This is a genomic window from Rossellomorea marisflavi (assembly GCF_022170785.1).
GTDB lineage: Bacteria > Bacillota > Bacilli > Bacillales > Bacillaceae_B > Rossellomorea > Rossellomorea marisflavi_B.
In genome coordinates this window covers 359,281-589,966 of sequence record NZ_CP081870.1, presented here as the reverse complement: position 1 = coordinate 589,966, position 230,686 = coordinate 359,281, and the positions used below count along the sequence as shown (strand labels likewise).

Genomic DNA, 230,686 nt, shown 5'->3' with positions numbered 1-230,686 from the left:
AAGAAACGATCACCGAAGGATTGGACAACGTAACAGAAGCATTCCTCGGATTGTTCGAAGGGAAAAACCTCGGTAAACAGCTTGTAAAAGTAGCTGAACCCGGCAAGTAATAATGAAAGCCATGATCATCTCGATCATGGCTTTTTTCTATCATCATAAAACTCCATATGTTTCTTTTCTTCACGGTAATAGCTTAACCGTTCCTCTAACGTTCCTGTATGAAATTCAAACTTATGACCATCGGGATCAGTGAAATAGATCGACTCCTTATCCCTGGAATCCCGCTCCCTTCCCCCAAGGATACACGCTCCGCTTTTTACCAGACGATCATACATGGTATCCATATCTTCTTCCTTAACAGAAAAAGCGATGTGTGTATAGGAGTGGTGAATATCCTGCCGCGGAATATCCTTTTCTTCATTCAGTGCCAGCCACATGCCATTCAAGTCAAAGTAGGCTGTCGATCTTCCTTTCACCAAAAGATCCGCATGAAATACTTCTTGATAAAAAGCAATCGATTGATCCAAATCCGATACAGAAAATAAAAAATGGTTCAATCCTTGAATCGCCATATCCCTACCTCTCCCCCTGTTTTTTCATTATACTACCATATCTTTTCACTCCATTCGACCTATCCATATGTTTAGTTCCAGACAGTGTAAGGGAATAGTATAGGCATATTCAAAGACTTACGAGGAGGATCTTCATGAAACAGTATCAGCTATACATTAATGGTGAATTTGTAGATAGTTCTTCAGGTGAAGTATCAGACGTCATCAATCCTGCCACGGAAGAAGTCATTTCCAAAGTCCCAAAAGGAACTGAAGAAGACGTTGATCAGGCAATCGACGCCGCTCATAAAGCATTCCTATCGTGGGAAAAGGTCCCGTCCACTGAACGTGCATCCTATCTCCACAAGATGGCCGATAAATTGGAAGAACGGAAAGAACATTTCGTCGAGATGCTGACGGAGGAAAACGGGAAAACCGTCAAAGCATCCGAAGACGAAATCAATACGGCGATCGACTACTTCCGCTACATGGCAGGATGGGCCCTCCGCTATGAAGGCGAAATCCTCCAAAGTGAGCGTTCGAACGAAAACATCCTAGTTTATAAAAAACCGATCGGCGTTGTATCCGGGATCGTCCCTTGGAACTTCCCGATGTTCATTCTTGCAAGGAAGGTGGCACCGGCCATCGTAACTGGTTGTACTATCGTACTCAAACCTAGTCAGTACACGCCGAATACAGCCTGTGAATTTGCCAAGATCGTCGATGAAATCGGCCTTCCAAAAGGTGTCTTCAACCTTGTAACCGGAAAAGGATCCGATATCGGAAACCGTATGGCCGGTCATCCACGGGTCGGACTCGTGACGATGACAGGAAGCTATCCTGCTGGATCCAAAGTCATGGAAGCCGCAGCCAATTCCATCACGAAGGTAAACCTTGAGCTTGGCGGTAAAGCACCGGCCATCGTGACGAAGCACGCCAACATCGACCTTGCCGTCGACCGCATCAAAACCTCACGGATCACGAACTCTGGACAGGCTTGTACGAATGCAGAGCGTGTCTACGTACACGAAAGCGTGGCGGAAGAATTCATTTCCAAGATCACCGAAGCTATGAAAAACACAACGGTCGGTGACCCTACAAGCCGTGACAGCGACATCGGACCCCTCGTAAACAAAGACCGGATCGAAGAAGTATCCGAAATGGTGAACAATGCCGTTGAGGCAGGCGCCCGTATTCTTACAGGCGGTAAGGTAATTGACGGAAAAGGCTTCTACTTCGAGCCGACTGTCCTGGTCGACGTGAAACAGGATATGGAAATCATCCAGGAGGAAATCTTCGGCCCTGTGCTCCCAATCATGACCTACAGCGACTTTGATGAAGTCATCGAATTGGCCAACGATACGGAATATGGATTATCCTCTTCCATCTTCAGTGAAAACCTGCATGAAGTCATGAGGGCTGCCAATGAACTTCACTACGGTGAAACATTCGTCAACCGTGAAAACTTCGAAGCCATACATGGGTACCACGCCGGACGCGGACAGTCTGGACTGGGCGGTGCCGATGGGAAGCATGGACTTCATGACTATTTGGAGACACATGTCATCTACCTTGAGTATGATGAAAACTATAAAGGGTAAGGAAAAAAGCACGGACCGTCTATCATGACGGTCCGTGTTTTTTATCTTTATGAATGAGCAAAAAAATATCGCACAGGATGCGATATTTTAAGAAATGATGAAAAAGCTGGCCATCATGATGACAAGGAGGATGACCGCTACTCCGGAAGTCATCCATAAGATGTCATTGAAATCCATCTTTGTTTCCAAAAGTCGATCTCTCTTCATGCGTGCACCCCATTCCCTACTTGCTTCTCAATAATCCCAATGATAGTAAATCCAGATACGGATGACGTTTCGTCTTTGCATGTGGTACAGGTAAAAGCTACTTCCATTGTCGACCTGTACTCACTAGAACACTGCCTACATTGAAGAATATGTAAGTCCATCCGGTCACCTTCACAGTCAAATTTTATCCGTTCTTTTCCTCTATTCAAGTAGGTCAACGTTCATCTTCCCCTATCGTTGTAAGTAGTACTTATTTACCCGACTTTTAGGGGATAAAACATATTTTAGAAGAGGTGGAAGAAGAATTAATCGGTTCTTGGTGGGTCTCTAGTACTCTCTTTGTGTAGGAGTAGGGATCGGCTGATTCTATATAGGGAATCAGCCTGCTTTATTTGGGCGTGAAGGAAGAATGGGTCGTTCCGTTTCGCTACGGCCACCCGCTTTTCATGGGGCGTGCGGTGAGCCGCTTCGGCAAGCCTGCAGGGTCTCACCCTGCCCGCTTCTCCCATAGGAGTCGGGTGGCCTTCGCTGCACTGCACTTTGTGTGTTGGAGTGGTATCCGATTGATTCGGTGCAAGGTAATCTCCCTATTATAAAAGGATTAAGGCAAGGCGTACTATGTTATGTGAATATGAGGAAGAGATGAATCCAAACAGGGAATCAACTCCCTATATTTAAATGAGATTGAGGGGAGAATGGGTCGTTCCGTTCCGCTGCGGCCACCCGCTTTCCATGGGGCGTGCGGTGAGCCGCTTCGGCTGGCCTGCAGGGTCTCACCCTGCCCGCTTCTCCCATAGGAGTCGGGTGGCCTTCGCTGCACTGCACTATGTACAAATCGATGAGCGTTGGCTAATTCTCAAAAGGAATTCTATGACCTCCAATAGCATTAAAATACATTCTTCTTCAACTAGTTTTAGACAAAGAATGATTTAGATCTCCCCTGCTATCCTATTGGATCTATTGAAGAAGTATAGCCTACTCAACTAGCACTTAGTGGACTGAAGCAGAAGGGATTTGACTCCTGTGGAAAAGGAGGATGATCGAGACCCCGCAGGCACGAGGAGGCTCGACTTGCTCCCCGCGGAAAGCAAATCCCTGTAGCGCAAGGGAACGAACCAGTCTTCAGGAACATTCCCCCTCACTATCAATGAAATGATGAGTTTAAAATTCGAATGGCTTCACATCCTGATCTATGAAAGAGCAATCCATCGCATTTCTAATCACCATCACAGAGTGCACTGAAGCGGAAGGGATTTGACTCCTGCGGAAAAGGAGGATGATCGAGACCCCGCAGGCACGAGGAGCATTCCTGTTATAAAAGAATATGAGGATAAAGTGAGATTTTAGCGATGTGCATAAAAAAAGCTCCCTTGGTACGATAGAGAGTGTCATGCGCATGACCTCGAATTAAGTACCGAAGGGAGACTTCAACTATGGATTTTACACAAAATGAACGACTTAATCAAATTAATGAACAGACTTTAATCATCGGCATTGATATTGCCAAACACAAGCACGTCGCCAGGGCCATTGATGATCGAGGAATCGACTTATCGAAGCGTCTGGTTTTTCCGAATTCGTTAGAAGGATTCCAATTGTTACTAGAGTGGGCTCGACAATTAAGTGCGGACACATCCCGTCCGAACTTAATGTTGGGGATGGAGCCTACGGGACATTATTGGATGAATCTAGCTTACTTCTTGAAATCCCAGGGCGAGCGCCCTGTGGTGGTAAACCCGATGAAGGTCAAGAAATCAAAAGAACTGGATGATGACTCGCCTACCAAAAATGATACAAAGGATGCGAAGGTCATCGCTCAAGTCATGCGAGCAGGGCGGTATCATGAGCCTACCTTGCCGGAAGGCATCTATGCCGAGTTACGTGAAGGCGTGAAACTCTTTGATATCATTCAAGAAGATCTCTCTTCCATCAAAGCACAAATCCATAACGTTCTGGATCGGTATTTCCCTGAATTCTTGACGGTGTTTAAGAAGTGGAATGGAAAGATGGCGATGGCGCTTCTGAAGTTAGGCTATCTTCCAACAGATATTCGACAGAAGACAGAAGAGGAACTTCTATACGACGTAAAGGCATTAGGGACCAAAAATGTAGGGGTGGCGCGTATGCGCCACTTAAAGAAAGTAGCTGACTCCAGTGTTGGGATGACCGTAGGTCTCCGCATGGCTCGTGAAGAGCTTCGCTATCTCGTTGATCAGTATGAGGCCTTAAACGAACGTCTGGACAATCTGAAAGAAGAACTTGAAGAACTGGTTCTTACGGTTCCTGGCGCAGATCTTATGATGGCGATCAATGGCGTGGGAGCGATGACCATTGTTGGGTTCTTCGCCGAGATTGGTGACTTATCAAATTATAAAGATCCACGACAGATTATTAAATTAGCAGGACTGAATCTGATGATGAACCAATCCGGCACACATCGAGGGAAAACAACCATTACTAAGCGTGGGCGACGAAGGTTGCGTTCCATTCTGTATCAAGTCGCCCGCCCTTTAACTTTTCATAATGACGCCTTTAAAGCTCTTCATCAGTATTATAAACACAGACGAACGAATCCTCTTAAAGGGAAACAGTCTTTTGTCGCACTAGGACGTAAACTGATTAAGGTCTTATTTGTCATAGGCACACGAAAGTGTGCGTTTAGTGAGGAACGCATGCTTCGCGATATCCCTCATATGAGAGATGTGCAGGCAGCTTAACGTATGATGTCCAGCAGTCAATATCCCTTAGTTTTTTGATGGTTTCTTAGGTAATCAAAAGAAGCACGGATAAGCCGGTCACTATTCCAAGCATTAGGGCATAGACCCACCCGAGGAGCATTTCCGGCAACCACACATGGTCAGGTCGAACGAAGGAATTTACGCGCATAGACGCTGAGAGAAATGGGAGGGTCCACCGCCATGTCGTATGTGGAGATCCAATAGTGCGATCATAAATTAGTACCTATTAATGGAAAAAAGACGCCAGGTTTCTTCAGACGCTTAGTGCGTTTCCATATATATTTAAATATGGATGAATTTATTCAAATGTGCCATGTCGCCTCTTTTGAACGCCTACGAAAACCTGAGAAAAACCTAGGAATACTAAGAACTACTGAATTTTCATGAGGGAGGCTCGACTTGCTCCCCGCGGAAAGCAAATCCCTGCAGCGAAAGGGAACGGACCCTACCCAAAGATACCCCCCCTACCAAGAATGCTTATCACCCAAACAAGGACTCTTTCACTTTTTATGGAATTATAAATAGAGGACACATCAACAATCGGCTAAAAAAGATCGAACCCAAAACCAGACCAGAAAGGAAGTGCATACGATTGACTCACGAAAGCAAACTCATCATCTCTCCATTAACCGATGATCTAATAGAAGACATTAACAAAACAAACGACCCCTTCAGAATATACGGCCGAGTCGTCCCCCGCTTACAATCCGGGAAGTGGTCCTACGAAGAAGTTCCTTTTGATGAAGAGACAGAAACGCGGTTCCCCGACGACCACCTTGAATGGGACCAGTATATCGACCGGGAGGACAAAAAAGTTTTCTTAGCTTATCTGAACGATTCCTGTATAGGGCAGATTCGAGTCGTGAAAGAGTGGAATCGATTCTGTTACATCGAAAACATCGCAACGAAACGAGAATACCGAGGCAGCGGTGTCGGAAAGGTACTCCTACATCAAGCAGAGGAATGGGCACGGGAACGAAGTCTTATAGGCATGTCCCTTGAAGCACAGGATGATAATCTCGATGCATGCAGATTTTACGTGAAACAAGGGTTCAAGCTGGGTGGAGTTGATACTCTAAAACAAGCGTACAACCCAAATATCGACGCCACTTTATACTGGTACAAGTTATTCTAAGGCACAAACAGACAGCCGTGAAGGATTCGGCTTTTTTCATGACTCACGCTAAAATGTAGAAACCACCCCGGGCATCAAAAACCGGGGTGGTCTCTTATTTATCCATGATGACGTTTGATAGGGCAACGAAATCTTCGAAAAAGCGGCACTTCAACAGCTCCTTGTACTTCTTGCTTTCGGTGAATTCGATGAAGAGATCATAGATTTTGGTTGCCTCTTCGTAGTTTTTGTTCCCCATGGCGATAAGGAACACGACACCTACTTCATGCCCATCATTCCATTCGACCGGGTGATCGAGGATGGCGATATTGATGATGGTTTCCTTGGCGATCAGTCCCAGCGGATGCGGTATGGCGATCCCTTTTCCAATCGCCGTGGAACCGAGGGACTCCCGTTCAAGAACCGATGCATGGAAATCGTGATCCACGAAGTCTTCTGCTTCCAACTGCTCACTCATGCTTTTCAGCAGGCTCTCCTTGTCCACCTTATCTTCTATGTGGCGGAACAGAATCGGTCTGAAATAGGTCGTGAGCATGGTCGATTTCAGGATCGACTCATTCATAATGGCTTCTACTTGCTTTGATTCATCCTCTGTCAGGAAAGGACTGACAATCGCCACCGGTTTGTTCTTTTTGGACAATTTCACTGTCGAGATGACGATGTCTTCACTGATGCTCTCCCGATGTTCATATTCATAAAGGGAAATGATATCCGTAATCACCAGGTCCCTGAACGTGGCACGCAGCTTCGTTTCCAGGAGACGGGCGGTGCCGAGTCCTGTCCCGCATACGATGAGTGCCACTTTTTTTCGGTCTGACTCGAGGAAGTACTTCCGCTCAAGGGCTGCCCCGATATGAAGGACGAGGTAGCCGAGCTCATCGTCGTTCACCGCGCTCGGAAATCGGTCCTGTACTCCCTTCACCGCCCCTAAAGTGACCTCATAGGCCACGGGATAGTTGATTTTGATATGATCCAGGAGAGGGTTCTTCATATTCATATTGAATCGGATCCGGTAGAACATGGCCTTGAGGTGAGAGATGAGATCCGATTTCAACTGGGTGTCGGATCGGAGGTCATAATGATGCCGCTTATAGATATACTCAAGCATATCCATGACGAGCTCATGTTGCTCATCTGCCATATAGTCTCCGTCCTTCACCTTTGGGCGCACCTTGCTCATGATCTGCAGCAGGAAGTAAATCTTCTCCGCATCGGAGAATTCGAGGGAGAATGTTTCCTCAAGTTCACTCACGATAGTTCCCGCCAATTGCTGATAGTCGACCGGTGCTTCAAATGTGGCAAACACTGAAATTGGGTGCTCTGTACGGATTCGTTCAATAGATATGGCTGTATGGATGATGAGATTTTCCAGAGCGATATCCGGCAGATTCAACGAGTGCTGCCTAAACGGAGCCGTCAGGATAGTGGAAATCTTCTCTAACTCCTTCATGTCAAAAAAGCGATGAAGGGCGCTGGCCCGACCGATTTCGGAGGAACCTTGTGATAGATTTTTCGCAAGGCAGAATCGGATGTTCTTTTCTTCCCCGTCCACTCTTACCCCGTGGCCCGGTTTTGACGACAGTTCCAGATGATACCCTGTCAGGATTCTGCGAACGTTTTTCATATCATTGTTCAACGTGGCCCTGCTGATGAACATCTGATCGGCCAGGTCTTCGAGCTTCGTGTATCCTTTTGATAATAAAAGGGATTTCAAGATGTTTTGAACGCGGTAGTCCGGGTCATCCTGCACCACGTTCTGGCGGTTGAATTGTTCACATAATCCATCAAACGCTTCTTTTTCCCATACCAGAAGGTGATATCCTTTCTGCCGCTCAAGGGCTATCTCTGCTCCATAGGGTGCAAGACTGTCATTGAGCTTTTTGATATCGGTTCTGATGGTGCGCGTGGAGACTTCAAAATGGGATGCCATCTCATCAGGCAGCCATCCATCCCTCTCCAGGAATGATTGAAAGATTCCGGCAAGGCGTTTATTCAAGAATAAATTCAATTGCATCTCCTCTTTTCGACTGCCACCCAACGTGAACAATCATAGGGGGGATACCCCTATGATTGCATTCATTTTATTACGTAGGTTTGAAGCTGACAGTGTGACAAGTCCGTGATGTTTTCCATAGTTGTTGTTTCGTTCAGGGCGACTGCTTCCAACGTGCGATTCTTTACATCGACCGTCGACTTTGAAGTCTCGTATGGATTGAAGCATCGCAGGATGTAAGCATCCGACCGTTCTGCTTTCTTGATGGCACTCACTGCAGCTGTGTGGTCAGGGCTGACTTCAAACAGGCTGTATTCCTTTTCATACTTCGCTTCTTCATCGCGATTCGAGAAGATCAAGCGCCCATTCAGGAAGTCTGCCAGTTGATACACCGCAAGCGGCGACAGGTACTCCTTCGCTGTCCTCACAAGCTCTGCATCATCAAAGCCGCCTGTATTCATCTGGTATGCAAAGGTGAACTTCAATTCACCGATCATTTGTGCATCCGGAGTTTCGATGATTTTCTCTCCAGAAGCACGACCAGGTCTGTATAGAAGATCTTCTTTGCCCATGTATCCGAACGTACGGAACAGGGTGAGGGCAATCGTGTCATAATGCTCGCCGATGATTTCATACTCACGGACTCCTTCTGTGAAGACCGTGAATCCATGCCCCTCATCATGCAAGTTCACGAAACTTTGCATCGGTTCGATGGAAATCGGCTTTTCCTGCCACTCTTCTTCTTCCCACACATCCAGCTCCGGAAGGGCAACTGGTCTCTTGATTATACCAAAAGGCTGATCTGCATAGGAGAACCTGGACGCAATATCCGTTGCGAATACTACGCGGAGACGATGGCTTAGTGCCTGGTTATCCAAGTCGACGTTAAAGTGGATAAGTGGATCTCCGGAACGAAGTGAAACCGTTACAGACAGAGGCATATCCACAGAGCATTTCCCATTGGCCCGTTCTTCCAAGTCACGTGGTACTTCCATCAACAGATTGATGTTCATGATTTCCTCTACGGCATTCCTTCCCACGTCCACCGTTCCGTCCGACCCGACAGAGCTGATGATCAGATCTTTGCGTGGCGGTGAGTAGTTGTATGAATCCCCATCGTCACCGTTTTCTTCGAAGATCATTTGATTTTTATAGACGCTTCCTGTCGGCTTATGCGTAATGGTCAGGGTGCAATCATCCTCAAATTGAATGCGGTAGTGGTCATTTTCAATCGCATCGACTTTTTCATTCGGCTGATCTCCAAGTTCGTTTTCTTGCAGGTCAAAGTAGAACTGCGAATATCCGAGGGACGGGATGTCATTGACTTTGACGACCAGTTTTGCTGCATATACCTTCTCAGGCAGATAGACTTTCTTGCTTGGATTGAGATAGATATGCTGATTGAGCACATAATCGGTCAGCTCGGTTTTTTCCTTGATCGTGAAAGGCAGCTGTTCACCGTTTACATCACGGATCGTGAATTCCTTCTCCGGAAGATAGGCGTCGAATTCCACAAACCCCTTCCGTGCATAAGGAAGCGCATTGAATACTGTGAAGGAGAAGGTTTCTTCTTGATTGATCTTCTGAGCAATCATGCGCATATGAAGCTCAAGGAGATTGTCCCCGAGATCCCGCGCCTGCTTGTACCGGAAGAAGACATCCTGATTGGTTGTATCACTGTTGCAACCACCAATGCTGTCATGGGCGGCATTTTCGAACATGAGCTTCCAGATCTCCGCTACAGTCTCATGAGGATAGTCGTGCCCGAGGGAATGGCTGATTGTGAGAACAGGCTCAAGGGTGTTCGTAATGAAGTTCTCGATTTGGTTGTTCAATTGCTTCAGGTCCGCCCTCGTCGAGAAGATGGTCTTATGGATCCGGCTGTGCTTCCCTTCTGTCAGTTCTCCTTCCAATACCGGCAGTGAAGTGGCGGATTCTTTGATTTCCTGGAGGAAGCGCTCTGGCTCGTTCAGGACATACTCACGGTCCTCATCGATTTCGTTGAATCGATTGATGAGCTCAGGCAGGTTTTTGCGGATCGGGGCCTGGTCGAAACCATTCGGGAAATAAACATGCTCCGTAGATGCTTTTGCTTCGAGCTTCCCGACTTGTTCATTGAGATACGGTAGAATATCGTCCTCGCCTTCAGGGATATTGCCTCCGTAGTAGTAACCGAATGGAATCTGAACAGCGAAGACTTCACTGCCATCTGATCCCTTCCAAGTAAACTCCGTTTGCTTCAGGCGATTATCGGCAACCCCTCTCCAGAAGAGGAATGTATCGATGCCGAACTGCTTGTAAATCTGGGGCATCTGAGCCGCCTGGCCGAATGCGTCGGGCACATAGCCGACAGCCATGGAGTGACCGAAAGATTCCGCAATGCTTTGACCGTAGTAAAGGTTCCGGACGATGGATTCGCCGGAAATGACAAGCTGGTCGGTTTGCGTATACCAAGGGCCGGTCATGATGCGCTTAGCTGCAATCAACGCTTCCAGTCTCTCCTTGTCTTCTGGATACCATTTCAAGTAATCATCAAGGAGTGATGCCTGCGCATCCAGCAGGTAGTACTTAAACTCTTCGTTGTTTTCAAGTGTTTCAAGAACTTCCTTCACCTGTTTAGCGAGATAGATTTTGGAACGGGACGTTGTGAAATACCACTCGCGATCCCAGTGTGTATGGGGAATGACGTGTACTTTTGTTTTTGCTTTCAACATGATGACCTCCTGAGGAGAAGAGATTCCTCTTCCTTTATGAGTGATCTTGGAAATAACCCTGTCACGGATCTCTCCGTGACAGGCGGTTGATTTATTCTAAAACGAGCTCGATCTCGTCCTCTTCTGTTGGTTTTGTCGTTTTGCTTGTTTTCACTTCTTCTTCGTCATTGAAGTTACCTAGGAGTACCGCACCGATTGCGATGATGAGGGCTCCACTGATTCCTCCGATCAAGTATGCGAACGGATTACCGATGGAGATGGCTCCGTAAAGACCACCGATCGGTGGCATCTTGTCAAAGGCCCCGAGCAGGATCGTGATGGCTGCACCAGCGGCACATCCGATCATATTGAGCGGAATCATCTTCAATGGGTTGCGGAGGGTGAACGGGATCGCCCCTTCCGTGATGCCGATCATCCCCATGATCCAGGCACCGTTCCCTGCTTCACGGAACGTTGCGTTGAATTTGCTTCTGCGGATGACGGTCGCAATCGCATAGCCGAGCGGCGGGATGCAGATTGCGATGTTGATCATGATGTTCGGAAGATAGATACCGGAAGCCAATAGGGCGTTCCCTGCCATCCAAGCTGCCTTGTTGACCGGTCCACCAAGATCGAAGCCGATCATGGCTCCGAGGATGACAGCTAGAAGGACTTTGTTCGTTCCGCTCTGGGTCATGCTATTGATCCAATCGATCAGCCCCTGATTCAGTGCACCCAGAGGTCCACCCAAGACAAGGGCCATGAGGATTCCCGTGAGACCGACGGTGATGAGTGGAAGGATGATCAACGGTACAGTGCTTGCCGCTGCTCCTTTGATCTGAACTTTGTTCTTAATGAGGATCGTGAGGTAACCGGCAAAGAATCCGGCAATCACGGCTCCAAGGAATCCTGCATTCGTACTGATGGCCAGGCTTCCACCGACAAATCCCGCGGCAAGTGCTGGCTTCCCGCCGATTGAATAGGCGATGTAAGCAGCAAGAATCACATTGAGGAGTCCGATTGCCGTCCAGCCGACTCCCTGGAAGAGGTACACATAATGCAGGAAGCCTGATGCGTCTGCATAATCATCGAGGTTGCTTACCCCGAATCCGAACCCGATCATTTTCGCAATGGCGACCACCAGTGATCCACCGATGATGATCGGCAGGGCGAACGATATACCTGTCATCAAGTGCTGTTTTGCTTCCGATAACCACTTTTTCATCTTAAGTCCCCCTTTGGCCCTATGCGTTTGCTTTTTGAACGGCTTCTACCGCTTTTTGAAGAACAAGCTCTGCTTTACTGACTGCCTGACCAATTTTCACCCGCACGATGCGTTTGCCTTCGAAACGTTCCATATCTTCAATCGCCTTATCTGCTGCGATGATGACGAAATCTGCTTCCGATGCTTCCAACGGGGTGATTTCATTTACTTTCCCTAGGGCTCCCTGTTGCTCGATCTTCACATCATACCCAAGCTTCACTCCTGCTTTCTCCAAGGCTTTCGCTGCCATCGGTGTATGGGCCAATCCTGCAATACATGATGTTACGCCTACGATTTTCATAGCGGTCACGCTCCTATTTGATTAGTAAAATACTGATAAAATTCTTCTGCTGTCTCGAGGCTCTCCAGCTTCTCTTTGAATTCATCTTCCAATAGATTCGTTGCCAGGGAAGCGATGACTTTCAAATGGAGATTCTCCAGATTACTGCTCGGCATGAGGATCCCGAAGACGTACTTCACGTCCTTTCCGTCCAGAGAGTCCCAGTCCACTTCATTCTTTAAGCGGATGAAACAAATCCTTGCCTCCATGACGGCGTCGCTCTTCGTGTGGGGCAGGGCGACGGATTCTGATAGTCCGGTGGAATATTCCTTCTCCCGCTGCCAAAGATCCCTCACCAATGCTTCTTTGTTATCTGTTATGTTGAATTTGACCGATACATCGCCGATGAAGTTCATGATATCTTCTTTCGTTTTGAACTCCTGTTCCAGGAAGATCAGCTCCGGTGATAGTAGCAATTGTGTCACCCCTCATATTGTTGTCGTTTGCTTATGAATCTATCATAATGAAATCGCTATCATAGATGAATATAAAGAATTTCCAAAACAATCGGAAAAAATGTACACGAAAGATTTGACACACTATTTACATACAAATTCACCTATATATGTTTAAAGTAGTTCCCCTCCGTTTAAATACATACCATACACTGCTTAAAGGAGGAGTACCATGAGTTTCCCAAAACTGATGAATAAGTTGGAGAACCTGCACCTGCACACCCCGATAAGATGCTGACCGTGTACTTGAATACTGACCGGAGCGATCCCGATCAGCAGGGTGGAGAATGGAAAATCGCCTTGAAGAACGGATTCAACCGGCTCGGGGAATACCTGGAGAGCGCCCCTGAAGAACAGGAACGTTTGAAGGATCTCCGTCCGAAAGTCGAAGAATATGTGCACAGCAAGGAGCGTGAACTGCCCCGGAGCTTCATTTTTTTCGCCTCCCGGGACAGCGGCATCTGGGAAGCCATCGAGCTTCAGGTGCCGGTGGAGACCAACTTCTATTGGGAAGAAGATCCTATGCTTGACGGTCTGAAGGACCTGCATGAATCCTACCCTCATACAGGTCTTATCCTCATACAGCAAAATCAGGTCAAGATCCTGACGTCTGCTTTCGGCAACCTCTTATCGAACGAATCCATGGAGTTCGATCTCGACACCGATGACTGGCGGAAATATGAAGGTCCACACCACGCAGACGCCAGCATGGGAAGTTCCAAGTCGAACCAAAAAGAAGAGTTCGAAAACCGGGTCAAGGCCAACCAGCAGCGCTGGTGGAAGAGTCTCGCCAGTATGCTCGATAAAAAAGCAGCTGATGAGAAGTGGGAACGAATCGTCCTTGTCGGCAACAAGGAAGAAGCAGCCGTGCTGGAGGAAAACATGAACAAGGAAGTACATGAGACAATCGGAAAGAATCTCCTCAATGAAAATGAACATCACGTAATCGAAAAAATCCTCGCGTAGAACGGAAAGATCCCGCCGGAAACCGGCGGGATCTTTCATTCTTTCATGCACATCCGCCCACTCCATTCATACACTGAAAACAGGAGGTGTGCGCCTGTGTTATCACGAATTAAATGGTTATCTTTTTCAATCGAGCTTTTCTTGGCCGTACCGATTTTCGGAAATCTTGCCGGTGAATCCATCCCGTATCTTCTCTGTCTCATTTCCCTGTGGCACCTGGGAGTATTCTTCATTTCCCGATCGGATGACCAGCCCGTTCTCGGAAGTGTGTTTGGAATCATCGCTTCCTTCCTTAATTTCTTCCCTGTCATCCGGCTTATCGCCCATGCCATCACTGCGATTGTCCTCATTTTTGAAATTCAAAAGGCTCCTGGTATGGAGTGATCAACTCAAAAAATGGAGAATAATGGTTTCATTATTCTCCTCCAAAGTAAACCTACATAACGGGAGACTTCAGGGTCTTCCCTCCATGCAACACGGGGATCCCCCACTCCGACACAATAAAAAAGCCCTATGCAGTGAAACTGCATAGAGCCCTCTTCTATAATTCATATTCCCACTCATCTCGAAGTTTCAAATAAAGGATCAGCAACGTATTCTCTAGCTGCTCATACGTCTTCTGCTCCTTGCTCAATTCAAGCTTCGGAAACAAAACGGTGGCGATCTTCTTCGTCAGCTCGTTCCTTTTCTCGAGGGGCAGATTGGTGAAGCGTTCTGCGTACCCTTTCAACAAGGTCCAATCCCTCTCATTCAGCTGCTTCATATTCCATTCCTCGATCTTAAGATCTTCACTCTTGAGATTCCTTCTTTGAATCTCCTTGTCCAGCCTGCTCATCCGCTTACTCTTAGCCCTTCGCTCATGAACCACGATCGTTCCCGCAACGAGGTCTCCAAGACGTTTATGTTTGGGATGGGCATACACCATGATCATTCCCAGTACATAGTAAGCAGGCAGTTGATCGATGATCCTCATCAAGTTCCGGATCACTGAAGAAAGAAGCGTGATACGATGGCCATTCTCCTGCATCACATGGATGCCGAGTATCTTTTTCCCGATGGTCTTACCGTTCCAAAAGTACTCAAGACCGGCAAAGTATCCCCAGTTAAGGATGAACATCACGATCACCACGCCCAAAATCAGATAAGGCGATACAGATCCAAGACCTAAATACATATCGAATCCCCATACGCCTAAGAATGTGATGAACAGGATCAAAAGAGCGACGACGGTGATGATTGCCTGATCGATGATGAGGGCCGCCGCCCTGCTTCCAAGTCCCGCCGGCTCAAATTTGAGGGAAACGTATTCGGGGGTTTTGACTTCCACTTTTTCTTCCATCATGAAAATAACCTCCTTTCTATTGAATTTCATGCGAAACAGTTTCTATTTTTTCCTAAAATTACTATAATAAGAGGTATCATTACCGACAGGAAGGTGTGCTCATGAACGTCAAACAGTTCGTTAAACAACATAGGGAAGACTGGAAACGCCTTGAAGAGTTGGTGACGGTCCTCCAGAAAAAGAGAAATGCCTCCGGGGATGCCATCCGGCGCTTCAATAAGCTCTATCAAAAGGCGGCCCAGAATCTCTCATACAGTCAGACCTATTATCCGAAAGAAGATGTTACTCAATACTTGAACGGCCTTGTATCCCAATCCCATAATCTGTTATACAATGACCAGCTATCGAGCGGAAAGCAGGTACGCCGATTCTTCTCCACTACGTTCATCGGACTGCTCCTTGAACAGTGGAAAGCTGTTGTTATCGCCATGGGACTGTTTTTCCTGGGAGCAGCAGGGGCGTTCATCGCCGTCATCGGCGACCCCCTCGCCGCTTATTCCATCCTGCCTGACAGCATGGCCCAAACCGTCGATCCTTCTTCAACCGGTGAAATCGATGGAAATGTGGACTCCCCGACCATGTCGGGAGCCATCATGACGAATAATATCCAGGTTTCCTTCCTTGCATTCGCAGGCGGCATCACGTTCGGTCTGTTGACAACCTATGTGCTGATCTATAACGGCATCCTCCTTGGAGCCCTTGCTGCCGTGTTTACCAATGCCGGACACACCTATGAATTCTGGGCGTACATCCTCCCTCATGGAATGATCGAGCTTACAGCGATTTTCATCGCCGGCGGTGCAGGGCTTCTCATGGGGTATAAACTTTTTGTACCCGGCACCCTTTCAAGGGGCTATCATCTAAAGGTGCAGGCCAAACGATCGGTCCAGCTCGTTCTCGGAACGATTCCGCTGTTCATCATCGCTGGCCTCATCGAGGGATTCATCACACCGGCAGCGATTCCCCTGTCAGTGAAATATGGAATCGCCCTGGTGACCGTTCTGGGACTCATCCTTTATGTCGCCATCGGAAAGCTCCTTTTAGGAAGAAACAGATTACAAGAGACCTCTGTTTAACACATCAATATAATGGGAAACGGCCGTTGAAGCCAGTTTCTCCTCACGGGCCTCCAGCATATGGAGGCCTTGTTTTTCCCATTTTATCTTTTCTTTTCTCTTCTCCATGATTTGTTGCTGCGCCATGCTCTTGATCATGGTCGCCTTCACATTGGCAGGCTCATCCTTGCTCCTATTTATGACCGTCTCATCTTCCACTCCGATTGTCAGGAATAAATGCTGCCTTCTCAAACGTTGGAAATGAAAGAGGAGACTATCTTCATTCAAGAATGTGTGCACATCACTGAATAAGAGAAGGAGACTGCGCTTTCGCTGCACCGACTGGATATGCTGGAACACAAGGGCATAGTTTGATTCTGCCGCATCCACTTGAAGCGAGTAGATCTGCTCCAGGATCGTCTGCATATGCCCCATTCCTTTTGCCGGCGGAACATATACTTTGATTTCCCGACTGAAGCCAATGACGGATACATAGTCACCGTTCTTCAATGCAGCCGCCGCTACGGTCATGGCAGCTTCGAGTGATTTCTCCAGCCGATTCCCTTTTTTCAATTCTGCCCCCATCATCCGTCCGCAATCGATGAGGATCGTGATGTACTTCCCGTGTTCCGGTTCATACTCATTGGTCATGACTTCCTGGAGCTTGGCTGTCTGCCGCCAGTTGATCATACGAGGGTCATCGCCCGTAACATATGTCCGGATCTTAGCAAACTCGCCGGACCCGCTCTTTTGTTTCCTGATTTTCTGCCCTTCATACATAAGGTACTGCTGGGCGTCTTCGAGAACCTTCCTCGTCTCTGTAAGATCCGGAATGACTCGAACCGCGTCGTCCGTTTCAAATGTCTTCTGCTTTGCCCATAGTCCCAATCGGCTCCTGTAGCGAAGGTAGATACGACTAAGATTGTAATCACCCCGGACGGGCGCAATCATGTTATAGCTTCCGCTTAAACTGCTGGAAGCCGGGATTTTCCCTTTCAGGGGGAAACGCGCCTCAAACACTTGCGGGAGCCCGTCCTTCAGTTCGATGAGCATCTCATGATGGGAAGCGTTATGGATGTGAAGGTCCACTTTATATTCCAGCCCCCGTTCCAGCTGATTCTCAATCTGCCTTGACATCCCCACCTCTTTCTTCTTAGGTGATAGAAGGAGATCGCACAGGCTGAGACCGATCAGGAGTGCATCGATGAGGAAAACAAGTGGCCACGGCAGACCGAATCCCCCCGCTACGATCAGGAGGATTGAAGCAATACCGAGTACGATTAGAAGTTTTCCTGTCGGAAGGACCCCCTTATCTTGGAACAGTAACCGACCCAACAAGTTCCTGGATGATTTGGTCAACGGTCAATCCCTCCAATTCTACATGCGGGGATAGCTGGATCCTGTGCCTTAGAGCTGGTTTTGCTACAATCTTAACGTCATCCGGAGTCACGTAGTCCCTCTCCTGAAGGTATGCCCATGCCCGTGCAGCCCGCGCAATGGAAATGGCGGCACGTGTACTTGCTCCGAAGCGGATCGATTCCGTCTCACGGGTACGCCGGACGATTTGCATGATGTAATCCAGTACGGCATCGTTGATGGTCACCCCTTCTATTTCATTCCTGATGGAGAGGAAGGTGGCCAGGTCCATGACCGGTGCATCTGACTCTGTGCGGATCCCGGCAATCACCTGGGCCAGCACTTGTTTCTCTTCTGCAAATGCAGGGAAGTCAATATCGAGCTTGAAGAGGAATCGGTCCTGCTGGGCCTCCGGAAGAGGATACGTCCCTTCGAACTCCAACGGGTTCTGCGTTGCAACGACGAAGAATACTTCTTCGAGGGTATACGTCTTCCCTTGGATGGTGACCTGTTTCTCCTCCATCGCTTCCAACAGGGCAGCCTGGGTCTTTGCTGGTGTCCGGTTGATTTCATCCGCTAATAGGATGTTCGTGAAAATCGGTCCCTTCAGAGTCTGGAAGGAGCTTTCTTTCATATTGTAGATGGTGCTCCCCGTAATATCGCTCGGGAGAAGGTCCGGGGTGAACTGGATCCTGTTGAATCCTCCGCCGATCAGTCTTGCCAGCGTCTTCACCATCTGTGTCTTACCCGTACCCGGCACACCTTCCACGAGGACATGTCCTCCTGCCAGTACAGCAGATAGCAATAATCTCAGGTTCGTAGATTGACCGATGATTCTCTCTTCATATTTACTCAATAGGACGTTTATCTCTTGATTCATAGATCCTCCACCTCTTTCCTCAATTCGTCAATCACTTGTGACCACTTTACGTATTCCACTTGATCCAACCTTGCTCTCTGCAGGACGACCGGAAGCCCCTCTGTGATCGCCATGATCTTCTTATCCGGGAGAAGCTTGACCCTTCGCTTCAGGGAATCCTGTATATCCGGCCACTCTTTTGATGTGGGGATGCCCCAGCGGTCTTGAAGGGATTGCCTGACATAGTCCGCCTGCATTTGGAGGGATTCCTTATAGAGCTTTCTCCTTATGTACCATGAGCCCAGTGCCCGGATCCGTTCATCGCTGAACCTGACTGTTTCCTCTCTGACCGTTTCAATGGGGCCGAATCGTTTCCCTTTCAGCCAGAGCCAGAGGATGGTCAAGATGATGACCTGCAACAAGAAGATGAGCATCCACTGCGGATACACCAGTACATCCCGCAGTCCTGAAGTGCCGTAGTGATAGTACTCATCAAACAGGATGGCCTCTTTATCATCGGCACCTGCTTCTCTCAGGAGGGTCAGGAGAATGGGAAGATGTTCCTTCTTCAGGATCGTGTTGTTGATGAACCACTGTGGATTTGTCGAGACAATGAGTTCGCCGTCACCAAATTCGCGCTTCGTCGCAACGGCTCCTTCCCGATCACTCAGCAGAACTACATCGTCTTCCGGTATGATCCTTACATTCGATAGCTCGCCTGTTCTGAAGAGTCTCTGCCCCAGACTGACATTGTTTGTAAACTGGTCGGTATACTCCGTTTCGATTCCGAATAATCCATCCGGGTCTTCTTTGATGAGCAGGATGGTATTCCCTCTTTCCATGAACTCCTCATACCCTTGGATTTCCTCCTGGGTGGGGAAAGAAAAAGGTTCGATCATGATCAGCAGCTGATCCGACCCATCCGGAAGACGGTCAGAAGGCAACTCCCACCGCGATACTTCCGGTGCTTCCTGCCCAAGGTACGTATAAAGCGCTTTTGTTCCTGTCGGGGAGGGTGATTCGGAAAGGAACGGCTTATAGTCCTTCGGCTTATCTCCTGATAGGAGGATGCCCGCCGTCAGGAATAGTGCGATGGCAACGGCAAATCCGATCCATCCTTTAAGATTTGACAATCGTTTCAATGCTCTTTCCTCCCTCCCTTTTAGCCCTCATGTGCCTTGTCTTTCATAAGCTCGATCGCCTCATCTCGGAATGAGGCGTATTCCTCGGCATCTACTTCACGTTCCCCGTATGCCACTTGATCAAAGACGATCGCCAGCCTGTAAAAGCGATCAGCCCATTCCTTATTGACCTTTCTCAGCTCATCATAGTAGTCCCAGTTCGTCTTCCATACCATCGCCTTCAGCCATTCCCTTTCATGGAAATAGAGCAGGAGGGCGAGGAACATATGACGCGTTGCCTGAGAATGATTGCCTGAGGCGGCAAGTGACTCGGATTCTTTCATATGCCTCTCGTACGACCATTCCAGTTCGTTCATGGACTGGAGCGGCTTGCGCTCGTTCAGCTTCCTTCTTTTCACCTTCCTGCTTATCAGCACTATGGTGATGACCACCAGCGCAATGATGAGACAGGCGATGATACCGATCAAAATGATGGAGGATGCCCTTGCTGTCGGCTCCACAGCTGGAAATATGGCCTCGATTGCCTTGGCAATCGCCTCAAGTGCTTTATCCCAAAGTTCGCTGAAGAAACCCGGATCCTTATGATAGGCCTGATATTCCGGATCATTCAGGATATCTTCCAACTGATCACGTGCTTTCCCTTCATTCAACAATCCGTTCCTCACCTACTTCCTATCATACTTCCAATCAGACCGTCTCATATTCATCGATTAATTGATCAAGGTCGTCCCCATCATTACGTATTTTCAAGTCGAAATAGATAATGGCATACCCGACTGAAATAATCATCGTTGTGAATAGGGTGACAAGGTTGACGACAAGTTGATATACTACGCTATTCCCAAGGAAGATTCCCAGCGTCAGTGGCAACACCCCAGTGATGACACCCACGATCAATGCATAGATCACGAACAATCCTACGATGGTCCAAGTACGTCTTTTCGTCAGGTGCCAGCTTCGTCCAAGCCCCGGCGCACTGCCCTTTTCCATGGCGGAGATAGCGACACCGAAGCCCCAACGCACCATAAAATACAAAACTCCGACGAAGAGGGCGGTGAATAATACGATGCTCATCATGATTCCTATAAAAGGATGGACGAGAGTGCCAAACGCAATTAGGAAAGCGATAATGATCATAGGAATAATCATCATCCCACCCCCGATGAGAGAAATGAGAAGGGTGCTACCGAGAAGGGGGCCGTAACGTGAAAAACCTTCCTTAAGAATCTGCTTATAGGTGAAGCTCTCCCCCTTCCGGATATGATCAACGGCAAAGATGATCGCACCCTGGGCAGCCGGATAGATCAAAAACGAGACAAGGGTAACCAAACCGAGAAGTAGCGACCCGATTAGATCGCCAGGAGTTATAGCTTCCTCTTCCGCCGCGATATCATTAGCCCAGCTTTCAAATCCAGCACCGCTGAAGATTTCGGGTCCTACTGATACTTCTTTCAGGAAGCTCGTTCCCATCATCAGGCTGATGAGTGCCTCCAATAGGAAAAACGGACCGACCAGCGTCAGGAATACGAGGAAAAACGTTTTAAAATGCTGTTTACTCAGGCGGAACGTTTGATCCAGGATTTGTCCGAACCCCTTTGGTTTATTTAAAGAACCATTCATTTCTTTCACTCCTAATCTTTCTTTTTTTGACAATATACCGCCTATTTTATCATTTCCTGCCTGTCTTTTGACGAAATATGGCTAATTTCCTCCGTTTATACTAATATTACCATCTACCCTTCTCAGATATATAGTTTCAACCCGGCGGAAATGCAAAAAAATGTGAAACAACTAAAAAAAGACCCTTCCGGCAGGATCTTCTCCCTGTCGGAAACGTCTTTTCCCATGGCTATCTGGCCAGATCGTGTTTGAATGCATAGATGACTGCCTGTGTCCGGTCCTGTACATCAAGCTTCGATAGGATATTGCTGACATGGGTCTTGACCGTCTTCAATGCGATGAAGAGCTCATCGGCAATCTCTTGATTCGTCTTGCCCTGAGTCATCAACAGAAGGATTTCAAGCTCCCTGTTCGTCAGCTCCTCATGGGGATGGCTGACGGTCTTCTGCCTCATCCGGGTCATCATCTTCCCCGTCACTTCAGGCTCAAGGATTGATTGACCGGCATAGGTCTTCCTGACGGCTTCCGCAATGTCGCTCGCCTTGGACGTTTTCAGCATGTAGCTGACCGCACCCGCTTCAAGGGCAGGATACACTTTGTCATCATCCAGGAAGCTTGTGACGATGATGATCTTTGCTTCCGGCCACTGGGAGACGATATTTTTCGTGGCTTCGATGCCGTCCATCCCTTTCATGACGAGATCCATCAAGATGATGTCCGGTCGCAGCTCCAATGCCATTCGGACCCCTTCACTGCCATCGGATGCTTCTCCGACGACTTCGATATCCGGCTGCGCTGACAGATAGGCGGATACACCGATCCTCACCATTTCATGGTCATCAACAAATACTACCTTAATCATGACTATCCCCTTCCTTCTCCACAACAGGCACCTTGACTTCCAGACTTGTGCCTTTACCCGGTACACTGATGATTTTGACCGTGCCCCCGATTTCCAGGGCTCGTTCTTTCATATTCTGAAGTCCATAGGAGCTTGTCACCTTGGACTCGTTCACATCGAATCCCTGACCATCATCCACAACCCTCAAGATGATCATGGATTCACGGATGATCAACCGGACATCAAGGCTCGCCGCCTTTGCATGGCGCAGGGTGTTGGATACGGATTCCTGCAAGATCCGGAATAGATGGTCCTCCACTCCTTTATCAAGATCCATCTCCTCCACCTTCCACTGGATATCAAGAGGCATCTTCTGGGCCAGCTCCACAAGGAGTTCTTCCATTCCCTGCTGAAGGGTCTTCCCTCTCAGGGCTACAGGACGAAGATGGAGAAGAAGCGCCCGCATCTCAAGCTGGGATTGCTGGATCGTCCTTTCCACCATATCAAGCTGCTTCTGTTCCCCCGGAGAGCGGGATTCAGAAGGGGTCTCCGCTATGGCAGACATAAGCATGGAGGCTGCGAACAATTGCTGGCTGACAGAGTCATGAAGTTCCCTCGCCAGCCGATTCCTCTCCTCCGATACGATTTCCTGGACACGTTTTTCCGACTCTTCCGCTTTTTGCGTGGCAAGCTTCTGTGAGGTCCTTGCCTGCTCTGAAAGCTGCGTCCTTAAATCATCGGCTTTTCTCAGCACATGGTAGAGCTCTCCTCCATCATCCTTAATTTGCACAGGCTTCCCTTGCTTGGCCAGAAGGAGCGCCTCTTCAATTTCCCTGAACTGCTGCTTCTGTCCCAAGCCCGTTTTCACACCGAATGCCCCCCCGATGATCAAACAAACGAACAAGATGAACCCCACCCCGGGAATATCCATGATTTCCACTTCAAGGAGCAGAGCCCAATCAGATAGGGGGAAAAGATAAAAATAGCCTGCCGTGACAAGGATGAAGAGTCCCAGTGATAACAGAATACTGCGTATGACCTGCTTTCCTACGCTGCTCATGTCCGTTTCACCTCGAGATCCCCCACCCACATAGATATGACTACCTTCACTTTTTGCGGGGCTTCCTCGTAGCCTGGTGTTTGATAATAGAGGGACTCATTGAAAACCCGGGGTTCCTGATGCTCGAATACTTCAATCGCTCCCGCCAGGACGGAGTGATGGATGCTCACTTCCACATCATAAGGAACCAGGATTTCAACGCTCCCCAGGATGTTCCTTACCGTCACAACTGACGTTCCTTTCGGCAGGTACGTATTCCCGAGATCGATGACCGTATCACCGATGATTCCCTGAACATTGATATCTTCCCACTCGTAGACCCCCTCAGGCGTCTTCTTGCGACCGAACCATTCGTTTTGGATGGCTGCCCGTTTTAGCACGACGGGAGCCTTCAAGGGCGGAGCTCCTTCCTTAAATGATGGTTGCACCATCTTAGGCGATTTTTTCGAGTCGGCATAGCGGAAGATCACATAGAGCAATAGGGCAAATAGCGAGAACTTGAAGGCCACGGTGTTGAAAATATTGACCACGAGGACGATGATCCCGAACCACATGAGAAGCCTCCCCGATTTGCTCGGCAGCTTCTTTCTTCCAAGATAGATGCAGAAGGCTGCGATGCAAAGGAAGATGAGAACACCTCCATCAAAAAAAGACACCTCAAGGAACAGTAATAATATCCCGATCAAGATGATCCAGCTGATGCCGTCGGTTCTAAGTCGATTGATCAAAGCATTCCCTCCTTCCCTTGTCTATCAATCGGAAAGGGGGTGACCCGATTCGGGCAACCCCTTTTTCACTATGATTAGAATACCATGTTTTATGAAGCTGTTTCTTCTTTTTTCGTTTCTTTTTCCAATTGTGCGATCTTGGCATCGATGGTCGAGCGGTAGTACGAGTTTTGGACTCCATGCTCCAACCGATCAAGATACTGTTCGATCTCATCAAACTTGGAGAAACGACCATCCGTATATCCCGCAGACGGATCCAGTACAGTATTGACCTTGCTCTGGGCACGGGCAATATTCTCCCTTCCCATGAGTTCCATGCGTTTGATGTACATATCCTTCAGTTTGTGTTTCATCTCTTCATATTTTCGCTCCAGATCCTGAAGATCCTTTTCAGCCTGAGCTGCAGATTCAGCAATTCTCATTGCCCTTTCTTCATAGAAAGCCTGCTCCTGAACGGCAAACTGATGAAGCTCAGTTTCTCCTGCGTTCCCTGCCACCTCTGCCTGATGCTTACGCTTTTCTGCAAGGGATAGAGCATGATGATGCTCTTTCTTGAACTCTTCCTTCAGCGTGTACTGGCGCTCCATCAGCTTCTGGACTTTTTCTACCTCTTGCTCACACTGTCTCAAGTACTGGTTGAGCACAGCGATCGGATTCTTCTGTTCCTTTTTATCGATGACTTCGTGGATATCGGACATGACGGTATGTTTGATTCGTTGAAATAAGTTTCCCATTGTTTTTCTCTCCTTTAAGATCAGTTTTTATTCAATTTGGACCATTCACGTTCAAAGTTCGTGAACGGATCGGCGGATTCTTCTTTCACCACTTCTTCTTTGTTCCAGTTCTTATAGATCACATAGAGCACGTACAGGGCAACCAAGCCGATGATGGCCGGGAAGTTCGAGACGGTCGAGCTGAAAGCTGCAAGACCGATCAACGCCCAGACGATCTTGGCGAATGTCGAGTCTGTTTTCAGGAATTGCTTGATACTCACGTACATGAGGGCACCCGATATAAGAAGGACCGCGATCGGACCCAGATTCACAAGAAGCACGATGGCCGAGATCCCCCCTGCCACAATCAAACCGAATTTCTTCATCATTGTTTCCTCCTTTCTTCTTCATGTCTTTATCCTACCTGCTACGCTCGTTTTCCATAACGAGCTACAGCCAGATTTCACACTAGGACCTGAGACGTAGCGCGACTCGGACCAGAAGGGTTTTGATCACCTTGGGTATGAGAATATTGATGGCTAAATAACTCTATATGAAGTCCACGGTGGCAGACTAGCCCGTTCCTTTGCGCTGCAGGGATTTGCTTTCCGCGGGGAGCATGTCGAGCCTCCTCGTGCCTGCGGGGTCTCGATCATCCCCCTTTTCCGCAGGAGTCAAATCCCTTCCGCTCCAATCCACTCAGTGGTGTTGGACTAGGAGAGGTAATCGTTTGTTAATAAGGATAGAAAGTCATGCTAATAAAGAAACTAGGATGGGGATGTCCTGCTTCTCCTGCGCCAAAGTATAGCGAACATAAAAAGCTCGCATTCAGCACGCATTCATTGCAAAAAACTGGATGCGATACCTTGCATCAAATCAGCACATCCCCTTTCCCTCGCACAGAGTGCAGTGCAGCGAAGGCCTCCCGACTCCTATGGGAGAAGCGGGCAGGGTGAGACCCTGCAGGCAACGCCGAAGCGGCTCACCGCACGCCCCATGGAAAGCGGGTGGCCGCAGCGGAACGGAACGGGCTCTTTCCACCACAACCTTATGTTAAGAACAGAATGACGATACTTGGTTAGCGCATCCCCTCTCCCTCGCACAGAGTGAAGTGTAGCGGAGGCCTCCCGACTCCTATGGGAATAGCGGGCAGGGTGAGACCCTGCAGGCGCAGCCGAAGCGGCTCACCGCACGCCCCATGGAAAGCGGGTGGCCGTAGCGAAACGGAACGATCTCGTCTCCACCACAACCTTATGTTAAGAACAGGATGACGATACTTGGTTCCAATCAGCGTACCCCCTCTCCCTCGCACAGAGTGCAGTGCAGCAGAAGCCTCCCGACTCCTATGGGAATAGCGGGCAGGATGAGACCCTGCAGGCGCGCCGAAGCGGCTCACCGCACGCCCCATGGAAAGCGGAAGGCCGCAGCGGAATGAAACGGTCTCGTCTCCACCACATCCTCATTCCAAAAACAGGATCGCAATCCCACAAAAAAACAGCGCCTGCCAGAAACCTGACAAACACTGTTGCTGCTCATACTTATTTCGTCAACTCAAGAAACTCTTCCGCATCCTGAATGCACAAACGGATTCCCTTTTCCCAGAACGCCTCTTTCGTGATATCCTCGCCGAGATGCTTCATCGCAAGCTCCTCCACATTCATCACCGCCGTATCACGAAGCAACGCCATATACTTCTCCTCATAATCCCCGCCAGCCTCAAGCGCCTTCGCATAAATGCTCAACGAGAACAAGTAGCCGAACGTATACGGGAAGTTATAGAACGGCACACCCGTGATGTAGAAATGAAGCTTCGATGCCCAGAAGTGTGGATGGACTTCATCCACTGCTCCGGCATACGCTTCCTTCTGCGCTTCCGCCATCAGCTCATTCAGTTTATCTGACGATACGATCCCTTTCGCACGTTCCTCATAAAAGCGCGTCTCGAACAAGAACCGCGCATGGATGTTCATGAAGAACGCCACACTGCGCTGAAGCTTGTCTTCAATGAGGGCGACCTTCTCTTCCTTCGACTCCGCTTCCTGTACCGCTGCATCCGCCACGATCATTTCTGCAAATGTGGAGGCTGTTTCCGCCACGTTCATGGCATAATTGCGATTCAGCGTATGCATGTCCTTGAGTGCATGTGAATGGAACGCATGACCGAGCTCATGGGCAAGGGTCGATACATTGGACATCGTCCCGGAATAGGTCATGAAGATCCGTGACTGCTGACTGAGTGGGAAGGAGGTACAGAAGCCTCCAGGGCGTTTACCGGGGCGATCCTCCGCTTCAATCCAAGAATCCTCAAACGCTTTTTCTGTGAACTGGGCCATTTCGGATCCGAAACGCGCAAACTGTTTCTGGATGAATGCCGCTCCTTCATCGTAGGACATAGTGGACGTCGTTTCTGCCACAGGGGCGTCAAGGTCCGACCATGTCAGTTTTTCCTTGCCGAGGATCTTCGCTTTTCGGTTAAGGTATTCAACGAATGGAGCCTTATGTTTGGAGATCGCTCCCCACATGGCATCGAGGGTTTCCTGCTTCATTCTGTTGTATTCAAGAGGCTCTTTTAAGATCTCTTCCCAGCCTCGCTTTTTATAGACATTGAGCCTGAATCCGGATAGGTGATTCAGTGTTTTGGCAAACAGCTCTTCTTTTTCTCCCCAGGCTTTTTCAAGCTTCTCGAACACCGCTTTACGCGTGTTGTCGTCAGGGTGGGAAAGGAGATTATTCGCCTGTCCTACGGAATAGCTCTTCCCGTCATGTTCGATGGTCATGGTGCCTACGATTGTGTCATACATCTGGCCCCATCCATGATAGCCGTCCACTGCAAGTGCCCCGATCAAAGACTCTTCCTCACTTGATAGTTTATCTTTTGCTTTTTGACGCCATTCTTCAAGGACAAAGGCGATTTCCTTCAGTCCTTCATGCTTGAGAAGCTCAACCCATACCTGTTCGCTGCATTCAGACAGCTGCTGTTGGAACTTCGTGAATACACTTGAAAAGTCCGCGCTGATGGTTGTCACTTCTCCCCGAAGGGCGTTTGCCTTCCTGTCGTGCATATCCTGTGCCTCGAGACAGCTGACGAATGCGCCTGCCTGTCTGAGGTTCATCATGACGTCTTTTGCTTCATCGATCAGGTTCCACACTAAAGCTGCGTCTTCGCCTGTTTGAGGCGGATAGAATGCCACCGCGTTTTCCTCGAACCGCCGCTTCATTTCTTTCAGTTCATCCAGATGTGCCCGGAACTCGGCTGATTCGCTTCCCCCTTTGAAAAATACGTCCAGATCCCAAACTTCCGAATATGTATGTGTTGAATGGCTCATTATGTCCTCCTAAAAGTGTTCGTTTTTATCCTTCTCTCTGCCTTTATTCGTGATGACAGGGCAAAATTCCTGCTTTACACGTCCTTAATCCTTTCTTCCCAAACTGTCGTCCGGAGGTTTTTAATATGGCAAAAGTGGAATAGTATAGCATGGAAAACGATTTTCCGGATACACTACGAAAAAATTGGAGGTCATCATTATGAGAGTCATTCTTAACATCCTTGCGTTTGCATTGGTCATCGTGATGAATACGCTCGCGGTCACACTGCCCCTGAACAATCAATCCACAGGCGAAATTAGTGACCGCCTGGATATCATGCTCACACCTGCTGGATATGTCTTCTCCATCTGGAGCCTGATCTACTTACTATTGGGTATCTGGGTCCTGCGACAGATTCCGAAGGCACGGAGAGATCTACCCCTCTATACACGCACAAGCGGATGGTTCATCCTCAACTGTCTCTTCAACTCACTATGGATCGTGATGTGGCACTATAACTATTTCGGCATCTCTGTCCTGGTCATGGCAGGAATCCTCCTTACACTGATTGCCCTGTATAAGCGGGTGAAATCGACAGATCCTTCCCTTTTGGACCAGGCACCCTTCTCCATCTATCTCGGCTGGATTTCGGTAGCAGCGATCGTGAACGTCACGTACTATCTGACTGAAATCGGGTTCGACGGCTTCGGCATACCGGATATCGTCTGGGCTTCCCTTGGATTGGCGGCAGCGACCATCCTCGCGTTCTGGTTCAGGACAAAGGAAAACGACTTCCTATATCCCCTTGTTATTGTCTGGGCATTCATTGGGATCGGAGTGAAGAATATGGATGAGCATTCCGGGTTTGCTTATGCAGCCTATGCACTCGCCGCTATCATCTTCCTCTTCGATGTCTTTTACAGAAGGAAAAAGGTAACAGCATAGGTCCTGCACCCCCTGCTCATAGTATGAACAGGGGGTGTGTGGAATTGAGCCAAAACCAATCACGCAAAACGTCTGCCGGAACGGACATTGACGAAGTGAAACGCCTTAATGCACAATCTGGCAAGACCTATAATGAAGTGAAGAAGCTTCTCAGTAATATGCTTCACAGCGAGCGCCGTTAAACGCCCTCCACATGAAAAGCCATCCCGTTCAGCGGGATGGCTTTTCGCTTTCTTTTTCTTTATTTCGTTCCGCTTCTTTATTCTCTGCGATCCGTTCGTTGATTTTGTTCATTTCCTTCTTCCGCGTGGTCAAGCTGACGACGATGTCCCCTTCTTCCACCCTTGGAGAGGCTTCATTGCGGAAGAATTCAACCTTGCCTGTCGACTTTTGGATGAGGAGCAGGATCGTTCCTTCCTCAATATCCTCCATATAGCTTTTGAATGGATATTTCTCGGTGACGGTTGTCTTCCGGAACACATCCCCACACTCTACCCGTTTATTGAGTTCTTCCCACGTCGGTCCATCCTGGAAGACGATATTCCCGCCGATGGTATGAACCATCTCTTCAAGGTCTTCACCAGATTGGTTCCTTAAATTCAACTGATACAGGTTGTTCCGTCCAAACTCAGAAATGAACGACGTACAGACAAGGGCATTATAGGAATCAAGTTCCGTGGCTGCGATCATGTAATCATATGGAGTCATATCCAGACGGTATTCCGTCTTCTCTGAGAGGATCTCGCCCGAATAGAACGGCAGCCCGGCCTTTCTTGCACTGTAGAGTCTCTGCCAAGATGAATCGGCAATCAATGTGGGGATCTTCAGTTCACGAAGTGCCTTGGCAAATTCAGTACTGAACGCACTCCCCCCGACCAGGATGACACCGGGATGCTCATCGTTGGCAAGCTTCAGTTTACTCGCCAGCCACTTGATGGAGAAACCGTGGGCACATACCGTGGCAAAGACAAGGGCAAATGTCAGGGATGTCAAAATGGAGGCATCCTTGAACCCCTTGTCCAATAAAACCGAAGCGAAGTAGCTTGACACCGTAAGGGCTACAATTCCACGCGGTGCGATCCACCCAACCAGTATTTTTTCCCGTTTCGACAGATCTGTCCCGATGGTTGATAACCATATGGACAACGGTCTGACGATGAAGAGCATGAGAAGTACAAATCCAATAATCTGCCAATCAAAGATTTCAAGAAGGGTATCCACAGTCAGGGAAGCTGTCAGCATGACGAATATGGTCGATGTGAGCAATACCGAGATATTTTCTTTGAAATGCCTCATATCACTGATCGAGGCAATATGCATATTGGCAAGCGTCATCCCCATGGCAGTGACAGCAAGGAGCCCTGTTTCGTGGGTGATCTGATCAGAGACCGAAAAGCCCGCCAGCACTAAGGCAAAGACGACCGGTGATTTCAAGAATTCCGGTACATGTCCCTTTTCAAAAAGGAATCCAGTGAATCGTCCAAGCGCCCACCCAAGCACGATCGCAAAGAGTGATGCAGCAAAGAATGAAACAAGCTTAAGAATAGTAGCGTCCTCGCTGATAAGGAAATTAATGATTTCAAATGCAAAAACAGCAAGAAGCGCACCGAATGGATCGACGATGATCCCTTCCCATTTCAAAATCGCTGCAGGTCGCGGCTTAAGCTTTGACTGTCTGAGGAGGGGCAGGATGACTGTTGGCCCGGTAACGATGAACAACCCTCCGATAACGAAGGCAACCGCCCATGACAGTCCTGCAACATAGTGGGCACCCAGCGAACCCAAGATCCAGGCGAGGAACGCACCGATCGTAACGATCCTGAATACCGGTTTACCAAGGCCCCTCACTTCCCTGAAATCCAGATTCAGGCTTCCTTCGAAAAGGATGATGGCAACAGCCATGGAAATAAGCGGTTCATACAGTTCCCCGAAAACTTCTTCAGGATTGATGAGTCCGAGGATCGGACCAGCAAGTAAGCCGACGATGGACATGACGACGATGGCGGGAAGCTTGAACCTCCATGCCGCCCATTGGGAAGCGATTCCCAGGAAGCCGACTAACATAAGGTTAAATAAAATCGATTCAATCATACAGTTTCTCCTTTAACGTAATGAAGCCAGCGGGGCCCGCTGACTTTCAGGTGAGCTATGTTTAGTTTATATTTTTTCCGCGGGTTTTAACCAAACCGTCGCTTCCAACTCTTTACAGATGGTGAAATAGTGAAGCAGCATGGCGAGGACGGCTCCGCCGTTCATCCCGACAATAACTCCTTCCATCCCGTAGCGTGATCCCATCAAATAAATGCAAGCGAATGAAAAAGCACTTGCCCACATCGTATGTAGCAGGGCATCTTTCACGAGTCCAAGGCCGATCATGAATGCTTGAAGCGGCAGCATCAGGAAGTGGAATAAGAAATACGGCCATAAAAGCTTCAGGTAATAGGCAGATGTCACAGAGTGGAAAAAGCGCTCTGTAATGGCGTCTCCCCAAGCATAGTACACGAATACGACCGGGATCCCGTATCCGATCGTGAGCCACATCACCTGCTTCAAGTGAGCTAGAATCCCCGGCCAATCGTTCGAAGATGCCTTCTCTGATATGGTCGGGATGAGGACCGTCATCATGGACACGGCGATGAAAGAAGGGAAGAATCCGATGGTCAGGGCAATTCCCGCAAGCATGCCGAAATGTTCATTAGCCTCCCCTGCCTCCATCCCTGACATGACGAGTGCCAGTTTGATGAGAAAAGGCTGGATGGCATGTGTCAGAGCATGGAATATCCGCAAAAAGGTCGTCGGGATCGAAACCGACAACACCGCTTTTCTCATCTCTCCCTTCGGTAGACTGCTATGGCTATCCTTCCTTTTACCCCGTATCTCGACTATGTAAGCATGGATTAAATAGACAAATACAATGCACTCGCTGGCGATCATCGTGCCAAGTGCAATGAAGATGGACGTATTGAGCTCGAACTCCAAGAATTGATAGATGGACACAAGGAGCAAAAGCTGGATGCCTTTTCTCAGGAAATTGGCCGCAGCAATCTTCCCCATCTTCTGGATCCCCATAAAGTATCCCCTCGTAATGGAGGTGAAGGCGATGATGGGGATGACGAGGATGATCAGCCATCTGATCCCCTGATGGTAGCCGCTGAATAAGGGCGTCCATGCGTATACCAGGACCATGACGCCGAGTAGGATGATGGTCGTAAGGAGCGCGAATCGGAACGCATAGCCAAGCATCCCCCTATGGAGCCTTTCTTCCCTCTCGGCAAAAAACTTGGAAAGGGAGATGGGTAGCTCCATGCTCGATAAAATCACAATTAAAAAAACGGTGGGCAGGATGGACATATATGTACCAAGTCCCGCTTCACCCAGTTCCTGCGCCAATATCATATTGATGATGAATTCCAGGAGCTCGCCTGCGAATGCCGTCACCATCAAGATCAAGATTCCTTTATAAAACAGATTCATCCACAGTCCCGCCCTTTATCACAAGATGTTCTAGTCTATGACAGGCAATCCTGGAATATGAGGACAGGCAGGATGACAAAAAAGCAGCCCCCGTCAGGAGACTGCTTTCTTATTGTTATTCTGCTTTGGATTTTCTGGTTACCTTGCGTTTGATCTTCATGAGGATCTCATACACGATCGGTACGATCACAAGAGTCAGAAGGGTTGAACTTGTCAATCCACCAATGACCGTCACACCGAGACCTTTGGAGATTAATCCGCTGCCTTCAAGGCCTAGAGCGAGCGGGAAGAGCGCCCCGATTGTCGCGATGGCCGTCATGAGGATCGGACGTAGACGGGTGGCACCTGCTTCGAGCAGGGCATCACGCGTAGACATTCCTTCGTTCTCTTTGTGAATGACGCGGTCCACAAGGACAATGGCATTGGTCACGACGATTCCGATTAGCATCAGTGCTCCGATCAGGGAGGAAATACTGATGGTTTCACCAGCAATCAACAGGCCGACAAGGGCACCGATCACGGTGAACGGCAAGGAGAACAGGATGGCAAATGGCGCAAGCCCTCCACCGAATGTGATGACAAGGATCAGATACACGATGGCAATGGCTGCCAGCATGGCAAGACCGAGCTGTGTAAAGGATTCCTGGATGTCTTGGGTGACTCCGCCCATGTTCACATCGATTCCAGATGGAAGATCCATATCATCAATGTCTTTTTGAAGGTCTTGAGAGGCTTTTGATACATCATCCGACTTCAGCTCACCGCTCACATTGGCGTAGACTTTCCCGTCACGTCTTGAGAGGGTATCGGATGTTTCACCTTCTTCAATCTTCACGACATCGCCGATCTTCACTTCCATACCAAGTGGAGATTGGATCGTTTTATCTTTCAGGTCGTTGATATCTTTATAGCTTTCCTTCGGTGCATCGAGGTAGATATCCACATCTTCCCCGTCTTTCTGGATGGTGGTCAGCACAGGTCGCTGGCGATCCTGACTGAGCTCCATGGCGATTTGGCCCGCTGTGAGTCCAAGCTCGCTCAGTTTCTCCTGATCGGCTACGAAGGAGTACTCTTCGTACGATTCAGCAAGGGAGTTCTTCACTTTTTTATAGTCGCCTTTGTCTTCCATCTTTTTCTGAAGATCTTTGACGACAGGTTCGATGTCCTTCACGGAATCACCGTACACATAAACGGAAATCTCATTGCTTCCCGCACTGGCCGAGAAGTCCTGGGATGCCCACTCCCCTTTGGATGTGGTTTCCTGAAGGTGTTTGATGACCTTTTCTTTCTCATCAGAGAAATTCTTTGTATCTTCGTCATACGATACGAAGAAAATGGCATCGTTCGTGCTTCCTGGACTCATCGGATTCTCGCTTCCGACAGAGTATTGGATGGTGTCTGCGCCTTTTCGGCTTTGAAGATAGCTTTCTGCTTCATCGGCGATTTTCGCCACATCTTCACGGGTCTGACCCGGCTCCGGTTTGAACGTAGCCATGATCATCTTCTCTTCATCACCAGGAAGGAAGCTCACACCGATCTTCGGCACGAGGAAGAGGCTTCCTACGAGCATGGCGATGGCAAGGACCGAGGTAATGATTTTATGATTCAGCGTCCAGTTCAGGATTCGCTTGTATCCATTGGCCATGCGGCTTGGTTTTTCCACATGCTTTTTCTTAGATGAGCCCGGCTTGAACATCGTGTGAGCAAGCATCGGTACGACAGTGACTGCCACAAGGAGTGATGCCAATAGGGCAAATACGATGGTCAAGGCGAACGGAAGGAATAGTTCCCCGATCATTCCTTGGACCAATCCGAGTGGAAGGAACACGGCAATCGTTACGATCGTTGAAGACATGATCGGCACGAACATTTCCTTCGTTGCTTCCCGGATCAGTTCTTTGCCTTTCAGTTTTTCACCCGGAAGGGCCATACGGCGATAAATATTTTCTACAACAACGATGGAGTCATCGATGACACGACCGATTGCGACTGTCATGGCTCCAAGCGTCATGATGTTCAATGTGATATCCATTTCCTTCAGGAGAAGAATCGCAATCAACAAGGAAAGCGGGATGGAAATGACGGAAATGATCGTTGACTTGATATCACGAAGGAACAGCAGGATGATGATGACGGCGAAGATCGCTCCGAACAATGCTTTGTTCAACATCGTGCTGACGGACTCTTCGATTGGTTCACCCTGGTCAAACGTAGACGTCAGTTCAACACCATCGATATCTTTCTCAAACTTCTTCATCTGATCTTTCACGGCATTCACGACATCCACCGTATTGGCATCAGCTGTTTTTACAACCTGAAGCCCGATGGATTCTTTGCCATTGGTTTTCGAGATTGATTCAGCTTCACCTTTCACCTTGATGTCGGCGATTTCAGAAAGCTTCACCGTTGGGATCTTCATCTCTGCTCCCTGCTGAGGAGCTGCAGCCTGTTGCCCTTGCTGTGCTTGTGGCGCTTGAGCTTGAGGAGCCTGCCCTTCTGCTCCGCTCATTCCCTGTTGTGCACTTTCAGCATCGCCAGGGACAAGGGGAATCTTCACGTTTTCAAGATCTTTGACGGTCGTGATGTTCCCGTCGACAAGGACGGACTTTTGGGTATCATCGAACGTGTAAAGCCCAAGAGGCTGGGAAATGTCTGACCCTTGGATGATGTTCTTCACTGTATCTTCAGTCAGTCCGTATTGATCAAGTTTATCCTGATCAAATACGATTTGACCTTCCTGCACTTCCTGACCGGAAGCTTGAACAGAAGCAACCCCATCAAGACCTTCAAACTCAGGGATGATGGTGCCTTCCACAGTCTTCGTCAATTCAGACAGGGATTGATTCTCATCCGATACGCTGAGGGCGATGACCGGGAAGGCATTCAGGCTGAGCCTTGATACTTCAGGGTCGTTGACCTCGTCAGGGAAGGAGATGTCAGAAACGGCATCTTCCACCTCCCTCTTTGCTTCATCCATGTCTTTGGAATACTTATATTCAATCTGAATGGCCGAAGCATTTTGATACGAAGTGGAGCTTACGACGTTTACTCCGTTCAGATTCTGGACGCGCTGCTCGATGGGTTCGGATACTTTATCCGCCACATCTTCCGGTGTCGCGCCTGGATAAACCGTCGTGATGGTGACAACAGGCGTATTGATATTCGGCAATGTTTCAAGCTTCATGTTGAAGCCTGAATACAAGCCCGCCACGATGATGATGATCGTCATCAGCCAAACGGCGAATTTGTTTTTCAGGACAAAATTGATGATACTATTCACTCAAATACCTTCCTTTCCAAAATAAACTGACCGACTAGTCATAACATCACCTAATATAACTGACCGAACAGTCACTCGTCAATAATTTGTGTATTAAAAGGGTTTATTTTTTGTGACCATTCGGTCATAATGTACCTATGAGACCATTGGGGAGAGAACGTGTATGAAAGAAAAAGAAAAATTGATCATCGAAACGTCGATGAAGCTGTTTGCCAACAAAGGATTCAACGCTACCTCTGTTCAAGAGATCGTTGAGGAATGCCATATATCCAAAGGTGCCTTTTACTTATATTTCAAATCGAAGGATGCCCTCCTTTTTGCCATCATGGAGCATTATTTCCAGATGATCCATACAAGCATCAATGAAGTCGAGCACGCTGATCTTCCTCCCTATGAGAAATTCCAGAAGCAGTTGGAACGCCAATTGACGGAGATATCGAGACACAAAGAGTTCATCGTCATGCAGATCAGGGAAAATGCCATCCCCTTCAATGAAAAGATCGAATCTTTGTTGATGGAGATGAAACGGGAGTCCTACCACCTTTATTCACGAAGGCTTTATGAAATCTACGGTCCTCCGATCGAGCCATATATTTGGGATGCCACGATGATGATCCACGGCTTTTTCCATTCTTACCTTGAAACCATCATCCTAGACCAGATCCCTCTTGATTTCGCGTATTTATCCACCTTCGTATTGAGAAGGATGGATGATATGGTGGAGGGGCTGGTCAAAAGCGGAGATGAGCCCGTCATGCGCAAAGAGCGAATGGAGACACTCCTGCACGTGGAGAAAGCCCAACTCTGTTCCTTAATCGGTGAAGCATCAAACAAGACAGAAGACGAGAATACCCGCGTATCCCTCGATGTCATCAAAGAAGAACTCGAAAAAGAAGAACCACGGAAGATTGTCATCAAGGGCATGATGGCGAACCTGGAATCCGATCCTTCCCTGCGCCCCCTTCTGAGTGCATTGAAAGAGTATACGGTTTAGACAACCAAAAGAGCCAGGCCCCCCAATGGAGGAGCCTGGCTCTTTTTCGTGTATCGTCACAGTTCCTGAATGGCATCTGATTCCCATACTAAAACGTTGCGGTCCCAATGGCCGCTTGCAGCTGACAGCATCCCTCTTGCCACCTGGATCCCTTCGATGCTCCGGTATTTTCTCAGCTTTCCTCTCATGAAGGGCTGAAGGATCCGCGATGCCGCTTCCCCCATCTTTTCCCCAAAACGGAACTCTGCCCGCTCCCCAAGAAGAAGGGACGGCCTGAAAATATGGAGGGTTGAATATCCCAATGCCGTGATATCCCTCTCTGTCATCCCTTTGACACGACTATAGAAAAAGCGTGAGTCCACATCAGCTCCCATGGAAGAGATCAACAGGAATTGTTTCGCTCCGTGGATTTTTCCGAGTTCTGCAAGCTGTAGCGGATACCCATGATCGACTCTCTTGAATGCCTCCTGGGACTTGGCTTTCTTGATCGTCGTTCCGAGGCAGCAGTAAACATCATCGATTGTCTCACCAGGCTCCAATCTCATATCGTCCAATGATTGCACCCGTTCATCCAGCTTTTCATGGGCGACCCCGGACTCTCTCCTCACAATCGAGATAACCTTATCGTAACGTGGAGAATCAAGGAGCAACCTGACCAGCCTGGAACCTACCATCCCCGTTGCCCCGGCAATGAGAGCGACTTTTCCTTCCATGAAACTGCCTCCTTTTTAAAAAGGGGTGCCCCGGTAGACCCGGGACACCCCTCATTCTTTATTCACCTAAATCAACGTTATGATAGACCTGCTGGACATCTTCAAGGTCTTCGAGAGCATCGATCATTTTCTCGAACTGCGCCTTTGCATCTTCAGGAAGTTCTACATCGTTCTGTGCAAGCATGGTCAGCTCGGCCACGGAGAATTCCGAAATGCCGGCTGCCTTGAATGCTTCCTGTACAGCATGGAATTGATCGGGATCAGCATACACGATCACCGCATCTTCTTCTGCGATGATGTCACGGGCATCTACATCCGCTTCCATCAGGATTTCAAGAACGTCATCTTCTGACTTGCCTTCGATTCCGATAACGGCTGTCGCGTCAAACATGTAAGCAACCGATCCACTCACACCCATATTCCCGCCGTTTTTACCGAATGCCGCACGCACTTCGGATGCTGTACGATTCACATTATTGGTCAAGGCGTCTACAATGACCATGGAACCGTTCGGGCCGAAGCCTTCATAGCGGAGCTCATCATAATTCTCATCGGAACCGCCCTTCGCTTTTTCAATGGCACGGTCGATGATGTGCTTCGGTACGTTGTACGTTTTCGCACGCTCAAGGGTGAACTTCAGCGCCTGATTCAGGTCCGGGTCCGGTTCGCCTTGTTTGGCCACTACATAAATTTCACGACCGAATTTTGCATAGATCCTACTTGTATTGGCATCCTTGGACGCCTTCTTTTCTTTGATATTATTCCATTTACGTCCCATCTATAACACTCACTTTCGTTCAATAAATTCCTATCGTGTCAATCCTCATCCATTATACCCTATAAAGGTGGGATTTGGGGAGGAGCACTCTTACGATTCGATCCTTCTTGCCTGAAAATCACTGATGGCATCGTATTCCGGTGCAAGGAGCGCCGGCAACCGCGAAAAGATCGGCATCAATTCCTGATATACTTTCACAGCCTCGGGTTCAGGTCGGTGTGAATGAACGCTGCCCACCATAGAGCGTACTTCTTCCAATGACCCCATCCAGCCCTGATCCACCATCCCGAGGACGACGGCACCGAGGCAGGAGCTTTCAAAGCTCTCTGGGACAAATACTTCCTGGTTGAAGATATCGGCGAGCATCTGCCTCCACAGTTCAGAACGGGCGAATCCACCGGTGGCCTGCACACGTACAGGGGTGCCGATCAATTCTTCCAGCGCCTGAAGGACGCTGTATAGATTCATGACGATGCCCTCAAGGACTGCTCTGACCATATGTTCCTTCTTATGATGCATGGCAAGTCCGAAGAAGGATCCCCTTGCTTTTGCGTTCCAAAGAGGCGCCCTTTCTCCTGCCATATATGGGTGGAAGATCAGACCGTCCGCTCCTGGATTGACCTTGGAGGCGAGAGCCGTCAACACTTCATAAGGTTCGAGGCCCAGTCTGCCGGCAGCGTCCACTTCAGCTGTAGCGAGTTCTTCCTTCACCCAGCGGAAGATCATTCCTCCGTTGTTTACAGGTCCACCGATGATCCAATGCTTATCGGTAAGCGCATAGCAGAATATCCGCCCTTTTGGATCGGTGATGGGACGATCCGTGACGGCACGGATGGCACCGCTTGTCCCGATTGTTACCGCAACGACCCCGCTTTCGATGGCGTTCACACCAAGATTCGAAAGGACGCCATCGCTCGCTCCTACGTAAAACGGTGTATCTGCATCGATTCCGAGTAACTCGGCGTAATTCCCTTGAAGCCCAGTCAGGCTCGTGGTGGTAGAAACCGGCGTAGACAGCTGGTTCTTTTTAACCCCTGCGACCTCCAGCGCTTCTTCATCCCAATCAAGATCTTCGAGATGAAACATCCCAGTGGCAGACGCGATTGAATAATCGATCACATACTTATCGAACAAACGGTGGAAGATGAATTCCTTGATGGAAATGAACTTCGCCGCTTTTGCAAAAAGCTCGGGCTCATCATGACGTAGCCAGGCAAGTTTCACAAGGGGGGACATGGGATGGATCGGCGTACCGGTCCTTTGGTAAATCTCCATTCCGTTCATCTCATGCTTGATCTTTTCCGCCCATTCACTGCTTCGGTTATCCGCCCATGTAATGGATCGGGTCAGCAGACTGTTTTCCTCATCTACCAAGATGAGACTGTGCATGGCGGAACTGAACGATACAAACGAAATCTCCTCTTCCGTTTTCCCCGCTACTTCCTTGATGCAATAAATGACTGCCTGGAAGATTTCTTCGGGATCCTGCTCTGCCACTCCCGGAACCGGGGTGTGAAGGGGATACTCGATTCCATGGCGCTCGATTGCTTCGCCTTTTTCATTGTACAGTACAGCTTTGGTACTGGTGGTTCCAATATCGACACCTATCATATATCGTGACATGACTATTTCCTCCTAAACGAACATAGAAAAGGGATGATCCTTCTTTCATTAAATCGGGGCAGACGTCGCCCAGTCGTTTTAAATACCTCTTTCTAACATAACACCTGAAAGCGCATTTAACCAAACCATATACACGGAAATCTCCTAGGTTCAGCCATCTGGAAAAATGATGAAAGTATTCAAAAAATATTTTTTATTATGCAAACGATTACAGAATTTATTTTTATTTCCACCAAAAACTAGTATACTAATAGAAGGAAAACCCTTACAGGAGTGTGATTCAATGAGCCAAGACCACCAGCACTGCCTCGCCAGGATCCGTGCACATTACCCCCAATTCAGCACTACCGAAAAAAAGATTGCCGACTTCATCCTGAAGAGACCGGAAGAAACCATCCATTCTTCCATTAACGGACTATCAGATCGCTTAGGTGTTGCCGACTCGACCGTGTTCCGCTTTTGTAAACGCGTAGGGTTCAAAGGATTCCAAGCCATGAAGATTGCCCTGGCATCCGAGATCATGAAGGATTCTTCCCACGATCGGCTCGACGAGGGGGATACCCCGACTTCCATCGCTTCAAAGGTATTCCGCTCAAACTGCAAGACGATTGAAGACACACTTGTGATACTCGATGAAGAGGATCTGATGAAAGCAGTACAAGCCATGGAAACGGCACGCTCCATCGAATTCTTCGGCAGCGGCGGATCAGGCATCGTGGCCCTTGACGGCTACCACAAATTCATCCGCACCGGGTTGAAAGTGCATGCGACCCTCGACTCCCACATCCAGCTCATGGCCGCATCGCAAATGACCGATGAAGACTGTGCGATCTTCGTCTCCCATTCAGGAAGCACAAAGGATATTCTCCATATACTGGACATCGTCAAGAGCACCGGAGCCACCACCATCGGGATCACGAACTTTGCCAAGTCCCCTTTGAGCCAGCAGGTGGACATCCCCCTCTTCACCGTATCAGAGGAAACCGACTACCGGAACGAAGCACTCTCATCCCGGATCGCCCAGCTCACCCTGATCGATACCCTTTATGCCAACCTCCTGCAGATACGCGAAACCAGGGGGCAGGAATCCATCAGAAAAATGCAGGAAGCCATTAAGAGTAAAAGAGGATGACTCCATAACACCCTATTTTTAAGGGATCTAATCTTCCTTTACTAGAAAGCAAGGGAGATAAAGACCGTTTCTTTCCGCTGCAGGCGCTTGCTTTCCTGCGGGGAGGGCGTCGAGCCTCCTTTTCCGATGGAGTCAAGCGCCTTCCGCTTCAACCACTCTTTGATTCTGATGGTGGGGAAGGCTATTACTCTGTTGGTAATGTGGAAGGGATGAATCTATCTGTTCTTCCATGTTAGTTGCTCACCCTCTCCTTCCCCCTATACAGCCACCACACCACTTCTCCCGTTCAGACGTCATTCCCCATTAACTAGCTCTTTCTGCAGAAAGCCTTTCACTCACTTGTGGATAACTAACTATGTGGATAACATAATTTCCTCCCAAGGAGACTTATCCACAATCTATTACAACGAAAAATTAGGATGCCTTTTTCGATGTACCTCAAATCCCTTCACATATCTACACATAAAAGAAAGGGGAAGGTGTCCAGAACCCATCACCCCTCCCCACCAAAAGTGCAGTGCAGCGGAGGCCGACCGACTCCTAAGGGAATAGAGTGAAGGGTGAGACCCCGCAGGCACGAGGAGGCTCACCTCACTCCCCTAGGAAAGCGGTCCGCCGCAGCGAAACGAAACGTCCCATCTATGGCCTACCACCCACAAAACAGAAGGGGGAGGATGATGTCCAGAACCCATCAACCCATCACCACCAATAGTGCAGTGCAGCGAAGGCCGACCGACTCCTAAGGGAATAGAGTGAAGGGTGAGACCCCGCAGGCACGAGGAGGCTCACCTCACTCCCCTAGGAAAGCGGTCCGCCGCAGCGAAACGAAACGTCCCATCTATACTCAAATACCCACAAAACAGATGGGGGGTGGTATCCAGGACCCTTTACCCCTCCCCACCAAAAGTGCATTGCAACGAAGGCCGACCGACTCCTAAGGGAATAGAGTGAAGGGTGAGACCCCGCAGGCACGAGGAGGCTCACCTCACTCCCCTAGGAAAGCGGTCGGTCGCAGCGAAACGAAACGTCCCATCTATGGACAAAAAAAAGAGCAGGCACCAAGCCCGCTCCTCAATCCACAATCAACGGAACCACACGGCCCCCATTCACATCAATCAACCCGCGATCCGTAATCTTCAACGCCGGACTCACAGGCAGCGACAGCGTACTCAGCGACATGATCACATTATAATGCTCATACCCCATCGCCTTAAGCGAAGCCGTCACCTGCCCCACCTGCTCCGACACACACTCAAGCTTATCCTCGGACAAAATCCCGCCGACCGGCAGCTCAAGCATCGACAAAATCTCGCCACCATCCACACAGCACACACCGCCTTGCTTCCGGATCACTTCATTCGCCGCCAGCAACATATCCTCTGGACTATGCCCCACAACAAGCAGATTGTGATTATCATGTGAATAAGTCGTCGCAAACGCCCCGCTCTTGATGATATCACCCGCAATCAACCCATGTGCCCGGCTGTCTGTCCCGTATCTCGAAAACGTCGCGATCTGCGCAAGACCGCTTCCTTCCCACTGCAGACGTCCTTCGCTGGACTTCACGGACCGGTGGACTTCCTCGGTGAAGGTCGACCCGTTCTTCACCTGGATCACCCTGCACGTATAAGCTCCGTCAGCTTTCCCGCTCTCCATTGTAAAATCGTCCAAACTCAATTCAGCCAGATCGACACTTTTATAGAAGGGTTCAGGGAAAGCCTGAATCGGTTCTGCCTGAATATACGATTGATTCACATCAAAGACCCTGCGGCCCGCTTTATACACCTCATTGATTTCAAACGTCTCGAGATCGGAAACCAACAGAAAGTCTGCCACCTTCGAAGGCGCGATGCTTCCCCGATCATACATACGCATCCTCTGAGCTGGAGTGTAGGTACACGCATAAATGGCCATCTCAGGAGTCATACCCATGGCGATCGCCTTCTTCAGCAGGACATTCAAGTGACCCCTCTCCGTAAAGGAATCCGCCATCACATCATCGGTGATGAAGCAAAAGAGCTCATCCACCGGCTGGCTGATCAGGTATTCCATCACCTCGGGCGTCATGGACTTTTCCTGGATTTCAACGAACATACCAGCCGCCATTCGCTGCTCCATCCCCTCCACTGTCTGGTGGGTGTGATCGGAATGGACGCCGGCGAACGCAACCTGTTGAAGCTCGAGGTCCAGCAGCTTCGGCACGTGTCCCTCAATGATCAACTCCGGGTGCTCGCGGTTCATATGGTCAAGGATGGCATTCGTCTTGCTCGGTGCTTCCGTGATGATTTCATAGAAGTTCATGATTTCTCCCAGGCACTTGATCCGTTCCGTCCGAAGAAGCTCATCGATTTCCCCGATGCCGATGTCCCCTCCCGTCGTTTCCATGGAAGTGGCCGGGACAGAGCTCGGAATGGAATAGAACATGTCCACTTCGCACGCTTCACTGGCGCGGATCATTTCCTTCACACCGGACAGGCCGAATACATTGGCCATCTCATGGGGTTCGGGCACGATGGTCGTGACCCCGTTCCGTATCAGTCCATATGAGAATGTAGCGGGTGTCACCATGGTGCTTTCTATATGAAGATGGATATCGATCAGACCCGGGACCATGTAGGAACCGTCCCCCGCCAAGACGTGGGACGCTTCGAAATACTCCGCTCCCCGGTCCCCGATATAGAAGAACTTTCCGTCTTTGATGGCCACGTTCCCTTTTGTGAATCGTTTAAAATAACTGTTGTAGACGCGAACGTCCGTTACCAGAATATCGACTTTCATACTTTCCCTCCTAAAGCTATTCCACCACAACCATCTGATCCTGAGGTATTTCAAGCGAGACCTTTTCTCCCGCACGGTAAGGCAGTGCTGTTTCTTTATTCACGGTGAAATCGCCAAGGGCTGTTTCCACGACGAATTGGAAGCTGCGTCCAAGGTAGGTCGAGATCTTCACGATGCCGGGAATGATGTTCATCCCTTCCTTCGTTCCTTCATGGAGCAAGAGGTTGTCCGGTCGAATGGCACCGATCTTTCCTGATCTGCTCATTTGCGGGTGCCTGGTCAAGACAAAATCATGACCTGAAACAGATAGCCGGATTTTGTCCTCTGCATCCTGCCGCTCCTCAAACTCGATGAAGTTCTTAAAGCCGATGAAATCAGCAATGAATCTCGTTTTAGGATATTGATAAATGGTCGTCGGCTCATCTAGCTGTTCAATGACCCCTTTGTTCATGATGGCTACCTTATCGGAAATGGAAAAACACTCCTCCTGATCATGGGATACGTAAACCGTTGTAATCCCCAGCTCCTGCTGAATCCGGCGGATTTCCACCCTCATGTTCACTCTCAGGTTGGCATCGAGGTTGCTGAGTGGTTCATCGAATAACAGGATTTCCGGTTCGATGACCAAGGCCCGCGCAATCGCGACCCGCTGTTTTTGTCCGCCTGACAGCTCTTTCGGGAATCGTTGTTCATAGCCTGCAAGATCGACGACCTTTAGTACTCTCTGTACCTTTTTCTCTATCTCTCCTTTTCCAAGCTTCCTCAGACGGAGTCCGAATGCCACATTATCAAAGATTGATAAATGGGGGAAAAGGGCGTAGTTCTGAAATACAAAACCAAAATTTCGCTTGTTCACTGGAACCTTCGTGTAATCTTTACCGTTCAGAAGGAATTTCCCCTTGTTCGCTTTCAGGAATCCTGCAATCAATCGGAGCGTGGTCGTTTTCCCGCATCCACTCGGTCCAAGCAGGGAAACGAGCTGACCCTTCTCGATTTCAAGATTGAAGTTCTCCAGGATCGTTTGCTTATTATAGGAAACAGATACATCGTCCAAACTAAATAATGCCAATGGAGTGGCCCCCTTTTATCGTTTAGTGAAATAAGATAGTCCCATCAGTCTTTCAACCATGAACATGAAGAATGCCGTGATGACCATGAGGAGGACGGAGATCGCCGCGATGGTCGGATCGAAATAGTTCTCCACATATGTGAGCATTTGGATCGGGAACGTAGAGATGCCCGGTCCGGTCATGAATACGGATATGTCGACGTTATTGAAGGATTCCAGGAAGGCGATCATGACCGCTGCCAGGATCCCTGACTTGATGTTCGGCAGGACGACGATGAAAAACGTCTTGACCTTGCTCGCTCCCAGGCTCTCTGCAGCCTCTTCGATGGAAAAATCAAAGTTTGATAGACTCGATGAAATGACCCTGATGATGAAAGGAAGCATGATGATGGTATGACCAATGAAAAGCGCTGTATAAATTGGAAGCTGATAGGTCCCGACGATATAGCGCAGGAATGAAAAACCAAGCACGATCCCCGGTATGAGGATCGGGGAAATGAACACGGCATCGAGCAGTTTCTTCCCTTTGAAGTCGAATCGACTCAGGGCATACGCCGCCGGGATGCCAAGGACAAGGGCGAATAGATTCCCCATGAGTGAGACAATAATGGATGTCTTAAAAGTGGAAATGAACATTTGCACGTCGAATATATTCAAATACCACTTAAATGAAAGGTGTTCCGGAGGGAACTTCAAAACGCTCCCACCTTCAAAGGACGTCACCGATATGATCAGTAAAGGTCCTAATAAGAATAGAAATACTAGGAATGTGAAAAATGCCAATCCTCGATTCATCTGCATCAACCTCTACCCCTTCGGATTTAATTTACGTGCTAATGCATTCATGCAGGCAATCACGGCAAACGTGATGACAATCATGATGGTGGCGACAATGGAGGCCACCTGCCAGTCATTGAGCGTGATGGCGTTCTGATACATGAAAGTGGAGATGACCCGCTGTTTGCCCCCCAACAGGGCAGGTGTGGTGTACGCCGTGAAGCTGCCCACAAAGACGAGGATACTCCCGATGACAAGCCCCGGTACACAGAGGGGAAGAACGACCTTCAGGAAAACAATGGCCTTTGATGCCCCCAGGCTTTCGGCTGCTTCCAGAAGATCATGCTGGATGTTCTCCATGACCCCCACCAGGGAAACGATGAGTAAGGGAAGAAATAAATGAACCAACCCGATGATGATGGCCGTTGGGGTATAAAGGATATCGAGAGGTTCGTGAATGATGCCCATCCCAAGGAGCATCTTATTCAACAATCCATTTCGTCCGATAATGATCATCCAGCTGAACGATCGGACAACCGAACTCGTCAGCAATGGGAAGATCGTGAGAAGAAGAAGGACTGCCTTCATTCTTCCCCCGAGCTTTGAGATATAATAAGCTGCCGGAAACCCTAGGATGATGCAGATCAACGTCGTCAGCAGGCTGACCCGCAGCGTGGTGAATAGAATATCAAGGAAATACCGATCCTTCAGGAACGTTAGGTACCCGTCTAAGGTGATTCCGCTTCCGTCGGTAAACGTCGTCCCGATCGTGAGGACGATGGGAATAATCATGAATACCGTCAAAAACAGGATGCCTGGCAGCATCAATAGATACATATAACGCGTCTTCATACTCAAAAACCCCTGTCTCCAATAGATTAAGATGAAACGATGGAATGGAATAATCGTAGGAAAGCCGCTTCATCGACCTCCGTACAGACGGATAGATTCCTGTCTTGCTCCAACCTGTTCTGGAAGTCACATACGAGTTGGCCATCACATAGCTCGCTCCTCGTTTCCACATCGACGTAGAAATCCTCGGTCTTGACGAGACTTTGGTCGATGGCAACCGCTACCGCAAGCGGATCGTGCATGGCACAACCGTCCACACCGTTCCGTTTGAAATATCGTTTACGGTATTGGGCCGTGCTATTATCGATATACTGACGGATCACGGGATTTTCAATCGCTTGGATATGGTCTTCCTTCAGGATTGCGTGTCTGGTGACATCAAGCCCCACCTGGGTGATATCGTTGAAGCCAGCGTGAAGCACAATCTTCACAGCCTCCGGATCGACCACCATATTGAACTCGGCCGTCGGCGTGACATTCCCCGGTCCTTTGACCACACCGCCCATGAAAATGACTTCTTTCACGTAGTGGACAATCTGTGGGCATTTCTTAATCGCCAATGCCAGATTGGTCAGTGGACCCGTCATGACAAGTGTGACCTCATGAGGGAAATTCAGAATTGAATTAATGATGAAATCAGGAGCAAATCCTTCCTCTGCAGGTCTTGATGGAGCGATGTCTTTCAATTCCCCACCAAGTCCGTCTTCCCCGTGGACCCCATGTTCGAAGAAATGGGGCCTGATCAAAGGGGCGTCGGCCCCTTTGATGACAGACAGATTGGTTTCCCCGAGGAGATCCAACACCTTCAGCGTATTGTCCGTTGCTTGATCCAGGGACACGTTTCCATTCACCGTTGTGATTCCAAGAAGATCGAACTCCCTGCTTTTCACTGCCAGGATGATGCCGATCGCATCATCTATGCCGGTATCCACATCAAGTATCAGTTTACGCTTCATGCCATCCACTCCCATTGTTAGTTTGCCAGTTCACGGTTCCAGCGATCGATCCACTGCTTGGAATTCTGATTCACAAATTCCATATCCAGCGTATTCAATCCTTCTACAACCTCTTCCCCGTACGTCAACCCCTCTGCTTCTTCCTCAGATAGCTTCACTTCGGTATTGACAGGGGAATCGACCTTGGCCTTCGCTGACTTCTCTTGTACTTCTTTGCTCAATATATAATCGATGAACTTTTCAGCCATCTCTTTATTCTTCGAATCTTTTACGACGTTCACCGTATTCATGACGGCATATCCGCCTTTTTCAGGTGAAACGAATGTGGCACTCGGTACGGCCTTTTTCAAATCGGCGAAATACATTTCCATGATCGGTCCAGCCACGATCTCTCCCTGAGAGAACATATTGACGAATTCCGATGTTTGGCCGTATTCTTTCACCACATTTGGCAGGATGTCTTTCATTTGACTGAATGCTTGGTCTTCATTGAATGTGCCAGCCCCACTGACTTTCGATGCTGCATCAAGCATCATCGGACCGCTTGTGGAGGTGATCCCCGGAATGGTAATGGATGCCTTCAGGTCATTGCCCCATAAATCATCCCAATCCTTGATCGGTTGTTTCACTTCATCCGCATTATAGGCGATCCCGAACTGACCGATCGTATAAGCGGGACCATAGTCTTCTCCAAGAGGAGCTTTGGCTACATCATAGATGGAATCAAGATTTTCTAGCTTTGAATGATCAATCTTCGCAAACAGTCCATCATCGATCCCCTGTTGCGCATAGTAATCTGATAGGAAGATGACGTCCACATCCCCGCGGCCTTGGCGGACCTTATTCAAACGATCTGCGTTGTTGCCCGTGTCGAGGACGATTTCTACATTGTTCTCTTCTTCAAACGGCTTATACACTTCTTTATCGAAGAAGTCTTCAGCAAATCCCCATGTGGAGATGACGAGCTTCTTGGAATCCTTCTTACTGCCTGAACCATTACCACTGCATGCTCCCAGTAGGAAAAGCGACGCAACGGTGAGAATGACGATGAACTTTTTCATTTTCTTGACCCCCTGATGATTGTTTTTTAGTGAATAGCATATAAAAAAAGACAATCCTAAATAGAATAAAAGCATTCTACTCAAGATTGTCTTTTCTTTGTAAACAAAGATGAAACAAATCCAGAAGATTAAACGGCATCCCTTCAAGATGAATCAAGTCGGGACGTCCAGGTATTCTATTTGACGATGATGTTTGTGAAAGCGATCTGGGTGAAGGAATCGTAATCCCGGAGGACCGCCTCAATGTCCCATCCGATCTCTTTCAGCTTTTCTTTGAGCTTCTTCTTGAACAGGATCGACATGTGAAAGTCGACTTCAAGCTTCAGATGGGGCGCTTCCCCTTCGAGAGCCTGTGATCTGGGTGCGCGGCGATGCTTCGCTTGAAACGTGATGATCTTTTCTTCGATCTTCACCTTCAGTAGTGTCGTCCCGAAACCGAATAGTTCCTTGGAGACGTCATTATACAAGTGGGAAAGAATCTTTTTCGTTTCATTCGCATCCTTCGTCATCATTTCACCCGCCAACAAAGTTGTTACTAGTTATTATACATTTTTTTAGTGAGTTGACAATAGAATATACGGATTTTTATCGAAATTTGTAGATTTTTATTAAAATAACGCTTCCATATACACCTAATCACGAACATTAAAAGGCATACAACCAACCATCCCCCTCATACACTACCCATATAGGCATCTGGGAGGGATGATATGAATATCGCCGTCACCATCGGATTCATTTTTATTTTAGGCATGATCCTTGGGTTTCTTATCTTTTTTCTCCGTAAGACGCTTCACGTGGAAGATGCAAGCAGGATCGACCCCCCTGTGGAAAACGAAGATGAATACACAAAGCCCGATTCCCATTAGGGAATCGGGCTTTTATGCGTTAGATCGTGACTTCTTTCCTTCCGGGCTTCATATCCCCCATACAGATCGGGCACTCCTTAGTCGAAGCGCTCTCGCCTGGGGCGATCCGTTGCCATGCAATGCACCTCGGCTGGGTGCAGATCCAGGCATCGATGGAAATATAGACTGAATCTTCCTTGGGCTTCTTCACAGGCGCCTTCACCGGCTCCGTTTTGAAAATATCACTGATAAACCGGGAACAAGGGCGGGTCTCCCCTTGATAATAGGCAGGGGATGATATGTAAAGACGCTCCTTAGCCCTCGTAATGGCTACATAGGCGAGCCGACGCTCCTCCTCGATGGCCTTCTCAAGCTTTTCGGACTTTTTCACATCCTTCAGGACCTTGTCCTCCAGATGATCTGCTTTCAAGGCAGAGGAGTGGGGGAGGTTCCCCTCGATGGCCCCGATCAGGAACACGACGGGAAATTCAAGTCCCTTGGAACGGTGGATGGTCATAAGAGACACGCTATCGGACTGTCTGTACTGATCAGAATAGACTTCTTCATACTTCTTTTTCATTTCATCAATGAACGCGATGAAGCTTGCGATCGTCTCGAAACGCTTTGCCGAACCCTCCAGCTCATCGAGCATTTCCTTGATCATTTCCTTCTGCTCCGTCACGATATTGGACTCTTTCGCATCCATATACCGATGGTAAAAGTCCCTCCTGATCCGTTTGATCGCCTGCTGAGGGGAGTGGTCACGGATCATCTTCAAGAACGAGATCCTTTCATTGATCGATTTCACCTGGAACGGTTTCAGCCCAGGGATCTTCGTGACGTGAAGGAGCGGATTCGGGCTCTGCTCCTTCGTCTCACCCTGCCGGATCTGGGTCATCCCCCTTTCCTTGTTGATGAAAAGGGTCGGAAGGATGGATTCCATCGCAGAGAAGTTCCTCGGTACGATGGCGAGTCGCAGATGATCCACGACGGGCTTCACCATCCAGTTATCATAGAAGAGGGAATCCTTTTGGTTGTATGGGGTGAACGGGATTTCCTTCAGCAGGAGTTCTTCGAATACAGCTCGGCCGCTGCTCATGGTCCGGTGCAGGATCGTCACGTCCTGATACTGATAGCCGCTTTCGACGAGGCGCTTGATCTCTTCAGCGATCCACTGTGCTTCCTCATCGACGGTCGACGGCCTGGAATAGAGAGGCTTTTCCGCCTCAGGCTTCGTCGCAATCAACGTTTTGTCCCGGCGCTGTCCATTGCGGCCGATCACTTCATTGCCGAGACCGATGATGGAAGCATCGGAGCGGTAATTCTCTTGAAGGGTGACGACTTTAGAATCGGGAAACTCTTCATCAAAGTCGAGGATGAACTCATTCCTGGCTCCGTTGAAGGAGTAGATCGTCTGGTCATCATCCCCCACCACGAAAAGATTCCCATGCGCTGCGATCAATTTGACCAGCTCGTACTGCACAAGGTTTGTATCCTGGAACTCATCGACCATCACATAGCGGAAACGATGCTGCAGCGTCTGAAGGAGATTCGGATTCATCATGAGGAGTTCATGTGCCTCCGTGAGGATATCATCGAAGTCCATCTTATGGTTCATCCGTTTCCACTCCTCATATTTGAGGAGGATGCTCCGTGTTTCTTTTTCGGTTTTCGTCTCCTCTGGAAGCTCACGCAAATCGAATTTGTTCAATTTGTAATGAGAAAGCTTGGCAAGGAGCGTCTCTGCATCATAGGGATTCTGGATGTTCATCCCGCGCTGGATCTGCTTCAACAGGATCTGTTTGTATCGCTCATTCCCGATGACTTCCTGCGTGTACTGTCTGGAGCGCAGAAGATGAAGGAAGAGGGCATGGAATGTACTGGCGTGCACCCGGTGTCCGCCTTCAGTCCCCGGAAGACGGGTGATCCGCTGCTTCATCTCATCGGCAGCCTTCTTCGTGAAGGTCACCAGCAGGATATGCTGGGGTTCGATTCCCTTCACCGTCATCAGATAGCCGGTCCTGCTCACCAGGACAGTCGTCTTACCCGTCCCTGCACCAGCAAGGGTCAGGCACGGCCCTTCCCCGTGACGGACGGCTTCGATCTGCGCCTGATTCAACTGAATCCCCGCGCTCTCTAATATTCTAAAATAATATGAATCTTCCTCATCAGGTGCCACAAGAGCCTCCGACGTCTGCCCGTTTTGTAACGGGGCAACGGGAATCTCTTTCTTATCGGCATCGAATGGGTAGATGGAATAGTGGGTCAATACGTTATTCAAAGCTCATTCTCCTAGCTTACCTGGCGATTCGTAACCAACTAATCATAACAATGATGAAACCGTCATGGCAATGACCAATCAGCCCCTTAAACGGTTGTTTAACGAATGACCCTATACTATAATAAGCATTTGCTCCCCCAACCAAACGTTTGTTTAACCCCCTCGTCCTCTCTCAACAATGGAATCCTCCATGTAACTGTCTTCCCTACGTTAATCCTCCCTTCAGAAAGGGAATAAGAAAACGGGTGATACATGATGAACATAACCAAATGGGGATACACTCGCTTCCGAAGCATCAAAGCTGAATTCGACCTGTTCCCACACTCTCTGGTCATACTCAGGAAAATACGATCCTACTATTTTGTTTACAACGTCCGCTGGTCTCCCCTCGATCCCGTCGTCGAGACCCACCACCTCGAAGAAATGGAACGGCTCGTCAACCGGGAAATGGACCTTGAGGATCAGTATTTAAAGCGACGGTCTGAATACTGATGTCCATACTGTGATACCCCGACACGGAGCGTCGGGGTATCGGGGCGTGCACCGATTATTTTTTTGCTGTGAAGAACAGTCGTTTAAAGCGAAACATGATTTCGCCGTTGACTTGTCTGGAATATTGCCCCTTAATCCCCTCAAGGATCTCCCGCTGAAAGGCTTGTTTTTTCGCTTCATCCGCCTCAAGGGCCTTCAAAAAGGGAAGGAGCTTCGTCCCCTTAACCCATTCCAGGATTTCCTCATGCTCCTTCATCCTATGATAATAGGAAGTTTCCCACACAGAAAATACGTCTGTAAGCCCCGACAGGATATCTACGTAATCCCCGACTGGCAGCTTATTCGTCTGAGAGAATTCCTTCTCCGTAAACCCCCATTTCGGATCACGGATCACTTCGTTGATCACCCGGAAAGCAGGAGACCCCTCATTGATCGGCATCTGCACAGCAAGCGTCCCCCCATCGTTCAGCAATTGGAACATCTCCCCCAGCAACTTCCCATGATCGGGAATCCATTGGATCACGGCGTTTGAGAAGACAATATCATACCCACGATCCAATGACGGCAGGTCTTTGGACGCATCACACAAATCAAACCGCATACGGGGATATGCCTGCCTCGCTGCCTCAATCATCGCAATAGAAGAATCAATTCCATACACATCTGCATCCGGATAGCGGAGATGCAACCGCTCCGTCCCGTTACCCGGCCCACAGCCAATATCAAGCACCCGGCGGGGATCCACATGATCGATCCGCCCAATCAAATCAATCGACGGCTGTGTCCGTTCATCTCCAAACATCAAATACTGAGAAGCATTCCACTCATTCATCCTCACCCCTCCATTTTCCACATCCTACCACCACTATAACAAACCCCCCCTCCCCTAACCATTCACCGTTTTGGATCAGACCACATAAGAAAAACCGATCATCGATACCAACCACCACGTCACTAAAAAGCAGGGTGAAGCAAAAGTGATAACCCTCTTCACCGCATAGTGCAGTGCAGCGGAGGGTGGACGACTCCTGCGGAAAGGCGGGCGGATGAGACCCCGCAGGCACGAGGAGGCTCATCGCTCGCCCCGCGGAAAGCGGCCACCCGTAGCGAAACGGAACGAACCCATCACCCCACATCCCACTCAAAAAAGGGGAGTTAAATGGTTATTTACCAAAATGCAGGGTGAATTGTTGGACCATTCCCTTCCACCCCATCATCACCGCATCGTGCAGTGCAGCGAAGGGTGGTCGACTCCTGCGGATAGGCGGGCAGATGAGACCCCGCAGGCACGAGGAGGCTCATCGCTCGCCCCGCGGAAAGCGGCCACCCGTAGAGAAACGGAACGAACCCATCACACCACATCCCACTCAAAAAAGGGGAGTTAAATGGTTATTTACCAAAATGCAGGGTGAATTGTTGGACCATTCCCTTCCACCCCATCATCACCGCATCGTGCAGTGCAGCGAAGGGTGGTCGACTCCTGCGGGTAGGCGGGCGGATGAGACCCCGCAGGCACGAGGAGGCTCACCGCTCGCCCCGCGGAAAGCGGCCACCCGTAGCGAAACGGAACGAACCCATCACCCCACATCCCACTCAAAAAAGGGGAGTTAAATGGTTATTTACCAAAATGCAGGGTGAATTGTTGGACCATTCCCTTCCACCCCATCATCACCGCATCGTGCAGTGCAGCGAAGGGTGGTCGACTCCTGCGGATAGGCGGGCAGATGAGACCCCGCAGGCACGAGGAGGCTCATCGCTCGCCCTCGCGGAAAGCGGCCACCCGCAGCGAAACGGAACGAACCCATCACTCACTACACAACCAACTCAAAGAAGAAGCATGGAGTTGAATGGCCCTTTACTAAAAGTAGGGTGAACTGGGACCATTCCCTTCCACCCCCATCATCAACGCATAGTGCAGTGCAGCGGAGGGTGGACGACTCCTGCGGATAGGCGGGCAGATGAGACCCCGCAGGCACGAGGAGGCTCATCGCTCGCCCCGCGGAAAGCGGCCACCCGAAGCGAAACGGAACGAACCCATCACACCCCAACTCAACTCAAAGATCCAAGGCTGAATGAACCCATCACAATTCGTAAGTTAAACCAACACTCCCCCAAAACCTATATAAACCCCTGATTTAACCGTCTTCCTCAAGAAAAACACTAAAAAACAAAGAAACTTTACAAAAAATAAAGAAAAACCACGATTCCCCTACAAAATCCTCTTTAAATCAGATTATATCAATAATTCTGAACATTTGATTAATTGCACGAACCTGCTATGATACATAATAACAAAAGAAAGCACCACCCACCTTAAAAGAAAGGCGTGATTCCAATGAAGTAGGAAAGCAAAGCATATCAACATCACCATCCGCAATGAAATGGCCCGTGAAAACCAGTTTCAGGATCGTGTGGATATGCGGGGACGCGCATCATTCTTATTTCAGGGGATGATACCAATGAAGAACGTCAGCGAAGCATGCTAAATCACGATACGCCAGAAGAAGGCCCGTGAAAACCTCCTTCGTATCCTGTGGGCATGTGGGAAAATCAGAAGAACGAAAAAAATAAACTAAAGCATGCAATTCCATTAATTTTAAAAAATGAAGGTTCGTATGTTGATTAGTAAGAAAGGATCGTAAAGGTAAATTGAATAAGATGTATTTACATTAAGGCGCTGTTTATGTTCAGTATACATAGACAGCGTCTTGCACTGTGTTCAGGGATTAAAAAACGACCCCTCCTGTCAACAGGAGCGGCCGTCAGGGCAGCAATTATCGCGGATCTTTCAGCTGTCCGCCGTGGATTGTTTTTTCATTGAACGATAAATCCACTTCTTTTCCGAGCTTTTCAAGGAAGCTCTGTTCACGTTTGGATACCAGGGAAATGACGGTTCCTGAAGCTCCCATTCTTCCCGTTCTGCCCGAACGATGGATGTACTGCTTTGTATCGGTCGGGAAATCGAAATGAACTACGTGGGTGACCCCTTGGATATCGAGGCCGCGCGCTGCCACATCCGTTGTAAGGAGCATCGGGACTTTCCCAGCCCTGAAGCGGTCTAGAGATGCCTTCCTCTCCACCTTCTTGGATTCCCCTGCAAGTACCTCCAGATCCACGCCTTTAAATTTCAACTTTTCTTCTGCCTCGGAAAGTTTATCAAGCTGATTGAAAAATACAAGGGCTTTTATGTCCTTGAAATGAGCAAGATTTCTCAGCGCCTCGATCTTATCACGGAGCTCTGTGTACACATAAAGATGCTCGACATTCGGCTGGTCCAATTTTTCATCGATCTTCACTAATTCCGGATCCTGCAAGAGCTCTTCAGCCACCCTTGAGGTTTCCGGTGACAAAGTTGCAGAGAAGAAGAGCACCTGTCTCTCCTTCAGTGTCGATTTGATGATTTCCCGGACTTCTTTCACATGCTCGTGAGTGATCATCAGGTCGAACTCATCCACAACGATGGTTTTCACTTCATGCATCTTCAGTTTTTTCAGCTTCATGAGCTCCAGGAGACGTCCCGTTGTACCGACGATGATATGAGGCTTCTTTTTCAGCTTTTCCAGCTGCTTCTTGATATTTGCTCCACCGATGAAGGCCGCACCGGTAACGCCCGTATCTTTGCCCCATTTAGTAATTTCCTGTTGAATTTGCATCACCAGTTCCCTTGAAGGGGCAATGATCACTGCCTGTGCCTGCTTTCTCGAAGGATCGATAGCCTGGATGATGGGAAGCAGATAGGCTAATGTTTTTCCTGTTCCTGTCGGCGACTCGCAGATAAGGTCTTTTCCTTCAAGCACCTTCGGGATGGCTTTTTCCTGGATCGGGGTCATATCTCCAAAACTGGATTCATCCCACGTCTTTTGTATGGCTGGGTGATCGATAAGTTCAGTTGCTTTCATGTTACATTCCTCTCTTCTGCATCGGCACATGTACTTCCTTTCCATAATGGAAGGCGGATTTCCACCGTTGTACCGACATCTTTTTCTGTTTTAAATGTTAAGGAGCCTTTATGGCGCTGGATGATTTTTTGACATACAGCAAGTCCAAGTCCGGTCCCTTTTTCTTTTGTCGAGTAGAATGGTTCTCCGAGTCGCTCCACACGCTCCGGATCCATTCCTGTACCGTTATCTTCTACATATATGAAGGCGTGATCATCGGAACTGCCTAACGTAATGCACACATGTCCGTTCCGATTCTCCGGTATGGATTCCACACCATTCTTGATAATATTGATGAATACTTGCTTAAGCTGATTGCCCTCGCCCATCACCAGCATGTCTTCAAGTCCCTTGTTGCGAAAGGTCATGGACACATTATCCATATGTGCCTGCGCTTCCATCAGTACGAGGACATGGGATAATAATTGGTCGATACGGTGAGGACGAAACGGGATATCCTGTTGTTTACCGAGTATGAGCATTTCTCCTGAGATCAGATCGATCCTGTCGACTTCTTGATGCATGATATCCAAGTATGATGACTGCACTTCATTTGACGTTTTCAACAGCTGGATGAAGCCCTTTAGTGAGGTCAATGGATTCCTGATTTCATGGGCGACAGCTGCAGCCAGCTGTCCGATGACCGAAAGCTTTTCCGAGGCGAGTGCCATTTCCTCGTTTTTCCTCTCACGGGTGATATCCCGGGCAATGGCAAACATACCGGTCACTTCGTCATTGATGATGATGGGGACAAAGGAACATCGCACCAATTTTGACCGAACACCAAGGTGGATGGTCGTTTCAAATGTTGAAGGCACACCTTTCAATGTTTGGGAATGGTGTCCTTTCAACAGGTTCAGATCGTTCTTTTCTAAGTATTGGCTGAACGAAACCGACTTGAGGCGATCCATGGACGATTCAAGGAGCTTTTCCGCCTCACCATTCACATAGATGACCTGACCGTTCAAGGATAACTCAATGAAGGCGTCGGGATTTTGCTCAATAAGGGAATGATAGTGCTGATTCCTGCTTTCAAGCTGGACTTCTTTCTTACGCAACCGCTCATTGGCAAGTGTGATTTCACGTGTGGTCTTATGGACAAGGAAATAGAGTACTACGCCTGTGATGAGGATGAAAAACCACCCTTTAAAGCGTTGGGAGTATATATATAAACCCAGATTCTCCTTTGCCAGATGAATCGACACATAGTCAGATAAGAAAATCCAAAGCAATCCGACCAGAAAATACATCAACGCAATTCGTGCGGCTATCCATTTAGCTTGTCCCATCTTAAGCGTCACCTAAATTCACGTAGTCTTTCCTATATGGTTTCACCAACTATGATGAATTATCACAGTGCTGTTTCCGACTCCCCTATCATACCACGCTGTGAGGGTGCTTAGGAGATGAATTCAGACCATCTGTCTTTTTTGTCCCTCCTTCCTTTGAACCAAATTGCCCCCTGTACGTTTAAAGCTCTTCCTTGAGGAAAAAGGTTACTATGTGAAAGCAGGTGACAGAATATGTGTACGCTTCATAAAACAAGGCTGTTCAGCCGGAGCGGTAGCATCACCATTCCGAGAGAGTGGCGGGAACGATTCGGATTGTTGCCAGGCAGACAGGCGGAATTCATCCATGAGGCAGGGTCCATCCTGATCAGGGAGGCACTCGAAGAGACCACCTACAATAAAGGATTTATATCGGAGAAAGGAACAGTGAATATTCCCAAAGAGCTTCGCGAGGACCTGGGAATTCAACCGCGTTCGATCTATCACTTATATGCGGATGACGAAGAGCAGGGGATTGTGATGACGAGGTGAAAGTGAAAAAAAGCCCGCCCCTTCGCTTATAGCGTGAAAGGACGGACCTTCGGCTGCTCAAGGACAGAGCTGCCTTCGGATGTAATCAGAAGGTGACGGACGAGCATATGGGGAAATGACTGCTTGATTTCGTTAGCAAGATCCGCCCCTTCCCCCTTCCCGGTAAAGCAAGCAATCGTAGGGCCGGCCCCACTTAGAGCGACGCCGAATGCCCCTGCTTCGAGTGCAGTCCTTTCCACCAGATCATAATGTGGTAAGAGGCTTTTGCGGTATGGCTGATGGTAGCGATCCGCCTTCATCATCCTGCCGGCTGTTTCAAGATCACCATTCAGGAGGGCGGCGACCAGGACGTTGGATACGGATCCTGCAAGGACCGATTCAGTGAATGAAAGCTCATCGGGCAGTGCTTCCCGTGCCTCAGAAGTTTTCAGCTCCGTCGGGGGAATGACGGCGACCACATCAAAAGCAGGATTTTGAATCGATACGAGTTCCAAATCCTCTCCCGACTGAGTCGCAATCACAAGTCCTCCGTAAAGGGATGCTCCCACATTATCAGGATGGCCTTCAAATCGATTGGCTTCCTTCAGCTTCTCAAGCATCGTCAGGTTCAGCCCACAGGCGGCATTCGCCAGTTCAACCCCGGCAATGACGGCTGCGGCACTCGATCCGAGTCCCCGAGTGAGCGGGATCATGCTCTCCACGGACAGCTTGCACGGCGGATGGACCTTACCATGACGTCCTGCTACTTCCATGGCCACACATACGATGAAATGCTCCTCATCCTTCGGGAACTCTTTAAGTTCCGGTGAAAGGGCAATAACCTCCCATCGCTCCGCTTCCTCGGCATCAAGGTTCAGATAGAGGTTCAGTGAAAGGCCGATGGAATCAAAACCCGGTCCAAGATTCGCCGTACTGGCTGGAACAGTGATTTTCCAAGAGCGCCCTTCGCCTACCATACCCCCATCGTCCCCTTGATATAATCCTTCACAGCTTCCCTATCATTCGGGAGTTTCGCCGGAATGACGGGACTATATTCAATCGCTGTCTGGGGATCCTTCAGGCCATTCCCCGTGAGGACGGCCACAACCTTCGATCCTTTAGGCAGCACGCCTGACTGGAGGGATTTGCGGATGCCTGCGATGGAAGCACATGAGGCAGGTTCGGCAAAGATCCCCTCTGTCTTGGCAAGAAGCTGATACGCTTCAATGATTTCTTCATCCGTGACCTCATTGATATGTCCATTCGATTCCTTCAGGGCGTCCACTGCCAGCGACCAGCTCGCCGGGTTGCCGATTCTGATGGCCGTCGCCAAGGTTTCAGGCTGCTCGATCACCCGGTCATGAACAAGTGGTGCGGCACCGGATGCTTCGAATCCGAACATCCTTGGAAGACCTGATTGCTTCTTCCCGTCGTATTCCTTGAATCCTTTCCAGTAAGCAGAGATATTCCCTGCGTTCCCTACAGGAATGGCCAGGATATCGGGGGCAGAGCCGAGCGTATCCACCACCTCGAAGGCTGCCGTCTTCTGTCCTTCCAGCCGATATGGATTCACTGAATTGACCAGGGTGACCGCTTCGGTCCGGCTAAGATCCCGGACGATTTCCAACGCTTGATCGAAATTCCCTTCAATGGAGACGATCTCAGCACCGTACATGACCGCCTGTGCAAGTTTTCCTTGTGCGATCTTACCTTCAGGAATAACGACGATGCATTTGAGTCCGGCACGTGCGGCGTATGCTGCAGCAGACGCTGACGTGTTACCGGTGGATGCACAGATGACTGTCGAGCTTCCTTCTTCGACCGCCTTCGCCACTGCCAGGACCATCCCGCGATCCTTGAAGGATCCTGTCGGATTGGCTCCTTCAACCTTCACATGAAGATCGATGCCCCATTCCTTGGACAGGTTTTCAAGCTTGATGAGGGGCGTATTCCCTTCATGCAGTGTCAATCCGGGTGTTTGCCCCGAAACAGGCAGGTTCTCTCCATACTCCTTGATCAGTCCGTCCCAACTCATGCCTTTCCGCCTCCTTCTACTCTGTAAGTGCTCTCGATGGAATGTACCGTTTCTTCGTCTTTCAGTTCCATAAGGATGTCCTCGAAATGATCCAGGGAGGCCTGATGGGTCACCACGACGATTTCGGCTACTCCCTCCGTTGCCAATGGGTTTTGAAGGATTTTTTCAAATCCTACCCCGTGAGAAGCAAAAATGCTGGTCAGCTTCGATAGCACGCCCACCTCATCCTTTACATGGAGACGAAGGAAATGCTTCGATTTGATTTCAGACGACTCCTTGAGCTTCTTAGTGAACTGGGGATGGACCGCGCTCTTCCCGTTGACTCCAAGCCTCATATTCTTCATGATCCCCACCATATCTGATACGACCGCAGTAGCCGTAGGAAGGCTTCCTGCACCCGGTCCATAGAACATCGTTTCACCTACGGCTTCTCCATACACATATACGGCATTATACTCATCATTGACAGAAGCAAGAGGATGTTCCTTCTGCAGCAAGGTCGGTTCGACGCTCACCTCCACCTTCTCCCCGTCCCGATGGGCATACCCGATGAGCTTCATCGTATAGTCGAATTGATCTGCGTATTGAATATCTTCGCCCGTCACTCCTGTGATCCCTTTAACCTTGACATCTGCAAGATCAACATTCATGGAAAAACCGAGCGTGGAGAGGATCGCCATCTTCCTTGCAGCATCGAGACCTCCTACGTCTGCCGTTGGATCGGCTTCCGCATACCCAAGGTCCTGAGCTTCTTTCAGCACCTCTTCAAAATTGCTGCCTTCTTTCGTCATTTTGGTAAGGATGAAGTTCGTCGTGCCGTTGACGATTCCCATCATTTTCGTGATTCGATCGGAAGAGAGCCCGTCTACCAGGCTTCTGAGTATCGGGATCCCACCTGCTACGCTCGCCTCGTAGAAAAGGTCGCAGCCATTTTCAGATGCTGTCTTCAATAGTTCCGGTCCATGGAGAGCCATAAGATCCTTGTTGGCCGTCACAACATGCTTTCTCTGCTTCAGTGCGGATAGAAGGTGTTCCTTTGTAGCCTCGATGCCTCCCATGACCTCTACGATAATATCAATCTCAGGATCGTTCAGGACTTCGGCTGGATCCGTTGTGAGGACCTCCCTTCCGAGCTTCAGATCTCTTTCCTTCTCAAGTTCCTGGACGAGTGCTTTTTTCACTTTTACCGGGCAGCCGATCTGATGGGTCAGCTTATCCTGATGATTCTCTACTATTTTAACGACCCCTGACCCCACTGTTCCAAGTCCCAAGAGTCCGATTGATATGGATTCCATTTAGCCATAACCTCCATGTGTTCATTTGGAATATACATTTGTTCTTCTATAGAGGACATTATAGAGGAAACATCCAGCCCTTACAATACATTTTTCAGAATAAATGGAAAATATATAAAAGACGGATTCTTCCAACGAAAAGAGAGGACCGCCCTTTACGTAAAGAGCCGCCCTTCCCACTGTTTACAGGATATGATGAAGCTGCCGGGCAGACTTCGACAGATCACGGAATACCGAGATCTTTCCTGGATCAATATTTCCTCCGCTGATGACGCAGCCAACCTTCTTCCCCTGAACGTTCACCTTTTTACAGATTACCGCCGCAAGGGAAGCAGCACCCGCCCCTTCAACCAAGGTCTTTTCCCGTTCAAGCATGAACATGATGGCACAGGAAATTTCTTCATCCGTTACCGTCACCATATCATCGACGTATTGTTTGATGATAGGGAAGGTCAGTTCCCCTGGCTTTTTCACAAGCAGTCCATCTGCAATCGTATGGACATGCTCCAGGGGACCTTTCCCCCTTCCAGTGAAGAAGTTGTAAGTGGCAGGTGCCCCCAGTGCCTGAACGCCGATGATTCGGACCTTCGGGTGAAAGGCTTTGACGGCAGAGGCCATACCCGCAAGGAGGCCACCCCCTCCGACCGGTACGAGGATGACTTCCAAGTCACTCAGTTGTTGAAGCATTTCAAGCGCTACCGTCCCCTGTCCTGCCATTACCTTCGGATCATCGAATGCATGGACGAAGGAGGAGCCCCGCTGCTGTTGATCTTCAAGGGCCGACTGGAAGGCTTCGTTGTACGTATCTCCACCTAGTACAACCCCTGCACCGTAATGTCTGGTAGCCGCGACTTTCGTAGAAGGAGTGCGTTTGGGCATGAAGATTTTCGAAGAGACGTTCCTCATGGCCGCAGCCAGGGCCACACCCTGTGCATGGTTGCCTGCAGACGCAGCAATGATCCCTTTCTCTGCCTCCACTTCCGGGAGGGACATGATTTTGTTCATGGCCCCCCGGACTTTGAAGGAGCCCGTACGCTGAAGGTTCTCCATCTTCATATAAATGTCGCCGCCCGTGTAGGCATTCAAGGTGGCCGACTGCTTCAAAGGGGTCCGGTGCACTTGATGGCCGATTCGTTCCATTGCTTCTACAACGTCAGTGTGATCCATTAAATTCCCAAGCTACTCACCTCATATTTTTTTTCATAGGCATCGATACTGTCACCGTATTCAAGGGTCAATCCGATTTCATCCAGCCCTTTGATGAGCATATTCTTCCAGTAGGGATCGATGGAGAAGGACACCTGCAAGCCTTCGGAATCTTTAATCGTTTGATCCTCAAGTGAAATCTCGATTTCATACTGCTCAGCCTTCCGTTCATTCGCCCAAAGCTGATCAACGATTTGATCGTCAAGTCGGATCGGGAGGATGCCGTTTTTCAAGCAGTTGTTATGGAAGATATCTGCAAAACTCTTCGCAATGACCACTGAGAACCCGAAATCCTGAAGCGCCCAAGGGGCGTGCTCCCTCGATGAACCACATCCAAAATTCTTCCCTCCGATCAATATCCCGGCATCTTTGTAGGCCGGGGTGTCAAGGAGAAATCCTTCCCGAAGTGTCTTCCCATCGTCTTCAAATCGCCAATGATAGAATAGGAACTGACCGAAGCCCTGGCGTTCGATCCGCTTCAAGAACTGTTTGGGGATGATTTGATCTGTATCGACGTGATCCCGGTGCAACGGGAATACGCTCTCTTTTACATGATTGATTGCCATGGTGTCACCTCCTATGATACTGAAATCCTTTCTAATTTCCGGACATCCGTCAGCTTACCCGTCACGGCAGCGGCCGCTGCCATGGAAGGGCTGAGGAGGTGGGTGCGCGACCCGTTGCCCTGCCTGCCTTCGAAATTACGGTTGGATGTAGAGGCACATCGCTTACCCGGCGGGACGATATCATCATTCATGGCGAGGCACATGCTGCATCCTGCCTCCCTCCATTCAAAGCCCGCTTCTTGGAAGATGGTATGGAGACCTGCTTCCTCAGCCTGTTGCTTTACGCTGAACGAGCCTGGAACGACAAGTGCCGTTACCCCTTCCTTCACCTTATGACCCTGCACCACTTCGGCGGCTGCTCGTAAATCGCTCAACCGCGAGTTGGTACAGGAGCCAATGAATACATAGTCAACGGTGATGTCTTCAATGGACTGATCAGGCTCAAGGCCCATATAGTGAAGGGCACGCTCGATCCCTTCACGATCCGACGCGTCTTCATACGACTGTGGATCCGGGATCCTCGCCGTGATGGGTGCCCCCATCCCGGGGTTCGTCCCCCAGGTGACGTGAGGCTCAATGTCCTCTCCCTTCACCTCGATCCGTTGATCATACTCAGCATCGGCGTCACTCTGCAGGGACAACCAATCCTCTTTCAACTCCTGGAATGAGCGATTCTTCGGAAGGTTCGGACGCCCTTCAAGATAGGCAATCGTCGTCTCGTCAGGGCTGATGAGACCTGCTTTTGCACCTGCTTCGATACTCATGTTACAGACGGTCATCCGCTCTTCCATGGAAAGGTTCCGGATGACGTCGCCCGTGAACTCGATAACATGTCCGGTACCGAATCCGACACCGTGAGTGGAAATGATGTTCAGGATCACATCTTTTGCCGTCACCCCAAATCCAAGCTTTCCGGATACGTTCACCTGAAGGGTCTTCGGCCTCGATTGCCAAAGGGTCTGGGTAGCCAATACGTGCTCCACCTCACTCGTCCCGATCCCGAACGCCAGGGCACCGAACGCCCCATGCGTGGATGTATGGCTATCCCCGCAGACAATCGTCTTCCCTGGCTGTGTGAGTCCGAGCTCCGGACCGATGACGTGGACGATCCCTTGATCAGGGTGATGGATATCGGCTAACGTAACGCCGAATTCCCGGCAATTCTTCTTCAGTGTATCCATCTGGAGTCGTGCAATCTCATCACGGATGATATGCCGCTCCTTTGTCGGGACGTTATGATCCATCGTCGCGTAGGTCAGATCCGGACGACGTACCTGCCGTCCCTTCATGCGCAGACCTTCGAATGCCTGGGGGGAGGTGACTTCATGCACCAGATGCAGATCGATATATAGGAGGTCCGGCTTTCCTTCTTCTCTTTGTACAACATGCCTTTCCCAAATCTTTTCAATAATGTTTTTGCCCGTCATGAGCTCCCTCCTTATACTTCTGTCGCATTTTGATGTCTCTTATAGGTAAGCTGATAGAATTGAAGATAGTGCATGGTCTGCTTCCAGTCTCTCTACGACGAGATCGCTCATGGCTTCAGTCCCGACTGCAGTGCCCCTTCCACCGCTCCAAAGGTCACCTGTCCGGAAGCCTGCATTCAACACTTCCTGCACGGCCATTTCGATCATTTCCGCCTCTTCCTGCATGCCGAATGAATGCCTCAGCATCATGGCCACCGACAGGATCATGGCGAGGGGATTGGCTTTTCCTTTCCCTGCGATATCCGGCGCCGATCCATGGACCGGTTCATAGAGTCCGAATGCATCCTCCCGCAGGCTGGCTGATGGCAGCATGCCCAGTGATCCGGTGATCATGGAGGCTTCATCACTGAGGATGTCGCCGAACATATTCTCCGTTACCATGACATCGAATTGACCCGGCTGATACATGAGCTTCATTGCAGCTACATCAACAAGCATGTGCTCCACTTCCACTTCCGGGTATTCCTTTGCTGCTTCGTTGACGATTTCTCTCCACATTCGGCTTGTTTCCAATACATTGGCCTTGTCGACGGATGTGAGACGCTTCTTCCTCTTTTGAGCAAGACGGAAAGCTTTATGGACGATCCGTTCGATCTCTGACTTTTCATAGACCAGGGTATCGACGGCCACTTCATCTTCTGCTCCCTGCCTTCCGGATGGCTGCCCGAAGTACAGTCCTCCCGTCAGTTCCCGAACGATGATCATATCGACATCTTCAACGATTTCCTTTTTCAGGGGGGAAGCTGAGATCAAGCTGTCAAATGCCTTTACCGGCCGAAGGTTCGCAAACAGTTCGAATTCCTTCCGGATCCCAAGAAGACCTTTTTCCGGCCTCTGTTCTTTAGGAAGGTTCTCCCACTGCGGTCCTCCGACGGCACCAAGAAGGATGGCATCACTCTTCTTGCAAAGCTCGATCGTTTCTGCCGGGAGCGGACTTCCGAATTGATCGACAGCCGCTCCACCGATGTATCCTTTTTCCACTTCAAACTCATGGTTGAACCAATCACCCACGGCCTTCAGAACCTTCAGGGCCCCATCCATCACTTCCGGCCCGATTCCATCTCCAGGTAATACAGCAATTTTCTTTTTCATGAGAATGTCCCTCCCTGAAGGGGCGTCGCCACCCCTGTTATGTTGTTACGAACTTACTTCCACCGCTTCTTTTACGTCAGATGATGCTTTCCTCTGGGCCAGTCGGTTCACGGCATTGAGATAGGCACGGGCCGAAGCCTCGAGTACATCCTGTGCGGTTCCCCTTCCGCTTGTCTTTACACCTTCATATTCCAGATGGACATAGACTTCGGCGAGTGCATCCCGGCCACCGCCGACGGAGTTGATCCGGTAGTCAAGCAGCTTCGATGTCCCCGGAAGGATGCGTTCGATTGTATTATAGATAGCTTCCACGCTGCCAGAACCGGTCGATGCAAGCTGGGTGACGCTTCCGTCTTCAAGCTTCAGCTCGATCGTTGCAGTAGGGATATTGTCCATCCCATACTGCACCTGCATCCTTTCAAGACTGAACCCGACTCCTTCTACCATTTCTGTTTGTTTATTCGTCAGGATGCTGAACAGATCATCATCCACGATTTCTTTTTTCTTATCTGCAAGCTCTTTGAACGCGTGAAATGCTTCGTTCAACTTTTCATCCGTCAGCTCGAATCCGAGCTCCGATGCCTTATTCTTGAAGGCATGACGTCCGGAGTGCTTTCCGAGGACGAGGCGGGTCGAGCTGTTCCCGATCAATTCCGGTGTGATGATTTCGTAGGTAGTCTTTTCTTTCAGCATGCCGTCCTGATGGATCCCGGACTCATGGGCGAAGGCATTATCCCCGACGACGGCTTTGTTTGCCGGTACCCTCATGCCCGTAAGCTTGCTGACAAGGGCGCTCGTCTTCTTGATTTCATCAAGCTTCAGGCGCGTCCCTGCACTGTAGAAATCTTCACGGATCCGAAGGGCGACGGCGATTTCTTCAAGGGCTGCATTTCCTGCCCGCTCTCCGATTCCGTTGATCGTCCCTTCGATCTGATCGGCTCCATTTTCGATTGCTGCGAGAGAGTTGGCCGTCGCCATCCCCAAGTCGTTATGACAATGGGCGGAGAGCTTGATTCCGTCAATATTCGGAACATTCTCCCTGACATATTTGAAGATTTCTCCGTACTTCTGAGGCGCGATATAGCCGACCGTATCGGGAAGGTTGATGACGGATGCTCCTGCATCGATGACTTCCTTCATGATCCTGACAAGGAAATCAAGATCGGTACGGCAAGCATCCTCTGCCGACCACTGGACGACGGGGAAGAACTGTTTCGCATATTTCACGGCCTGGACCGCTGTTTCAACGACTTGGTCCGGCGACATCTTGAGCTTATGGGTCATGTGGATCGGCGATGTGGCAAGGAATACATGGAGCCTCGGCTCTGCCGTGTTCTTCAGCGCTCCCCATACAGCATCGATATCCCGCTGCTGGGCTCTGGCAAGACCGGTCACCGAGCTGTTCTTGATCGTTTCGCCGATCCGTTTCACTGCGTCGAAGTCACCCTTGGAGGCAGCAGGGAAGCCGGCCTCTATGACGTCGACTCCCAAGCGCTCCAGCTGCTTTGCCACCTCGATCTTTTCAAGCGTATTGAGGTTCACACCCGCCGATTGTTCACCGTCGCGAAGCGTTGTATCGAAAATATCAATGGTTCGCACTGGAGACCACTTCCTTCTCTTTTTTGGAGGATTTCTGCTGTACGAATGGCATCATGGCCCTCAATTCCTTGCCGACCACTTCGATCGGATGCTCGCTCTCACGGTTGTTGATGGCGTTGAACTCAGGGCGGTTTGCCTGGTTTTCAAGGATCCAGCCCTTTGCAAATTTACCTGTCTGGATGTCGGTGAGTACATCCTTCATCCGCGCCTTCGTTTCCTCATTCACGACACGCGGGCCGGAAACGAAGTCACCCCACTGGGCTGTATCGGAGATGGAGAAGCGCATTCCTTCGAGACCTTGCTCATACATAAGATCGACGATCAGCTTCAGCTCATGGAGACACTCAAAGTAGGCAACTTCTTTTTGATAGCCTGCTTCCACCAATGTCTCAAACCCTGCTTTCACAAGGGATGTCAGCCCCCCGCACAGAACAGCCTGTTCACCGAATAGATCGGTTTCCGTTTCTTCCTGGAAGGATGTCTCGAGGATTCCTGCACGTCCTGCTCCCACTCCTTTTGCGTACGCAAGGGCTACGTCTCGGGCATTTCCCGTCACATCCTGATACACGCCGAACAGTGCCGGTACACCTGCGCCTTCTTCAAATGTGCGTCGCACAAGATGCCCTGGACCTTTAGGGGCTACAAGGAATACATCCACATCTTCCGGAGGAACGACTTGAGAGAAATGGATGTTGAATCCGTGAGCGAAAGCGAGGGCTTTGCCCGCTGAAAGGGCCGGTTTGATTTCGGCTTCATACACCTTCGGCTGATACTCATCCGGGAGAAGGACCATGATGACGTCCGCTTGTTCGCTCGCTTCGCGTACGGAGTATACGTCGAATCCATCTGCTACCGCTTGATCCCATGACTTGCCTTTACGAAGACCGACTACGACATCAAATCCGCTTTCCTTCAGGTTTAGTGCGTGTGCATGACCTTGAGATCCATATCCGACAACTGCCACTTTCTTGCCTTTCAAAACCTCTTCATTTACGTCACCGTTATAATATACTTTTACCATTTCTCTCATCCTCTCGATTTTTAATAGGTTAGTTGACGATTGTATACTGCTTCATATCTGTGACGCTTTTGCTGTTGCCCCGTGCAAAAGCGGTGATTCCAGTCCTTGCAATTTCTTTGATTCCGTATGGTCTCAGGAGGTCGATGATCGCTTCGATCTTCGACGTTTCCCCCGTCACCTGGACCGTCACGCTGTCCCTTGCGACGTCGATGATGGCTGCGCGGAATGGTTCGACAATTCCGTTAATTTCAGATCGGGTTTGACCTGTGCTGAGCACCTTGATGAGGGCAAGTTCCCTTGCCACCACTCCCTGGTCAGTAATGTCCGATACCTTCAAGACATCAATCTGCTTGTGGAGCTGTTTCAGGAGCTGCTCGATCTTGCGGTCATCTTCCACATTCACGACGAAGGTCATCCTGGAGACACCTTCCACTTCTGTATAGCCGACCGAGATGCTCTCGATATTGAACTGTCTTTTGGTGAACAGCCCGGTCACCCGGTTCAATACCCCGCTCCGATTATGGACGATGGCCGTTACAATCCGCTTCATGGTTTCACTCCTATCATTTCGTGTAATCCCTTGCCTGGAGCAACCATCGGATAGACGTTTTCCTTCGGATTGACCCAACAGTCGATCAATGCCGGCTCGTCACTCGTCAACGCTTCTCTGAGGACCGATTCCACTTCTTCCTGCGTTTTCACCTGATAACCTTTGATGCCATAAGACTCAGCCAGTTTCACAAAATCAGGCTGCAGGGAGAAGACCGATTGGGAATACCGTTCTTCGTAGAATGTTTCCTGCCACTGCCTCACCATTCCTAGGGTTCCGTTATTCAGGATGACCACCTTCACTGGGAGATCGAGCTCTTTTAATAGAACCAGTTCCTGCAGGGTCATCTGGAAGCCTCCATCCCCTACGAACGCCACGACTTTCCTCTCCCTGTCTGCAAGTTGCGCCCCGATTGCCGCCGGGAATCCGAATCCCATCGTGCCGAGTCCGCCAGATGTGACCCAGTTATTCGGGTTTTTGAACGAGTAATATTGTGCCGCCCACATCTGGTGCTGGCCGACATCGGTGGTGACGACAGCTTCTCCGTTGGTCAATTCGTATACCTGTTCGATGAGCCTCTGAGGAGAGATGATTTCCTCTGCCCGGTTGTACCAGAATGGATATTCCTGTTTATTGGCCTTCAATCGGCTATGCCACTCCTCGAAGTAGCACTTGCTCTCATCGTGCTCGAGGATCTTGACTAGAGCGTGCTTCGCATCAGAGACGATCGGGATCTGCGTCTCTACATTCTTGCCGATTTCTGCCGGGTCGACGTCGATGTGGACTACTTTCGCATTCGGGGCGAAGGTGGCCAGATTCCCCGTCAGCCTGTCATCGAATCGGGCACCGATATTGATGAGTAGGTCACATTCATGAAGGGCCATATTGCTTGTGTAGCACCCGTGCATCCCCGCCATCCCAAGGAACAAAGCATGATCGGCGGGAAATCCGCCAAGACCCAGCAGCGTATGGACCACAGGAAGATCATAATGTTCAGCGAATTCCTTCAGCTCCTCGGAGGCCTTTGCGTGAAGGATGCCTGCACCCGCTAGGATCACAGGTCTTTGTGAGTGCTTCACAGCTTCGATCAATTTTTTGATTTGCAAAGGGTTCGGGTGAAGATTCGGCTGATAGCCCGGAAGATCCATCTCCTGATCCTCGGCCGGACTAGCGATTTGAACAGTAAGGTCCTTCGGAATGTCCACCAGGACCGGACCAGGTCTGCCTGTGGAAGCAATGTGGAATGCTTCTTTGACTATGCGGGGAAGATCAGCAAGATCCCTCACCTGGTAATTGTGCTTGGTGATCGGCATGGTGATCCCGACTACATCCGCTTCCTGGAAGGCATCCGTCCCGATGACATTCGATGCGACCTGTCCGGTGAAGATCACCAGGGGCAGGGAATCCATCATGGCATCGGCGATTCCCGTCACAAGGTTTGTCGCCCCGGGTCCCGAGGTTGCTATGACGACACCTGGTCTTCCCGATACCCTGGCATACCCTTCAGCCGCATGGATGGCGCCTTGCTCATGGCGGGCCAGCACGTGCTTGATGGGGGCTTTGTAAAGAGCATCGTATATCGGCAGGACCGCTCCTCCCGGGTACCCGAACAGAATCTCAACTTTTCCCTCCTTTAACGCCTTCATGAGCATATCAGCACCGTTGATGTTTTCTGCCAGTGACTGTGAAGCCAGATCCGCCTCTACTTTGGCTCTCATTGCCTATCTCCTCCCTTTCATTTCATGATTTTTATGAATCTATCACACAAAAAAAACTTTTCACCCACTACGACAGAGTTTATCTTTCGCAGGGGCGAAAAGGTTTGCTTCCTTTCCACGGTACCACCCTAGTTCAGAGACGACGTTCATCTCCCTCAGCAGGCTGAAGAATTTCAGCCTTCGTTTTTGTAACGAGTAGAGTCTACTCGATCGTTCCTAATCACTGTTCAGAACGATACTCAGAGGGGATGTCGGTATTGGTTGTATTACTGGTTCGCAGCCCCACCAGCTCTCTGTGAATACAAAACCCAATCCTTTTGCCTCTTCACCGATTTTTCTTTATTCTGTTTTCAGTATTCCACCTGTGCTTGCCGATGTGACAAGCTTTGCATATCGAGCGAGATATCCTTTTCGTATTTTAGGAGCGGGCTGGACCCACTCTTGCTGTCTGAAGGTGAGCTCTTCCTCTGAAACCATGAGGGAGATGGTACGGTTGGTGAGATCGATGAAGATCGGATCTCCGTTCTCCACGACCCCGATCGGGCCGCCTTCCGCAGCCTCAGGTGATACGTGACCGATGGAGATGCCACGGGATGCACCGGAGAAACGTCCGTCCGTGAGGAGGGCCACTTTCTTCTCAAGCCCCCGCCCGGCGATCGCCGCTGTCGGGGCGAGCATTTCCGGCATCCCTGGACCGCCTTTCGGTCCTTCGTAGCGGATGACCACTACATGACCTTCCTTCACTTCACCACTTTCGATCCCGGCAAGGGCCTCATCCTGCGATTCATAGACGATGGCCTCGCCCATGAATGTCTTGATGGAAGGATCGACTGCCCCTACCTTGATGACACCACCATTCGGAGCGATATTTCCGAAGAGGACAGACAACCCTCCTACAGGACTGTAGGCGTTATCTTTTCTCCTGATGACTTCATCATTCACGATTTCAGCATCTTTCACATTTTCATAGAGTGACTTTCCTGTAACGGTGATCCGGTCGCTGTGGACCGCACCCATCTCACACAGCTCCTTGATGATGGCACTCACTCCGCCGGCATTATGGACGTCTTGCATGGAATAATCCGACGCAGGGCTGATCTTGGACAGATACGGCACCCTTTCCGCTACGGTATTGATGCGGTTGATGTCGTAATCGATTTCCGCCTCATTGGCGATGGCAAGGGTATGGAGGACCGTGTTGGTCGAACCTCCCATGGCCATATCGAGGGCAAAGGCATCGTCGATGGTGTCTTTCGTGATGATATCCCTCGGTTTGATGTCCTTCTTCACCATTTCCACAAGGTGCTTGGCAGCGTCCTTGATGAGCTGGTGGCGCTCTTCCGATGTTGCCACGATCGTCCCGTTACCAGGAGGGGCCATCCCGAGCATCTCCATGAGGGAGTTCATGGAATTGGCGGTGAACATCCCTGAACAGGATCCGCATGTAGGACACGCATTTTGCTCGATGTCCAGAAGCTGTTCGGCTGTCATCCTGCCCGATTGATGGGCACCCACCCCTTCGAAAACAGATACGAGGGAAAGGGGTTTTCCTTCGCTTGATACACCTGCCTCCATCGGTCCTCCCGATACGAAGACGGAAGGAACGTTGGTGCGAACGGATGCCATCAGCATGCCTGGCGTGATCTTGTCACAGTTCGGAATGTAAAACACTCCGTCGAACCAGTGGGCGTTGATGACCGTTTCGGCTGAATCGGCGATGAGCTCCCGGCTCGGAAGGGAATAACGCATCCCGATGTGTCCCATTGCGATCCCGTCATCCACGCCGATCGTATTGAATTCGAACGGGATGCCTCCTGCTTCCCGGATCGCTTCTTTCACCACGGCTGCGAAGTGATTGAGATGCATATGTCCCGGTATGATATCGATATAGGAGTTGCATACCCCGATGAAGGGCTTCTCCATGTCTTCCAATTTGACTCCCGTCGCATAAAGCAGGCTGCGATGGGGAGCGCGGTCGATTCCTTTTTTGATCATGTCACTACGCACATCAGCACCTCCAACTTACCCGACTTGAGCATTTTGTTTGTAAACTTTTCTTCCATCCTGCGTGACAGTGTCCCTGAACTGTTGCAATAATTTATTTGTACATTCACCCGGTTTACCGTCTCCGATCACACGTCCATCGACTTTGACGACAGCGATGACTTCTGCTGCAGTACCCGTGAGGAAGACTTCATCCGCAGTATATACATCGTGGCGTGTAAAGACTTCTTCTTTCATTTCATAACCGGATTTCTGGGCGATTTCGATGATGGCGTTTCGTGTGATGCCTTCCAGCGCCCCTACATAACCTGGTGGAGTCAGGATCTTTCCTTTCTTCACGATGAAGATGTTATCGGCGGATCCTTCCGCTACATACCCTTGATCGTTCAGCATCAGCGCTTCACTCACACCGGCAAGGTTCGCTTCGATCTTTACGAGGATATTGTTCAGATAGTTCAACGACTTGACCTTCGGCGATAAAACATCCGCACGGTTCCGTCTGCTTGCCACGGTGACGATCTCGATCCCCGTGTCATACAATGCTTTCGGGAATAGGGCGAGCTGTTCTGCGATGACGATGATCTGTGGATGGCTGCAAGTGAAGGGATCCAATCCGAGATTCCCTACTCCGCGGGAGATAACAACCCTGATATAGGCATTTTCAAGTTTATTCATTTTCAATGTTTCAATGATGATATTGCTCATCTCTTCTTTTGAGACTTCGATGTTCAGCATGATGGATTTGGCTGAATCGTAAAGGCGATCAACATGTTCTTCGAGACGGAAGACATTGCCGTCGTACATTCGAATGCCTTCGAACACTCCATCTCCATAAAGAAAACCATGGTCATAAACAGATACTTTTGCATCTTCCTTTTTTACGTACTGACCGTCTAAGTAAATCCACTGCTCGCTCATGTTCATCATTCCTTTCACGATTAAATTTATTTGATTATTCGGAATATTAATTTTCTAACACATCTATTTACGTCCAGACCCCTTTTAAAAATGGGTGCGAAGACCGCCACTGACCTTTTCTGATGCGATTAAAAATTTTATTGAGGACAATGTTACTCCCGTTTTAAGGGAAGGTCAACACTATTTCGGTAAATTATTAGACAATTTAGATTTGTCAGATTATATGGTAACGCTTTCATCTTTGTCCTTATCATGTTTATAGAACCTAAAAAAAATAATTTTTTGTTCTTGTAAAATCCTTGATAGTTTTTTCCCGAAGATGTTGAGTTTACAGGGCTCATGACACCCTTAGACACCATTCATCACCCCCCTCTCCCTCTCCCCATTCTCAACAACCCCTCCCAAATGAGAATCGATCCACTTTAATACTCTAATAGAAGAAACGCTACTCTTTTTAATTTCCAGATGAAACCGAATGGGAACACTCCCATTTGTGACATGTTGCACAAGAACAACCCATTTATTTACGATTAACGAAATAAATGGAGAATCAACTTCCCCTCAGTCAGTTTAAAATCTCTATAAAATAAAAAGCCGGCTCCTGTTCGGAACCGGCTTTCCTTTTATACCCATGTATACATATATGCTTGATCTTCGACATCTTTTGCCTTCTTCACGATTTTCAGGGGCCTGAACGTATCGATCATGACGGCGAGTTCCAATGTTTCTTTTTTCCCGATGCTCGCTTCTGTCGTTCCAGGATGCGGCCCATGGGGAATCCCGCTTGGATGGAGGGTGATCGATCCTCTCTTGATGCCCTTGCGGCTCATGAAATTCCCCTCTACATAGTAAAGGAGCTCGTCGCTGTTGACGTTGCTATGGTTGTAAGGGGCCGGTATGGCCTCTGGGTGATAATCATAAAGCCTCGGGACGAACGAGCAAACCACGAAATTATGGCCTTCGAAGGTCTGGTGCACGGGTGGCGGCTGATGGACCCTGCCCGTGATCGGCTCAAAGTCTTCAATGTTGAACTTCCATGGATAAAGATAGCCGTCCCATCCCACGACATCAAGGGGATGATGATCCAAGATATGAACATGGATCGATCCGCGGGACTTTGTCAGGACGCGATATTCACCTTTTTCATCACGGGATTCCAGCACTTCCGGTCCCGAAAGATCACGCTCACAGAATGGACTGTGCTCGAGGAGCTGGCCATATTCATTCCGATACCTGCGTGGAGTGGTGATCTGACTGAATGACTCGACTACTAGGATCTTTGTCTCTTCCTCGGGTATGATCCGGTGGATGGTGCCGATCGGTATGATGATGTAATCGCCTTTCCCGTAAGAAAGGGTGCCGAACATCGTCTCCACTTTCCCTGCTCCGTAGTGGATGAACAGCATCTCATCTCCATCACCGTTACGGTAGAAGTCACTCATCGCATCCTTCACAGATGCAGTCCCGATGAGGAGATCGCTATTCCCGAGAAGGTATTCCCTGGCGTTCAGGGCGTCCCCCTTCTTCTCGATTGCATCTGTGAAAAAGTGGCGGTGGCGAAGGGTACCCTCTTCTTCGAATTCAGGCAGGTAGCTGCCTCCGTAAGATGCTTCAGAGACTGCAGTCGGAAGATGATGATGATAAAGGATCGATTGGGTCCCTGAGAACCCCTTCGTCCCCATCACCTGCTCCCGGTAGAGGCTTCCATCATCTTTTTTGAACATCGTATGACGCTTGTGGGGGATCGTCCCCATCCGGCGATAATACATGATCCCTTTCCTCCCTTACACTGATTGTATTCTTCAAGATTCCGAGACCGGTGATGCCAAGCTCGACAACATCACCGGGTACAAGCCATGGGTGGACTTCCTCACCAAGCTCGAGGAGGCATCCTGTGCCGACGGTCCCCGATCCGATCACTTCCCCGGGAATGAGCATGACATTTTCAGATGCCCTGGCAATCATGGCGGGAAACGTGTAATGGATCTCCTTGTAATTCCCTTTTGATAAAAGGACCCCGTTCACCGTCGCGGTCATCTCCAGGTCGAGACGGTCCCCTTCACGATAGGATTCCAGTTCATCCCTCGTCACAAGATAAGGGCCGAAGGTGGTGGCAAAGTCTTTCCCTTTCGCCGGTCCGAGACCCACCTTCATCTCTTCACGCTGAAGATCCCTCGCACTCCAGTCGTTCATGATCATATAGCCGTAGATATAGTCTTCTGCCTGTTCAACCGGAATGTCTTTACCTCTGCGACCGATAACGCAGGCAATTTCAAGTTCGTAATCCAAGCATGCGCTCCCTTTCGGAACCGTGATGGGCGCATCAGGTCCTGAGACACTCATGTGATTGGTGAAGTAGAAGACCGGCATCTCATACCATTCCGGTACGACCGCAAGGCCCCTTCTCTGCCGGGCATTCCTTACATGATCCTCAAACGCATAAAAATCACGAATGCTCACTGGATCAGGCAGGGGAGCCACGAGGGATAGCTCCGAGAGAGCATATTCCCCTGTAAGGGCGGAGAGCTCGCGCATGAGCGCTATGCCTTCATCCCCCAGTTCGATCAGGCGCCTCATCTCCTTCGGTAAGCGGCCACAGCTCGCCTGATGGAGGTCAATCACCCTGTCACCGCTTACGAGGCCAGCCCTTACGTCATCTCCCTCTATAAAACTCACTAACTTCATCTCTCTCACCTCTTCCGGATCAATTCGAATGTATCGGCGAGGGGCTTCGTGTAGGTCTGGCCGGCCATCCTCCCAACAGGCTCAAGCGTGGATGAGTCAATTCGTCCGGCGTCATACAGCTCATCATCCAGTCGCACGCACTGCACTTTTCCTATCACGAGGCTTCCTGCGCCTGGGTGGTCCCCGAAATGCAGGACGTCCTGCAGGGTGCATTCCAACTGGACCCGGCTTTCCGAAACAGCAGGGGGAGCCACGGTAACCGATGGCTTCTTCCCAAGTCCGGCTGCCTCGAACTCATCCACTTCATGTGCATATTCCTTTGCACAGTCGTTCATTTGTTCTACAAACGTTTCACTGACAATATTGATTACAAATTCCTTCGTCGCTTCGATATTCAACAGCGTATCCTTCTTTCCGCCATCGGTGCCTCTTCGCATCGGTGAAAAACAGACCAGCATGGGATCGGCGCTGATTGCCGTGAAAAAGCTGAACGGAGCGAGGTTTGCATGTCCCGCCTCATCCACGGTGGAAACAAATGCAATCGGTCTTGGAAGGATGGATCCGATGACCAGTTTATATGCTTCCTGCCATGGGAGCTGATCAGGCTTGATATCCACTTATATTCCTCCCCAGCACATATTCAAGGGCTTTGACGAAAGCACGATTATCCTGTTCGGTTCCGATTGTCACGCGAATGGTCTCGGGATAGCCAAGAAGAACCCCGGACCTGACCAGGAACCCCTTCTTCGCCAATTCACCGGCAATGAGATTCCCATCCTTCCCCGTATCCACCATGATAAAATTCGCCTGGGAAGGGAAGTACGCGAGCCCAAGTCTGTGAAATTCTCCCTCAAGATAGGAACGGCCCGCTTCATTCAACGAAGCACACTTCCTGATGAACGCCTGATCGTGGAGAGCCTTGACGGCTGCTCCTTGGGCCAGTGCATTCACATTGAAGACATCCTTCACTTTGAGGAGCTGTCCGGCTACCTCCTCATTCATGACTCCGAAGCCGACCCTGAGTCCCGCCAGACCATAAATCTTTGAAAAAGTCCTCAGGATCACCAGATTTTCGAAGCGTTTCAAAAGCGGGAGCGTGTCGAGGTGATTTCTGTCTGACACGTATTCCACGTACGCTTCGTCCAATACTAGGAGGATGTGTGAGGGAACGGATGAAATGAAGGACAGCAGTTCTTCAGTCCCGACGATGGTTCCAGTGGGATTATTCGGATTGCAGATGAAGATCAGTTTGGTTCGATCAGTGATGGCATTTTTCATCCCGGCCAGGTCATGGACTCCGTTCACCAGGGGCACCCTTACCGAATTTCCGCCTTCGAGGAAGACATTTGTATGATAGCGGGGGAAGGTGACATCGGCCATGATGGCTTCGTCTCCTTCACTGATATAGGCCCTCGAGAGAAGCCGGATCACTTCATCCGACCCATTTCCGAATACAAGCTCTCCTTGGCGCACCCCAAGGAATTCAGACACCTCTTTACGAAGTTCAGTGGCCGCACCGTCCGGGTAAAGGAAGAACTCCCCATTCCCTTCCTTCAACCAGCTGACGACCTTCGGGGAGCAGCCGTGGATATTTTCATTTTCCGATAGCTTGCAAATGGACCCGAGACCATGCTCTCTTTGTAATTCGACAGTCGATTTCCCAAGAACATACGGATCGATTTTTGTAAGGACTTCCCTCGTCTTGAACTTCATCACCATCAGCCTTCCCCCTCTTTATAATAGGGCTGACCCCGAGTTTCAGAACGTGATCCCGACCGATTCCTGCACGGATGCAGGAGATGTCCGGATCCCTTCGAAAAGCTCTTGGGCCAGCCCGTTTTCTGTTTGTTGATCCCCTATTATTCTCGATCCCTTTTTATTCCCTCTTTGATCATCTATCTCTTTTTTTGCTTGCTTTCTCTATATCTCTATATCTCTTTATCTGATTTTCTCGAATTGAAGGATAAGCTCATTATTTAGAGATTTCCGCGACGCTCCTGCTCTCTTTCGATTGATTCAAACAACGCTTTGAAGTTTCCTTCACCGAATCCCCTTGCCCCTTTGCGCTGGATGACCTCAATGAAAAGAGTCGGACGATCCACGATCGGCTTCGTAAAGATCTGGAGAAGATACCCTTCATCATCTCGATCCACTAGGATGTTTAACTCCTTGATTTGAGAAATTTCTTCATCGATTTCTCCCACACGCTCAGACAGCATATCGTAATAGGAATCCGGGGTGCTCAGGAATTCCACACCATTCTCCTTCAGGATCCCGACTGTCTTCACGATATCCTCTGTCAGAACGGCGATATGCTGTACCCCTGGACCGCCGTAGTACTCCAGGTACTCCTGGATCTGGGATTTGCGCTTTCCTTCAGCCGGCTCGTTGATCGGGAACTTGATCCTGCCGCCATTGTGCATCACTTTGGACATAAGGGCAGAGTATTCTGTCGTGATATCCTCATCGGAGAAATGGCGCATTTCCTTGAAGCCCATCACCTTCTCGTAGTACTCCACCCATTCTTCCATGCGTTCGACATTTCCCACAACGTGGTCGACGGCGATGATGGCCGCATCACGCTCTGTTCTGGAAGAGTCCGCTTTTTCATACCCCGGCATGAAGATCCCGTTGTAATCCTTCCGTTCAATCAAGGTATGGATCGTGTCTCCGTATGTACCGATCACCGCTTTTTTCAGCTTCCCATCTGCATCTTCCAGTGTTTCCGGCGGCATGATTTCAATGGCACCACGCTCCACCGCACCTTTGAAAGCCTTTTCGACATCATCCACCATAAGGGCGATATCCTTGATTCCATCCCCATGCTTCCTGACGAATTCCGCTACACGACTGCCTTCGTGAAGGCTCCCCGTCACAACAAGTCTTACTTTATTCTGCTGAAGGACATAAGAGACGGTATCGCGGTTACCTGTTTCAAGTCCGGAATATGCGACTGTTTTGAATCCAAACGCTGTACAAAAGAAATGGGCCGCCTGCTTGGCATTCCCTGTGAAATATTCAAGATAATCGACATCCCTTACCGGGAAGATTTCTTCGGTCTTCATTGGCTTCTTATCCATCTTTTCCATAACGATTCCTCCGATTTTGTATTTTTCTGATTATTATCGTATGCTCTTTTTCTTTTCTTCTCAAGAGTGGCATGTGAAGCATGAACGCTTTTCTGTAGTGAAGCAACTGATTTATTGAACTGCCTTTTTCCTTCTCCTCTGCAGGTGCACGGCATGCCCCGTGAGTTCCTCGACGGCTTCCATCAGGGCTTCATTGCTGCTCGGATGCGGATAGAGAGGGAAGGTGAAATCCTCTGCCCTTGCTGCCATTTCAAGTCCCAGCACACCCGCGGAGATCAGTTCGACAGCCCCCGATCCGATCATATGGATACCAAGGATCAGAGAAGTCCCTTTCTCCGATACGATTTTGATCATTCCGTCCGTCTCTTCTTTCAATCCTGCAAATCCATTGGCTCTGAAAGGATACTCACTGCAGACTACTTCGTATCCACGATTCTCCGCTTCTTCTTCACTCCAGCCCGCACAGGCGACGGGCGGATCCATTTGGACAATGGCAGGAAGCCACTCCAGGTCAACTTCTCCCTTATCCCCAGCAATCGCTCCCGCTGCCACCTTGCCTTCCTTGATTGCTTTTATGGCAAGCCCTGGTCCGGGGGTCACATCTCCTATAGCCCACACGCCGGGAATCGACGTGCGCCCCTCCCCATCGACCTTGATTTTGCCCCCCTCACACTCAAGCGGCAGCCGGTCCAGTCCTGCACGGGAGAGATCTGCCTCTGACTTCCCGCACAGGACTAAATGGGTTCCATTTACCTGCCTCGTCCCGGCAGAACTTTCATAATCCACTTCCACTCCTCCATCGTCCGAAACGCTCATAATCGTCACTTCGGTAACGACAGAAACCTTCTGTTTTTTCAGAAGCCTTTTCATCTCGCGCTCAATGGACTGATCAAAGGGCAGTCTCCCCTCCATCAGGAGGGTGACTGTGCTTCCAAGGGCCGCGTATGCAGCAGCTATTTCAATGGCCACATAGTCATGACCGGATACAATCAATCCCTCCGGTATCTCGGTCATGGTCAGTGCCTCACGCTCTGTCAGGACAAATGGGGATTCCATACTGATACCCGGCGGATACACCATCTTTCCACCAATCGCGACAATGGCCTGCTTGAATTCAAAAAGGGAGAACTGATGACCGCTTTCGATCCCGATCCGGTTCTCTGATAGAAACGAAGCTGTCCCATTGATCACCTCGACTCCTCTTGAACGAAGCAACCCTTCCACCCCTGCCCGCAGGCCCTTGATCTTTTCTTCTCTGAACGACTTCAGCTTGGCAAGATCGATGGAGGCTTCTCCCATCACCATGCCCATTTTCTGAAGATGCCCCTGCTTTCGGAACTCACTTGCAAAATGGGTCAGGATCTTCGATGGGATGCAGCCTTCATTTAGGCAGGCTCCACCGATCTCCCCCTGCTCGATCAAGGTGACCTGCTTCCCCAATTGGGCGGCACGAAGCGCGGCGTGATAGCCTCCAGGACCTCCACCGATGACCATCAGATCACGTTTTTCTACCATTTCGCCAACTACCATCTATATCATCTCCATCAGCAGGATCCCCGGTTTTTCAATGAAATCCCGCAGTCGATTGGTGAACCTTACGGCTGTCCCTCCATCTGCCACTCGGTGATCGAAAGACATGGATACATTCATCATGGACCGGATCACAATTTCATCCGACTCATTGACCATGGGCCGCTTTTTCGTTTTATGGAAGGATATGAGGGCCACTTCCGGTTCATTGATGATCGGCGTTGCACCGATCGAACCTCCGAGGGGACCGACATTGCTCACTGTGAATGTCCCCCCTGATGCCTCCTTGACGGTAAGCGTTTGATTCAGCGCTTTGTTTGTCAGTGCCTTGAGTTCTTTCTGAATGTCCTTCAGCGTCTTCTCTTCCACATGACGGATCACCGGTACGATCAACCCTTCCTCCGTATCGACCGCTACTCCTATATGATGGGCATGCTGAAGGTGGACGCACTCCTGTTCTTCATCAAGCCGTCCGTTAAAAATCGGGAATTCTTTCAGACAAATAGACAGCGCTTTGATGAAGAATGCACCCATTGAAACGTCTGGCACATCCCTTTTCCACGCGAGGAGTTCCGTGACATCAATCTCTTCAAAGTGGGTACAGTGAGGAATGGTCCTGACTGACCGGACCATCTTGGAAGCAATCTGCTTTCGCCTTCCCCTGAATGGAATGCTGTCTGCCTCAGTCCGCACAGGCGTTTCCTGAGGGGGTGGTTCCACTTGAAGGTGAGAGTGGATATCCTCATCCATGATCCTTCCCGCCGGACCGGATCCCCGCACCTTTTCAAGGGGGATTCCTGCTTCCCTCGCCAGCTTTCTCGTGAAGGGGGATGCCATGATCCTGGTCTTTTGTGCCGTGGCCGAGGATGCCCGTTTGGCCGCTGTCGACGCCTTGCCGGAGCCCATGATCAAAACCGTCTCACCGACGCGGATCGTATCCCCTTCCTTTACATTGAACCCTTTGATGATTCCATTGGCCGGTGCCGGGATTTCCGCTGTCATCTTGTCTGTCTGAACTTCCACCAGCGGTTGATCCGCACGCACCTGTTCACCGACCCCCACCAAGAAGGCGTTGATTGTCGCCTCCGTCATACCTTCTCCTATATCATGCAGCTTGACCTCCATTGGCTCCCTCCTTTCAAAATGCCGCTGCTCTCTCAATTGCTTCGAGGACGCGGCCCGTATCCGGCAGATAATAGTCTTCATATCCAAAATAGGGGACAGGCGTATCGAATCCAGTCACCCTCTCCACAGGAGCTTTCTGAAAGAGGAAAGAAAAGTCGTTGATGATGGCAAGGACATCGTTGCCTACACCCCCTGTGGCATGAGCTTCATGGACGATGACGGTCCTCCCTGTCTTCTGGACAGATTCGGTGATAAGATCCTTGTCCAAGGGAGACAGCGTCCTCATATCGAGTACCTCGCATGAAATCCCCTTTTCTCCTGCCTTCTTCGCTGCCTCTTCTGCCACCTTCACCATTGCTCCCCATGCAATGACCGTGACATCGTCCCCTTCAAGGACGGTCCTTCCTTTACCGATTTCAACCGTATACTTCCCCTCGGGTACTTCCTCACGTGTCGACCGATAGCACTGCATGGGCTCAAGGAATAAGACGGGATCCGGGTCTTCAATGGCCGCAATCAACAACCCCTTTGCCTCCCGGGGAGTTGAAGGGCACACGACCTTGATGCCCGGCATATGGGTGAACAGCGCCTCCGTACTATCGGAATGGATCTCAGGTGCCCGGACACCTGCTCCGTACGGGGCCCGTATGACCATGGGGCATGTATAATGCCCGAGCGTTCTTGAGCGCAGCCGGCTTGCGTGTGTCATGATCTGCTCATAAGCGGGATAAATGAATCCGAGGAACTGGACCTCTGCTACAGGGCGGAATCCATTTACCGCCATTCCGATCGCAGCACCGATGAACCCGGCCTCACTCAGGGGTGTGTCGAGCACCCGATCTTCACCGAACTCTGCCTGGAGGCCATCCGTTGCGCGGAAGACCCCGCCGTTCGTCCCGATGTCCTCCCCAAGGAGCAGGGTATCACTCCGTTCGTTCAACATGACTCGAAGGCCGTCCGTGATCGCCTGTACCATCGTCATCGTTTTGGTTGTTGTCATGATACTCATCTTGATCCCCCCTTCAGATGTGAAAGCAATCTTTCTTTCTGCTGAAGGACGGGCCAAGTCGGTGTTTCGAATACATGATCAAAGATCAAGGACGGGTCCGGCTCAGGATACTGTTCCAGATCCGCAACAGCCGCATCGACCTCCTTGGCATACTCCAGCTTTACGGAATCCAGCCACTCCTCATCGCACCAGCCTTTTTTCTCCATATAGCGCTGTAGCCTGTCTATCGGATCTTCCCTTCTTTTCACATCGCTCTCTCCCTGATCCCTGTATTTCGAGGGATCATCTGCTGTCGTATGAGCACCGTACCTCCACGTCACAGCTTCAATAAGCGTTGGTCCTTCCCCTCTCCTCGCCCGCTCCAATGCATTCTTTGTTTCAAAATAAACAGCGAACACATCATTCCCGTCGATCCTGACACTCGGGATGTCATATGCAAGGGCCTTTTGGGCAATCGTCTTCGTCTTCATCTGCTTGTGGATCGGTACCGAAATGGCATAGCGGTTGTTCTGGTTGAAGAAGACCACGGGAGCCCCCCATACGCTCGCTAGGTTAAGACCTTCATGGAAATCTCCTTCGGATGTCGCTCCATCACCGAAATACGCGATGGCGGCATTCTCCGTCCCTTTCCTCTTTTCGGCATATGCCGCCCCCACGGCATGAGGAAGCTGTGTCGCAATCGGGATGCCAGGAGTAAAGATATTCTTTCCGTCAGGAGGGACACAGCCTTCATTCCGCCCCTTCCAAAACAGAAGGATCTGAAGTAGCGGATGCCCAAAGGTCATGGTCGCCCCATGATCCCGGTACGTCGGAAAAAGCCAGTCCTTTTCATGCAGGGCCATGGCGCTCCCCACCTGGGAAGCCTCTTGGCCCTCAAAAGGGGCATAGGTGCCAATACGCCCCTGCCGTTGAAGACTCACTGCCTTGCGGTCGAACGTCCGGATACGGATAAGATGGCGCAGGAACGTCCTCGCCAACCCTTCGGACACCTCTTTCTCACTGTCGGGGCTCAACTCCCCATGGGGATTCAGCACTTGAACGATCGGAAACTGTTCGATCATTCCCTCACCTCTCTCATGGGGATGCGTCCCCATTGTTTTATTTTGGGTGTTTTGATGATTGCAAGAATGTCAGGTTGATAGGTTTTCTTTTTATTATTGGTTTTTGCTTAGGGCGGCGAGCCGCCTACGCTTTTCTTTCTGTCTAGCTACGGCGGCTTGACCCTCGAGGTCATAAGTCATGACCGCCAAAAGGGCCAAGACCATGCCCTTCTGACGATCCCACCTTATGCTTGTCGGGTCAGAACGAGCCGCCTACGCTTTTCTTTCTGTCTAGCTCCAGCGGCTTGGGGCTCGAGGTCATAAGTCATGATCGTCAAAAGGGCCAAGACCATGCCCTTCCGCCGATTCTGCCTTATGCTTGTCACCCCAGGGCGAGCCGCCTACGCTTTTCTTACTGTCTAGCTACGGCGGCTTGGGGCTCGAGGTCATAAGTCATAATCGTCAAAAGGGCCAAGACCATGCCCTTCCGCCGATTCTGCCTTATGCTTGTCGCCCCAGGGCGAGCCGCCTACGCTTTTCTTACTTCCTTACACTCCATTTTGGGCGTTTGGTGTGGGTGAAGAAGCTGTTTCGTTTGGTTCTGGTTTGGATACGGTTTTCGCAGAAGCGGTCTGCTGCCTGGACGGTGGTGATGTGTTCGTTTTCTGATTGGGTGTAGATATTGAGGAGGCTGTTATAGATGGCTCCCGTTTTCTGGAGGACGCGTTCTTTGTTAGGTTCATAGAGTTCATCTGCTACCTGGATCAGCCCCCCTGCGTTGACGATGTAGTCAGGTGCGTACAGAATTCCTTTCTGGTGAAGGGACATCCCGTGTCTGTGATCAAGGAGCTGATTATTGGCAGAACCGGCTACGGCTTTCACCTTTAACCGTCCGATGGTCTCGTCGTTCAGGATCCCGCCTATGGCACAAGGGATGAACACATCGGCATCCGCTGAGTAGATTTCGTCTCCGCTGACGACCTTCACTGCCGTTCCGAGGGCTTTTGCTTTCAACTGCAGTTTTTCCACAGAGTGATGACTGATATCGGTCACAATCAGATCGGCTCCTTCTTCAAGGAGACGTTCCGCGACCTTGAATCCGACTTTCCCCAGCCCCTGGACCGCATAGCGCTTCCCGTGAAGATCCCTTGATCCCCAGATGGTTTCGTTGGTGGCTTCAAGTCCATAGATGACGCCCATGGCTGTCGGAATCGAAGAGTCGCCGCTTCCACCATATACTTCGTCGACCCCTACGATGCAGTTGGTTTCCTTCAAGGCGTGGACAAAATCATCCGGTGACGTGCCCATATCCGTGCCTGTGTAGAATCTGCCCTGAAGGGATTCGACGAATTGCCCGAATGCCCTGAATAGCTCCGGATGTTTATCTTTGGTCGGATCACCGATGATAACCGCTTTTCCCCCACCAAAATCCACGTCTGCTGCCGCGCATTTATATGTCATCCCCCTCGACAATCTGAGTACGTCGTTCAATGCCGCGTCCACTGAGGCATACGGCATCATCCTGCACCCGCCGAGAGCAGGTCCGAGAGTGGTATTATGTATGGCGATAATTGCTTTCAAACCGGTCTCTTCATCGTTGCAGAACAGGACCTGTTCATGATTCTTGATCTGATCGAACATGTCCATCCCCCTGACCTCCGTCTCTTTTGTAAACGTTTTCATTTTATCGGATAGGCTTGCCATACGAGTTCCCCCTTATCGTCTTCAATCTGTCCCGATACGTTCAGCGATTGTTTGTTTCGGAAGGACAACCTGCCTCACTTCTCCTTCTCCTACAATGGAGTCCGTTTCCTCCCGGCGGATCATGATTTTAGTCCAGATACCTTTTGCGTTCATTCGGGTCACGGTGGCCTTAATGCTCAAACGGGTTCCCGTCCGCGCTGGTGCACGGTGCACTACTTTTACTTCGGCCCCCATCCCTTCTTCCTTTTCTTCCAGGAAAGGAAGGATGATTTGACGGGATGCCCATTCCATGTGATAGACCATTTGGACGGTGGAATAGACCGGGTGAACCACTTCCCCTTCAAAGCTTGCGTGCATGTCGGGTGTGACATCGATGATGATTTCAAGCGTGTGCCCAACGGTCAATCCGGACTTCATCGCTTTCCTCCTTTAAACGATTGCATTATGGATATTAATATAACGTTAATTCAACGATATAATAACATTTTGTTTTATAAATAGTCAATAAATTGTTAAAATTAAAAATTCTTTTGGTTCGTTGTGGAACAGGCAAAGCATTTGGATATTTTAATAGTGGTGGGATGAATGTATTCCCTTTATATCTACTGTTCTTAAAGGTAATAAGTTTGACCTTGGACAGGTATTCTTTATGAGACAGAATTGAATAGCAGACCGTTCCTTTTCGCTGCAGGCGCCTGCTTTCCTGCGGGGAGCATGTCGAGCCTCCTCGTGCCTGCGGGGTCTCGATCATGCTCCTTTTCCGCTGGAGTCAGGCGCCTTCCGCTTCAATACACTCTGGGATTCTGATAGGCATTTAGGAATTTTTTTGATAGGGGAGGTGAGTTGAATAAAATCCCTTTATATGTAATGTTCTTAAATTGATTAATCTGGGGTAATCACTCTTTATGTGACTAAATTGAACAGGAGACCGCTCCTTTCCGCTGCAGGCGCCTGCTTTCCTGCGGGGAGCATGTCGAGCCTCCCTCATGAAAATTCAGTAGTTCTTAGTATTCCTAGGTTTTTCTCAGGTTTTCGTAGGCGTTCAAAAGAGGCGACATGGCACATTTGAATAAATTCATCCATATTTAAATATATATGGAAACGCACTAAGCGTCTGAAGAAACCTGGCGTCTTTTTTCCATTAATAGGTACTAATTTATGATCGCACTATTGGATCTCCACATACGACATGGCGGTGGACCCTCCCATTTCTCTCAGCGTCTATGCGCGTAAATTCCTTCGTTCGACCTGACCATGTGTGGTTGCCGGAAATGCTCCTCGGGTGGGTCTATGCCCTAATGCTTGGAATAGTGACCGGCTTATCCGTGCTTCTTTTGATTACCTAAGAAACCATCAAAAAACTAAGGGATATTGACTGCTGGACATCATACGTTAAGCTGCCTGCACATCTCTCATATGAGGGATATCGCGAAGCATGCGTTCCTCACTAAACGCACACTTTCGTGTGCCTATGACAAATAAGACCTTAATCAGTTTACGTCCTAGTGCGACAAAAGACTGTTTCCCTTTAAGAGGATTCGTTCGTCTGTGTTTATAATACTGATGAAGAGCTTTAAAGGCGTCATTATGAAAAGTTAAAGGGCGGGCGACTTGATACAGAATGGAACGCAACCTTCGTCGCCCACGCTTAGTAATGGTTGTTTTCCCTCGATGTGTGCCGGATTGGTTCATCATCAGATTCAGTCCTGCTAATTTAATAATCTGTCGTGGATCTTTATAATTTGATAAGTCACCAATCTCGGCGAAGAACCCAACAATGGTCATCGCTCCCACGCCATTGATCGCCATCATAAGATCTGCGCCAGGAACCGTAAGAACCAGTTCTTCAAGTTCTTCTTTCAGATTGTCCAGACGTTCGTTTAAGGCCTCATACTGATCAACGAGATAGCGAAGCTCTTCACGAGCCATGCGGAGACCTACGGTCATCCCAACACTGGAGTCAGCTACTTTCTTTAAGTGGCGCATACGCGCCACCCCTACATTTTTGGTCCCTAATGCCTTTACGTCGTATAGAAGTTCCTCTTCTGTCTTCTGTCGAATATCTGTTGGAAGATAGCCTAACTTCAGAAGCGCCATCGCCATCTTTCCATTCCACTTCTTAAACACCGTCAAGAATTCAGGGAAATACCGATCCAGAACGTTATGGATTTGTGCTTTGATGGAAGAGAGATCTTCTTGAATGATATCAAAGAGTTTCACGCCTTCACGTAACTCGGCATAGATGCCTTCCGGCAAGGTAGGCTCATGATACCGCCCTGCTCGCATGACTTGAGCGATGACCTTCGCATCCTTTGTATCATTTTTGGTAGGCGAGTCATCATCCAGTTCTTTTGATTTCTTGACCTTCATCGGGTTTACCACCACAGGGCGCTCGCCCTGGGATTTCAAGAAGTAAGCTAGATTCATCCAATAATGTCCCGTAGGCTCCATCCCCAACATTAAGTTCGGACGGGATGTGTCCGCACTTAATTGTCGAGCCCACTCTAGTAACAATTGGAATCCTTCTAACGAATTCGGAAAAACCAGACGCTTCGATAAGTCGATTCCTCGATCATCAATGGCCCTGGCGACGTGCTTGTGTTTGGCAATATCAATGCCGATGATTAAAGTCTGTTCATTAATTTGATTAAGTCGTTCATTTTGTGTAAAATCCATAGTTGAAGTCTCCCTTCGGTACTTAATTCGAGGTCATGCGCATGACACTCTCTATCGTACCAAGGGAGCTTTTTTTATGCACATCGCTAAAATCTCACTTTATCCTCATATTCTTTTATAACAGGAATGCTCCTCGTGCCTGCGGGGTCTCGATCATGCTCCTTTTCCGCTGGAGTCAGGCGCCTTCCGCTTCAATACACTCTGGGATTCTTATGAGTAGGAATTGTTTTTTGATGCAGTATTTTTTGGTAGATAATCAGCCTTAGGCAACATCTGCGTGTTTGAAAAACTCATGGAATACTAATACTGCAATCAACCAATTTAAAGAACCCCATCAGGTATATTTCTCTATCCACTTCCTGCTGATTCTTCTTTAAACATAAAAAAACAAGAATGCGGGCTTGGCCTCATTCTTGTTTTTTACTGCTAGTATTCTATTTGTTGATCAGTATTTATAGGATTGTCCGCCGTCGATCGGGATGACGGCTCCGTTGATGAAGTCTGCTTGGGAGGATAGCAGGAAGGCTACGAGGTATCCGACTTCTTCGGGTTTTCCGAAGCGTTTCATTGGGTTGACGCTGACGAATTCCTTGCCTGCCGCTTCCCAGTCATCGCCTCCGATTTGGCGGAGGGAGCCTTCGACCATCGGTGTCATGATGGCACCTGGTGCGATGGCTTTGATGCTGATTCCGTACTGACCATATTCCACACCGGAATTGCGGGTCATTCCGACTACGCCGTGTTTGCTTGCCGCATAGCCGGATTGGTTGCCGACGCCGCGGATCCCTCCGACGGATGCCGTATTGACGATGGAACCGTAGCCCTGCTCCCTCATGACTTTCAGTACATATTTCATGCCGTAAAAGACACCGTTCAAGTTGATGTTCACTACACGTTCAAATTCATCCGTACCGTATTCCTCTGTAAGATCCTGCTTCCCTTCGATTCCTGCGTTGTTGAAGAATCCGTCGATTTGACCGAAGTGTTCCACCGTTTCATCGACGTATTTCTTCACGGCGCTTTCGTCGGAGCAATCCGCTTCGATCAATAATACGTCCGCTTCACTGTAAGAAGAAAGAATGGATTGCTTTACTTCTTCCAAACCACCTTGGTTCAGGTCTACGAGTGATAGTTTTGCCCCTTCTGATGCAATTTGCATGGCCGCAGCATGTCCAAGTCCGGATGCAGCCCCAGTGATCAAGATTACTTTGCCTTCAAAACGTTTCATTTTGAAATCTCTCCTATTCTTGATGGTTTACCAGAACCGGGCAGGGATGAATTTCCTGTCCTTACTAGTAGATTACGCCTATTCCATTTGAAGGGCAAACAACTCGACTCGCACCAAAAAGCCGGCCTGTATAGGCCGGCTTTCGTTACGAGAGAAGGGCCCGGTCACTGGCAAGCTTGCTGCCGCGGATCCTTTGGAACTCGTGAAGGAGTCCTTCAACGGTCAAGCCCTTCTTCTCTTGTTCATTCACTTCAAGGATGATCTGTCCTTTATCCATCATGATCAGTCTGTTACCTAAATCGATGGCCTGCTGCATATTATGGGTAACCATAAGGGTGGTCAGGGCGTATTGATCCACAATTTGCCGGGTCAGCTTCGTGATCAGATCAGCACGTGCCGGATCCAGGGCTGCCGTGTGCTCATCGAGGAGTAGGATCGACGGCTCCGTGAAGGTGGCCATGAGCAACGATAGCGCCTGACGCTCCCCTCCTGATAGCAACCCGACTTTAGCATTGAGCCGATTTTCCAATCCTAGATGAAGACTCTCGAGTACTTCCTTGAAGTAGGCCTTCCTCTTCTTCGTGACTCCGAGCCTGAAGCCTCTTGTGCGATTCCGCGAGTATGCCATGGCAAGATTCTCTTCGATGGTCATCGAGGGGGCTGTGCCTGCCATCGGATCCTGGAAGACTCGTCCGATGAGCTTCGATCTCCGGTACTCCGACACTTTCGATACATCTTGATCCTGGATGTGGACGGTTCCAACATCCGGTATCATGACCCCAGAGACGATATTCATGAGCGTTGACTTTCCGGCCCCGTTGCTCCCGATCACCGTGACGAAATCGCCCGGTTCCATGGAAAGCTGGATGTCATCAAGGGCGATTTTTTCATCCGGTGTTCCTTCGTTGAAGACCTTGTGGATCCTATTTAATCGTAACACTGCTGCCACCCTCTCCTTCCGAGACCGGAACGGCCTTCATCCTCTCGGCCATGCGCTTAGCCTTGCGCTTCCTGTCCTTATATCTCTCCATGACTTTCGGCATGACGAGTGCGAGGATGACGATCGTCGCTGTAATCAGCTTCATGTCACCCGTTTCAAGGAAGTCTACGCGAAGGGCCATGGAGACAACCAGACGGTAGATGATGGCCCCGCCGATGACGGCAAGTGTGGTCCTTGCAATGGATTTGGTACCGAAAAGGGCTTCCCCGATGATGACGGATGCAAGACCGATGATGATCATCCCGATCCCCATCCCGACATCTGCGAAGCGGCTGTACTGGGCAATCAGTGCCCCGGACAGGGCCACAAGCGCATTGGAAATCCCGAGGCCAAGGATGATCATGAGATTCGTATTGGCAGAGAAGCTCCGGATCATACGCTGATTATCGCCGGTCGCCCTGAGGGCAAGACCGACTTCTGTCTTGAGGAACGCATCCGTCAAAAACTTGATCATCAGCGTCACGACCGTCATGAACAGGAGGACCGCCCACGTATCAGGGAGTGGTTCTCCCAATCCGACAGCATTCCAGATACCATTCAGTGCCTGGTCGATTCCAAGGGATCCAACCAGACCTGTGATCCCCGTAAAAGCCGTATCTTCATTCAATAGGGACACATTGGACGTGCCCATGATCCTCAGATTGATAGAGTAAAGAGCAATCATCATGAGGATTCCGGATAGGAGTGCATTGATTTTTCCGAATGTATGGAGAAGCCCTGTTATACATCCTGCGACGAAGCCGATCACCATGGCAGTGACCGTTGCAGCGACGGGATTCACTCCGCCCACGATCATCGTCGCTGCAACGGCTGCCCCGGTCACGAAGCTCCCGTCCACTGTCAGATCAGGGAAGTCCAATATTCTGAAGGACAGGTAGACTCCGAGGGCCATGATGGCGTAAATGATCCCGGATTCAAAGGAGGCAAATATGGCCGTTGGCATCTTGAATCATCCTTTCTATCACTCTTCGTAGAATTCTCCGAGTTCACTCCAGGCATCCTTTACCTCGACACCCTGCTCTTCGGCCGCTTTCTTGTTGATCATAAGCTTGAAATCTTTCGGATACTCAACGCTGATCTCAGACGGTTTCTTCTCGCCCTTCAGGATCTTAACGGCCATGAGGCCCGTTTCATATCCAAGATCTTCATAGCTGAATCCGCTGGCGGCTACCGCACCTTTTTTCATGGAATCAAGTTCACCGACGAAGAGTGGAATATCTTTATCATTGGCAACACCGATGACGGCATCAAGTGCTGAGACCACCGTATTGTCCGTCGGGACGTAGATGGCATCTACACGGCCTACAAGCGATTCAGTCGCCTGCTTCACTTCCGCTGAAGTGGATACAGACGCTTCCACGACCTTCGCTCCCTTTTCCTCAGCAAGCTTCTTCACTTCCTTGGCCTGCACGACGGAGTTCTGTTCACCAGAGTTATAGATCACCCCGATTTTCTTCGCTTTCAGTTCATCTGTGATAAAAAAGATCGTTTTGGAGGTCGCTTCGGGATGGTTGTCCGATGTACCCGTGATATTCTCCCCCGGCTCCTCGAATGATTTCACCAGCTCAGCACCGACGGGATCCGTCACCGATGTAAACACAATGGGGATCTTCTTGGTCGCATTCAGAGCATGTTGCGCGCTCGGTGTTGAATTGGCGAAAATAAGGTCCACCCCGTCCCCGACGAGGTTTTTGGCGATGGTCTGGGAATTATTCGGATCACCCTGGGCATTCTGAACATCGTATTTCACGTTGTCACCCTCTTTGAATCCGTTCTCTTCCAGTGCTTTCTTAAACCCTTTGTAAGCTGCATCAAGTGACGGATGCTCGACGATCTGACTGACCCCGATTACATATTCCTTCTTTCCATCGCCATCGCTACCGCTTTTTTCTGATGAACCGCAACCCGATAAAATCATCATCCCGAGGAGCATGGACGATGCACCCAATAACCAACCTTTCTTTTTCACAGAAATCCCCCTTTGATCACAAGTTATATGATTAATAGTCTATAAGACTACCGAATCCTTTCTGTGATAAAAATAATACGCACCGTTAATACAACGTTATATTATCACTGACGTCACGAAATAGTCAATAATATTCGGAAAATTTAAAAATTACTCTCAGTATAGTTGTTTTGGCTCAGGATTTCCAGAAGATTTTAGCGGTTTAAACGAAAAAAGCAGCGGGCGTCTTCCTCACCCACTGCTTTTCTAACTCTTATTCTACCTTCATAGTGCCTGAAAGAGCCCTCAGGACCGTTGAGGCGTCGTTCATCATCCCGTCCACCACTTCTTTGACGGTCGGTATATCACCGATCAGACCGGCCACCTGTCCACCATTGATGAAACCCTCGTCGAGTTTTCCTTCGAGGGCACCCTTGCGATGGTTGTCCTCAGAGGTCAGTTCCGAGTACTGTTCCAGAGTCATCCCCTGCTTTTCCAGATCCAATACCCTTTCAGCGTAGGGCGCCCTCAGAACGCGCCGTACCCTTCCCACGCTCCGCCCGACAATAAGTGTTCCGTGATCATTCGCTGCAAGAAGGGTTTCTTTATACCGCTCATGAAAGGGTGCTTCCTTGGTCGCGATGAACCGGGTTCCCATCTGGACGCCGCTTGCGCCCAGGGCGAGCATGGCTACAAGCCCGCGGCCATCCGCAATTCCCCCGGCTGCCACGACGGGAATAGCCACTTCATCCACAAGCTGCGGGATGAGGGCCAGGGTCGTGGTCTCGAGATGGGAGTTGATGCCCGCCGCTTCATACCCTTCTGCCACCAGGACGTCTGCCCCTGCATCCGCCGCTTTTCTTGCTTGCTTACGGGAGGCCACCACGCATACCACTTTGATCCCGTGCTCGTGAAGGACAGGAATGAGCGGTGCCGGATTTCCTGCTGATAAGGAAACCACGGGTACCTCTTCCGTGATGGCAATCCCGATCATGCCTTTCAGGTCAGGCGTCATCGTAATCGGGATATTCAGGGCGAATGGCCGGTTCGTGAGCACCTTCAGATCCCGGACGATCTCCCCCACTTCCTTCACACCCATGGTCCCTGTCCCGATCGTCCCCAGGGCACCCGCTTCCGACACGGCCGCAGCCAGGCGGGCATTGCTGATGTTCCCCATGCCTCCCTGGATGATGGGGTGCTGGATCCCGAGGCATTCTGTGAGTCTATTCATAGCGATTCCTCCTCCACTCTATTCATGATTAAAAAAAGAGGTTTACAAAACCCCTTCCAGCATTTATGCTATTCATAGCTACTTTGCGTAACAAGGTAGCTGAACTTTTATCTTAGTATCTTGTTTTACAATATACCTAAAGGAGAATCGTCATGTCGATCCGAAGCCAACTGCTAAAAGGGATTCTTGATGGATGCATCCTGGCCGTCATTGAAAAGGAGCCCGTTTATGGCTATGAATTGTCCAGGAAACTTCAGGCATCCGGTCTGCAGGATGTAAGTGAAGGAACGATCTATCCCGTCCTTCTCCGCCTGCAGAAGAATAAATGGATCACAGGCGAAATGCGGCCGTCCGAGTCGGGTCCGAACCGGAAATATTATTCACTGACTGAGGACGGAAAAGCCGCGCTAGTAGAGATCACCCAAGAGTGGGAGCATCTATCCGTCCCGGTCAACCAACTATTGAAAAGGGGGTAACACCATTGATCGCAGCAAAAGAACTGATCGAATTAAATAACCAAAAGAGAGAAAAACTGACCGAAGAGAACGAAAAATATTATTCCGATATCTTATTGTACCTCCGACTCCAGCTCACCCTGTCTGATCAGCAAACTGAAGAGATCCTCATGGAGATCCTCGAACATCTCCTCGAAGGACAGGACGAAGGAAAGACAGCTACGATGATCTTCGGAGCTGATCCGAAAGCATATGCAGACGAGCTTGTCGAACAGCTTCCTCCCGAGAGCAAACGGAGCGTAGCCGGGTTCATTTCCCTGATGGCCTTGAACCTGTTCGGTATTTTCCTAGCCATCCGCGGAGCAGGCCTACTGATCGCCTCTTTCTTCAAAGAAGTGGAAAATGATGTATTCATCGGCTCGGCAGCCATTATGGCGGTGATCTTACTCCTCACCATATTGACAGAGATCAAGATGTTCTTTTCCATCATCAAGCGTTCACTATTTCAAGAAAAAGATTCAGCCGGCAAGATGGCGCTGATCGGCGGATTGGGCGGTGGAGCCATCAGTTTACCATTCTTCCTTGCCTTGTTTTTCCTCCCAGACCTTGGTCCTTCTTTTTCTTTCAGCTGGTGGGCTTCCCTTATCGCGGGATTGGTCATGGTCGGCCTGTATAAGTTGATTTCCAGAAACAGATTCTAATCCATCAGGAGCGGATGGTTCATCACGTCATAGGATGTATCTTTATTGGTGAGCTCGTTCCCATCTTCGAATACACTCTCGAAGAAGCGGGAGGCGGGCTCAGCAAGCTCCTTATAATACTCTCCGAATAGCGTGGCGGCATGACCTCCGAGCCATTTATCCGGTAGCAGCTCATCAGGAAGTCCCGGATCCACGAATAAGAACTTCCGGTATTCATGGACAAGCTTTGCCCGCCCTACGAAACACTCCGCATCACTCATTTGGCCCTTGGCAATCTTGCTTTTATCCATCATATACATGCGGCTGTACTCCGCGATGAAACCCTCATATTTGGCATTGATTTCTTCCAGATCCCAGTTCTTTTCTACGAGCCTTCTGCTTTCACTCGGCCCTTTATGGTCTGCAATGAAGAAGTCGACATACTCTTCGATCTCGTATTTCCGGATCAGTTGCCTAACCTGTTTCTCCAAGTCATTAGGGGAAATCCACGTACTGGCGGACATCGTGCCGAAACCGCTCCAAACCAGTTCTTTCCTGAGCTCGTCCCGAATACTCCGGATTTCTTCCGGAATGGAGTACATGAAGATCCTCCACTTCCCGTCCCACTCCTCAGGCTTGAGCTTGAAGATCCTGTTCGCAGCTTCTTCCATCCGGTCGACACCGCGCTCGGTCAATGTGTAATAACTTTTATTCCCTTGTTTCTCTGCCTGGACCCAGCCCTGCTTGTTCATTCGGGAAATGGCCGCTCTCACTGCCTGGTCATTGTGGCCGAACTCATTCAGAAGCCGGATCAGGCTCCCGATCCAGATTTTATTCCCGTAATGGCTGATATAATCCCCGTACAAGGTGAAGATCATTGATCTTGTATTCATGCAAGCCTCTCCTTTTACGCCCGATCTATGATGTACCGTTATCGCGTGACGTGTTCTTAACGTATAACTATTATAATATCATAATTATCTGAAATAAGAAGCGTTTACATCACCTGTTTCAACAAGGTCCATTAAGGGAAGGGATAAGAAAAATAGCAGAAAGGACTGTTGTATGGATACTCTCTTATTCTCTGCCTTTACCATCGCCTATATCGTCCTCTTCGTCATGTCAATCCGGATCCTCAGGAAACGGCACGCTCTCAGTATCGCGTTCCTCCTTCCCGTCATCGCTGGACTCATTTACGATAACGGCATCATCGCCTCAGGAAAATACATAGGGGAAGGACGGCTCCTGAAAGAGCTGAGCCTTGTGCGGTATTACATGCATGCCTTCTTCACACCGCTCCTGGTCCTGTTTGCCTGGAAGTCCCTTGAGCAGGGAGGAATCCGGACAGCGCGGACGACGGCATTCCGCTCTTGTGCCTTCCTCCTGACCATCGGCCTGATCACTGTGGAACTCCTTACAGAGGTCGTCGGCCTGAAAGTGACACCGGAATGGTCGTACGGCGTGCTGTCGTACGGAAATGCCGATCCCTCTTCCGGCCCGCCTATCATGGTCCTCATCGTGGCCATCGTCCTTCTTGCGGCATCGATTGCCATCTGGAAGGTGCAGGGATGGATCTGGTTCTTCCTCGGTTCCCTGATCATGACGATCGGCAGTGCTGTCAGCATTCCTGTGGACAGCGGTGCCGTGACCAACCTGTTCGAACTTGCCTTGCTGGCCTCCCTTGTCGGTACGGCTGCCTATCAAGCCTCTTATACAAAACAACACATCGAACCCGCGGCATGATGGTCGCGGGTTTACCTGTGCCTTTATCCCTTCAGCCTTTCCACCACGGTCGCGATTCCCTGCCCGACCCCTATGCACATGGTGGCAAGGCCATATTGGACATCCCGTCTCTTCATCTCATGCAGGAGTGTCGTCAGGATTCTTGCGCCGCTCGCCCCGAGGGGATGTCCGTATGCAATCGCACCTCCATTGACATTCACGATCGCCTCGTCGAGTCCAAGCTCCCTGATACAGGCGAGGGACTGGGCGGCAAATGCTTCATTCAACTCCACCAGTCCGACTTGTTCCATGGTTAGGCCGGCCCTGGTCAATGCCTTTTGGGTGGCATCGATGGGTCCTATGCCCATGACGGACGGTTCGACGCCGGCGACAGCAGACGTCACGTACCGGGCGAGAGGCGTCAATCCCAGCTCCTCTGCTTTGTTCCTGCTCATCAGGAGCAGGGCGGCCGCCCCGTCGTTTACCCCTGAAGCATTGCCTGCCGTGACGGACCCGTCCTTGAATAGCGGCTTTAATCCAGCAAGCTTTGCGAGATCGGTATCCGGTCTCGGATGCTCATCCTGAGTGACATGCATTACGCCGCTTCGTTTGTTGAATACCTCAACCGGTACCACCTCATCCACAAGGCGTCCTTGCACCTGCGCTTCTTTGGCCTTGGTCTGGCTTGCCAAGGCAAAACAATCCTGCTCTTCACGGGAGATAGCAAATCTCTTCGCAACGTTTTCAGCTGTTTCCGGCATGGAATCGGTTCCGTACATTTCCTCCATCTTCGGGTTCACAAACCGCCACCCGATGGTCGTGTCAAACATCTCCATGTTCCCTCGGGGAAATTCGCTTTCCGGCTTTTTCATGACCAGGGGGGCACGGGTCATGCTCTCCGTTCCTCCTGCGATGAAGATCTCTCCCTCACCTGCCAGGATGGCACGGGCCGCATAATTCACCGCATCGAGTCCGGATCCGCACAGGCGATTGATCGTGGTCCCCCCCACTTCAACGGGGAGTCCTGCCAACAGGGCCGACATCCTGGCTACATTCCGGTTGTCCTCTCCGGCTCCGTTTGCATTTCCGAACACCACTTCTTCAATGGATTCAAGGGGGACATCGGGATTTCGCGCAATCAGGGCCTTGATGACAGCTGCCCCGAGATCATCAGGCCTTACGCCTTTAAGGCTTCCTTTGTATCTCCCGATCGGGGTTCTGACGGCATCGACGATCACAACTTCCCTCATGTCGACTTCTCCTTTTCTTTCTCCACAGAGTACTCATATACGCCCCTTCCCGTCTTACGCCCCAGTCTTCCCGCCTTCACATACTGCTCCAACAGGGGAGCCGGACGGTATTTATCTCCGAGCTTTTCATGGAGGTACTTCAAGTTATTGAGTCTCGTATCCAATCCGACCAGATCTCCGAGCTCAAACGGTCCCATGGGATAGTTCAACCCAAGTTTGATGGCTTTATCAATGTCTTCCGGTGTCCCGAGCCCCTCTTGGAGCATTAAGAATGCTTCATTCCCCACGAGAGCCGAGATCCTGCTTGTGACAAATCCAGGGAATTCATTAATGATGACCGTCTCCTTCCCCATGGAGCTTGCAGCTTCGCGGACAGCCTCCACCGTTTCTTCATCCGTCTCCAAGCCCTTGATGATCTCGATCAGGGGCATTTTATGTACAGGATTGAAGAAGTGCATGGCAATGACCTTTTGGGGCCTTTTCGTGTAAGAACCGATTTCCGTTGGGCTCATGGTGGACGTGTTGGTGGCAAAATAACATGATTCAGGAGCATGGGCGTCAAGCACCTGGAATACGGAGCGCTTCAGCTCCCGGTCTTCGGGTACAGCCTCGATGACAAAATCAGCATCCGACACGGCGATCGACAGATTGGTAGAATATTGGAGGTTCCCTTTTGCTTCTTCGTATTGATCCGCCGAAAGCTTTTGGCGTTCTATCCCTTTTTGAAGATATCCTGCAATCTCCCTTTCTGCACGGAGCAGCTGTTCTTCCTTAATATCCACAAGGGTGGTCCGATATCCACCTACTGCACTTACGTAGGCTATCCCTCTCCCCATGACCCCTGAACCGACTACGACTAGATTCCGCATGATACCCTCTCCTCTCTAGAAATAAGGGGTTGACCTCCGGAAAGGACAACCCCTGTCTGTTTCATTACACACCGAATGGATTCAGTGGACGATTGCCGAAATAGGAAATGATGCTCTTCGTCTCGGTATACAGGTCCAGCGTCTCGACGCAAAGCTCCCGACCGAATCCGGATTGCTTGTATCCGCCGAACGGGGTGCCAGGGAACGCGGAGAATGGGCAGTTCACCATGACGATTCCGGCCTGGATCGCTTTTGCCACCCGTGTTGCACGACCATGATTCTCTGTCCAGATCGCAGATCCGAGACCATATTCGCTGTCATTGGCCATGCGGATCGCTTCTTTCTCATCTTTGAACGTCATGACAACCACGACTGGTCCGAAGATCTCTTCTTTTACGGCTTTCATGTCATGGCTCACATTGGTGATGATCGTCGGCTCATACCAGCTTCCCTTTTCAAAGCCGGCCACCTTTGCCTGTTTTCCTCCGGTCAGTATCGTTGCCCCATCTTCTTTCGCCGATGTCACATACTCATGGATCGTATCCACCTGCTTCTGATCAATGACGGCTCCGATATGTGATCCTTTATCGTGAGGATCACCCAGGGTGAGCTTCTTCGTTTTCTCAACGAACTTCTCCATGAACGCATCATAGATATCTTCGTGTACATATAATCTGGACCGGGCTTCACAGGATTGACCGGTATTATAGAAAATTCCGAAGAGAGATCCGTCGACGGCTGCATCCAGATTGGCGTCGGCGAATACGATATTCGGGGATTTCCCGCCGAGTTCTAAAGTGACTCGTTTCAATGTCTGGGACGCCCTTTCCATGATGTTCTTCCCTACAGGTGTCGAGCCGGTGAACGCAACTTTATCCACGTTCTTGTGCTCCACCAGATAATTCCCCACCGTTGAACCGGAGCCTGGAATGATATTGATGACTCCTTCCGGTACGCCGGCTTCAATACAGATCTCACCCAGGACGATGGCGGTAAGAGGGGTGAGGGTCGCAGGCTTCACGATCACGGAGCATCCGGCGGCAAGGGCGGGTGCAATCTTCCAAGCGGCCATCATCAATGGATAATTCCATGGAATGATCTGCGCGCAGACTCCGACCGGCTCTTTCTCCGCTACATTGGTGAATTGACCTGGGACCGGATTCACCGTACCCCTGTGACCGACGATGGCGCCTGCATAGAATTCAAAGTCTTCGATCGCCTGCATGACCTGACCCTGTGCGGCCGACAGGGACTTTCCGCTGTCCATGATTTCAAGCGATACCAGCTCATTGAATCTTGACCGCATGATCCCGGCGATTTTATTGAGAGTGCGTGAACGTTTGTTGACGGGTGCCTTTTTCCATTTTCCGTAATCAAAGGCATTGCGTGCAGCCTGTACGGCTTTCTCTGCATCCTCGATGCCTGCAAGCGACACCGTTGCCAATGCTTCCCCTGTAGCCGGATTGTAGGTGGTGAAAGTTTCGCCGGATTCACTTTCCGTCCGTTGGCCCCCGATGATCAAGGAATAATGCTCCCTCTTCATTTCCAACACGTCAAACGTTTGCTCTTTCACTGTCGACATCTCTTCATCTCCTTTTGGATTATCGTCCTTGGAACACAGGTTTCTTCTTTGCCATAAATGCTTCGACACCTTCACGGTGATCCACGGTCATGCCGGCCATCCGCTGGGCGTAGGCTTCTTTTTCCAAATACTCGTCAAATGTCCGATTCGGTGCATCCTTCAATAACCGCTTCATTGAACCGATCGCCTTTGTCGGAAGGGAGGCGATCCGTCCTACGAATCTCGCAGTCTCCTCTTCCCATGATTCAGCCGGGATCACTTTGGTGGCAAGTCCGAGGGCTTCTGCTTCCCGAGGACTGACCTTTTCACCGAGTACAGCCAGTTCCATCGCCTTTGCATAGCCTATCAGATTGCTTAAGTAATAGAGATTGCCGGAATCCGGCACGAGCCCGACATGGACAAATGATTGGATGAAGCTTGCTTTCTCGGAGACCAGGCGGAAGTCGCAGGCAAGGGCGAGGCTGAAGCCGGCACCGGCGGCGACCCCGTTGACGGCGGCAATGATGGGTTTCAGACAATCCTCCATCGCTTTTACCATCGGTCCATATTGGCGGCGAAGCACGTCACCGTGATCCATATTCTCATCCACCTCACTGAGATCCTGGCCGGAACAAAAGGCTCTGCCTTCCCCGGTGATGACGATCACCCTCACCCCTTCATCCCGTTCTGCCGTCTTGACCGCCTTTTGGATCTCCCGGTTCAGCTGGAGGATGAAGGCATTGAGGCGGTCCGGCCGATTCAGGGTGATCCAGGCTGCTGAGTCCTTCACTTCATAACGGATGGTTTCAAACATGGCTTACCTCCCCTTGAATTCGGCTGTCCGTTTCTCCACAAACGCCTTCATTCCTTCTTTTTGATCTTCAGAGGCAAACAACAGATAGAAGTTCTTCCGTTCTTGCTTCATCCCTTCCGATACCGTGGCATCCACCGCCGTGTGCACCGATTCTTTTATCAGACGCAGGGAAAGCGGAGGCTTATCGGCCAACTTTCGGGCAAAACGCTTCGTTTCTTCTATTAATAAAGACTGCGGGATCGTCCGGTTGACGATGCCCCACTGTAAGGCCTCTTCGGCTGAGAACGTATCACCTGACAGCAGCCATTCCATTGCCCGGGTCTTCCCGAGCAGCTTCGTGAGCCGCTGGGTTCCCCCGGCACCTGGCATGACGCCGAGATTCACCTCGGGGAACCCGAAACGGGCATCCTCGGCCGCAAACAACAGATCACAGCTGAGGGCAAGTTCGAATCCTCCGCCGAGGGCAAATCCATGCACAGCTCCGATAATGGGCTTTTTGATGAGGGTCATCCGGTCCCATGGTGCGAAGGGGTCCATAAGCTCAAAATCTACGGGACTGGCATCTGCCATTTCCTTGATATCGGCCCCCGCGGCGAAAGCACGGCCCTTCCCCATCAGGAGGATGACCTTCACGCTTTCGTCACGATCGAGCCGCTCGAACGCCCCGACCACTTCAGAGACCATCTGGCGATTGAGGGCGTTCAGCACATCGGGACGATTCAATTCAACGATCCCGATGGCATCCTCCACCCTCACCGTGATGAATTCATCACTCTGCTCCATCGATCTCTTCCCCGATCATAAGGGTGACCAGGTCGCCTGCAAATCCCATGAGATCCTTACCCGATGCCTTTCCTTCAGGCGATTTCATACCGGCTTTCATCGATTCATGGCTGTCGTAGTACATCTCGCACATCAGATAATAGTCGCCCTCTCCTCCCATGGGAGATCCCGTGATCTTCGTTACCACCATCTTCTTCAGACCAGGGATCTTTGCCGTGATTGGTCCGTGGATATTAAAATAATGCTCATCAAACGTTGCCTTATCCTCCGGGTGTTTATACAGTGCAATCAACTTGACCATATCCATCTCTCCTTTTCTTTTTTTACATAGTTGTGGAAATCGGCTTCATCGCTTCAAATGGGTTCCGGCACTCCTTGCAGTACAGGATGCTCCTGCACGCCGTCGGTCCGAATAGATTTTCCATTGACGTGTAATGGGAATCACAATATGGACAATGGATCTCCCACTCTTCAAGACTCGTAAACTTCTCGGGGGGCGGGGCGATACCGAATTCCTTCAGCTTCTCCCTTCCATTTGGCGTCAGCCGGTCTGAGGTCCAAGGCGGTGTATAGACGAAGCGCACTTCCACTTCTTCTATCCCCGGCTGAGCCATGCACGCCTTTTTGACATTTCCTTTGATGATATCCAGAGCCGGACATCCGGCAAAGGTGGGTAAGAGCTTGATGGTGCATCGCCCTCCCTTCATCTCGATTGAATGGACCATTCCGAGATCGACAATGGAGATGGAGTCGATTTCCGGATCCTTGACCGTTTCAAGTATCTTCATGACCGTCTGTTCCATACCTTCCCTCCTTCACCAGGTGGCAGATGCCTCCAGTCTGTACACTTCACTGAGTGTATGAAGGGCATCAGTCAGATCACCGGTATGTTCACCCTTACGCCCATCTCCCCTTAAGCTCCGGGCGACCGGTGGATGCTGGACTCCTGTGGAATTGAATGGCTTCTTCAGTGCTTCGGTCCATCGGGAGGCAAGAATGGCTTCCTCTTCAATGAGTCCGTATCGGGACATGCTCTCCCCATCCGGTCCGAGGGTCAGGACCCCCAGAAAGTCGTCGCATACCCGCGAGACGGCTTCTTCCATCCGCTTCCTTGCTTCCCCGCCTGCATTCATAAGCTGTGTGAACCACGTCTGCCAGTGAAGAAGGTGATAGTACAACTCCGTATTGATTTTGACGGCGGCCTCCGCAAGCGGACCATAACTTGACTGCTTGAGAGACTCCATGCGAACCTTCTTCGCCACCGTGTAGAAATAATGTCTCACGACGGCAAAGGCCCAGTCGTAGCGGGGTTCGATCAGGTAATCACCCGGTCCATTGACTTCCTCCAGGATGATGGCATTTCTTCGCTCCTCCGGGGTACGCCCATGGGCAAGCTCGTCTTCGGTTCCTTCACCGAGGCTTGCCAACAGCTCGTAGATCATGGAAGCATGCCCCATCGTATCCTGATTGATCGAGGAGAAAGCCACATCCTCCTCAATGTGCGGAGCCAGCCCCAGCCATTCGGACCCTCTGTAGGCAAGGATGAAATCATCATCTGCCAGTTGGTAAAGGAGGGCGGCAAGGGCCTGCCTATACCCTTCATCGGGGATCGTATTCAACTCGTACTGCTTCATTTCTTCTTCACCAACTCTCCCCAGGACATGATTTCTTTTTCATCGAGCATCTCCTGCTCGTATTGGCGCCACTTTTTCTTCAGGTAACCGTAGCCTTTCGCATTGCGGTAATCTTTATTATCGAGCCGCTGCAACGTTCCCCTTTCATCGGGGGTCATCATGCGTACATCGGAGCGTTTGACCACCCAGATATCTGCGACCGGTTCGCGTCTCATGAAATTCTCTTGTGCCATGATCATGGCAAGCTCGTGGTTCGGAGCGAGAAGGCTGAATTGATGCTGCATGACCCCTCCATCCGCACGCTTGCTGAAGACTTCGAATTCCTGATAAAACTGCTTATCCCCTGACATCTTCTCACTCCCTTCAGCTCAGTGCTTCCCGGACCCAGGCATTGTTTTCATAGGATAACTCCCTAAGGCGCAGGCGTTCCTTTGACTTTGGACCGTTGTTTTTAATGATCTGTTTGAACTCCTGCCAGTCAGGCTGCCTGTATGTCCATTCCCCCGTCGCTTCATCGAACGCCATGGACGGGTCCGGCAAAGTAAGACCGAGGGACAGGATCCTCGGGACATATTTGGTGAAGAAATCCTGCCTGAGCTGCTCATTCGTCTTCGTCCTGATCTTGTATTTAATCGTGATGTCCTGCTTGGACGACCCCGTCGTTTTGACATCTCCGGGACCGAAGAACATGAGCAGTGAATCCCACCAGCGGTCGACGGCATCCTGTACCATCGCACGCTGATTCGGTGTACCCTCTGCAAGGGCCATGATAATGGCCTCGCCGTGCTGCGCATGGAAAACTTCCTCTGCACAAATCCGCTTGAGCGCCCTTGCGTACGGCCCATAGGAGGCATTCAACATATTGGTCTGGGTAATGATTGCGGCCCCGTCCACCAGCCATCCGATCAGCCCAGCATCCCCCCATGTCGGTGCTTCCATGTGAAAGACATTATGGAATTTCAGGTCGCCGGAGAAGAGATCGCGCATGATGCCCTCCCTTGTTTTCCCGTACGGTTTCATCAAGTCCTCGGCTACACGCAGAAGGAGCTGGCCGTGTCCCATCTCATCCTGTACCTTCGCCATGATGCCTAGCTTCCTGCGCAGGGTAGGTGCTTTCGGGACCCACTCCTTTTCCGGCAGGGCCCCCATGATTTCACTGATCCCGTGCATGGAAATCAGCTTGATCAGTGCGTTCCGATAGTCATCAGGCATCCAATCATCTGCTTCGACCTTCCTGTCAGATTCAATCTTAGCCATGAAATCTGCCATAAGCTCCCCGTCTGTCCTCTCTTGACTGATCATGTTTTCCGCCTCCTTCTTGCAGCATCTGCTGCTCCTTTAGTGGCTTATCAAACCCTCGTCCCTCAAATCCACTACCCTGACAGCTTTCCCTTCAGAGCGCGGGATTCCGTTCTTCCCTACAAGCGTGACGTCCATGGAGACGTAGCAGCGTTCTTTCATCATCCCCTTAACTTTGGAGGAAAGCAGGGCTGCCTTCTCATGTGACAAGTCATGTGAAATCTCTTCAGAAAATGAATCGCTGATTTCGACCCTGAGCTCTACCGCATCCAAGGCTCCTTCCTTTCGCACATACACCTGATAATGAGGGGAAAGGTCCTCGACCTGCAGATGGTAGTGCTCAATTTCCGAAGGGAACACATTGACGCCGCGGATGATCATCATGTCATCCACCCTCCCCTTCACCCTTGACATCCTCGTCGTCGTGCGGCCGCATCGGCACTGCTCCTTCGTAATGGAGGCAATGTCACCGGTCCGGTACCGGATGATCGGGGATGCTTCCTTCGTCAAACTCGTGAACACGAGCTCACCGAATTCTCCTTCACCAAGCGGCTCGAGTGTCACGGAATCAATGACCTCCACTAGGAAATGATCGTCTGCGATATGAAGACCATCCTGCGCTTCATGGCATTCCATGGCGACACCCGGTCCGACGACCTCGCTCAGTCCGTAGATATCGCACGCTTTGATCCCGAGCTTCTTCTCAAGCGTCATCCGCATCGTCTCTGACCATGGCTCAGCCCCGAATATCCCATACTCCAAGGAAAGTCCTGCCGGATCCTTCCCTTGAGACTCCATTGTTTCGGCAATGGTCAGGATATAGGAAGGCGTCCCGCAGATGATGGATGGATGGAAATCCTCCAGAAGGGTGATTTGTCTTGCTGCGTTGCCACCGGAAACAGGGACCGTCGTCATCCCCAAACGTTCACTTCCATAATGAAGTCCCAGCCCTCCCGTGAACAAACCGTACCCGTAGGCATTGTGAAGGATACTTCCGGGTTTCCCGCCGCCTGCCGCGATGGCCCTTGCGACGATGTCGCTCCACATCTCAAGGTCCCGCTTGGTATACCCTACAACCGTGGGTTTCCCGCTCGTTCCAGACGAAGCATGGATCCTGACCATGCTCTCCTTCGGTACGGCAAACATACCGAAAGGGTACTGAGAGCGGAGGTCGGCTTTATTTGTAAGCGGTAACATTTTGATGTCTGACAAAGAATGCAGATCGGCAGGATGGACCTGATGCTCATCAAACTTCTTCCGGTAAAGGGGTACATGTTCATAGACCGCGGCAAGCGTTTGTTTCAGCCTGTTCCACTGCAGGGTTTCCATTGTTTCACGGTCCACCGTTTCCACTTCATGCAGGATCACCCGCACCGCCACCTTCCCACTATTTTTTATATAACGTTAAAATACCGATTCATCAAAATTATGTTATATGTAACTATTCAAAACATACCGCCTTTCCCCCTCCCATGTCAATATATTTTCTGAAAATTAAATCTTATAGAAAGGAAAAAACACCTGACTCCATGAAGGAATCAGGTGAGAAGGGCTTATTCCGTATAGGCGGGATCCATCGATGCTTCTTTTTGCTCATTTTCAATTTCATGGTCCCGTTTGATCCTGCCACTACCTACTGATAATGCGACGAATACGCCGACACTGATGAAGATCAAACCTGTCAGGAAAACGGTCGTGAACGCATCCGACCATGCCATTTCAACAGCTGAAATAACAGCTTTCCCGATTTCTTGAGGCAGTTGAAGAACATCAGGGGTCACAAGGACTCCGAACAAGCTGTCTGTCTTATCACTCAATGCCTTGAGGACTTGTGCAACTGCCGTATTTGATTCGCTAGCTGCAACATCCTTCATATTTCCTTGAAGAGATTGATTCATTACCGCGTTCAATACGGTGATACCGATCGTTCCTCCGATCGAACGGAAGAAAGTCGAAGCCGATGTAACAGCCCCCAAACGGGACTTTGGAAATTCATTCTGGATGGCAATCATCAAGGTCGGCATCACAAGCCCCATCCCGAAGCCCATCACCACCATATAGAGATAAGCGGTGAATTCCTTCGATTCGGGTCCCATCGTGCTCATGAGCAGGAAGCCTAGAACCGTGATGAGCATCCCAGTCGTCAGGACTGTACGGAACTTCAGCTTCAACAGTAGCCTGCCCCCGATGATGCTTGCGACGATCAAGGCGATCATCATCGGCGTCATGGTTGATCCCGCCTGGGTAGGTGTCACACCCAAGATCCCCTGCATGAACATCGGGACAAACATGATGGCTCCGAACATGCCTAGTCCGAGAAGGAACCCAAGGGCGTTCGTTGTGGCAAAGACGCGATTCTTGAATAAACTCAGATCCAAAATCGGCTCCTTCGCCTTCTTCTCGACTAAGCCGAATACGACTAAGAAAAGAAGGGCTCCACCGAATAGGAGGATGCTCGTTCCGGACGTCCAGGCGAATTTGTCACCGCCGAAGTTCAGGACAAGCAGTAGCATCACGAGTCCCGGCACCAATGTGATGATACCAAGATAGTCAATGCTGACTTTCTCTATTTTACGACCAAGGTTTTCATTCTTCAGCCCGATATAAAGAAGGATGGCCGAAAGGAACCCAAACGGTACATTGATCAGGAAGATCCAGTGCCAGCTGATGCTGTCAACGATAACACCACCAATGAAGGGGCCGATGACAGAGCTGAGGCCGAATAACGCACCGAATACTCCCTGCCACTTCGCGCGCTGTTCAGCGGAGAAAATATCTCCGATGATCGTCTGGGATAGTGGCATGATCATGCCTCCCCCGATTCCCTGAAGGCCGCGATAAAATACAAGCTGTTCCATAGTACTAGCTGTAGCACACAAGCCTGATCCTATAATAAAGATAATGACACCAATTAAATAAAGCAGCCTTCTTCCATATAAATCCGACAGCTTCCCGACAATGGGTGTGACGACCGTGGATGTGATCAAGTAGGCGGTCGTGACCCAGGCAAAGATGGAAAATCCATTCAGTTCCGCAATGATGGTCGGCATCGCCGTTCCCACAACGGTCTGCTCAAGGGCACTGAAGAACATCCCGATGATCAGACCGGTCAAGACCAGGCGCCTATTGATACCTGTTTGTTGTTCTGACACGTTCATTCTCTCCTTTTGTATGTTCTATAATGGCAGCGAGCTTTTCATATGTCATCACCAGCTGCTCGATATCCGCTTCTTCCAAATAGGATAAGTACCGGGTAAAAATCCCTTTCCGAATAACCTTCGCTTTCTCAAAGATTGCCCTTCCTTCCTCCGTACTATCCAACTTGACGATCCTGCGATCATCCTCATCCCTCTCCCTCCGTACCAGGCCCCCCTTGATCAGCCGATCGACCATCACCGTGATCGCACTCGGTTTCACCTCAAGCTTATCGGCCAACTCGGTCGGTTTCGCACCACCTTCTTGGCAGAGGAGATACAAGATGTAGAATTGCGGTCCCGTAAGATGAAGTTCTTTGAATGACTGTGCCATATCCTGCTGTATTTGCCTGTTGGTTATATAAAATGCTTTAAAAAGCCTTTCAATATAGCCAGGAGGGACATCATTCTGTTTCATGGCCTGCCCCCTTTCTTATACACTATAATATTTAACCTGTTTAAATATTAATGTCGTGATCAATAAATGTCAATACAGATCCTAAGGAAAATATAGTCTGAAAAAACTCACTATATAAACTTTTATAAGTAAATGCTTACATCGCTTTTCTCCGTTTACTTCACTCCTCAGGCTCTTTATAATCGGGATGGAACCTTTTTAGGAAAGGAGCTTGCTCCACCATATGAAATTATTTAAAACCTATCTTATCATCGTCATAGGCGCCTTCCTCATGGCCCTGAATATACATTTTTTCCTGACGCCAAATAACCTTGCCCTTGGAGGCACGAGCGGAGCGGCGATCGTCCTAGCGGAAATCATCAACCTCCCTGTGGGAGCCTTGATGCTCGCCTTGGATGCCTCTCTCTTCCTCCTCGGCCTGATTTTGATCGGTCCTGCATTCGGGATCAGATCCGTGATCGCCACCCTGATCCTTAATGGGTTTGTCTGGGGAATGGAATCATTCTTCCCTGTCCACCAGCCGATCAGTCCCGATGTCCTTGTGCAGGTTGTGATCGGAACCTTGCTCGGTGCCGTGGGCGTCGCCATGATCTTCTATCAGGAAGCATCTGCCGGAGGAACAGGGGTATTGGCCCAGGTACTTCACAGGTACATCAATGTTGAACTCGGCACCGCCGTCCTTCTGTCCGATGTACTCATCGTCCTCGCCTCCGCTTTCTTGTTCGGACTGCAGACCGGGTTGTACGCATTCTTCGGATTGATCCTGAAAGGACTGCTGGTCGATAAAAGCATCCAGTTCTTCAATGAGCGGAAAGAAGTGGTCATCATCAGCGAGAAGAGTGAAGACATCCGTGGGTTCATCATTCACGAACTCCATAAAGGGGCCACTGTCCATTCTGCCAGAGGCGGGTTTTCGGAAGATGATAAGGAAGTCATCACCACCATCCTGGAGCGCAAGGACTTTTCCAAACTCAAGACCTACATCCAGGCAACCGATAAAGAAGCATTCATCACCGTCCATTCCATGCATGAAATTTGGGGACGGAATTTCCGATCCTTTGCATGATGCGTTTAAAAAGGCTGACTCACACTGGTTTCAGTGGTGGATCAGCCTTTTTTGTATGGAGAATTAATCTTGGAAGAGTGATGAATGCGATGGGGGCTCATCTCAACTCTTCTTAACGTGGCTTCATCTATTAATAGAGGAAACACCTATTACCTTAGTGAAGTGTATGTGTAGCAAAACGGGACGAACCACTCCCACTGCTATCCCCTCCAAATAAAAGAGTAGGAACCGATTTGGCACCATCACCACCATCTATTTGATGAGGCAGATCACATTTCCACCCCACCACTCTTCAACGCAGAGTGCAGCGCAACGGAACGAACCACTACCACCGCTATCCCCCTCCAAATAAAAGAGCAGGATCGGATTTGTCACCATCACCACCATATGCTGGGTAAGATCACGTTTTTACCTCGCCCTCTTCACCGCAGAGTGCAGTACAGCGGAGGGTGGACGACTCCTACGGGAATAGCGCGCAGGGTGAGACCCCGCAAAAATGAGGAGGCTCATCGCAAGCCCCGTGGAAAGCGGCCACACGCAGCGGAACGGAACGAACCACTTCCACTGCTATCCCCCTAGTAGGAACGTATTTGTCACCATCACCACCATCCTTATGCTGAGGCAAATCATGTTTTCACCTCACCACTCTTCACCGCAGAGTGCAGTGCAGCGGAGGGTGGACGACTCCTACGGGAATAGCGCGCAGGGTGAGACCCCGCAAGAATGAGGAGGCTCACCGCAAGCCCCGTGGAAAGCGGCCACACGCAGCGGAACGGAACGAACCACTCTCACTACAATCCTTTTCCAACTATCTAGTAAACCGGATTAATATAAACCAAACTTATTTTCAATAATTTCCACAAACCTACTTTTCCAAATATATTTTGTGTTACACTTAACTAAACGGGACGCCACAACATTGACGGAATACGTCTCACAAACCAAATGGGGTGCAAAATTGAAGCAAATCGAAGTACAAGAGGTCTCGGACCTCCGCAGCCTTACCAAAGGGCACGTCGCATACTTCTTCACCAATCAGGAACAATACGTTTCCAACGTTGTGGACTATGTCATCGCCGGACTTCGTCAAAACGAATGCACCATCATCGTCGAAAGCGACCGGATGGCTCCTATGATCGTTCTTAAGTTAGCTCAAAAACTGACAGCACCTGAACTCGACCAGGTCAGGTTTCTCAATAATTACGAATTCTACTATGCACACGGAGACTTTCGGATCAACTCCATCCCGGATCTTCTTCCCACCCTGTTCAAAGGCGAATTCGACCCCGAAATGCGTTATAGAACCTGGGCACATATCGAATGGAGGGACGAAAGCGAAGTGAGCAAGCTCCTCCACTCAGAAGAACAGGCGGATGTCATCGTCGCAGAAGAGAATCTCCTCTCAGTGTGCGCCTATGACTCAAGACGCGTCAGCAGGGATTTTAGGGACCGCCTCCTTGCCAGCCATAGTATCCACCTTCATGATAGGGCCTGATGTATACACATCAGACAAAAAAATGCCCCGACGGGATGACCGTCGGGGCATTTTTTGTTCATTCACTCTTTGTCTTTTGTGACTAATTTCAAAGGAACGGGAATCATTTTGTCAACCTTTTTCCCATTCAACACATCGGCTCCTGCCTGCACGGCGAGCTTGCCGATCTCTTCCGGCTGTTGAGCGACGGTAGCTGACAGGTTCCCTTCTTCAATGCTCTTCAGGGCATCTTCATTTCCGTCGAATCCAACGACGAGTACATCCCTTCCTGAGCTCTGGATCGCCTGTTGGGCACCGAGGGCCATTTCATCATTATGGGCGAAGACCGCCTTGATATCCGGATTACCCTGTAGGATGTTTTCCATCGTATTGAGTCCTTGGGTCCGGTCGAAGTTGGCAGTCTGCTTCGCGGTTACGTCAAGCTTGTCGTCAGCAAGGTTATGGAAGCCTGCTCCCCGTTCACGGGTAGCGGATGCTCCAGGTACCCCTTCGAGTTCGGCCACTTTTGTTCCTTCACCCAATTCTTTGATTAGATAGTCGGCGGCCATTTCCCCGCCCTTTTCATTATCAGAACTGACGAGGGTCGCCACGTCGCCTTTATCTGCTGAACGGTCAAGGGTGACGACTGGAATTCCGATGCTGTTGGCAGACTGTACGGCTGTAGAGATGGCCGATGAATCTGTCGGGTTAATGAGAAGAAGATCGACGCCTTGTTGAATCAAATCTTCCACGTCATTGATCTGCTTGGCTGCATCGTTCTGGGCATCGACGACGATGACTTTCATGCCCTGCGCCTTTGCTTCTTTCTGGACCCCTTCTTTGATGGAGACGAAGAACGGGTTATTCAAGGTCGAAACGGATAGACCGATCTTCAGATCTTTCGGATCCTTTTTGCCACTGGGCTTCGCCCATTCAGGCGGCTGAAGGGAACATGCTGCCAGGAATACGAGGGAGATACTCATCATAAGTACAATCAGTTTTTTCATGTGGAACCTCCTATGCTGCTTTCTTTCGATCAATTAATACGGCGATGATGATGACGATCCCCTTCACGACCATTTGGAAGAAGGATGATACGCCGAGTAGGTTTAGTCCGTTATTCAGCGTCCCGATGATCAGGGCACCGATCAGTGTACCGACAATCAACCCGCGTCCACCTGATAGGGATGTTCCTCCAAGCACGACGGCCGCAATGGCGTCAAGCTCATAAGATGTCCCTGCTGTCGGCTGGGCGGAGTTCAACCGTGACGTGAGGATGGCCCCTGCCAGTGCGGCAAGCAAGCCGGCGAGTGAATAGATCATGATTTTCACTCTTGATACTTTGATACCTGAAATAAGGGCTGCTTTTTCATTGCCTCCGATGGCATATGTCTTACGTCCGAACGGAGTCTTGTGAAGGATCACCCAGAGAATGGCGAATGCCAGCAACATGGTGATGGCCGGTACTGGGATTCCGAGGAAATAGCCTCTTCCGAACAGTTGGAAGGCATAGTTGTCTCCAAGACCCGTGATCGGATTCCCGTCTGTGTAAACCAGGGTCAATCCGCGGAACATGGTCATTGTTGCCAGGGTAGCGATGAACGGAGCCATCTTCCCTTTGGTGATGAGAAGGCCATTGACTGCTCCCATGATGGCCCCAAGAATACATCCGATGAGGACGGCCAGGATCGGATCGAGACCGGATACCATCATCCCTGCCATCAGTGCGCTTGAGAGTGCGAGTATGGACCCGACGGAAAGATCGATTCCTCCTGTCAGGATCACGAAGGTCATTCCATATGCAATCAAAGCGTTGATCGCCACTTGACGTAAAAGATTCAATAAGTTCAAAGGTTCAAGGAAACTAGGATTAATGATGGAAACGGTCACGATCAGGACGAGCAGTCCCAAGAATGGTCCGAGCTTCTGCATGAAGCTTCCTACGTGATTGGTTCGATTGAGTGTGTTATTCATTGATCTGACCTCCTGTTGCCAGCGTCATAATTTTTTCCTGCGTTGCATCTTTACCTGTTACTTCACCTGACACCCTGCCCTCGTGAATGACGATCACCCGATCACTCATTCCCAGTACTTCAGGAAGTTCTGATGAGACCATGATGATGGCGACTCCTCGGTCCGTCAGTTCATTCATGAGCTGGTAGATTTCCCGCTTCGCTCCCACATCGACTCCCCTTGTCGGTTCATCCAGGATGAGAACTTTCGGACCGATCCCGATCCACTTGGCGATGACGACCTTCTGCTGGTTCCCACCGGAGAGGTTCTTCGCGGAGGTCATGGCGGATTCTGTTTTGATTGTCAGACGTTTGATCAGGAGTTCGACGAATTCTTCCTCCTGTTTGTCCTTGATCATCCCGTTCTTGGTGAAACTGAAGAGACTCGGGAGGACGATGTTATCCTTGATGGAGAAATCAAGGATGAGACCCTCTTCTTTCCGATCCTCTGTGATGAAGCCAAGTCCGAGTTCCACCGCTTGATTCGGGTTCTTGACGGTAACATTTTTACCAGCCACCAGGATGTCCCCTTCGTATTTGCCATCAAGACCGAAAATGGTACGCATGATTTCTGTGCGTCCGGCACCCATCAGTCCCGACACCCCGACGATTTCCCCTTCCCTAACTTGGAAACTGACGTTTTCAAACACACCTTTTCGCGTCAGCCCTTTGACTTCCAGGATGGTTGCCCCGGGGTTACTGTTTCTCTCCGGGAATCGATCGGTCAATTCCCTGCCGACCATTTTTCTGACTACGTCGTTGAAGTTCGTTTCAGGAATCGGGGTCGTGTCTACCGTCCGCCCATCTCGCATGACGGTGATGGTGTCGCAGATGGTGAAGATTTCTTCCATCCGGTGAGAAATATATACGATAGAGACGCCCGACTCCTTTAGGGAACGGATTACATCGAAGAGCTTCTCGATTTCCCTATCCGTGAGCGCTGCGGTCGGTTCATCCATGATAATCACTTTCGCGTCGGTCATCAGTGCCTTGGCGATCTCAATCATCTGCTGCTCACCCACCGAGCACTTCCCCGCTTCCTTATGAAGAGGGATGGAGATGGCGAGGCGATCGAATTGCTTCTTAGCAACCGCTTTCATTTTTTGGGTTTGAATGAGCCCGAATGACGTAATCGGTTCTTTATTGATGAAGAGGTTGTCGAGCACCGTCATCTCAGGCCAGATATTCAATTCTTGGTGGATGAAGGCTATGCCGAACTCTTCTGCCTGTTTTGGATTATCAAAGGTCTTTTCCACCCCGTCGATGGTGATGGTACCCTGATCTTTCTTATGAAGGCCCGTCAAAATGTTCATGAGGGTGGACTTCCCTGCTCCATTCTCCCCCATCAATGCGTGGACTTCCCCACCACGGATATGGATGTCCACTCCTTCCAGTACCTTATTTTGACCGAAGGCTTTATGAATATGATCCATGCGGATTTCCATGTGATTCCCTCCTTTTAGAACGTTACACCGGCATGCAGGATGCAGTTGGCATACGGGGTGATTTCACCTGTGCGTATGACGGCCCTTGCCGATTGGAGCTGATGCTTCAACTCTTCGTGAGACGTGTATTCGATTTGTTCAAAGCGCTTTTGCAGTCCCTGATGAACTTGGGGATTCTGTTCCAGCTCGCTGGCAGCTGTCAGTCGCTCCACCACCATCTCGTCCATGAGAATATCCACCACATCAAGGAAGGATGGAACCCCTCCTTTTAATGCCAGGTCGATCTTCTTCACATGAGGGGGAATGGGGAGCCCTGCATCAGCGATGACGATTGTATCGGTATGCCCCAGGTCGGCCAGTACTTTGGCGATTTCACTATTGAGTATTCCGTTTCGCTTCATTCCGCGAGCCCCCTCTCGACTTCTTCACGAGTGGGCATTCCGCCTTGGGCACCGAAGCCTGTAACGGAAATGGATGCAGCCCGATTGGCAAAACGAAGGCTCTCCTCAAGGGGTTTCCCTTCGGCCACTCCCACCCCAAGGGCTGCATTGAATGTATCTCCTGCCCCTGTTGTATCCACCGCCTCCACCTTGAAGGAGGAAACGAGTTTCTCTTCTGCACCGTCATAATAGCGTACACCGGCAGAGCCTTCTGTGATGAAGAGCTTGTTCGGATATTTCCTCAGCACGTCCGATAATGGGACTCCAGGGAATAAAAGTCCCGCTTCATGCTCGTTCGGTGTCAGATAGGCGGCCTGTTCTATCACTGTATCGGGGATCTCCCTTGCCGGAGCCGGATTCAGCAACAGTGGCACTCCGATCTCCTTGCACAGTCTGGCTGTCTCGATCACGGTTTCTTCAGGAACTTCCTGCTGGATCATGACCAAATCGCACTCTTTTAAAAGGGAAAGAGCTTTTTCTACATATGATGGGGTTACATGATCGTTGGCTCCTTTGACGACGATGATGCTGTTATCTCCTTCTGCCAATACGATGTGAGCCGTTCCGCTACTTGCATCTGTAACCGGTTCCACATAGTCAGTGATGACTCCGTTTGCTTTCAGGTTTGCAACGATCTCCTGACCATATGGGTCATCTCCGACCCTGCCGATCATATGAACGTCGGCCCCGAGTCTCGCAGCCGCTACTGCCTGGTTCGCGCCTTTTCCTCCGGGTACGGTACTGAATGCTTCTCCGAGGATGGTTTCCCCTGCTCCCGGACGTCTGTCGGCCGTTACGACCAGATCCATGGAGGAACTGCCGATCACGGCGATTTTTGGTGGTTTCATCATGATCATCCCTTTCTAGTTGTGTCTCTTTCTATGAGTTCCACCGGCATCTGGATGGTGGATTGAGTGACGGTTTCTTTCCGAATCATGGTGATGAGAAGCCTTGCCGCTTCCCGTCCCATTTCATAGGCGGGCTGCCGGATCGTCGTGAGCGTAGGATAGGACAGCCGGCTTTGGGGGATATCATCATACCCGATGATCTGCACCTCTTCGGGGATGCGTTTCCCCCTTTTCAATGCTTCATGGATGGCGGCGATCCCCACGATATCATTGCTTGCAATCACTCCGTCGGTATCCGGGAACTGTTCAAACAGTTCCTTTGCCCACCCCAATGCTTCTTCAAAGGAATAAGAGGTGGTGGAGAGAACCGAGAAGTCGACCTCTGCCTGGCTCAGCTCTTCGATGGCGCCCTGGAACCGGTCACGCGCCGGTTTGATATGGGCCGGACCTTTCAGGATGGTAATCTTGCGTGAACCTTTTTCTATCAGTGTCCTTGCCGCAAGCCTACCTCCTTCCCGCCCATCTGCATAGACGGCCGGGTGGTTGTCTGTGGTGCGATCCAAGAGAACCAGCGGTGCTTTCACTTCATCGTATATATGGTAATCGACGTGGTTGGTCGCCGATATGATTCCGACTACATTGTTCTGGATGAACGTTTGGATGTAATCCATTTCTTTTTGCACATGCTCATCACTGTTTCCCAACAGGAGCCTGAATCCGGATTCACTCAGTTCATCCTCTACTCCCCGGGCCAGCTGTGGGAAGAACGGATTGGTAATATCGGGAAGAAGCAGACCAATCAGTCTTGACTCCCGTTTATATAAAGAGCGGGCGACTTCATTCGGACTGTAGTTCAACTCTTCGATGGCCTTCATCACTTTTTTTCGTGTATCGGCACCGACATATCCATTATCATTGAGCACCCGGGAAACCGTGGCAACGGAAACCCCCGCTTTTTTTGCTACATCTCTGATTGTGACCATGTGCTTTCACTTCTTTCATGTAACCGGTTACATATAAGGTATCATAGACGCTTCAAGAAAAGCAATAGAATAAATTTCCTAATTCATTTTCCAGATAAAAAAACGCGAGCATAATGCCCGCGTCCCTCCTCGTTCATATTAAAACAGTTTCGTTGTCCATGATTCACAGTTCCACACTTCGGTGGCCACATCCTGATAGAAATCAGGTTCATGACTTATAATAAGGACGCTTCCTTTGTATTCCTTCAATGCGCGCTTCAGCTCTTCCTTCGCTTCCACATCCAAGTGGTTTGTCGGTTCATCGAACACAAGAACATTGGATTCGTTGTTCATGAGTTTGCACAGACGCACCTTTGCTTTTTCCCCACCGCTCAGTACTTCCACCTTGCTCTCGATATGCTTCGTCGTAAGTCCGCATTTGGCAAGGGCTGCACGCACCTCCGCCTGATTGAGGGAAGGAAATTCGTTCCACACTTCTTCAATGCAGGTATTGCGGTTTTCGGTTTTGATCTCCTGCTCGAAGTATCCGATATGAAGATATTCACCAAGTTCTACGCTTCCTGAGATTGGCTTGATCTCACCCAGGATGCTTCTGAGGAGGGTCGTTTTTCCGATTCCGTTGGCTCCTGAGAGAGCGATCTTCTGACCCCGTTCCATTTTCAGATTAAGAGGTCTTGATAGTGGCTCATCATACCCGATGACAAGATCCTTCGTTTCAAAGATGACGCGTCCGGCCGTCCTCGCAAGCTTGAAGTTGAATTCAGGCTTCGGCTTTTCGGATGCAAGCTCGATGACCTCCATCTTATCGAGCTTCTTCTGACGGGACATGGCCATATTCCGGGTCGAAACCCTCGCCTTATTACGGGCCACGAAGTCTTTCAGATTCGAGATCTCCTGTTGCTGTTTCTTATAGGCAGACTCTAGCTGCTGCCGCTTCATTTCGTGGACTTTCTTGAACTCATGATAGTCCCCCGCATAGCGGTTCAGCTCCTGATTTTCCATATGGTAGATCAGGTTGATGACGCTGTTGAGGAACGGGATATCATGGGAGATCAGGATGAAGGCATTCTCATACTCTTGAAGATATCGCTTCAGCCACTCGATGTGCTGCTCATCCAGATAGTTGGTCGGCTCATCCAGAAGGAGGATATCTGGCTTTTCAAGAAGGAGTTTGGCCAGAAGGACCTTCGTACGCTGTCCACCGCTCAGGTCATGGACATCTTTATCTAGGCCGATATCATCAAGCCCCAATCCGCGCCCGATTTCTTCCACCTTGGCATCGATGACGTAAAAATCATTGTTGGTCAGCGCTTCTTGCAGGGTGCCTGTCTCTTCAAGGAGATCCTCCAACTCTTCAGGGGATGCCTCCCCCATCTTGCCAAAAAGCTCATTCATCTCGGTTTCCATATCGAAGAGATATTGGAAGGCCGTCTTCAAGACATCGCGGATCGTCATCCCCTGCTTCAATTGGGCATGCTGATCCAAGTACCCGATCCGGATCCTTTTCGCCCATTCCACCTTGCCTTCGTCTGGTTCAAGCTTGCCTGTGATGATATTCATGAATGTCGATTTACCTTCACCGTTCGCCCCGATCAGGCCGATGTGTTCCCCTTTCAACAGACGGAAGGACACATCATTGAAGATCGCACGATCACCGAAGCCGTGGGTCAGGTTTTTGACTGTTAATAGACTCATATCGATTTAACACCTTTTTCTATAAATTCTCAGTTCACTCCCTCTATTATAAAGGGGATGACTTGTAAAAAATAGTGGGAATTACGGGTTGCGTATAGCTCCGTTCACATCATAGTCTGCAGGGTCCAGATCGGTCTCTTCCCCCAGTGCCAGCTTCGCGAGCTGAGATCCTAGGTACGGGCCAGCCGTTAGACCCGATGCCCCGAGGCCGTTGGCAAAGAGGACCCCATCAACGCTTGGCATGTATCCGAATACCGGCAAAAAACCCGGGGTGAATGGGCGATAGCCGACCCGGGTTTCTACCACTTCACTTTCATGAAGACCCGGTGCGATGGCTATGGCTTTTGAAAGGATTTCAAGCATTCCTCCCGCTGTGACCCCTCCGTTGACGGGATCATTTTCGTGGGTGGCCCCTGCGACGATCCTTCCTTCCGGGAAAGCAAGCAGGTATTGATCATTGGGTGGCATGACGACAGGCCACTCATCGGTATCGGCATCCGCTTCATTTAGATGGATGATTTGGGCCTTCTGTGATGTGACATCAACGTCGATTCCGAGTGGAGCAAACAATTCCTTCGCCCACACGCCGGCCGTGACAATGACACGATCGGCTTCGACCCTTTCGTTATCGAGCATGATCCCCGTTCCCTCTTTCAGGAGCCGGGCATTCCCTTGCCTGAGGATCGCACCGCGTTTCTCCGCAGCTGCCAAGAGTGCTTTGCAGATAGCACGTCCGTCCACCCGGGCCGCCCCTGATACATGGACGGCCCTGTATTCATCGGAGAGAAACGGGAAAAGGGCCCGGGTTTCTTCTGACGACAATTTCGTCAGCTCCCCAATTTCCGGAGCATCCTCCCGCCTTTTCAAAGCCCTCTCCATCATTCCATCCAGTTTCTTCTCATCCGTATGGAGGCTGAGAGCACCTACCCTTTCATACCCCGTTTCATGCTCGCCATCCTCCTCAAGCATCTCGATGAGTTCGGGATAGTAGGCCGCTCCTCCTTTAGCAAGCTTGTACCATATTTTGTTACGGCGCTGAGACAGCCAGGGACAAACGATACCGGCTGCAGCCGCGGTCGCCTGCCCCGTATCTCCCCTGTCCACGACCAGGACATCCGCCCCTTTCCTCGCAAGGTGATAAGCAGTCGAGGCTCCGAGGATCCCGGCACCGATGACGATCGTCGATTTCATGTATAAACACACTTTCCATTCGTTTTTCTCTTATCTTACTTGAGATTGGCTTTGAACTCAATCTGTGCACATCACGGCAAATTCCAGAAAAGACATTGACAATGTACGTCAATCCATGATAAAAATTGTATAACCTAAATAACGAAAAGCTTTGAAGGAACCTAGTAGCGAACCCTTCCCTGTTAAAGAGAGCCGATGGTTGGTGCAAATCGGTACACATGCGGTAAGTGAATTTCGATTCCAGAGCTTCTTTTGACGAGATCAAAAGACGGTGTATGCCGTTATTTCCGAAGAGTGATGGGCTTGTCCCATAACTAGGGTGGTACCGCGATATCCAATCGTCCCTACAATTATGTAGGGGCGATTTTTTTTATTGTCTTCGGCGACAACCATAAACAGAAAGGAGATCAACCCATGAGTCAACGTGAACAATGGTCATCCAAACTTGGCTTCATCCTTGCTGCTGCAGGATCGGCCATCGGTTTGGGAGCAATTTGGAAATTCCCGTATATTGCAGGGCAGAACGGAGGCGGCGCATTCTTCCTGATCTTCATCCTTTTCACTTTATTCCTTGGGCTCCCACTGTTGCTGGCGGAATTCTCCATCGGAAGGACCGCCCAAAGCAATGCGATCGATGCGTATAAAAAGATCTCCCCGGGAACCCAGTGGCACTGGATCGGAGTCCTCGGGATGGTCGCATCCTTCATCCTGCTATCCTTCTACAGTGTCGTTGGCGGATGGATCGTCATCTATCTGTTCAAGGCCATCACCGGACAACTGAACGGATTGACCTCGGATCAGTACGGTGAGGTATTCGGATCCACCATTGCTGATCCGTGGGTGAGTGTCATCGTTCAGCTCATCTTCATCCTGATGACCATCGTCGTCGTAGCCAAAGGCGTTCAGCAGGGAATCGAGCGTGCCAGCAAGATCATGATGCCTGCGCTGTTCGTCCTTTTCATTGTGCTGGTCCTTCGTGCTGTGACCCTTGACGGAGCGGGAGAAGGCGTCCGATTCCTTCTTCTTCCGGATTTCTCCAAAGTCACACCGCGCACGATCCTGGAGGCCATGGGACAATCGTTCTTCACTCTGAGCGTCGGGGTATCGGTCATGCTGACGTATAGCTCCTATCTTCCGAAAAACCAGAGCCTGCCGCGTTCGGCTGTGTCCATCGTCATCATGAATATCTTCATCGTGCTCCTGGCTGGCCTTGCCATCTTCCCGGCGGTCTTCGCATTCGGACTCGAGCCTAACGCAGGACCTGTCCTCCTGTTCAACGTGCTGCCGACGATCTTCAACCAGCTGCCATTCGGAATGCTGTTCTTCATCGCGTTCCTGATCCTCTTCCTGTTCGCTGCTTTGACTTCAGCATTCTCCATGCTTGAAATCATCGTATCGGTCATCGCGAAGAATGATCCGGAAAAGAGGACAAAGTGGGCATGGATCGTCGGGATTGCCATCTTCATTTTCGGGATCCCATCCGCCCTCTCTTATGGGGTACTCAGCGACATTACTCTATTTGATAAGATCATCTTTGATCTTGCCGATTTCGCCGTAAGCAATGTATTATTACCTCTCGGGTGCCTGCTGATATCCATCTTTGTCCCTCTGAAGATGAAGAAGACCGCTCTCTATGAAGAGTTGAAAAGCGGAAGCAGCATGAAGAAAGGCATATTCGAAGTTTGGTTCTTCCTGATCCGCTTCGTTGCACCACTTTTCATCATTGTGGTCATGCTCAATATGCTCGGCTTTTATTAATAGAAGAAAAAAATCGTACAGCGCGTGCCCTGTACGATTTTTTCTATTATGTTTGCGATTTGGTATAGGGAACGATCACTCCGCAGGCCAAGCGTTTCCCCGCATCACCTGAAGGCTGTGACCGGAAATCATCTGGACTCTGGTGGATAATCACGCCCTTTCCCACCACATCCTTCACACTAAATTTATTGGTAAAGAAGGACATACGGGCATATCCCCCATTTGAAAACAGGACAGGAAAATCTCCTGCGTGATTGCCATGAGGCTGACCTCCTGGATTCCAATGACCTCCCGCAGATGTAAAAGGGTCAGACGGGTCTCCAATTTCGCATACCCCCTTCTCATGAAGATGGAAACCATGGGGACCGATTGGTTTCTCCCCATTCTTCCCTTCTTTATAAGGTGGAAGCCCCCTCACCTCTACCATTACTTCCACTCCTCCCTTCACTTCGTGAAAAAAGACGTTCCCTTCGAGATCCGGTGCAAGCGGACCTCCCTTGATTACTGCGTACGCAATGTTCCCCGTATCCCTTCCATTCATCTTTTTTCCCCTCCTTCTCATCTTCATCAATCTATGCCTTCCAGTCCTTTTGCATGACCAACAATCGTTTAAACGTAGATTCCTTGAGGCGCAAGGAAGGAACCGCCTTGATCAAACGTTTGTTTAAAAACGACCTTTCTCCATTGAATCATAAGTAGGTAAATTCCACCTATTACCATCGACCCTGTACAATTGTCCAAAAAAATGGTATATTTTCAGAAACTTCAGACTAATAGACATCACGAGAATAATATTTTGGAGGGATGACCATGGCAACCGAAATGAAGCTGATTCCGTATTTCATGAACGAAATGATTGGAGATGTAAATGAGGTTCCGAAAGGCATTGAAATGATTCAGTCCCCCATACTATGGAAAGAAGGATGCAAAGGAAAGGGCACGACCATCGCCGTACTCGATACAGGCTGTGACATCCATCATCCTGACCTTGCCGGACGGGTAAAGAGCGTCAAGAACTTTACCGATGACGATGCAGGGGCAGAAGATAATGTGACGGACTACAGTGGACATGGCACCCATGTCTCCGGAACCATCGCCGCCAATGAAGATGGAGATGGAGTGATCGGAGTCGCCCCGCTTGCAGACCTCATGATCATCAAAGTACTCGCCGGAAGTTCCGGGAGAGGACAATACGATTGGATTGTGAAGGGAATCGAGTACGCAACGGAGCAGGGAGTCGATATCATCTCCATGTCCCTTGGCGGCCCGACTGATTATAAACCGCTTCATGACGCAATCAAAAAAGCTGTGGCAGCTGGTATCCTGGTGGTTTCCGCAGCCGGTAATGAAGGCGACGGGAACAGCGATACAGATGAATTTTCCTACCCGGCAAGCTATAAGGAAGTCATCGCCGTGGGAGCAATCGATCTCCAAAGGAAATCATCCTACTTCACCAATTCCAATAATGAAATCGACCTTGTAGCCCCTGGAGAGCAGATCCTCTCGACGATCCCCGGAGATAAATATGCCAAGCTCAGCGGGACGTCCATGTCGGCTCCCCATGTAGCAGGTGCGCTGGCCTTGATCAAAGAGTTTGAGGAAGCAGCATTCAAACGGGAATTGAGCGAACCGGAAATCTATGCACAGCTCGTGAAACGGACCATCCCTCTCGGATACCCGAAATCCCTCGAAGGAAACGGATTGCTCTACCTCACGGCTCCGGATCTACTAAGGGAACATCTCCGGTCCCAGCCTCTTGCCCATATAGGATAAAAAAGAAACGGCCGGGGAGTCTCCCGGCCGTTTTCATTATGTAGGGATGACCCAGTCTGCACGTTTTATCGGCCGAACCGTATCGAGGTAATACTCTTCTGCCTTCCAATACCGATTCCTGAACTTTTCAAGCTTCAGCTGCGTCTCCTCCGATTCACGGAGCAACCGTCGCTCTCTCGGACAATCAAGGAATAGAATCCCATCAAAGGCTTCCCTCCATTCTTCCCGCTGAAGGAATACCCCCTCTACAATGATGAGCCCCTTATCCGGAAGCCGCACCTGCCTTTCCGTCACGGTATCCAGCTCTCCATCGTAAAAAGGTAACCTCACATCAACGCAACCCTCTTTCAGTTTCATAAAGAACTCTTCCCTCAACCGTTTCCGGTCCCACTGCAGACTATAATATTCAAACCACTCCTCATGACCGGTGTCATACCGTGCTTTCCGCTCGACAATGTGGTCATCGATATGAAAAATCTGATGAGTGACCCCCTTACCCTTCAGCCATTCCTCTATCTCTGACACTATGGTCGACTTACCCGACCGGCTCAACCCGTCTATCCCGAGGACGAAACGTGCTTCTGTATTTGCCCCGTCCAATATCTCTTCCAGCACACGTTGAGGGGAATTCAAGAGCCAGCGGGTCGCTTCCTGAAGGTCTTCAGCCACGTAGTCCACGGTGCCTTCAAGGTTCATTCTGTTTTTCTGCCATTCACTCTCACCTGCTCCCGTCCTGACAAGCACCGTCGTACACCCTGCCTTTTTGCCGGCGAGCATATCCTTCCACCTGTCTCCGATCACGGCACATTTGGTGAGATCAAGCCCCCGATCCGCCGCCGCTTCCTTCAGCATGCCGATCTCTGGCTTCCGACATCCGCAGCGCTCCCTTTCTTCATGGGGACAGATATACACACCATCAAACCCGAACATTTTCAACTCCTGTTCGAATTCTTCTTTCAGCTCGTGCCTTGCAGCGATCCCCGGCTGATTGGTGAAGGATAGGATGGGGATCCCTGTTTCTTTTATCCTCTTTAAGGCGGTCACACTACAGGGAAACATCTCAAACTCTCCCGGGTATTCAATTTCACTGCTGCCGCCCAGCGTGCCGTCACGATCTATGAATAGAGCTTGCCACATGCCGAACCCTCCCTCAATATGGAAATATCATTCATTTTACCATATAGAGGGGAAGGCTGATTTTTTATTCAATAAAAAAAGGAAGGCTGTGGCCTCCCTTCTCTTACATCATTCTGCTGTCGACCTGTTCACATACTTGATCGGCCGTCAGACCGTCCGCTTCAATGACAGATCCTTTGAATGTTGTATTTTGCATTCCCATTACGTTTGTATCCAAGCCTGTCGTGACACAGCAATCACAGCCGTTCACATCTTGTTCGTTCTTGAGTTCAACGACGTCATACCCTTTTTCACGCAATGCTTGCACTACATTTGAAAGGGATTGTTCAACACCTACACGTTTTGTCATGGCTTAACACCTCCTGTTTCTTATCTTTAGGATTTTCAACCTTGGTGAAAGATATTCATGGAGGTGCCAGTTCTTCTATATTTGTCTTTGTTAGTGTAACTGTGAATGCTCAAGAAGGAATGAGGCGTTCCTTTCCGCTTTCAGAGATTTGATTTCTGTGGTGAAATAATAATAAACATCATGGTTATGATGATAGCTGAAGACAATATCTTCCTAAATGAAGGGTAAGTTGGAAACAAGACCGTTCCTTTGCGCTTCAGGGGTACTTTCCGCAGGGAATATGTCGGGTCAGCCCGCGCCTTCGAAATATATCACCCAGGTGCAATTAGAATTAATGGCCTCATAGTTCTTAGTGAAGGCTGTGGTGGAAAGGTAGTCCGTTCCTTTGCGCTGCAGGGATTTGCTTTCCGCGGGGAGCATGTCGAGCCTCCTCGTGCCTGCGGGGTCTCGATCATCCCCCTTTTCCGCAGGAGTCAAATCCCTTCCGCTCCAATCCACTCAGTGCTGTTGGACTTGGTGAGGTGAACGAAAAACCATGCATGGATGGAGGGTTCAAATTATCAGAGCCCCTTCCTGAGTACAAAGTGTAGCAAACGGAACGGTCTCTTCCCAACCAAACATTCATTGAAAAACTGGGTGCCGATCCCCTATTCAGAACTAGTACATCCCTCTCCTTCGCACAAAGTGCAGTGCAGCGGAGGCCTCCCGACTCCTATGGGAATAGCGGGCAAGGTGAGACCCTGCAGGCGCAGCCGAAGCGGCTCATCGCACGCCCCATGGAAAGCGGGAGGTCGCAGCGGAACGGAACGGGCTCTTCTCCTCTACATACTCACAAAAAATTGGATGGTGTTAGCATGTTTCCAAACCGCACACCCCCTCTCCTCCACTCAGAGTGCAGTGCAGCGAAGGCCTCCCGACTCCTATGGGAATAGCGGGCAGGGTGAGACCCTGCAGGCAACGCCGAAGCGGCTCACCGCACGCCCCATAGAAAGCGGGAGGTCGCAGCGGAACGGAACGGGCTCTTCTCCTCTACATACTCACAAAAAATTGGATGGTGTTAGCATGTTTCCAAACCGCACACCCCCTCTCCTCCACTCAGAGTGCAGTGCAGCGAAGGCCTCCCGACTCCTATGGGAATAGCGGGCAGGGTGAGACCCTGCAGGCAACGCCGAAGCGGCTCACCGCACGCCCATGGAAAGCGGGAGGCCGTAGCGGAACGGAACGGTCTCTTAACCACCACACACTCATAAAAATACAGGATGGCAATTCCCCGCTCCAAATCAGCAAACCCCTACTCATACGCACAGAGTGCAGCGGAACGAAACGCCACCTTACCACAAAAGAAATGAAAAGGATAAGCAACTCTGACAAGCCGCCCCCACTCCCACACAGCAAAAAAGGGGTTTATCTCCATGCGAAACGGGTACATTATAACCATACAACATACACAAAGGGTGGTAATTACAAATGGATCAAGCAAAACTTGACGAACTAATTGAAGGACTGAACGAAGATCTAGCAAATGAATATGCCGCAGTTATCCTCTACACGAACTACGCAGCAGTAGTAAGCGGCTTATATAGACAGGTATTGAAACCTTTCTTCGAAGAAGAGATTCCTGATGAGCAAGGACATGCTCTATACCTTGCAGAAAAAATCAAAACCCTTGGAGGCAGCCCTACAACAACTCCAGCAAAGGTGAAACAAACGGATGACGTGAAAGAAATGCTCATTGAAGGACGCAAAGCAGAAGCTGACACGATCGAACGCTACAAAAAACGCAAAGAGCAGGCTGAAGAGCTTGGTCTTGTGGAGCTCGGAATCAAGCTCGATGATATGATTGCCGACGAAACGCACCACTTGGAAGAATTCGATCGTCTTCTTAAGGACCCTTCTTTCAACTAATTGAAATGTCCAAAAAGACCGCTCCCGTAGCGGTCTTTTTTTATGTCCATGAACCTCCCACCACAGTGAAATGTCGCCATTCCTCGAGCAGCAGCTTCTGATATTCCCCTGAGAGATAGCGATCATCAATGAGCCTGAGGACACCTCGGTCTTCTTCAGTCCTGATCAGCCTTCCACCAGACTGAAAGACTTTGTTCAATCCGGGGTAGGTGTAGGCATAGGCAAATCCATTTACTCCGAGAGAGTTAAAATAGGACTTCATCAGCTCCCGTTCTTCATCAGGTTGAGGGAGCCCGACACCGACAACCACCACCTGCTTCAAACGTTCACCCTTCAAATCGATACCTTCAGAAAAAATGCCTCCCAAGACGGCAAGACCCAATACAGGTTGCTCTCGTCCTGCTTGGAACTCAGCCAAGAACTCTTCTCTTTCCTTTTCTGACATCATCGGCTCCTGCATGATCAGCTTCGCCGATAAATCATACCCTTCCAATGCATCAAAAGCTCTTCTCATGAAGGCGTAGGAAGGAAAGAATACGAGGCCATTTCCATCGACTCGATTAAAGAGATTGACGATCGACTCCATCAGATGAGGAAAATGGCGATCCCGGTCCCTGAAGCGTATGGAAAGAGGCTGGATTTCCACTTGCCACTGGCTATGATCGAAGGGGGTCGGAATGACAAATCGGTAATCCTCCGCTTCTCCTCCAAGCTGATGGAAGTAATACGAAAACGGATGTAAGGTCGCCGAAAAGAAGACCGCCGCCTTATACCCTGCCGTCACCTGATGCAAAAAAGCTGCCGGGTCCAGGCAGATGAGCTTGAGGGTGATCCCGGCCCCATGCTGCGTGCGTGACCAATGTCCGGTGTTCTTTTGAATAGAGCTGCAGGATGCGCAGGAATTGGGTCGATTCAAAATACGCCTCCAATAGAGGACTTTCACCTTCCATGTGAGGAAGTTCCTTTTCCGCAGCCTCCACGAATGCCCTTACCCCATCTGTGACACCTGAATCGACTTCTTCATATGTACCGGGGCTTACACCTTTCAAAGCCTCCGTGAGGGAACGGATCGCCGTGCTCAGTTCTCCCTTCACAGTTGCTGCCAATGCTGTGAAAACCGTGGACGTCAAGGAAGCAGAGTGCATGTCCCTCCCACGCGGAACGAGATTATGAGCTTCGTCGATGAGGAGCGTCGTCTGCTTTTTAGAGGAATCACTGAATCGCTTCAACGATGTTCGTGGATCGAATAGATAATTATAATCTCCGATGACCCCTTCAACGAGATACGATAGATCGATGGAAAATTCAAACGGACATACACGATGTGCTTTTGCGTACTCCTCGATCACCGGTCTGGTCATGAGGGTCTCTTTCTGAAGGATATCCAGGATGGCCCCGTTCACGCGATCATAGTGGCCACAGGCAAATTCGCAATGATCGGGCTGGCAGATGGTTTGATCTTTAAAGCAAATCTTGTCCTTAGCCGTGATGGTCAATGCCCTGGTGGAGAGGCCCCCTTCTTCCATCAGCTTGACGGCATCTTCCGCCACCGTCCTCGAGATGGTTTTGGCCGTGGCGTAAAACCACCTGCCTCCTTCTTTTACGACAGGAAATAAGGTAGAAATCGTCTTCCCTGTCCCCGTGGGGGCATTGGCAAAAAGAGTCTTTCCTTCGGTGACGGTCTTATAAACGGCTCCTACCAATTGACGTTGACCCTTTCTGAACGTCTCGAAAGGAAAAGAAAGGCGGGTGAGGCTCTCCTCCAGATTCTCCTCGTTTCTCAACCTCACTTCTGCAAACGGCGTATAGCGCTGCAATAGACCGATCATGATTCCCTGAAGTTCTTCACGGTCATACTCGCGGGTAAATGATTTCGTCTCTTCTGTTCCTATGTGGATATACGTGAGCCTCACATGTATCGCATCCCAGCACCGCTCTTCCGTCAGGAGGCTGGCATAGCACTCCGCCTGAGCCCAGTGGACCCGCTTCCCTTCCTCCAATTCATCAAGGCTCCGGGCCGTTGATTTGATTTCTTCCACCATGATCTTTCCTTCACGGTGTATGATCCCATCGCATCTGCCTTCAATCTGATAGCTGATTCCATCCACGACTTTTCTCCCTTTAAGGTGAACCTCTTTTTCATCGGGCTCTTCATAGCGTCGCTGGAGTTTTTGATGGAGCCTTGTTCCAGTGAGCATGGATGACCTAGGCTGAAATCGCGAATCGATATCCCCAGCCTTGAGGACAAACTCGACGAGCTCCCTGACAGATAATGCAATATCGGCATCCATGGCGTTCTCCTCCCTTTCTTCTTCTATTCTGTCCACTGCCGGCATATGTATAGAGACAAGCATCGGTTAACGGAGGTAGACATGATTCGATTCCTTTTTTATAGTATCGGTTTATTATGCTTATCACTCGGCGTTTCATTTGTGATCCATGCCAATATGGGAGCGGGTCCATGGGACGCCCTGGCTGTTGGTGAATCACGCTTGTTCCACCTTACGATCGGGACATGCATCTTTTTAAACGGATGCATCCTGATCGGCGTCAATGCGTTTCTATTGAAAGAGCGACCAAGATGGCTCGCCGCCCTGTCGATTTTCCTCATTGGCCAGCTCGTTGATTTCTGGCTGAGAGTGACCGTGACCGTCTTGGTACCCTCTGATCTGACGTCGCAGATCCTCTTTGTCGTCATTGGTACTACGCTGATCGGACTTGGAATTTCCATCTATCTACAGGCGGGGCTTCCTTCGAGTCCGATGGATACACTCATGATGGCCCTTCATCACCGTTTCGGTCTGAACCTCAACCACGCGCGTCTCCTGAACGAAGCCATTGCCATCACCCTGGCCATCGTGGCTGGCGGCTCCATCGGAATCGGCACCCTCATCGTCGCCTGTACATTAGGGTCGGTCATTCATTTCTTTTATCCTATCATAGAACGTATGTACGGTAAATTAACGTGAGACCGGAATGAAAAAACACTTAGATTTCAAGCATCTAAGTGACGGGAAAGGACATGTTCCTTTTTCAATTTTTCATTCCGGAGGGGAAGGATGATCTCGACGGTCGTCCCTTTCTTCACCTCACTCGAATACCTTACACGGCCGCCGATCGTTTCGATGATTTTAAGGGAGACCGACGTCCCTAGTCCTGTCCCCTGGTTCTTTGTGGTATAGAACATCGTACCGATCCTCGCTATCTCTTCTTTCGACATTCCTTTTCCTGTATCCTTCACAGTAATGACGGCATTCTCTTCAGAGACCTGTAGACCGATCGACACATACCCTTTCGGCGGAGTCGCTTCAATCGCATTCTTCACAAAGTTGATGAGTGCCTGTTTCATTTTATTCCGATCCGTGAGGAGGATCCCGTCATCCTCCAGGTGGCTCTCCAAAAAAACATTCTCCTTCACGGCATAGGCATTCAACAGGATAGATACCTCCGATAGAATCTCCTTTATATGAACCCGCTCCACCTTCTCGAATTGCGGCTTTGCAAAATTCAAGTAGTCATTGATGATTTCTTCAGCCCTACCAAGCTCACTTAAGATGATGGCCAGATATTCATCCTCCTCCCCCTTTGACTGACGCTTCATGAGCTGAAGGAAACCCTTCACGACCGTCAGGGGATTTCGTACTTCATGGGCGATGCTGGCAGCCAATTCACCCAGCGTATTCAATTTCTCCGATTTGATGATTTCTTCCCTCATCACCTTCTTCTCGACCATCCATTCATTCAAGCGGGCGGCGATGCCGATTCCAAGCACCTGGACAAGGCCGAACTGCAGGATGAATGTAATGGAATGGAGTTCACTCAAAAATTGTGACGGTAGATGAAAGACAAAGAGCATGAGAAAAATGATAGCAATCGGCCATAAACCGATGAACTGGGCCGCAACTACCCGTTTGACGGGCGACATCTTCCAGAAGCCTTTTGAGAAATAATAAGGGATCACCGAGGCAATGACCGCACTGGCAAGGCCATGGAATAGGATATCACCACCCATGATCGTCCGTCCGATGAGCATGAAAGCAAGGACGATGAGTCCCGCCTTCCTGCCCCCATAGACCATGGCAATAATGAGGGGGACATAGCGGAAGTCCCAGTATAAACCGGCGAATTCATATGTGAATGCGAGGCATGTCAGAGTGGCTAAACCGTTTAGCACCCCTGTGAAGATGGGCGACTTACTCCATTTATGATGTTCGAGCAGGGAGGTTTGGATTAACACCGGAGCAAGAATGATGAACGTGTGAAAAAGTAATTTTTCAATTATCACCTGAAACTCTCCCAACGCAGTATGGTCTTTACTTCATACGACAAGAAATGAGAATATTCCTTCTATTATTCTTCAGTTTTCAAACTATTATGGTAAAAGTGACAGAATCTTAAGTTTCGAAGCTAAAAAGACTGACTTTCCAACTACAAATATATTTGTAATACACCACTAATTACCTATATAAGTATAGGTATAGGTCTGTTAGGCTTAACCTAAGTCAAATGACGAAAGTAGAATGTATATGACAGTAAATGTGTTTCTCGACGATTATCGCCACTGTCCCCAAGGTTACATTCTTGCAAAAGACATCGATGAGTGCCTGCAGCTTATGTACGATCATTCCATTGGTCATCTCTCTCTCGATCATGACCTCGAGAGCAAGACCCGAAATGGGCTGATGCTGGTTCATGCCATGGTGGAGCACCAACTATTTGCAGAACGCATCACGATCCACTCTGCTAATTCAGTAGGTGGAAAGAATATGTTCCGCTATCTCAAAGCGGCACAAGAAAACGACCAGATGCCTCATTCGATCAAGATTGTTTTAAGGCCTTTGCCTCTCAGATGAGTTTCTCATATACGGCCTGTCCAAAGTGGACAGGCCTTTTTATCACTATTTTTTTATTTCGGGACTCAAAGTAAACACAGATTCTACGAAAAGCGTTATAATGATAGGTACGTATTCTTCCACTATAAAGAGGGTCCTATATGCAATTTTCCAAACATTTTCGATTAGTCGGCGGCCGCGTTGCAAAGACAGGCATTGCCGTTTTTTTGACTGCACTCATTTGTGAATTATTCAACTGGCCAGCGACGTTCGCGGTCATCACGGCCATCGTCACCATCGAGCCGACGGCAACCAATTCGATCAAAAAGGCGTTCATCCGATTTCCGGCATCAGCCATCGGGGCCCTGTACGCAGTCGTCTTGTCTTCTTTTTTCGGAGACCGCCCCATCACCTACGCATTCGTCGCGCTGCTGACAATCATCACCTGTCACAGGCTGAAGCTTGCCCCCGGAATCCTGGTCGCCACCTTGACAGGAATCGCCATGATCCCGACAATCCATGATCATTATGTAGCCACTTTTTTCATCAGGCTCGGAACCACGACGATCGGGCTTATCGTTTCAACCGTGGTCAACATTTGGGTCCTACCTCCTAAATATTCCGATAAAATCACGGCGAGCATTCATAATTTATATTTCAAAACCGGTAATCTTTTAGAGCGGAGAGGCTCGGAACTGCTAAAGCAGCATTCCCTTCACCGGGATACCCGCCTCATTTTCGCCGACATCCTCCAGGAAGTCGAAGCAACGGATACCCTTTGCAAATATCAAAAGGAAGAGTGGAAACTACACCGCTCCAGCAGGAAAGAGCTCCGGTTTTTCCACTACGAGTATAAAAAGCTGAACCTGTTGAGACAGATCCTTTATCATATCGGAAATCTGATCTATCTCCCCATGAACCGCTATTCGTACAGCCAAGAGGAGAAGGAACGGATCATTTCGGCAATCCAGTCCCTTAAGGGGATCCTACACCACCCCTCTTTCGAAATTCCAGAACAGCACTTCGTTCTCATGAAGGATCTTTTAGAAGAGTTCTGGGAGGATCATGAATTCCTTAAAGGAAAACAGGTCAAACATTTCTCATGCGAATCCGTTCTCTTATACGAATTGTTATCCATACATGACCTGCTTGAAGAACTGAAAGGGATCCAGACCCTGGAGATTCACCATTCCTCCGTATTGGAGAAAAAATTACAGACGTAAAGAAGCCAAGGACCGTGATCCTTGGCTTCTTTACTATTTTCCACCGAGAGCCTGCTTTGACAGCAGCGAAATGACCATGTCATCCATAGGCGGATTATGCAGCCCCGCTCTGACGTCCCGGTAATAACGTTGCATCGGGTTCGAGCGGTACAGACTTCTTGCCCCTACGATCCTCATGGCAATATCCACGATGCGTGCGGCCCCATTGGTGACGATATGTTTGACCGCCGAAAGCTCCGGACCCATCCCTTTCCGTTTATCCGGTTCCTTCACCCATTTATCCGCCACCGAGTAGAGGATCTGCCTGGCCTGGAACAGTTCGAGCTCCATTTCTCCGATTTTCCTCTGCACCTCTGGGGCCTCTTTGATCGGCCCCGGCAGGCTGTTAGGCGAGTAATTACTTGCGAACTCAATGGCATAATTCCTGGCTGCCACCGCCACACCGAGATAACAGGCAGGAATATGAAGAAGCCAAGCCTTAGGGAGGTCTCCACCCCTTTCATCCCCTTCTACCATAGCCGAAGAAGGCAAGCTGACGTGATCAAGAACCAGGTCTTCACTTCCCGTCCCCTTCATGGCAATCACATCCCATGTATCTTCGATGCTCACACCATCCAATTTATGATCAACCAGGAAAAATCCCTTTTTCTCCGTCTCCCCAATCCGTGCCAGCACCAATGAATAATCCAGGACCTTCGCCATGGAAGTGAAGCTTTTCCTGCCTGTTAGTTCAAACCCATTATCCGTTTTGGTAGCCTTCGTTTCCGGAAGACCACCCCTTGTAGGACTGCCTGTAGCGGGCTCGGAGGCTGCCCTGTTGACGAGGGCTTGGTCTGTGACGACCGCTTCGCATAGCGCTTGGAATTGTGCTTCATCCCATAATCTGCTCTCGCTCAGCTCCATCAGACCGCCAAGATGCCATCCGATTGAAAGTGCAGTGGCAGCGTCACCCGTCGCCAGGCGTTCTTGCAGCATCACCATCTCATACAGGCTGATTTCTTCGCCCCCATATTCTTTTGGCACGGTGAGCTTCCCGTAGCCTTTCTTCTTCAAGTCGTTGAAGTTCTCAAATGGAAAGGACCCTTCTCGATCATATTCTTCTGCCCTCTCCGCGAACGCATCGGCGAGTTCGCCTGCCAGGGTAAGCAGTTCTCTTTGTCTATCATTCTGAATATACGATTCATATAAATCCAATTGCCTGCACCTCCTGAAAAAATACTCTCTTCTCATCATAATCAAAAAGAGCTCTTTCCTCAAAAGATATTGCCTAGTATTCCAGTCAGGATACTTTACTTCCTATAAAAAAGCATAGAACCCGTGACGGGTTCTATGCTTTTTCATCAAGATGCGTTTTCTTTATTCTTATCGTACTTGTAGTCCCCTTCCCAGAACTCGGCATTTTTCACGCCCATTTTCTTGGAATTATACACGGGGTCAAGTCCCTGCTTCTTCTGTTGTTCATAATCTTTGAGAGCAGCAAGGGCAGGTTTGGCCAGGATCAGAATGGCAATCAGATTGAGCCAGACCATGATGCCAAGTCCGATATCACCCAGCGCCCACGCAAGGGCTGCTTCTTTTACGGCTCCATAGAAGGTTGCAGCAAGAATGACGACTTTGAGGACCATCATTCCAACTTTGGCGCTTCTTCCCTTCATCAAGTAGGCGATATTGGTCTCAGCCATGTAATAATAGGCCATGATTGTTGTAAAAGCGAAGAAGAACAACGCAACGGCTACGAATCCGGCACCGAATCCAGGAATGACCGTTTCAATGGCCGCTTGAGTGTAAGCCGGGCCCGCTTCCACCCCTTCAAGATTGGAGACGATCGTGGACTCATCAGGCGCAACCGTATTATAGGAGCCCGTGAACAGGATCATGAAGGCCGTCGCTGTACAAACGAGAAGCGTATCGATATAAACCGATGCCGCTTGCACGAGTCCCTGCTTGGCAGGGTGGGACACTTCAGCCGCAGCTGCTGCATGGGGTCCAGTACCCTGACCGGCTTCATTGGAGTAGATACCGCGTTTTACCCCCCATGAAATAGCTGAACCCAGGATCCCTCCAAAGATGGAGTTCGCACCGAAGGCACTGCTGAAGATCAAAGAGAAGACATCTGGTATCGCTTGGAAATTCACCCCGACGATCACAAGGGAAAGAAGGATATATCCTATGGCCATGAACGGCACCACATAGGAAGCCACCCCCGCGATCCTTTTCACCCCTCCGAGAATGATGACGCCAAGGAGCACGATAAGACCGATACCCGTGACAGTCGTACTCAATCCGAATGCATTCTCAAGTCCAAGGGCGATGGAGTTGGATTGGATCCCCGGCATCAGGATGCTCATGGCGATCAGCGTGGCGATGGAGAACAGGACGGCGTACCACTTCCAACCGATTCCCTTCTCGATATAATAAGCTGGTCCTCCCCTGTATTCACCATCACGCTTTTCTTTATAGATCTGCGCAAGGGTGGATTCAATAAAAGCACTGGCCGAACCGATGAAGGCGATGGCCCACATCCAGAATACGGCACCCGGACCACCGAATCCGATGGCTGTTGCCGTTCCGGCAATATTCCCTGTACCTACACGTCCAGAGAGCGAGAGGGCGAGGGCCTGGAAGGATGATACCCCTTCCTTGGAGCTGCCTCCTTCAAACATCAGCTTGACCATGTCCTTCAAGAATCGGACCTGTACGAATTTTGTTAAGATCGAAAATAATAGTCCCACACCTAAACAAAAATAAATCATGACCGGTGACCATAATACGTCGACAACGCTTCCTACAAATTCCGTCATTCTTTGTCCCCCTGTTATCTTTTTGATTTATCTAACTATTATGAATTATATTTTATCTGACACAATATAGACAATCTTTTTTTATTTCCACCTAATGGCCGAACTGCTGAAAACCCTTGTGTAACAATACCTCACATGCCATTAATTTTTTTGGGGAAAATAGGATGAAGGGGGTGAAAACATGTCGAAACGCAAGCTTTTGGTCCCAGGTTCCCGGGACGCCCTCAATGAAATGAAGGCGAGAATTTCCGGTGCAGACCATCCGTCAGATGCCAAGTTTGAAGCAGCAAGGGAAGTGGGGGTTCCCCTCCAAAAAGGCTACAATGGGCATCTATCGTCTGCTGAAAACGGGAAAGTCGGTGGACAACTCGGCGGTAGGATGGTCCAGGAACTCATCAAGATGGCCAAGGAAAAGATGGATCACAGCTAAAAGACCCCTTTATCCGAGAGGATCTGCCTGAGCTGGTCCAGGTCCCGGTAAATATCTTTTTCCAGGGAACGATTATAAAAGATCGAGGCGGGATGGAACGTCGGAAAGAGAGAGTACTCTTCCTCCGTTTCCCCCCACTCCCTGCGGTCATAATCCTTCAGGCACTTCACTTTGGTCCGGATAGGGGTGCCATGAACGGACGAGATGCTATATTCCCTTCCCGCAAGCCTCTGGAGACCAATATTCCCAAGGGTCACAATCTGCTTTGGCCGTACGTGGGCCATTTCATAATCCAGGATTGCCGCATGAGCGAGCTGTTCCTTCCTGTTCGGGGCCCGGTTAACCCATTTCCTTTCGACCCTTCCGTCCTTCCTCACTTTATCCACGCGCTTGAATGGACGACTCCGCACGGTGGAGGTGAAATAAATATCCTTCCTGTCCACTCCCACGTAGCGAAAGAATTCATCCAGTACCTTCCCGGCCCTGCCGCTGAAGGGGACTCCATTATGTATTTCCGTTTCACCGGGCGCTTCCCCTACGATCATGAGGATAGGCTCCTGAGGTCCCCGTCCATTGACGAATCCTTCACAGTCAAAAGACTCCATTCTCTTCCTGCAAATAGTTGAAATGTCTTCCGGCACGACTGTCATTGCGATTCCTCCTGTATGTTTTTTTACACTATTCCCTATCCCCCAACCAATCACGCATGTTTAATCCTAGTTAAAAAAAGGAATAGTAAAGACATAAGATGATGAATCGAAAAGGAGATGGGATCGTGTCACAGAATGAAGTGAAAGAGCAAGTATTGAAGGTGTTGGACGAAAGCAAAGTGGGAACACTTGCGACTGTAAAGGATAACAAACCTTATTCCCGCTATATGACCTATTATCACGAGGACCTGGTCCTGTACACACCAACAAGTAAGAAGACCGAAAAGACCGATGAGATCGAAGAAAACCCAAATGTTCATATCCTACTCGGCTACGACGGCGAAGGATATGGCGATACATTCGTGGAGATAGAGGGAAAAGCCTCCGTTGAACAATCTGAGGCTTACAAGAAGAAAATATGGAATGATCACATGAAAAATTGGTTCGACGGTCCGGAAGATCCAAATCTAGTCGTCCTCAAGATCGAACCCGTGGGGGTCAGACTCATGAATAACGAAGAAGATTCTCCACAGACCTTGGATCTTTAAACAGCAGAGGCTATTGACAGAGTATGAAGTGCATGTTATTATTAGTGATTGTAGACTTGTAACATACTTTCGAACGATAGAGAAGATAATCTGTAATTCTCCAGTTGTTTGACAAAAACAACTTATTCACACTGGATCGGCTTCGGAGCCGTTAGGATGTAAGAGAGGTAGGGCTTACGTCGTTTAGGTAGATCAAGCGACTAAGAAGAATTGCCCGCGGCTGTTTAAATTATCTTAAACGTATAGGAAATCAACTATATTCACTTGTGATGTTGCAAGTTACATGCACGCTTTTCTCCATAATAGAGAGCGTGGGAGCAGACCGGTCGGGATGACCGCCTACTCCGATGTAAAAGAACCCGAAGCGGGATCCGCTTCGGGTTCTTTTTTATATACTTTCCTTCAGCTGACTATGATAGAGACCCGCATAAAATCCATCCAGCTTGATCAGGTGATCGTGTGAACCGCGTTCAATGATTTTCCCACCGTCCAGAACAAGAATCTGATCTGCCTGCCGTATCGTATTCAACCGGTGTGCCACAACGACACTTGTGCGTCCTTCCATCAATCGTTTCAGCGCTTCTTGTATCTTCATTTCCGTGATTGTATCAATGCTGCTCGTAGCCTCATCCAGAACAAGGATGGACGGATCGGAGAGGATTGCCCTCGCAATGGACAGCAGCTGCTTCTGCCCCTGACTGATACTCCCCTCGCTCAACACCGTATGATAACCTCCGGGAAGCTTCCTGATAAAGGAGTGAGCATTGGCCAGTTTTGCCGCCTCCTCCACTTCTTCATCTGTCGCATCCAGGCGTCCATATCGGATGTTCTCCATGATGGTGCCTTGGAACAGGAGGCTGTCCTGCAGGACGAACCCCATATGCGAGCGGAGGCTCTTCCGCTTAACCGAAGACAGGTCCACCCCATCTATGAGGATGTCACCTGCATTCCGTTCGTAGAATCTGGAAATCAGATTCGTGATAGTCGTCTTGCCGGCTCCAGTCGGGCCGACAAGCGCTACGGTTTCTCCTGGCGAAATTACAAATGAAACATCATCGAGGATCATCTCGTCTTCGCTATACCCAAAGGAAACATGATCAAAGACCACTTCACCAGTCACTTCGGACAGTTCCACCGCGTCCGCTTCATCGACTGCCTCAGGTTCCTCATCAATGATCTGGAAAACCCTTTCGGCACCGGCAATGGCCGAGAGGAGCGTATTATACTGATTCGCCAGCTCATTCAGCGGCCTGGTGAATTGCCTCGCATACTCTGCAAAAATGACAATGACCCCGATCGTGATGTAGCCCTTGATGGCAAAGAGCCCTCCGATCCCGGCAATGACGGCAAAACTCAAGTTGTTCAATACATTCATGAGCTTCGGGATGAACCCCGAATACGTGTCGGCCCAAAAACCGGCCTTCCTCAGCTTTTCGTTCTTTTCCTTGAATTCCTGTATGGCGGTCTCTTCACGGGAGAAGGTTTTGATGATGCTGTGACCGGAAATCGTCTCCTCGATGTATCCGTTCAGTTCACCGATATTTCCTTGGTATTCCTTGAAAAGGGGACCCGTCCTCTTCGTGATCCACTTCATGCCGAATACCATGAGGGGCACGACCGTCAGTGTGATCAACGTCAACAGAGGGCTCAACCATAGCATGACCGATATGGTCCCAAGGAGGGTCAGGAAACTTGAAATGATCTGAATGAACGAACTATTCAGCGTGGCACTTACGTTATCGATATCGTTTGTCACACGACTCATCAACTCCCCGTGCTTCCTCTTATCGAAGAATGGGATCGAAAGCTGATGCAGCTGGTGGAACAAATCTTTCCTCATCCGGTGTACCGTTTCCTGCGCAATCCCGATCATCCAATAGTTTTGGAACCACACAGAGATGGAGTGAAGAATATAGATCAGGATCAGGGCGATGAGCAAACGTCCGAGTCCGGTAATTTCACGCGTGACGACATAGTCATCGATGGCCTTCCCTACAAGGAACGGACCGAGGAGCGATGCAGCGGAACTGATGACCACCATGACGATGACCATATAGAGAAGCACCCGCTGGCGTGAAAGGTAATCCCAGATCCTATGCAGGGTGCCTTTCATATCCTTCGCTTTATCATGTTTCCCCAGCTTCTTTCTAACGTGTCTTGACATGCTGCCCCTCCTCTCCGAACTGAGATTGGTAAATTTCGCGGTACAACGGGGAGTCTGTCATAAGTGATTGGTGATTACCATGGGCGATCAGCTTTCCGTCTTCAAGGAGAAGGATGATATCCGCCCCTATGGCGGTCCCTACCTTTTGGGTGATGATCATGGTTGTGCATTCATACCCTTTTAGCGCATGAATGAGCTTCGCCTCGGTTTTCATATCCAAGGCACTCGTACTGTCGTCGAGCATGAGGATTGCCGGCTTTCTGATCAAAGCACGCGCAATGGAAAGGCGCTGCTTTTGACCCCCGGAAAGATTCACACCTTTTTGGCCGAGAACCGTTTCATATCCCCGCGGGAGCTGGCTGATGGTATCGTGGATCTGAGCGTCCTTTGCCGCCTGTTCCATCTCTTCTTGTGATGCGCCTTCTTTTCCCCAGAGAAGATTTTCGGCAATGGTCCCCGAGAATAAGACGGCTTCCTGAGGGACGAAGCCGATTGAAGTCCTGAGCGTATTCAGAGGGATGCTTCCCAGGGGCTGGCCATCGATTTCAATTTCACCGGATTGAGGGTCGTACAGCCTCGGGATCAGCTGGAACATGGACGTCTTACCGGAACCAGTCGCCCCGAGTACTGCCATCGTCTCACCGGACTGAAGGGTGAATGTAACATCCTCTAGGGCGTATTCATCCGTGCCAGGGTACCGGAAGGAAACATCCTTGAATACAACCTCCCCTTTTACCACCTGACCTGCTGCCCCTTCATGATCCGTAATATCGACAGTGGTGTTCAATACTTCCCCCACCCGGCCCGATGATGCCTTCGCACGTGAAAAGCTAGTGATGATGAACGAGAAGATGGAGAACACCGATGAAATCCGGGTTACATAGGTGACAATGGCAACCACTTCCCCTACTTGTACTCCTCCAGCCGCAACTCGTTCACTGCCATGCCAAAGGATATACAGGAGGGCCATGTTCATAACGAGCATCAGTAAAGGCATGATGATTTCCATGAAGCGGAGGGCTGTCATCGTTCGATCCTTGAGGGAATCATTGGCTTCACCAAAACGGGATTCTTCATATTGCCCCCGAGTATATGCCTTGATCAGTCTCATGCCTGAGAGGTTCTCTTTCATGACTTCATTCACCCGGTCAAGACGGATCTGAACCTTCCCGAACAAGCCCCAGCCCTTTTTGAGGACCCAGACGAGGAATAGCCACAGCACAGGGATGATCACGAGCAGGATCAAGGTGAGCCTGGCATTCACCAAGAGGGCCATGATGGTGGACCCCACGACCAGGAGTGGAGCCCTCAGCATGATCCGGAGACTCATGAAAATGGTATTTTGAATCTGCCTGACATCATTGGTCATCCTCGTGATGAGGGAAGACGCGGGAAGGTGTTGAAAGCTCGATTTGGAGAATGACTGGACCTTTTCATAAAGGGCCCCTCTCAAATCATACCCGAAGCCCTGACTGGTATGGGCTGCGAAAAAAGAATTGGCGATGCCGGAGAGGAATGCGAATAAGGACATGGCCACCATGATGGCACCCCATTTCAGCACGAGATCCAGATCCCCGGTCATGACTCCGTCATCAATGATCTTCGCCATGAATAATGGGTTGAAAAGCTCCACAGCGAGTTCTGTGAGCATGAACAGCCACGCTACAGCCATGGCCATGCGATAAGGCTTCAGAAAATGTATGACCTTCATATGTACTCCCTTCATACCTGCGCCCGGATGTGGAGGAAACGCCGGCAATACCGAAATATCGTTCCTTTCATCATAGCGTGTTTTTTGATTGTACGGAAGCCGAAAGATTTGCCCAATGTCCTTTTTCTCTCCACCTGCGCCCCAATGCCTCAGTGACCCAGAATGAAACTTTCTTGACGTTGTTTTCGTATACTATTTTATCGTGCAACTGATAAGGGGGAGAAGCTATGGGCGAGACAGGCGATATCATGTTCGACGTCGTGCCGGTCCTAGTAGGGATAGGTTTCGTCGTTATATTAGGTGTTATCTTGATTCAGGTTTTCAAAGGTGTGGGCGAATGGAGTAGGAACAATCAGTCTCCGCGCCTGTCATCCAGGGCCGAAGTCGTGTCGAAGCGGACAGAGGTTCACGGCGGCGGCGGAGATTCGCGGGCACACACCAGCTATTACATGACATTTCAAGTGGAAAGCGGCGATCGGATGGAGATGCACGTCAAGGGCCCAGAATACGGCATGCTTGCAGAAGGTGACGAAGGACTCCTTACCTTCCAGGGCACTCGCTATCTCGGTTTCGAAAGGAAAAGCGAATAAGTAGGAAAAGAGGGTGCCGCGACCGGCACCCTCTTCTTCTCTATAATGTTTCATCTCATCCTGCGCGCAGAGGAACTGAGCTTTGCGTTTCGGATCACCTGATTGATGACCTCGGAGAAGACGAGACCGATTGCAATCGACCCTGAGATCATGAATGCTTTAGCTGCGAGGTTCATGGCCATATTGTAATCATTCTGGACAAAGTTCCTCATGGCATCATAAGCGATGCCCCCCGGAACAAGGGGGATGATCCCGGCAACACTGAAGATGATCACCGGGGTTTTGTACATCTTGGCAAATATCTGCGATACCACCGCCACGACGAACGAAGCCGCAAGCGTGGCAATGACGGTATCGATTTCAAAGGTGAACAGGACGATATAGATCATCCATCCGAGCATCCCGACGATGCCGCATTTGAACAGCGATTGCTTCGGAGCATTGAAGATGATTCCGAAAGCGGCAGCCGAAATGAAGCTCGTCACCATATGTTCAACAACAAACATCACTCTTCATTCCCCTTCCGTTACAACAATGTGAAGACAACCGCAACCCCGCCACCGATGGCGAACGCCGTCAGAAACGCTTCTGCCCCTTTGCTCAGGCCGGATACAAGATGACCTGCCATCAAATCCCTGACGGCGTTGGTGATCAACAGCCCCGGTACCAAGGGCATGACGGAGCCGATGACGATTTTATCCAGCTGATGCCCGATACCTGACTGGACGAATCCAAAGGCAAGCATGCCGATGATCAGACTAGCCAAGAACTCGGAGAAGAACTTGATCGGTACGACCCGTTGGAAATAGATCAGGCAGATGTAACCGACACCGCCCGTAATGGCTGCCGGGATAAAGTCATTCCAGGATCCAAGGAACATGATCAGGAAACAGCCGCTCGCAATGGTGGCTGCCAGGAGCTGAAGCTTGAACGGATAGGAAAGATCCGATTCATCCAGCTTCTCAAGCGCATGAAAGGCCTCTTCCACAGACAGATGCCCTTTGCTGATCTGCCTGGAGAGGCTATTGACGAGCGTCACTTTCTCAAGGTCCGTGGAGCGCTCGTTGATCCTGATCAATTTCGTCTTGGTCGGTTCTTCTGTTTCAATTGAAAAGATGATACCCGTGGGCGTCACATAACTGTGGGATTCCTTGATCCCGTAGGAGGCTGCGATCCGCATCATGGTATCTTCCACCCTGTACGTTTCAGCGCCGCTTTGCAGCATGATTTTCCCTGCAAGGAGGCATACCTCCATGATATCGTATCTTCGCATCATTTTTGCTTCCATAGAATCTCTCCACACGATTGATTTAAGAATAGGTTTAGTTTAAAGGAAAGGAATTATGTTCGCAATGAGGACTCATCATCGTTCTTTATCGAAGAGGGTCCGCCGTCTGTGACGGAACTTTTTTTCCTGAGGGGCTTCCACTTCCATTTATAGAGGACATATACGACCGTGGCAGCGATGATAGCGCCGACCACGAGGTTTTGATAATGATCGATTGTACGCATGACGGTTTCAGGATCTCCTCCGTAAAATTTCCCGAAACTGAGAAGGAGGAAGGTGGAGGGCGTGATCCCTAGCATGGTGAGGAAGGAATAGAGTTTCACATCCATCTTGGACATCCCTGCAACAAATGGGACGACATTCCCCAGATGCAGAGGACTCGCGATCGCCACGCTCCAAATGCCATACTTCGTGAACTGATCCTGTGCAGACCGAAGCTTTTGCCTGCGTTCAGGGCTGAGGCGTGCCTCCACCCTTTCACCGAGCTTATAACTAAGGAAGTAAGGGATATAGCTCCCTAAGACGTAGAGGGCACTTCCTGCAAAAGAGACGAAAAAGAGCTCAAGCCACGATAGTTCCAACAAGAACCCGACGGTCACGATGAATAACGTACCTACAAATGGGAAGGCACTCCCTTCGATGAAGAGGGAGAGGAGAATCCCCCACACCCCCCAATCCTGGGCAGCCTCCAGCATATATTCCGTCATGATCACCCCTCCTTCCATAGTCCTATTCCTGTTCATTTACCCCTGCTCTCCCCAAGCGAAACCCCCGCCAGCACAATAGAAAAAGACCGGCCTCGGCCGATCTTCACACTCACGCAGCTTTACGATTGACGGAACGTCCATCCTCGACTTTGACAAGTCGGGGTGCTGTAGCCACCAGCGCGCATAAAACAATGGCGCAAAGTATCGCCGAACCGAGCATCGAAGCTCCGTTGGCAGCAAATGAAAACAGAATCGGCGACAGGTTATCCGGCGCCAAATATCCGAAGAAGAACACACCCGCAATGAAATGCCAGAAATAACGGGCCACGCTTCCGACCAAAATAGCGAGAAGCATCCAACTCAGCAGCCCCTTCTTCCTCCCATCGCGCACAGCGCTCTGGATCCGGCTGCTGAATAGTCCAGCCCCACCGATAAAGGCGAAAGCCACGAAATACTCAAGGAAGACCTGTACCGGATGAACGACCCAGGCTTCCCCGAGGGCGACCTGTAACAATCCCCAGATGAACCCGGCCAGGGTGGCAGCCTTGAAGCCCCTTCTGAATGCCAACAGGAAGATCGGCACCATGGCCACATTGAAAGAAATCGACGGTGTGAGCTTGATGGATGGAATCAGATCGACCACGACGGCCAGGGCCGCCATGATCGCCACTTCGATCAAGACGATGAGCTTCATATTCTTCATAAAAAAAATCCCCCTTTTCTATGAACGAAACCATTAGGGAGAATGTATGTACAACAAGGCAGAAAACTACCTTCCACATCCCTACGCTAGTGCTAACTAACAGGTTCAAAGGGTCAGAACGGATCAACCGTTCACTCTCAGCAAAAAGGCTCCCCTTGTGGTTACGTTTATGAAATTGATTACCTGTCCATTATAACGGAAGAGCGGGAAAAGGGCAAAATCATTCTGGTGCAGGCTCCAACGGATCATGGCGGATGAAGATCGGCATGGCTTTCGGAGTGACCATGAAGCCATACCGCTTCCCCTCCCCGTCTTTATACGCTACGGAGTAGTCGCCGAGCTGCGGGGAATATTCGACTGAATCATAGGATAATTTCAAATGCTCATACTTAAAGTTGATATACACGTTGGTCGCGATGCGCGCCGTGACGTGCTGTACTCCAGGAATCTGGTTTGCTGTCACGAAAAGGATTGCAACCAAAAGAATGCTCAGTGTCTTCTTCGACTCGGCGATCAGCTTCATTCCATCCCCTCCAACCAGTTCTTTCATACTAAATGAATCCCTTTATAGTATAGTATAAAAGAATCTGAATGATATGACAAAAAGATTCACCGATAATAGGTCTTTTGACTCTTTTTTCAGATAGTCCGACACCATTCGTGGTAAAGCGACCATGACAAGCATGTAAAAAGCACCCTGAAATTTCAGGGTACTCTCTCTCAACCCAATGATACGTCCAGGATCATCATGACCACGAACCCTGCCATCAGACCCAGGGTGGCGAGATCTGTGCTTCCTGAAGATTGGGATTCCGGTATCAACTCCTCGACAACGACGAATATCATGGCCCCTGCCGCGAATGCCAAGGCATACGGAAGGAGCGGCTGGATCATCAGCACGGCTGCCGCTCCGATGACTGCCGCAATGGGCTCTACGATGGCAGACATCTGACCGTAGTTGAAAGCCCGCCTTCGGGACATCCCTTCTCCTCTGAGAGGAATGGATAATGCTGCCCCTTCCGGCATATTCTGAATCCCGATTCCGATGGCAAGACCGATGGCCCCGATCAGGGTCGCATCGCCAAGGCCGAGTGCCGCAGCCCCGAATGCCACCCCGATGGCAAGGCCTTCCGGAATATTATGAAGCGTGATGGCAAGGAATAAGAGCGTGGATTTCTTGAACTTCGTCGGTGGTCCCTCCGCCTTTTCCGATGCATTCCCGAGATGCAGATGGGGGACGACAAAATCCAGGAGTCGGATGAAAAGTCCTCCAAGAAGGAAACCGACTGCCGGTGCAAGCCACGGAATCTGCCCGTTCTGCTCGCTGAACTCGATGGAAGGAGCAAGAAGGGACCAGAAGGACGCTGCAATCATGACCCCCGCAGCAAAGCCAAGCATCATATTCAATGTATGTTTCTCAATCTTTCTGAAAAAGAAGACCGCAGAGGCCCCCAATGCTGTAAGTCCCCAAGTCACCGTTCCTCCGAAAAGCGCCTGTAGAGCAGGATTAAGTCCGCCTAACCAATCAAGGAACATGAAGCTCTCCCCTTTCGTCCTCTATCATCATTCCCTTTTCGACGTTACCCATTCTTCCCTATGTATATGCCTATAGCTGCAAATGGTGTTATACGAATGAATTTCCGCGCATGGCAAAAAGCCGGAAACGCCTAAAGACGTTCCGGCTCATTTCGACCGTTGATCAGCCATTTCCAACAAACAAGATTGACCGCAGTGACAATCACCGCATACCCATAGATCCCAAAAGGTATCTTGAGTACCAGGTAATGCAGACCCGCCAGTGCTCCCCCCACGAAGAAGAAGGGGATGATTTTAAGGGTTTCGCTCTGGGCCATCCCCTCGAAACTTTCTGAAAAAGGAAGAACCCGATTCATCCACAGGCTGCATAGGACCGTCGTGATACACACAACCATGAAGATGACGAAAAGATCCGGTATGATTACAGGCCCATAGAGGAAGATGCATGCAAGGGTCAGAATCATGTATACCGGAAGAAACAGCTTCACAAGGAATGCTTTCAATGTCCCTCTGTAGACCGAGTCCACCCGTGTCACAGGAGCTACCCTGTAGATCCAGGACCCTTTATGCCTTCCGGAATAATTCAGCATCATCACGACGGACGGGGCAACGATGAGACTGGCATAGACAGCCAGATATGATTTACTTCCAGGAAGATCCGAGATGGAAAGGTCTGGCCTTGTGAAAATAAAGAGAAACGGGAGGATCAGGGCGAAGCCCAATGAAGGATAGACTTTGAGCTTGAAATCCCTCTCCGTCCTCATCATTTTTTGGGCAAATCGGTAAAACGCACGTTCCTCCTGATTCCGGCAAAGCAACTTAAGGAAACGATCACTTTTCACCCTCCTCTTCCTTCCTCCAGCTTGGGCCGAGAGCTTATGAAGATTGCGCTCGAACTGGGGAAGTGCCTTGATGTAGATGACCAGTGCGGCCAGGGGAACCAGCACGAAGAGAATGGTCATGATCAGTACCACTGCGGAATGATTCCCGTTGAGGACGTATTCAAACGGTGCACCGAACCAAAGGGGCGGAATCAGCACCGTCCACCACTCCGGTGAAAAAGAAACATTCACATCCACGAGATCAAATGCCCTTGCCGCCAGCTGATAGGCTATCGCAATCCCGACAGAGAGACCGATCTGGACATAATTGATCATATCCTTCAGCTTCTCACCATCAAAAAACTTCAGAACATAATAATACATCAGAGCCGTCATGGCCAGGATGAGAAGATCGAGAAGCACGATACCAACCAGGAACAAAAGGAAAAAGATAAACCCATTCAAGAAGAACGAAGCCGCAAGCGGAATGACCGTCAGTGCTCCGGTCAGGAAGAACAGGTAAAAGAATACATGTAAAGCCTTCGCCATCGAGATATCCTTCCGCTGGACCGGTTTGGTGAAAAGGATCGTGGAATCGCGCACATCGAGGATCACGACCGAAAAATCAGAGATCATCGATGTGCTTGTCATGAAGAAGATGACGGAGAATATCAGCGTCATTTGAAACAGATACATATCCCCAAAGAACAGGATCGGAAGCAGGATCAATCCATATAAGGCATACACCCAGAGGGATTTGATGAACCGATTCCCGTCCTTTTCATTTTTCACCTTTCCCTGCTGGAAGATGGTGGGCACCCTCCTGCCGTCCATGGTCCACTTCATCTGGAGGATCTTATGGATGACAGGATAATCAAAGCCGAATATTGCGAACAAACCCTTGAATGCATCAAGGACCTTCAGGGTCGGAAATGTCCTCATCACTACACTCCCCTTACGACCGAAACGATCTCAGACGCCGTTTCCTTATGCTCGGTGAAGCCAGTCAGCTGATTGAATATTTCCTCGAGGGAACCTTCGAGATTCTGATTCTTCAACTCTTCAAAACTTCCATTCGCTGCGACCGTCCCTTGATGAAGCAGGATGATGCGACTGCTGATCTTCTCGACAACATCCATGATGTGGGAGGAATAAAAAATCGTCTTGCCCTCCGCAGCAAGCTGCGCCAGCAGTTCTTTGAAGATCATCACGGAATTGGCGTCGAGACCATTGATCGGCTCATCCAGGAACAGGATATCCGGATCATGAAGGAGACTCGCAATAATGAGGGTCTTCTGTTTCATGCCCTTTGAGTAGGATGCAATCCTGGAATGATACACCTCGGACAACCCGAAGAGGCTCATCAGCTTTTCCGCTTTTTCATCCGCTTCGACCGGGGCCATCCCATACAGCTCTCCACTGAAGGTCAAGTATTCCTGTGCCGTGAGATTATCGTACAGGTCTGCAAGTTCAGGCACATACCCTATCCTTTTTTTGTATTCAACCGACGCAGAGGTGATTTCTTCTCCGAACAGCCTCACTGAGCCGGCATCATATTCTTCAAGTCCGAGGATGATTTTAACTGTTGTACTCTTACCGGCCCCATTCGGACCAATGTAGCCGATGATCTGTCCGGGGAACACATCAAGGTCTACACCTTTTAATACTTCTTTTCCATTGTAGGCTTTCTTCAGTTGATGCAATGAGAGGATTGGTTGATTCGTTTCCATGCTATACTCCTTTACTTAAACAGTATCTTCCAATGGTAACATATATCCATCTCCATTTCTTTTCCTCCTGCACCATTCATTGACAAAGACTAACATTCGATAGACAATGAGTAGAGAAGATTTGCGAAGGAGAGCCTTATGACGACACATTCACTAGCACTATATGAGTATCTGAACGAAAATGCCTATCACTTCACTGAGGAATGGGCCGCCCGCCAACGCGTGAAGTACGGCTCCCATTATTCCGCCGAGGCACCCCAGGATGTACAGGAGCGGGTTAAAGAGCAGAATGCGACTTACGCCAGGCTCTTGGCCAAATGCCTGATCCGCCCAGAAGAAGAGATGAAGGAAGCGATTGATGAGTGGACGAAGAAAACGGCTGCCGATCGCAGCCGCTCTACCACCACCCTTGATGAAGTGGTAAGGAATTCAGCCGTCTTCAGGAGAGTCTATTGGAACTTCGTCAAAAAATTCGTCAACGAGTCCGGTCTTGAAATCGGTGTTGCTGAAGTCTTCCATTGGGAAGAACAACTGAACAGCTCACTAGACTACGTACTTGAACGCTTCACTTCCCATTATTTGACCTATATCATGGACAGGCTTCAAGCCCAGTCTGATCTCATCAATGAATTGAGCTCGCCCGTCATCTCCTTGACAGATGAAATCGGCCTCCTTCCCCTCATTGGCGATATCGATACAGCCAGGGCAAGGAGCATACTGGAAGGAACGCTTCAGCAGAGCTCACAATCTCAGCTCTCCACCCTGATCATCGATCTTTCCGGTGTCCTTCTCATCGACACGATGGTCGCACAGCAACTGTTCCATCTGGTGGATGCCCTCAACCTTCTCGGCGTGAAATCGATCATGACCGGGATCCGCCCCGAAGTGGCCCAGACAGCGATCCATCTTGGACTGGACTTCTCGGAAGTGCGCACGGAGAATTCACTGAAACGGATCATGACGTCCATCTTTGCCACATAAAAAAGAGGGTAGGACAAAAGTGATCATACAATGACGAACAATAGCAGTGTAGGTTTTTAATACCGCTCATGATTTCCGTGCAAGACTTCGCTTTCCGCGGGTAGCCCGTGAGCCTCCTCGGCAAGCCTGCGGGGTCTCACATCAGCTACTCTTCCCGCAGGAGTCTACGTCTTGCACTCCAATCAACCGCTGGAGACAGTGAAATGTCATGTTCTTACATAACTTAAAAACCCGAATTCATTTGCCTTATCGCCGGCAAATAAATTCGGGTTTTACTATGACTAAAACACGTTCGTCACACTTTTTTATCGAGAATACTTTTGAGAAGGCTGATAGCTTGCCTTCATCATATATTCATATTGCAGAAGTTTCACTTCGAATAATGTGATCGGGTCGAAATATCTTTCGGGATCCGCCTTTATTTCACTCAGAAGTTCCTTGTCCTCCATGATTTCCCCTTCTGTCCCTTTGATGGTCAAAGAGAGCTGGTGGAAAGGTTGTGCATAGAAGGAGCGGATATCCTGTTCCAACGATTTCTCGAATAGATCGAACTGTAGGAAGAATTTCGTCACTACGGATTCTGTAATATCCCCGTAGTCCTCATTCTCCAGGTATCGTTTGTACTGATTATATAGCAGCGTCTTGTTCTGAGGCAGCACGCCCAAGAGCTTCCCGGCACTCTTCAACAGGAACTGGGCAGGCTTGAAGCGGAGGAGGATATTCTCCTTATCGATCTGTGCCCTCGTCCCCATGCGGCTTACATCCCGTCTCCAGTCGTCGAGCACCTGATCATCACATTGAAGGACGACGCGCTCTTCCCCGAACAGACCATTGAAGGTCGAACTCATTTCGTAGAGATACTCCTGGCTTTCCTGCAGTTCATGCTTCGAAGCTGCCAGCCATTCCTGAAGGGAATCGAGGTATCTCGGCATGAGGTCGTTCTGGAGATATTCCTGTATCCTTGTATTCATCGCTTCATTGAGCTCGGTATGGATATTCTTATAGTCACTTTCCTCGTTGATCAGCTCGGAGCATTTATGCAGGATATTCGGGATTTCCGTCCTGATTTCCTTTTTGACCGCTTCTTTGCGCTCGTGGAAGGAATCTTTGATCAGGGCGATCTTCTCTCCCTGCATATCACCGAGATGATTGTGGAATCCACTCAGTCGTGACAGGATGTCTTCATTTTTCGCAATACTTTCTTTCAAGGCGATTTCTTTATTCTTACGGATCGAATACAGATCCTTCAAGGTTTTACGCACGAGGTAGAAGAGCTTCGTCCCTCTCTCTGCTTTGATATACGCAGGACTCATATCATAATGGCGGGTCATGAATGCTTCTACACCTGTACGCTGGATGGAAACGGCCTCAAGGGACGAATACGGCAGCACTTCCGCTTCTGGGAACCACTCCTTCGCCTTCCGTTCCACGGATTCGATCACATCATCCGGATGTACTCCCACCTTATCCATTTTATTCAACAGGAAGTTGATCTTGACGGGCTGATCGATTTCCTGCAGCCTGCGCAGCACTTGACGATCCTCTGCATTGAACGGCGCCTCGGCATTCAGTACATACAGCAGACCGTCTGCCACAGGATAGAACGAAGCAAGATCATCCTGATGCCTTTGTCCGGCCTGGACATCAATAAGGACGGCACTGTTTTTCTTCAGGAAGTCTGAAGGGATCTTGTACTCAACAAACGCTTCCCTGTGCATCACCTCTTCAAAATCAGCGATGCTCTCCACGCGGCGAACGCCTTCTCCATGGATTTCACTTACTTCGACAGGCTGATCATGATAGGTGTAGACCACCGTCGAGCCTTCTGATTCCCCGATACTCTCACCGAGGACAGACTGCACGAAGGAAGACTTCCCGCTTGAAACACTTCCTGCGACGACGATATGGTTCCTGCTATAATCCATCAGCTGCTCGGAGATCCATTTTGTCTTATAGCCTACAGGTACACGATTCGATTCGGACCAAGCCATGATCCGGTTAAGGAAGAGGAGGACATCCTCGAAGCGGGCATCTTCTGCCGACTCGATGAGCAGCGCCTCGGCTTCTTCCGCAACCCCAGGCTCAAGGGAATATGAGAACACATCGTTCCATGCAAGCACGGCAGAAGCCGCAAGCAAGGACGATCCCGCACGGCTCACTTTGAGCCAGTTTGTCACAAGACCGGGCATGAAGGGCTGCAGATCATGGATCAGATGACCGCTCTCCATGAAGCCGTTGAAGGATTCCTTATAAAGGGAAAGGATATCATCCCACGATTCATGGTTCTCGATCTGCACGTATTCAAAAATGGTATTGATCGTCTGCATCCACTCGATATGCAGTGCAGGTTCCACCTTGTAGCTGTTCCAGAACGCTGCGACAAGTCCCCGGAACTGCCTTGAATCGCTCTCATAGGAAGCGATGAGGAGGTCGTGGAAGTACGCAGGGGCAAACGATGTGGTATACCCTTTGACCGCGTATTCCTCTAGAACGGAAAACCATTTGCCGTCCTTCGTGCGGAGCGCTTCCCTCACTGCAAGCTCGATGGCATTATTCCAATCCTGCTGGCCCTCGTAGAATGCACGGGCGATCGAGGAGACATTTGGATAGTCCGGATCGATGCCGAGTGCCTTCTCGATGACACGGTATGCTTCCTGAATCTTCTCCCGTTCAATATAAAGGGAGAATAATTGCAGGGATACCTCCATCGTCAGTACGACTCCTTCGGTTTGGATGGCCGTATATACATCTTCGGCGGAAGAAAGCATCCCGAGCTCATAATAAGCATCGGCAATATTCTTCTTTGCCCAAGGCTCACGCTCGTTCTGTACGTTTTCCCACTTAAAGATGGCCGCTTCATAATCCTTGCAGTGGAAGTAGACTTCCCCTTGTGCAAAACGGATATCGGTCAGGTCATAAGGCTCATTCTTCTGTTCTTCGACGAAGGCAGCACCCAGGACCTCGATGGGATGAAGATTCCTTCCGATGTCCCCTGTGAATGTTTCATGGAATGTTTTTTCCATTAGCAGTTTTTCTTCTGTCATAATATCCTCCGTTAAATGCGGAACCAACATCCGCAGACTGATCTATTTCTATCATTCTAACAGAATTTCACCGTGATAAAATGTCATTTCCTTTTCATTTTGCGAATGGTCCTTTGTACCATGGTCGCATAGACCTTCATTCATTACAGAACAAAGGACTATCCACTTCCAATGGCGGCATCGCCGCATCGAAAAGGGATAGTCCTATCATCATACCACTGTCGCGCTACCCGTAAACTACGAGGCCGCCTGATGCACCAATTTCTTCTTCCTCCCGTGGAAAATCGCGATAAAAAAGGCAGCCAACAGGAAAATGCTTGAGATCTGGAACAAGATCCCGATCTCGATATACTGTGCCAATACACCGAATACCAGCCCACTCAGCCCGATTCCAAGATCGATGGATGAGAAGAACATTCCATTTGCGACACCTCGCCTGTGCTCCGGCGTCAACGAAAGGGTCCAGGATTGAAGCGTCGGAATCAAGGAGCCGAAACCGATTCCGAATAAAACGCCTGCAATGGAGATCATGACATCCGAATGGGCATAGGAGAGCACCCACATTCCGATGAACGTCACGGCGATGCAGAACAGAACAAGCCCCTTCGGCCCCCTCTGATCAAACCATTTCCCCGCAATCGGCCTAGAGAGCGACGCCAGGATGGCATTGAAGAGGTAGAACAGGAAGATATGATCGATGCCCCGTTCGTCTCCGAATATCACGATGAATGTTACGATCGTGCCGTAGCCGAAGGTGATGACAATCGTAATGAAGGCCGGGAACCAGCTCGACTTCTCAATAAGGGAATCCCGGTATGAAAAGGTCAAGTTCTCTTTTTTCGTCTCCTTGACGACCTTCGGGGTCTGATAGCGCACAATCGCAAGCAGGAGAACCGCAATGAGCCCCAGTATGCCGGAGGTGATGATCAGATTCGTGAAGGTCGTAACCTGGTAAAGATAGATTCCAAGACTCGGGGCGATGATCATGCCTATCGTGATCGACAGTCCGTAATAGCCCATCCCCTCACCAAGCCTTGATTTCGGGACCACATCCACGGCCGCCGTGCCGTTGACCGTCGTCGACCATCCCCACACCAGACCGTGAACGAACCTGAACAACAGGAAGATCAGGACGACACTCGACAGGGGATAGATGATTGTGATGGCAAGGAGCATGGCCGCTCCCCCCAAGACAAGGGGCTTCCTTTCTTTATACTCAAGCATGAAACCGATGAACGGCCGGCTGAGAACCGCACCTAGGGAAAATAATGTTGTGACCAGTCCGATTTCAAAACCCGAGGCCCCGATTGATTTGATATAGGGCGGAAGCGTCGGGATGAGCATCTGGAATGACATGAATACAAACAGGTTCCCTACCATCAGCATCACAAAAGATCGTGTCCATAGGGGATCTTTCGCAGTGATCATAGAAACCCTCCTCTCTTCTAACAACCTTGATTCTGATTTCGTTACGCCGGGCGGCTGGCCTTTGCCGTAAAAGAAACTACTGCATATCCCCTTACCCAAATAGGTAAAGATTGCCGTCCCTTGCGATACGAGTATTTCGAATTACTAAATAATAACACAAAGTCGCATGAAGATGGCGCTTTTATAAGGAAAGTTCGGATTATTCACATTTCTAAGGAACCCGCGGGCGTTCTTCGTTGAAATGAATGGCCAATCTACTATAATGAGAGTCAGATAAGTTTAAACTTTCAAACAGAAAGGAGGATGACATGTGGATTATTCCTTACGTCCCTTGGGAGATCATGCCCTCGTCATCGAGGCCGGTCCCTCAATCGATCACGCTACCCATGTGAAGGTCAGGAGCATCTGCTCTGCTATCGAACGGGCAGATCTCTCCTGGATTACTGATATCGTACCCGCCTTCACCACGGTCACACTCCACTACGACCCTACGAATCTGGACGATCCGGGCCGGCTCCCTTACGAAACAGCAATGAATAGAATACATATGATCCTTTCTTCCACACCTCTTGAAACCGATAAGGAGCCGAGGACAATCGAGATACCGGTATGCTATGGGGGCGACTTCGGGCCTGATTTGGAGTCTGTGGCAGAGTGGAATGCCCTGACTCCCGAAAAGGTGATAGAGTTGCACTCCGCCTCTCCTTACCTGATTCATATGATTGGTTTTTCCCCCGGGTTTCCATATCTCGGCGGCATGCCTGAAGAAATCGCGACTCCGCGAAGAAAGGAACCGCGCCTCAAGGTTCCGCGTGGCTCCGTCGGCATCGCCGGAAGCCAGACAGGCATCTATCCCCTGGAAAGCCCCGGCGGCTGGCAGCTGATCGGGCGGACGCCCGTCGCTCTGTTCGACACTGAGGCTTGTCCGCCCGGCTTGTTACAGGCAGGCGACCGCCTTCGATTCAAACCCATAACCGCTGCAGAATACAAAGAAATGGAGGCCAACCGATGATTGAAGTCTTAAAACCCGGATTACTGACGACCATACAGGATATAGGGAGAGAAGGGTTTCAGCAATTTGGCGTTTCAGTAAGCGGCAGCATTGATCCCTTGGCCCATAAAGTGGCAAATTTATTGGCGGGTAACGACATCGATTCAGCGTTGATCGAAATCACCCTTACAGGACCTCACCTGCGTTTCCACGGGCAGACCCTCCTCTCCATTTGCGGTGCCGATCTCTCCCCGACCATCAACGGGGTCCAACAGCCGCTCTGGAAGCCGCTTAAAATAGAGGAGGGAGACATCCTAGGGTTCGGCATCCTGAAAGAAGGCTGCCGTGCCTATCTGGCCGTTGCAGGAGGGATTGAAGTACCCGAGGTGATGGGCAGCAAGAGTACCTACCTACGGGCAGGGATCGGGGGCTATAGGGGCAGGGCCTTGCAGAAAGGGGACAGACTGACCGTCGGGACTCCATCAAGTCTTTCCATAAAAATGGGGAACGCGCTCACCAGGAACCCAACGACGGATTGGTCTATCCCCCATCAGCTCATCGACCACTCTCGTTCGCGGACGATCCGCATCATGCCGGGAAATGAACATGGCCAATTCCAAGAGGAAAGCCGGGAGGCACTTTTCAATCAATCCTACACAGTGTCTCCCCGGTCGGACCGGATGGGCTGCCGCTTATCGGGACCCGCCATTCAGACCGAAACTCACCGGGATATGATTTCTGAAGCCGTCACAACCGGGACCATCCAAGTACCTCCTGACGGCCAGCCGATCGTCCTCCTTGCCGATCGGCAGACCACGGGGGGATACCCAAGGATCGCCGAGGTCGCTTCCATCGATTTGCCGCGGGTCGCCCAGGCGAAGCCCGGCGATGAATTAAGATTTGCCCCCATCACCCACGAGGAAGCCCAGAGGCTGTATCTCCAGCGTGAAAGGCAGCTAAGAGAACTCAGACAGGGAATTTCCCTGAAATACGTGTGAAGACAGCAAAAGCGCCCTTCAAAACGAAGGACGCTTTTGTTTATTCCGTTATGATCTGTTTCACGCGGCCCACTTGTCCGTCTTGCAGGCGGACCTTGATGCCGTGCGGATGCTGAGGCGAGTTGGTCAAGATATCTTTGACGATCCCCCTGGTCAACGCACCGGAGCGCTGATCTTTCTTCAAGACGATATCCACTTCGATACCCGGTTTGATATTCACACGCTGTTGTCCGTTCATGTTCACTGCTCCTATCTTAGGACCTGTCAGTCCTCGTCTTTCACATCAGGGTCTTCCGGTATCGGCTCATTCCAATACTCGGCAAGCTGACGCTTCATCTTCTCCATCTGTTCAAGATGGTGGGTGAATTGCTCTTTATTGATCAAGTACCGCTCTCCATCATGTACAGCCCGTACCTTCCGTTCAAGGATGAGGCTTTCGATATAGGCGACTGGGAGGGAAAGATACTCTGCTGTTTCTTCAATCGTCAGATACATGGGGGTCCCCTTCCCATTCAATACGTGCGACGGCTTCGCAGTGCATCGTTTGCGGGAACATATCCACAGGCTGCACCTCTTTCGTCCGGTAGCCACCTGCTTCAAGGATCTTCAGATCCCTTGCCAGGGTGGCGGGGTTGCAGGACACGTAGACCACCTTCTTCGGCTTCATGGAAAGAATGGTGTTCAAGAGTGCTTCATCGCAGCCTTTACGTGGAGGGTCCACGACAAGGACATCGGCTTTGATGCCCTTCTCATACCAGGCTGGAATGACGACTTCGGCGGGTCCTGCCTCGAATTCTACATTGTCCATACCGTTCAACGCCGCATTCTTCCGGGCGTCCTCGATGGCCTGAGGGACGATTTCCACTCCATATACTTTCTTTGCCTTCTGCGCGAGGAATAGTGAAATGGTGCCGATTCCGCAGTAGGCATCAATGACCGTTTCTTCTCCCTGAAGGTCGGCATATGCCAAGGCCTGATCGTAAAGGACCTTCGTCTGCTCAGGATTCACCTGATAGAACGACCGTGCCGATATGGCGAACTTCACATCCCCGATGCTGTCGTGAATGACTTCTTCCCCCCACAGTACCCGGGTATCATCTCCCATGATCACATTCGTCCTTTTGCCATTCACATTATGGACGATGGACTTCAGGCCGCTGATTGACTGGGTTAGCCCCTTGATCAGCTCCTCTTTATTGGGAAGGGCTTTGGTCCGCGTGACAATGACCACCATGACTTCACCCGTGGTGAATGCCGTCCTCGTCATGATGTGGCGGAGGACACCCTTATGAGACTGTTCATTATAAGGCTGGATACCGAGGTCTGCGCATAGATCCTTCACCTTCTGGATCACTTCATCATTCTTCTCGTACTGGATGATACAGTGATCCATATCGATGATTTCATGGCTTCGCTTTTGGTAGAATCCGGCCACCAGTCTGCCGTCTTGAAGCCCAACGGGTACCTGAGCCTTGTTCCGGTAGCGCCACGGCTCTTCCATCCCGAGGACGGGGTGGACAGGGAGATCACGGAGTTTCCCGATCCTCTCGAGCACATCGCGGACGTTCTTTTCTTTTGCCTGAAGCTGCCCTTCATACGTCATATTCTGGATTTGACATCCTCCACATTCCGAGTAGATCGGACACGGGGGCTCCTGCCTGAAGGGACTGTCACTGTGTCTCTCAACCAGTCGCCCGAAGCCGAAGCCTTTACCGACCTTCACGACCTTGACACGACCGGTTTCGCCGGGTAGGGCGTCCGGAACGAAAATGGGGAACCCCTCCACTTTGGTTACGCCATTGCCGTCATGGGTCAAATCCTCGAAATGTGCTTCTTCGATATATTCATTTTTAGTAATGGGTGCTATTCTTTTCATGTCGATCTTCCTTTTCAGATTTCATTCCATGATTGTACCATAAACACGTCCCCGGGACGAAATCAGGAAGGGGTTTCAGCCTATTCCCCCTGACGGATGGACCGGATGGCTGCCTGCAGATAGGAAGGGAAGCGGCTGTCGCCCTCCCCTTCTTCGATCGCTTCCTGGATACAGACGAAATTATCGATCAGATGGTCTGGTTTCATGCCTCTGCTCACCAGGACGCTGTTCAACCAAATGGCATAGTCGACGAAGATTCTCTCTTCTTCCACATCCGCAGCAGACTGGAGATAGTTGAAATGGTGCACATTGTCTTCCCGGCACTTTCTCCGTCCTTCTTCACCGAAGCGATCCTGTAGGTCCGGATAACGCTTATATAGCTTTTCCACGACGGTATCTATCAAGAGCTGGTCCCCCATCAGTACGCCACCACCTTGAATTTATCAATGGATGGAACGATGGCTGCAAGCCCCTGATCCGGATATTTCTTCTCTAACTCATGGATCCTCTTGAAATCTTCCCCCTGGACCCACGTCATGAAATGTTTCTTTGTATCCCACTCCATATGTACTGTAATTTCCCCAGACTTCTTCTCATTTTGTAAAAGAAGGAAGCGCTGAAATCCTTCCGCCTGATCCACCAGTCCGGAACGCTTTTGGTAGATGGAGATGACTTCATCGGCTTTTTCCGGCGGAACATTGAATGTTGAATGAACGATATACATGGCCCTCACCCTTTCATGGCTCATAGGTCGTGCTTGTTTCATCCACTGTACCACACGAGGTATTAGTCAGGAAACAATTCCTATTGACCAGAAGCCGGATTTACGAGAATATGAGGGCGATGAACCCCCTTTCCCCCGGGCTTTTCAGTGGAAAGTCTGTCAATTCCTGACTCGTTTACCTTTGTCGATCATGGGGAAAGGTGGTAGGTAGAAACCAGCATCGTGCCGGAACAAAGTAGGTAGATACTATGAATGAAGAATTTCTTGTGAATATGATTTTGGTCATGAACGTTTTGATCGGGGTGTTCCTCACCCTGAAGACCCGCAGCTGGTGGCTCCCATACATACTGATAGGTCTGACATTCCTCGTCCTGACCTTCGGATTCGGTGTTTCACTCCTATTGAAATCGGAAACCATACTCGCCTTCCTTTTCGTTTTCGTTGTCAGCCAGCTTATTTGGGTCTTCTTCTACGTCATGGCCGCCCACATCCTTTCGTGGGTCGTCCGGAAGGTCCCTTTTCGCCACAAGCAGCAGATCGGATGGATCTTTCTGATCGGCTTCCCGGTCGTCTTTTATCTGGCCGTCCTCAAGTAGAAGCAACGCGGATCGCGAACAAAAAAACCGGATTCCATGCATTTCAATTGAAATCGCAATGGTCATCCGGTTTTATTATTTCTTCATCACAGTGCCTTGTCTTCCGGGCGGATCTTATCCAATGGGACAAACACCTGGAGATGACGGTAAAGATTCTCGAATTCGGCAGGAAGCACTCCACCGAGCTCGCCGTCTACGTTCAGCTGTACCTTTTCCTTTGCCTTGATCTTGATACGATTGGCCTGCGTATAAATCACATGCGGATCCTTGACATGATCCCCTCGGAGGGCCATGGAAGCAATCCGGATGAATTCTGCCAGATTGGTCTTTTTCAGGATCAACAAAGAGAATAATCCATCATTGATGGACGCATCAGGGGCAAGCTTTTCGAACCCGCCGACTGAATTCGTCAGACCGATCAAAAACAGCATCGCTTCGCCTTCGAATAGCTTCCCGTCATACTCGATCGATACATCGGTCGGCTTGATGGAAGGGAGCATTTCGATGCCTTTCAAGTAATAGGCAAGCTGTCCGATCATCGTCTTCAGCTTGCTCGGCACTTCATATGTAAGCTCCGTGATCCTTCCGCCGCCTGCGATATTAATGAAGTAGCGATCATTCATACGACCGATATCGACCGGTATGGACTCGCCCTTCGTGATGATATCGATGGCAGAGCTAATATCCCTCGGGATATGGAGGGCCCTGGCAAAATCATTTGTCGTTCCCATAGGGACGATCCCAAGCTTAGGCCGGTAGTCCTGTTCGGCAAGTCCGTTCACGACTTCATTGAGCGTACCGTCCCCGCCTGCTGCCACCACGATATCATAACGTCGCTCAACGGCGATCTGGGCGGCCTTGGTCGCATCCCCTTCACAGATCGTTGCATGGACAGAGGTTTCATAACCTGCCTGTTCCAGCTTGATCAGCACTTCGGCAAGATGCTTCTTGAAAAGCTCCCTCCCGGAAGTAGGATTATATATAATTCTTGCTCGTTTCATCCATCATCATCCTAATCTTATTTGAATTCCATTAGTCTGTCCGTTCCCACTAGTACCATCATACACATATACGTCCGAAATATTCATTTGGGCATCTGACCCGACGCACAATATCATACCTCTTTTCAAAAGAAAAATCTAATGAATTGTCAATGTGTGGAGGATTGTCACGGAAAAAGATCGATCTTCCTGTCTTCCAGGAATCGGATGGAATCACGGAGCGCCAAGGAATCGAATTGATACACTTCCTGGATGATTTCCTTCCATTTTTCAAAGTCCTTCATTTGATATTCGCGGATATTCCGGTAGGTCATGACCTTCAAGGATCGGTTCCTGAGGAAGTAGCATTGATTGCCCTGGAAGCGGACCGCCGTGATCCTCCTCATTGTGACATTATCGTCCGTATCGGCATAGGAAGCTTCAATGTCCGGTACAAGCTCTTCCTCATCAAGGGGCACCCATTCGATCACTTTTTTCACGAAGGTCTTCCCGTTGGAGCGCCTGTCGATTTCGAACTCCACGTGATCCTTCTTCGAGAAGATGATTTCTTCACCGAATCCATGGAGGATATGCTTTTGTCTGGACTCAAGCTCGATCGGCTTCATGATGGGGGATCCATACCCCACATCGACATATAGTTTCCTGCCGTCGATGGAGACCATCAGGCCGAGATGGCCGGGATTGACACGTACAAAACGGCATTCAAACCCGAGACGCGTCAGAAGCCTGCCAAAGTTGATGTTCAAGGTGAAACACGTCCCTCCCCATCCCCTTGAATGGAGATTGTCCACAAAGGTGTCCAGGGACGGTACGTACGTCTCGCCTGAATTGAAATAATGAAATTTACTGAATGTCTCATAAGGGATCTTCAGAAGATGCTGGCCGATGAGGCGCTGGAGATAATTGAGCGTCGGCTTTTCTATTTTCATATGTAAAAATTGCACATAGCTTGCTACTGCATCCATCCTATCACTCTTTCTGCATAATCATTTCCTTCAGGGCAGTAACCCCTTCCCTTCATGATAAAGGATTTTGCCCCTGGATTCCCATTACGAAATTGTTTCAGTAGGTTCACGGTAGCAAAAAAGCGGCCATCCGGCCGCTTAATTCCTGGTCCCTTCCGACATCTGCTTCACGTTCCGGTCAACGGTTTTGTTCAAGTCGGGGGTGAATCCATTCTTCATTCGTTGATTCTCTTGTTGGAAATAGGCTTTGACTTCGTCATCGAATTCAATCTCGATGAGATCCCGCAGATCCGTGATCCTGAGGGCGATCATGATGGAAACAAGATGAGCGACAGTGAGGGACTTTTTCTTAAAGTTGACCAATTCATTGATCGTTGCCACGCGCAACCCCGTCAAACGGTGAAGGTCTCCCTGTGTCAACCCTCTTTCCTTCAGGATGTCTCCCAATTTTATGTGAATTTTATGGGGAAATTTATTCAGTGATTCAATCACGATTGAATTTGTCTTCTGGTGGATCACAATGCTTCAACTCCTCATTCATAAACATCTTACCGTGAATGTCAGTGCTCGTGAACCGGCAAAAACTACCAATATATGAGGTACTAATTACCATTACCCCATGAATTCGCATCCAAAACAAAAAGGTACGGTTTTCCCATACCTTTTGTCATCTTTTTTGTTACATGAGGATGCTCTGGACGAGGCTTGTTTTCAAGCTATCATAAACTTCCTGCCAGATGGTCCTATCTGTTGAGTAAAGATTCCCCAGTCGTTGAATCATCTCTTTTTTCCTTAATGGGAAGTCCTCATGATCTCTTGGAGGCAGTTTGGCGTTCTCATCATCTACGACTTTCTTCACCATAGGAGCCCTCGGTCCCCAAACCATGCGTTCCTTTCCTTCTTCATCAATAAAGATGAAAATCGGAATCGAACGTGACGTCCCATTTGTTAGGTACTGATCCATGAGTTCGAGGTTTTCATCCCTCAGAATCATCTTCACCTCGATATTCGCTGCTTCAGCAAGCTTAAGGAGGATCGGAATATTGACCATGGCATCTCCGCACCAATCTTCTGTAATGGCGATCACTTTAAGGGAATGCTCCCCGATCCGCTCCAGCAACTCCCGGTCCTCTTCAGGGATCGAGAACTTCTCGAGGATCGAAGCCGTCCGTTCTTTGTTTTCCTTCATATATTCTAAATAGGCGTCCGATGACATCGCCTTTTGATACCACTGCATCAAGTCCATAACATGTTCCTCCTTCAGCCGGCATAGCGAGAAATAAATTGTCTCATTATGCCTATAAGCATATAATATAAGAAAATGCGAGATAAGGGTAGATTTATTATTGTCCGGTTCACTTTTGTTCACATGTAGACAGTATTCGAGTACTGCTCTATTTTTCTAGGGGTCCAGGAAAATATTCTCACCCTTTTCCCCACCCTTCATACCAAATTACGGTAAAAACACCTTGACATAACAATGTCCATCCACTACATTTATTTTTGTCGACACCTGTCATTCCGGTCCAGGCGAAAAAAAAAGAATAGCGCGTGGCTACCCCGATTTTCGGTACTCCAGAGGGTGAATGGGTCAAGAAGAGAAGTATCCCCGATACATCTTTCCTGTACAGAAAAAAAGCTGACTCATCGTCAGTGGTTGATTCTCACACATTTTGAGACTTCCCTAATATTTGTGCCACTTTTTTGTAGTAGTAGTTCAGCTCGACCAGGTTATCTGCCTCCTTCAGCCGTTCTAGATACTGCTGGGCTTTGGCATACTGCTCGGGTGGCAGCTCAACCTTGATTCTTTTGTTCTTCCACATCGTCAACAGGTTTCACCTCATTATGATTTGAAGATCCTCCCTTAGAGGTCAGTTCGAGCTGATAATGAGATAGCTCTTGAATATAAGACGCCTTCGTCTCTGCAAGATTTTGTTCGATTTTTCGCGTGATGACGGAACTTCCCCCGATTCCCGATAATAAACTGATATAGATGATATACCAGACCGGGACTGTATCAACAACTGGCAGCACGGATATGAATCCGGCTAATACCCCGATGATGATGTCCTTGACCGAACCAAACACATAGTGTTTCTCACCCTGGTCATCGATGAATTTCCGTGGGAAAGTGAAATGGCCATTCTTGAATACCAGGATATGCCCCAAGCCTCCAATACCACCCATCAACATTGGTAACAGAATCACTTCGATTATGGACATTCTATCCACCCTCTGGAATCATTTACTATTATTATATTTTATTTACAGAAAATTCAGAATAAGCAATTGGACGCAATTTTGTCCATCAAAGGAGCAGGAAAATGAGGAAAATCGTGATGAAAGTCTCGTCTGTCGACAAACTTCGATTCCAAAACTATATGATGCACTTAAAGCGGGCAGAATCCAAGATCGAAGCCGATACGTATTACCGTCTCGCCAAGCAGATCCTCGAAAAGGCCAAACGAAACAACAAGTGATGCTGACGCATGAATTTATCGCGCTCTGACCCGGAGCTCCATAACTTGATGCGTCACCTGCACTCTACACTATCCTATTCACCCCAGACTCGTCTCATAACCCACACCTTCCCCCACCCTCACATTACACCCTGAGAAAACTTCCAAGGAGCAACAACAATCCACCCAACCCAAAAGCCCCCGCACCATGCAGGGGCTCTCCAACTTGCCACATCCTAAACATTCAAACCAAGAAGGCGGCACCTTCACCTATACATAAACAGCTCGATGAAATCCATTCCCCTTCCACTCCCAAATTCAAAACCAAAAGAGTGAATTGAAATACGATCGACTCCAGCGGAATAGAAGGAGAAGCGAGACCCCCCAGGCACGAGGAGGCTCGACGCCTCCCCGCGGAAAGCAAGCGCCTGCAGCGAAAAGAAACGGACCCCTTCCGACTGCTTTCTTACTACGGATAGGAACAGAAAGCACCATCCTCAATACGATCAGCAGGATGTCATGATGCAATCCCTCCCCTTCCAATCCCATATCCAGAACCAAAGAGTGCATTGAAGCGAAAGGCGCTTGACTCCAGCGGAATAGGAGGAGAAGGGAGACCCCGCAGGCACGAGGAGGCTCGATCTCCTCCCCGCGGAAAGCAAGCTCCTGTAGCGGAAAGGAACGGTCCCCATTCAACTGCTTCCTCATAAAGAATAGGAACAGAAAGCACCATTTCCTCTATACGACTAGCTTGATACGATGCGATCCCTCCCCCTTCCATCCCCGTATTCAAAACCAAAGAGTGCATTGAAGCGGAAGGCGCTTGACTCCAGCGGAATAGGAGGAGAAGCGAGACCCCGCAGGCACGAGGAGGCTCGATCTCCTCCCCGCGGAAAGCAAGCGCCTGCAGCGAAAAGGAACGGTCCATATTCTATCACTTACCCATAAGGAATAGGAAAAGGAAGCTCCATCCTCAAAAAAGACCCGCAAGATCCGATGCAATCCCCCCTCCAATCCCACAATCAGAACCAAAGAGTGTATCGAAGCGGAAGGCGCTTGACTCCAGCGGAATAGGAGGAGGCTCGATTTCCTCCCCGTGGAAAGCAAGCGCCTGCAGCGAAAAGGAACGGTCCATATTCTACCACTTACTTATTAAGAATAGGAAAAGCACAATAAAAAATCCGAACGACCACCATCCCCAATAAGAGGATCGCCTGTCGTTCGGATTTATCTACTAGCATATGAATCGCTTAGCGTTTCTTAATCTCCTGCAAGAGAAGCTTATTGACCATCGGCGGATTCGCCTGACCCTTAGTCGCCTTCATAATCTGGCCGACAAGGAATCCAATCGCACGATCCTTACCATTCTTGAAGTCTTCGATGGACTGCGGATTCGCATCCAGCGTTTCCGTCACGATCTTGAGGAGGGCTCCCTCATCCGAAATTTGGACAAGTCCCTTCTCCTTCACGATCACTTCTGGATCTCCACCGTTTTCCACAAGCTCCTTGAACACTTTCTTCGCGATCTTGGAAGAAATTGTCCCCTTCTCGATCAAGCTGATCATTCCCGCAAGACCTTCAGGTGTCAAAGCGATATCGCTGAGCTCTTTTTGCTGGGCATTCAAGTAAGCCGATACTTCACCCATGAGCCAGTTGGACGCCTGCTTCGAGTCTGCACCCTTGGCGACAGTCGCTTCGAAGAAGTCGGACATTTCCTTCGTGAGCGTCAACACCATGGCATCGTATGCCGGCAGTCCCATGTCTTCTACGTAGCGCTTTTTACGTGCGTCAGGAAGCTCAGGAATCTCAGCGCGGATGCGATCCATCCACTCTTGATCGATATGAAGGTTCAATAGATCCGGTTCCGGGAAGTAACGATAGTCGTCTGATCCTTCCTTGACACGCATGAGAAGGGTTTTACCCGTCGATTCATCAAATCGGCGCGTCTCCTGCTCGATGATGCCGCCTGAAAGAAGAACTTTCTCCTGGCGAACAACCTCATGCTCAAGTCCCTTCTTGACGAAGTTGAATGAGTTCAGGTTCTTAAGCTCTGCTTTTGTACCGAATTTCTCCTGACCGATCGGACGGAGGGAGATGTTCGCATCGCAGCGGAGGGATCCTTCTTCCATCTTACAGTCGGATACACCGGTGTATTGAATGATGGATTTCAGCTTTTCAAGATAGGCATAGGCCTCTTCCGGTGTACGGATATCAGGCTCGGATACGATCTCGATAAGGGGAGTACCCTGACGGTTGTAGTCGACGAGTGAATAGCCGTCTCCTGAGTGAGTCAGTTTACCGGCATCTTCTTCAAGGTGAAGTCGGGTAATACCGATGCGCTTCTTCTCGCCGTTTACTTCGATTTCGATCCAGCCGTTTTCACCGATCGGCTTGTCGAACTGGGAGATCTGGTAGGCTTTCGGATTATCAGGATAGAAGTAGTTCTTTCGGTCGAACTTCGTATCAGTTGCGATTTCACAGTTGAGGGCCATGGCGGCCTTCATGCCGAATTCGATCGCGCGCTTGTTGACCACGGGAAGGACACCCGGGTAGCCAAGGTCGATGACATTCGTATTCGTATTCGGATCGGCACCGAAATGGTTCGGAGCCGGAGAGAACATTTTACTGTCCGTCTTCAATTCTACGTGGACTTCAAGTCCGATTATCGTTTCAAAGTTCATCTTCTATTCCCCCCTTACAGTTGTGGTCTTTTTTTATGGAAGTCCGTTGCCTGTTCGAATGCATGGGCAACGCGATAAATAGTGCTTTCGTCGAAATGCTTTCCGATGATCTGAAGACCGAGCGGAAGACCTGTTGAAGAGAAGCCGCATGGAACTGAAATCCCTGGCACTCCTGCAAGGTTTACCGGAATCGTCAGGATATCGTTGGCATACATGGTGAGTGGATCGTCGATCTTTTCACCGATTTTGAATGCAGGTGTCGGTGTCGTTGGCCCGAGGATGACGTCGAATTTCTCGAATACATCTTCGAAATCCTTCTTGATCAACGTACGCGCCTGCTGTGCTTTTTTGTAATACGCATCATAGTAACCGGAGCTGAGGGCGAATGTTCCGAGCATGATCCTTCTCTTCACTTCGTCCCCGAAACCTTCAGCACGGGTTTTCTTGTAAAGGTCTATGAGATTCTCTGCATTCGGTGAGCGGTAGCCATAGCGCACGCCGTCGAAGCGGGCAAGGTTAGCAGATGCTTCAGATGATGCAAGGAGATAGTAGGTTGCCACACCGTATTTTGAATGTGGAAGGGATACTTCTTCCCACGTGGCACCAAGTCCTTCTAGGACCTTCAAGGAAGCAAGGACAGCCTGACGCGCTTCTTCCCCAACGCCTTCTCCGAGGTATTCTTTCGGAACGGCGATCTTAAGGCCTTTCACATCTCCTGTAAGGGCAGCAGCATAGTTCGGTACTTCCACGTTTGCAGAGGTTGAGTCATTGGCATCCACGCCTGCAATCGCCTGAAGGAGATACGCATTGTCTTCTACGTTCCTTGTGATCGGTCCGATCTGGTCAAGGGATGAAGCAAACGCGATCAGTCCGAAACGCGACACGCGGCCATAAGTAGGTTTCAACCCGACTGTACCTGTGAAAGCTGCCGGCTGGCGGATCGATCCACCTGTGTCGGAACCAAGGGAGAATGGCACTTCGCCTGCAGCAACAGACGCAGCGGATCCACCTGAAGAACCACCGGGTACCGTGTCAAGATTCCAAGGGTTGCTTGTCTTCTGGTAGCCGGAGTTTTCAGTGGAAGAACCCATGGCGAACTCATCCATATTCAGTTTCCCGATCGTGATGGTTTCGGCTGTATGTAATTTATTCATGACCGTTGCATCATAGATTGGATCGAAGTTCTCAAGGATCTTACTTCCCGATGTCGTACGAAGGCCTTTCGTGACGATATTATCCTTGATCCCGATCGGCATACCGAATAGAAGGCCTTTGCTTTCATCTGTGCCGAGTTTTTCATCCAGGGCTTTTGCTTTATTCCGGGCATTCTCTTCATCCAATGTGAGGAATGCCTTCACTTTATCTTCTACATCGCCGATACGCTTGTAGGATTCGCTTACGAGATCCGTTACCGAAACTTCCTTCTTATGAAGAAGTTCGTGCAGTTCTGATAATTTATGGTCGAATAATGACATGTGTATCCCTCCTTAATCCAAGATCGATGGTACGCGTACCTGTCCGTCTTTGTGATCCGGTGCATTCTTCAATACGTCTTCGCGTGGCAGACCGGTGCCCGGCTTGTCCTCGCGCATGACATTCTTCATATCCAGTACATGGCTTGTCGCGTCGACACTGGATGTATCCAGCTCGTTCAACTGTTCAGCGAAGCCGATGATGGCGTCAAGTTGACCTGTGAATCGTTTTACTTCATCTTCTGTGATGGCCAGTCGTGCCAGGTGGGCAACGTGCTTCACCTGCTCTTCGGAAATTCTGGACATTCTGTTCACCTCCGGGTAATTTCGAACACTTGCAATACTATTGATAATACCAAAGTTCACTTTGTGAAAGCAACTACAAGTCTAGGTTTGATAACGCTTAGACAGCTGTTTCCCCAAGCATTTCCTCGGTTACAAAAAAACCTCAACGATTCCATCCTGTCGAATAAAAGAGGATTCACTCGGCGATTGGACGAAATAGTGGAGGAGGTGTATGCTATGAAAATATATGAGTTCACTAAAGAATCCGGTAAAACCATAACCCGGTTCAACAGCAGCGGGGTGACGATCCATCCCCTTTTGAAGCCTGATTCACCATTCCAGATCGGCTATTTTTATCTTGAGGCAAAGAGCGTCCTCGGAATGCATCCGGCCATGTGCGACCAAGTGCTTATGATCACGTCCGGCAATGGATGGGTACGGGTGAAGGATGGGGAAAAGCGTCCTGTAAAGGCAGGAATGGCTGTGTATTGGAGCGAAGGTGAAGATCATGAATCAGGAACTGAAACGGGCATGACCGCCATCGTCGCGGAAGGTTCGGACTTGGACCCCAAGCGCTTCCTGTCTTCCCTTCAACCGGGGGATTAATCTAGAAAGGATCCTGCTTTATGAGAATACTTGCATCATTGATCGTAGGCTTCATTGGCGGAGGCATATTCACTCTTCTCCACGTTCCGTTATCGTGGATGCTCGGGGCCATGGTTTCCATGTTCATCGCGAAGAAATGGGGGAAGATCGATCTGAAATGGCCGCCCATGCTGAGAAATCTGGCCCTCGTCATCGTCGGATATTCCATCGGTCACTCTTTCAGTAAACGGACCGTGGTGGAGATCTTCACTCAGCTTCCCACCATGTTGTTGATGACCATCTTCATCATCGTTTTCAGCATGGGGCTTGCCTTCATCATCACCAAGGCGACGGGCATCAACCTGGCCTCCACCATCACGGGTAGTGTGCCGGGAGGATTGTCCCAAATGGTGGTCCTAGGGGAGGAAATGAAAAATGTGAACCTGACGGTGGTGACGATCCTTCAGGTTGTCCGGGTCCTCAGTGTCGTATGTATCGTCCCCTTCCTCGTGTTCAGCCCCTTGCTCGGAGGCGAAGCGGCGAATACGTCTGGGGTCCCGCCGACAGATCCGGCGTCGTTCCGTTGGGGACTGCTGCTCTTTTTCGCAGTAGCTGTCATCACGGGGCTGCTGGCGAAGAAGATCCGCTTTCCTACTCCCTTTCTCCTTGGCCCGATCCTAGTGATCGGAGGCTGTATGATCGGAGGGGCAGGAGTGCCGGATATGCCTGGGGTGTTCATCATCCTGGCCCAGCTTTCCCTCGGGATCTACTTCAGCTTCATGCTGGATATCTCCCCTTCAAGGCAGCTGACGGCCTTCATCCTTTGGTCGGTCGTCACATCGATCGGCCTGCTCGCCTTTTCCATAGGGCTCAGCTTCCTGCTCAGCAGTTGGCATCATATCTCCTTCATGACGGCATTCATCAGCCTATCACCGGGGGGGATGGCAGAGATGGCACTGCTGGGTCACGCAGTCGGAGCCGATCTATCCATCATCACCGGGTATCATCTGTTCAGGATCCTATTCATCCTGTTCCTCATGCCGCCAGCACTGAAGGCGATATTCAAGCTTCCCTATTTCAAGGAATCAGACAACTCTAGAAGAGCATCTTCTTGATCGAAGAGAAGATGCTCTTCTTTTTGACGTCTTCCTTCTTCTTCAATGACTTTTCCTGTACAAATATCTCTTCTTTGTCGATGGCTTCGTTGTAGGCCAATACAAGGCCAACATCCGTCTCGGTCTCCATATTCGTTACCATGGAGAAGGAAATGTTGAATGTATCGGCAAGTTTGATGTATTTTGAGAGGAAGGTATAGCTCATTGAACCGTTCAGAAGGAGCCTGGCATCAGGGTTCTCCTTAAGGGCTTCCTGCACTTCCTTATAGACACCCTTCTCCCTTACCTGACTCTGCGTAAGAGCCACGACAACACGCTCGCGCAGCGACCCTAAAAACTTCCTTCTTTCATCGGGCTTCGTCTGCTTCTGCCCATATATTCCATTTTCTAAATAATCATCCATTGTCGGTTTACTCAAAACCAGGCACCTCCAAACGTAATCAATCATAGGCTCTCCTACACTCTATGTTCCCATGTGTATGTTTGATAATCCTTGATTGCTTCCTTTTTGTTCAAAGGAAAAGGCCCGCTACCTTTTAGGGAGCGAACCTTTTCCTATCACGACGATTCATTTTATCCGATAAAGTACTGTTTTTCAATACGTTTTTTACACTTTTTGAAAGTCGCTTCAACCCGCACCGTTATAGGACGGATTGTAGGATGGCCTTCTGGACGTGGAGGCGGTTTTCAGCTTGCTGGAAAACCGCCGATTGCGGCCCGTCGATGACCTCCGCAGTGACCTCTTCCTCACGATGGGCCGGCAGGCAATGAAGGAAGCTTGCATCGGCTGCTGCATGGCTCATAAGACCGGCATTCACTTGATACGTTGTAAATGCCTTCATGCGGGTTTCCGCCTCCTCTTCCTGCCCCATGCTCGCCCATACATCCGTATAGACGATGTCAGCGCCTGCTACGGCCTCCACGGGGTCATAATGCAGCGTGTAGCTCCCGCCATTGAGCTTGGCCAGCTGTAACGTCTGTTCTTCAATCTCCTTCACAGGCTCATACCCTTCCGGACAGGAGACGACGACGTCCATGCCGAGCTTTGCCGCAATGATCATGAACGAGTGGGCGACATTGTTGCCATCCCCGATGAAAACAGCCTTTACCCCTTTAAAGCTTCCTTTCAGCTCCAGGATCGTCAGGACATCTGCAAGTGCCTGACAAGGATGATAGGTATCACACAGCCCATTGATAACGGGAACGGAAGCATGCTTTGCAAGCTCCGTGACCGTTTCGGTATGGAAGGTCCTGATCATGATTCCATCTACATAGGATGATAGCACCTTTGCCGTATCGGCGATGGTCTCTCCCCTTCCCAGCTGGATATCTTTCGAATTCAGGTAGATGGCGTGCCCGCCCATTTGGAGCATGCCTGCTTCGAACGAAACCCTTGTACGGGTAGACGATTTTTCAAAGATCATGGCAAGGGTCTTCCCTTCCAGCTTCTTGGAATGGGGCTGTTTCTTCAGGCTTTGGGCAAGATCCAGCAGTTCCAGGATTTCATCCGTCGAGTAATCCAGCCAGGTTACCACATCACGCCCCTTGAACGCATTCCCCACACTTTTTAAGGCTGTACTTGATTTCATATTCCGCTCACTCCCTGCTTGATTTTGTATTCGGTCAAATGAATCGGTGCCCCGCCTGCCCCTTGACTCCTGATGAACGCAAGGAGTGTAGCGGGCTCTGTGATCACGGTGATCCCGGCCTCCAAGGCTTCGATCCTTTTCTCCTTACCTTCTCCGGTCTGTTCGTCGTTATAGTAAAGGGCAGCCCCGTCGGACTTCACCCAGCTATTGAATTCTGCTGTTCCCGAGGTCCCATGCTTCACAAGCTCACTGTCCTTGGCATCCACAAAGATCGTCCCACCTGCCTCCATATCATCATGGAGGGTAACGAACACTTTATGCAGGGCTTCCTCCACTGTCCACCCGATGCAAAGACCTTCTCCGGTGGACTTCATATTGGCTCCTAGGGTCTGATCCAATTCCGGCAGGGCATGTGAAGAGAAGACTGGATATTTCACTCCTTTGAGATTGACATCCTGAGGAGCTGGAACATCGAATGCACTCAGTTCCGCTGATGGATCAGCCAGGAGGTCGATTGCCAGATCGACGAGTGGATAGCCGATGATCTTGCTTACAATCGGGATCGTCCGGCTCGCCCTCGGGTTCACCTCGAGCATAAGGAGTTCGTCACCCTTGAGAAGGAACTGGATATTCATGAGCCCTTTATAACCGAGGGACGAGATGAGACTGTCGGCATATTCGCCGATCCTGGCCACGATGTGCTCTGGGACCGATTCTGAAGGGAAGATGGACATACTATCGCCGGAATGGACCCCTGCCCGCTCGATATGCTCCATGACGCCCGGTATATAGGCTTTTTTCCCGTCCGCTACCAGGTCTACCTCCACTTCTCCACCTGCTTTGAACTCATCGATCAGGATCGGGAAGTAGGAGGTTTCCGCTTCTTCCAACAGTTCTTTCAGTTCCCCAGGTGTCTCCACCTTGACCATCCCTTTTCCGCCTATCACGTAAGAAGGTCGGCACAGGAGCGGGTACGTGAGGGTTTTAGCCACTTGGATGGCCTCGCTTCGACTGTGGCAGATATCACCGTTCACATGGGGGATGTCCAGTCGGTCAAGAAGCTCGTAGAAACGTTCGCGGTCCTCAAGATGATCGATGGTATCGAACGATGTGCCGAGAAGCTTCACTCCATGTTCTTCAAGATCCTGTGCCAGATTCAATGCGGTCTGGCCACCGAACTGCACCAGTACGGCTTCGATGGACTCGTGGGCAATGATGGCCAGGATCGATTCCTTCGTGATCGGCTCAAAGTATAGGCGGTCCGCTGTTTCATAGTCCGTACTCACCGTTTCCGGATTGTTATTGACTGTGATGGTTGTATATCCGTGTTCCTTCAGGCGCTGTATAGCCTTGACCGCACTGTAATCAAATTCGACGCCCTGGCCGATCCTGATCGGTCCGGCTCCGATGATCAACACCTTTTTGTCCCCTTCCAGGGGTTCAATTTCATTTACACCATAGTAGGTCGAATACACGTAGTTCGTGACCGCTTCGAATTCACCGGCACATGTATCCACCATCTTGAAGACCGGTTTGAGGTCTTGCTTCCACGGGGCAATCCATTCAGGACTTTTCCCCGATAGTGCCAGGATTTTATCATCCTCGAACCGCTGCTCTTTGGCCTGCTTATAAAGATGTTCGTCCAGGCTGCCGGTCTTCAGGCTGCTTTCGGTTTCCACCAGATGCTGAAGTACACCAAGGAAAAGGGAATCGATCTCCGTCTTCTCATGTAGCTGTGACACGGAATACCCTCTTCTCATCAGCTCAAGGAGTTCAAAGAAACGTAAATCCGTCGCCACGCCGATCCTCTGGAGCAGCTCTCCGTCCGTCGCCTCTCCATTGAATTCAAGCCCTTGAGAAGAAATATCCAAGGATTGCACCGCTTTATGGAAGGCTGCCTCCATGGAACGTTCGATGGCCATCACTTCTCCTGTTGCCTTCATCTTCGTCCCAAGGACGCGGTTTGCTTCCGGGAATTTATCGAACGGCCACCTCGGGAACTTCACCACTACATAGTCGAGGGCCGGTTCGAAACTTGCGAATGTCGTTTGGGTCAGGGGATTGATGATTTCATTGAGCGTATAGCCGATGGCAAGCTTCACGGCAATCTTCGCAATCGGGTACCCCGTCGCTTTAGATGCGAGGGCCGAAGACCTGCTTACCCGCGGGTTCACTTCGATTACGTAGTATTGGCTGCTGTAAGGGTCTAAAGCAAACTGTATATTGCATCCACCGATTACCTCGAGGGCATCGACGATATCGAGGGCTGCCGTCCTCAGCATATGGAATTCCTGATCGGTCAAGGTCTGCGACGGGGCCACCACGATGGAATCCCCCGTATGGACGCCTACTGGATCGAAGTTCTCCATATTGCACACCGATATACAGTTTCCTTTCGAATCTCTCATGACCTCATACTCGATTTCCTTGAAGCCCGCAATACTCTTCTCCACGAGGAGCTGATGGATCGGGCTTGCCTTCAATCCCGTTCCTACAAGCTTTCGGTACTCTTCCTCGGTCGCCGCGATACCGCCTCCGCGTCCCCCCAGTGTATATGCAGGGCGTACAATGACCGGATAAGAAACGCTCTCCGCGAAGGCAAGAGCGCCTTCCAGATCTTCGACTATGGCACTTTCCGCAACGGGATGCGCCAGTTCATTCATCAGATCACGGAATTTTTCGCGGTCCTCCCCTTTTTGGATGGAAGGAACCGATGTACCAAGCAGCTTCACGCCCTGTCCTTCAAGGATGCCTTGTTCATGAAGCTGAACGGCCAAATTCAATGCCGTCTGGCCACCAAGGTTTGCAAGGATCCCGTCAGGCTTCTCAATCTCGATGATTTTCGTAAGAGACGGGACCGTGAGCGGCTCACAATACACCTTATCCGCATATGTGGTATCCGTCATGATCGTTGCAGGGTTATGGTTTACAAGGACGACTTCATAGCCTTCTTCTTTAAGGGCCAGGCACCCCTGCGTCCCGGAATAATCAAATTCCGCCGCTTGACCAATGATGATGGGGCCTGAACCGATGATGAGGATCTTGTTTAGTGTTGGCTCTTTAGGCATAGATTTTCTCTCTCCCTGACTTTGTAATGGATTGATGGAACTGTTCGAATATCCAGGCTGCATCTTCCGGGCCTGGGCGGGCTTCCGGATGGAACTGGACGCTCACGATCGGCTTGGTCCTGTGCTGAAGCCCCTCAAGGGAGCCGTCATTCACATTCCGGAAGCGCGGATACAGCTCCGTGCCGGTAAGGCTCGCCGGCTCGACAACATAGTTATGATTCTGGGAAGTGATGAACACTTTCCCCGTCTCTCCGTCGATCACAGGATGATTCGCCCCCCGATGACCAAACAAAAGCTTCTCTGTATTCCCGCCGAGGGCAAGGGCGATAAGCTGGTGACCGAGACAGATACCGAGGGTCGGCACCTCAAGGATCTTCTCCTTCAGAACGGGCAGAAGATCCGTCATTTCCTTTGGATCACCGGGTCCGTTGGAGAGGACCATTCCGTCGTACTCAAGCTGATCAAGCTGATCGAGCTGATGGAAAGGGACGACCGTTACAGAACAGCCCAATTTGAGCAGACTGTTCACGATGGACTTCTTGACGCCGAAGTCGATGACGGCAATATGGGTAACTCCGCTCCCCTGGCGCTGCAGGGACTGAGCGGCCACCCGCCCGATCTGACCGGTCAAATGCTCTTTCGATGGCATGACGGATGTGTGGGATATGCAGGCATTCTGACTGCCTCCCTGTCGGATCGATTTGACAACCTGACGGGTATCGACCCCCGTCATATGAGGGATTCCCCATTTCACGAGGTAATCCTTCAAAGAAGAGTTGGCGTGATAATGGGAATACACATCAGGTGCTTGAAGCATGATCACACCCTTCACCTGGGGCTTCATGCTTTCGGAATCATCATCGTTGATCCCGTACTGTCCGATCAGGGGATACGTAAAGACGACAATCTGATCTTTATACGACGGATCTGTCAATACTTCTTGATAGCCCGTCATTCCAGTGAAGAATACGATTTCTCCCAATGCGGGACCCTCCCCGCTCATGTGAACCTCCCCTTGAAAGGTGAGGCCATTTTCCAAACATAGATAACCCGGCATGGGATTTCCTCCTCGATGTATGAATTAATATTAATAATTAAGTATTTTTATACATTTTTAGTCAAAAAAAGAACGAGAATCAAAGGTGGTCTGCCTGATGACCGACTATCCGGCCGGTCATCAGGCTCTTCCTCTTTACACCACGGCCGTTGCCTTGCCGAGTGCTTCTTCCACTTTTGCCACCGCTTGATCGATCTCCTCGATGCTGACGGTCAATGGCGGTAAGAGGCGGATCACCTTCGGACCAGCCGGGAGGGTCAGAAGTCCGTTCTCCCTGAGATCCGTGATGATGCCCCCTGCTTCCGACTCAAGCCCGATCCCAATCATGAGCCCGTTCCCCCTGATGGAGACGTTATGATTGGACAGCTTGTCGTTAAGTTCCTTCATGAAGTAAGCTCCCTTATCCTCTACTTCCTGTAAGAAAGAAGGGACGAAGATTGTCTCAAGCGTTGCTTTGGCCGCTGCCATGGCAAGGGGATTCCCACCGAACGTGGAGCCATGTGTTCCAGGTGTGAATGAAGCCGTGAGGGCCTCCTTCCCGATCATGGCGCCGACAGGAAAACCGCTCCCAAGTCCCTTTGCAGCCGTGACGATGTCAGGGTTCAGATCATGATGCTGATACGCGAATGGTCTTCCCGTACGTCCGATACCTGTCTGGACTTCATCGACGATAAGGAGGGCGCCCCATTCAGTGCACTTCGCCTCGACTGCCTTCAGAAAAGAGGATGTACCCGGAATCACGCCTCCCTCGCCCTGAATGATTTCCACCATGATGGCGGCTATCTCGTCCCCGTTGATGTCTTCAAGGGCCGATTCGTCGTTGTATGGTAAATAATCAAAGGAAGGAACCAGGGGACCAAAGCCGCTGTGCACCTTCTCTTGACCGGTGGCGCTCATCGTGGCGAAAGTACGGCCATGGAAGGATTGTTTGAACGTCAGGATCTTCGTTCTACCCGTGTGCTTCTTGGCAAGCTTGATGGCTGCTTCATTCGCTTCGGCTCCGCTGTTGCAGAAAAATACGGCGTCAAGATCCGTGTTTTCCGTCAAAAGGCCGCCGACCTCTTCCTGGGCGGTGATGGGGAACAGATTGGATACATGCCACACCTTCTCCAGCTGCTCCTTCACAGCCTCTTTCACCACTTCCGGAGAGTGTCCAAGATTGCATACGGCAATACCTGATATGAAGTCGAGATACGAGCGTCCTTCCCCGTCCTTCACGACCGTCCCTTTTCCTGTAACCAGTTCAAGTTCCCAGCGATTATACGTGGGGAATAAATGACTCATAATCGATTGACTCCTTCTGCTTGTATGATTTTCGTCCCGACAATCTTCCCTTCTTCGTAGAGGCTTCCTTTCCCTCCGACAATCATGACTTCCTTCATGCCCGAACCAAGGGTGGAGACAGCCGCTTCGACCTTCGGGATCATCCCGCCGTAAATGGTGCCTTCCTCCACAAGGGAGCGGATGCGCTCTACAGAGGTTTCATGTATAAGATCGCCGTCCTTCAGGATGCCCGGGACGTCTGTGACTAATAATAGGCGTTCTGCCCCGAGACCCGCTGCAATCGCCGAAGCACCGAGATCGGCATTGACGTTCACTTTCACACCGCCGGATGTGACGGCCAGTGGAGTGACAACGGGAACGTATCCGGAGGAGAGGAGATCTTCAAGAAGATCAGTATTCACTTTCACCACTTTCCCCACCCGTCCGAGGACTCCTTCATCCAGGAACTCGGCAAGGAGGGTGCAGTTGTCGTAGCCGCACACGCCTACGGCTTTTACACCTGCGTGATTGAAGCGGTGCGTCAGGTCGCTGTTCACTTTGCCTTTCAGCACCTGTTCCGCCACCTCGAACACTTCATCTGTCGTCTTCCGCTGACCGTTGATGAAGGTGGAGCGGATGCCGAGCTTGTCGAGCATTCCGTTGATTTCCGGTCCACCTCCGTGGACGATGACCACATGATAGTCTTCGGTCATGGAAGCGATGCTGTCGATAAAGGAGGAGGGCAGTTGGGACATGATGCTCCCCCCTACTTTGACGACGACTGTTTCCTTACGTGCGGTAGCTTGCATTGATCTTGACGTAGTCATAGGTCAGGTCACACCCCCAAGCCTTACCTTCTCCGCTTCCTTCCTGAAGGATGATGGAGATGCACACTTTTTCGTTCTTCATATACCCGCTCACCAGTGCTTCATCGAAAGCCTGGGGAGTACCCGAGGTGAATACGAGCGTCTCCCCGATGAAGATATCGCAAAGCTCAGGCTGAATCTTGATGTCACTGTGCCCCATGGCTCCTACGATGCGTCCCCAGTTTGGGTCTCCTCCAAACAGTGCCGTCTTCACCAGGCTGGAACCGACGACCTTTTTGGCTACAACATTGGCTTCCCCGTCGGTATGGGCCCCTTTGACTGTCACTTCGATCAGCTTCGTGGCACCCTCTCCATCTCGTGCGATCTGTTTGGCGAGGTCTTCACACACAAGGGTCAGCGCCTCCTGGAAAGAGGACCAATCAGGGTGCTGGTCGTGAAGCTCTTCATTCCCGGCCAGTCCATTGGCCATCACGACCACCATATCATTCGTCGACGTTTCCCCGTCTACGGTGATCTGATTGAACGATCCGTCGATGGAGGTCTTCAAGGCGGCTTGGAGGGCAGCCGATGAGATGGAAGCATCCGTTGTGACGAATCCGAGCATCGTTGCCATGTTCGGATGGATCATTCCGGACCCTTTTGCAGAGCCCCCGATGGTGACGGTCTCTTCGCCCACCTTCACCCTGTAGCATGCCGTCTTTTCAATGGTATCCGTAGTGAGGATCGCTTGCTGGAATGCAGTGGCCCCTTCTTGTGAATCCGACAGCTCGACCTCCTTGCACCCCCGCTCCATCTTATCCATCTGAAGCCATTCCCCGATCACCCCGGTGGAGGCGACAGCGATGTATTCTTCAGGAAGCTGCAATCGCTCCGCCATCCATTCCCTTGTCTGATAGGCATCTTTCAAACCCTGCTCGCCGGTGCAGGCATTGGCAATTGCACTGTTGACGACAATGGCTTGCAGAAGCCCTTTTTTCCCGATGCTTTCCTGGGTGACTTTGAGAGGAGGAGCCTGGAAGTGGCTCTGGGTATAGACCGCCCCGCAGTTCGCCGGCACTTCGCTGTAAATGACCCCGAAATCTTTTTTGGCATAACGGAGCCCGATATGAAGTCCCCCGGCCTGATAGCCTTTGGGAGAAAGGATCGTTCCTCCCTGTACCTTCACAATCTCCTCTTTCTCTTTGACTTTCATGGTTTCTCCTCCTCTTAAGGATAAATTGGATAGTGATGAAGCCCAGTCGTTTCGTGCCAGCCGAACATCATATTCATATTCTGGACCGCCTGACCGGCTGCACCTTTCATCAGGTTGTCGATGACGGAAACAATCGTGACGCGGCCCGTCCGTTCGTCCATGGACAAGCCGATATCGCAATAGTTGGTCCCGAATACTTCTTTTGTCCCTGGGAACCCTCCTTTGGGTCGTACCCGGACAAAGGGATGGTCACCGTACTCTTCACGGTAGGAAGCAAGAAGCTCTTCAGTGGAAGAAGGAGCCTTCAGTTCCACATAGATCGTCGCCATGATGCCCCTGGTCATGGGCACGAGATGGGTGGAAAACGTGATCGGACCCGCATCGAGAGCCCATTCGTGAAGCTGCTGTTCGATTTCCGGTGTATGCTGGTGCTCATGTACTTTATAGATACGGAAGTTCTCCTGTGTTTCCGCGAAATGACCTGCAAGAGAGGCTTTGCGCCCTGCTCCGGAGAGACCCGTCTTGGCGTCGATGATGACACTGCCCGGCTTGATCCTCCCGGCAGCAGCCAGCGGATACAAACCTAGTAGGACGGCCGTCGGGAAACAGCCGGGGTTGGCAATCAACTCGGCATCCCTGATCGCGCGTCCGTTGCACTCAGCAAGGCCGTATACAGCCCTTTCCAGGGTGTCGGCGGGTGCTGCTTCACCGTGATACCAGGTTTCATAGGCTCCAAGTTCTTTCAGGCGCAAATCTCCTGAAAGGTCGATCACCTTCGCCTGACCACCGAGCAAGCCTGGTGTCATCTTCTTCGAAATCCCTGACGGCGTCGCTAGGAAGACCACATCGAGTCCCTTCATTTGTTCTTCATCGATCGGATGGACACGTTGTTCACTGATTCCGTACAGATGGGGATATTGTTCCGTATAAGGTGTTCCATCGAGGGAGGACGAGTACAGGACACATTCCCTGACCTCCGGGTGATTGGACAGCAGCCGGTACAATTCGACGCCCCCATATCCCGTGCTCCCCACAATACCAACTTTCATTGCATTCACCACTCACATATTTTTTAAATTAGGTATAATTATAGGTATGTATATTAATAAAATCAATAGTATATTTATAAATAATTATTTTATTTAAATAGTTTGGTAATTGGTCCCCGTTTTTTCCCTGAATATAGGTGACGATGGACCGTTCCTTGCAATAGGCCCAATACGTCCTCACTTGACAGGAAGGAATAATCATTCATCTCAATGCATAAAAAATCCGTCCGCTGTATGCGGACGGATCCCCGTCGAATCAGAATTGTGCTGCTTCCGTGGAACCTTTGAGGGCGGTGGTGGAAGAATTCCCGCCTGTAATGACCATGGACACTTCGTCGAAGTAGCCGGTCCCCACTTCCCTTTGATGCCTTGTGGCTGAGTACCCGTGTACCTCGCTTCCGAATTCCGCTTCCTGGAGTTCAGAGTAGGCGGCCATCCCGCGGTCCCTATATCCCCTGGCAAGCTCGAACATGCTGTGATTCAGGGCATGGAAGCCGGCTAGGGTCACAAACTGGAATTTGTAGCCCATGGCTCCGAGCTCCCTCTGGAACTTGGCGATGGTTTCATCGTCAAGCTTCTTCTTCCAGTTGAAGGACGGGGAACAATTATAGGCAAGGAGTTTTCCTGGATATTGCTCGTGGATGGCTTCTGCAAACCGTCTCGCTTCTTCCAGATTCGGTTCGGACGTTTCACACCAGATCAGATCGGCAAATGGGGCATACGCGAGTCCCCTGCTGATGGCCTGGTCCAGTCCTGAACGGGTCCTGAAGAACCCTTCAGGCGTCCTTTCACCCGTGATGAACGGCGCATCATACGGATCGACATCACTTGTGATCAAGTCGGCTGCGTTGGCATCCGTCCGCGCAATGATGATGGTCGGCACACCTGATACATCGGCTGCGAGCCTGGCGGAAATCAGATTCTTCACAGACGTCTGGGTCGGGAGAAGGACCTTCCCGCCAAGATGGCCACATTTCTTCTCAGAAGACAGCTGATCCTCGAAGTGAACGGCAGATGCCCCTGACTCGATCATGCCCTTCATCAGTTCGAATACGTTCAGCTGTCCCCCGAACCCGGCTTCGGCATCCGCTACGATCGGGACGAACCAGTCGATGGATTCATCTCCCTCCACGTAGTGGATCTGATCGGCGCGCTGCAGTGCCTGGTTGATCCGCTTGACCACGGACGGAACGGAATTGGCGGGATAGAGGCTTTGATCCGGATACATCTGACCTGATAGATTCGCATCCGCAGCCACTTGCCAGCCGCTCAGATAAATGGCTTTAAGGCCCGCCCTCACCTGCTGGACAGCCTGATTGCCCGTCAGCGCCCCGAGGGCATGGACATAGGATTCCTCGTGAAGAAGCCTCCAAAGCTTCTCCGACCCTTTCTTCGCGATCGTATGCTCGATATCCATACTCCCCTTTAACCGGATCACATCTTGAGCCGAGTAGGGCCTGGTGACCCCTTTCCACCTCTCGTCTCTTTCCCATCCTTCTTGAAGCTCCATTACGCGCTCATTCATCGATTTCGTCATTTTTAACACTCCTTTTTTGTATCATCCCTTAGGATGGTTATATGAATTTCGTTCTTCCCGTTTTCCTTAGAGAATCTCATAGCCTTTCAGAGTCAAAAATTCTTCGAACCTATCATCTCGGATCAATTCATCGAACAGTTCCACCGCTTCCGGGAAGCGCTTCTCCTCATACGCGGTGCCGAATTCGTCTTTGATACTCGTAAGCTCTTCCTGCTTGATGGCTTCATAGAGTTCCATCGTCAGCTTCCGTCCGTCTGCCAGGACCCCTTCCGGATGCCTGATCCACTGCCAAAGCTGCGCGCGGGAGATCTCGGCGGTTGCTGCATCCTCCATCAGGTGGTTGATCGGTACAGCCCCCTGCCCTTTCAGCCAGGCAGCCACATAGCGGATCCCCACGTTGATATTAAGACGCACCCCGGCTTCCGTGATTGTTCCCTCTGGAAGCTGGAGAAGGTCCTCCGCTGTGATCTGGAGACCCGTCAGCCGTTTATCCCCGATCTGATTATCCCTTGGCATCTCCCCATCGAATACATCTTTCGCGACCTGTACTAGTCCGGGATGCGCAACCCAGGTACCGTCATGTCCATCCCTCGCTTCCCGCTCCTTATCCTGCCGTACCTTCCGGAAAGCTTCCTCGTTCTTTTCGGGATCGCCTTTAATGGGAATCTGCGCCGCCATTCCTCCTATCGCCGGTGCCCCCCTCCGGTGACAGGTCTTGATCGTCAGCAGGGAGTAGGCCCGCATGAACGGCGCCGTCATGGTGACGGTGGAGCGGTCGGGTAGGACTCCCCTCGTGCGGAATTTTTTGATATAGCTGAAGATATAATCCCAACGCCCACAATTGAGACCAGCCGAGTGCTCTTTCAGTTCATAAAGGATTTCATCCATTTCAAACGCAGCGGTGATGGTTTCGATCAGCACGGTTGCCTTGATCGTCCCCCTCGGCAGTCCGACCGCCTTCTGGGAAAAGACGAACACATCATTCCAGAAGCGGGCCTCCTGGTGACTTTCAAGTTTGGGAAGGTAGAAGAATGGTCCCCTCCCGGTCCCGGCAAGCTTCCGACCACTGTGGAAGAGGTGCAAACCGAAATCAACCAGTCCTGCGGAGAGCGGTTCACCGTCCAGCTCAATATGCTTCTCTTCCAGGTGCATCCCCCTCGGTCTGACGATGAGAACGGCCCCTTCCCCGTTGAGGCGGTATTCTTTCCCACCGGGCTGACTGTAGTGGATTGAACCGTTTACCGCATCCCGAAGATTGACTTGCCCTTCCATGACATTCTGCCACGTCGGAGATGTCGCATCCTCCAGGCAGGCCATGAAGCAATTCGCCCCGGAGTTCAACGCATTGATCATCATCTTGCGATCGACCGGACCGGTGATTTCCACCCGGCGATCTTTTAAAGCTTCCGGCAGTTCATCCACTGTCCAGGCAAGCTTGCGGATATGCTCCGTCTCGTCCAGGAAACCCGGTGATTCCCCTTCATCAAACCGTTTTTGCCGATTCAACCTTGCTTCAAGCAGTTCCTTCCTCCTCTGACCGAACCGCCTTTCCAGCTGTTCAAGAAATCCCAGTGCTTCATCTGTGAGGATCTCTTTGTATGATCCTTCTCCCTTTATTCTCATGCCTACCACTTTGGTGTCCATCTTTGCTCATCACACCTTCCACTCTGTATTGTTATAATACAGTTTATTTAATATGTTTGTATTGTATAACAGATAATTCTGTTATGGAACACCTTTTTATTGCTTATCGTTCGACAATTCTCGCAGCACACGAAAAAACCCCGCCTTTACAGGACGGGGTTGAGCGTTCATTCATAGATATGGACGTAGGTTTCCTTGCTTCCTTTTTTCTTCACGATGAGGGCTTCAGGCCCGTCGGAAGAGGAGATGGTTAATTTCATGTCCCAACCTTCAGGCACATGTTTCGTGATCATAGAGGCCAGATGCTGGGCAAATCCAATGGTTTCGGTCTTCCCTTCAAAGGTGAGGGCGACTTCAAAATCCATTTTTGCCAGTTTATCATCCTCATATAGTGCTTGGCCGGTCAAACCGGTGTATACCGGGAAGTAATCCTCCACGTCATCTTTCAGGGTCTTGAAGATTTTGTAATCATTCGGATGGGCATCGGCCGCTTCAGGGGAAGGGAAGAGATAGTGGCTTTCATTCACATCATTCCAATCCTGGATCGAGTCCTCTCCGTTCCCTGCCACGGAATAGGCGAAGAAATGACCGGGTACACGTTCGTCTTTCGGCGCCTGCTTATAAAGGGCAATCATGATCGGGGCGTTTTTGAGCCCGTCTTTCTGACGCAGGCGTTTCACGACCTCTTCGGCCATCTTCATTCCCTGCTGCTTCAGCTCGTCATTGCTGATATTCTTGACGGTCCTTGCTCCGCTGGACATATTCGTCTCATACTGGACCGAGTTCAGGGAGAGGGCAATCACAACTCCTCCAAGCCGAACTTTATCCCCTTCGGTCTTCATGAGGTAATTGTGTTCCACAAGATGGGCGAGGTAGATCGGTTCTGTATCGCCATCCTCCTGGACAGGGTTGAGCCCGATATTCTCGGACTCCTTCATCTTCTTATCCTTGAGCTGCTTGCTCGTATATTTACGCTGCAGCCAGCTGTCGACCGTTTCCTTACCGAGGTATTTCCCTTCTTTGAAGAAATACTCGTCTGTAGGAAATTGATTCTGGGCTACCCGCATAAGCCCTGTCTCGATCTCGTTGATATCATAGCGTGATCCGAGGTCGTTTACGACAACGCCGCGGGTTTCACTGGTTTCATAAGGCAGCATCGTCTTGTAATAGTTTTCCGAAATTTGAAAGCTCGGTATGATCGCTTTCTCTCCTTCGTCGGATTTGTTCTCCTGAACCACCTGATCCTGCTTCTCAAACGTCGGTGCACATCCTCCCAGTAGGAACAGTACGGAGAGAGCGGCCACGATTCCTTTTTTCATTCGTTGCTACACCTCTTATCGGTTTAGTTCTTCCAACAGCTTACCCTCATCCCAAACCTCGATCTCCAGCTCATTGGCCTTCGTCAGCTTGGAACCTGCTTCTTCCCCCGCAATGACGAGATCGGTTTTCTTGCTCACGCTTCCTGTCACCTTGCCTCCGAGGGCTTCGATCCGTTCTTTTGCTTCATTCCTGCTGAGCTGTTCGATCTTCCCTGTAAGGACGATGGTCTTCCCTGCGAAATAGGAGTCCACGTCGCTTGCAGCGACCGGTTTCGGTCCTTTATATTCCATATTCACTCCGGCATCCTTCAATTCCTGGAGCAGCTCCTGTACTTCTTCGTTCTCGAAATAGGCGACGATGGCTTCAGCCATTTTCCCGCCGATCTCATTGACAGCCGTCAGCTCTTCAGCAGAGGCCGAGGATAGCTTGTCCATCGTCCCGAATTCCTGGGACAGGGTCTTGGCGGCTTTGGCACCGACATGACGGATCCCGAGGCCGAACAGCAACTTTTCAAGTGAGTTCTTCTTCGATGCTTCGATGGCAGCAAGGAGATTATCAACGGACTTCTCCCCCATCCGTTCAAGGGCGAGGAGCTGCTCACGTTCCAGTCGATACAGGTCGGCTACATCTTCAATGAGCTGTTCCCTGAACAACTGGCTAATGACCTTCTCTCCCAGTCCGTCGATGTTCATGGCATTCCGTGAAACGAAATGGATGAGTCCTTCCCTGATCTGAGCGGGACATTTCGGATTGATGCACCGGAGGGCGACCTCTCCTTCCAGTCTCACCAGTTCGCTTTCACACTCGGGACAGTGGGTCGGCATGGAGAATTCCTGTTCTTCGCCGGTACGCTTTTCTTCGAGTACATTCACTACTTCAGGGATGATATCCCCTGCCTTTTTGATCACAACGTGGTCGCCGATCTTGATGTCTTTCTCCCGGATAAGGTCTTCATTATGCAGGGAGGCCCGTTGAACGGTCGTCCCTGCAACCCTGACAGGCTCGAGGATTGCAGTCGGCGTCACCACACCGGTGCGTCCGACACTCAGCTCGATGTCCTTCAGGATCGTAACGACTTCTTCCGCCGGAAACTTGAAGGCGATGGCCCATCTTGGGCTCTTCGCCGTCGTCCCGAGTTCACTCTGTTGATCGAGGGCATCCACTTTGATGACGATCCCATCGATATCATACGAGAGATCAGGGCGGCCCTGCGTCCATTTCTCCACGTATTCCAATACTTCTTCAATCGTGGCGCACCGTTTGCGCTCCGGATTCGTCTTAAAACCCAGTTCATCCAGGCGATCTAGCCCCTCGCTGTGCGACTCGATCCCCATATCTCCGATTTCCGCCAGGGCATAAAGGAAGATATCTAGGTTCCGCGAAGCCGCGATTTTCGGATCAAGCTGACGAAGGGAGCCGGCCGCTGCGTTCCGCGGATTGGCAAACGGTTCTTCTCCCCGCTCTTCTTTCGCGGCATTCAATGCTTCGAACGACCGCTTCGGCATGAACGCCTCGCCCCTCACTTCAAATGCGGCCGTGTCTTTCACTTTCAAGGGAATCGAGCGGATCGTCTTCAGGTTGGAGGTGATGTCTTCGCCGATGGAACCATCCCCCCGGGTTGCACCCTGAACGAAGCGGCCGCCCTCATAGCGGAGGGAAACGGCAAGTCCATCGATCTTCAGCTCGCATACATAGGAAAAATCGTCGCCGACTGCCTGGCGGACACGTCTATCGAAATCCCGCAGATCCTGCTCGTTGAAGGCATTCCCGAGACTGAGCATGGGCGTCCTGTGCTCGACTTTTTCAAAGAAATCAAGGATTGCCCCGCCGACCCTTTGCGTAGGGGAATCCGGCGACTTCAGGTCCGGAAATTGGTCCTCAAGTTCGATGAGCTCCCTCAGACGCTGGTCATATTCGGAATCCGGAACCGACGGCTTGTCGAGTACATGATATTCATAGTTATACTGATTCAAGGTTTCGTGCAGCTCCTGCACGCGCTTTTCAGCTGATTGTCGTTCCATTTCCACACAGCCCTTTCAGACGATTTGTAGGTTGTTCACACTTTTTCAATCGGGGCGAATTTCGCCAGGAGGCGCTTGATCCCCGTCGGACTCGGGAAGGCGATGTCGAGTTCGACACCGTCACCGGAGCCTTTTACGCTGACCACGGTGCCTGTTCCCCATTTTTTATGCTGTGCTTTATCACCGACCTGCCAGCTTGCAGCAGCTCCTCCGGATGCCGGTGCCGGACGTGAAACCGGTTTTCTCGGTGCCGGGCGCGCAGCCGGGCGGGATGACTGGAAGGAGATGGCGCTTTTCTTCTCGGTTACCACGTTATCCAGCAGATCTGCCGGGATTTCATTGATGAATCGCGAGACAGGATTCATCTTTGTCTGCCCGAAGAGGGTCCGCATCTGCGCATTCGAGATATACAGTTCTTCCTCTGCACGGGTGATACCGACATACGCAAGCCTGCGCTCTTCCTCCATCTCGTCTTCTTCCATAAGGGATCGACTATGAGGGAATACCCCTTCTTCCATCCCCATCAGGAAGACCACCGGGAACTCAAGACCCTTCGCCGCATGGAGCGTCATCAGGATGACGGAATCCTTCGGCTTATCGTCTTCATCCAACTTGTCGATATCCGCTACAAGGGCAAGGTCTGTCAGGAAGGCCACCAGACTCTTATCCTCATTCGATTTCTCGAACTCCTTGGTAACAGAAAGGAACTCGTCCAAGTTCTCGAGGCGGCTTTGGGATTCAATGGATTTCTCTGCCTTCAGCATGTCGTTGTATCCCGACTTATCGAGGATCTCTTCCACGAGTTCCGTGACGGACAGATACTCCTGCATTCCTGTATAGCCTTTGATCATTTCCTTGAATTCAATCACGGCTTTGGTGATTTTCGGGCTCAATCCGATGAAATCGGCTTCTTCAAGGGCCGTGAACATGGAAATATCATGGTCCTGGGCATATCGGGCAATCTTATCGAGGGACGTCGCCCCCACTCCCCGTTTCGGTACGTTGATGACCCTTTGCAGGCTGATGTCATCATCAGGGTTCGAAATGAGACGCAGATAGGCCAGGATGTCCTTAATCTCTTTACGATCGTAGAACTTGATTCCGCCGACGATGGCGTATTCAATATTCGATTTGAGGAGAACTTCCTCCATAACACGGGACTGTGCATTGGTCCGATACAGGATGGCAAAGTCGGAGTATTTCCGCTTTCCTGCATCCACCATTTCCTTGATTTTACCTGTTACGAACTGAGCTTCGGATTGTTCCGTATCCGCTCTGAAATAAGAAATTTTCTCACCGTCATGGTTTTCCGTCCACAGGTTCTTCGGCTTCCGATTCGAATTCTTCTGGATGACTTCGTTCGCCGCCTGGAGGATCCGCTTCGTCGAGCGGTAATTCTGCTCGAGGAGGATGACTTTGGCCCTCGGGTAATCCTTCTCGAAGGATAGGATATTGGCAATGTCGGCACCGCGCCATTTATAAATGGACTGATCGGAGTCACCGACGACACAGAGATTCTGGAAGCGCGACGCCATGAGCTTGACGAGCATGTACTGGGCCCTGTTCGTATCCTGATACTCATCCACATGGATATATTGGAATTTGCGCTGATAGAATTCAAGCACTTCCGGCACCCTTTGGAACAGCTGGATCGTCGTCATGATCAGATCATCGAAGTCGAGTGCCTGATTCTTCCTGAGGCGTCTCTGGTATTCCGTGTACACATCGGAAACGACCTGATCATAATAGCTCCCTGCATTCTTCGCGAATTCTTCAGGGGGGATCAGTTCATTCTTCGCTGAGCTGATCGAGCCGAGGATCGATCGTGGATCGAATTTCTTCGGATCGATGTTGCGGTCCTTCAGGATCGACTTGATGACAGACTGCTGATCCGTCGTATCAAGGATCGTGAAGTTCCGGTTGATGCCGATCCGGTCGATGTCCCTTCTGAGGATCCGTACACACATACTGTGGAAGGTGGAAATCCAGATACTCTCGGACGCTCCACCGAGAATATTCGTGATCCGCTCCTTCATCTCCCTTGCCGCTTTATTCGTAAACGTGATGGCCAGTATATTATAAGGATTGACTCCTTTTTCCACCATCAGATAGGCGATCCGGTGGGTCAACACCCTCGTCTTCCCGGAGCCTGCACCTGCCATGATCAACAGAGGGCCATCGGTCGCCTTTACGGCTTCTGCCTGCTGTGGATTCATCCCGTTCAATAATCGATCAGTCAAAAATTGCATTCTCTTCACCACCATAACGAACATACGTTCTATTTTTTATCATTATACTTTATGCTAAGGCCAATGGCTACTTTTATCCTTTTACAGCTTTCACGGTTTTGAGCGCTTCTTTCAGATTATCATACACGGCATTGCCGACCACAATCACATCGGCGATGGCAGCTATCTCTTTTGCTTGACGGGCATTCGAGATGCCCCCGCCGTAGAAGAACGTCGTCTCATTCAGGGCGTCGCTCACTTCTTTGACCGTATCGATATCCCCATACATTCCACTGTACTCCAAGTAGAAGATCGGCAGGTGGAACATCTCTTCGGCCATGCGGGCATAGGCTGCTGCATCTTCAGCATCGAGGGCGCCTGTTGCGCCGGTCAGCTGTGCCGCCTTGCAGTCGGGGTTCATGATGCAGTACCCCTCCACCAGGATCTCCTCCCAGTTCATGATTTCTCCGTATTCCTTCACGGCTTGATGATGCAATCCCGTCACCCAGTCGGTGTCCGAACTGTTCAAGACCATGGGGATGAAATACAAGTCGAATCCCGGTGTCAGGGATTCCATATCCGATACTTCAAGGATACAGGGAACCGTATAGCGCCGCACACGAGCCATCAAATCCAGGACATTCTCAAGGGTCACACCGTCCGTCCCCCCTACCAGGATGGCATCGGTCCCGGATTCACAGATGGCTTCAAGCTCTCCATCTTCTATGGTTTTGTTCGGATCTAATTTAAACACATGGCTCCACTGCCGGACATCATACATACTGTCGTTCCTCCATTCATTCTTCCATCTAACGTATTATATCATTTACGGACAGGCATCGCATACCATCGTCGGCTGTAAAAAAGTTGAAGGAATCACCCGCCGGACAAAAAAAGAAAGACGGCTGCAATCAGCTGTCTTCCTCTTTATCATCTTTTTTATGAACGCGGTCGAGCACAAGTTGATACGTATCGTTCCCATAGTTCAAGCAGCGTTTGACACGTGAGATGGTGGCGGTACTGGCACCGGTCTCCGTTTCGATTTTATGATAGGTATTCCCGTCCTGAAGCATGCGTGCCACCTCAAGGCGCTGAGCCAGTGATTGAATTTCATTGATGGTACAAAGGTCATCGAAGAAACGATAGCACTCTTCCAGATCCTGAAGTGAAAGGACGGCATTGAAGAGCTGATCGAGTTCTTTGCCCCTAAGTTTATTGATTTGCATAATGGTATACTCCTTTATTTGCTAAAAATTAGTGCCGTAACGCGCTGAGAAGAAGATCATCTGCCCTCTTCATAGGATACGGCTTCCGATAGTCCCGGAGAATCGGGTATCACAGAGATCCACGTGTGGCCCGGGTGGAAAGGAATCGGTTTTCCGTCCTGATAAGGGAGGATGCGTCCCCCGTCGTTCTTCCAGTTGACGTCCCGGAGGATGCCATCTTGGATCAGGTAGGCCTTCCCTCCGCTTTCGAAGTCGATCATCCGTCTGCCCGAGGTGTCGACGACCTCATGACGCGCTTGGATGATCAATAGATTCTCGATGAGGACGGGATTTTTTGTTCCGTCATCCACGGTTTGGTCGCCTGCTGAATACCGTTCGTATTTGCCTTCATCTCTGTTATAGATGAAAGTGGAATCAAAGGAAGGATCCTCATAGGATACCATGACTGAGCCTGCAGCCTTCCCTTTTGCCGGATCATCTGAGAAAGCGAGATTCTTGGGTGGGGCGGAAAGGTCATACCCCAGATCGTCGGCACCCTTCTTGATGTTCTCGAACGTGATATAGGAATTATGGGGTGCCTTCCGTGAGCTTGCCCGTTTGAACAATGTTCCATCATAGCTGATACCATTCAGGTTATCAACAGAGCCGCCCTGAAGGATCTTTTTCGCATCAGGCGAATAACCATGTGCGATGAACAGACTGTCATACCCCTTTGCGAGACTGATATAATAATCCCTTGCACTCCTTACAGGACCCACATTCTCAGGCCATTCACTCTGAAAGATGGCCAAAAATCGGGTAATATTCCCTTCGGCGAGGATTTCATAGACGATATCCGCCTGGGATAAGCCTGATTGTGGTCTTGCCTTCGGATGATTATTGATCATGACGGCGATGGACCTGCCGTTTCCTTCATCCTGGACTTCCCCTGTTAAAGGAGAGTGGGACTCAGCACCTGTCTTGTCTTCTGATACTGGGACGGCATCTTCATTGTCAGTCGGATTCGTTGGCTGATTTGAGCTGCATGCGACAAGTGTGAGCACGCTTATGGCAATGGCCATGAAACGAACAAGCATGCTGAACACCCCTATTTTATTAAAATGAACTTACTTTCATATTTTAACGCATTATCGTCGGAAAGAGTACCGTTTTATTCATGACATCATAGATTCCTTTCGGTGTGACACGGATGTACGGAAGATGGGTAGACTGAAGGAAGAGCAGGGTATAGATGGGATCGGCAAACGTGTAGCCCCTCTCGATCAGGGCCTCTTTCAGTGCCTTTTCTTCCCCGATCAATTCAGGCATCTCCTTGTCGGAAAGGATCCCACTCAATGGAAGGGGGATTTCCTGGACGACTTCCCCGTTTTCCGTCAGGACGATGCCTCCGCCCAGCTCCTTCATGCGGTTGAACGCCGCAATCATGTCGGGCTTGCTCTTCCCGATGACGATGATGTCCCCCGTATTGGAGTACGATGACGCAAACCCCATGACAGAGTGAGCGAATCCTTTGATCATCGTCGAGATCCTCCACTTCCCTCCGCGGCCTAGCATAAGGAGGAAGGATTCATCGTGCTCCGTAGAGAGTACATCCTGGGATGGATTGATCGCAATGGAATACGGCTTCGTGATGACGTCATTGACCATTTCGATTCCGAACGGCATGGAGAACTGCATATCATCATATCCTGCCTCCCAGTTGAGATCGAGGGGCTTGAACCCATTGGTCGACCAAGAGATGACCGTATCCTCTTTCACTGGTTCCCCGTCCTTCAGTACCCACTTCCCTTTCGCAAGAACCGAAACGGGTGTTGCATCGTCCTTCTTCTTCAGGAAGTTGATGTTGGCCACGCGTCCCGTCGCAATCATCCCATGAAGATGCCCGATCCCGTAATGTCTGGCCGCATTATAGCTTGCCATGTTGAACGCTTCGACTTCAGGGATGCCGCTTTCGATGGCCATATTGATCAAGCCGTTCATCACACCATCTTCGTAAAAGGCCGGAGTAGACCCATCTGTCGTGAATAGGAGGGAATCATATGTGTCGATTCCCTGCTCCTTCAGTCCTTCCAGTAAAACCGGCAAATCCGGTCGGATGGACGAGTGCCTCAAGGTGACCGTCAGCCCTTGGAGAAGGCGCTTATACACGTCTTCGCCGGTCATGGATTCATGATCTCCGTCGATCCCGAGAAGGCGGAGCTTCGCGATCGTCTTATCCGAAGCACCCGGTAGATGGCCTTCGACGGCCTTGCCCATCCTCTTCGCTTCCTGCATCCAGTGAAGAATGAGATCATCCCCCTCAAGGAGGCGCGGCCACGCCGTCAGTTCCCCGCCCTGGATGACCGCATCATGCTCCAGCCAAGATTTCACTTCCCGATTCGAGAACGTCGTTTCTTCCTGTACCATCTCTGTCTGTGAATCGAACCGTGTCCACCAGTACATGGTCACAGGTAGTTTTTTGAGCTCTTTCAATAAAGTAAACGCTTTCTTTTTTCCCGATAATAAAAACATCATCAGATTGTCGTTGATAAATGTCGTTGTTCCGGTCTGAGATGCATATTTGGTGAAAGTCTGGGGATTATAAAGCTGAAACGGGTGAACATGCGGTTCGATGTATCCCGGAACAAGATAGTGGGAGCGGCAATCGATGATCTCGCAGTCCGATGTATCTTCCGGCAGGCGGTCTCCGGCATATACGATGCGGTCGCGATCGATCCAGATATGGCCCTCAACCCATTTCTTGAGAGTCGAATGTAGGTATGTGGCATTCTTCAGGAGCATGCTAGGGGAGCGCTGTCCATCCAGCACCTGTACATGTTCTCTCAGCTCTTTGTTCTTCCATCTGTAGCGTTGTTCCAATGTGAACACTCCTCTAGTGGAATGATAATAGTATAGTTCCCATGCTAACATATTTTACTATTTAACGCAGTAAAGGTTTAAACAATTATGTGAATTTTACACTCAAGGAGATGAAGGAAATGAAGGTATCATCAAACATCGGAATCATCAACGCCCTCGTGAGGATCACCATCGGTTTCACCCTCCTCGCCTGGACCACAGCAAAGCTTGTCAAACGCCCTTGGAGAAAGTCCTATTTGCTCGTCGCAGCCGTCGCCGCCATGAAGATTGGGGAAGGATTCCTGAAATACTGTCCGGTCACAGACCTTATGGGAAGGGACTCTGACAAAGGCATGAACATGAAAGATATGTTCTCTTGGAATAAGAAGGACGAGCATGGGGGTCACGAGCACCACAATCAGCACGAACCGGCCAAGCATACCCCTGTGCATCCGGAACCGCATCAAGAAAAGAAAAGTGAGTTCAACCCGGAGCAATTCTCCAATGATGAGGTAGCCAAAGCGTTAAAAGGCGGGATTCCTGATTCCGGCTTCACAAAGAACTGAGATACAAAGTAAAGAGTGCCGGGGATCCCGGCACTCTCATTCGTATGAAAAGGAGTGATGAAACATGCTTGAATACATCACGGATATGTCTTATGTCCTCCTGTCCATCATCGGAGGGATCGTGGCATTCCTGTTCGTCTATGTGAAACGCGTCAGGAAGAAACGCGTCCGATAGCCTTGGCACCGATATCCGTTCGGTAAAAGAGACCCGGCGTTTCCAGCCGTCCAAGTTTTTCATAGACGGCTTCCATGGCCTGTTCAACCGAAGGTCCCTTCGCCGCTGTGAGAAGGACTCTTCCTCCGTTTGAGACTAGTCCTGTTTCACCCGTCTCCGTTCCTGCGTGGTACACAAGTTCAAACGCGCTCAAGTCCGGGATCGGAACGCCCTTCCTGTAGGACCCAGGGTAGCCCTCGGCAGCGAGAACGACACCGACCACTGCTTCCTCGCTCCACTCCAGGGACACGTCCTTCCCTTCGATCAAGTCTTTCACCACAAGGCCGAAGTCGGATGTCAGCCGCGGCAGTACCACCTGGGTTTCAGGATCGCCGAAGCGCGCATTGAATTCAATGACTTTCGGGCCATTACTCGTGAGCATCAAACCTGCATACAGAATCCCCGTGAACGGGCGACCTTCTTCGACCATGGCTCGCGCCGTCGGTTCGAGGACGGTCTTCACGGCATCCTGCACCACCGCGTCAGGAATATGGGGAACCGGGGAGTATGCCCCCATCCCGCCTGTATTCGGTCCTTCATCCCCGTCATGGGCACGCTTGTGATCCTGTGCGATCACCATGGGGTGGACGGTCTTCCCGTCCACAAAGGCCATGAGGGAGAATTCTTCACCGAACAGACACTCTTCCACCACTACCTTCTGGGATGCGTCGCCGAAGCGGGCATTCACGAGCATGTCTTCCAGGGCACCGACCGCTTCCTCCAACGTGCCGGCTACAACGACCCCTTTACCGGCTGCAAGACCATCGGCTTTGATGACGATGGGTGCACCTTTCCTCTTTACATATTCAATGGCATCCGCAGCATCGGTGAATACTTCATAATCCGCTGTCGGGATCCCGTAATCCTTCATGAGCTGCTTGGAGAACGATTTGCTTCCTTCAATGATTGCCGCATCCTTGGTCGGACCGAAGATCGGAAGCGACTCCGCCCTGAATACATCGACGATCCCTTCCAGAAGGGGATTTTCCGGACCGACGAATGTGAAATCAAGCTTTTCCGCCCTGGCAAACTCCACTAGGGCCCGGATATTCGTCTCCTGGATCGGCACAAGCTGCGCCACCTCGGAGATGCCCGCATTCCCGGGAGCACAATACACTTTCGACACACTGTCACTTTCGGCAAGCTTTTTGCAGATGGCATGCTCACGGCCGCCACGTCCAATCACTAACACGTTCATCAGTAGAACCTCCTTTTGATAGGGAAGCCCCTCACATTCAGGAGGGGCAGAATGACCTTAATGTTTGAAATGACGTACGCCTGTGAAGACCATGGCGATTCCGTGCTCATCGGCCATTTGTATCGATTCTTCGTCGCGGATCGACCCGCCTGGTTGGATGATGGCTGTGATACCGGCTGACGCTGCCGTCTCTACCGTATCTCCCATCGGGAAGAAAGCATCGGACGCGAGGGACGCACCCTTCGCTCGTTCACCCGCCTGTTCAAGGGCGATCTTGGCGGCGCCGACACGATTCATCTGACCGGCACCGACGCCGAGTGTCATCTGATCGTCCGTCACGACGATGGCATTGGATTTCACGTGTTTGACGACTTTCCATCCGAGCTTCAATGCATCCCACTCTTCTTCTGTCGGTTGACGCTTCGTCACGACGCGGACATCTGCCTGCTCGAGGGTATGCGTATCGTCTGCCTGTACAAGGAGGCCTCCCTCAACCGATGTCAAACGACGCTCCGTTTTCTTCACGGAATCAAACGGTACGGTCATGAGCCTGATATTCTTCTTGCCTGAAAGGATCTCGAATGCTTCATCGCTGAATGCAGGCGCGATGACGATCTCAAGGAAAATCTCATGAAGCAACCTGGCTGTCGCTTCATCCACCTGGCGGTTCAAGGCGACGATGCCGCCGAAAATGGACGTGGAGTCCGCTTCATACGCCTTTTCGTACGCTTCGAGAATCGTTTCCCCGACTCCGACGCCGCAAGGGTTCATATGCTTGACGGCGACCGCTGCCGGACCGTCGAATTCCTTAACGATCTGAAGGGCTGCATTGGCATCGCTGATGTTGTTATAGGAAAGCTCCTTCCCGTGAAGCTGTCTTGCCATGGCAATGGAGAAATCCGACCCAAGGGCAGAACGATAGAAGGATGCTTCCTGATGTGGATTTTCACCGTATCGGAGCGTCTGCTTGAGCTCGAATGTACGGGTGAGGCGCTCAGGGTTCTCCTCGCCTGCAAGCTCAGTCATGTACTCTGCGATATAGGCATCATACGCGGCTGTATGGCGGAATACTTTTGCAGCCAGCTTCCTGCGCTTCTCATGAGGAACGACTCCATTGACTTTGAGCTCGACCAGCACGTCTTCGTAATCAAGGTGATCGACGACGACGGTGACATATTGATGATTCTTTGCTGCGGCACGAAGCATCGTCGGTCCACCGATGTCGATGTTCTCGATGGCCTCATCCGCTTCGACATTCGGTTTGGAGATCGTTTGTTGGAATGGATACAGGTTCACACAGACTAGATCGATTCCTTCGATGCCCTGCTCTTTCATCTGCTCAAGATGGCTTTCCTCGCCGCGCTTGGCCAGTAGCCCACCATGAATGAACGGATGAAGGGTCTTGACGCGCCCTTCAAGGATCTCAGGGAACCCAGTCACTTCTTCTACTCCGATGACTTCTACCCCGCTGTCACGAAGAAGACGCTTTGTCCCTCCTGTCGAAATGATCTCAAAACCCAATGCCCGGAGCTCGCTTGCAAATTCGATCACTCCGCTTTTATCCGAAACACTGATCAATGCTCTTTTTTTCAATGTGAATCCTCCTCAGGGTGTTAGTTACTTCCTACGTTACCACTCTACCATATTAAAGCGACATACTTGTCACTTTTTTGCTTGGAACAGCTGTTTCAACGTTTCCGGGTACAGACGGTGCTCAACCGCCTGAATCTTGTGCTGAAGGGACTCCCTTGTTTCATCGGCCTCCACGGTCACGGCTTCTTGAGCAATGATTTCACCGGTATCCATTCCGGCGTCCACATAATGAATCGTTACTCCGGTCACCTTCACCCCACCGTCGAACGCCTGCCCGATGGCATCCTTACCGGGAAAAGCCGGAAGGATGGACGGATGGATATTGACGATCTTTCCGTCGAATGCCTTGAGGAGCGTCGGCCCGATCAGCCTCATGTATCCCGCAAGGACGATGAACTCCACGCCCGACGCCCTCAGTTCACGGACGATTTCACCTTCGAAGGCTTCCTTGCTCTCATACTCTTTCGCCCGGAAGGAGAAGACAGGGATTCCTGCCGCTTCCGCACGCTCTGTCGCCCGGGCACCGGGGCGATCGCATACAAGCAATTTGACATCGGCTTCAAGGGTACCGCTGTCAATTTCATCCACGATCGATTGAAAATTGCTTCCACTCCCCGATGCAAACACGGCAATCTTCTTCATCATCGTCCGCTTCCTGTGGCAGTCGAAATCGTCACGCCGTTCCCTGCGGCGACATGACCGATGATAGCCGCTCCTGCGTCGATGCCATTCAAGAAGGCAAGAACCTCTTCAGCTGCATCCTTCTCCACGGCCATAACGAATCCGATCCCCATATTGAAGATGTTGTACATCTCTTCCCTCGGGATGCGGCCGTATTCTTCAAGGGCTCCGAAGATCGGAGGGATGTCCCACTCCCCTTCGGTGATATGGGCTTTCAGTCCATCGGGAAGCATCCGTGGAATGTTCTCGATGAATCCACCGCCCGTCACATGGCTCATTCCTTTGATGGTGAATGTCTTCAGTGTCTCCAGTACCGGCTTCACGTAAATCTTCGTCGGTGTCAGGAGGACTTCACCAAGAGGGGCTTCCCATCCAGGGAGCACGGATTCAAGGTCGAAATCATGATCATCGAAGAAGACCTTCCTTACGAGGGAATAGCCGTTACTGTGGATGCCGCTTGATGCGAGGCCGATGAGAACGTCACCTTCGCGGATCTCTTCTCCCGTCACGATCGCCTTCTTCTCGCAGGCACCAACGGAAAATCCGGCAATGTCATATTCATCATCTGCGTACATGCCCGGCATTTCTGCGGTTTCCCCGCCGATCAGGGCACAGCCTGCCTGCTCGCAGCCGTCGGCAATCCCTTTGACGATCGCTTCGATCTTTTCCGGAACGGCTTTGCCAGTGGCAATATAATCAAGGAAATATAATGGTTCCGCTCCTTGGACCACGATGTCATTCACACACATGGCGACGCAGTCGATGCCGATTGTATCATGGCGATCCGCCTGGAAGGCGAGCTTCAGCTTCGTCCCGACTCCGTCCGTCCCGGAGACGAGGACCGGCTCCTTCAAGTTCAATGCCGAGAGATCGAACATGCCGCCGAAGCTCCCCAACTGACCAAGGACGCCTTCCCGGGCAGTCCGCTTGACGTGCTTCTTGATCCGATCGACGGATTCGTATCCTGCTTCTATGTCAACTCCTGCTTGCCGATATGCATTAGCCATCAATCTTCCTCCTATTTCACTAGCTCTTTTTCGTGTGGGTGAAGGGTATCCGGATAGATTTCAGTCGGATATTTCCCTGTGAAGCACGCCAGGCACTGCCCGCGATTGTCAGAATGATCATCTCGGTCGATCGCTTTCATGACTCCTTCTGTTGACAGGAATGTGAGGGAATCGGCTCCGATGATCTGCCTCATCTCTTCCACGGAATTGTTTGCTGCAATCAACTCTTCGTGAGTGGACGTGTCGATACCGTAGAAGCACGGATTCTTGATCGGCGGCGAGCTGATGCAAACGTGGACTTCCTTCGCCCCCGCTTCTTTCAGCATGCTGACGATCCGCCTGCTTGTTGTTCCGCGGACGATGGAGTCATCGACCATCACGACCCGCTTCCCTTCCACGACGCCGCGCACAGGGGAGAGTTTCATCTTCACGCCTTGCTCACGCAACGATTGGGACGGCTGGATGAACGTCCTGCCGACGTAACGGTTCTTAATGAGTCCGAGCTCATACGGAATGCCCGAAGCCTCTGCATATCCGATGGCACTCGAGATACTGGAGTCCGGCACCCCGGTCACGACGTCCGCTTCGATCGGTGCTTCTTTCGCAAGCTCCATTCCCATCCGCTTCCGTGCGGAGTGGACGTTCACACCTTGGATATTGCTGTCCGGTCTGGAGAAATAGACGTATTCCATCGTGCACATGGCGTTGCCACTGGAGAAACTGAATTTCTCGGATGTCACACCTTCATCATTGATGACAAGAAGTTCACCAGGCTCGACGTCCCGGATGAATTCCGCACCGACGATATCAAACGCACATGTCTCAGATGCCACGCAGTATGCATCCCCGATTTTCCCGAGGGAAAGAGGGCGCAGTCCATGGGGATCGAGGGCGACCATGAGCTCGTCTTCAGTCATGATGACGAAAGCATATGCCCCCTTGACCATGGAAAGGGCATTGCGCACGCGATTCTTCAGGCTTGAAAATCCGCTTCGTTTGATCAGATGGGCCAGAACCTCTGTATCCGAGGTCGTCTGGAAGATGCTTCCCTGTCCTTCAAGCTGATGCTTGAGTCCGTTGGCATTCACCAGGTTCCCGTTATGGGCGAGGGCAAGTCCGCCGGTCTGGGAGTTGAAGAGGAGGGGCTGGACGTTCTCATACCCGCCCCCTCCAGCCGTTGCATAGCGCACATGGCCGATGGCTCCCGTTCCTTCCAGCTTCTCGATCGTCCCTTCATGGAAAACCTCTGTGACGAGGCCTTCCCCTTTCAGGCATCGGAGGCGTTCCCCGTCAGATACGACGATTCCCGTCCCCTCCTGTCCCCTGTGCTGCAGGCTGTGAAGTCCATAATAGGTGATCTGGGCGGCATTGGGATGACCCCAGATACCGAAGACGCCGCACTCTTCGTTTAAGCCTTTGATTTCAGTAAGCATGGGATGGCTCCTTTCCAAGCTGCTTCCAGCTCTTGGACCGATGCATTCACGAGGCTACCTTCTGCCTCGGACTTGATGGATAGGGTCGCATTATCCGTTACACGACCGATAAGGGTCGTTTCAGATACTAGTCGTTCAAATGCTTCCTGATGTTCCGATTTGACAGTGATGAGGAAGCGGGATTGAGTTTCACTGAACAGATCCGCTACAGGATTTGATCCTGAGAGCGTCACTTCCGCTCCAAGACCATCGGTACCGAAAGCCGATTCAGCAAGAGCGACAGACAGACCGCCTTCTGCAAGATCATGTGCAGAGGCGACAAGGCCTTCCTGGATGGCTTCGAGGAGTTGCATCTGACGGCGAAGCTCCACCTTCAGGTCGATTGCCGGTGCATGGCCGAAGATCTTCCCTTCCGTCATCTTCTGAAGCTCGCTGCCGCCGAACTCTTCGAGGGTTTCACCTAGCAGATAAATGAGGTCTCCTTCTGCTTTGAAGCTTTGGGTGGTGATGTGGTCGATGTCTTCGATCAATCCGACCATGCCGACAACCGGTGTCGGATAGATCGCTGTTCCCATTGATTCGTTATAAAGGGATACATTCCCCCCGATGACCGGTGTGCTCAGCTCCCGGCATGCTTCACTCATTCCATCGACCGATTTTTCGATCTGCCAGAAGATTTCCGGCTTCTCGGGATTACCGAAGTTCAGGCAGTCTGTGATAGCAAGTGGGATCGCCCCTGAACAGACGATGTTGCGTGCTGCTTCTGCAACGGCAATCTTCCCGCCGACTTCCGGATCGAGATACAGATAGCGAGAGTTACAGTCCGTTGTCATGGCAAGGGCCTTCCTTGTACCGCGCACGCGGACGACAGCTGCATCGGAGCCCGGGCTGACAACCGTACTCGTCCTCACCTGATGGTCATATTGATCATAGACCCATTCCTTGCTTGAGATTGTCGGCTGCTGAAGGAGGGCGAGAAGGGTTTCTTTGTAATCGTCCACGTTCGGCACCGGGGTCTCCATCGCTTGGAATTCCTTGTAGTACGCCGCTTCCTTGGATGGTTTATGGTAGACCGGTGCTTCTTCAGCCAGGGCATCGACCGGCACATCGGATACGACTTCGCCTTTATGGATAAGACGGAGACGCTGATCGTCCGTTACATGACCGACGGATACCGCTTCAAGATCATACTTGGAGAAGAGGTCGACGATTTCCTGCTCGCGTCCTTTCTTGACGACGATGAGCATGCGTTCCTGAGACTCAGACAGCATCATTTCATACGCGGTCATCCCCGTTTCACGCTGCGGGATCAGATCAAGATTCATCTCGATACCTGATCCTGCTTTTGACGCCATTTCAGCCGAGGAACTTGTCAGTCCCGCAGCCCCCATATCCTGGATTCCAACGAGTGCATCGTTATGGATGAGCTCAAGACACGCTTCAAGGAGCAATTTCTCCATGAACGGGTCGCCTACTTGAACGGCTGGACGCTTCTCGTCTGAGCCTTCGTTGAGCTCCTCTGAGGCAAAGGTTGCTCCGTGGATACCGTCGCGGCCAGTCTTGGCGCCGACGTACATGACGGTGTTGCCGACTCCGTGGGCCTGGCCCTTCTTGATGTCTTTATGGTCGATCAATCCGACACACATGGCATTGACGAGGGGATTTCCCTCATAGGAAGCGTCGAACTGCACTTCACCCCCGACCGTCGGGATGCCGATGCAGTTCCCGTAGCCGGCGATTCCTGCCACTACTTCTTTAAATAGATACTGAACACGAGGAGAATCCAACTCTCCAAAGCGAAGAGAGTTGAGGAGTGCGATAGGGCGAGCCCCCATGGAGAATACATCACGGATGATGCCTCCGACACCTGTCGCCGCCCCCTGGAAAGGTTCGATGGCTGATGGGTGGTTATGGCTCTCGATCTTGAAGACCACAGCCTGGTCATCACCGATATCAACGATTCCCGCTCCTTCTCCCGGACCTTGCAGGACGCGTTCGCCTGTGACCGGGAACTTGCGGAGCACCGGTTTAGAGTTCTTGTAGCTGCAGTGCTCGGACCACATGACCGAGAAAAGGCCGGTTTCCGTATAGTTCGGTGTCCTTCCGAGGATCTCTTCCACCATCGTGAATTCTTCATCGGTCAACCCCATATCCCGGTATAGCTTTTCCTCTTTAACTGTCTTTGAAGTCGGTTCAAGCATTAACGACATGTTGTTCCCTCCAGTGCTTCACAATCGATTGAAATAATTTCTTCCCGTCTTCACTACCTAGTAAAAGTTCCATGGCCCTCTCAGGGTGAGGCATCATACCAAGGACGTTGCCTGCGTGATTCGTGATCCCGGCAATATCCGCTACGCTTCCGTTCGGATTATCCCCGCCGTAGGTGAACACGATCTGATTGTTGGCCTTCAGTTCTTTGAGTGTTTCTTCGTCACAGAAGTAATTGCCTTCTCCGTGGGCAATCGGGATCTGGATCTCGTCACCCTTTTCATAGCTGTTCGTGAACATCGTTTCATTGGTTTCGACTTTCAATGGTACGGTCTTGCAGATGAACTTCAGATGATCGTTCCGTCTCATGGCACCCGGCAGGAGTCCGGATTCAAGCAGTACCTGGAATCCATTGCATACACCAAGGACGGGCTTTCCTTCACCGGCTGCCTTGATTACTTCTCTCATGACGTTGGAGAAGCGGGCGATGGCACCTGAGCGGAGATAGTCGCCATACGAGAATCCGCCAGGCAGCAGGATGGCATCGAAGCCTTCGAGGCTCGCTTCCTCATGCCATACATACTCGACTTCCTCGCCGATTTCATCCTTGATCGCATGATACATGTCTACATCACAGTTGGAACCTGGGAATACGATGACCGCGAACTTCATTGAGCGACACTCTCCTCGATTTCATATCGGTAGTCTTCGATGACCGGATTGGCAAGCAGGCGGTGGCACATTTCCTCAACAGCCGCTTCCACGTTTTTCACAGATGATGGAAGACTCAGCTCCATATACTTCCCGACACGAACCTCTTCCACTTCCGTGAACTCCATGGAATGCAGGGCATTCTTCACGACGCTTCCTTGTGGGTCCAATACGCTTTCTCTCAGGGTGATATATACTTTGACTTTATACATGTGCAGTTCCTCCCAATCGTTCTAGTATGATGGCATATACTTCTGTCAAACTACCGATTCCTCTTCTGAACACATCTTTATCAAGCTTCTGGCGTGTCTCGGCATCCCATAATCGGCATGTATCCGGTGATACTTCATCCCCGAGGAGGATCTGTCCTTCCCGGTCCTTTCCGAACTCAAGCTTGAAATCCACCAGGATCACACCGGCCTCGTTGAAGATCGTTTGCAGGACGTTGTTGACCTGAAGGGCCATGCTTCTGATTTCCCGGCGCTCTTCACTTGTCGCAATCCCAAGGTAGTCGATGTGGTCATCATTGATGAGTGGATCTCCGAGGGCATCATCCTTGTAGTAGAACTCGATGATCGGTGAAGGCATCTCCTCGCCTTCCTCCCTGCCCAGACGATTCGACAGGCTTCCTGCGATCACGTTGCGGACCACGACTTCGAGTGGAATGATGTCCACCTTTTTCACAAGCTGCTCTTCATCCGACAGCTGTTTGATGAAATGACTCTGGATGCCGCGTTCGGCAAGCTTAGAAAATAACAAACTGGAAATCTTGTTATTCAGGACGCCCTTTCCAGCGATATCCGCCTTCTTTTCCCCATTGAAGGCCGTGGCGGAGTTTTTATAATGAATCCACACGATATCAGGATCATCCGTCGCGTAAATCCGTTTGGCTTTTCCTTCATATAGCAGCGAACCTTTTTCCATTTTTGAGTCCCTCCAAATCGAAACATTGCCAATCTTCAGTCTATATTCCCATAAAAAAAGGGAGGGGTCTGAATATAAACCCGTCCCTATGCGATTGTCAGAGCGTCAGTCCACGAGACCGCAGCGCTCAAAAATCGTATTTACATGCTTCAAATGGTAATTGTAATCAAAACAGTCATCGATCTCAGCAGGTGACAATTTTGATGTGATGGCTTCCTCTTCTTCTACGAGTGTGCGGAAGTGCACCTGTTTCTCCCATGCTTCCATGGCCTTCGGCTGCACGGTATCGTAGGCTTCTTCACGAGCCATGCCTTTATCGATGAGTGCAAGGAGGACGCGCTGTGAATAGATGAGGCCGAGTGTACGGTCCATATTGCGCTTCATGTTCTCCGGGAACACCGTCAAGTTCTTCACGATGTTGGCAAAGCGGTTCAACATGTAGTTGAGGGCGATTGTCGCATCCGGTAGGATCACACGCTCAGCAGAAGAGTGAGAGATGTCGCGCTCGTGCCAGAGAGGTACATTTTCATACGCTGTGAGCATATAACCCCTGATTACACGAGCCATACCGGTCATATTCTCGGAACCGATCGGATTGCGTTTATGAGGCATGGCAGAAGATCCTTTTTGCCCCTTGGCGAAGAACTCTTCGACTTCACGCGTCTCACTTTTTTGGAGTCCGCGCACTTCGACTGCAAACTTCTCGACGGATGTTGCAATCAGTGCAAGTGTCCCCATGTAATGTGCGTGACGGTCACGCTGAAGCGTCTGTGTGGAAACAGGTGCCGGTGTGATGCCGAGCTTTTCGCATACATACGCTTCAACGAATGGATCGATATTGGCATACGTGCCGACAGCACCGGAAATCTTTCCGAATTCAACACCGGCCGCAGCGTCCTTGAAGCGATCGACATTACGCTTCATCTCTTCATACCAGAGTGCAAGCTTCAATCCGAACGTGGTCGGCTCAGCGTGCACCCCGTGCGTACGGCCCATCATGACCGTATGCTTATGTTCGATGGCTTTATTCTTCAAGATCTCTACAAAACGTTCCAGATCCTTCAGGATGATGGCGTTGGCCTGTTTGAGCTGATACGAAAGGGCCGTATCCACTACGTCCGTCGACGTCAGTCCGTAATGGACCCATTTCCGTTCTTCTCCGAGCGTCTCGGATACCGCACGTGTGAAGGCTACTACATCATGGCGCGTCTCTTCTTCGATTTCTCTGATGCGCTCTACATTGAATCCTGCGTTTTCACGGATCTTGGCTACGTCTTCCTTCGGGATATCCCCGATCTCAGCCCAAGCTTCACATGCCAGGATTTCTACTTCCAACCAAGATTGAAAGCGATTTTCTTCCGTCCAAATGGCTCCCATCTCCGGGCGCGTATAACGTTCTATCATCCTTGTCGTCCTCCGATCTTTTCTTGAACCTTCCAGATCCCTGCCCCGTTCACTGAATCCAACGTGTCGTCCATTTCATCGGTCAGGATCGTCACATGTCCCATCTTCCGCTTTTCCTTCGGGACGTCCTTTCCGTACAGATGAATGAACCAATCGGGCTTTTCTGGAATGGCCTTCATGATAGGCTCTATATGTTCTCCTAATAGGTTGACCATCACAGCATCTTTTAATAAAACGGGTTGGCGCAGCGGCCAGTTGCAGACAGCCTTGATATGCTGTGCAAACTGAGATACATCACATGCTTCGATGGAGAAGTGACCAGAGTTATGAGGGCGTGGTGCCAGCTCATTGATGAAGATCCTGCCGTCTTCCGTCAGGAACATCTCGATGGCGAGTGTCCCGACGAGATCAAGGGTCTCACTGATCCTCGTCGCCATTTCCACCGCCAAATCCGCCACCTCTTCCGTCACCCTTGCAGGAGCAATGGTTTCATGGAGGATGTTGTCTACGTGGATGTTTTCAACGACTGGGAAATGCGTCTGTTGTCCATCGGGATTGCGTGAAACGATCACCGAAATCTCCTTTTCAAATGAAAGCCATTGTTCAAGGACACACGCACCGTTCTTCAACAGTTCGGCCGCTTCCGGGATGGCTTCTCTTTCCCGGATCACAAACTGTCCTTTTCCGTCGTATCCGCCTCTTGCCGTTTTCAATACTGAAGGATAGCCAAGCCTATCTATAGTATCATAGATATCCTGTTCTTGTTGAATGACCGCGTAGGGTGCGACCTCGACACCGGCATGGACAAGGGCCTCCTTCTCCATGATCCGGTCCTGGGTGATGCGGATCAGCTCCGCCCCCTGGGGAACATACGCCCTTTCACCCAACCATTTCAGGGCTTCATAATCGATGTTCTCGAATTCGTACGTGATGACATCACTCTCTTCGGCCAACCGGTAAAGGGCATCATATTGATCATATGGAGCCGCGATGACCAGATCGGCCACCTGGGCGCAAGGAGCATTCCTCGCAGGATCAAGAACCGCCACCCTGAAGCCGTTGTGTTTGGCTGCAAGGGCCATCATCCTGCCAAGCTGGCCCCCTCCGATGATCCCAATCGTCTGTCCTGGTAAGATCGTTTTCTTAGTCAAGGTCATCACTGCTTTCCATAACGTTTTGTCTCAAGTTGTCCCGCCTTGCCTCTAATGCTTCTTCGATCCGGCTGTCTTCAACCGAGAGGATCTGGGCCGCCAGCAGTCCGGCATTCGTCGCCCCCGCCTTTCCGATCGCCACTGTCGCCACAGGCACCCCGCCCGGCATCTGGACGATGGAGAGGAGGGAATCGAGTCCGTTCAATGCCTTCGACGGCACCGGAACCCCGATTACCGGCAGTGTGGTCTTTGCCGCCACCATGCCCGGCAGGTGGGCTGCTCCCCCTGCCCCTGCAATGATGACCTTCACCCCGCGACCTCTGGCTTCCTCTGCATATGTGAACATATAGTCAGGCGTCCTGTGAGCTGATACGACGCGCTTCTCGTAAGGAACATCCAATTCATCCAATACGTCGCATGCATGCTTCATCGTTTCCCAATCCGATGTACTTCCCATAATCACACCTATCATGAACAAGGCACCTCCTGTGGTTAAAAAACAAAAATACCCGGATCGATTGTTCTCCATAATGAGAGAAAGCAATCGATCCGGGTATCATTCACGGACACCAAATCGGGTCCACAAATCAAGCTTCGATCCAGACAGCTACTTTCCTCATAGTCCGACCATTTACGGTAGTCAGGTAGAGACTCATGGGCCATATTCCCATTATTATATGAGGGTATTCGGTTTATTTGTCTTCATCATAACGTGATACCGGAGGGATGTCAACGAATAATCGAACGATAATAAAAGTCTGAAAATTAATGTTCGTATTTAGGAGGTCTTACTCCTCTATCTTCTTTCCTTCAAAAACAATTGTCTGTTTTACAGGGACATACGTCTCTTTCCCCTGTTCTTCAAAGACAGGCTTCTCCATTCGTCTGACGGGCATGTACCCTTGATCCTTCATGCGATCCAGGCAGTCACCGATCGACTCACCGTCTTTCACTTCAAACAACATCTTCTTACTCATTGCTTAATTTTCCCCTTTCGGATGCTCCTAACCTGCTTCACCCAGAATCCACCGTGGATGGTCTTCGGTTCATACGCGATGATGAACGCCTTCGGGTCGAGCTCCTTAATCGTATCATAAAGCCTGATTTCATACTTACGCGGTGTAAGGATCTGCAGCATCATCCGATTCCCCTCGAGGCCATTCGCCTCCCAGTTCGTCACACCGTATCCCCGTTCACGAAGCTGACCGGGCAGCGCCTTATCGTATTCCTTGGTAATGACATTCACCGTAATATATCCAAGAGCAAGCTTCTCCTCGATCTTCATCCCCACAATGACTCCAATCCCGTATCCCACTGCATAGGCAATGACATTCTGGATCTGATTGAGGTTATCCAAGACGAGCCCAAGCCCGACAACATATATAACAATCTCAAACATGCTCACAAACGCAGCAATGTACCGATACCCCTTCAACGTCAGGATCATCCTCGTTGTAAAAAACGATACATATACAATATTGATGATAAGGATGATGGCGACCATGATATAACTATTCTGCAACAAAACCTAATCCTCCTATCCCCTATTATGAAGGGGCCAAATTGAAATCTATTTTACTAGAAAAAGTCTACGGAAGAAAGCACAGAAATCAAATCGTTTCGTACAATTTTTGGCAACGTTCGACTATGTTGTTTATGTTCCCTTTTTTGGGGTTGGTAAACGGGGTAGAAGTATGGGTTTAGAGGCATTTGTACGGAGTGGATGAATGGGGAATTGTTTTGGTTTTGGTTTTGGTTTTGGTTTTGGTTTTGGTTTTGGTTTTGGTTTTGGTTTTGGTTTTGGTTTTGATTTCCGTTCGCAAATATTGTGAGGTAAGTGCTAGATGGCCGGATATGTTTGAAAGTAAGACATCCGGATCGATATTAACGAGCGATGTCCACAAATAGAATAAATGCCAATCTGGAGTTTCGCAAGTAAAAACTTGATTATCGCAAATACACTTGAAAATACCGCTAGTAAATCGGAGAATTCCGCTGGTATATCTGCTCCTGGAGAGAAGAAATAAGTCAAAAAGTGCTCGAAATGAACAAATGGCATTGCGAGGAATGTCGAATGGTGCCATGATCAAAAGTAGAACCATTAATTGGAATAAAATTACTCATAAAAGTATCCTATTCGCACGTATCCATTCCTCATCGCACGGAACGAAAAAAAGTCGCAAATAAGCGCGACACCCCCATAGCCTCATTTCCAGTTAACACCTCGGTCCATTCCACTTGGCTGATTCCATACTCCCACAGGTCATTAAGGGCTCTAAAGGTCTGTCTCTTCGCTTTTGCTCACCGATATAATCCCAAACTCTACCCGTAATCTCGTCCTCCTAACTTATCCTTTAAACCTGCACTCTTCACCTCTCTCCACACAAAATCTTTTACCCATCCTACTTCATCCGGCCAACATCACCACCAACAACATTTCCCAGCCATTGAAAAAACACCACAAAAAAAGCAACCCATCAAATGAGCTGCTTTTCTCTAAATTGCCTGGCGACGTCCTACTCTCACAGGGGGAGATCCCCCAACTACCATCGGCGCTGAAGAGCTTAACTTCCGTGTTCGGCATGGGAACGGGTGTGACCTCTTCGCCAATGTCACCAGACAGGTATTCCATTGAAAGAATTGTTCTTTCAAAACTAGATAAAGGGTTGATAGTCAATCATTACCGGCGTATCGTCCAGTCCGGGAGACGCGAAGCGCCTCCTTCGTCTTACTTTGGTTAAGTCCTCGATCGATTAGTATCAGTCAGCTCCATGTGTCGCCACACTTCCACCTCTGACCTATCTACCTGATCATCTTTCAGGGATCTTACTCACATAAAGTGATGGGAAATCTCATCTCGAGGGGGGCTTCATGCTTAGATGCTTTCAGCACTTATCCCTTCCGCACATAGCTACCCAGCGATGCCTTTGGCAAGACAACTGGTACACCAGCGGTGCGTCCATCCCGGTCCTCTCGTACTAAGGACAGCTCCTCTCAAATTTCCTGCGCCCACGACGGATAGGGACCGAACTGTCTCACGACGTTCTGAACCCAGCTCGCGTACCGCTTTAATGGGCGAACAGCCCAACCCTTGGGACCGACTACAGCCCCAGGATGCGATGAGCCGACATCGAGGTGCCAAACCTCCCCGTCGATGTGGACTCTTGGGGGAGATAAGCCTGTTATCCCCGGGGTAGCTTTTATCCGTTGAGCGATGGCCCTTCCATGCGGAACCACCGGATCACTAAGCCCGACTTTCGTCCCTGCTCGACTTGTAGGTCTCGCAGTCAAGCTCCCTTGTGCCTTTACACTCTGCGAATGATTTCCAACCATTCTGAGGGAACCTTTGGGCGCCTCCGTTACTCTTTAGGAGGCGACCGCCCCAGTCAAACTGCCCACCTGACACTGTCTCCCACCCCGATAAGGGGCGCGGGTTAGAATGTCAACACAGCCAGGGTAGTATCCCACCGACGCCTCCACCGAAGCTAGCGCTCCGGCTTCCAAGGCTCCTACCTATCCTGTACAAGCTGTGCCAAAATTCAATATCAGGCTACAGTAAAGCTCCACGGGGTCTTTCCGTCCTGTCGCGGGTAACCTGCATCTTCACAGGTACTATAATTTCACCGAGTCTCTCGTTGAGACAGTGCCCAGATCGTTACGCCTTTCGTGCGGGTCGGAACTTACCCGACAAGGAATTTCGCTACCTTAGGACCGTTATAGTTACGGCCGCCGTTTACTGGGGCTTCGATTCGCACCTTCGCTTGCGCTAAGCACTCCTCTTAACCTTCCAGCACCGGGCAGGCGTCAGCCCCTATACTTCGCCTTACGGCTTCGCAGAGACCTGTGTTTTTGCTAAACAGTCGCCTGGGCCTATTCACTGCGGCTCTCTCGGGCTTGCACCCTACCAGAGCACCCCTTCTCCCGAAGTTACGGGGTCATTTTGCCGAGTTCCTTAACGAGAGTTCTCTCGCTCACCTTAGGATTCTCTCCTCGCCTACCTGTGTCGGTTTGCGGTACGGGCACCATCTTCCTCGCTAGAGGCTTTTCTTGGCAGTGTGGAATCAGGAACTTCGCTACTATAATTCGCTCGCTATCACAGCTCAGCCTTCACGATGATGGGATTTGCCTCATCATCAGCCTAACTGCTTAGACGCACATATCCAGCAGTGCGCTTACCCTATCCTCCTGCGTCCCCCCATTGCTCAAATGGAAGAAAGGTGGTACAGGAATATCAACCTGTTGTCCATCGTCTACGCCTATCGGCCTCGACTTAGGTCCCGACTAACCCTGAGCGGACGAGCCTTCCTCAGGAAACCTTAGGCATTCGGTGGATGGGATTCTCACCCATCTTTCGCTACTCATACCGGCATTCTCACTTCTAAGCACTCCACCAGTCCTTACGGTCTAGCTTCGCAGTCCTTAGAACGCTCTCCTACCACTGACACCAAACGGTGTCAATCCACAGCTTCGGTGATACGTTTAGCCCCGGTACATTTTCGGCGCAGAGTCACTCGACCAGTGAGCTATTACGCACTCTTTAAATGGTGGCTGCTTCTAAGCCAACATCCTGGTTGTCTAAGCAACTCCACATCCTTTTCCACTTAACGTATACTTTGGGACCTTAGCTGGTGGTCTGGGCTGTTTCCCTTTCGACTACGGATCTTATCACTCGCAGTCTGACTCCCATGGATAAGTCTTTGGCATTCGGAGTTTGTCTGAATTCGGTAACCCGATGAGGGCCCCTAGTCCAAACAGTGCTCTACCTCCAAGACTCTTACAACATGAGGCTAGCCCTAAAGCTATTTCGGAGAGAACCAGCTATCTCCAGGTTCGATTGGAATTTCTCCGCTACCCACACCTCATCCCCGCACTTTTCAACGTGCGTGGGTTCGGACCTCCATCCAGTGTTACCTGGACTTCATCCTGGACATGGGTAGATCACCTGGTTTCGGGTCTACGACCACATACTCATTCGCCCTATTCAGACTCGCTTTCGCTGCGGCTCCGTCTTCTCAACTTAACCTTGCATGGGATCGTAACTCGCCGGTTCATTCTACAAAAGGCACGCCATCACCCGTTAACGGGCTCTGACTACTTGTAGGCACACGGTTTCAGGTTCTATTTCACTCCCCTTCCGGGGTGCTTTTCACCTTTCCCTCACGGTACTGGTTCACTATCGGTCACTAGGGAGTATTTAGCCTTGGGAGATGGTCCTCCCAGCTTCCGACGGGATTTCACGTGTCCCGCCGTACTCAGGATCCACTCAAGAGGGAACGAAGTTTCGACTACAGGGTTGTTACCTTCTTTGACGAGCCTTTCCAGACTTCTTCGTCTACCCCGTTCCTTTGTAACTCCGTATAGAGTGTCCTACAACCCCAAGAGGCAAGCCTCTTGGTTTGGGCTAATCCCGTTTCGCTCGCCGCTACTCAGGGAATCGCATTTGCTTTCTCTTCCTCCAGGTACTTAGATGTTTCAGTTCCCTGGGTCTGCCTTCCATGCTCTATGTATTCAAGCAAGGATACTGTTCCATTACGAACAGTGGGTTCCCCCATTCGGAAATCTTCGGATCAGCTCACTTACAGCTCCCCGAAGCATATCGGTGTTAGTCCCGTCCTTCGTCGGCTCCTAGTGCCAAGGCATCCACCGTGCGCCCTTATTAACTTAACCGAATTGGTTAAAAACCTAAAATGGCGATACTCGGTAATTTCTTGACTATCAATAAAACTTTATCTAGTTTTCAAAGAACAATATAGAAGATGGATTTAAACCATCAAAACTGAACAAAACTTCGACGTCGTCAAACGTTTTAGTAAATCTTCCTTAGAAAGGAGGTGATCCAGCCGCACCTTCCGATACGGCTACCTTGTTACGACTTCACCCCAATCATCTGTCCCACCTTAGGCGGCTGGCTCCAAAAGGTTACCTCACCGACTTCGGGTGTTACAAACTCTCGTGGTGTGACGGGCGGTGTGTACAAGGCCCGGGAACGTATTCACCGCGGCATGCTGATCCGCGATTACTAGCGATTCCAGCTTCATGTAGGCGAGTTGCAGCCTACAATCCGAACTGAGAACGGTTTTATGGGATTGGCTAAACCTCGCGGTCTTGCAGCCCTTTGTACCGTCCATTGTAGCACGTGTGTAGCCCAGGTCATAAGGGGCATGATGATTTGACGTCATCCCCACCTTCCTCCGGTTTGTCACCGGCAGTCATCTTAGAGTGCCCAACTGAATGCTGGCAACTAAGATCAAGGGTTGCGCTCGTTGCGGGACTTAACCCAACATCTCACGACACGAGCTGACGACAACCATGCACCACCTGTCACTCTGTCCCCCGAAGGGGAAAGCCCTATCTCTAGGGTTGTCAGAGGATGTCAAGACCTGGTAAGGTTCTTCGCGTTGCTTCGAATTAAACCACATGCTCCACCGCTTGTGCGGGCCCCCGTCAATTCCTTTGAGTTTCAGTCTTGCGACCGTACTCCCCAGGCGGAGTGCTTAATGCGTTAGCTGCAGCACTAAAGGGCGGAAACCCTCTAACACTTAGCACTCATCGTTTACGGCGTGGACTACCAGGGTATCTAATCCTGTTTGCTCCCCACGCTTTCGCGCCTCAGTGTCAGTTACAGACCAGAAAGTCGCCTTCGCCACTGGTGTTCCTCCAAATATCTACGCATTTCACCGCTACACTTGGAATTCCACTTTCCTCTTCTGCACTCAAGTTCCCCAGTTTCCAATGACCCTCCACGGTTGAGCCGTGGGCTTTCACATCAGACTTAAGAAACCACCTGCGCGCGCTTTACGCCCAATAATTCCGGACAACGCTTGCCACCTACGTATTACCGCGGCTGCTGGCACGTAGTTAGCCGTGGCTTTCTGGTTAGGTACCGTCAAGGCGCCGCCCTATTCGAACGGCACTTGTTCTTCCCTAACAACAGAGTTTTACGATCCGAAAACCTTCTTCACTCACGCGGCGTTGCTCCGTCAGACTTTCGTCCATTGCGGAAGATTCCCTACTGCTGCCTCCCGTAGGAGTCTGGGCCGTGTCTCAGTCCCAGTGTGGCCGATCACCCTCTCAGGTCGGCTACGCATCGTCGCCTTGGTGAGCCATTACCTCACCAACTAGCTAATGCGCCGCGGGTCCATCTGTAAGTGATAGCCGAAGCCACCTTTCAACCTTCCCCCATGCGGGGGTAGGTGTTATCCGGTATTAGCCCCGGTTTCCCGGAGTTATCCCAGTCTTACAGGCAGGTTACCCACGTGTTACTCACCCGTCCGCCGCTGATCTCAGGGAGCAAGCTCCCATCGATCCGCTCGACTTGCATGTATTAGGCACGCCGCCAGCGTTCGTCCTGAGCCAGGATCAAACTCTCCATAAAAAGTTTGAATAGCTCTTTAAAAATAAATCTAGAATTAACGTTGACGTGTTTGTCTTGTTTTGTTCAGTTTTCAAGGTTCAAATGTTTGTCGCTCGTTCGGAGCAACTTAACCATCATACCAGGTTAACTAAGTGTTTGTCAACACTTTTTTCGAATTGTTTTTTCGAGTGTTACGCTCGAATGTATTTATTCGCTGTCTTCCTGCGACGGTTTTTAAAGTATATCAAGGTTATCGGCACCCGTCAATACTTTTAATAGAATTAATTTCAATTCTATCATTTCATTGCTAGATTCCCTTGTTTCATCCATATAAAAAGGCCTTCCCCGTGTGCAAGGGAAGGCCTTTCCTTCTATATATAGATCAATCGATTCCGATGATGTCCTCATCATTGCGATTCACTTTACCTGGGGATTTCAAGGTCACTTGCTGACCTTCCTTCAGATTGGTGAAGACGATCGGTGTGATGATGGAAGGTGCGTTCGCCTTGATGAAATCGAGGTCCACTTTCAACAGTGGCTGACCGGCTTCTACCTGGTCCCCTTCTTTCACGAGGGATTCGAATCCTTCCCCTTGAAGTTTAACCGTATCGATCCCAACGTGAATGAGGATCTCACGGCCGCCTTTTGATTCAATGCCAAGGGCGTGCTTTGTCGGGAAGACATTGACGATTTTACCATCCACTGGTGATACGATCATTCCTTCTTCCGGAAGGATTGCGAAGCCGTCACCCATCATCTTACCTGAGAATACCTGATCGGGAACTTCAGTGATGTCCTTCAGTTCACCCGTGATTGGTGCGACGAATCGTTCGGCACGCTCTTCGTCAGACGTGCGGAGCGCTTCAGGGTTCACTTCTTCCACCTGCTGTTCCACTTCTTTATCTGTATCGATTTTGACTTTACGTGGCGTTTTCCCACTGATGATATCTTGCATCTGGGATTTGATGCCGTCTGATTTCGGTCCATAGATCGCTTGGATATTGTTACCTACCTCAAGCACACCAGATGCACCGAGTTTTTTCAATCTGTTCTTATCGACTTGCTTCACATCATTTACTTGTACGCGAAGACGTGTGATACAAGCGTCAAGGTGAGAGATATTCTCTTGTCCACCCATTGCTTCCAGGATGTTGAACGGAAGCTCTTCTGCTGTTCCAGCAGGTGCATCATCTTCATCTGTTACTTCTTCACGACCTGGTGTCATGAGATTGAACTTCCTGATGGCAAACCGGAAGCCGAAGTAGTAGATCAGTGCGAAGACCAATCCGACCGGAATGATGATCCATGCGTTGGTTTGTGGGTTAAGAAGACCGAATAGAACATAATCGATCAATCCGCCCGAGAATGTCATCCCGACTTTTACATTCAATAGATGCATGGTCAGGAAGGAAAGTCCGGCAAAGATCGTATGGATACCGAACAAGACAGGTGCTACGAATAAGAATGAGAATTCGAGTGGTTCTGTGATCCCTGTTAAGAAAGATGTCAAGGCAGCAGAACCCATGATACCAGCAACTACCGCTTTACGCTCTGGGCGCGCTTCGTGATAGATGGCAAGAGCCGCAGCCGGAAGACCGAACATCATGAACGGGAATTTACCAGTCATGAAGGTACCGGCAGTAAGATCCTGTACGCCATCTTGAATCTGCTTCATGAAGATGGCCTGATCCCCACGGACTACATCTCCCGCTGCAGAAGTGTAAGATCCGAATTCGAACCAGAATGGTGAATAGAAGATATGGTGAAGCCCGAACGGAATGAGTGCACGCTCGATCACACCGAAGATGAAAGCGGCGAATGCGCGGTTTTCACCAAGCATGAAGTTCGAGAATGAATTGAGTCCATCTTGTACCGGTGGCCATACCACCAGCATGATCAATCCGAGGATAACGGATGATACGGCAGTGGCAATCGGAACGAAACGTTTACCTGCGAAGAATCCGAGATAGGACGGGAGCTCGATTTTAAAGAATCGATTGTACATCGTGGCGGCTATGATCCCGACGATGATCCCCCCGAAGACCCCGGTTTGCAGAGTAGGGATTCCAAGGACCAAGGCATTGGCCGGATCGACATTGTCTCCGGTTACGTCTTTGATTTGAAGTCCTTCCACTGTTCCCATGGTCGCGTTCATGATCAGGAATCCGACGATAGCGGCAAGACCTGCCACCCCGTCCCCTCCCGCGAGTCCTATGGCGACACCGACAGCAAATAGAAGCGGCAGGTTATCAAAGATGATTCCCCCTGCTTTTTCCATGACGCCGGCAACGGTTTCAACTCCGCCATTACTCAAGAATGGCGCGATATCTAAAAGTGTCGGGTTTTGGAGAGCGTTACCAAAAGCAAGCAAGAGACCTGCAGCCGGTAGGATTGCGACCGGAAGCATCAATGCTTTACCGACTTTTTGTAAAACCCCGAAAGCCTTTTTAAACATAAAAGGTTCCTCCATTTAGTTAGTTTTTAGAATGAACGAGATGATGGATGCAAACAAAAAAGGCATGAGGAAAGAGGACACTGAAACGCATAGGGATAGACTACCCCAAAATAGGCGTTTCAATTATCTTCTTCACTCATGCCTGATCGAATCAGTTACACGTAAGAGATAAATGACTATTTCACTTTACTTTGAATACGCTGCAGGTGCATCGTCAGATAGACCGCTTCTGCATCATATACTGGTTTCTTCAATGTTTGCTGCATCATCTTGATCAGCTTCCAAGATAGATTATAGCAGAGAGGATATTCTTCTTTCAATAGGTTTGCAATCTTTTCTGGCTCTTCCACCCGTTCCCCTTTTAAAACCCTTTCAATTGTGTAACGGATGTGGCGGACGAGCCTTACGTAATCAATGCTGTCCCTATCGATGTTCACTTCGAGCTGTTGCTCGATCATACCGGTCAACCGTGCAATCAGCTGAGAATGCTGGTTGATCTCTGATAGATCTTTATTCATCATCGCGCTGTGGATATGAAGGGCAATGAAGCCGATCTCGCCTTCAGGCAGGTTCACTTCCGTGTGGTCATTGATCAGTTCGACTACTTCCCTGGCAACTTCATATTCGAACGGGTAAAGTGTCCTCGTCTCCACAAGGAAGGGATTGCGGATCTCCATGCCTCTCATGAGGCGGTTGATGGCAAAAAGGATATGGTCGGTGAGAGCAATATGGATATGCTCATTCAGGAAGGAATTGGTCCTCTCCCTTATCAGTTCAATGGCCGAAATAATGATACTCGACATGTCGTCATTCAGGAAAGGAAGGAGATTCTTATATTGCTCCTGCTCCTTTTCCCCCTTCAGTACGAACATCTTCTCGGCAATGTCATTCTGTATGGGATCCCCCTTTTTCCGGTTGAACCCAATCCCTTTGCCGATCAGGACCACTTCCCCGTATGCGGCATGGTCGGCGATCAACACATTATTATTCAGTACTTTCTTCACGTTCAAGATAGACATCGTCATTTCTCCCCATCATTTCCGCCTGTTGCTCGTTCCCTGATTCTAACGAAACCTGCTAGTTTTTTCAATTCCCCTGTCTGAAACTTTTTCTCCCAGCAGTGGGAAACCCGCCCTTTCATGGATGCGCATTCATTTCTGATCATAAAAACACCGACCCTTTTCAGGATCGGTGCCGGGCATTACGCCAAGAAAATGAAGTACAGGATGAAGATGACGAACAGAAGGTACATGATCGGGTGAATCTCCTTCGCGCGTCCTTTCACAATCATGGTGATCGGATAGAAGACGAAGCCGATGGCGATCCCTGTAGCAATACTGTAAGTCAGCGGCATGGCGATGATCGTCAGGAATGCCGGTACCGCGATTTCGAACTTCTTCCAGTCGATATCCCCGATGGCAGATACCATGAGCACACCCACAATGATGAGGGCCGGTGCCGTCACCGGCGCAGTGATGACGCCGAGAAGCGGGAAGAAGAAAATCGAGAGAACAAACAGGATACCCGTCACAACCGAGGCGAACCCGGTTCTCGCTCCTGCTGCTACCCCTGCAGAAGACTCGATATAAGAAGTCGTTGTGGATGTTCCGAGAATCGCTCCAACGACGGTTGCACATGAATCTGCGAATAATGCTTTACCTGCACGCGGGAGTTTGTTGTCTTTTGTCAGTCCAGCCTGATTGGCTACAGCGAGAAGGGTTCCGGCCGTATCGAAGAAATCAACGAACAGGAAGGTCAGGATGACAGTGAGCATCTGAAGCGTGAATAACGTCCCTGGATCATTGAAGATCGGGCCGAGAGCCGCTCCGAATGTAGGCTCCAGGCTAGGGGCAGCGCTCACGATAGCGTCAGGCTTATCAATCAAGCCGACAATCATACCGACGATTGCTGTCACGACCATCCCGATGAAGATCGCTCCGTTTACGCCTCTGGTCATAAGGACAACTGTTATGATGATACCGAATACTGCAAGAAGTGTCGGACCGCTCGCCAGATTACCAAGTCCTACAAGAACCGCATCATCCTTGACGATGATCCCGGAATTTTGGAAACCGACGAATGTGATGAACAAGCCGATCCCCGCTCCCACGGCAAGCTTGAGCTCGGCAGGAATGGAGTTGATGATCGTTTCGCGGATACCCGATAATGTCAGTACCATGAAGATCAATCCTGAGAATAGAACGCCTGTAAGGGCCGTTTGCCAAGGGATCCCCATGGTCAACACGACACTGTAGGCAAAGAAAGCATTCAATCCCATACCAGGGGCCAGGGCTATGGGATACTTGGCCAGGAGCCCCATGACGAGGGAACCGACTGCCGCAGCAAGAGCCGTCGCAACGAATACCGCCCCTTGGTCCATTCTTAACGCGTCCGGCAGATCCGGCACGGATTGAAGTGTCAACGTCAACGGGTTGACGATGAGGATATAGGCCATGGACAGGAATGTGGTCAGACCGCCAATGATCTCCCTCTTATAATTCGTTCCTAACTGGTCAAACTGGAAATAATTCTTCACTCGGACTCCTCCTATAGAGCCGTCGTATGACATTTCAACATCAAAAGCCCTGAATCGACCGATTCAGGGCTTTTGACTATATAGATAACGGATGGGCCCGACAGAACGGTACCCATCAATCACCTCGTAGTCAAGCCATTTACGGTAGCTTGGTAGAAACGCTCGGGCCTTATTCCCGAAATTATACGACGTAATAGTTTTTTAATATAATGATGATTACAGTACTATTGTACCAGTTGATCCTCCATGCGTCAACGATAAATACGAACATTAAACGCTATTTTTAAAATAACGTTCGCAATCAACAACAAAACCCCTGCCTAGGCAGGGGTTTTACGTTTTTTATTCCCACTCAATCGTGGCTGGTGGCTTGCTCGTGATGTCATACACGACGCGGTTGATGTGATCGACCTCATTGACGATCCGCGTGGAGATCTTCTCCAATACATCCCAAGGGATTCTAGCCCAGTCCGATGTCATCCCGTCAATGGATGTCACGGCACGGATTCCGATTGTGTAATCGTAAGTTCTAGCATCCCCCATGACACCGACGCTGCGGATATCAGGAAGAACCGTGAAGTACTGCCAGATATCACGTTCGAGTCCGGCTTTCTTTACTTCATCGCGGAGGATGTAGTCTGATTCGCGGACGATTTCAAGCTTTTGGTCAGAAATCTCACCGAGGACGCGAATTCCAAGACCCGGTCCAGGGAACGGCTGACGCCATACGATTTCATCTGGAATACCAAGCTCAGTCCCAAGTGCGCGCACTTCATCTTTAAAGAGGGTGTTCATCGGTTCAATCAGGGTGAACTGCATATCTTCCGGTAGTCCGCCGACGTTGTGATGGGATTTGATCGTTTGCGCAGTGGCTGTCCCACTTTCGATGATATCTGTGTAGAGCGTTCCTTGCGCAAGGAATTCAATCCCTTCTAGTTTTGTCGCCTCATCGTCGAATACATAGATGAATTCATTCCCGATGATTTTACGTTTTTGTTCCGGATCGGAGACGCCTTTCAGTTTATCCAAGAAACGATCCTGCGCATCCACTTTGATGACGTTCATATCGAATCCATCAGCGAATGTCTTCATGACGCTGTCTGCTTCACCTTTACGAAGAAGGCCGTGGTCAACGAAGATACATGTCAATTGATCACCGATCGCCTTATGGATCAGAACGGCGACAACGGATGAATCGACCCCGCCGCTGAGGGCACAAAGGACTTTCTTGTCCCCTACCGTCTGACGGATCTTCTCGATCTCCATCTCGATGAAGTTTTCCATGGACCAGTCACCTTTACATCCACATACACCGAAGACGAAGTTCTTGAGCATTTCATTTCCGTGCACGGAGTGTCTTACTTCCGGGTGGAATTGAACGGCATAAAGATTCTTCTCTTCATTGCTGATGGAAGCAATCGGGCAGGATGGGTTGATGGCATTCACTACGAACCCTTCCGGTGCTTCGACAACTAGGTCGCCGTGACTCATCCATACAACCTGCTCGTCCTCAAGGTCGGCAAACAGCTTGGAGGGTTGTTCGATCTGGATGGCTGCTTTCCCGTATTCACGGTGCTTGGCCCTTTCTACTTTTCCGCCGAAGTGCATCGTCATGAGCTGCATGCCGTAGCAGATGCCAAGGATCGGAATATCAAGGTCGAAAATGCGCTCGTCACAGCGGAGGGCACCATCACCGTATACGCTGTTCGGACCGCCAGAGAAGATGATCCCCGTCGGATTGATTTCCTTGATTTCTTCAACTGTGATTGTATGGGGATGAAGTTCGCTGTATACACCGAACTCACGGATCCTTCTTGTAATCAACTGGTTGTACTGACTTCCAAAGTCGAGTACGACGATCATTTCCTGATTGTGCAATTCTTCTTTACCAAGCATTCAGTTCACCTCATTAGTAGTTATCGATCGAGCCCGGATGAAGCATGCTCCTCCGTCATCCGTTAGCGTTCCATGAAAGCAAAAAAACTAGACTCCGCCTTTAAAAAAAGGCAGGATTCTAGTTTTTGGGTGCAAAAATATCCAAAATAGAACTCTGCCTTCATAGTCCAGTCATTTAAGGTGACCGGGTAGATACTTTCGAACCGTATTATCGAGGATATACGAAGGATGCTAACGAACTTATTATGATTTTGTCATCATTTTATACTTTGTTTGCAAGACGGTCAACCGGTTGTCTTTTTAATTAAATTTTCCCACAATTCCCTTAGCTTGACCCACTCCTCCGTCGAGAGGTCCCGGCCGTAGAGCAGGCGCTCATAATTATTGGTCAGGCTCGTCATTTCATACGTACCGAAATGGGTATCCACATAGTGGGAATAACTTCTGAGGGTTTGACCATCCTCCATTTTCACCCCATGCCTGTCCAGCTGTTTCACAAGGGCAAGATAAGCCTTCGGAAAAGCCGATTCCGACTTCTGGGTCCTGTAATACAAGATGTAGAGATACGGAATCCATCTTCTTCTCAAGTAGTATCCAACTCCGATCAGGAGGAGGATCGCAATCAGCCCGAAGAAAAATTTACCCGTATGCTCCTGGAGAAAGGATTGTGCCCCGTCGACACTGCTGGAATCTTCATTTGCCAAGTCCGGCTGCTGCTGTTGCTGCTGGCTCTCGGGTGCAGGCGTTTCTTCTTTATCCTCTGCAGGAGTCTCCTCGCCTTCTGAATCATCAAGTTCGAGATCATAGGCGTAGCGGACATTGTTGCTGAAGCCGACAGTAGGTTCGAACGGCACCCACCCTACACCAGGGAAGAACACTTCCACCCAGGAATGGGCATTATCGTTCGTGACCTCAAATAGCTGATAGTCCTTATCGACCTGTTTGCTGAATGTGCCTTCCGTATAGCCCTTAACCCATCTTGCGGGGATGCCGAGTGAGCGGGTCATGGCCACCATGGACGTAGAGAAGTTGTCACAGTATCCCTTCTGGGTTTCAAACAGGAACTGATCGACGTAATCCTGTTCGGCCCCGGGGACTGCCACATCCTGCTGATCATAGACGAAGCCGTTCTCCCGGAAGTACTGCTCGATCGCTTTCACTTTATCGTACCAGTTGTCTTTATCCTTGGTGATCTCCTCAGAAAGCAAGGATACCCGTTCCGGCAGATTTTCCGGGAGCTGGGTGTATCGCTCGAGGAAGCCTTCGGAACCAATGTCTCCATCCACTGTCCCCTTCATTTTCTTCAGGGAATAAGAGGCCGGATGGTATGATACCTGGTACTGATTAAGCTCAATGTCAGAGCCATTTTCCTCCCGACTGGTGATCTTTTCACTGACGGGATTCAATGAAAAGTAGCCGTTCCAGTCCAGAATGATCTTCTCAAGCCCATAAGGATAGAGGATGTGCGAATAGGTGGAAGCCATCATGACCCTCTCGGTTTTGGGTTCTTCTTCCTTGTTGCGATTTGCATCATCCGAAATCGGGACAAGCTCATCCGCCTGGAAGTTCATTTCTTCCCCTTCATCATCAGGACGGGACTGCTCCCAGCCTTTCCCCGTGTAGAAGTCCTTCGTTTCGATTTTCCAGTAGTGTTCATCCGTCACTTCTGCCGTGAAGACGACGGACGGATCTGCTTCGAACGGACCGCCGAGTCGGCTGTCGTCGGGATCATACCCCGCCTTGCTGTTGCCCCCGCCGCCGATTCCCGTGCCGTTTGCAGAGAGCGACTCCAGATACGGGATCGGATCAGGCCAGATCGGAGCGGCCTTCGGTGCAGCGAGTGCAAGGACGGAACTGCATGCAAGGAGGATGACGAGGGGCACCATCCATTTCCTGCGATTGATCCGGAATAAAGCGAGCCCCTCCCGTTTCACGAGACGTTCAAGGGCAAGCATCCCCATAAGGATGAAGCCGATGATCACCGCCCGGAGGATAGACATCTTCCCGTCGTACTCTGTATACGTATCAATGACGCAGATGTAGGTGATGGTCATGAAGTAAAACAGCAGGATGCTCCTTCTCACCATGAGCCAGTAATGAAGCAGATAGGTCATAAGCCAGAGAAGGATGAAAAACAACAGGCTTTGATACATGTAGGTCAGGCTTCCCCATTCGCGACCGAACATCATGCCCGTGTTGTATCCGATCTCCCCGAACATCTCCTGTACCCAGGTCAGGTCGAGAATGGAGCCGGGAAAGTACCATATCTTCAATGCGACGATCATATAAAGCAGTTTCACCGCCCCAGAGATCAAGAAGTGAACCCGAAAGTACGACAGAATGAATGCCATGGCGATGAAGAGAACGAATGCCGTTACGCTCCCTGTATCGGTAATGGCCCCGACAGGTCGCAGCCATTCCCATAATAGGAGGAACCCCAACCCGTAAATGATGATATTGATCAGGTGATGCGTTTGATTCTTCATGCTCTCTTCACCTCCGCAAAGGCCGAAGAAAACTCCGGTTCATATAAGATCCTCATGGATACGCCCCGTGACGATGCAAAGGCAGTGAGCGACCTGTCTTCCTGGGAGACGGCCTCCCCTTCCCTTTTGATCAGGAAGAGGAGAATCGAGCCGCTTTGTTTCACATACTCGTTGATTGCCAGAATTTTTTCTTTCGAAATGGTGGATGTAACAAAGATGACAGCAGCCGATTGGGCGTTGTGAAGACGGTCGCCCTTCAGCATGCGTTCCAGCCGTTCGGGACTGTCGGGCATGACCTTCGCCAAATGATGCTGCATCTGACTTTGCGGCCCCTCCCCGCCCCTGATGGGAAAGAATGTGCGCTCCTCACCGTGGGATAACAGACCGACCTGTGCCCCTTTGCGGGAAATGGAGTGAAGAATGGAGGCGGTGAAGGTCACCATCGGTTCAAAGGCCGCTGATTCCTCGCGATCGAGGACGACGAGGACGTCATGGGATTGACGCTCCTCGAACTCCTTCGTCATCAGCTCATTCGTGCGGGCAAAGGATTTCCAGTGGATCCAGGAAAAGCGGTCCCCCGGCTGATACCCCCTTACACCCGTCGCCATCGTCGTATCCTTCTGGATTTTCACATTGGAGCTCGTCATCCCCTGGTCGTAGCGGTTTTCAAGGGAGCGATACGGTACGTCGATCACTCCGGGGTAAACGAGGAGCGTATCTTCACAGGGGATAAGCGCTTCTTTTTCGAAGATGCCGAAGAAATCACCGGTTTTCACCCTCAGGGCGGAGAAGGTATGCTCCCCCCTTGGGAGGTGGTCAATCGTATACGTATAAGAGACTGCACGCCTCCAGCCAGGGTGGACAACGGTCTTCTTCTTCCAGCCGAGGGGTGAAGCCAGTAGCTCAGAGCCCAGGTCCTCCATCACCACATAATAGAGTGGAAACGGCACCGATCTCCTGATGGTCATGGTGACCTTCAGCTCATCCCCGGCCTTCAGCTCATTGGATTCAAACGCGCGCTCCACGCTGAATAGACGGAGAGGGTAAAAGAATACGATGATGGAATAGGCGGCAAATGGGAGGAAGCTGTAGAAAAGGAACCAGCTGACGAACCCTCCCTGAAACATGGCGAAGGAAAAGGACGCTGCCAGGAAAAGCAGGAGTAAAACAATCTTCCACAGTGTGTGAAACAGTTGCTTCATCCTCATCTACCTCACAAGCCTTTGAACAGGGACAGGCATCCTGGCGATGACCCTTTCTACAACATCTTCCGGGGTGACCCCCTCATACTTCGCTTCAGATTTCATGATGATCCGATGCGAGAAAACGAACGGTGCCAAAAACTGAACATCATCCGGAACCACATAACTCCGTCCCCTAAGGAAGGCGTACGCTTGACAGGCTTTCATGAGGGCGATGGACCCACGGGGGCTCGCTCCGAGATAGACGTTGGCATGGATCCTCGTCCTATGAGCAATATCGACAATGTATTTCTTGATCGTATCGTCAACGAATATATCTTTCACTTCCTCCTGAAGCCGGATCAGTTCCGCAAGGGTGATGGCCGGTACCAGATCTTCAATCGGAGGATTCTTTTGCGCCCGGTTGAGGACCTCCATCTCTTCTTCCGGTTCCGGATAGCCCATTTTCATTTTCAGAAGGAATCGGTCCAGCTGGGCTTCCGGCAGGGGATAAGTCCCTTCATATTCGATCGGGTTCTGCGTTGCCATGACAAAGAATGGTTTATCGAGCTTCCTTGTCATTCCGTCGATGGTCACGCTGCTCTCTTCCATCCCCTCAAGGAGTGCCGACTGGGTTTTAGGTGATGTCCGGTTGATTTCATCTGCCAAAATGATATTCCCCATGATCGGACCCGGTCTGAATGTGAACTCCATTTCCCTAGGATTGTAGATCGACACCCCGATGACATCGGAAGGCAGGAGGTCAGGCGTGAACTGGATCCTCTTGAAGTCCGCCCCCACCGACTTGGCCAGTGCCTTCACCATCATGGTCTTACCTACACCCGGTACATCCTCGAGAAGTACATGTCCCCCTGCAAGCAGGGACACCACGCTCAGCTCGGCCACTTCACGTTTTCCGATCATGACCTTCTCAATATTTTGTATAATCCCTTCCACTTTGGGATTCAATGATTGCTCTGCCATCTGACTATCCCCTTCCCTATCTTATTTCAATACGCGTAGCCTGCTTTTTATACTCTCTATCGCAAGGCCCCTGTCTTGTTCAAACGTTTGTTTAACTTCTTACTACTTACTTTCGATTAAAATCCAGAAAACCCTTCTGAACGTTTCCCGTTTATAAGGGAACGTCCAGCTCTTACTATTCATCCATATTACCATTAATTGTTTATTACCGGGGAGGCAGAGAGCAGATTCTACTAAAATTTTCTTCCTGTTTTTGCGAGTTTGTCGTTAGGAGGAAAAGGATTATAATGATAAAACCGGCGCTGATCAGCTGCGCCAATCTTTTAAAAATGAGGTAATTCCTATGAAAGCACTTGTATTCGAACGATTCGGAGGCCCGGAAGTCCTGACGTATCAAGATATTCCGGAACCGACTCTAGCCAGCAATGAGGTACTTGTGAGGATGAAGGCTGTCGGCCTCAACTTCGCGGATGTGTACCGGAGAAAAGGAAACTACCATCTATCAGGGAACCCCCCTTACATCTTGGGCTATGAAGGGGCAGGCATCGTCGAGAAGGTCGGGGAGGATGTAAAGGGCGTGAATATCGGAGACCGGATTGCTTTTGCCGACGTTCCCTATGCAAACGCCGAGCTTGTAGCCGTTCCACATGATAAAGTCATCCCTGTACCAGAAGCTATCTCTTTTGAAACGGCCGCTTCCCTCCTTCTACAAGGACTGACTGCACACTATTTGACCAAGGACAGCTACTCCATCAAAGACGGTGACCACGCCCTGGTTCACGCAGCCTCGGGTGGTGTCGGTCAATTGCTCGTACAGATCATCAAGTCCCTAGGCGGACATGTGATCGGCCTGACATCAACTAAAGAGAAGGCAGAAGTGGCCAAAGCAATCGGCGCAGATCACGTCTTCCTCTACGATGAGGATTGGGCCGCAAAGGTCAGGGAAGTCTATCCTGCAGGTGTCGATGTTGCCTATGAATCCGTCGGGTCCACATTGAGCGAAAGCTTCCAGGCCACACGCACAGGGGGAACCGTCGTGTTCTTCGGGATGGCAGGCGGCGATCCGGAGCCGGTCGATCCCCGCATGCTCATGGATACGTCCAAAACATTGACGGGTGGTGACCTATGGAATGTCCTCACCTCACATGAGGAAAGGGTGGAACGTTCCGCCGAATTGTTCCAATGGGTCACAGACGGCTCCATCACTCTATCGGAACCGACGACTTTCCACTTGAGTGAAGGCAGGAAAGCCCATGAATACCTTGAAAGCCGCAAAAGCACTGGGAAGATCTTGCTGTTGCCATAAAAAAAGCCGATCCAGATTCGTCTGGACCGGCTTTTTCCTTATTTCCAAAAATCATCGAATACAGTGATCGGCAGATGGCGTTTATGTTGAGTCTTCAAGTAGTGGGACTCAATCGCCTTCTTTGCATCAGCCGGAACTTCTTTTCCTTCAAGATAGTCATCCAGCTGTTCATAGGTCACGCCAAGCGCTTCTTCATCAGCAAGAGCCGGGCGATCTTCCTCAAGATCTGCAGTCGGCTTCTTCGTATAGAGATGTTCCGGACATCCGAGCTCTTCAAGAAGCTTGCGACCTTGGCGTTTATTCAAACGGAATAGCGGTACAAGATCCGCGGCCCCGTCCCCGAACTTCGTATAGAATCCAGTCACTGCTTCGGCAGAATGATCCGTTCCGAGGACGACACCTTTCTTCACGGCAGCGACAGCGAATTGAACCTTCATGCGCTCACGGGCCTTTTCATTCCCTTTCACGAAATCCGACATTTCGATGCCGCTTTCCTTCAGGGTATGGACACTTGCGTCCACGGCCGCTTTAATATTGACGGTCAAGGAATCCGTCGGGTCGATGAACTTCACGGCATCAATGGCATCCTGGGCATCGCCCTGCTCCCCATATGGCAGACGGATGGCGTAAAACGCATATTCCTTCGAACCGGCTTCTTCGTTCAGTTCCGTGATGGCAATCGAAGCGAGCTTCCCGAGGAGAGTGGAATCCTGACCTCCCGAAATGCCAAGAACGAGACTCTTGAGGAACGAGTTCTTCTTAAGATACGATTTCATGAAATCGACACTGCGTCGAATTTCTTCCTTGGGATCAATCTCCGGTGAAACCATCATTTCTTCTACGATTTGTTTTTGAAGAGAATCCATCATTCACACTCCATGTTAGGTTTTATTACATCATAAGTATACCTTTTTATGATGCCCGCAAACAACGAAACTTACTTGATATCAACTGATTTTTCTTTGACCGACGCTTTGACTTCATGGATGAGTTCCATCTTATTGGACCAGCATTCATCACTGAGATCGACCGGGTACCCTTCCGGATTCATGGCACGCTTGTATTCATCCCACAGCAATTCCAGATTTTCATTCACAAAGGTACGGATCCTGTCGAGGGATGGTGTTTCATATACAAGCTTCCCATCCTTGAATACATCCACATGAAGCTCCCGCGCCTCGAAGTTCGTGACGAACTTGCTGATGTACGTGTGCACAGGGTGGAACATCTTCAGGCGCTCTTCTTCCTGCGGCTTCTCGTGCTCAAGGGCGATGTACTCCCCTTCAGACTTGTGATTGATCGAGTTGATGATCCGGTACACGCGTTTCTTACCAGGCGTCGATACCTTCTCCGCATTGCTCGAGATCTTGATGGTATCCTGCATGTTGCCGTCTTCCCCTTCAATGGACACGAGCTTGTAGACTGCACCGAGGGCAGGCTGGTCATAAGCCGTGATCAGCTTCGTCCCGATCCCCCATACGTCAATCAGGGCCCCCTGTGCCTTCAGGTTCATGATGGTATACTCATCGAGGTCGTTCGACGCAATGATCTTCGTTTCCGGGAACCCGGCATCATCGAGCATCTTGCGCGCCTTCTTGGACTGGTACGCCATGTCTCCGCTATCGAGGCGGATCCCTTTGAAATTGATCTTATCGCCGAGTTCCTTCGCCACCTTGATGGCCGTTGGAACTCCGGAACGAAGGGTATCGTACGTATCCACTAGGAATACACAGTCCTTATGGCTTTCTGCATATTTGTGGAAAGCCGTGTACTCATCACGGTAAGCCTGTACCATGGCATGAGCGTGTGTACCCGATACCGGCATGCCGAAAATCTTCCCGGCCCGTACATTGCTCGTTGCATCAAATCCACCGATGTAGGCGGCACGCGTCCCCCAGATGGCGGCATCAAGTTCATGGGCACGACGGGTGCCGAACTCCATGACTACCTCATCTTGGACCACCTGTTTGATCCGGTTTGCCTTCGTAGCGATCAAGGTCTGATAGTTCACGATATTAAGAAGCGCGGTTTCCAACAGCTGCGCCTGACCAAGTGGCGCCTCCACGCGAAGGAGCGGAACATTCCCAAAGGAAAGCTCCCCTTCCTCCATGGAACGGATCGTCCCGGTGAATCGCATCTCCTTCAAGTACTGAAGGAACTCCTCTTCATATCCAAGCTCCCTCAAATAATCGATATCGCTATCCGAAAACTGGAATTTCTTCACGAACTCAATGATTCTCTCAAGTCCCGCGAAGACCGCATATCCATTGCCAAAAGGCAGTTTTCGAAAGAAGACTTCAAAAACAGCCTTTCGATTATGAAAATTATCGTCCCAATAAGCCTTCGTCATATTGATTTGATACAAGTCTGTATGTAAAGCCAAACTGTCATCTGCATACTGCATCGTCATGAAATTTCTCTCCTTTGAGTTGTTGCCATCCTTTCTATTTTAACCAATAAATCGACAAAAGCCGAATAGAAAAACTCATTTTCCTCATATTTCCCTTTCTGAAGCTGGATGAAACCCTTCTGATAGGGTACCAAGGCAATGATGACAAAGCCTTCACCCACCCACTGTATTTCCCCAAGAAAGGGTAACCAAGGCTGAGAAGGCTAACTTTCCTAGGTGTTTTCAATCTAAAAACACCCCTCTCCTGTAGCAGAAGTCGGGGTGTTGATGAATCTCTTAAAACATAGCCAACAAGAGAATTGGAATAAATAAAATAGTGAGCAAGGCACCCGGAATCAAGAGCGTGCAGAGGCCAAGCCATGATGAGAACCGGTGAGCTTCAGAAACAGCTTTAATTAAGATAAAGAAGTACCAGCCCGCAAGGACAATTTGAACGAATACCGAGAAAAAGATGTATACCGCTCCTATGAAAGAACCGACCACATAATCAGATTGAAATGCGCCTTCGCCCATGACCATCAGGTCCGGCACCCAAAGAACAAGCGCGATGATTATCGGAATGTTCGCCCATGCTGTCGCCAGGAGCATCTCCTTGTAGGTGGCCGTCCCTTTGAAAATCTTTCCTACCCCCCACGCAACCAGGGAGGTCAGGAACCAGCCAATAATACCGGTGATGGCTCCGAAAATCACCGCCCCAAGAAGGAATAAAGGTAAACCAAGATCCATATTATCAAGGACATCTCTAGATGATGCTTGATCAAGCGTATTGCCGATTCCAGCCAGGATAGTGAGTAAAAAGGCGAAACCGAGAAACTTATGATTAAGAATATAGCGGATGGTCGTTCTTGGCTTCACCCAGATGGTGAGCCATGGATTCACTGGTGTTGATTCTTGCATTGGTTGTTGCGGGTCTTCTACAGTTTGCATCGTATGTTTCCTTTCTGTATTGGGTTTTTGACGTGGGAAAGGCTTGGGGCATCGGAAATAATAAATCTAAGCCCTCCACAACACGGCCGAGACTTTCATACGCGTATACATCCATATACTGTAATTATCTCGACAGATTTCCATTTACCCATTTTTCTATTTTTTCAATCATCTTACAAATGAAAAGAAAAAAATAAAGAGATGAAGGCGCTTCTATCCGTCAGCCCAAAACCATTTTTCCCTTTATTATCCTTACCATCAAGATGTACCTCCGTCAATTCCTCTCAGAAGCTTGTCGAATTTTGTCTGTGAGTATAGAACTACCCAGCCGTCTACCCTCCACCCTCAAGTAGGTCCTAGGATCAGATTCAATAGAACTAGATCATGATTGTTCCCCTCCACAAACAGCTATTTGTCAAAACACTTCCAGTAAAATAGAGACGTTGAACTTTCTTGCAGGCCTTTGGATCCATTTACAATAAAAAGCCTGCAGGACATACCTGCAGGCTCGCTTTATAGCTGTCGAATCCACTCTTCCATGAGCTCTTCCTTGCTGATGATCGCTTCACCACCGCCTTGAACGAATGCATCCTTCCCTCCGCCTTTACCGTTGATCAGGTCGAATACCGGTCGCACCGATTCCTTGAGGGCGGCTGTCGATGCCTTCCCTCTTGCCCCGACAAGCTGAAGCTTGGCTCCGTTCTTCACGGCAAACAGGACGACCACGTCATCCTTCCGGGCTGTGATCTGTTGGGCGAGGCCCTGCAGCTCCTTGATCGGACGCTCGTCATAGACCCTGGAGAGCAGGAGATGTCCCGCTACCTCCTGTATGCTATTGACCAGTACGTCCGCCTCAAGCTTCAGGTATTCGGCTTTTACACCTTCCAGTTCCTTCTCGGTATCCTTTTGCCTGTCAATCATCCGGAGCACGGCATCTTTCATGCCATCTTCCGGCGCCTGGATGATCCCGGTCAGGTCTTTAAGGAGATCGTGTTTCGCTTGAAGATGGGTGCGGATCCTGTCTCCACAGATGAACCGAAGACGGATATGGGATTTACGCATTTCCCAATCGAGAATCTTGATCCCTCCCACTTCGCTTGTGGATGCAGGGTGAGTGCCGCCGCATCCATTATAGTCGAAGTCCGGGATGATGACGAGGCGGATCGGTCCGTCCACGTCGGGCTGCTTCCTGAGTGGATAATCTCCCAGCTCGCCTTCTGTTACCCACTTTGTCTCGATAGGTCTCGCTTCCCTGATCACCTGATTGGCAAGGGCTTCCGCTCGATTTGCCTCTTCCCTGGTCAAATCGGGGATCTCAAGATCGATGGTGAGGGTCTCCTGACCAAGATGAAAACTGATGGTTTCATAGCCTAGAGATTCTATGAAGCTGGCAGACAGGATATGCTGCCCCGCATGCTGCTGCATATGGTCGAAGCGCCTCTCCCAGTCAATATTCCCGGTGATGGTGACGCCCTCCTCAAGGGGGGCATCCAAGTAGTGACGGATCTCTCCGTTCACATTTTCTACTTCCAGGACCCTGCGTTCCCCGAGCATCCCCGTATCGTGAGGCTGACCTCCACCTGTCGGATAGAAGCACGTTTCTTCAAGAATGGCGTACCAGCGTCCTTTTTCATCCTGAGCTAGTTCGTTGATCGTGGTGGTGAATGTGCTGCGGTACGCATCTTCGTAATAGCGTTTGACGGTCATGATATTCCCTCTTCCTCTGCGTTCTTATCTGTCTACTTTACCACAGAGGAGACATCACTTCCGAGGATTTTTGAGGTGGATCGGTACACTGCCCAACTGATCCCATGGAATCTCCCATCTTCTTTCGAATTCCTGCACCGCCCGTTCATCCCCCGCTATGATCCGCTCCACCAGCTCTCGTAAGGGCAGCTTCTGATAATCCATGCGATCTCACCTGCTCGCTGTTTGATTTGTACATTACTTATTACCTATTCGAGACTGGGATAAACGTAGGAACTCTCTCATTTCCCGGTG

The 230,686-nt window shown here is 50.2% G+C and carries 203 protein-coding genes, 3 rRNA genes, 4 riboswitches and 1 other annotated feature (1 of these 211 cut by a window edge); of the genes, 38 read left to right on the top strand and 168 right to left on the bottom strand.

Features of this window, described 5'->3' with window-relative positions:
* On the top strand, positions 1–110 hold the 3' portion of the coding sequence (locus tag K6T23_RS03020; RefSeq protein ID WP_373921159.1) for an NADP-dependent oxidoreductase. It extends 910 nt beyond the left edge of the window; 110 of the gene's 1,020 nt are visible here — the last part of the coding sequence; its start codon lies off the left edge, out of view; its stop codon occupies positions 108–110.
* A gap of 24 nt (positions 111–134) precedes the next feature.
* On the opposite strand, the gene fosB is transcribed toward K6T23_RS03020, so the two are convergent.
* Positions 135–572, bottom strand: coding sequence for a metallothiol transferase FosB (gene fosB, locus K6T23_RS03015; RefSeq protein ID WP_079514749.1), 438 nt, complete (start codon positions 570–572; stop codon positions 135–137).
* Between the two features lie 134 nt (positions 573–706).
* Here fosB and aldA point away from each other — a divergent pair, with 134 nt between their 5' ends.
* From aldA to K6T23_RS03000, 3 genes are all read left to right on the top strand, one after another.
* Complete coding sequence (gene aldA / locus K6T23_RS03010) at positions 707–2,152, top strand: aldehyde dehydrogenase (RefSeq protein ID WP_079514748.1); 1,446 nt, start codon at positions 707–709, stop codon at positions 2,150–2,152.
* A 1,640-nt stretch (positions 2,153–3,792) separates the two neighbouring features.
* Complete coding sequence (locus K6T23_RS03005; RefSeq protein WP_238281583.1) at positions 3,793–5,076, top strand: IS110 family RNA-guided transposase; 1,284 nt, start codon at positions 3,793–3,795, stop codon at positions 5,074–5,076.
* Positions 5,077–5,689: 613 nt separating this feature from the next.
* Entirely contained in the window at positions 5,690–6,232 is a 543-nt protein-coding gene (locus tag K6T23_RS03000) for a GNAT family N-acetyltransferase (RefSeq protein WP_238283563.1), read from the top strand.
* A gap of 94 nt (positions 6,233–6,326) precedes the next feature.
* Here K6T23_RS03000 and K6T23_RS02995 read toward each other — a convergent pair whose 3' ends face one another.
* The 5 genes from K6T23_RS02995 to K6T23_RS02975 all read right to left on the bottom strand — a co-directional run bounded on the left by K6T23_RS02995 (position 6,327) and on the right by K6T23_RS02975 (position 12,947).
* Entirely contained in the window at positions 6,327–8,270 is a 1,944-nt protein-coding gene (locus K6T23_RS02995; RefSeq protein WP_238283562.1) for a BglG family transcription antiterminator, read from the bottom strand.
* Positions 8,271–8,308: 38 nt separating this feature from the next.
* Complete coding sequence (gene mngB / locus K6T23_RS02990; protein WP_148985993.1) at positions 8,309–10,939, bottom strand: mannosylglycerate hydrolase; 2,631 nt, start codon at positions 10,937–10,939, stop codon at positions 8,309–8,311.
* Positions 10,940–11,030: 91 nt separating this feature from the next.
* Positions 11,031–12,143 carry a PTS fructose transporter subunit IIC gene (locus tag K6T23_RS02985; protein ID WP_056532911.1) on the bottom strand — a complete coding sequence of 371 codons (1,113 nt, stop codon included), beginning with the start codon at positions 12,141–12,143 and terminating at the stop codon, positions 11,031–11,033.
* Between the two features lie 19 nt (positions 12,144–12,162).
* The gene (locus K6T23_RS02980) at positions 12,163–12,483 is read right to left on the bottom strand and encodes a PTS fructose transporter subunit IIB (RefSeq protein ID WP_048006779.1); all 321 of its coding nucleotides are present in this window, start codon (positions 12,481–12,483) and stop codon (positions 12,163–12,165) included.
* 5 nt (positions 12,484–12,488) lie between these two features.
* Complete coding sequence (locus K6T23_RS02975) at positions 12,489–12,947, bottom strand: PTS sugar transporter subunit IIA (protein ID WP_079514742.1); 459 nt, start codon at positions 12,945–12,947, stop codon at positions 12,489–12,491.
* A gap of 261 nt (positions 12,948–13,208) precedes the next feature.
* Here K6T23_RS02975 and K6T23_RS02970 point away from each other — a divergent pair, with 261 nt between their 5' ends.
* Together K6T23_RS02970 and K6T23_RS02965 are read left to right on the top strand one after the other, a co-directional pair.
* The gene (locus tag K6T23_RS02970) at positions 13,209–13,943 is read left to right on the top strand and encodes a VLRF1 family aeRF1-type release factor (protein WP_238283561.1); all 735 of its coding nucleotides are present in this window, start codon (positions 13,209–13,211) and stop codon (positions 13,941–13,943) included.
* A 96-nt stretch (positions 13,944–14,039) separates the two neighbouring features.
* Entirely contained in the window at positions 14,040–14,327 is a 288-nt protein-coding gene (locus K6T23_RS02965; RefSeq protein ID WP_056532899.1) for a hypothetical protein, read from the top strand.
* 157 nt (positions 14,328–14,484) lie between these two features.
* On the opposite strand, the gene K6T23_RS02960 is transcribed toward K6T23_RS02965, so the two are convergent.
* Complete coding sequence (locus K6T23_RS02960; protein WP_056532896.1) at positions 14,485–15,285, bottom strand: RDD family protein; 801 nt, start codon at positions 15,283–15,285, stop codon at positions 14,485–14,487.
* A 101-nt stretch (positions 15,286–15,386) separates the two neighbouring features.
* On the opposite strand from K6T23_RS02960, the gene K6T23_RS02955 reads away from it, so the two are divergent.
* A complete protein-coding gene (locus K6T23_RS02955) occupies positions 15,387–16,361 on the top strand; it encodes a stage II sporulation protein M (protein ID WP_056532893.1) in 975 nt (324 codons plus the stop codon).
* Here the strand turns inward: K6T23_RS02955 and K6T23_RS02950 are convergent.
* The 11 genes from K6T23_RS02950 to K6T23_RS02900 all read right to left on the bottom strand — a co-directional run bounded on the left by K6T23_RS02950 (position 16,341) and on the right by K6T23_RS02900 (position 27,985).
* Positions 16,341–17,675 carry a DUF58 domain-containing protein gene (locus K6T23_RS02950; protein ID WP_238283560.1) on the bottom strand — a complete coding sequence of 445 codons (1,335 nt, stop codon included), beginning with the start codon at positions 17,673–17,675 and terminating at the stop codon, positions 16,341–16,343. The two genes, K6T23_RS02955 and K6T23_RS02950, sit on opposite strands and share 21 nt — an antisense overlap.
* Entirely contained in the window at positions 17,650–18,576 is a 927-nt protein-coding gene (locus K6T23_RS02945; protein WP_056532881.1) for an AAA family ATPase, read from the bottom strand. The genes K6T23_RS02950 and K6T23_RS02945 overlap by 26 nt, the downstream gene beginning before the upstream one ends.
* Complete coding sequence (locus K6T23_RS02940) at positions 18,573–19,697, bottom strand: DUF4350 domain-containing protein (protein ID WP_238283559.1); 1,125 nt, start codon at positions 19,695–19,697, stop codon at positions 18,573–18,575. The genes K6T23_RS02945 and K6T23_RS02940 overlap by 4 nt, the downstream gene beginning before the upstream one ends.
* Positions 19,698–19,717: 20 nt before the next feature.
* Positions 19,718–20,362 (bottom strand): DUF4129 domain-containing protein, encoded by a 645-nt coding sequence (locus K6T23_RS02935; RefSeq protein WP_142245819.1) that lies wholly within the window; start codon positions 20,360–20,362, stop codon positions 19,718–19,720.
* A 22-nt stretch (positions 20,363–20,384) separates the two neighbouring features.
* Positions 20,385–21,317, bottom strand: a complete 933-nt coding sequence (locus K6T23_RS02930) for a DUF7847 domain-containing protein (protein ID WP_238283558.1) — start codon at positions 21,315–21,317, stop codon at positions 20,385–20,387.
* A gap of 229 nt (positions 21,318–21,546) precedes the next feature.
* Entirely contained in the window at positions 21,547–22,179 is a 633-nt protein-coding gene (locus tag K6T23_RS02925; RefSeq protein ID WP_142126398.1) for a response regulator, read from the bottom strand.
* Positions 22,172–23,218: a sensor histidine kinase gene (locus tag K6T23_RS02920; RefSeq protein ID WP_056532867.1), complete on the bottom strand. Its 1,047-nt coding sequence runs from the start codon at positions 23,216–23,218 to the stop codon at positions 22,172–22,174. The genes K6T23_RS02925 and K6T23_RS02920 overlap by 8 nt, the downstream gene beginning before the upstream one ends.
* Positions 23,215–23,946 carry a cell wall-active antibiotics response protein LiaF gene (gene liaF / locus K6T23_RS02915; RefSeq protein ID WP_056532863.1) on the bottom strand — a complete coding sequence of 244 codons (732 nt, stop codon included), beginning with the start codon at positions 23,944–23,946 and terminating at the stop codon, positions 23,215–23,217. The genes K6T23_RS02920 and liaF overlap by 4 nt, the downstream gene beginning before the upstream one ends.
* Before the next feature lie 89 nt (positions 23,947–24,035).
* Positions 24,036–24,680, bottom strand: a complete 645-nt coding sequence (locus K6T23_RS02910) for a PspA/IM30 family protein (RefSeq protein ID WP_056532860.1) — start codon at positions 24,678–24,680, stop codon at positions 24,036–24,038.
* Positions 24,681–24,700: 20 nt separating this feature from the next.
* The gene (locus K6T23_RS02905; RefSeq protein WP_309300024.1) at positions 24,701–25,048 is read right to left on the bottom strand and encodes a lmo0954 family membrane protein; all 348 of its coding nucleotides are present in this window, start codon (positions 25,046–25,048) and stop codon (positions 24,701–24,703) included.
* Between the two features lie 1,149 nt (positions 25,049–26,197).
* The gene (locus tag K6T23_RS02900; protein ID WP_238283557.1) at positions 26,198–27,985 is read right to left on the bottom strand and encodes a M3 family oligoendopeptidase; all 1,788 of its coding nucleotides are present in this window, start codon (positions 27,983–27,985) and stop codon (positions 26,198–26,200) included.
* 199 nt (positions 27,986–28,184) lie between these two features.
* Between K6T23_RS02900 and K6T23_RS02895 the strand changes: the two genes are divergently transcribed.
* Positions 28,185–28,910: a TspO/MBR family protein gene (locus K6T23_RS02895; protein ID WP_309300023.1), complete on the top strand. Its 726-nt coding sequence runs from the start codon at positions 28,185–28,187 to the stop codon at positions 28,908–28,910.
* 44 nt (positions 28,911–28,954) lie between these two features.
* Positions 28,955–29,092 (top strand): hypothetical protein, encoded by a 138-nt coding sequence (locus K6T23_RS02890; protein ID WP_162244076.1) that lies wholly within the window; start codon positions 28,955–28,957, stop codon positions 29,090–29,092.
* A gap of 28 nt (positions 29,093–29,120) precedes the next feature.
* Here the strand turns inward: K6T23_RS02890 and K6T23_RS02885 are convergent, their stop codons facing one another.
* The 3 genes from K6T23_RS02885 to K6T23_RS02875 form a co-directional block, all read right to left on the bottom strand.
* Positions 29,121–31,001 carry a cation:proton antiporter gene (locus K6T23_RS02885; protein ID WP_238283556.1) on the bottom strand — a complete coding sequence of 627 codons (1,881 nt, stop codon included), beginning with the start codon at positions 30,999–31,001 and terminating at the stop codon, positions 29,121–29,123.
* Positions 31,002–31,067: 66 nt separating this feature from the next.
* Positions 31,068–32,384 (bottom strand): oligosaccharide flippase family protein, encoded by a 1,317-nt coding sequence (locus tag K6T23_RS02880; RefSeq protein ID WP_056532848.1) that lies wholly within the window; start codon positions 32,382–32,384, stop codon positions 31,068–31,070.
* Positions 32,385–32,499: 115 nt separating this feature from the next.
* A complete protein-coding gene (locus K6T23_RS02875; protein ID WP_238283555.1) occupies positions 32,500–35,664 on the bottom strand; it encodes an efflux RND transporter permease subunit in 3,165 nt (1,054 codons plus the stop codon).
* Between the two features lie 163 nt (positions 35,665–35,827).
* Between K6T23_RS02875 and K6T23_RS02870 the strand changes: the two genes are divergently transcribed.
* Positions 35,828–36,658, top strand: a complete 831-nt coding sequence (locus K6T23_RS02870) for a TetR/AcrR family transcriptional regulator (protein ID WP_238283554.1) — start codon at positions 35,828–35,830, stop codon at positions 36,656–36,658.
* 56 nt (positions 36,659–36,714) lie between these two features.
* On the opposite strand, the gene K6T23_RS02865 is transcribed toward K6T23_RS02870, so the two are convergent.
* The 3 genes from K6T23_RS02865 to gntK all read right to left on the bottom strand — a co-directional run bounded on the left by K6T23_RS02865 (position 36,715) and on the right by gntK (position 39,760).
* Positions 36,715–37,371 carry an oxidoreductase gene (locus K6T23_RS02865; protein WP_079514726.1) on the bottom strand — a complete coding sequence of 219 codons (657 nt, stop codon included), beginning with the start codon at positions 37,369–37,371 and terminating at the stop codon, positions 36,715–36,717.
* A gap of 58 nt (positions 37,372–37,429) precedes the next feature.
* Positions 37,430–38,149: a YebC/PmpR family DNA-binding transcriptional regulator gene (locus tag K6T23_RS02860; RefSeq protein ID WP_048006760.1), complete on the bottom strand. Its 720-nt coding sequence runs from the start codon at positions 38,147–38,149 to the stop codon at positions 37,430–37,432.
* A 90-nt stretch (positions 38,150–38,239) separates the two neighbouring features.
* On the bottom strand, positions 38,240–39,760 hold the full coding sequence (gntK, locus tag K6T23_RS02855) for a gluconokinase (protein WP_079515371.1): 1,521 nt from the start codon (positions 39,758–39,760) through the stop codon (positions 38,240–38,242).
* Positions 39,761–40,055: 295 nt separating this feature from the next.
* Between gntK and K6T23_RS02850 the strand changes: the two genes are divergently transcribed.
* The gene (locus K6T23_RS02850) at positions 40,056–40,904 is read left to right on the top strand and encodes a MurR/RpiR family transcriptional regulator (RefSeq protein ID WP_238283553.1); all 849 of its coding nucleotides are present in this window, start codon (positions 40,056–40,058) and stop codon (positions 40,902–40,904) included.
* 1,071 nt (positions 40,905–41,975) lie between these two features.
* Here the strand turns inward: K6T23_RS02850 and K6T23_RS02845 are convergent.
* The 7 genes from K6T23_RS02845 to K6T23_RS02815 all read right to left on the bottom strand — a co-directional run bounded on the left by K6T23_RS02845 (position 41,976) and on the right by K6T23_RS02815 (position 48,909).
* On the bottom strand, positions 41,976–43,682 hold the full coding sequence (locus tag K6T23_RS02845; RefSeq protein ID WP_238283552.1) for an adenine deaminase C-terminal domain-containing protein: 1,707 nt from the start codon (positions 43,680–43,682) through the stop codon (positions 41,976–41,978).
* A 16-nt stretch (positions 43,683–43,698) separates the two neighbouring features.
* Positions 43,699–44,751: an ABC transporter ATP-binding protein gene (locus K6T23_RS02840; RefSeq protein ID WP_238283551.1), complete on the bottom strand. Its 1,053-nt coding sequence runs from the start codon at positions 44,749–44,751 to the stop codon at positions 43,699–43,701.
* Between the two features lie 15 nt (positions 44,752–44,766).
* Entirely contained in the window at positions 44,767–45,552 is a 786-nt protein-coding gene (locus K6T23_RS02835; protein ID WP_420493489.1) for an ABC transporter permease, read from the bottom strand.
* 6 nt (positions 45,553–45,558) lie between these two features.
* Positions 45,559–46,380: an ABC transporter permease gene (locus K6T23_RS02830; protein ID WP_238283549.1), complete on the bottom strand. Its 822-nt coding sequence runs from the start codon at positions 46,378–46,380 to the stop codon at positions 45,559–45,561.
* 26 nt (positions 46,381–46,406) lie between these two features.
* On the bottom strand, positions 46,407–47,336 hold the full coding sequence (locus tag K6T23_RS02825; protein ID WP_056532825.1) for a nucleoside hydrolase: 930 nt from the start codon (positions 47,334–47,336) through the stop codon (positions 46,407–46,409).
* A 17-nt stretch (positions 47,337–47,353) separates the two neighbouring features.
* On the bottom strand, positions 47,354–48,397 hold the full coding sequence (locus K6T23_RS02820; protein ID WP_238283548.1) for an ABC transporter substrate-binding protein: 1,044 nt from the start codon (positions 48,395–48,397) through the stop codon (positions 47,354–47,356).
* 176 nt (positions 48,398–48,573) lie between these two features.
* Positions 48,574–48,909 (bottom strand): hypothetical protein, encoded by a 336-nt coding sequence (locus tag K6T23_RS02815; RefSeq protein ID WP_056532820.1) that lies wholly within the window; start codon positions 48,907–48,909, stop codon positions 48,574–48,576.
* Between the two features lie 198 nt (positions 48,910–49,107).
* Here K6T23_RS02815 and K6T23_RS02810 point away from each other — a divergent pair, with 198 nt between their 5' ends.
* Entirely contained in the window at positions 49,108–49,266 is a 159-nt protein-coding gene (locus K6T23_RS02810; RefSeq protein ID WP_156183299.1) for a hypothetical protein, read from the top strand.
* A 19-nt stretch (positions 49,267–49,285) separates the two neighbouring features.
* Here K6T23_RS02810 and K6T23_RS02805 read toward each other — a convergent pair whose 3' ends face one another.
* On the bottom strand, positions 49,286–51,526 hold the full coding sequence (locus K6T23_RS02805; protein WP_238283547.1) for a UvrD-helicase domain-containing protein: 2,241 nt from the start codon (positions 51,524–51,526) through the stop codon (positions 49,286–49,288).
* Positions 51,527–51,778: 252 nt separating this feature from the next.
* Between K6T23_RS02805 and K6T23_RS02800 the strand changes: the two genes are divergently transcribed.
* Positions 51,779–52,018, top strand: coding sequence for a hypothetical protein (locus K6T23_RS02800; protein WP_235563412.1), 240 nt, complete (start codon positions 51,779–51,781; stop codon positions 52,016–52,018).
* Between the two features lie 55 nt (positions 52,019–52,073).
* Here K6T23_RS02800 and K6T23_RS02795 read toward each other — a convergent pair whose 3' ends face one another.
* The 3 genes from K6T23_RS02795 to K6T23_RS02785 all read right to left on the bottom strand — a co-directional run bounded on the left by K6T23_RS02795 (position 52,074) and on the right by K6T23_RS02785 (position 57,245).
* Positions 52,074–52,850 carry a methyltransferase domain-containing protein gene (locus tag K6T23_RS02795; protein ID WP_238283546.1) on the bottom strand — a complete coding sequence of 259 codons (777 nt, stop codon included), beginning with the start codon at positions 52,848–52,850 and terminating at the stop codon, positions 52,074–52,076.
* 1,942 nt (positions 52,851–54,792) lie between these two features.
* Complete coding sequence (locus K6T23_RS02790; protein ID WP_056532809.1) at positions 54,793–55,917, bottom strand: DEAD/DEAH box helicase; 1,125 nt, start codon at positions 55,915–55,917, stop codon at positions 54,793–54,795.
* The gene (locus K6T23_RS02785; protein WP_238283545.1) at positions 55,914–57,245 is read right to left on the bottom strand and encodes an ATP-binding protein; all 1,332 of its coding nucleotides are present in this window, start codon (positions 57,243–57,245) and stop codon (positions 55,914–55,916) included. The genes K6T23_RS02790 and K6T23_RS02785 overlap by 4 nt, the downstream gene beginning before the upstream one ends.
* 234 nt (positions 57,246–57,479) lie before the next feature.
* On the opposite strand from K6T23_RS02785, the gene K6T23_RS02780 reads away from it, so the two are divergent.
* Positions 57,480–57,776 carry a hypothetical protein gene (locus tag K6T23_RS02780; protein ID WP_218245082.1) on the top strand — a complete coding sequence of 99 codons (297 nt, stop codon included), beginning with the start codon at positions 57,480–57,482 and terminating at the stop codon, positions 57,774–57,776.
* A 26-nt stretch (positions 57,777–57,802) separates the two neighbouring features.
* On the opposite strand, the gene thrB is transcribed toward K6T23_RS02780, so the two are convergent.
* The 30 genes from thrB to K6T23_RS02630 form a co-directional block, all read right to left on the bottom strand.
* Positions 57,803–58,732 (bottom strand): homoserine kinase, encoded by a 930-nt coding sequence (gene thrB / locus K6T23_RS02775; RefSeq protein ID WP_238283544.1) that lies wholly within the window; start codon positions 58,730–58,732, stop codon positions 57,803–57,805.
* The gene (gene thrC, locus K6T23_RS02770) at positions 58,726–59,790 is read right to left on the bottom strand and encodes a threonine synthase (protein ID WP_056532798.1); all 1,065 of its coding nucleotides are present in this window, start codon (positions 59,788–59,790) and stop codon (positions 58,726–58,728) included. The genes thrB and thrC overlap by 7 nt, the downstream gene beginning before the upstream one ends.
* Positions 59,787–61,085, bottom strand: a complete 1,299-nt coding sequence (locus tag K6T23_RS02765; protein ID WP_056532796.1) for a homoserine dehydrogenase — start codon at positions 61,083–61,085, stop codon at positions 59,787–59,789. The genes thrC and K6T23_RS02765 overlap by 4 nt, the downstream gene beginning before the upstream one ends.
* Positions 61,086–61,268: 183 nt before the next feature.
* A complete protein-coding gene (gene ilvA, locus K6T23_RS02760; RefSeq protein ID WP_238283543.1) occupies positions 61,269–62,252 on the bottom strand; it encodes a threonine ammonia-lyase in 984 nt (327 codons plus the stop codon).
* The gene (leuD, locus tag K6T23_RS02755; protein ID WP_079514717.1) at positions 62,252–62,857 is read right to left on the bottom strand and encodes a 3-isopropylmalate dehydratase small subunit; all 606 of its coding nucleotides are present in this window, start codon (positions 62,855–62,857) and stop codon (positions 62,252–62,254) included. Before leuD ends, ilvA begins: the two co-directional genes overlap by 1 nt.
* Positions 62,858–62,868: 11 nt before the next feature.
* On the bottom strand, positions 62,869–64,284 hold the full coding sequence (gene leuC, locus K6T23_RS02750; RefSeq protein ID WP_142126373.1) for a 3-isopropylmalate dehydratase large subunit: 1,416 nt from the start codon (positions 64,282–64,284) through the stop codon (positions 62,869–62,871).
* Between the two features lie 39 nt (positions 64,285–64,323).
* Complete coding sequence (leuB, locus tag K6T23_RS02745) at positions 64,324–65,436, bottom strand: 3-isopropylmalate dehydrogenase (RefSeq protein ID WP_048005705.1); 1,113 nt, start codon at positions 65,434–65,436, stop codon at positions 64,324–64,326.
* 45 nt (positions 65,437–65,481) lie between these two features.
* Positions 65,482–67,035, bottom strand: coding sequence for a 2-isopropylmalate synthase (locus K6T23_RS02740; RefSeq protein ID WP_238283542.1), 1,554 nt, complete (start codon positions 67,033–67,035; stop codon positions 65,482–65,484).
* On the bottom strand, positions 67,022–68,056 hold the full coding sequence (gene ilvC, locus K6T23_RS02735; RefSeq protein WP_238283541.1) for a ketol-acid reductoisomerase: 1,035 nt from the start codon (positions 68,054–68,056) through the stop codon (positions 67,022–67,024). Before ilvC ends, K6T23_RS02740 begins: the two co-directional genes overlap by 14 nt.
* A 28-nt stretch (positions 68,057–68,084) precedes the next feature.
* Complete coding sequence (gene ilvN, locus K6T23_RS02730) at positions 68,085–68,606, bottom strand: acetolactate synthase small subunit (RefSeq protein WP_048005708.1); 522 nt, start codon at positions 68,604–68,606, stop codon at positions 68,085–68,087.
* The gene (gene ilvB, locus K6T23_RS02725) at positions 68,603–70,324 is read right to left on the bottom strand and encodes an acetolactate synthase large subunit (RefSeq protein WP_238283540.1); all 1,722 of its coding nucleotides are present in this window, start codon (positions 70,322–70,324) and stop codon (positions 68,603–68,605) included. Before ilvB ends, ilvN begins: the two co-directional genes overlap by 4 nt.
* 339 nt (positions 70,325–70,663) lie before the next feature.
* The gene (gene ilvD, locus K6T23_RS02720) at positions 70,664–72,331 is read right to left on the bottom strand and encodes a dihydroxy-acid dehydratase (protein WP_056532783.1); all 1,668 of its coding nucleotides are present in this window, start codon (positions 72,329–72,331) and stop codon (positions 70,664–70,666) included.
* Between the two features lie 15 nt (positions 72,332–72,346).
* Positions 72,347–73,246: a branched-chain-amino-acid transaminase gene (gene ilvE, locus K6T23_RS02715; protein WP_053428812.1), complete on the bottom strand. Its 900-nt coding sequence runs from the start codon at positions 73,244–73,246 to the stop codon at positions 72,347–72,349.
* Positions 73,247–73,869: 623 nt separating this feature from the next.
* On the bottom strand, positions 73,870–75,015 hold the full coding sequence (locus K6T23_RS02710) for a homogentisate 1,2-dioxygenase (protein WP_056532780.1): 1,146 nt from the start codon (positions 75,013–75,015) through the stop codon (positions 73,870–73,872).
* A complete protein-coding gene (locus K6T23_RS02705) occupies positions 74,954–75,931 on the bottom strand; it encodes a fumarylacetoacetate hydrolase family protein (protein ID WP_148985979.1) in 978 nt (325 codons plus the stop codon). The genes K6T23_RS02710 and K6T23_RS02705 overlap by 62 nt, the downstream gene beginning before the upstream one ends.
* Positions 75,932–75,936: 5 nt before the next feature.
* Positions 75,937–76,548 carry a flavin reductase family protein gene (locus K6T23_RS02700; protein WP_238283539.1) on the bottom strand — a complete coding sequence of 204 codons (612 nt, stop codon included), beginning with the start codon at positions 76,546–76,548 and terminating at the stop codon, positions 75,937–75,939.
* Positions 76,532–77,650, bottom strand: a complete 1,119-nt coding sequence (gene hisC / locus K6T23_RS02695) for a histidinol-phosphate transaminase (RefSeq protein WP_238283538.1) — start codon at positions 77,648–77,650, stop codon at positions 76,532–76,534. The genes K6T23_RS02700 and hisC overlap by 17 nt, the downstream gene beginning before the upstream one ends.
* A gap of 257 nt (positions 77,651–77,907) precedes the next feature.
* Positions 77,908–79,020 (bottom strand): 4-hydroxyphenylpyruvate dioxygenase, encoded by a 1,113-nt coding sequence (hppD, locus tag K6T23_RS02690; RefSeq protein WP_159646060.1) that lies wholly within the window; start codon positions 79,018–79,020, stop codon positions 77,908–77,910.
* Between the two features lie 111 nt (positions 79,021–79,131).
* Positions 79,132–80,535, bottom strand: coding sequence for a dihydrolipoyl dehydrogenase family protein (locus tag K6T23_RS02685; protein ID WP_238283537.1), 1,404 nt, complete (start codon positions 80,533–80,535; stop codon positions 79,132–79,134).
* Positions 80,536–80,550: 15 nt separating this feature from the next.
* Positions 80,551–81,675 (bottom strand): dihydrolipoamide acetyltransferase family protein, encoded by a 1,125-nt coding sequence (locus K6T23_RS02680; protein WP_056532762.1) that lies wholly within the window; start codon positions 81,673–81,675, stop codon positions 80,551–80,553.
* A gap of 13 nt (positions 81,676–81,688) precedes the next feature.
* Positions 81,689–82,684, bottom strand: a complete 996-nt coding sequence (locus K6T23_RS02675; RefSeq protein WP_159646069.1) for an alpha-ketoacid dehydrogenase subunit beta — start codon at positions 82,682–82,684, stop codon at positions 81,689–81,691.
* Positions 82,681–83,745, bottom strand: a complete 1,065-nt coding sequence (gene pdhA, locus K6T23_RS02670; protein ID WP_148985974.1) for a pyruvate dehydrogenase (acetyl-transferring) E1 component subunit alpha — start codon at positions 83,743–83,745, stop codon at positions 82,681–82,683. Before pdhA ends, K6T23_RS02675 begins: the two co-directional genes overlap by 4 nt.
* Before the next feature lie 519 nt (positions 83,746–84,264).
* Positions 84,265–85,371 carry a Glu/Leu/Phe/Val dehydrogenase dimerization domain-containing protein gene (locus K6T23_RS02665; RefSeq protein ID WP_156450612.1) on the bottom strand — a complete coding sequence of 369 codons (1,107 nt, stop codon included), beginning with the start codon at positions 85,369–85,371 and terminating at the stop codon, positions 84,265–84,267.
* Between the two features lie 78 nt (positions 85,372–85,449).
* Positions 85,450–85,845 (bottom strand): thioesterase family protein, encoded by a 396-nt coding sequence (locus K6T23_RS02660; RefSeq protein WP_056532755.1) that lies wholly within the window; start codon positions 85,843–85,845, stop codon positions 85,450–85,452.
* A gap of 975 nt (positions 85,846–86,820) precedes the next feature.
* The gene (locus tag K6T23_RS02655) at positions 86,821–88,104 is read right to left on the bottom strand and encodes an IS110 family RNA-guided transposase (protein WP_238281583.1); all 1,284 of its coding nucleotides are present in this window, start codon (positions 88,102–88,104) and stop codon (positions 86,821–86,823) included.
* A gap of 445 nt (positions 88,105–88,549) precedes the next feature.
* A complete protein-coding gene (locus tag K6T23_RS02650; protein ID WP_053428823.1) occupies positions 88,550–89,332 on the bottom strand; it encodes an SDR family oxidoreductase in 783 nt (260 codons plus the stop codon).
* 145 nt (positions 89,333–89,477) lie between these two features.
* Entirely contained in the window at positions 89,478–90,272 is a 795-nt protein-coding gene (locus K6T23_RS02645) for an ABC transporter ATP-binding protein (protein ID WP_238283536.1), read from the bottom strand.
* Positions 90,256–91,275: an ABC transporter permease gene (locus tag K6T23_RS02640; RefSeq protein WP_218245063.1), complete on the bottom strand. Its 1,020-nt coding sequence runs from the start codon at positions 91,273–91,275 to the stop codon at positions 90,256–90,258. The genes K6T23_RS02645 and K6T23_RS02640 overlap by 17 nt, the downstream gene beginning before the upstream one ends.
* Positions 91,276–91,293: 18 nt before the next feature.
* Positions 91,294–92,265: an ABC transporter substrate-binding protein gene (locus tag K6T23_RS02635; protein ID WP_238284371.1), complete on the bottom strand. Its 972-nt coding sequence runs from the start codon at positions 92,263–92,265 to the stop codon at positions 91,294–91,296.
* Positions 92,266–92,554: 289 nt separating this feature from the next.
* Positions 92,555–93,511 (bottom strand): NAD(P)H-dependent flavin oxidoreductase, encoded by a 957-nt coding sequence (locus K6T23_RS02630; protein WP_079514691.1) that lies wholly within the window; start codon positions 93,509–93,511, stop codon positions 92,555–92,557.
* A gap of 152 nt (positions 93,512–93,663) precedes the next feature.
* On the opposite strand from K6T23_RS02630, the gene K6T23_RS02625 reads away from it, so the two are divergent.
* The gene (locus K6T23_RS02625) at positions 93,664–93,987 is read left to right on the top strand and encodes a PadR family transcriptional regulator (protein WP_056532739.1); all 324 of its coding nucleotides are present in this window, start codon (positions 93,664–93,666) and stop codon (positions 93,985–93,987) included.
* A 5-nt stretch (positions 93,988–93,992) separates the two neighbouring features.
* Positions 93,993–94,667 carry a DUF1129 family protein gene (locus K6T23_RS02620; protein ID WP_238283535.1) on the top strand — a complete coding sequence of 225 codons (675 nt, stop codon included), beginning with the start codon at positions 93,993–93,995 and terminating at the stop codon, positions 94,665–94,667.
* Here K6T23_RS02620 and paaX read toward each other — a convergent pair.
* Positions 94,664–95,539 (bottom strand): phenylacetic acid degradation operon negative regulatory protein PaaX, encoded by an 876-nt coding sequence (paaX, locus tag K6T23_RS02615; protein ID WP_056532732.1) that lies wholly within the window; start codon positions 95,537–95,539, stop codon positions 94,664–94,666. The two genes, K6T23_RS02620 and paaX, sit on opposite strands and share 4 nt — an antisense overlap.
* 172 nt (positions 95,540–95,711) lie before the next feature.
* On the opposite strand from paaX, the gene K6T23_RS02610 reads away from it, so the two are divergent.
* Positions 95,712–96,389 (top strand): hypothetical protein, encoded by a 678-nt coding sequence (locus tag K6T23_RS02610; RefSeq protein WP_238283534.1) that lies wholly within the window; start codon positions 95,712–95,714, stop codon positions 96,387–96,389.
* Positions 96,390–96,412: 23 nt separating this feature from the next.
* On the opposite strand, the gene K6T23_RS02605 is transcribed toward K6T23_RS02610, so the two are convergent.
* The 13 genes from K6T23_RS02605 to K6T23_RS02545 form a co-directional block, all read right to left on the bottom strand.
* A complete protein-coding gene (locus K6T23_RS02605) occupies positions 96,413–97,618 on the bottom strand; it encodes an acetyl-CoA C-acyltransferase (protein WP_238283533.1) in 1,206 nt (401 codons plus the stop codon).
* Complete coding sequence (locus K6T23_RS02600; protein ID WP_238284370.1) at positions 97,615–98,490, bottom strand: 3-hydroxyacyl-CoA dehydrogenase; 876 nt, start codon at positions 98,488–98,490, stop codon at positions 97,615–97,617. The genes K6T23_RS02605 and K6T23_RS02600 overlap by 4 nt, the downstream gene beginning before the upstream one ends.
* A gap of 61 nt (positions 98,491–98,551) precedes the next feature.
* Complete coding sequence (locus K6T23_RS02595; RefSeq protein WP_238283532.1) at positions 98,552–100,069, bottom strand: aldehyde dehydrogenase family protein; 1,518 nt, start codon at positions 100,067–100,069, stop codon at positions 98,552–98,554.
* 19 nt (positions 100,070–100,088) lie between these two features.
* Positions 100,089–100,862 (bottom strand): enoyl-CoA hydratase-related protein, encoded by a 774-nt coding sequence (locus tag K6T23_RS02590; protein ID WP_238283531.1) that lies wholly within the window; start codon positions 100,860–100,862, stop codon positions 100,089–100,091.
* A 3-nt stretch (positions 100,863–100,865) separates the two neighbouring features.
* Positions 100,866–101,645 carry an enoyl-CoA hydratase/isomerase family protein gene (locus K6T23_RS02585; RefSeq protein WP_238283530.1) on the bottom strand — a complete coding sequence of 260 codons (780 nt, stop codon included), beginning with the start codon at positions 101,643–101,645 and terminating at the stop codon, positions 100,866–100,868.
* A complete protein-coding gene (locus K6T23_RS02580) occupies positions 101,632–101,946 on the bottom strand; it encodes an EthD family reductase (RefSeq protein ID WP_159642210.1) in 315 nt (104 codons plus the stop codon). The genes K6T23_RS02585 and K6T23_RS02580 overlap by 14 nt, the downstream gene beginning before the upstream one ends.
* A 22-nt stretch (positions 101,947–101,968) precedes the next feature.
* Complete coding sequence (gene paaD / locus K6T23_RS02575) at positions 101,969–102,448, bottom strand: 1,2-phenylacetyl-CoA epoxidase subunit PaaD (RefSeq protein WP_148985968.1); 480 nt, start codon at positions 102,446–102,448, stop codon at positions 101,969–101,971.
* 12 nt (positions 102,449–102,460) lie between these two features.
* Entirely contained in the window at positions 102,461–103,279 is an 819-nt protein-coding gene (gene paaC, locus K6T23_RS02570) for a 1,2-phenylacetyl-CoA epoxidase subunit PaaC (protein WP_238283529.1), read from the bottom strand.
* The gene (gene paaB, locus K6T23_RS02565) at positions 103,276–103,629 is read right to left on the bottom strand and encodes a 1,2-phenylacetyl-CoA epoxidase subunit PaaB (RefSeq protein ID WP_056532702.1); all 354 of its coding nucleotides are present in this window, start codon (positions 103,627–103,629) and stop codon (positions 103,276–103,278) included. The genes paaC and paaB overlap by 4 nt, the downstream gene beginning before the upstream one ends.
* Before the next feature lie 13 nt (positions 103,630–103,642).
* On the bottom strand, positions 103,643–104,581 hold the full coding sequence (paaA, locus tag K6T23_RS02560; protein WP_056532697.1) for a 1,2-phenylacetyl-CoA epoxidase subunit PaaA: 939 nt from the start codon (positions 104,579–104,581) through the stop codon (positions 103,643–103,645).
* Between the two features lie 36 nt (positions 104,582–104,617).
* Positions 104,618–105,946: a phenylacetate--CoA ligase family protein gene (locus K6T23_RS02555; protein WP_238283528.1), complete on the bottom strand. Its 1,329-nt coding sequence runs from the start codon at positions 105,944–105,946 to the stop codon at positions 104,618–104,620.
* A gap of 185 nt (positions 105,947–106,131) precedes the next feature.
* Complete coding sequence (locus K6T23_RS02550) at positions 106,132–107,736, bottom strand: MDR family MFS transporter (RefSeq protein WP_238283527.1); 1,605 nt, start codon at positions 107,734–107,736, stop codon at positions 106,132–106,134.
* Positions 107,702–108,190, bottom strand: a complete 489-nt coding sequence (locus tag K6T23_RS02545; RefSeq protein ID WP_238283526.1) for a MarR family winged helix-turn-helix transcriptional regulator — start codon at positions 108,188–108,190, stop codon at positions 107,702–107,704. Before K6T23_RS02545 ends, K6T23_RS02550 begins: the two co-directional genes overlap by 35 nt.
* Positions 108,191–108,413: 223 nt before the next feature.
* Between K6T23_RS02545 and K6T23_RS02540 the strand changes: the two genes are divergently transcribed.
* Together K6T23_RS02540 and K6T23_RS02535 are read left to right on the top strand one after the other, a co-directional pair.
* Entirely contained in the window at positions 108,414–109,256 is an 843-nt protein-coding gene (locus tag K6T23_RS02540) for a YitT family protein (protein WP_053428844.1), read from the top strand.
* A 958-nt stretch (positions 109,257–110,214) separates the two neighbouring features.
* Positions 110,215–110,751 carry an MEDS domain-containing protein gene (locus K6T23_RS02535; protein WP_238283525.1) on the top strand — a complete coding sequence of 179 codons (537 nt, stop codon included), beginning with the start codon at positions 110,215–110,217 and terminating at the stop codon, positions 110,749–110,751.
* Positions 110,752–110,813: 62 nt separating this feature from the next.
* On the opposite strand, the gene rbsB is transcribed toward K6T23_RS02535, so the two are convergent.
* From rbsB to K6T23_RS02495, 8 genes are all read right to left on the bottom strand, one after another.
* Positions 110,814–111,737 (bottom strand): ribose ABC transporter substrate-binding protein RbsB, encoded by a 924-nt coding sequence (gene rbsB / locus K6T23_RS02530; RefSeq protein ID WP_056532686.1) that lies wholly within the window; start codon positions 111,735–111,737, stop codon positions 110,814–110,816.
* 10 nt (positions 111,738–111,747) lie between these two features.
* Positions 111,748–112,704 carry a ribose ABC transporter permease RbsC gene (gene rbsC / locus K6T23_RS02525; RefSeq protein ID WP_053428846.1) on the bottom strand — a complete coding sequence of 319 codons (957 nt, stop codon included), beginning with the start codon at positions 112,702–112,704 and terminating at the stop codon, positions 111,748–111,750.
* Positions 112,697–114,187 (bottom strand): sugar ABC transporter ATP-binding protein, encoded by a 1,491-nt coding sequence (locus K6T23_RS02520; protein ID WP_238283524.1) that lies wholly within the window; start codon positions 114,185–114,187, stop codon positions 112,697–112,699. The genes rbsC and K6T23_RS02520 overlap by 8 nt, the downstream gene beginning before the upstream one ends.
* 14 nt (positions 114,188–114,201) lie before the next feature.
* Entirely contained in the window at positions 114,202–114,588 is a 387-nt protein-coding gene (gene rbsD, locus K6T23_RS02515; protein ID WP_238283523.1) for a D-ribose pyranase, read from the bottom strand.
* Complete coding sequence (gene rbsK, locus K6T23_RS02510; RefSeq protein ID WP_238284369.1) at positions 114,585–115,475, bottom strand: ribokinase; 891 nt, start codon at positions 115,473–115,475, stop codon at positions 114,585–114,587. Before rbsK ends, rbsD begins: the two co-directional genes overlap by 4 nt.
* A 5-nt stretch (positions 115,476–115,480) precedes the next feature.
* Positions 115,481–116,458 (bottom strand): LacI family DNA-binding transcriptional regulator, encoded by a 978-nt coding sequence (locus tag K6T23_RS02505; RefSeq protein ID WP_056532677.1) that lies wholly within the window; start codon positions 116,456–116,458, stop codon positions 115,481–115,483.
* A gap of 138 nt (positions 116,459–116,596) precedes the next feature.
* Positions 116,597–118,153 (bottom strand): ABC-F family ATP-binding cassette domain-containing protein, encoded by a 1,557-nt coding sequence (locus K6T23_RS02500; protein ID WP_079514664.1) that lies wholly within the window; start codon positions 118,151–118,153, stop codon positions 116,597–116,599.
* An 81-nt stretch (positions 118,154–118,234) separates the two neighbouring features.
* Positions 118,235–119,344 (bottom strand): NAD(P)/FAD-dependent oxidoreductase, encoded by a 1,110-nt coding sequence (locus K6T23_RS02495; RefSeq protein WP_238283522.1) that lies wholly within the window; start codon positions 119,342–119,344, stop codon positions 118,235–118,237.
* A 142-nt stretch (positions 119,345–119,486) separates the two neighbouring features.
* Positions 119,487–119,693: a binding site (T-box leader), on the top strand.
* A 65-nt stretch (positions 119,694–119,758) separates the two neighbouring features.
* On the opposite strand from K6T23_RS02495, the gene K6T23_RS02490 reads away from it, so the two are divergent.
* Positions 119,759–121,102 carry a sodium-dependent transporter gene (locus K6T23_RS02490; protein WP_238283521.1) on the top strand — a complete coding sequence of 448 codons (1,344 nt, stop codon included), beginning with the start codon at positions 119,759–119,761 and terminating at the stop codon, positions 121,100–121,102.
* Between the two features lie 46 nt (positions 121,103–121,148).
* Here the strand turns inward: K6T23_RS02490 and K6T23_RS02485 are convergent, their stop codons facing one another.
* Positions 121,149–121,643, bottom strand: coding sequence for a superoxide dismutase family protein (locus K6T23_RS02485; RefSeq protein ID WP_238283520.1), 495 nt, complete (start codon positions 121,641–121,643; stop codon positions 121,149–121,151).
* A 269-nt stretch (positions 121,644–121,912) separates the two neighbouring features.
* Here K6T23_RS02485 and K6T23_RS02480 point away from each other — a divergent pair, with 269 nt between their 5' ends.
* Positions 121,913–122,875, top strand: a complete 963-nt coding sequence (locus K6T23_RS02480) for a S8 family peptidase (RefSeq protein ID WP_056532665.1) — start codon at positions 121,913–121,915, stop codon at positions 122,873–122,875.
* 36 nt (positions 122,876–122,911) lie between these two features.
* Here the strand turns inward: K6T23_RS02480 and K6T23_RS22140 are convergent, their stop codons facing one another.
* Together K6T23_RS22140 and K6T23_RS02465 are read right to left on the bottom strand one after the other, a co-directional pair.
* Positions 122,912–124,012 (bottom strand): kinase, encoded by a 1,101-nt coding sequence (locus tag K6T23_RS22140; RefSeq protein ID WP_148985963.1) that lies wholly within the window; start codon positions 124,010–124,012, stop codon positions 122,912–122,914.
* Between the two features lie 103 nt (positions 124,013–124,115).
* Positions 124,116–124,361, bottom strand: a complete 246-nt coding sequence (locus tag K6T23_RS02465; RefSeq protein WP_048005756.1) for a YkuS family protein — start codon at positions 124,359–124,361, stop codon at positions 124,116–124,118.
* A gap of 1,467 nt (positions 124,362–125,828) precedes the next feature.
* On the opposite strand from K6T23_RS02465, the gene K6T23_RS02460 reads away from it, so the two are divergent.
* Positions 125,829–126,266 (top strand): ferritin-like domain-containing protein, encoded by a 438-nt coding sequence (locus K6T23_RS02460; RefSeq protein WP_056532663.1) that lies wholly within the window; start codon positions 125,829–125,831, stop codon positions 126,264–126,266.
* A gap of 40 nt (positions 126,267–126,306) precedes the next feature.
* Here K6T23_RS02460 and K6T23_RS02455 read toward each other — a convergent pair whose 3' ends face one another.
* Entirely contained in the window at positions 126,307–127,050 is a 744-nt protein-coding gene (locus K6T23_RS02455; protein WP_238284367.1) for an ATP-dependent DNA helicase, read from the bottom strand.
* The gene (locus tag K6T23_RS02450) at positions 127,034–128,620 is read right to left on the bottom strand and encodes a hypothetical protein (protein WP_238283519.1); all 1,587 of its coding nucleotides are present in this window, start codon (positions 128,618–128,620) and stop codon (positions 127,034–127,036) included. The genes K6T23_RS02455 and K6T23_RS02450 overlap by 17 nt, the downstream gene beginning before the upstream one ends.
* A gap of 18 nt (positions 128,621–128,638) precedes the next feature.
* Here K6T23_RS02450 and K6T23_RS02445 point away from each other — a divergent pair, with 18 nt between their 5' ends.
* Entirely contained in the window at positions 128,639–129,235 is a 597-nt protein-coding gene (locus tag K6T23_RS02445) for a YczE/YyaS/YitT family protein (protein ID WP_079514656.1), read from the top strand.
* A 26-nt stretch (positions 129,236–129,261) separates the two neighbouring features.
* Here the strand turns inward: K6T23_RS02445 and K6T23_RS02440 are convergent, their stop codons facing one another.
* Positions 129,262–130,551, bottom strand: a complete 1,290-nt coding sequence (locus K6T23_RS02440) for an ATP-binding protein (RefSeq protein WP_238283518.1) — start codon at positions 130,549–130,551, stop codon at positions 129,262–129,264.
* 235 nt (positions 130,552–130,786) lie between these two features.
* Between K6T23_RS02440 and K6T23_RS02435 the strand changes: the two genes are divergently transcribed.
* Together K6T23_RS02435 and K6T23_RS02430 are read left to right on the top strand one after the other, a co-directional pair.
* Positions 130,787–131,119 (top strand): cyclic-phosphate processing receiver domain-containing protein, encoded by a 333-nt coding sequence (locus K6T23_RS02435; RefSeq protein WP_235563408.1) that lies wholly within the window; start codon positions 130,787–130,789, stop codon positions 131,117–131,119.
* Positions 131,120–131,259: 140 nt separating this feature from the next.
* Positions 131,260–132,321, top strand: coding sequence for an aromatic acid exporter family protein (locus K6T23_RS02430; protein ID WP_056532648.1), 1,062 nt, complete (start codon positions 131,260–131,262; stop codon positions 132,319–132,321).
* 33 nt (positions 132,322–132,354) lie between these two features.
* Here the strand turns inward: K6T23_RS02430 and K6T23_RS02425 are convergent, their stop codons facing one another.
* Together K6T23_RS02425 and K6T23_RS02420 are read right to left on the bottom strand one after the other, a co-directional pair.
* Complete coding sequence (locus K6T23_RS02425) at positions 132,355–133,515, bottom strand: acyl-CoA dehydrogenase family protein (protein ID WP_420493488.1); 1,161 nt, start codon at positions 133,513–133,515, stop codon at positions 132,355–132,357.
* 146 nt (positions 133,516–133,661) lie between these two features.
* Positions 133,662–135,122, bottom strand: a complete 1,461-nt coding sequence (locus tag K6T23_RS02420; RefSeq protein WP_056532645.1) for an alanine/glycine:cation symporter family protein — start codon at positions 135,120–135,122, stop codon at positions 133,662–133,664.
* Between the two features lie 181 nt (positions 135,123–135,303).
* Here K6T23_RS02420 and K6T23_RS02415 point away from each other — a divergent pair, with 181 nt between their 5' ends.
* On the top strand, positions 135,304–135,552 hold the full coding sequence (locus K6T23_RS02415; RefSeq protein WP_056532642.1) for an alpha/beta-type small acid-soluble spore protein: 249 nt from the start codon (positions 135,304–135,306) through the stop codon (positions 135,550–135,552).
* Here K6T23_RS02415 and K6T23_RS02410 read toward each other — a convergent pair.
* Positions 135,549–136,202: a uracil-DNA glycosylase gene (locus K6T23_RS02410; RefSeq protein WP_238283516.1), complete on the bottom strand. Its 654-nt coding sequence runs from the start codon at positions 136,200–136,202 to the stop codon at positions 135,549–135,551. The genes K6T23_RS02415 and K6T23_RS02410 overlap by 4 nt on opposite strands.
* Positions 136,203–136,327: 125 nt before the next feature.
* On the opposite strand from K6T23_RS02410, the gene K6T23_RS02405 reads away from it, so the two are divergent.
* Positions 136,328–136,750, top strand: coding sequence for a pyridoxamine 5'-phosphate oxidase family protein (locus tag K6T23_RS02405; RefSeq protein ID WP_238283515.1), 423 nt, complete (start codon positions 136,328–136,330; stop codon positions 136,748–136,750).
* A 388-nt stretch (positions 136,751–137,138) separates the two neighbouring features.
* Here K6T23_RS02405 and K6T23_RS02400 read toward each other — a convergent pair whose 3' ends face one another.
* Both K6T23_RS02400 and K6T23_RS02395 read right to left on the bottom strand, forming a co-directional pair.
* Entirely contained in the window at positions 137,139–138,914 is a 1,776-nt protein-coding gene (locus K6T23_RS02400) for an ABC transporter ATP-binding protein (RefSeq protein ID WP_238283514.1), read from the bottom strand.
* Positions 138,898–140,625 carry an ABC transporter ATP-binding protein gene (locus K6T23_RS02395; protein ID WP_238283513.1) on the bottom strand — a complete coding sequence of 576 codons (1,728 nt, stop codon included), beginning with the start codon at positions 140,623–140,625 and terminating at the stop codon, positions 138,898–138,900. Before K6T23_RS02395 ends, K6T23_RS02400 begins: the two co-directional genes overlap by 17 nt.
* Before the next feature lie 227 nt (positions 140,626–140,852).
* Between K6T23_RS02395 and K6T23_RS02390 the strand changes: the two genes are divergently transcribed.
* Entirely contained in the window at positions 140,853–141,215 is a 363-nt protein-coding gene (locus K6T23_RS02390; protein WP_238283512.1) for a DUF2500 domain-containing protein, read from the top strand.
* A 50-nt stretch (positions 141,216–141,265) separates the two neighbouring features.
* Here the strand turns inward: K6T23_RS02390 and K6T23_RS02385 are convergent, their stop codons facing one another.
* The 8 genes from K6T23_RS02385 to K6T23_RS02350 form a co-directional block, all read right to left on the bottom strand.
* Positions 141,266–141,721: a threonine/serine exporter family protein gene (locus K6T23_RS02385; RefSeq protein WP_053428867.1), complete on the bottom strand. Its 456-nt coding sequence runs from the start codon at positions 141,719–141,721 to the stop codon at positions 141,266–141,268.
* 20 nt (positions 141,722–141,741) lie between these two features.
* Complete coding sequence (locus K6T23_RS02380; RefSeq protein WP_053428868.1) at positions 141,742–142,503, bottom strand: threonine/serine exporter family protein; 762 nt, start codon at positions 142,501–142,503, stop codon at positions 141,742–141,744.
* 53 nt (positions 142,504–142,556) lie between these two features.
* Positions 142,557–143,210: a DedA family protein gene (locus K6T23_RS02375; RefSeq protein ID WP_162244080.1), complete on the bottom strand. Its 654-nt coding sequence runs from the start codon at positions 143,208–143,210 to the stop codon at positions 142,557–142,559.
* A gap of 109 nt (positions 143,211–143,319) precedes the next feature.
* Positions 143,320–143,913 (bottom strand): energy-coupled thiamine transporter ThiT, encoded by a 594-nt coding sequence (thiT, locus tag K6T23_RS02370; protein ID WP_238283511.1) that lies wholly within the window; start codon positions 143,911–143,913, stop codon positions 143,320–143,322.
* A 61-nt stretch (positions 143,914–143,974) separates the two neighbouring features.
* A riboswitch (TPP riboswitch) is annotated at positions 143,975–144,079 on the bottom strand.
* Between the two features lie 54 nt (positions 144,080–144,133).
* Positions 144,134–144,436, bottom strand: coding sequence for a hypothetical protein (locus tag K6T23_RS02365; RefSeq protein WP_056532617.1), 303 nt, complete (start codon positions 144,434–144,436; stop codon positions 144,134–144,136).
* A gap of 197 nt (positions 144,437–144,633) precedes the next feature.
* Positions 144,634–145,449 (bottom strand): ZIP family metal transporter, encoded by an 816-nt coding sequence (locus K6T23_RS02360; protein WP_053428872.1) that lies wholly within the window; start codon positions 145,447–145,449, stop codon positions 144,634–144,636.
* Between the two features lie 131 nt (positions 145,450–145,580).
* Positions 145,581–147,212: a hypothetical protein gene (locus K6T23_RS02355; RefSeq protein ID WP_238283510.1), complete on the bottom strand. Its 1,632-nt coding sequence runs from the start codon at positions 147,210–147,212 to the stop codon at positions 145,581–145,583.
* 2 nt (positions 147,213–147,214) lie between these two features.
* Positions 147,215–148,000: an ABC transporter ATP-binding protein gene (locus tag K6T23_RS02350; RefSeq protein WP_053428874.1), complete on the bottom strand. Its 786-nt coding sequence runs from the start codon at positions 147,998–148,000 to the stop codon at positions 147,215–147,217.
* A gap of 138 nt (positions 148,001–148,138) precedes the next feature.
* Here K6T23_RS02350 and K6T23_RS02345 point away from each other — a divergent pair, with 138 nt between their 5' ends.
* A complete protein-coding gene (locus K6T23_RS02345) occupies positions 148,139–148,981 on the top strand; it encodes an STAS domain-containing protein (RefSeq protein ID WP_238283509.1) in 843 nt (280 codons plus the stop codon).
* 305 nt (positions 148,982–149,286) lie between these two features.
* Here K6T23_RS02345 and K6T23_RS02340 read toward each other — a convergent pair whose 3' ends face one another.
* Positions 149,287–152,025, bottom strand: a complete 2,739-nt coding sequence (locus K6T23_RS02340) for a GTP-binding protein (RefSeq protein ID WP_238283508.1) — start codon at positions 152,023–152,025, stop codon at positions 149,287–149,289.
* A gap of 237 nt (positions 152,026–152,262) precedes the next feature.
* Entirely contained in the window at positions 152,263–153,453 is a 1,191-nt protein-coding gene (locus tag K6T23_RS02335; RefSeq protein WP_238283507.1) for an MFS transporter, read from the bottom strand.
* Between the two features lie 310 nt (positions 153,454–153,763).
* Here K6T23_RS02335 and pxpB point away from each other — a divergent pair, with 310 nt between their 5' ends.
* Both pxpB and K6T23_RS02325 read left to right on the top strand, forming a co-directional pair.
* Positions 153,764–154,465 carry a 5-oxoprolinase subunit PxpB gene (gene pxpB, locus K6T23_RS02330; RefSeq protein ID WP_238283506.1) on the top strand — a complete coding sequence of 234 codons (702 nt, stop codon included), beginning with the start codon at positions 153,764–153,766 and terminating at the stop codon, positions 154,463–154,465.
* A complete protein-coding gene (locus K6T23_RS02325) occupies positions 154,462–155,442 on the top strand; it encodes a 5-oxoprolinase subunit C family protein (protein WP_056532597.1) in 981 nt (326 codons plus the stop codon). Before pxpB ends, K6T23_RS02325 begins: the two co-directional genes overlap by 4 nt.
* A gap of 40 nt (positions 155,443–155,482) precedes the next feature.
* On the opposite strand, the gene K6T23_RS02320 is transcribed toward K6T23_RS02325, so the two are convergent.
* The 5 genes from K6T23_RS02320 to K6T23_RS02300 all read right to left on the bottom strand — a co-directional run bounded on the left by K6T23_RS02320 (position 155,483) and on the right by K6T23_RS02300 (position 158,042).
* Positions 155,483–155,680, bottom strand: coding sequence for a YwbE family protein (locus tag K6T23_RS02320; RefSeq protein ID WP_048007545.1), 198 nt, complete (start codon positions 155,678–155,680; stop codon positions 155,483–155,485).
* Positions 155,681–155,706: 26 nt separating this feature from the next.
* Positions 155,707–155,937, bottom strand: coding sequence for an excisionase family DNA-binding protein (locus tag K6T23_RS02315; protein WP_053428880.1), 231 nt, complete (start codon positions 155,935–155,937; stop codon positions 155,707–155,709).
* Positions 155,921–157,318, bottom strand: coding sequence for a 23S rRNA (uracil(1939)-C(5))-methyltransferase RlmD (rlmD, locus tag K6T23_RS02310; RefSeq protein WP_238283505.1), 1,398 nt, complete (start codon positions 157,316–157,318; stop codon positions 155,921–155,923). Before rlmD ends, K6T23_RS02315 begins: the two co-directional genes overlap by 17 nt.
* A gap of 80 nt (positions 157,319–157,398) precedes the next feature.
* On the bottom strand, positions 157,399–157,737 hold the full coding sequence (locus K6T23_RS02305) for a hypothetical protein (RefSeq protein WP_238283504.1): 339 nt from the start codon (positions 157,735–157,737) through the stop codon (positions 157,399–157,401).
* The gene (locus K6T23_RS02300; protein ID WP_053428883.1) at positions 157,737–158,042 is read right to left on the bottom strand and encodes an antibiotic biosynthesis monooxygenase family protein; all 306 of its coding nucleotides are present in this window, start codon (positions 158,040–158,042) and stop codon (positions 157,737–157,739) included. Before K6T23_RS02300 ends, K6T23_RS02305 begins: the two co-directional genes overlap by 1 nt.
* A 248-nt stretch (positions 158,043–158,290) precedes the next feature.
* Here K6T23_RS02300 and K6T23_RS02295 point away from each other — a divergent pair, with 248 nt between their 5' ends.
* Positions 158,291–158,638 carry a hypothetical protein gene (locus K6T23_RS02295; protein ID WP_079514620.1) on the top strand — a complete coding sequence of 116 codons (348 nt, stop codon included), beginning with the start codon at positions 158,291–158,293 and terminating at the stop codon, positions 158,636–158,638.
* 86 nt (positions 158,639–158,724) lie between these two features.
* On the opposite strand, the gene K6T23_RS02290 is transcribed toward K6T23_RS02295, so the two are convergent.
* From K6T23_RS02290 to K6T23_RS02265, 6 genes are all read right to left on the bottom strand, one after another.
* Positions 158,725–159,639 (bottom strand): diacylglycerol kinase, encoded by a 915-nt coding sequence (locus tag K6T23_RS02290; protein ID WP_048007539.1) that lies wholly within the window; start codon positions 159,637–159,639, stop codon positions 158,725–158,727.
* Between the two features lie 167 nt (positions 159,640–159,806).
* Positions 159,807–160,604, bottom strand: a complete 798-nt coding sequence (locus K6T23_RS02285; protein WP_056532585.1) for an arylamine N-acetyltransferase — start codon at positions 160,602–160,604, stop codon at positions 159,807–159,809.
* Positions 160,605–160,742: 138 nt separating this feature from the next.
* Positions 160,743–161,123: a helix-turn-helix domain-containing protein gene (locus K6T23_RS02280; RefSeq protein ID WP_056532582.1), complete on the bottom strand. Its 381-nt coding sequence runs from the start codon at positions 161,121–161,123 to the stop codon at positions 160,743–160,745.
* A gap of 160 nt (positions 161,124–161,283) precedes the next feature.
* On the bottom strand, positions 161,284–161,850 hold the full coding sequence (locus tag K6T23_RS02275; protein ID WP_056532578.1) for a thioredoxin family protein: 567 nt from the start codon (positions 161,848–161,850) through the stop codon (positions 161,284–161,286).
* A 418-nt stretch (positions 161,851–162,268) separates the two neighbouring features.
* A complete protein-coding gene (locus K6T23_RS02270; protein WP_156450566.1) occupies positions 162,269–162,427 on the bottom strand; it encodes a hypothetical protein in 159 nt (52 codons plus the stop codon).
* Complete coding sequence (locus K6T23_RS02265; protein WP_160140957.1) at positions 162,399–162,797, bottom strand: DUF4257 domain-containing protein; 399 nt, start codon at positions 162,795–162,797, stop codon at positions 162,399–162,401. Before K6T23_RS02265 ends, K6T23_RS02270 begins: the two co-directional genes overlap by 29 nt.
* Positions 162,798–162,928: 131 nt before the next feature.
* Here K6T23_RS02265 and K6T23_RS02260 point away from each other — a divergent pair, with 131 nt between their 5' ends.
* Positions 162,929–163,084: a hypothetical protein gene (locus K6T23_RS02260; RefSeq protein WP_156183310.1), complete on the top strand. Its 156-nt coding sequence runs from the start codon at positions 162,929–162,931 to the stop codon at positions 163,082–163,084.
* A 1,229-nt stretch (positions 163,085–164,313) separates the two neighbouring features.
* Here the strand turns inward: K6T23_RS02260 and gatB are convergent.
* Genes gatB through gatC form a run of 3 tightly spaced genes read right to left on the bottom strand, consistent with a single transcriptional unit; the run spans position 164,314 to position 167,522 of the window.
* Positions 164,314–165,744, bottom strand: a complete 1,431-nt coding sequence (gatB, locus tag K6T23_RS02255; RefSeq protein ID WP_048007534.1) for an Asp-tRNA(Asn)/Glu-tRNA(Gln) amidotransferase subunit GatB — start codon at positions 165,742–165,744, stop codon at positions 164,314–164,316.
* Between the two features lie 14 nt (positions 165,745–165,758).
* Complete coding sequence (gene gatA / locus K6T23_RS02250) at positions 165,759–167,219, bottom strand: Asp-tRNA(Asn)/Glu-tRNA(Gln) amidotransferase subunit GatA (protein WP_148985953.1); 1,461 nt, start codon at positions 167,217–167,219, stop codon at positions 165,759–165,761.
* 12 nt (positions 167,220–167,231) lie between these two features.
* Positions 167,232–167,522 carry an Asp-tRNA(Asn)/Glu-tRNA(Gln) amidotransferase subunit GatC gene (gatC, locus tag K6T23_RS02245; protein ID WP_056532562.1) on the bottom strand — a complete coding sequence of 97 codons (291 nt, stop codon included), beginning with the start codon at positions 167,520–167,522 and terminating at the stop codon, positions 167,232–167,234.
* A gap of 216 nt (positions 167,523–167,738) precedes the next feature.
* Between gatC and K6T23_RS02240 the strand changes: the two genes are divergently transcribed.
* Together K6T23_RS02240 and K6T23_RS02235 are read left to right on the top strand one after the other, a co-directional pair.
* On the top strand, positions 167,739–168,107 hold the full coding sequence (locus tag K6T23_RS02240; RefSeq protein WP_238283503.1) for a cupin domain-containing protein: 369 nt from the start codon (positions 167,739–167,741) through the stop codon (positions 168,105–168,107).
* A 20-nt stretch (positions 168,108–168,127) separates the two neighbouring features.
* Positions 168,128–169,201: an AbrB family transcriptional regulator gene (locus tag K6T23_RS02235; protein WP_056532558.1), complete on the top strand. Its 1,074-nt coding sequence runs from the start codon at positions 168,128–168,130 to the stop codon at positions 169,199–169,201.
* Here K6T23_RS02235 and K6T23_RS02230 read toward each other — a convergent pair.
* The 17 genes from K6T23_RS02230 to K6T23_RS02150 all read right to left on the bottom strand — a co-directional run bounded on the left by K6T23_RS02230 (position 169,182) and on the right by K6T23_RS02150 (position 192,132).
* Complete coding sequence (locus K6T23_RS02230; RefSeq protein ID WP_235563407.1) at positions 169,182–169,619, bottom strand: YueI family protein; 438 nt, start codon at positions 169,617–169,619, stop codon at positions 169,182–169,184. The genes K6T23_RS02235 and K6T23_RS02230 overlap by 20 nt on opposite strands.
* 223 nt (positions 169,620–169,842) lie before the next feature.
* A complete protein-coding gene (gene argF / locus K6T23_RS02225; RefSeq protein ID WP_238283502.1) occupies positions 169,843–170,790 on the bottom strand; it encodes an ornithine carbamoyltransferase in 948 nt (315 codons plus the stop codon).
* Entirely contained in the window at positions 170,787–173,858 is a 3,072-nt protein-coding gene (locus K6T23_RS02220) for a carbamoyl-phosphate synthase (glutamine-hydrolyzing) large subunit (RefSeq protein ID WP_238283501.1), read from the bottom strand. Before K6T23_RS02220 ends, argF begins: the two co-directional genes overlap by 4 nt.
* A complete protein-coding gene (locus K6T23_RS02215) occupies positions 173,851–174,915 on the bottom strand; it encodes a carbamoyl phosphate synthase small subunit (RefSeq protein ID WP_238283500.1) in 1,065 nt (354 codons plus the stop codon). Before K6T23_RS02215 ends, K6T23_RS02220 begins: the two co-directional genes overlap by 8 nt.
* 135 nt (positions 174,916–175,050) lie before the next feature.
* The gene (locus tag K6T23_RS02210) at positions 175,051–176,199 is read right to left on the bottom strand and encodes an acetylornithine transaminase (RefSeq protein WP_273546598.1); all 1,149 of its coding nucleotides are present in this window, start codon (positions 176,197–176,199) and stop codon (positions 175,051–175,053) included.
* Positions 176,196–176,987, bottom strand: coding sequence for an acetylglutamate kinase (gene argB, locus K6T23_RS02205; RefSeq protein ID WP_273546597.1), 792 nt, complete (start codon positions 176,985–176,987; stop codon positions 176,196–176,198). Before argB ends, K6T23_RS02210 begins: the two co-directional genes overlap by 4 nt.
* Positions 176,968–178,197: a bifunctional ornithine acetyltransferase/N-acetylglutamate synthase gene (gene argJ / locus K6T23_RS02200; protein ID WP_238283498.1), complete on the bottom strand. Its 1,230-nt coding sequence runs from the start codon at positions 178,195–178,197 to the stop codon at positions 176,968–176,970. The genes argB and argJ overlap by 20 nt, the downstream gene beginning before the upstream one ends.
* 14 nt (positions 178,198–178,211) lie before the next feature.
* Positions 178,212–179,246: an N-acetyl-gamma-glutamyl-phosphate reductase gene (argC, locus tag K6T23_RS02195; protein ID WP_238283497.1), complete on the bottom strand. Its 1,035-nt coding sequence runs from the start codon at positions 179,244–179,246 to the stop codon at positions 178,212–178,214.
* Between the two features lie 256 nt (positions 179,247–179,502).
* A complete protein-coding gene (aceA, locus tag K6T23_RS02190) occupies positions 179,503–180,783 on the bottom strand; it encodes an isocitrate lyase (protein ID WP_238283496.1) in 1,281 nt (426 codons plus the stop codon).
* A gap of 66 nt (positions 180,784–180,849) precedes the next feature.
* Positions 180,850–182,427, bottom strand: coding sequence for a malate synthase A (gene aceB, locus K6T23_RS02185; RefSeq protein WP_238283495.1), 1,578 nt, complete (start codon positions 182,425–182,427; stop codon positions 180,850–180,852).
* Between the two features lie 167 nt (positions 182,428–182,594).
* Complete coding sequence (locus K6T23_RS02180; RefSeq protein WP_238283494.1) at positions 182,595–183,746, bottom strand: CamS family sex pheromone protein; 1,152 nt, start codon at positions 183,744–183,746, stop codon at positions 182,595–182,597.
* A gap of 15 nt (positions 183,747–183,761) precedes the next feature.
* Positions 183,762–185,768: an NAD-dependent DNA ligase LigA gene (ligA, locus tag K6T23_RS02175; RefSeq protein WP_238284365.1), complete on the bottom strand. Its 2,007-nt coding sequence runs from the start codon at positions 185,766–185,768 to the stop codon at positions 183,762–183,764.
* A 35-nt stretch (positions 185,769–185,803) separates the two neighbouring features.
* Positions 185,804–188,017: a DNA helicase PcrA gene (gene pcrA / locus K6T23_RS02170; protein WP_053428902.1), complete on the bottom strand. Its 2,214-nt coding sequence runs from the start codon at positions 188,015–188,017 to the stop codon at positions 185,804–185,806.
* Between the two features lie 73 nt (positions 188,018–188,090).
* Positions 188,091–188,777: a heptaprenylglyceryl phosphate synthase gene (gene pcrB / locus K6T23_RS02165; protein WP_238283493.1), complete on the bottom strand. Its 687-nt coding sequence runs from the start codon at positions 188,775–188,777 to the stop codon at positions 188,091–188,093.
* 130 nt (positions 188,778–188,907) lie between these two features.
* Positions 188,908–189,222, bottom strand: a complete 315-nt coding sequence (locus K6T23_RS02160) for a YerC/YecD family TrpR-related protein (protein WP_056532519.1) — start codon at positions 189,220–189,222, stop codon at positions 188,908–188,910.
* Between the two features lie 56 nt (positions 189,223–189,278).
* Entirely contained in the window at positions 189,279–190,298 is a 1,020-nt protein-coding gene (locus K6T23_RS02155) for a DUF3048 domain-containing protein (RefSeq protein ID WP_238283492.1), read from the bottom strand.
* 43 nt (positions 190,299–190,341) lie between these two features.
* Positions 190,342–192,132, bottom strand: a complete 1,791-nt coding sequence (locus tag K6T23_RS02150; protein WP_238283491.1) for an adenine deaminase C-terminal domain-containing protein — start codon at positions 192,130–192,132, stop codon at positions 190,342–190,344.
* A gap of 68 nt (positions 192,133–192,200) precedes the next feature.
* Here K6T23_RS02150 and K6T23_RS02145 point away from each other — a divergent pair, with 68 nt between their 5' ends.
* Both K6T23_RS02145 and K6T23_RS22240 read left to right on the top strand, forming a co-directional pair.
* Positions 192,201–192,626, top strand: coding sequence for a YgaP family membrane protein (locus K6T23_RS02145; protein WP_079514583.1), 426 nt, complete (start codon positions 192,201–192,203; stop codon positions 192,624–192,626).
* Between the two features lie 64 nt (positions 192,627–192,690).
* Positions 192,691–192,801 carry an EYxxD motif small membrane protein gene (locus K6T23_RS22240; protein ID WP_323856363.1) on the top strand — a complete coding sequence of 37 codons (111 nt, stop codon included), beginning with the start codon at positions 192,691–192,693 and terminating at the stop codon, positions 192,799–192,801.
* Here K6T23_RS22240 and purD read toward each other — a convergent pair.
* The 24 genes from purD to K6T23_RS02025 form a co-directional block, all read right to left on the bottom strand.
* The gene (gene purD, locus K6T23_RS02140; protein ID WP_238283490.1) at positions 192,779–194,038 is read right to left on the bottom strand and encodes a phosphoribosylamine--glycine ligase; all 1,260 of its coding nucleotides are present in this window, start codon (positions 194,036–194,038) and stop codon (positions 192,779–192,781) included. The two genes, K6T23_RS22240 and purD, sit on opposite strands and share 23 nt — an antisense overlap.
* A 57-nt stretch (positions 194,039–194,095) precedes the next feature.
* Positions 194,096–195,631 carry a bifunctional phosphoribosylaminoimidazolecarboxamide formyltransferase/IMP cyclohydrolase gene (gene purH / locus K6T23_RS02135; RefSeq protein WP_238283489.1) on the bottom strand — a complete coding sequence of 512 codons (1,536 nt, stop codon included), beginning with the start codon at positions 195,629–195,631 and terminating at the stop codon, positions 194,096–194,098.
* Positions 195,632–195,700: 69 nt separating this feature from the next.
* Positions 195,701–196,273, bottom strand: a complete 573-nt coding sequence (gene purN / locus K6T23_RS02130; protein ID WP_238284364.1) for a phosphoribosylglycinamide formyltransferase — start codon at positions 196,271–196,273, stop codon at positions 195,701–195,703.
* Positions 196,273–197,319 carry a phosphoribosylformylglycinamidine cyclo-ligase gene (gene purM / locus K6T23_RS02125; protein ID WP_238283488.1) on the bottom strand — a complete coding sequence of 349 codons (1,047 nt, stop codon included), beginning with the start codon at positions 197,317–197,319 and terminating at the stop codon, positions 196,273–196,275. The genes purN and purM overlap by 1 nt, the downstream gene beginning before the upstream one ends.
* Positions 197,320–197,330: 11 nt before the next feature.
* Entirely contained in the window at positions 197,331–198,752 is a 1,422-nt protein-coding gene (gene purF / locus K6T23_RS02120) for an amidophosphoribosyltransferase (protein WP_053428911.1), read from the bottom strand.
* On the bottom strand, positions 198,728–200,962 hold the full coding sequence (gene purL / locus K6T23_RS02115) for a phosphoribosylformylglycinamidine synthase subunit PurL (protein ID WP_238283487.1): 2,235 nt from the start codon (positions 200,960–200,962) through the stop codon (positions 198,728–198,730). Before purL ends, purF begins: the two co-directional genes overlap by 25 nt.
* Positions 200,946–201,632, bottom strand: coding sequence for a phosphoribosylformylglycinamidine synthase subunit PurQ (purQ, locus tag K6T23_RS02110; protein ID WP_056532497.1), 687 nt, complete (start codon positions 201,630–201,632; stop codon positions 200,946–200,948). Before purQ ends, purL begins: the two co-directional genes overlap by 17 nt.
* Positions 201,629–201,883, bottom strand: a complete 255-nt coding sequence (gene purS, locus K6T23_RS02105; protein ID WP_048007507.1) for a phosphoribosylformylglycinamidine synthase subunit PurS — start codon at positions 201,881–201,883, stop codon at positions 201,629–201,631. Before purS ends, purQ begins: the two co-directional genes overlap by 4 nt.
* Positions 201,876–202,595: a phosphoribosylaminoimidazolesuccinocarboxamide synthase gene (purC, locus tag K6T23_RS02100; RefSeq protein WP_238283486.1), complete on the bottom strand. Its 720-nt coding sequence runs from the start codon at positions 202,593–202,595 to the stop codon at positions 201,876–201,878. Before purC ends, purS begins: the two co-directional genes overlap by 8 nt.
* A gap of 105 nt (positions 202,596–202,700) precedes the next feature.
* On the bottom strand, positions 202,701–203,999 hold the full coding sequence (gene purB / locus K6T23_RS02095; protein ID WP_056532490.1) for an adenylosuccinate lyase: 1,299 nt from the start codon (positions 203,997–203,999) through the stop codon (positions 202,701–202,703).
* The gene (gene purK / locus K6T23_RS02090) at positions 203,996–205,156 is read right to left on the bottom strand and encodes a 5-(carboxyamino)imidazole ribonucleotide synthase (protein ID WP_238283485.1); all 1,161 of its coding nucleotides are present in this window, start codon (positions 205,154–205,156) and stop codon (positions 203,996–203,998) included. The genes purB and purK overlap by 4 nt, the downstream gene beginning before the upstream one ends.
* Entirely contained in the window at positions 205,143–205,622 is a 480-nt protein-coding gene (purE, locus tag K6T23_RS02085; RefSeq protein ID WP_238283484.1) for a 5-(carboxyamino)imidazole ribonucleotide mutase, read from the bottom strand. Before purE ends, purK begins: the two co-directional genes overlap by 14 nt.
* Before the next feature lie 127 nt (positions 205,623–205,749).
* Positions 205,750–205,851: riboswitch (purine riboswitch) on the bottom strand.
* Positions 205,852–205,938: 87 nt separating this feature from the next.
* On the bottom strand, positions 205,939–206,127 hold the full coding sequence (locus K6T23_RS02080; RefSeq protein ID WP_053428917.1) for an NETI motif-containing protein: 189 nt from the start codon (positions 206,125–206,127) through the stop codon (positions 205,939–205,941).
* Positions 206,124–206,675 carry a DUF2179 domain-containing protein gene (locus K6T23_RS02075; protein WP_056532484.1) on the bottom strand — a complete coding sequence of 184 codons (552 nt, stop codon included), beginning with the start codon at positions 206,673–206,675 and terminating at the stop codon, positions 206,124–206,126. Before K6T23_RS02075 ends, K6T23_RS02080 begins: the two co-directional genes overlap by 4 nt.
* A 978-nt stretch (positions 206,676–207,653) precedes the next feature.
* Positions 207,654–207,770 (bottom strand): 5S ribosomal RNA (gene rrf, locus K6T23_RS02070).
* Positions 207,771–207,883: 113 nt separating this feature from the next.
* Positions 207,884–210,817 (bottom strand): 23S ribosomal RNA (locus K6T23_RS02065).
* Positions 210,818–210,974: 157 nt separating this feature from the next.
* A 16S ribosomal RNA gene (locus K6T23_RS02060) occupies positions 210,975–212,525 on the bottom strand.
* Together the 16S, 23S and 5S rRNA genes form the textbook arrangement of a ribosomal RNA operon.
* Positions 212,526–212,886: 361 nt before the next feature.
* Positions 212,887–214,959 carry a glucose-specific PTS transporter subunit IIBC gene (gene ptsG, locus K6T23_RS02055; RefSeq protein ID WP_056541826.1) on the bottom strand — a complete coding sequence of 691 codons (2,073 nt, stop codon included), beginning with the start codon at positions 214,957–214,959 and terminating at the stop codon, positions 212,887–212,889.
* 176 nt (positions 214,960–215,135) lie between these two features.
* Positions 215,136–215,978, bottom strand: a complete 843-nt coding sequence (gene glcT, locus K6T23_RS02050; RefSeq protein WP_056541828.1) for a glucose PTS transporter transcription antiterminator GlcT — start codon at positions 215,976–215,978, stop codon at positions 215,136–215,138.
* Between the two features lie 182 nt (positions 215,979–216,160).
* Complete coding sequence (locus K6T23_RS02045; RefSeq protein WP_179125650.1) at positions 216,161–217,495, bottom strand: NCS2 family permease; 1,335 nt, start codon at positions 217,493–217,495, stop codon at positions 216,161–216,163.
* Between the two features lie 107 nt (positions 217,496–217,602).
* Positions 217,603–217,704, bottom strand: a riboswitch (purine riboswitch).
* A 133-nt stretch (positions 217,705–217,837) separates the two neighbouring features.
* Positions 217,838–219,391, bottom strand: a complete 1,554-nt coding sequence (gene guaA / locus K6T23_RS02040) for a glutamine-hydrolyzing GMP synthase (RefSeq protein ID WP_056541834.1) — start codon at positions 219,389–219,391, stop codon at positions 217,838–217,840.
* A gap of 143 nt (positions 219,392–219,534) precedes the next feature.
* Positions 219,535–219,636: riboswitch (purine riboswitch) on the bottom strand.
* Between the two features lie 39 nt (positions 219,637–219,675).
* Complete coding sequence (locus K6T23_RS02035) at positions 219,676–221,877, bottom strand: transglutaminaseTgpA domain-containing protein (RefSeq protein ID WP_238283483.1); 2,202 nt, start codon at positions 221,875–221,877, stop codon at positions 219,676–219,678.
* The gene (locus K6T23_RS02030; protein WP_238283482.1) at positions 221,874–223,079 is read right to left on the bottom strand and encodes a DUF58 domain-containing protein; all 1,206 of its coding nucleotides are present in this window, start codon (positions 223,077–223,079) and stop codon (positions 221,874–221,876) included. Before K6T23_RS02030 ends, K6T23_RS02035 begins: the two co-directional genes overlap by 4 nt.
* A 6-nt stretch (positions 223,080–223,085) precedes the next feature.
* A complete protein-coding gene (locus K6T23_RS02025; protein WP_148986197.1) occupies positions 223,086–224,042 on the bottom strand; it encodes an AAA family ATPase in 957 nt (318 codons plus the stop codon).
* Positions 224,043–224,385: 343 nt separating this feature from the next.
* Between K6T23_RS02025 and K6T23_RS02020 the strand changes: the two genes are divergently transcribed.
* Positions 224,386–225,348, top strand: coding sequence for a quinone oxidoreductase family protein (locus tag K6T23_RS02020; protein ID WP_238283481.1), 963 nt, complete (start codon positions 224,386–224,388; stop codon positions 225,346–225,348).
* 38 nt (positions 225,349–225,386) lie between these two features.
* Here K6T23_RS02020 and nadE read toward each other — a convergent pair whose 3' ends face one another.
* The 5 genes from nadE to K6T23_RS01995 form a co-directional block, all read right to left on the bottom strand.
* Positions 225,387–226,214: an NAD(+) synthase gene (gene nadE, locus K6T23_RS02015; protein ID WP_148986215.1), complete on the bottom strand. Its 828-nt coding sequence runs from the start codon at positions 226,212–226,214 to the stop codon at positions 225,387–225,389.
* A 71-nt stretch (positions 226,215–226,285) separates the two neighbouring features.
* Positions 226,286–227,758: a nicotinate phosphoribosyltransferase gene (locus K6T23_RS02010; RefSeq protein WP_056541853.1), complete on the bottom strand. Its 1,473-nt coding sequence runs from the start codon at positions 227,756–227,758 to the stop codon at positions 226,286–226,288.
* Between the two features lie 276 nt (positions 227,759–228,034).
* Positions 228,035–228,655: a YIP1 family protein gene (locus tag K6T23_RS02005; protein WP_238283480.1), complete on the bottom strand. Its 621-nt coding sequence runs from the start codon at positions 228,653–228,655 to the stop codon at positions 228,035–228,037.
* Positions 228,656–229,198: 543 nt separating this feature from the next.
* Complete coding sequence (locus K6T23_RS02000) at positions 229,199–230,392, bottom strand: alanyl-tRNA editing protein (protein ID WP_238283479.1); 1,194 nt, start codon at positions 230,390–230,392, stop codon at positions 229,199–229,201.
* Positions 230,393–230,446: 54 nt separating this feature from the next.
* Positions 230,447–230,596, bottom strand: coding sequence for a hypothetical protein (locus tag K6T23_RS01995; RefSeq protein WP_156450728.1), 150 nt, complete (start codon positions 230,594–230,596; stop codon positions 230,447–230,449).
* Positions 230,597–230,686 lie beyond the last annotated feature (90 nt).

Excerpts from the sequence above, each read along its gene's own strand:
- fosB (WP_079514749.1), bottom strand. The coding sequence starts at position 572 with ATGGCGATTCAAGGATTGAACCATTTTTTATTTTCTGTATCGGATTTG.
- aldA (WP_079514748.1), top strand. The coding sequence starts at position 707 with ATGAAACAGTATCAGCTATACATTAATGGTGAATTTGTAGATAGTTCT.
- K6T23_RS03005 (WP_238281583.1), top strand. The coding sequence starts at position 3,793 with ATGGATTTTACACAAAATGAACGACTTAATCAAATTAATGAACAGACT.
- mngB (WP_148985993.1), bottom strand. The coding sequence starts at position 10,939 with ATGTTGAAAGCAAAAACAAAAGTACACGTCATTCCCCATACACACTGG.
- K6T23_RS02985 (WP_056532911.1), bottom strand. The coding sequence starts at position 12,143 with ATGAAAAAGTGGTTATCGGAAGCAAAACAGCACTTGATGACAGGTATA.
- K6T23_RS02980 (WP_048006779.1), bottom strand. The coding sequence starts at position 12,483 with ATGAAAATCGTAGGCGTAACATCATGTATTGCAGGATTGGCCCATACA.
- K6T23_RS02970 (WP_238283561.1), top strand. The coding sequence starts at position 13,209 with ATGCTGACCGTGTACTTGAATACTGACCGGAGCGATCCCGATCAGCAG.
- K6T23_RS02960 (WP_056532896.1), bottom strand. The coding sequence starts at position 15,285 with ATGATGGAAGAAAAAGTGGAAGTCAAAACCCCCGAATACGTTTCCCTC.
- K6T23_RS02955 (WP_056532893.1), top strand. The coding sequence starts at position 15,387 with ATGAACGTCAAACAGTTCGTTAAACAACATAGGGAAGACTGGAAACGC.
- K6T23_RS02945 (WP_056532881.1), bottom strand. The coding sequence starts at position 18,576 with ATGAATCAAGAGATAAACGTCCTATTGAGTAAATATGAAGAGAGAATC.
- K6T23_RS02930 (WP_238283558.1), bottom strand. The coding sequence starts at position 21,317 with ATGAATGGTTCTTTAAATAAACCAAAGGGGTTCGGACAAATCCTGGAT.
- K6T23_RS02925 (WP_142126398.1), bottom strand. The coding sequence starts at position 22,179 with ATGATTAAGGTAGTATTTGTTGATGACCATGAAATGGTGAGGATCGGT.
- K6T23_RS02920 (WP_056532867.1), bottom strand. The coding sequence starts at position 23,218 with ATGAGCAGCGTAGGAAAGCAGGTCATACGCAGTATTCTGTTATCACTG.
- K6T23_RS02910 (WP_056532860.1), bottom strand. The coding sequence starts at position 24,680 with ATGGGAAACTTATTTCAACGAATCAAACATACCGTCATGTCCGATATC.
- K6T23_RS02905 (WP_309300024.1), bottom strand. The coding sequence starts at position 25,048 with ATGATGAAGAAATTCGGTTTGATTGTGGCAGGGGGGATCTCGGCCATC.
- K6T23_RS02900 (WP_238283557.1), bottom strand. The coding sequence starts at position 27,985 with ATGAGCCATTCAACACATACATATTCGGAAGTTTGGGATCTGGACGTA.
- K6T23_RS02895 (WP_309300023.1), top strand. The coding sequence starts at position 28,185 with ATGAGAGTCATTCTTAACATCCTTGCGTTTGCATTGGTCATCGTGATG.
- K6T23_RS02885 (WP_238283556.1), bottom strand. The coding sequence starts at position 31,001 with ATGATTGAATCGATTTTATTTAACCTTATGTTAGTCGGCTTCCTGGGA.
- K6T23_RS02880 (WP_056532848.1), bottom strand. The coding sequence starts at position 32,384 with ATGAATCTGTTTTATAAAGGAATCTTGATCTTGATGGTGACGGCATTC.
- K6T23_RS02870 (WP_238283554.1), top strand. The coding sequence starts at position 35,828 with ATGAAAGAAAAAGAAAAATTGATCATCGAAACGTCGATGAAGCTGTTT.
- K6T23_RS02865 (WP_079514726.1), bottom strand. The coding sequence starts at position 37,371 with ATGGAAGGAAAAGTCGCTCTCATTGCCGGGGCAACGGGGATGGTAGGT.
- K6T23_RS02860 (WP_048006760.1), bottom strand. The coding sequence starts at position 38,149 with ATGGGACGTAAATGGAATAATATCAAAGAAAAGAAGGCGTCCAAGGAT.
- gntK (WP_079515371.1), bottom strand. The coding sequence starts at position 39,760 with ATGATAGGTGTCGATATTGGAACCACCAGTACCAAAGCTGTACTGTAC.
- K6T23_RS02850 (WP_238283553.1), top strand. The coding sequence starts at position 40,056 with ATGAGCCAAGACCACCAGCACTGCCTCGCCAGGATCCGTGCACATTAC.
- K6T23_RS02845 (WP_238283552.1), bottom strand. The coding sequence starts at position 43,682 with ATGAAAGTCGATATTCTGGTAACGGACGTTCGCGTCTACAACAGTTAT.
- K6T23_RS02835 (WP_420493489.1), bottom strand. The coding sequence starts at position 45,552 with ATGCAGATGAATCGAGGATTGGCATTTTTCACATTCCTAGTATTTCTA.
- K6T23_RS02830 (WP_238283549.1), bottom strand. The coding sequence starts at position 46,380 with ATGAAGACGCGTTATATGTATCTATTGATGCTGCCAGGCATCCTGTTT.
- K6T23_RS02825 (WP_056532825.1), bottom strand. The coding sequence starts at position 47,336 with ATGAAGCGTAAACTGATACTTGATGTGGATACCGGCATAGATGATGCG.
- K6T23_RS02820 (WP_238283548.1), bottom strand. The coding sequence starts at position 48,397 with ATGAAAAAGTTCATCGTCATTCTCACCGTTGCGTCGCTTTTCCTACTG.
- K6T23_RS02815 (WP_056532820.1), bottom strand. The coding sequence starts at position 48,909 with ATGATGACGAAGGATGCGAATGAAACGAAAAAGATTCTTTCCCACTTG.
- K6T23_RS02810 (WP_156183299.1), top strand. The coding sequence starts at position 49,108 with ATGAATATCGCCGTCACCATCGGATTCATTTTTATTTTAGGCATGATC.
- K6T23_RS02800 (WP_235563412.1), top strand. The coding sequence starts at position 51,779 with ATGATGAACATAACCAAATGGGGATACACTCGCTTCCGAAGCATCAAA.
- K6T23_RS02795 (WP_238283546.1), bottom strand. The coding sequence starts at position 52,850 with ATGAATGAGTGGAATGCTTCTCAGTATTTGATGTTTGGAGATGAACGG.
- K6T23_RS02790 (WP_056532809.1), bottom strand. The coding sequence starts at position 55,917 with ATGAAAGCAACTGAACTTATCGATCACCCAGCCATACAAAAGACGTGG.
- K6T23_RS02785 (WP_238283545.1), bottom strand. The coding sequence starts at position 57,245 with ATGGGACAAGCTAAATGGATAGCCGCACGAATTGCGTTGATGTATTTT.
- K6T23_RS02780 (WP_218245082.1), top strand. The coding sequence starts at position 57,480 with ATGTGTACGCTTCATAAAACAAGGCTGTTCAGCCGGAGCGGTAGCATC.
- thrB (WP_238283544.1), bottom strand. The coding sequence starts at position 58,732 with ATGGTAGGCGAAGGGCGCTCTTGGAAAATCACTGTTCCAGCCAGTACG.
- thrC (WP_056532798.1), bottom strand. The coding sequence starts at position 59,790 with ATGAGTTGGGACGGACTGATCAAGGAGTATGGAGAGAACCTGCCTGTT.
- K6T23_RS02765 (WP_056532796.1), bottom strand. The coding sequence starts at position 61,085 with ATGGAATCCATATCAATCGGACTCTTGGGACTTGGAACAGTGGGGTCA.
- ilvA (WP_238283543.1), bottom strand. The coding sequence starts at position 62,252 with ATGGATCACACTGACGTTGTAGAAGCAATGGAACGAATCGGCCATCAA.
- leuD (WP_079514717.1), bottom strand. The coding sequence starts at position 62,857 with ATGGCAATCAATCATGTAAAAGAGAGCGTATTCCCGTTGCACCGGGAT.
- leuC (WP_142126373.1), bottom strand. The coding sequence starts at position 64,284 with ATGACGGGCAAAAACATTATTGAAAAGATTTGGGAAAGGCATGTTGTA.
- leuB (WP_048005705.1), bottom strand. The coding sequence starts at position 65,436 with ATGAAAAAGAAAATTGCTGTATTACCTGGAGATGGAATCGGGCCGGAA.
- ilvC (WP_238283541.1), bottom strand. The coding sequence starts at position 68,056 with ATGGTAAAAGTATATTATAACGGTGACGTAAATGAAGAGGTTTTGAAA.
- ilvN (WP_048005708.1), bottom strand. The coding sequence starts at position 68,606 with ATGAAGCGGATTGTAACGGCCATCGTCCATAATCGGAGCGGGGTATTG.
- ilvB (WP_238283540.1), bottom strand. The coding sequence starts at position 70,324 with ATGAGAGCCAAAGTAGAGGCGGATCTGGCTTCACAGTCACTGGCAGAA.
- ilvE (WP_053428812.1), bottom strand. The coding sequence starts at position 73,246 with ATGAGCGAGCAGTGGATTTACTTAGACGGTCAGTACGTAAAAAAGGAA.
- K6T23_RS02710 (WP_056532780.1), bottom strand. The coding sequence starts at position 75,015 with ATGTATTATCGCCGGATGGGGACGATCCCCCACAAGCGTCATACGATG.
- K6T23_RS02705 (WP_148985979.1), bottom strand. The coding sequence starts at position 75,931 with ATGAAGTTAGTGAGTTTTATAGAGGGAGATGACGTAAGGGCTGGCCTC.
- hisC (WP_238283538.1), bottom strand. The coding sequence starts at position 77,650 with ATGGTGATGAAGTTCAAGACGAGGGAAGTCCTTACAAAAATCGATCCG.
- hppD (WP_159646060.1), bottom strand. The coding sequence starts at position 79,020 with ATGGAAAAGATGGATAAGAAGCCAATGAAGACCGAAGAAATCTTCCCG.
- K6T23_RS02685 (WP_238283537.1), bottom strand. The coding sequence starts at position 80,535 with ATGGTAGAAAAACGTGATCTGATGGTCATCGGTGGAGGTCCTGGAGGC.
- K6T23_RS02680 (WP_056532762.1), bottom strand. The coding sequence starts at position 81,675 with ATGGAGGTCAAGCTGCATGATATAGGAGAAGGTATGACGGAGGCGACA.
- K6T23_RS02675 (WP_159646069.1), bottom strand. The coding sequence starts at position 82,684 with ATGAGTATCATGACAACAACCAAAACGATGACGATGGTACAGGCGATC.
- pdhA (WP_148985974.1), bottom strand. The coding sequence starts at position 83,745 with ATGATCGAACAGTTTCCGATCGTTCAAGTGCTGAATCCCCATGGGGAG.
- K6T23_RS02665 (WP_156450612.1), bottom strand. The coding sequence starts at position 85,371 with ATGGACATGTTCGATCAGATCAAGAATCATGAACAGGTCCTGTTCTGC.
- K6T23_RS02660 (WP_056532755.1), bottom strand. The coding sequence starts at position 85,845 with ATGAAGTCCGGATTGACCGTTGGGCACACGCTTGAAATCATCATCGAT.
- K6T23_RS02655 (WP_238281583.1), bottom strand. The coding sequence starts at position 88,104 with ATGGATTTTACACAAAATGAACGACTTAATCAAATTAATGAACAGACT.
- K6T23_RS02650 (WP_053428823.1), bottom strand. The coding sequence starts at position 89,332 with ATGAAACGTTTTGAAGGCAAAGTAATCTTGATCACTGGGGCTGCATCC.
- K6T23_RS02640 (WP_218245063.1), bottom strand. The coding sequence starts at position 91,275 with ATGCCAACGGCCATATTTGCCTCCTTTGAATCCGGGATCATTTACGCC.
- K6T23_RS02635 (WP_238284371.1), bottom strand. The coding sequence starts at position 92,265 with ATGCTCCTCGGGATGATGATTTTATCGGGTTGCGGTTCATCAGAAAAA.
- K6T23_RS02630 (WP_079514691.1), bottom strand. The coding sequence starts at position 93,511 with ATGAATAGACTCACAGAATGCCTCGGGATCCAGCACCCCATCATCCAG.
- K6T23_RS02625 (WP_056532739.1), top strand. The coding sequence starts at position 93,664 with ATGTCGATCCGAAGCCAACTGCTAAAAGGGATTCTTGATGGATGCATC.
- paaX (WP_056532732.1), bottom strand. The coding sequence starts at position 95,539 with ATGAATACAAGATCAATGATCTTCACCTTGTACGGGGATTATATCAGC.
- K6T23_RS02610 (WP_238283534.1), top strand. The coding sequence starts at position 95,712 with ATGGATACTCTCTTATTCTCTGCCTTTACCATCGCCTATATCGTCCTC.
- K6T23_RS02605 (WP_238283533.1), bottom strand. The coding sequence starts at position 97,618 with ATGAGGGAAGTTGTGATCGTCGATGCCGTCAGAACCCCGATCGGGAGA.
- K6T23_RS02595 (WP_238283532.1), bottom strand. The coding sequence starts at position 100,069 with ATGTCGACAGTGAAAGAGCAAACGTTTGACGTGTTGGAAATGAAGAGG.
- K6T23_RS02590 (WP_238283531.1), bottom strand. The coding sequence starts at position 100,862 with ATGTTTGAAACCATCCGTTATGAAGTGAAGGACTCAGCAGCCTGGATC.
- K6T23_RS02585 (WP_238283530.1), bottom strand. The coding sequence starts at position 101,645 with ATGGAGCAGAGTGATGAATTCATCACGGTGAGGGTGGAGGATGCCATC.
- K6T23_RS02580 (WP_159642210.1), bottom strand. The coding sequence starts at position 101,946 with ATGGTCAAGTTGATTGCACTGTATAAACACCCGGAGGATAAGGCAACG.
- paaD (WP_148985968.1), bottom strand. The coding sequence starts at position 102,448 with ATGGAACAGACGGTCATGAAGATACTTGAAACGGTCAAGGATCCGGAA.
- paaC (WP_238283529.1), bottom strand. The coding sequence starts at position 103,279 with ATGAAGCAGTACGAGTTGAATACGATCCCCGATGAAGGGTATAGGCAG.
- paaB (WP_056532702.1), bottom strand. The coding sequence starts at position 103,629 with ATGTCAGGGGATAAGCAGTTTTATCAGGAATTCGAAGTCTTCAGCAAG.
- paaA (WP_056532697.1), bottom strand. The coding sequence starts at position 104,581 with ATGATCAGTCAAGAGAGGACAGACGGGGAGCTTATGGCAGATTTCATG.
- K6T23_RS02550 (WP_238283527.1), bottom strand. The coding sequence starts at position 107,736 with ATGAACGTGTCAGAACAACAAACAGGTATCAATAGGCGCCTGGTCTTG.
- K6T23_RS02545 (WP_238283526.1), bottom strand. The coding sequence starts at position 108,190 with ATGAAACAGAATGATGTCCCTCCTGGCTATATTGAAAGGCTTTTTAAA.
- K6T23_RS02540 (WP_053428844.1), top strand. The coding sequence starts at position 108,414 with ATGAAATTATTTAAAACCTATCTTATCATCGTCATAGGCGCCTTCCTC.
- rbsB (WP_056532686.1), bottom strand. The coding sequence starts at position 111,737 with ATGAAAAAACTGATTGTACTTATGATGAGTATCTCCCTCGTATTCCTG.
- rbsC (WP_053428846.1), bottom strand. The coding sequence starts at position 112,704 with ATGAATAACACACTCAATCGAACCAATCACGTAGGAAGCTTCATGCAG.
- K6T23_RS02520 (WP_238283524.1), bottom strand. The coding sequence starts at position 114,187 with ATGGAAATCCGCATGGATCATATTCATAAAGCCTTCGGTCAAAATAAG.
- rbsD (WP_238283523.1), bottom strand. The coding sequence starts at position 114,588 with ATGAAGCGAAACGGAATACTCAATAGTGAAATCGCCAAAGTACTGGCC.
- rbsK (WP_238284369.1), bottom strand. The coding sequence starts at position 115,475 with ATGAAACCACCAAAAATCGCCGTGATCGGCAGTTCCTCCATGGATCTG.
- K6T23_RS02505 (WP_056532677.1), bottom strand. The coding sequence starts at position 116,458 with ATGGTCACAATCAGAGATGTAGCAAAAAAAGCGGGGGTTTCCGTTGCC.
- K6T23_RS02500 (WP_079514664.1), bottom strand. The coding sequence starts at position 118,153 with ATGAGTCTATTAACAGTCAAAAACCTGACCCACGGCTTCGGTGATCGT.
- K6T23_RS02495 (WP_238283522.1), bottom strand. The coding sequence starts at position 119,344 with ATGAAATCGACGATCGTCATCGGTGCCGGGATCCTCGGAGCCTCGACT.
- K6T23_RS02490 (WP_238283521.1), top strand. The coding sequence starts at position 119,759 with ATGAGTCAACGTGAACAATGGTCATCCAAACTTGGCTTCATCCTTGCT.
- K6T23_RS02485 (WP_238283520.1), bottom strand. The coding sequence starts at position 121,643 with ATGAATGGAAGGGATACGGGGAACATTGCGTACGCAGTAATCAAGGGA.
- K6T23_RS02480 (WP_056532665.1), top strand. The coding sequence starts at position 121,913 with ATGGCAACCGAAATGAAGCTGATTCCGTATTTCATGAACGAAATGATT.
- K6T23_RS22140 (WP_148985963.1), bottom strand. The coding sequence starts at position 124,012 with ATGTGGCAAGCTCTATTCATAGATCGTGACGGCACGCTGGGCGGCAGC.
- K6T23_RS02465 (WP_048005756.1), bottom strand. The coding sequence starts at position 124,361 with ATGACAAAACGTGTAGGTGTTGAACAATCCCTTTCAAATGTAGTGCAA.
- K6T23_RS02460 (WP_056532663.1), top strand. The coding sequence starts at position 125,829 with ATGGATCAAGCAAAACTTGACGAACTAATTGAAGGACTGAACGAAGAT.
- K6T23_RS02450 (WP_238283519.1), bottom strand. The coding sequence starts at position 128,620 with ATGCTTGTCTCTATACATATGCCGGCAGTGGACAGAATAGAAGAAGAA.
- K6T23_RS02445 (WP_079514656.1), top strand. The coding sequence starts at position 128,639 with ATGATTCGATTCCTTTTTTATAGTATCGGTTTATTATGCTTATCACTC.
- K6T23_RS02435 (WP_235563408.1), top strand. The coding sequence starts at position 130,787 with ATGTATATGACAGTAAATGTGTTTCTCGACGATTATCGCCACTGTCCC.
- K6T23_RS02430 (WP_056532648.1), top strand. The coding sequence starts at position 131,260 with ATGCAATTTTCCAAACATTTTCGATTAGTCGGCGGCCGCGTTGCAAAG.
- K6T23_RS02420 (WP_056532645.1), bottom strand. The coding sequence starts at position 135,122 with ATGACGGAATTTGTAGGAAGCGTTGTCGACGTATTATGGTCACCGGTC.
- K6T23_RS02415 (WP_056532642.1), top strand. The coding sequence starts at position 135,304 with ATGTCGAAACGCAAGCTTTTGGTCCCAGGTTCCCGGGACGCCCTCAAT.
- K6T23_RS02410 (WP_238283516.1), bottom strand. The coding sequence starts at position 136,202 with ATGACAGTCGTGCCGGAAGACATTTCAACTATTTGCAGGAAGAGAATG.
- K6T23_RS02400 (WP_238283514.1), bottom strand. The coding sequence starts at position 138,914 with ATGTCAAGACACGTTAGAAAGAAGCTGGGGAAACATGATAAAGCGAAG.
- K6T23_RS02395 (WP_238283513.1), bottom strand. The coding sequence starts at position 140,625 with ATGAAGGTCATACATTTTCTGAAGCCTTATCGCATGGCCATGGCTGTA.
- K6T23_RS02390 (WP_238283512.1), top strand. The coding sequence starts at position 140,853 with ATGGGCGAGACAGGCGATATCATGTTCGACGTCGTGCCGGTCCTAGTA.
- K6T23_RS02385 (WP_053428867.1), bottom strand. The coding sequence starts at position 141,721 with ATGTTTGTTGTTGAACATATGGTGACGAGCTTCATTTCGGCTGCCGCT.
- K6T23_RS02380 (WP_053428868.1), bottom strand. The coding sequence starts at position 142,503 with ATGGAAGCAAAAATGATGCGAAGATACGATATCATGGAGGTATGCCTC.
- K6T23_RS02375 (WP_162244080.1), bottom strand. The coding sequence starts at position 143,210 with ATGACGGAATATATGCTGGAGGCTGCCCAGGATTGGGGGGTGTGGGGG.
- thiT (WP_238283511.1), bottom strand. The coding sequence starts at position 143,913 with ATGAAGAATATGAAGCTCATCGTCTTGATCGAAGTGGCGATCATGGCG.
- K6T23_RS02365 (WP_056532617.1), bottom strand. The coding sequence starts at position 144,436 with ATGAAGCTGATCGCCGAGTCGAAGAAGACACTGAGCATTCTTTTGGTT.
- K6T23_RS02360 (WP_053428872.1), bottom strand. The coding sequence starts at position 145,449 with ATGTTCCTTGATTGGTTAGGCGGACTTAATCCTGCTCTACAGGCGCTT.
- K6T23_RS02355 (WP_238283510.1), bottom strand. The coding sequence starts at position 147,212 with ATGAGGACATTTCCGACCCTGAAGGTCCTTGATGCATTCAAGGGTTTG.
- K6T23_RS02350 (WP_053428874.1), bottom strand. The coding sequence starts at position 148,000 with ATGGAAACGAATCAACCAATCCTCTCATTGCATCAACTGAAGAAAGCC.
- K6T23_RS02345 (WP_238283509.1), top strand. The coding sequence starts at position 148,139 with ATGACGACACATTCACTAGCACTATATGAGTATCTGAACGAAAATGCC.
- K6T23_RS02340 (WP_238283508.1), bottom strand. The coding sequence starts at position 152,025 with ATGACAGAAGAAAAACTGCTAATGGAAAAAACATTCCATGAAACATTC.
- K6T23_RS02335 (WP_238283507.1), bottom strand. The coding sequence starts at position 153,453 with ATGATCACTGCGAAAGATCCCCTATGGACACGATCTTTTGTGATGCTG.
- K6T23_RS02325 (WP_056532597.1), top strand. The coding sequence starts at position 154,462 with ATGATTGAAGTCTTAAAACCCGGATTACTGACGACCATACAGGATATA.
- K6T23_RS02320 (WP_048007545.1), bottom strand. The coding sequence starts at position 155,680 with ATGAACGGACAACAGCGTGTGAATATCAAACCGGGTATCGAAGTGGAT.
- K6T23_RS02315 (WP_053428880.1), bottom strand. The coding sequence starts at position 155,937 with ATGTATCTGACGATTGAAGAAACAGCAGAGTATCTTTCCCTCCCAGTC.
- rlmD (WP_238283505.1), bottom strand. The coding sequence starts at position 157,318 with ATGAAAAGAATAGCACCCATTACTAAAAATGAATATATCGAAGAAGCA.
- K6T23_RS02305 (WP_238283504.1), bottom strand. The coding sequence starts at position 157,737 with ATGGGGGACCAGCTCTTGATAGATACCGTCGTGGAAAAGCTATATAAG.
- K6T23_RS02300 (WP_053428883.1), bottom strand. The coding sequence starts at position 158,042 with ATGTATATCGTTCATTCAACATTCAATGTTCCGCCGGAAAAAGCCGAT.
- K6T23_RS02295 (WP_079514620.1), top strand. The coding sequence starts at position 158,291 with ATGAATGAAGAATTTCTTGTGAATATGATTTTGGTCATGAACGTTTTG.
- K6T23_RS02290 (WP_048007539.1), bottom strand. The coding sequence starts at position 159,639 with ATGAAACGAGCAAGAATTATATATAATCCTACTTCCGGGAGGGAGCTT.
- K6T23_RS02285 (WP_056532585.1), bottom strand. The coding sequence starts at position 160,604 with ATGGATGCAGTAGCAAGCTATGTGCAATTTTTACATATGAAAATAGAA.
- K6T23_RS02275 (WP_056532578.1), bottom strand. The coding sequence starts at position 161,850 with ATGGACTTGATGCAGTGGTATCAAAAGGCGATGTCATCGGACGCCTAT.
- K6T23_RS02270 (WP_156450566.1), bottom strand. The coding sequence starts at position 162,427 with ATGTGGAAGAACAAAAGAATCAAGGTTGAGCTGCCACCCGAGCAGTAT.
- K6T23_RS02265 (WP_160140957.1), bottom strand. The coding sequence starts at position 162,797 with ATGTTGATGGGTGGTATTGGAGGCTTGGGGCATATCCTGGTATTCAAG.
- K6T23_RS02260 (WP_156183310.1), top strand. The coding sequence starts at position 162,929 with ATGAGGAAAATCGTGATGAAAGTCTCGTCTGTCGACAAACTTCGATTC.
- gatB (WP_048007534.1), bottom strand. The coding sequence starts at position 165,744 with ATGAACTTTGAAACGATAATCGGACTTGAAGTCCACGTAGAATTGAAG.
- gatA (WP_148985953.1), bottom strand. The coding sequence starts at position 167,219 with ATGTCATTATTCGACCATAAATTATCAGAACTGCACGAACTTCTTCAT.
- gatC (WP_056532562.1), bottom strand. The coding sequence starts at position 167,522 with ATGTCCAGAATTTCCGAAGAGCAGGTGAAGCACGTTGCCCACCTGGCA.
- K6T23_RS02240 (WP_238283503.1), top strand. The coding sequence starts at position 167,739 with ATGAAAATATATGAGTTCACTAAAGAATCCGGTAAAACCATAACCCGG.
- K6T23_RS02235 (WP_056532558.1), top strand. The coding sequence starts at position 168,128 with ATGAGAATACTTGCATCATTGATCGTAGGCTTCATTGGCGGAGGCATA.
- argF (WP_238283502.1), bottom strand. The coding sequence starts at position 170,790 with ATGAAATCAAGTACAGCCTTAAAAAGTGTGGGGAATGCGTTCAAGGGG.
- K6T23_RS02220 (WP_238283501.1), bottom strand. The coding sequence starts at position 173,858 with ATGCCTAAAGAGCCAACACTAAACAAGATCCTCATCATCGGTTCAGGC.
- K6T23_RS02215 (WP_238283500.1), bottom strand. The coding sequence starts at position 174,915 with ATGCCGGGTTATCTATGTTTGGAAAATGGCCTCACCTTTCAAGGGGAG.
- K6T23_RS02210 (WP_273546598.1), bottom strand. The coding sequence starts at position 176,199 with ATGAGTCATTTATTCCCCACGTATAATCGCTGGGAACTTGAACTGGTT.
- argB (WP_273546597.1), bottom strand. The coding sequence starts at position 176,987 with ATGCAAGCTACCGCACGTAAGGAAACAGTCGTCGTCAAAGTAGGGGGG.
- argJ (WP_238283498.1), bottom strand. The coding sequence starts at position 178,197 with ATGAAAGTCAAAGAGAAAGAGGAGATTGTGAAGGTACAGGGAGGAACG.
- argC (WP_238283497.1), bottom strand. The coding sequence starts at position 179,246 with ATGAAAGTTGGTATTGTGGGGAGCACGGGATATGGGGGCGTCGAATTG.
- aceA (WP_238283496.1), bottom strand. The coding sequence starts at position 180,783 with ATGACGAAATCGATGAATGAGCGCGTAATGGAGCTTCAAGAAGGATGG.
- aceB (WP_238283495.1), bottom strand. The coding sequence starts at position 182,427 with ATGGACACCAAAGTGGTAGGCATGAGAATAAAGGGAGAAGGATCATAC.
- K6T23_RS02180 (WP_238283494.1), bottom strand. The coding sequence starts at position 183,746 with ATGAAAAAAGGAATCGTGGCCGCTCTCTCCGTACTGTTCCTACTGGGA.
- ligA (WP_238284365.1), bottom strand. The coding sequence starts at position 185,768 with ATGGAACGACAATCAGCTGAAAAGCGCGTGCAGGAGCTGCACGAAACC.
- pcrA (WP_053428902.1), bottom strand. The coding sequence starts at position 188,017 with ATGCAATTTTTGACTGATCGATTATTGAACGGGATGAATCCACAGCAG.
- pcrB (WP_238283493.1), bottom strand. The coding sequence starts at position 188,777 with ATGTATGATGTCCGGCAGTGGAGCCATGTGTTTAAATTAGATCCGAAC.
- K6T23_RS02160 (WP_056532519.1), bottom strand. The coding sequence starts at position 189,222 with ATGCAAATCAATAAACTTAGGGGCAAAGAACTCGATCAGCTCTTCAAT.
- K6T23_RS02155 (WP_238283492.1), bottom strand. The coding sequence starts at position 190,298 with ATGCTTGTTCGTTTCATGGCCATTGCCATAAGCGTGCTCACACTTGTC.
- K6T23_RS02150 (WP_238283491.1), bottom strand. The coding sequence starts at position 192,132 with ATGTTAGCATGGGAACTATACTATTATCATTCCACTAGAGGAGTGTTC.
- K6T23_RS02145 (WP_079514583.1), top strand. The coding sequence starts at position 192,201 with ATGAAGGTATCATCAAACATCGGAATCATCAACGCCCTCGTGAGGATC.
- K6T23_RS22240 (WP_323856363.1), top strand. The coding sequence starts at position 192,691 with ATGCTTGAATACATCACGGATATGTCTTATGTCCTCCTGTCCATCATC.
- purD (WP_238283490.1), bottom strand. The coding sequence starts at position 194,038 with ATGAACGTGTTAGTGATTGGACGTGGCGGCCGTGAGCATGCCATCTGC.
- purN (WP_238284364.1), bottom strand. The coding sequence starts at position 196,273 with ATGAAGAAGATTGCCGTGTTTGCATCGGGGAGTGGAAGCAATTTTCAA.
- purM (WP_238283488.1), bottom strand. The coding sequence starts at position 197,319 with ATGGCTAATGCATATCGGCAAGCAGGAGTTGACATAGAAGCAGGATAC.
- purF (WP_053428911.1), bottom strand. The coding sequence starts at position 198,752 with ATGCTTACTGAAATCAAAGGCTTAAACGAAGAGTGCGGCGTCTTCGGT.
- purL (WP_238283487.1), bottom strand. The coding sequence starts at position 200,962 with ATGTCGTTAATGCTTGAACCGACTTCAAAGACAGTTAAAGAGGAAAAG.
- purQ (WP_056532497.1), bottom strand. The coding sequence starts at position 201,632 with ATGAAGTTCGCGGTCATCGTATTCCCAGGTTCCAACTGTGATGTAGAC.
- purS (WP_048007507.1), bottom strand. The coding sequence starts at position 201,883 with ATGTATAAAGTCAAAGTATATATCACCCTGAGAGAAAGCGTATTGGAC.
- purC (WP_238283486.1), bottom strand. The coding sequence starts at position 202,595 with ATGGAAAAAGGTTCGCTGCTATATGAAGGAAAAGCCAAACGGATTTAC.
- purB (WP_056532490.1), bottom strand. The coding sequence starts at position 203,999 with ATGATAGAACGTTATACGCGCCCGGAGATGGGAGCCATTTGGACGGAA.
- purK (WP_238283485.1), bottom strand. The coding sequence starts at position 205,156 with ATGACCTTGACTAAGAAAACGATCTTACCAGGACAGACGATTGGGATC.
- purE (WP_238283484.1), bottom strand. The coding sequence starts at position 205,622 with ATGATAGGTGTGATTATGGGAAGTACATCGGATTGGGAAACGATGAAG.
- K6T23_RS02080 (WP_053428917.1), bottom strand. The coding sequence starts at position 206,127 with ATGAGTAAGAAGATGTTGTTTGAAGTGAAAGACGGTGAGTCGATCGGT.
- ptsG (WP_056541826.1), bottom strand. The coding sequence starts at position 214,959 with ATGTTTAAAAAGGCTTTCGGGGTTTTACAAAAAGTCGGTAAAGCATTG.
- glcT (WP_056541828.1), bottom strand. The coding sequence starts at position 215,978 with ATGTCTATCTTGAACGTGAAGAAAGTACTGAATAATAATGTGTTGATC.
- guaA (WP_056541834.1), bottom strand. The coding sequence starts at position 219,391 with ATGCTTGGTAAAGAAGAATTGCACAATCAGGAAATGATCGTCGTACTC.
- K6T23_RS02035 (WP_238283483.1), bottom strand. The coding sequence starts at position 221,877 with ATGAAGAATCAAACGCATCACCTGATCAATATCATCATTTACGGGTTG.
- K6T23_RS02030 (WP_238283482.1), bottom strand. The coding sequence starts at position 223,079 with ATGAAGCAACTGTTTCACACACTGTGGAAGATTGTTTTACTCCTGCTT.
- K6T23_RS02025 (WP_148986197.1), bottom strand. The coding sequence starts at position 224,042 with ATGGCAGAGCAATCATTGAATCCCAAAGTGGAAGGGATTATACAAAAT.
- K6T23_RS02020 (WP_238283481.1), top strand. The coding sequence starts at position 224,386 with ATGAAAGCACTTGTATTCGAACGATTCGGAGGCCCGGAAGTCCTGACG.
- nadE (WP_148986215.1), bottom strand. The coding sequence starts at position 226,214 with ATGGATTCTCTTCAAAAACAAATCGTAGAAGAAATGATGGTTTCACCG.
- K6T23_RS02010 (WP_056541853.1), bottom strand. The coding sequence starts at position 227,758 with ATGACGATGCAGTATGCAGATGACAGTTTGGCTTTACATACAGACTTG.
- K6T23_RS02005 (WP_238283480.1), bottom strand. The coding sequence starts at position 228,655 with ATGCAAGAATCAACACCAGTGAATCCATGGCTCACCATCTGGGTGAAG.
- K6T23_RS02000 (WP_238283479.1), bottom strand. The coding sequence starts at position 230,392 with ATGACCGTCAAACGCTATTACGAAGATGCGTACCGCAGCACATTCACC.
- K6T23_RS01995 (WP_156450728.1), bottom strand. The coding sequence starts at position 230,596 with ATGGATTATCAGAAGCTGCCCTTACGAGAGCTGGTGGAGCGGATCATA.